This is a genomic window from Rhizobium sp. FY34 (assembly GCF_005222845.1).
GTDB lineage: Bacteria > Pseudomonadota > Alphaproteobacteria > Rhizobiales > Rhizobiaceae > Neorhizobium.
The window spans coordinates 347,843-520,254 of the sequence record NZ_STFZ01000036.1 but is presented as its reverse complement, the minus strand read 5'-3'; the positions used below and the strand labels follow the sequence as shown (position 1 = coordinate 520,254).

Genomic DNA, 172,412 nt, shown 5'->3' with positions numbered 1-172,412 from the left:
TTGAGCCAGAGACCGACGGTTATCGTTGCCCTCAAGGCCAGTTGCTCACCTACGCCACCACCGACCGCAACGGCTACAAGCACTACCGTTCCGACCCGTCCATCTGCCGCGACTGCCCGCTTCTGGCCTCCTGTACAGCAAACGCCAAGGCGGAGCGCACCATCACCCGCCATGTCTGGCAAGATGCCCGCGAGCGAACCGACGCCAATCGCAAGACAGCCTGGGGAAAGGCGATCTACAAGCGACGAAAGGAGACGGTCGAGCGCTCCTTTGCTGACGCCAAACAGCTTCACGGGCACCGCTATGCCCGCTTGCGCGGCCTCATCAAGGTCAGGTGGCAATGCCTGCTGGCCGCCGCCGCGCAGAACATCAAGAAGATCGCCATTGCAATAACCAAAGCCCCCAAGCCAGCATGTGCTTGAGGCTCTCAGGCCTGCTTTGGATCACTTAACCAACCTCCACGAACACCACCTGAGCGGCATCCCAGAAATGAGAAAAACCCGCCGAAAAAATCGACGGGTTTGTCAGCAGTCTGACGGCCGCGCCTTGCGCGGCCGTTTCTGTTTGTACGCCTCAGAAATTCGGCACGCGAATGTGAATTTGATGGCGAATGCAACACTGTTTATGCTTTCGCAGTGCATCTGCGCAGACTACCCCGCATGATGGTGATTCGAGACCGGCTCGAAACGCCGCAAGACCCACGGCAATGAGGAACCCCATGACGACCTTTTCCAATGCCCTTGTTGCCGTGCTGATGGCCGGTGCCGCCAGTCTGTCGGTGATTGCCCCCGCCCATGCTCTGGACGATCAGCAGAAGAAGGAGCTCGGCGCCTTCATTCGCGACTATCTGATCGCGAACCCGGAAATCATGCTGGAAGTGCAGGATGCGCTAGAAAAGAAGCAGCAGGACATGCGCATCAACCAGGCCTCCAGCGGCATCGTGAAAAACCGGGATGCGATCTATTCGTCACCTAGCGATATCACGCTCGGCAATCCCAATGGCGATGTCACCGTGGTTGAGTTCTTCGATTACAATTGTGGTTATTGCAAGCGGGCGCTCAGCGACATGGAAGAGATCCTGTCGGAAGACAAGAATGTCCGTTTCATCCTCAAGGAATTCCCCATTCTTGGGCCAGATTCCATGGCCGCCCATCGTGTGGCCAATGCCGTTCGGCTGCTCGCACCGGAAAAGTACCCGCAATTCCATAGGGCGCTTCTGGGGGGCGAGACGCGGGCCACCGAAGAAACGGCCATTGATGTGGCAGCCACTCTGGGCGTGAAGGAGGCCGCGATCCGCAAATCGATGGCCGACAATCCCAATGATCCACTCGTGCGCGCCACATACGAACTAGCCAACAATCTCGGGGCCACTGGAACGCCATTCTACGTGGTCGGCGAGGAAGCTGTCTTCGGCGCTGTCGGCCATGAAGAGCTTTCGGCCAAGATTGCCAACCTGCGCCAATGCGGCAAGGCAAGCTGCCCCTGAGATTTGCGTGCCCTGACCACGGCTTTCCCCTGTTATGCACGGCTTTCGCGGCCGGGGGCTTTCCCTTGACCGCATGCCGGTCTATAGGTGTCCCTGATTTTCTGACGGGAATTCCATGAGCAAGACGATCTTTGTCCTCAACGGACCGAACCTCAACATGCTGGGCAAGCGCGAACCCGGCATTTACGGAGGCAAAACGCTGGCGGATATTGAGGCGGATTGCATCTCGGCAGGTGCGGCACTCGGCTTTTCAGTCGAGTGCTTCCAGAGCAATCACGAGGGCGTTCTCGTTGATCGCCTGCATGAAGCCAGTGACCGCGCCATTGGCGTCGTCATCAATCCGGGCGCCTATGGGCACACCTCGATTGCGCTTCACGATGCAATCCGCGCCATCGCCGTTCCCGTCGTGGAAGTCCATATTTCCAATATCCACGCGCGCGAAGAATTCCGTCACAAATCCATGATCGCAGCTGCGGCCAAGGGCATGATCTGCGGATTGGGTCCTTTCGGCTACGTGCTTGCACTGCATGCCTTGCGCGACATAACCAGCTAAGAACAACAGAACACATAGGTTGACCATGTCTGAGAAGAAGAACGGTATCGACAAGGGGTTGATCCGCGATCTGGCGAACATCCTCAATGATACCGACCTGACCGAGATCGAAGTCCAGCAGGACGAGTTGCGCATCCGCGTCTCGCGCAATATCCCGGCAGCTCAATATGTGCAGGCGGCAGCGCCGCAATATGCGCCTGCACCTGCTGCTGCACCGGCCGCCGCACCCGCTATTGTCGCGGCCCCCGCCGGCCGCGATCTGTCCAATGCCGTCACGGCGCCGATGGTCGGCACGGTCTATCTCTCCTCGGCTCCCGGCGCCCGTGCCTTCGTTGAAGTCGGCGCCATGGTCAAAGAAGGCCAGACGCTGCTGATCATCGAAGCCATGAAGACCATGAACCAGATCCCGGCACCCCGCTCCGGCAAGGTGACCGAAATCATCGTCAACGATGCGCAGCCTGTCGAGTATGGCGAGCCGCTCATTGTCATCGAGTAAGGCATCCCCCATGATCTCGAAGATTCTCATCGCCAATCGCGGCGAAATCGCACTGCGGGTGCTGCGCGCCTGCAAGGAACTCGGCATTGCCACCGTCGCTGTCCACTCGACGGCCGATGCCAATGCCATGCATGTGCGCCTCGCCGATGAAAGCGTGTGCATCGGCCCGCCGCCCTCGCGCGACAGCTATCTGAACATTCACCAGATCGTTGCGGCCTGCGAGATCACCGGGGCAGACGCCGTGCATCCCGGCTACGGCTTCCTGTCGGAAAATGCTAAATTCGCCGATATCCTTGATGCCCACGGCATTACCTTCATCGGACCGACGGCGGAACATATCCGCCTGATGGGCGACAAGATCACCGCCAAGAAGACGGCAGTCGAGCTGGGCATTCCGGTCGTTCCGGGTTCTGACGGCGAAGTCCTGCCGGAAAATGCGTTGGAAATCGCCCGCGAAATCGGCTTCCCCGTGTTGATCAAGGCCACGGCCGGCGGCGGCGGCCGCGGCATGAAGGTGGCTCGCACCGAAGCAGAGCTTGAGGAAGCCGTATCGACCGCACGTTCCGAAGCGCTTGCCGCTTTTGGCAATGATGCCGTCTATATGGAAAAATATCTCGGCAAGCCACGCCATATCGAAGTGCAGATCGTCGGCGATGGCGCCGGCAATGCGATCCATCTGGGCGAACGCGATTGCTCACTTCAGCGGCGTCACCAGAAGGTTTGGGAAGAGGCCAATTCCCCTGCCCTCAACGTCGAACAGCGCATGAAGATCGGCGAAATCTGCGCCAGCGCCATGCGCAAGATGAAGTATCGCGGTGCCGGCACGATCGAGTTCCTCTACGAAAACGGTGAGTTCTATTTCATTGAAATGAACACCCGCCTGCAGGTGGAACATCCGATCACCGAAGCCATCACCAATATTGACCTGGTGCATGAGCAGATTCGTGTTGCCTCCGGTTCAGGACTGTCGGTGACGCAGGACGAGATCACCTTTTCAGGCCATGCCATCGAATGCCGCATCAATGCAGAGGATCCGCGCACCTTCGTGCCGTCTCCCGGCACGATCACGCATTTCCATGCACCGGGCGGTCTTGGCGTTCGCGTCGATTCGGGCGCCTATGCCGGCTACAAGATCCCCCCCTACTATGACAGCCTGATCGGCAAGCTGATCGTGCATGGGCGCACCCGCACCGAATGCATGATGCGTCTGCGCCGCGTTCTCGACGAGTTCGTCGTGGATGGTATCAAAACAACGCTGCCGCTGTTTCAGGACCTCGTATCGAACGAGGATATCCTGAACGGGGACTACGACATCCATTGGCTGGAAAAGTATCTGGCAGCCGAGAAGGCTGACGGATAGATATGGCTGGGCGGCGCGGCAGATACTATCCAGCGATTACTCCGGATGTTCTGCTGCGCGCCTATTCGATCGGGCTGTTTCCCATGGCCGAATCGGCAGACGACCCGGAGATATTCTGGGTCGAGCCGGAACTGCGCGGCATCCTGCCGCTTGATGCTTTCCACGTCTCACGCAGCCTGACGAAGGCGGTGAAGCGCAAACCCTTCGACATTCGCTTCAACACAGCCTTTGCGGATGTCATGGCCGGCTGCGCGGCAGAAGCGCCGGACAGGCCCAGCACCTGGATCAACAGCACAATTCGCGGGCTCTATACCGAGCTTCACCGCATGGGTCACGCCCATAGCGTGGAGGCCTTCGAGGGTGATGAACTGGTAGGCGGGCTATATGGCGTTTCGTTGGGTGCGGCCTTTTTCGGTGAAAGCATGTTCTCCCGCCGGACCAATGCCTCGAAAATCTGCCTTGTGCATCTGGTCGATCATCTACGCGCCCGCGGCTTTCGTCTGCTCGACACGCAATTCACCACGGAACATCTGAAAACATTTGGCGCCATCGACGTGCCGAAGGATGCCTATGCGAAGCTTCTGGTCGCGGCCATGGAAGGCGATTCGCTGGTGTTCTGAAGGCTTAGACGGCCGTCCGTCAGCTTGTCGTCAAATCCGCCGTCTCGCCAAAACCGATGATCAGCTTCGGGCTCGACATGTCGCCGCTCTCCTCATCCACCTGGACGGAATAGGCTGCAACGCCGATATGGCGGGCGGACATGGCAGTGGCGATCTTTTCGGCGGCAGCCGCGCTGGAGGCCTGGCGCATTTCGCCTGGTACAATATTGCCACGGTTCTTCTTGAACGGCAGAACGATGAACTTTTCAGCAAGCGACATGGTGAACGACTCCTATATGTTCCCTAGATGTTCTTCATCGTCTTGCAAGTCAAGTGAGGATGTAGAAGATCCGGAGATAAGCAATCGGGAGCTTTACCGTGCTGGCGCCGGCACGTCGGATTTCTGCTTGCAGCCGGTCAGCCACACGTCATAGATCGGGTGTTCGACGGCGTTGAGACCTGGGCTATCGGCAAACATCCAGCCGGTAAAGATGCGGCGGATCTTGCGGTCGAGCGTGATCTCGTCGACTTCAACGAAGGAATCGATGCGCTGCGCTTCGGTGTCATCGCGCGAATAGCACACTTTCGGCGTCACCTGCAGCGCGCCATATTGCACCGTTTCATTCACATAGACATCGAAGCTGGTGATACGGCCGGTGATCTTGTCGATACCGGAGAACTCCGCCACGGGATTTTCAAGACGGGCCGCAGAGGCGGGCAGCACAAGCGCCGTCGCGCCAAGAGCGAGACCGAGGAAAAGCGGGCGGAGGCAAGCGTTTCGCATCAGCGATATCACCACAATCTGAAACTGGCCCCACCGGACAAAAGGGGGCCAGTGCGCGTTAGACGGCAATTATGGCGCTAACACGGAGAAGGAAGGTTCAGGAGCCGGGCGTCCAAGCGTCATAGTCGCCGGTGACGCGTGCACGATCACCTGTGGCATCGAGCGAACCCTGCGGGCGGTAGGCCTGTGGCGTGCCTGTCATGTTCTGCACATGCGGCTTCTGCCAGTCACGCTCGACATAGGTTTCCTTGGTCGGAGGCGTGTCGGTGCGGTGATGCATCCAGCCATGCCAGCCGGGCGGGATGGCGGAAGCTTCCGCATAGCCCTTGTAGATCACCCAGCGGCGCTGCAGGCCATAGGATGCCATCGGGCCTTCGTAATAGACATTGCCGAATTGATCCTCGCCGACGCGCGTGCCTTTGCGCCAGGTAAAGAAGCGGGTGCCCATGGTCTGGCCATTCCACCAGGTGAAGATTTGCAGGAGGAGATTTTTCATGCTTTTTCCAACGTCCTCGCGAGAGACAAGGAATGTTTCCTTGCTCCGCTTATGCAATCTTGGGCCGTCTATGTCCAGTGGTTCGGCAACAGCCCACTCTTATTTGAGCCGCATCTTGAAGCCGACATGGCTGCGCGTAAACCCCTCTCGTTCATAGAATCGATGGGCCTCGGTGCGTGCTGCATTGGATGTCAGTTGCAGCAGGCGACAATCGCGCCGTCTGGCCTCCTGCTGCGCATGCGCCATCAGAGCCGCGCCTATGCCCTTGCCGCGCATGTCGGCACGCGTATGCACCGCTTCCACCTGGGCATCCATTGCGCCGCGCCCGCGCAGCGTGCGCAGGAACGTCATCTGATAGGTGGCAAGGATCTCGCCGCCCTGCTCTGCCACAAACAACTGTTCCTGCGGCGCCTGATCGATAGCGTGAAAGGCCCGCAGATAATCCTCGAGAGCCTCCGGTTCCGTCGTATCGCCATGGGCGCTGACAGTGTCCTGCGCGAAAAGATGGATCAACTGCGGCAGATCCTCTTCCTTCGCCTTTCGAATGATGACCGATCCTTGCGTCATCGGCATGTCTCCTGCGTACATTATGATAGATGATTACATTATCGCACCGGGACCGAGGGCGCCACCCGCGCCGTAGCAGGCAAAAGCGACACCAACATTACATCTTGGAAAGGTTCCCATCTTCGCCACATTTCTAACATGAACAGGGCAGTCATGTTTGGTCTGAGCCGGTCGGTTGCGCGGACCGACACCTTCAGCTCAACCGTCGAATATCCTTGCGGTTCCCCATTGATCATCTGGAACGGACGAAACCATGCGTGATGGCATTCTTCAACGCCCCTCCCTGTCGCTCCTGCTCCTGGCTGCCTGCCTTATTGTACCTGCCGGCAGCAGTTGGGCGGATGCACTTCCCACCTATCACCTGACGCTGGAGGACCACACTTTCCTACCCTCGCATCTGGAGGTGCCGGCCAATAGCCGCTTCCTGATCGAGGTGACGAACAAGGACGCCACGACCGGCGAATTTGAAAGCACCGAGATGAAATTCGAGAAAGTCGTCGTCGGTCAGGGGCATGTCACGGCGCATGCGGGGCCATTGGAGCCGGGCACCTACAAGTTCTTCGACGATTACCATCCGGAAGCGACAGGAACCGTCACCGCCGTCGCACCGAAGGAATAGAACCATGCTGGCAAGCCTGCTGATCGTTTTTCGCGAAATGATGGAAGCCGGACTGATCGTCGGCATTGTTCTGGCCGCCACAAGAGGGATCGCAGGTCGCTCCCGCTGGGTGCTTGGCGGCATTGCGGGCGGCATTGCAGGCGCCATCGTCGTGGCACTGTTTGCCGGCACGTTGGAGGAGGCATTTGCCGGCAATGGACAGGAAGTCTTCAATGCCGCAATCCTGTGCATCGCCGTCACCATGCTCGCCTGGCACAATCTTTGGATGGCAAGCCATGGCCGCCAGATGGCGCAGGAGATGAAGGCACTGGGCGCCGAAGTGGCCAATGGCGATCGTTCGATGTTGGCGATGGCCGTGGTGATTGGCATCGCCGTGCTGCGCGAAGGAAGCGAAGTCGTGCTATTCCTCTATGGTATTGCGATTTCGGCAGAGATCGGCCTTGGGGAAATGCTGCTGGGCGGCGTCCTCGGCATTCTGGGCGGGGCGGCTCTCTCCCTCCTCATCTACCGGGGGCTGCTCGCCATCCCCCTGCGCTTCCTGTTTTCGGTCACCTCTGGGCTCGTGGCCCTTCTCGCCGCAGGCATGGCGGGACAGGCTGCCGCGCTTCTGGCGCGCGACGATATCCTGCCTGCCTGGGGCTATGCGATCTGGAACACAAGCTGGCTGCTGTCCGATGGAAGCCTTGCTGGACGCGCCGCAACCGCACTCTTCGGCTACACAGCCCAGCCTTTGGGCATCCAGCTGGTCGCCTGGTTCGTGACGCTGATGGTGTTGTTTATCGGCGGCCGGATGATCCGCCAGTCGTCTGCCCATACCCCCGCCTCCGCCCGCGTGCCGGCCAAGGCATAGCCCAGACCTGGCAGACACAAGAAAGGCTGACTTTGCGCCTATTCTTCAGACGGCAAGCGGCTTTTCCATGATAATGGCTTCAATGCCGCTTGCCACACCGCCGCAGTTTTGCGTGCGATCGACCTCGACAAAGCCGAGGCGGCCATAAAAATTGATGGCGCGCTGGTTTTTCGGCTCCACTTCCAGGCGCATGATTTCGGCATCCGGAAAGCAGGTTTCCAGTTCCGCAAAAATATCGCGGCCTATGCCGAGCTTCTGGCAGGTCGGATGGACATAGAGCTGGTGCAGGATGGCGGTCTTCGTCAGGCTTGGCGACATGGCGGCAAAACCGATACCGCCCAGCATGCGCCCGTCATCGGCCACCAGAAACTCTCCATTCCGCTTGCCGATGCTCGCCTTGATCGCCGCGGCTGAATGCCAGGTCGCGACGATGCCGTTCACCTTCTCGACGCCGTAAATATCATCATAGGTGGCATGCCAGGTCTCGGCCAGCAATTCGCGGATGGCTTCGACATCGCGTTCGCTGGCGGTGCGCACGAAAAACACCATGTTCATAGTCCTCCTCAAACGACGGCACCGGCCACGCGCAAGGCGCGGACCGGTGCTCATTGACGAACAAGGTCCTTGTCAGTCCTCGAGACCAAGCTTGGCCTTCACCAGCGCCTGCACGGCCTGGGGATTGGCCTTGCCACCGGTTGCCTTCATCACCTGTCCGACGAACCAGCCGGCGAGCGTCGGCTTGGCCAGAACCTTGGCCACCTGATCGGGATTGGCAGCAATGATCTCATCCACGGCTTTTTCGATGGCGCCCGTGTCCGTGACCTGTTTCATGCCACGCGCTTCAACAATGTCTGCCGGGTCGCCGCCTTCGGTAAAGACGATTTCGAACAGGTCCTTGGCGATCTTGCCGGAAATGGTTTCCGACTTGATCAGATCGATAATACCGCCCAGCTGAACGGGAGAAACCGGTGTTTGTTCAATGCTTTTACCGGCTTTGTTCAAGGCACCCAGCAGGTCGTTGATCACCCAGTTTGCCGCGATCTTTCCATCGCGACCGGCCGTCACGGCCTCGAAATAATCGGCAATCGCCTTTTCCGACACGATGACCGAGGCGTCGTAAACCGAGAGGCCCAGTTCCTTGACGAAACGCGCCTTCTTGTCGTCAGGCAGTTCCGGCAGGTCCTTCTTCATCTCCTCGATGAAGGCATCGTCGAATTCCAGCGGCAGAAGATCCGGATCGGGGAAATAGCGATAATCATGCGCATCTTCCTTGGAACGCATGGAGCGTGTTTCACCCTTCCCGGCGTCGAACAGGCGGGTTTCCTGCTCAATGGAACCGCCATCTTCCAGAATGGCGATCTGGCGGCGTGCTTCATATTCGATAGCCTGGCCGATGAAGCGGATGGAATTGACGTTCTTGATCTCACAGCGCGTGCCAAAACCTTCGCCCGGACGGCGGACCGAGACGTTGACGTCGGCGCGCATCGAGCCCTCGTCCATATTGCCATCGCAGGTGCCGAGATAGCGCACGATGGAGCGAAGCTTCGTCATATAGGCTTTCGCCTCATCCGAAGAGCGCATGTCGGGCTTGGAAACGATTTCCATCAGCGGCACGCCGCAACGGTTCAAATCGACAAAGGACATGGTGGGATGCTGATCATGCATCAACTTGCCGGCATCCTGTTCCAGATGCAGGCGCTCGATGCCGATCTCGATATCCTCGAAATTGCCCTGGCGGTCCGGTCCAAGCGAAATGACGATCTGGCCTTCGCCGACGATCGGGTCCTTGAACTGGGATATCTGATAGGCCTGCGGCGAATCTGGATAGAAATAGTTCTTGCGGTCAAAGATCGAGCGCTTGTTGATCTGCGCCTTGAGGCCGAGACCGGTGCGCACAGCCTGCGCCACGCATTCCTCGTTGATCACCGGCAGCATGCCGGGCATGGCGGCATCGACCAGCGAGACATTGGAATTCGGCGCCTTGCCGAACTCGGTGGAAGCGCCGGAAAACAGCTTGGATTTCGACAGGACCTGCGCATGCACCTCCATGCCGATGATGACTTCCCAGTCGCCGGTGGCGCCGGCAATGAAGCGTTTCGGATCAGGCGTGCGGACATCGACAAGGGTCATGGAAAAAGCTCTTCATGCGGTCTGATTGGGTACTTTTCAGGTAGAGCAAATGGCGCAAGGGTGCAAGCTTTGCGACCGCTGCGGCGCAGTGCTTCAGAATTCGCGGCCGTAGCCGGTCGTCTCCGGCATGGCCAATTGCTTTGACATGCCGACGGACTGGACGTCCTGGTCAAGCTTCGGCGCATAGGCAACCGACAGCCAGTTGACGGAATAGCCATTCTTCTCGAAAAAATTCACCGCATCGGTGTTGTGCGCATGGGTTTCGAGTTTTGCCGAAAGAAACCCCTGATGCAGGATCTCGCCTTCCAATTCGCTGAGCAATGCCGTGCCGTGGCCTTGGCGCTGATAGGCCGGATCGATCCAGAAGTCGGTGATCATCTCATCCAGACCTTCGCGCGCCGCCCAACCGACAACGCCACCGCCCACCTCGACAACGGTGATCGTCAGCCAGGAGGCCTGGGTGAAATTGGAAAAGGCTGAGAGTGCATTGTCGCGCAGTTCTTCGCTGCCGCCGATGGGACCCATGGCCTGCGCCCAGGCCTTGAGGCCAATGTCGGTCAGAATTTCGGCTTCGTCCTGACGGGCATTGCGTATGGTCTGCATGGCAACCCCTGGAAGTGGTGGATCAAGTAAAACATCACACGCTGTCAATTCCAAGCAAAACATTGCGATAACTGGTTGATCCATCGTTCCATTTCATGGATTTCGCAGGTGCAGCATCCGCATTCATGTCCGAAGGGTTGCGGTGATCTTCATACGCAATCATGCGGAACTTGTGATCTGCGGAAATCGGCGGGGACATATCTTGGCCAACGGCGTGAAGCGCGCTACCATATTGGCTATGGATCACTTGAAAACCAAAGAGCACGAAAACCAACCACTCGGCCCGGCAGACGACGTGACGTCCGAGGTCGATCATGCCGCTTGGAAAGACGCAAAGGTCAAGGCAGCAGTCAAGCAGGCCAGTGATCGCTCAGTCATGGTTCCCGCGTCAGACGTGTGGGAGCACTTTGGCTTTGAACGTTAGGTTCACGCCGCAGGCACTGGCGGATCTTATCGACATCCACAGCTATATCGCAGCGACGGATGACGCGATGGCCGACAGGATCGTGTCCAGAATTAGGCAAGTGACTCTGCTTCTCGAAAGCTACCCAGTTCTTGGACGACAAGGCAGCGTCACCGATACGCGCGAGTTCCCTATTCCCGGCTTGCCTTACACGATCGTCTACAGATTGGTTTCAGACACTGATCTGGATATCCTAACCTTTGTGCATCAAAAAATGCGGTATCCACCCACCCGCATGTAATCAGCTTCGCAAGCTCGTCTCATTTTGCAAACGAACCCGCGACCGCCCCATATCCGGCGGTCGCCATCGTGCGGATCATACCCGCTTACCACCACTTCTTCGGCGAAAACGTGCCTGCGGCCTGCTCGATCACATGGGCCGTCTTGAACAGCGTTTCTTCCTCAAACGGTTTGCCGATCAGCTGCAGGCCAAGCGGCAGGCCCTTGCCGTCGAGGCCGGCCGGCACCGAGATGCCTGGAAGTCCGGCCATGTTGACGGTGATGGTGAAAACGTCCTGCAGATACATTTTGACCGGATCGGCGGCGAGTTCCTTGTCACCGATGGCAAATGCGGATGACGGGGTGATCGGCGCCAGGATCGCATCGACACCGGCGTGGAACACGGTTTCGAAATCGCGCTTGATCAGCGTGCGCACCTTCTGCGCCTTCAGGTAATAGGCGTCATAATAGCCGGCCGAGAGCACATAGGTGCCGACCATGATGCGGCGCTTGACCTCTTCGCCAAAGCCGGCAGCACGGGTCTTCTCGTACATGTCGGCAATATCCTTGCCGTCAACGCGAAGGCCGTAACGCACGCCATCATACCGAGCAAGGTTGGACGAGGCTTCCGCAGGCGCCACGATATAATAGGCCGGCAGAGCATATTTCGTGTGCGGCAGCGAAATATCGACAATCTCGGCGCCGGCATCCTTCAGCCAGGCCATGCCCTCCGCCCACAGTTTTTCGATTTCAGGCGGCAGGCCTTCGATGCGATATTCCTTCGGAATGCCGATCTTCATGCCCTTGAGCGACTGGCCGAGCGAGGCTTCGTAATCCGGCACCGGCAGATCGACAGAGGTCGTATCCTTGGCATCGACGCTTGCCATGCTTTTCAACAGGATGGCCGCATCGCGCACATCGCGGGCAATCGGGCCGGCCTGGTCCAGCGAGGAGGCGTAAGCGGCAATGCCCCAGCGCGAGCAGCGGCCATAGGTGGGCTTGATGCCGACCGTGCCGGTAAAGGCGGCCGGCTGGCGGATCGAACCGCCGGTATCGGTTGCGGTCGCGCCGGCGCAGAGATACGCAGCAACGGCTGCGGCAGAGCCGCCAGACGAACCGCCGGGCACCAGTTTCTCGTCGGAGCCTTCGGCCTTCCAGGGGTTAACCACCGGGCCGTAATAGGAGCTCTCGTTGGAAGATCCCATGGCAAACTCGTCCATGTTGAGTTTGCCCAGCATGACGGCGCCTTCGTTCCACAGGTTCTGCGTCACTGTCGATTCGTATTTCGGCTTGAAGCCGTCCAGCACATGGCTTGCTGCCTGCGTGTGAACGCCTTCCGTGGCAAACAGGTCCTTCACGCCAAGCGGAATACCCTCCAGTGCACCGGCCTTGCCCGCGCCCAAGCGTTCGTCGGAGGCTTTCGCCATATCGAGCGCCTTGTCGGCGGTCACAACCACATAGGCGTTCAGTGCGCCATTGGCAGCATCGATTGCGCCGAGATAGCTTGTCGTCAGTTCCACCGCGGAAAATTCGCGGGCCTTCAATCTGTCGCGGGCGTCGGCAATGGTCAGGCGGGTCAGGTCGGTCATGGTCGTGTTCAAACTCGTTTTCAATGCAGGAAAAGGTTGGAGCCGCGGCAGAACGCGTCTATTCGACAACCTTGGGCACGAGGAAGAAATTCTGGTCGGTACTGGGCGCATTGGCAACGATATCGTCGGCCTTGTCGCCATCGGTCACGGCATCGGCACGCAGGCGCATGGTGATCGGCGTGACCGAGGTCATCGGCTCCACACCCGTCACATCCACTTCCGAAAGCTGTTCGACAAAGCCGAGAATGCCATTCAGATGCCCCATCATGCGCTCGGCTTCCTCATCGGTCACGGCAATACGGGACAGGCGCGCAACGCGCTTTACGGTGGCAAGGTCGACGGACATGGACAGTTCTCCGGATGGAATTTCCCTCCCGCTATACTGACCCTGTCCGGCCTTCGCAACGGCTTTGGCCATGCCAGCCGCTAAGGGACAATGGGAAAATGCTGCCGGCGGCCGTTTTACAGGCTGCCGCCGGCAGAACGTCAATTCAGATCAGAAGGTCAGCGTCGTGCCGACCTTCGGCGTCTCAACGCGGGTCTTCAGCCCTTCCATACCCTTCACAAACTTGTCCGGCGTCTGGTCGATGATCGGGAACGTGCCGTAATGGCAGGGAATGGCGTGCTTGAAATCGAAGAAGCGCTGGCAAGAAAGCGCTGCCACGGCACCGCCCATGGTGAAACGGTCACCGATCGGCACGAGACCGATATCCGGCTGGTGCAACTCGTTGATCAGGCCCATATCGGTGAAGATATCCGTATCGCCCATATGCAGAAGCGAGGGCTCGCCCTCGAAATGCAGCATCAACCCATTGGCGCTGCCGAGCGCATGTGACACGCCGTCTTCGGTGATCTGCGCCGAGGAATGAAGCGCCTGGGTAAAGGTCGCGGTAAAACCACCAAAACCAACAGTGCCGCCGGTATTGCCCATTTCAAGCTTGCTGACCCCCTTGGAACCGAGCCAGGCGGCCAGATCCGCATTGGCGAGCACGACGGCACCGGTCTCATTGGCCAGAGCGATCGTATCGCCCACATGGTCGCCATGGCCATGGGTGAGGAGAATATGGGTAATGCCTTCGGCAGCCGCCTTGCGGTCCTGATCGGCAAAGGACGGGTTGCCGCTGAAAAAGGGGTCGATCAGGATTTTTGCGTCAGCAGTCTCGATCCGGAAGGCGGAATGGCCAAGCCAGGTGATCTTCATGGAAAATCTCCTTGTTTACATTGAGGAATGATGGGATGGCTCGGACAACCGAGCGGTGAATAGCGTATGAGTAATGGCCACGTTACGCAGGTCTCTCTCATATGGATCTGCCTTCCCATGGTGCAATATCATAGGGGCATCGTGACACTCAATCAAAGTTGTGTACGCAAGATGGCAGACGTGCAAGACGATGGCAGGCAGGCAAGGAGACGGGCAATGGCGGTGGCAACAATCGAGGAACTGGCAGAACGGCTTCTGCCCGGTCAGGCGGTGGCGGGTCTCGACCTTGGCACCAAGACGATCGGCCTGTCCATGTCGGATATCGGGCGCCGCTTTGCCTCGCCGCGCCCGGTGCTGAAGCGGGTGAAGTTTACCCAGGATGCCGAACTACTTCTGGCTTTTGCCGAGAAGGAAAAGGTCGCCGCCTTCATCATCGGCCTGCCGGTAAACATGGACGGATCGTCCGGTCCTCGTGTTCAGGCGACGCGTGCCTTCGTGCGCTCCATGAGCGACAAGACCGATATCCCCTTCGTCTATTGGGACGAGAGACTATCGACCGTTGCTGCCGAACGGGCCTTGCTGGAAATGGATGTGTCGCGGGCAAAGCGCAAGGAACGCATTGATTCGGCTGCCGCCAGCTTCATCCTTCAGGGCGCTCTCGACAGGCTGTCCTCGCTTGCCACCACGCCTTCAGGCGACGCATAGCGCGTTTTCCACCAGGCGGCGATCTCGCGGCGCTTGCGGAATGCGACGATGGACAGCACGGTCAGGCTATCGACAGCAATTGCCCGCGCCACCAATGGTGGAAGCGCCTGCGGGTCGATGCCGAGAATATTGCCGTAGATCTCAAACACCAGATCATGCGTCTGGCGCGTCAGCATGAAAAAGCCAAAGCTCATGTCGTAATAGGACAGGCCATACCAGGCGCCGAGCAGCATAACCGGCCCGGCCCAGAGGATCAGAAACCACTTCATGCGGTTCTACCTTTCATTGCCCTGTTCATGGCCCTGTCATCGGCCGGCAGCATGCTCCAGCGCACAAGCGCCATCAGGCTGAGCACGAGAGCCGGAATGGCGATATCGAGCGCCAGCACCGCGAAAAACACGAGCGCCAGAACCAGCAACGCAAAACTGTAGAAAGGGTTTCCAGACATGCTCGATACGCCAGATGGTGGTTAACAAAGAGTTAACGACCACGTTAGACATCGAGCAACAAAGCGCAACGCAAACCCCGGATCATGGTTAATGCGCACGCGGAGCTCTGTGCAAAACCACGGATCTCATACGTCTCAGCTGGCTGCCGGATAGAGCAGATCGACGATGTAGGAGGCATCAAAGCGCGAATCGAGCATGCCATAGGTGGCACGCCAGCCACCGGCCAGACGCGTTTCCAGGAAGGCATCGGCAATCTTGCCGGCGCCCAGCCGGAACAGTTCGGCGGCACCGGCGGCAAGCGCCATCTGCTCCACGAGAAGGCGTGCAGCCCCCTCGTCGCGCTCGGCAAGCGCCATGGCGGCGCGCAGCACATCGGTGGTCTTGCGACCGCTAGGGCCGAGATCCCGCTCCAGCGAGGCCAGCACCGCATCGAAGAGATCGCGGCCGCGACCCAGAACCCGCAGCACGTCGAGCGCCATCACATTGCCGGAGCCTTCCCAGATCGCATTGACCGGCGCCTCACGGTAATGGCGCGCCAGCGGGCGTTCCTCGACATAGCCATTGCCGCCGAGGCACTCCATCGCCTCATAGATCAGCGCAGGCGCGATCTTGCAGGTCCAGTATTTGATCACCGGCGTCATGACGCGGGCGTAAGCGGCATCGGACGGGTTGCTGCCGGCCTTGTCGAAGGCTTCGGCCAGCCGATAGGACAGCGCCGTTGCCGCCGCCACATCAAGCGCCATATCGGCCAGAACCCGCGTCATCAGCGGCTGATCGATGAGGTTCTTGCCAAACACCGAGCGTCCACGGCAATGGTGCACGGCTTCCGCCAGCGAAGCGCGCATGATGCCGGCAGAAGCCAGCGAACAATCAAGCCGCGTCAGCGTCACCATGTCGAGAATGGTGCGAATGCCGCCGCCGGCCTCGCCGAGCAGATAGCCGAAGGCATCGGTGAATTCGACTTCCGACGAAGCGTTGGAGCGGTTGCCGAGTTTGTCCTTCAGACGCTGGAAGCGCAGGCCATTGGCCGTGCCATCCTCCAGAAGGCGGGGCACGAGGAAACATCCGATGCCCTCCGGAGTCTTGGCCAGCATGATGAAACCGTCGCTCATCGGCGCCGACATGAACCATTTGTGGCCCGACAGGCGATAGACGCCCTCGCCCACCCGCTCGGCACTGGTGCGGTTGGCGCGCACATCCGTGCCGCCCTGCTTTTCCGTCAGGCCCATGCCGATTGTAATGGCACTTTTCTGGAAGGCCGGGCGATTGGACGAATCATATTTGCGCGACAGAATGCGCGGCGCCCATTCCTTGTGAACGCGCGGCGAGGCCATCATGGCAGCCACCGAAGCGCTGGTCATGGTGAGCGGGCACAGATGCCCGCATTCCAGCTGCGCCGACAGATAAAAACGGGCAGCCCTTGCCCGGTGCTGCGCATTACGGCTTTCCGGCGCATTTTCCCAGATCGAGGAATGCAGGCCGCTTGCCATGGAACGGCGCATCAGCGCATGCCAGGCCGGGTGGTATTCCACCAGATCGGCCCGTTCCCCGCGCGCGCCATGAGTGCGCAGCTTGGGCGGGCTTTCATTGGCCATGCGCGCCAGTTCCTGCGCCTCGGGCGAGGTCACATAGCGTCCCAACGTATCGAATTCCTCGCGCAGCGCCCGGTGCAGACCGGCGGTCAGATCCACCATCAGCGGATCTGTGCGATAGGCATTGATACCGGACCAGAGGCTTGGCTGGTTCAGCTCGTTATGAGGATCATCGGTCCGGGTCATCTGATTCATGGGGTGCTTCTAATCGAATTCCTTGGAAAATGCATGGGGATCGGAAAATCTCGTCCACAGCATCCGCTTGCCCGTCAGGCGCTCAGTCTCTATAGACCGCCTGTCACAAGCGGAGGACGTTTTCGTGGTCTCCTTTCCCCACCGCCATCTCCTCGGGATCAAGGGCCTGACCGAGCAGGATATTACCATCCTTCTCGACAAGGCCGACGAGGCGGTCAAGATCAGCCGGCAACGAGAAAAGAAAACCTCGACGTTGCGCGGTCTGACACAGATCAATCTATTCTTCGAAGCCTCGACACGCACACAGTCATCCTTTGAACTTGCAGGCAAGCGTCTCGGCGCCGACGTGATGAACATGTCGGTCGGAAACTCTTCGGTCAAGAAGGGTGAGACGCTGATCGACACGGCCATGACGCTGAATGCCATGCGACCGGACGTTCTGGTGGTGCGTCACTCCTCGGCAGGCGCTGCAGCGCTGCTCGCCCAGAAGGTCGCCTGCGCCGTCGTCAATGCCGGCGACGGACAGCATGAGCACCCGACCCAAGCGCTTCTTGATGCGCTGACCATAAGGCGCGCTAAGGGCAAGCTGGCTCGCATCATCGTTGCCATCTGCGGCGATGTGCTGCATTCACGCGTCGCCCGCTCCAATATCCTGCTGCTCAACGCCATGGGTGCACGGGTGCGCGTGGTAGCGCCTTCGACGCTTCTGCCCTCTGGCATCGCGCAGATGGGTGTCGAGGTCTTCCACTCCATGGAAGAGGGGCTGAAAGGCGCCGATGTGGTGATGATGCTGCGCCTGCAACGCGAGCGCATGTCCGGCTCCTTCGTCCCATCGGTGCGCGAATATTTCCATTTCTATGGTCTGGATGCCGAAAAGCTGAAAGCCGCCAAGGAAGATGCACTTGTGATGCATCCCGGCCCGATGAACCGCGGCGTGGAAATTTCTTCCGAAGTGGCCGACGGTCCGCAGAGCGTTATCGAAAGCCAGGTGGAAATGGGGGTTGCCGTGCGCATGGCGGTGATGGAAGCCCTTCTCCTCTCCCACAATTCCGATGCACGAGCCGAAGGATGGGGCGCATGAACACTTCCCTGGTCTTGAAGAATGTTCGCATCATCGATCCCTCGCGCAATCTCGATGAGACCGGCAGCATCGTCATCGGTGCCGATGGCGTGATCCTGGCCGCCGGTGCAGGCGCGCAGAACCAGGGCGTGCCGGATGGCGCAAGCGTGCGCGATTGCGCCGGCCTTGTCGCGACACCCGGTCTCGTCGATGCCCGCGTCTTTGTCGGAGAACCGGGCGCCGAGCATCGCGAGACGCTGGAATCGGCAAGCCGGGCGGCGGCATCCGGCGGCGTCACCTCTTTCATCATGATGCCGGATACCGATCCGGTGCTTGATGACATCGCCCTTATCGAATTCGTCAAGAAGACCGCGCGCGACAAGGCGCTGGTCAATGTGCATCCGGCAGCGGCCCTGACGCGCGGCCTCAAGGGCGAGGAAATGACGGAGATCGGCATGCTGACGCGTGCCGGTGCCGTTGCCTTCACCCAAGGGCGCCATGGGCTTGCCGATACGCAGGTTCTGCGCCGGGCCATGACCTATGCCCGCGAATTCGATGCCGTGATTGCGCTCGAAGCCCGCGATCCCTATCTCGCCGTCAATGGCGTGATGAATGAAGGCCTGTTTGCCAGCTGGCTCGGACTGTCCGGCGCACCGCGCGAGGCAGAGCTTATTCCGCTGGAGCGCGATCTGCGCATCGCCACACTCACCGGCGCGAAATACCATGCGGCGAAAATCTCGGTGCCGGAATCGGCAGACGCCATGCGGCTTGCCCGCAGCCGTGGCGCCAAGGCCACAAGTGCGATTTCCATCAATCACCTGTCGCTGAATGAAAATGACATCGGTGAATATCGCACCTTCTTTAAGCTTTCGCCGCCGCTTCGCACCGAAGACGACCGTCAGGCCATGGTCGATGCGCTGGCCGATGGCACGATCGATATCATCGTCTCCTCGCATGATCCACAGGATGTCGATACCAAGCGCCTGCCGTTTGCCGATGCCGCCGATGGTGCGATCGGGCTCGAAACCATGCTCTCGGCCGCACTTCGGCTGCACCATGCGGACCGCGTGCCGCTGATGCGGCTGATCGATGCGCTGTCGACGCGGCCTGCGCAGATCTTTGGTCTCGATGCCGGCACGCTGAAGCCCGGCGCCAAAGCCGATATCACGCTGATCGATCTGGATGAGCCCTGGCTCGTATCCAAGGAGACGATCCTGTCGCGCTCGAAGAATACGCCATTCGAGGATGCACGTTTCAGCGGTCGCGCCGTTGCCACCTATGTGGCCGGACGGCTCGTCCATTCGCTTTGAGGGGAACCTGACATGACCGAGCTTTTCACCTGGCAGATCACCTTGCCGATCGCGCTTTCAGCGCTTGCCTTCGGCTATCTGCTCGGCTCCATTCCCTTCGGCCTGCTGCTGACCAAGGCAGCCGGTCTTGGCGATATCCGCGCCATCGGCTCGGGCAATATCGGCGCAACCAATGTGCTGCGTACCGGCAACAAGAAATTGGCCGCCGCCACGCTGTTTCTCGATGCCTTTAAGGCCACTGCCGCAGCCCTTATGGCCGCCGCCTATCTGGGGCCGGAAATCGGGTCTGAAGCAGGCGTTCTGGCGGGCTTTGCCGCTTTCATCGGGCATCTCTTTCCTGTCTGGCTCGGCTTCAAGGGCGGCAAGGGCGTTGCCACCTATATCGGCACGCTGCTTGGCGTAGCGCCGGCCATGGTGCTGGTTTTTGCTTTTGTCTGGCTGACGATTGCCAAGGTCAGCCGTTATTCCTCGCTGTCTGCTCTGGTTGCAACCCTTGTCATTCCGGTTGCATTGTGGATAGTAGGCGAACAGAAGATTGCATTGGTCCTCTCCGCAATGACCTTGATTACCTATTGGAAACACAAGGCCAATATCGAGCGGCTGATCAATGGGACGGAAAGCAAGATCGGCCAGAAGGGGTAAGGCTGCATGGCATCCGACAGCGCGAAACCAAAGGGAATTGCGCTGTCGGATAAACAAAGGATCGCCTGGCTGCGGCTGATCCGAAGCGACAATGTCGGCCCCTCGACCTTCCGCGACCTCATCAACCATTTCGGATCAGCTGAATCCGCGCTTGCCGCCTTGCCGGAACTGTCGCGCAGGGGCGGTGCAGCGCGTAGCATCCGCATTGCCAGCACCGAAGATGCCGAGCGGGAACTGGAAACGGCTCACCGCCATGGTGCACGGCTGACCGGCATTGGCGAACCGGATTACCCGCCCGCGCTGCGCCAGATCGATGGCGCTCCGCCGCTTCTGGCCATGAAAGGCGATGCCGCCTCTGGCAGCCGCCCCTCCCTGGGCATTGTCGGATCGCGCAATGCTTCGATCAGCGGCGCCAAGTTTGCCGCGATGATTGCCCGCGATTGCGGACGCGCCGGCTACACGATCACCTCGGGTCTTGCGCGTGGCATCGATACGGCGGCTCACCGGGCAAGCCTCGACAGCGGAACGATTGCCGTGCTCGCCGGCGGTCTCGATCAACCCTATCCGCCGGAAAACATACCCCTCCTGGGTGACATCACCAGCGGCAGCGGGCTTGCCGTCAGCGAAATGCCGTTTGGCTGGGAGCCCCGCGCCCGCGACTTCCCCCGTCGCAACCGTCTGATTGCCGGCATTGCGCTCGGTGTCGTGGTGGTCGAAGCCGCCGACCGTTCAGGTTCGCTGATCACCGCGCGCATGGCCAGTGACTTCGGCCGGCTGGTCTTTGCTGTGCCCGGATCGCCACTTGATCCGCGATGCCATGGCACCAATGGCCTGCTGAAGCAGGGCGCCATCGTCACCACCGGTTCGGCCGATGTGCTGGAGGCGCTCGCGCCCCTGTCGCAGCTTGATCTCTTTCACCAACCGGTCGTCGAGGAGCCGGCAGATACCAGACCGCCCGGCGACATGGCCCCGCCCGATGACGACGACCGAGCAACAATTGCCTCGGCGCTTGGACCCACGCCCGTTGAGATCGACGATATCATCCGCCATACCGGCCTTGCCGCTGCAACCGTCTATCTCGTCCTCCTTGAGCTCGATCTCGCGGGTCGGCTGCACCGCCACCCAGGCGGCCTAGTGTCTCTCGTCATGTTTGTTTGAGATCGGGCGCGCACCATCCTGCAGGTCTCCCGCTTCGACATAGGCCATCTCGATGAGATAAGACAGCAGATGAGCATTCTCCCGCAATGCCACATTGCGCAACTCGCCCAGCATCTGCCGGATGTAGGCCAGATTGGCCTGACTCCTGTCGTTCGGCCCGTGTCTGCCACTGTCCTCGATCATCTCGCCCCACCAGATTTTGCCCGCCAACTCGCGCATTGCGAGCATATTACAGACACAACACGCAAATTTACACATCTCATCTAGGATTGCAATACGACTTTAAAATCGCAAAGGTTGTATTGACATCGGAAGCTAAAATCGGATTTGCCTCTTGACCGCAGGCAAAACGCCCTCCATGTCGAGAGGTCAGATTTCGGTTGGAGACAATCCTATTTCCCGCCGTCCGCACGCCTCAGAGAACAAATATGAATGTCGTCGTCGTAGAATCTCCGGCCAAGGCCAAGACAATCAACAAGTATCTTGGCCCCGGCTACAAGGTTCTCGCCTCCTTCGGTCACGTGAGAGACCTGCCCGCAAAAGACGGCTCTGTGCTTCCCGACCAGGATTTCGAAATGTCCTGGGAGGTCGATGGCGCATCCGCCAAGCGGATGAAGGAGATTGCCGATGCCGTGAAAAACTCCGACGGTCTGTTTCTGGCGACCGACCCGGATCGCGAAGGAGAAGCGATTTCCTGGCATGTCCTCGACCTTCTGAAAAAGAAGAAGGTCATTGGCGACAAACCGGTGAAGCGCGTCGTCTTCAACGCCATCACCAAGAAGGCCGTGCTCGATGCCATGGCCAATCCGCGTGACATCGATACGCCGCTGGTGGATGCCTATCTGGCCCGCCGCGCGCTGGATTATCTCGTCGGTTTCAACCTGTCGCCGGTTCTGTGGCGCAAGCTGCCCGGCGCCCGCTCGGCCGGTCGTGTCCAATCCGTTTCGCTGCGTCTGGTCTGCGACCGCGAAACGGAGATCGAGCGCTTCGTACCGGAAGAATACTGGAACCTGTCGGCTCTCCTGAAGACGCCGCGCGGCGATGAGTTCGAGGCCAAGCTCGTATCGGCCGATGGCAAGCGCCTGGCTGCCCGTGGCGTGAAGAATGGCGAAGATGCCGGCCGCCTGAAGGCTCTTTTGGAAGCTGCTGCCTATACGGTCGAAAGCGTCGAGGCCAAGCCCGTCAAGCGCAATCCCGGCCCGCCCTTCACCACCTCCACCCTGCAGCAGGCCGCCTCCTCCAATCTCGGCTTCTCGGCCTCGCGCACCATGCAGGTCGCCCAGCGTCTTTATGAAGGTGTCGATATCGGCGGCGAGACCGTTGGTCTGATCACCTACATGCGTACCGATGGCGTGCAGATGGCGCCGGAAGCCATCGATGCCGCCCGCAGCGCCATCAACGGCCAATTCGGCCCCCGCTACCTGCCGGAAAAGGCACGCTTCTATTCCACCAAGGCAAAGAATGCCCAGGAGGCGCACGAAGCCATCCGCCCCACCGATTTCAACCGCACACCGGAAAAGGTGCGCCGCTTCCTCGAAGGCGATCAACTGCGGCTGTATGAACTGATCTGGAAGCGCGGTATCGCCAGCCAGATGGCGTCAGCCGAAATGGAACGCACCACGGTCGAAATCCTCGCCGAAAGCGGAGCGGGTCGCGCCGGCCTGCGCGCCGTCGGTTCCGTCGTGCGTTTCGATGGTTTTCTGGCCGCCTATGTGGACCAGCGCGAAGAGGGTGATGGCGCAGAGGACGACGAGGATGGCCGCCTGCCGGAAATCAACGCGCGCGAAAAGCTCGACAAGAAAAAGGTCAGTTCCAGCCAGCATTTCACTGAGCCACCGCCGCGCTATTCGGAAGCCTCGTTGATCAAGAAGATGGAAGAGCTCGGCATCGGCCGTCCTTCCACCTATGCCGCGACGCTGAAGACGCTGAGCGACCGCGAGTATATCGTCATCGACAAGCGCAAGCTGGTACCGCATTCCAAGGGCCGGCTTGTGACGGCCTTCCTCGAAAGCTTCTTCACCAAATATGTCGAATATGATTTCACCGCCGACCTTGAGGAAAAGCTCGACCGGATTTCGTCCGGCGAACTCAACTGGAAACAGGTTCTGCGCGAATTCTGGGACGATTTCTTTGCCCAGATCGAGGATACCAAGGAACTGCGCGTCACCAACGTTCTGGATGCGCTGAACGAAGCGCTGGCGCCGCTGGTCTTCCCCAAGCGTGAGGACGGCTCAGATCCGCGCATCTGCCAGGTCTGCGGCACCGGCAATCTCTCGCTGAAACTCGGCAAATACGGCGCTTTCGTTGGCTGCTCGAACTATCCGGATTGCAACTTCACCCGCCAGCTGTCGGCTGACGGTACGGAAGCCGATACGTCCGGCCTCAATGAACCCAAGGCACTCGGCGCCGACCCGATGACCGGCGAGCAGTTGACGCTGCGGTCGGGCCGTTTCGGCCCCTATATCCAGCGCGGCGATGGCAAGGAGGCCAAGCGCTCCTCGCTGCCGAAGGGTTGGAAACCGGAAGATATCGACCACGAAAAAGCGCTGGCACTCATCAACCTGCCGCGCGATGTCGGCCAGCATCCCGAAACGGCCAAGATGATCTCTGCGGGCCTTGGGCGCTATGGTCCCTTCCTGCTGCATGACGGCACCTATGCCAATCTCGACAGTATCGAGGACGTGTTCACAGTCGGCCTCAACCGTGCCGTCACGGTTCTGGCAGAAAAGCAGAGCAAGGGTCCCGGTCGTGGCCGCACGGCGGTCGCCGCATTGAAGGAACTCGGCGAGCATCCCTCGGGCGGCGCCATGACCGTGCGTGAGGGCAAATACGGCCCTTACGTCAACTGGGGCAAGATCAATGCGACCCTGCCCAAGGGCAAGGATCCGCAATCGGTCAGCGTTGAAGACGCGCTGGCGATGATTTCTGAAAAGGCCGGCAAGGCACCGGCCGCCAAGGGCAAGAAGGCAGCCCCCAAGGCTGCCGCGAAAACTGCGGCCAAGGCTGCAAGCGATGGCGAGACCAAGGCAGCCCCGAAGAAGGCCGCCGCCAAACCGAAATCTGCCGCAAAGCCGAAGGCCAAGGCGGCACCGAAGGCAAAGAAGACAGGCACGTGACGAGAGAACCGCACGAAGGCAAACGATTGAAGGCCGGTGGCCGCACCCTCTCCCTTCGTGCGGGAAAGCCTCCCTCGCCCGACAAACAGGTGATCGTGCAGGGCGTCGTGCCACCACGCGAAATCCTGCTGGAGTTCATTGCCGACAATCCCGAGCGCGCCTCCAAGCGTGAAATCGCCAAGGCCTTCGGGCTGAAGGGCGATACGCGCGTCGAGTTGAAGGACGTGCTGCGCGATCTGGAAGACGAAGGTCTTTTGCAGAAGAACCGCAAGTCATTGGTCCGCCCCGGCGCGCTGCCGCCAATGACCGTTCTCGACATCACCACCCGCGACAAGGACGGCGACCTCATCGGCCGTCCGGCCGAATGGCCAGAGGATATGGGTGCGGCACCGGCCGTTCTCATTCGCCAGTCCTCTGGCGATCGTGCGGCAAGCAAGGCACCGGCGGTCGGCCTTGGCGACCGGGTACTGGCGAAAATTTTCCCCAACAAGGATCGCGCCGGTCCCGCCTATACGGCCCGCGTCGTCAAGCTGATCGACAAGCATCGCAATGCAGCACTCGGCGTCATCCGCATGATGCCCGAAGGCGGTGCGCGCTTGATGCCCATCGACCGCCGCGGCGAGGAAATGCAGATTGCCAGTGACGATCTCGGCGCAGCCAAGGATGGCGACCTGATCGAAGCCGACGTGCTGCGCGGCAATCGCTTTGGCCTGACCCGCGCCAAGGTGCTCACCGTCGTCGGCTCGGTTGCCACCGAAAAGGCGATCTCGATGATCGCCATCTACTCGCACGGCATTCCGCACATCTTCCCGCAAACCGTTCTCGACGAGGCCAATGCCGCCACGCCCGCCAGCATGGTCAAGCGCGAGGACTGGCGCCACGTGCCGCTCGTCACTATCGATCCGGCCGATGCCAAGGATCACGACGATGCCGTCTATGCCGAACTCGATCCCTCGCCGGACAATGAAGGTGGCGTGATCGTCACCGTCGCCATTGCCGATGTTTCCTATTATGTGCGCACCGGCTCACCGCTGGACCGCGAGGCGCTGAAGCGCGGCAATTCGGTCTATTTCCCCGATCGCGTTGTACCCATGCTGCCGGAGCGTATTTCCAACGATCTGTGCTCGTTGCGCGAAGGTGAAGACCGCCCGGCACTCGCCGTGCGCATGGTGTTTTCGCATGAGGGCCGCAAGGTCGGCCACACCTTCCATCGCATCCTGATGAAGAGTGCCGCCAAGTTCTCCTATCAACAGGCGCAGGCGGCCATCGACGGCAGACCCGACGACAAGAGCGGTCCTTTGCTGGAACCGATCCTGAAGCCGCTCTGGCATGCCTATGCGGTGATGAAACGTGGCCGCGACCGTCGCCAACCGCTCGAACTCGACATGCCGGAGCGCAAGATCAAGCTGAAGCCGGACGGCACCGTCGATACCGTCATCATTCCCGAACGCCTCGATGCCCATAAGCTGATCGAGGAAATGATGATCCAGGCGAATGTCGCCGCCGCCGAGACACTGGAACTCAAGCGCCAGCCGCTCGTCTACCGTATCCATGATGCGCCTTCGCTTTCCAAGCAGGAAGTGCTGCGCGAGTTTCTGGCAACGCTTGGCATTCCCATGGCCAAGGGCGGGCAGATGCGCTCCAACTCGTTCAACGGCATTCTGGCCAAGGCTTTCGATACGCCGCACCAGACCATGGTCAACGAAATGGTGCTGCGCAGCCAGAGCCAGGCAGTCTACAGCCCGGACAATATCGGCCATTTCGGCCTCAATCTGATGAAATACGCGCATTTCACCTCGCCGATCCGCCGCTATGCGGATCTGATCGTGCATCGCGCCCTGGTCGGGTCTCTCGGGCTTGGCGAAGGTGGCATCAAGCCGGAGGAAGAGGCACAGCTCGAGGATATCGCCGCTGAAATCTCGACCTTCGAACGGCGCGCCATGGCGGCCGAACGCGATACGATCAACCGGCTGATCGCCCACCATCTGGCAGAACGCGTCGGCCAGCAATTCGAGGGCCGCGTCTCGGGCGTCACCAAGGCAGGACTATTTGTCGCTTTGCCCACCTATGGCGCCGATGGCTTCGTACCCATATCTACGCTGGGCACCGATTACTTCCATTATGACGAAAGCCGTCAGGCACTGATCGGTGAACGCACCAGCCTCGGCTTCCAGCTCGGCGATACGGTGGATGTGAAGCTCGTCGAGGCGATCCCGCTTGCCGGCGCCCTACGCTTCGAGATCGTTAGCGAAGGCCGAAAGCTCGGCATCGCCACGCGCTCCTTCCACAAGTCCGGACGGGGCGGCGGGGCCAGGAAACCCGGAACCAGGCCGCCACGCCGCGGTCGGTAGGAGACAGACCATGTCAGTGCCCGGCGATCAGACGACACAGCAGCCCCTTCGTTATGGACAGGCGGATCGCCCGGAGCGCCCCATGGGCCGTTCCATCCTGCGAGGCTTCAAGGGCACCTGTCCGAAATGCGGTACCGGCCGGCTGTTTCGTGCTTTCCTCAAACCCGTCGATGCCTGCGCTTCCTGCGGCGAAGACCTGCATCACCAGCGCTCGGATGATCTGCCGCCCTATATCGTCATCTTCGTCATCGGCCATGTCACCGTCGGCGGCTTCATGATGACCGATATGGTCTGGCCCCTGTCGATGTGGACGCATCTAGCCATATGGGCACCGATCACGGTTCTGACCGCCATGCTGTCGATCCAGCCCATAAAGGGAGCGGTGATCGGCTGGCAATGGGCATTGCGCATGCATGGTTTCGGCGATGAGGACGAACACTTCGATCCCGGTCGCGGCGGCCCTGTCGAATGACCGCTCTGGGCATGCCTCAGCATGACGTGCCATCTGTGGACAATCCGTCCACAGCACCCTCTGTCGCGATGCGCCCGCGGCCCTCTGCCTCGCTGATCCTCATCGACCGCAGCCGCGCGTGTCCGCATGTCTTTGTCGGCCGGCGAGGCAGCGCGCATGCCTTCATGCCGGATCTCTACGTGTTTCCCGGCGGCAGGCGCGATCGCGACGACCACGCCCTGCCCTATGTCGAGGATCTCCATCCGGCGGCCCTTCAGAGCCTGCTGCGCAGCGGTCCGTCACGACTGACGCCGGCCGGTGCACGCGCGCTGGCCCTGGCTGCGCTTCGCGAGCTGGAAGAAGAAACCGGCCTATCGATTGCGCGAGACGATGCCTTTGGGCGTCGGGCTGCGGATCTGTCGAGCCTGCGCTATCTGGCGCGCGCGGTCACGCCGCCGGGCGCCGTTCGCCGTTTCGACAACCGTTTCTTTGCCACATTCGTCGATGAGGCCCGCATCGATTTTGCCTCCTTGCGCGAAAGCGAGGAGCTGAACGATTTCCGCTGGCTGGCGCTTGATGACCTGCAATCGCTGCGGTTGCCCGAGATACTTCACTGCATTTGCGCCGATTTGAAAATTTTACTTGAAGCGCAGAGTGGTTTGCCGTTTGGAAGCGAACTCTACAGATATACAAATCGCAACGGTCAGTTCCAGCGTAGTCGGTTGTAAGATGGATTTGCACTCAAAGGATTCCCAGATGTCGAGCGCGGCGGGCGGCAATGACGGCCACCCCGAAGAAATTCACTGGCCATCCCTCGTCGCCGCCATATCCGCCATCAGCGCGGTGGGCATCGCCATCGGTCTCGGCCTGCCGCTTCTCAGCATCATTCTGGAAAAGCGCGGCATTTCCTCCACCATGATCGGGCTCAATTCGGCCATGGCCGGCATTGCCGCCATGGCGGCAGCCCCCATCACGACGCGACTGGCCCATGAATTCGGCGTGGCGCGCACCATGCTCTGGGCCGTGGTGATTTCGGCCATCAGCGCGCTTGGCTTTTACTATGCGCAAGCCTTCTGGATGTGGTTTCCCCTGCGCGTCGCATTCCACGGGGCAACGACCACGCTTTTCATTCTGTCGGAATTCTGGATCAATGCTGCCGCACCGCCCAGGCGCCGAGGTCTTGTCCTCGGCATCTATGCCACCGTGCTGGCACTAGGCTTTGCCATGGGGCCGTTGATCTTCTCGGCGATCGGCAGCGACGGCATCCTGCCTTTCCTGATCGGTGCCGCCGCCATCATGCTCGCCTTCATCCCGATCTATATTGCCCGCGCCGAAAGCCCGGTTCTAGACGAGAAGCCGCAGAAACACTTCATGCGCTATGTCTATCTGGTGCCGACAGCCACCTGCGCCGTCTTCGTGTTTGGTGCGGTGGAAGCCGGCGGTTTGTCGCTGTTTCCCGTCTATGCAACCCGCACCGGCATTGCTGAATCGGACGCCGCCCTATTGCTCACCATCATGGGCATCGGCAACATGGTCTTCCAGATCCCCTTCGGCATGATCTCCGACAAGCTGAAGGACCGCCGTCCCATGCTGTTCCTGATGGCGCTGGCGGGCCTTGCAGGTGCATTGGCGCTTCCCTCGCTTGTTGGCAACTGGTGGCTCATGGCCGGCCTTCTGCTCATCTGGGGTGGCTGTGTGTCCGGCCTCTACACCGTGGGGCTCGCCCATCTCGGCTCCCGACTCACCGGATCGGATCTGGCGGCAGCCAATGCCGCCTTCGTTTTCTGTTATGCTGTGGGAACGGTGGCTGGCCCCCAGGCCATTGGCGCAGCCATCGATATCAGTGGAAACAACGGCTTTGCCTGGGCTTTGGCGAGCTTCTTTGCCATTTATGTCGTGATATCGCTTGGCCGCACCCTTTTCACCCGAGAACGGACTTGACTTTTCGGGCGCGATTTGTAGGTTCGCGCCAGATTTGCTGCGGACTGCGCACAGGCGTTCGCGGCTCGATTTTTATTTAGAGGCAGGAAGACCATGGCGAAAGCTACGACCATCAAGATCAAGCTGCTGTCGACGGCCGATACCGGTTTCTTCTACGTCACGACGAAGAACAGCCGTACGATGACGGACAAGATGACCAAGACCAAGTACGACCCGATTGCACGCAAGCATGTCGACTTCAAGGAAACCAAGATCAAGTAAGTTTGATCCGTTATCCAGATCAAAGGCGCGGTCCGCAAGGTCCCGCGCCTTTTGTCGTTTCAGGACGCAGTATTCCACACGCCGAACAACAGTCCATCGTAAACGGTCGTTCAGCCAGCACAAGGCTTCCTGGATCGGATCTCGGCTCAGCGAGCCCGGACGAATGACGAATATATTGGATGATATTGGAGAGGGATCCGGGGGTCGGTCAGCATGCAATGCGGCACGAGGAACCACGTATATGCATGCCGACCGACCGACCCCACGACCCAGGAGATGCGGCGGACCTGAGCATCATGGGGTATGTCTGCTCCATCTGGAGCTTGATCCCGCAACGTCAACCTCGCGTAAAAACGACAGGAAATCAACCTTTTCTTAAGCAGAGCTCAAAATGCTGCACAACATGGTTAAAAACAGGGCAGTTTTTCCGGCTGTGCAAACGGTCCTGCACCAGTAAAAGCGGCAGGATCTGACTTCACGAATACACATAGGCCAGGCGGCGTTCAGTCGGCCGGTGCCAATTGGCTATCGCATTTCGATGCGCGAAACAAAGCGGCACAGTGTGTCCCTGTTCATAAACGGTTGCTTAACTAAACAGTCCAGACATTTGAAAAATCTTAGGCATTGCGCGGCGCGATAAACTCGGAAAAAGGCCACCTCACCTAGCGTCAGGCGGCAGCGGCAACGACGCGATTGCGCCCCTGGTTCTTGGCCTCGTACAAAGCCTTGTCTGCCTGCTTCATCAACTGTTCCGGCGTATCGAGGCCGGACAGGTTGGTGGCGATCCCCAGAGACGCCGTGATGTTCAATGTGAGGCCTGTGCCGGGCAGATCGAAGGGAGCCTGCTCGATGATTCGGCGCAGGCGCTCGGCAATCGCGGTGGCGGAGGTGCCATCGGTATCAGGCATCACCACGACGAATTCCTCGCCGCCATAGCGGCAGGCAAGATCGGCGCCGCGCACGGTGGTGCGGATGCGTTTTGCAAATTCCTTCAGCACCTCATCGCCGATATCGTGGCCATAGGTGTCGTTCACCTGCTTGAAGCGATCGATATCGGTTATGCACACCGATAGCGGTCGCCCGCGCACTGCTGCGCGGTTGAATAGCGTCTTCAGGTGATTGTCGAGGTAGCGACGGTTGTTGAGGCCCGTCAGGCCATCCGTGACGGCCAGTTCGATGGTCTGACGGACACTGGAGCGCAGGCGGTCATTGTAGCGCTTGCGCTTGATCTGGGTCAGCGTGCGCGCCACCAGTTCGTTGGGATCGATCGGCCGGATGATGTAGTCGTTGACGCCCAGGTCTAGCGCCCGCACGACCACGTCCTCCTGGCCCAGATCCGTCACCAGCAGCAGCGGCAGGAAGCGCGTGCGCTCCAGCAGACGTAGTTGCGAGCAAAGCCGCAGCGGATCGTAGTCCTCGCTATTGCCATTGACGATCACCAGGTCGAATGCATTTTCTGCCGCCTCGAATACGGCCGCCTGCGGGTCCGACATGGCCGTCACTTCGGCCACGGGCTTCAGGGTGCGGATGATGCGTTCCTGTGAGCTGGCACGGCTGTCAACCAGAAGGACCTGTCCGGGAGCATCCATACTCTCCAGCCGCATGAAATCATCCATGCCGACATTGCGCGCCGTTTCGGCGCGGATGCGCAACTCGTCGCTCAGCATCTTCAACCGCACCAGGCTTTTCACCCGCGAGACAAGTTGCAGGTCGTTGACCGGCTTGGTCAGAAAATCATCGGCACCGGCTTTCAGGCCGCGTACCCGGTCGGCGGACTGGTCGAGCGCGGTCACCATCACGACGGGGATATGGGAAGTACGCGGATTGGCCTTCAGCCGCTCGCAGACCTCGAACCCATCCATGCCGGGCATCATGATGTCGAGGAGGATGAGATCGACGGCGGTATTGTCGACGATCTCCAGCGCCTTAAAGCCGTTGTCTGCGGTCAGCACATCGAAATATTCGGCAAGCAAACGTGCTTCCAGAAGCTTCACATTGGCCGGGATATCATCGACTACCAGGATACGCGCCGTCATTGTCCCCGCCTCTCCTCAGGCATCCCCGAGATAGGTCTTGATCGTCTCGATAAACTTCGGCACCGAAATCGGCTTCGATACATAGGCCTCGCAGCCGCCCTGGCGAATGCGCTCCTCGTCACCCTTCATCGCAAAAGCCGTGACGGCCACGACGGGAATGACGTGCAACTCATCGTCTTCTTTCAGCCACTTTGTGACTTCAAGTCCTGACACTTCAGGAAGCTGTATGTCCATGAGGATGAGGTCAGGGCGGTATTTGCGGGCAAGATCGAGCGCTTCCATTCCGTTGCGCGTCTGGATCGTCGTATAGCCAGAAGCTTCGATCAGATCGCGGAAGAGCTTCATGTTCAGCTCATTGTCTTCGACAATCATCACCCGCTTGGGCATATTACGCATCCTTAATTCCTGCCTTGCCGGCATATCTTTGAGATATAAGCTCGCAGGCGGCCGATTCCATCATCAGGTCAGCCGAGACTAGAGCGATTTGGTTGAAGAAAAGGTAATTTATATCCGTATGCGCGTTGACAAGGGAAAATCGCCTCCATTGGCCAAGCCGGATGAGACAGCAGCAGCGCTTTTGCAGTGGCTTGCCGGAGAACCTGACATGCTGAGCCGCTTTCTGGCGCTGTCCGGGTTGCAGGTAAACCAGTTGCGCACAGCGATCGGCGACCCCGGATTTCTGGCCGGCATGGTGGATTTCGTCATGGCGCATGAGCCGACGCTGATGGCCTTTTGCGAGGCAAGCAACTGGAAGCCCGAGGCGGTGGTGGCCGCCTGGCACCATTATTCCGGCCAGGGCCTTGATTCAGGCCAATTCGAATGAGTGAGACCATCGATCTGACCCATCTGCGCCTCAGCGACCGCCCGCTTGCCGTCTGTGATGTGGATGACGTGGTGCTGGAATTTCTCAACCCCTTCGACAATTACATCGCAAGCCGTGGCCACAGGCTGGTTCCCCGCTCCTATCGGCTGCACGGCAATATCGTTTCGGCAAAAGATGAAACGCCGGTGGATGACAAGGTGGTGAGCGAGCTGATCCTTGCCTTTTTCGAGGCGCAGGAGGACTGGCAGACGCCGTTTGGCGATGCGGTGGCCAGCCTGCACAGGATTGGCGAGGCGGCAGACGTCGTTTTCCTCACGGCCATGCCGCCGCGCTATACCCAGATGCGTCGTCGCCTCCTGGACCGGCTCGGCCTCACCTTTCCGCTTCTGGCAACCGAAAGCCCGAAAGGCCCGGTGATCCGCCAGATGCATGGCACAAGGCCGCTTCCCCTCGCCTTCATCGATGACATGGTCCATAATCACGTCTCGGTCGCACAGGCCGTGCCGGAATGTCTGCTCGTGCACCTGATGCCAACCTCTGCAATGCACCAGCATGCGCCAAAACCCATGGCGCCAGTCACCTCGGCGCAGGATTGGGAACACGCGACACAGATGATCCTTCGCCATTTCGGCAAAGCCGGCTGAATTTTCAGTGGTGCGGTCGGCCATCCACAGCCGCGTCACCGCCGGCTTCAATGGTCGCTTGTCGAGAGGACTTGGCAGGACTAAGGTGAGTTTGTTCAACCTTTGTTCCGGCCATGACCCCATTTCCTGCCACAGATCCGGGCTTCTGTCGCGACTGCCTGACCGGGCAGCCGGATGGACTTCGCCGTTGCCGCGCCTGTGGCAGCCCGCGCCTCGTCTATCACCGCGAACTGTACAATCTCACCATTGCCCATATCGATTGCGACGCCTTCTACGCTTCCGTCGAGAAGCGTGACAATCCAGAGCTTGCCGACAGGCCGGTGATCATTGGCGGCGGTAAGCGTGGCGTCGTGTCCACGGCCTGCTACATTGCCCGCATCAGCGGCGTGCGCTCGGCCATGCCTATGTTCAAGGCGCTGGAAGCCTGTCCCGATGCGGTGGTCATTGCGCCCAATATGGAAAAATACGTGACGGTTGGCCGGCAGGTCCGCACGCTGTTTCAGGAATTGACGCCGCTGGTGCAGCCGATTTCCATCGACGAGGCCTTTCTCGACCTGTCTGGCACCGAGCGGCTTCACCATGATCCGCCGGCGCGGATTCTTGCAAGGCTAGTGCGCCGGGTGGAACAGGAAATCGGCATCACGCTCTCGGTCGGCCTGTCCTACTGCAAGTTCCTCGCAAAAGTGGCGTCCGACCTGCAAAAGCCGCGCGGCTTTTCGGTCATTGGCGAGGCAGAAGCGCTCGCCTTTCTTGCGCCGCGACCGGTCACCACCATCTGGGGCGTCGGCAAGGCCTTTGCTGCGACGCTGGAGGCCGATGGCATCCGCACCGTGGGCCAGTTGCAGACCATGCAGGAAGGCGATCTGATGCGCCGCTATGGCAGTATGGGCCAGCGCCTGTTTCGTCTGTCGCGCGGCATTGATGATCGCACCGTCCACCCCAATGATCCGGCAAAGACCGTTTCGGCCGAAACCACCTTCTTTGAGGACATTTCCCGCTATGAGGATCTCGTGCCGATCCTGCGCCGGCTTTCGGAAAAGGTCTCATCGCGCCTCAAGAAGCAGGAGATTGCCGGCCAGACCGTGGTGCTGAAGCTGAAGACCGCCGATTTCAAGAGCCGTACCCGCAACCGGCGACTGGAGGACCCGACACAGCTTGCCGACCGCATTTTTCGCACCGGACTCAACCTTCTGGAAAAGGAAACCGATGGCGCAAAATTCCGGCTGATCGGCATTGGCGTGAGCGACCTCACCGACCCGGCACGCGCCGATCCGCGCGATCTTGTCGATGAACAGGCCGGACGTCGCGCCGCCGCCGAAGCGGCGATGGACAAGCTGCGCGACAAGTTCGGCAAGGCGGCGGTGGAAACCGGCTATACATTCGGCACGCGACGCCGCGATCAATGAAACGTGATGAGTTTTTCAGCTGCTTTTTCCAGGCGACATCAAGGCCGGACGCGGCGCATCTAAGCCTTCCTTAAACTTCGACGGGTAATGTCATATCTCAGTCTTGCGTAAGAGGTTTTGTGATGTTCAAGCGTGCGGCGATCGTACTTGCTCTGGTATCGAGTTGTGCGACAACGGTTGCCGCCGCAGACGATGCGCGCACTTTGCAGATCATCGTTTCGAAGGAGAGCCAGCAGCTCACCGTCTATGATGGCGCAAATGTGGTGGCGAGCTCCAAGGTATCGACCGGCAAGCCCGGCCATGACACGCCGACCGGCATTTTCTCGGTGCTGGAAAAGCGCAAATATCACGAATCCAACCTCTATTCGAACGCTCCCATGCCGTGGATGCAGCGGTTGACCTGGTCCGGCATCGCGCTGCATGAATCAAAGAGCGTACCCGATTACCCGGCCTCGCATGGCTGCGTGCGGCTGCCGGCAGCCTTTGCAAAATCACTGTTCCAGATGACGGCGCGCGGCGTGCATGTCATCATCAGCGATGAAACCGTGGCGCCCGTTTCCATTGCCCATGCCACGCTGTTTGCGCCGCCGGCACTCCGGCCAGCGGGTGATTTCCTGTCCGATGTGCCGCTGCGCCCCTCCAATGTCCACAGTTCCATCCAGCAGGTGGAAGTGGCGATGAACATGCCCCGATCCCCTGTTTCCGGCTCACGCCTTTCGGGCTCTTCGACGGTCATCGATCAGCCGCAGGCGGCAGAAGACGAGAGCGCGCCGCTGCGCATTCTCATCACCCGGCGTAGTGAGCGCGATCAGCTCGCCGACATGCAGGCCATGCTGACCGAACTCGGCTTTGATGCCGGTCCGGCCGACGGTATTCTGGGTACCGCCACGCGCAGCGCGCTTGCCGGCTTCAAGCGCTGGAAACAGCTGCCGGACAAAGGCCCGCTGCTGACTGAGCAGGTCGAGGCCGCCCTCTATGCGTCTGCCGGACGCCAGACAGCACCGAACGGACAGCTGATGGTGCGTCAGGGGTTCAAGGACATTCTGTCCGAACCCGTCGCCATCAAGGACCCGAGCCACGCAATCGGCACGCATTTCCTCACCGTCACCGCCGTGGACCGCGACAAAGGAACCGCCGCATGGCAGGGGCTGACACTCTCCAACGACCTGCCGGACGCGACTGCCAAACGGCTGGGCATCACGCTTGAGGCGGATCGCGGCCCGGACGCGCTGAAGAATGTCCTCGACCGGATCAGCATAGCCGATGATCTGCGGACGAGGATCAATGCGATGATCTCGACCGGGACATCGCTCACCATCACAGATCTAGGCCTTGGCCCCGAAACAGGCGACGGGACCGACTTCATCACCGTGACCCATCGCGGGCCGCGTGGCTAAACTTTGGCCGGCCCGCCTGCACGGTTCAGATGCTGAATCCGCCGATGGCCTCATCCTCTTGTTTGCAAATCCAATTCGCCTCCTCGAGGAGCATACATTACCGCCTCATGCAGTGATTCAAGCCGCTCGGACAATGATTCACCTGGCGAACCCAAGAGCCTGAAAACTATAGCTTTCTGAAGGAAACGCGATCCGCCGCCGTTTTGTCCTTGCCTACACCAATTCGACATCCAGCACGCCGGGTGCAGCCCTCAACGCAGCGGCAATCTCCGGCGAGATTCGATATTTTTCCGTCAGTTCCACCTCGATCTCCCGCCTTCCATCATCCTTGATGACGACAAAGGAAACGAGGCCATCGCCACGGGCATTCAGATGGCGGGCAACCGTCTTCAGTGGACCGGAATCGCGGACAAACACCCGCAGCGCCTTTTGCATCTGCACCGATTTTTCCTCAAGCGACTGGGCCGTCTGGATGCGAAGGCCTATGCCCTCCGGCCGCTCGTCGGCCTGCACGGTGATCACCAGCGATTTGCCGGGTTCCAGAAGATCGCGATATTGGGCGAGCGCTTCCGAAAACAGCACCGCCTCGAACTGGCCGGTCGCATCGGAAAAGGTGACGATCCCCATCTTATTGCCGGTGCGGGTCTTGCGCTCCTGTTTACCGGTGACCGTGCCGGCCAGACGTCCGGCATTGGCGCCGGCCTTCACCGCTGCGGAAAACTCGGCAAAGTTCTGCACGCGCATCTTGGCCAGCACATCCTTGTAGCTGTCGAGCGGATGGGCCGAAAGATAAAAGCCGAGCACGAGATATTCGCGCATCAGCTTTTCCGATGGCAACCACGGATTGAAGCTTGGCAGCATCAGGGTTTCCGGACCGCTCGCTGATGAGGAGCCGAACATGTCGCTCTGGCCGCTGGTCTTGCCTTCGGCGGCGCGCTGCGCATAGCCAATGATGCGATCCATGCCGCCGATCAGTTCGGCGCGATCGCGCCCGAAACCATCGAAGGCGCCGGCAGAGACAAGGCTTTCCAGCACACGCCGATTGACCTGCTTCGGATCGATACGCAGGCAGAAATCCTCAAGGCTTGCAAAGGGCTTGTCGCCGCGCACGGCAACAATATGCTCGACGGCTGCCTCGCCCACACCCTTGATGGCGTTCAGCGAATAGAAAATGCAATTTTCGCCGGTTTCGAACATGCGAAATGAGGTCTGGATCGAGGGCGGCACGACCTTGATGCCCAGTCGCGAAGCGTCCTGGCGAAAATCGTTCAGCTTTTCCGTATTGGCCATATCATAGGTCATCGACGCGGCGAGAAACTCGACCGGGTAATGCGCCTTCATATAGGCCGTCTGGTAGGACACGATAGCATAGGCAGCGGCGTGTGATTTGTTGAAGCCGTAATTGGCGAACTTCGCCAGAAGCTCGAAAATATTCTTCGCCTGGGGCTTGCCCACGCCATTCTTCACGGCGCCATCAATGAAGCGCTCGCTCTGCTGGTCCATCTCCGCCTTGATCTTCTTACCCATGGCGCGGCGCAGAAGATCGGCTTCGCCGAGCGAATAACCGGACAGGACCTGGGCGATCTGCATCACCTGTTCCTGATAAACGATAACGCCCTGCGTTTCCTTCAGCAGCGTATCGATCATCGGATGCACCGACTCGATCTCTTCCTCGCCATGCTTGCGGGCATTGTAGGTGGGGATATTCTCCATCGGGCCGGGACGATAGAGCGCCACAAGCGCAATGATATCCTCGATACAGTCGGGCCGCATGCCAAGCAGCGCCTTGCGCATGCCGACACTTTCCACCTGGAACACGCCGATGGTTTCGCCGCGCGACAGCATTTCATAGGTCTTCTGGTCATCGAGCGGAATAGTGGCCAGATCGATATGGATATCGCGCTTGGCGACGAAATCCACCGCCGTCTTGAGAACGGTCAGGGTCTTCAGGCCGAGAAAGTCGAACTTCACAAGGCCGGCCTGCTCGACCCATTTCATATTGAACTGGGTGACGGGCATGTCCGAGCGCGGATCGCGGTACATGGGCACGAGCTTGGACAGCGGGCGGTCGCCGATGACGATGCCGGCCGCATGGGTCGAGGCATGGCGATAGAGCCCTTCGATCTTCTGGGCAATATCGAGAAGCCGAGCGACAACCGGCTCCTTGTCCGCCTCTTCCTGCAGACGTGGTTCTTCGATGATCGCCTGCGACAGGGGCGTCGGATTGGCCGGATTGTTGGGCACCAGCTTGCAGATCTTGTCGACCTGGCCATAGGGCATTTCCAGCACGCGGCCAACGTCGCGCAGTGCTGCACGCGCCTGTAGCGAACCGAAAGTGATGATCTGAGCCACCTGTTCGCGGCCATATTTCTGCTGCACGTAGCGGATCACCTCTTCGCGGCGATCCTGGCAGAAGTCGATGTCGAAGTCGGGCATCGACACGCGTTCCGGATTGAGAAAGCGTTCAAACAGCAGGGAAAAGCGCAGCGGATCGACATCGGTAATGGTGAGCGCATAGGCCACCAGCGAGCCCGCACCCGAACCACGGCCGGGCCCGACCGGGATATCATGTTGCTTGGCCCATTTGATGAAGTCGGCAACGATGAGGAAGTAGCCGGGAAACTTCATGCGCTCGATGACCGACAGTTCGAAATCGAGCCGCTCGCGATATTGTTCCACCGTATAGCCCGGCGCCATACCCAGCGCTTCGAGACGACGCTCCAGCCCCTCGACCGACTGGCGGCGCAGTTCTGCCGATTCGGCGCGGTCTGCCTCGTCCGGATCCTCCGAGGCACCGGTAAAGCGCGGCAGGATGGGTTTTCTGGTTTTCAGGACGAAGGTGCAGCGGCGCGCAATTTCCACCGTATTGTCGAGCGCTTCCGGCAGATCGGCAAACAGCGCCGCCATTTCGGCCCGGCTTTTCAGATAGTGATCCGGCGTCAGGCGAAAGCGGGTATCATCAGAGACGATGGCATTGTGGGCAACGGCCATCAAAGCGTCATGGGCATCATATTCGGCCTTCGATGGGAAGAAGGCCTCATTGGTTGCCACCAGCGGCAGATCGTGACGGTAAGCCAGTTCTATCAGCCGCGTTTCATGCCGGCGGTCGAAATTACCGTGCCGCTGCAGTTCCACGTAAAGCCGGTCACCGAACACCCGCTTCAGTGCCAGAAGACGCTGCTCAGCCTGCGCAGGATGGCCCTCCTTCAGCAGCGGATCGATCGGCCCCGACGCGGAACCGGTGAGCGCGATAATGCCATGGGCGCCCTCCTCTTCCAGCCAGGACATGGCGATATGCACCGCCTGATGGCTGCCTTCGCCGCCAAGATAGGCGCGGCTGACGAGATCGACGAGCCGCTCATAACCGACGGAATTGGTGGCAAGCAGCACCAGAGACGGGAGCTTTGCCAGGCCCTGATTGGCGGATGAGCGCTTTTCATCGCCCAGATCCTGCATATCGATGGCCATCTGGCAGCCGATGATCGGCTGAATGCCGTCACCCACAGCCTTTTCCGAAAATTCCAGGGCAACGAAGAGATTGTTGGTATCGGTAATCGCAATCGCCGGCTGATTGTCGGAGGCTGCCTTGGTGAGGATCTTCTTCAGCGGCAGCGCACCTTCCAGCAGCGAAAACGCCGAATGCACCCTCAGATGGACAAATTGCGGCGTCGCCGCCTGACCGTCCATCGTCTTCATCCCGGTCACATCTGCCATATCGCCGCCATCCATTCTTTACATGGCATTTTCGGGTACGGGCAGGCTCAAGTCCAGCGCTAGCTTCGGTCGTCAACCGAAAAGGACGGACGTGCGGGCGTCAGAACGCCAGCATCAGGACGCCAATACTGGCGACAAAGGTCATGATGGAGGCGAAAGCGGCTACATCCCGGAGGAACTCAGTCATAAGCAGTCTCCCTTTTCCGTTATGTTTATAGTTTGTTCCGTTCATGTTCCCCTGTCAACAGAAAGAACGAAGACGGAACAAAGATTCTTTCGACAGGGGAAAGCGACCCCGCGGCAGCTTTTGCCCATGGCGTGATCGTATCTGTCACCTATCGCACGGCGCGCTGAAAGCTGCCTCGTAAGGTTTTGTAATGGTGACACCTTTCAGCGCCCCGTTCGGCATTTTTATCCGCCGGTTCGGCCTCTCTGTCTGAAAGGATCGGCTGGTGCCTTTATCCATCGCCGTTCCCGGTGCCTGTCCCTTGAGGAGACAAACCGGGCGGACAACGGGCGATGAGGCCCCGAACCGTCCTTCCCTATGCGTGCCCCACGAAGCCGCCCGCGATCTTCGATCGCGGCAAGCTGGCTTCGATTCAAATATTGGAGCATGTACCTTTCGTTCGGCTGCGCCGAACGGGACATGCTCACACACCCGACGCGCAGCTGGGCGCCTTGACAAGGATTGGCGCTTTCGTCCGACGCGCTTCTCCTTTCTCCCATGTCGTCGGGGGGAGACCGTTTTGACGGACTCGGAGCATGGGGTTTTGCGTCTTGCCCCCATGACCCGGACCGGCCCCGCATCGCCGGCACGCCTGCCGGTGTATCCGCTGCGGGACGGGGAGTGTGTAGGCATGGCTTGGAGCGGCGGGGATGAGATTTTTTATCGTGGTGTTCGGAGCCGTCACGAGGATCTGCGGAAAGGTGAGGAGGATCAGCGGGTTGGTGGTTTTCTGGTTAGTGCGTTCAGGTGGTTTACCCCCCTCTGCCCTGCCGGGCATCTCCCCCTCAAGGAGGGAGATCACCGTGTGGCCAATGCCCCAACCTAGAATAAACCTCTCGTCCAGCGCTGCCGCGTCTTTCGGACTGAGCGCGATCGACTGGCCGATCTCCCTCCCTGAGGGGGAGATGCCCGGCAGGGCAGAGGGGGGTATTCACGGGCACAGGTGTGCGGCACCGCCGTCTCTGCCGGCTCTGCGTCGCGTTACGGTTTACATCGCCTGCCCGCTGGCCTAGGGGAAGCGCGACACTCGAGACGACGCAAGGGCACAGACATGCTGATCAAGCAGAGCGACTATCACCGGATCTACAAGGTCATCAACAGTCTGCTGCTTGCCCAGAACGCCGACCCCGCGACGGCTTCGATGTATTTTGCCACCTTCGGCGCCTTCATCCTGAAGCAGCATTACAAGCTGAGCGCCACGCCGAAAGGCGGACTTGCCGCCTATAATCTCGGGGGAACGGTGGTGATGTTTGCCGACCATCGCGAGGATGGCTATGTGACCGGGGCCGGCGAAAATTTCCATTGCTGGGTGGAGGTGGAAGGCTGGGCGGTGGATTTCATGGCGCCGGCCTTTGCCGACAGCGCGCAACATTTGGCGCTGCCATCGCGAATGTTCCAACGACCGCTTGGCGCCATGGCAGGCTCTGTCAACGAGATCACCCGGTCCGGCGACTTCTTCTACCAATCAGAGCCGGAGGCCATGACACGACGCTTTGCCGATTGGCACAGCCATGGCATGATTGGCGACCTGGCCTCGATTGCCAGCCAATGGTTCCGCAAGGCACCCAAACAGATGCAGGTGGCGCTTTCTCTCAGCGATTCCAAAGGCATAAAGAAGAGTATTCCGCTTTCAGGTCATCCACTGTCGGGCAGCTGGTAGGCTCACCAGACCGTCTCAGAACTCGACGATCTTGCCGCCTTCAATGGTGACGCGCCGATCCATGCGCTCCGCCAGCTGATGGTTGTGGGTGGCAATCAGGGCCGCAAGGCCGGACTGACGCACCAGCGCTTCCAGCGCATCAAACACATAGGATGCGGTTTCCGGATCGAGATTGCCGGTCGGTTCGTCTGCCAGCAGCAGAAGCGGCGCATTGGCCACCGCACGGGCAATCGCCACGCGCTGCTGTTCACCGCCGGACAGTTCCGCAGGGCGATGGCTGGCGCGGTGGCCGATGCGCATGTAATCGAGCAGCTGGGCGGCGCGCTCTGCCGCTTCCTTCTTCGACAGACCGCCGATCAGCTGCGGCATCATGATATTTTCCAGCGCCGTGAATTCCGGCAGCAGATGGTGAAACTGGTAGACAAAGCCAATATCGCCGCGCCGGATGGCCGTGCGTCGGTCATCGGTCTGGTGGCCGCAATCCTCGCCATTGATGAAAACCTCGCCGGCATCTGGATGCTCCAAGAGGCCCGCCAGATGCAGGAGCGTCGATTTGCCGGTGCCGGAAGGGGCGACCAGCGCGACGATTTCGCCTGCATGCAGCTCGAAATCGGCGCCTTTCAGGATCGACAGCACCGTGTCGCCCTGGCCATATTGCCGGTCGACGCCTTTGAGCTTCAGGACGGTTTTGCGTGCCATGGGCGAAATCACTTCCTATTCGTAACGCAGGGCCTGCACCGGATCGAGCCTTGAGGCCCGCCAGGCGGGAAAGATGGTCGCAAGGAAGGACAGAACCAGCGCCATCATGACGACGGAGAAGGTTTCGCCAAAGCTCATTTCCGCCGGCAGCTGGCTGAGGAAATAGAGTTCCGGATCAAACAGGATCGTGCCGGAGACCCAGGAGAAGAACTGCCGGATGGATTCGATATTGAGGCAGACGATGACGCCGAGCGCCACGCCGGCAAAGGTACCGACAATGCCGATCGCCGCCCCCGTCATGAAGAAAATGCGCATCACGGCCGAGGAACTGGCGCCCATGGTGCGCAGGATGGCGATATCGCGGCCCTTATCCTTCACCAGCATGATAAGGCCGGAAATGATGTTCAGCGCCGCCACCAGCACGATCAGCGTCAGGATCATGAACATCACATTGCGCTCCACCTGAAGCGCGGAGAAGAAGGTCTGGTTGCGCTGGCGCCAATCGGTGATATGCACCTGGCGACCGGCAGCCTCCTCCACCAGCGGGCGCATGTCATCGACGCTTTCCGGATTGGTGAGGAACAGCTCAATCGACTGCACCAGGCCATCGGCATTGAAATAGGCCTGCGCTTCGGAAAGCGGCATATAGATGATCGTCGCGTCATATTCCGACATGCCGATCTCGAAGACGCCGGAGATGCGGTAGGACTTGACGCGCGGCGTAACGCCCATCGGCGTCACATCGCCTTCCGGCGAAATGAGGGTGATCTGGTCGCCGGCGCCAAGCCCAAGCGAGGCGGCAAGCCGCGAGCCGACCAGCACGCCATCGCCGGTGGCAAAGCCGGTCAGATCGCCCGAGCGGATATTGCCGGAGACTTCCTTCAGCTTTTCGATGTCTTCTGTGCGCACGCCGCGCACCAGGGCACCGGAACCGGCACCCTGACGGCCGGAGGCAAGCGTCTGGCCCTCCACCAGCGGCAGCGCCATGCTGACGCCGGGAACGGCCGAGAAGCGCTGTGACAGCTGTGCGTAATCGGTCAGCGGCTGATCGATCGGCTGGATGATCATATGGCCGTTGATGCCCAGAATGCGCGAGATGAGTTCGGTGCGAAAACCGTTCATCACCGCCATGACGATGATGAGCGTGGCCACACCGAGCATGATGCCGACAAAGGAGAAGCCGGCAATCACCGAGATGAAGGCTTCCTTGCGGCGCGAGCGCAGGTAACGCCAGGCGACCATGCGTTCGAAAGCCGAAAAGGGACCAGCGGCAGGCACTGCCGCCTGTTCTACCTTCGCCTTGTCCGTCGCGCCCTTGGCCATCTCGTCTCCCTGTGCTTGCTGCCGGCCTTTAAGGCGAGCCTGTGCTTTATGCTCAGGCCGTCGTCAGCCGGTTCAGCGCCGCTTCGACGGTCATCGTCTCGCGGGCGCCCGTCTTGCGGTCCTTCACCTCGACCTCGCCATTGGCGGCGGAACGCGGACCAACGATGAGCTGGACCGGAACGCCAATCAGATCGGCGGTGGCGAATTTCGTGCCGGCCCGGTCATCCGTGTCGTCATAGAGCACGTCCTTGCCGGACTTCGTCAGGGCACCGTAGAGCCGTGTCGAGATATCGTCGCAGGCCGCATCGCCCGGCTTCATGCTGATGACCATGGCATCGAACGGCGCCACTGATTCAGGCCAGATGATTCCGTTCTCGTCATGCGAGGCTTCGATGATGGCGGGAACAAGGCGTGTCGGGCCAATGCCATAGGATCCCATGTGGACAAGGTGTTCCTTGCCATCCGGCCCCTGCACCTTGGCACCCATCGGCTCGGAATATTTGGTGCCGAAGTAGAAGATATGGCCAACCTCAATGCCGCGTGCCGAGAGGCGATCGCTCTCGGGGATGGCGGCAAAGGCATCCGCATCATGCATTTCGGAGGTTGCGGCATAGACAGAAGTCCACTTGTCGAAGATCGCCTGCAGGCCCGCGACATCGTCGAAATCCGTATCGACGGAGGGAATGTCGAACTCGGTGAAGCTCTTGTGCGAAAACACTTCCGACTCGCCGGTATCGGCCAGGATAATGAATTCGTGGCTGTGATTGCCACCGATCGGCCCGGTATCGGCGCGCATCGGAATGGCACGCACGCCGAGCCGCGCAAAGGTGCGCAGGTAAGCGACGAACATCTTATTGTAGGAATGCAGCGCACCTTCCTTCGTCAGATCGAAGGAATAGGCATCCTTCATCAGGAATTCACGCGAGCGCATGGTGCCGAAGCGCGGACGGATCTCGTCGCGGAATTTCAGCTGGATATGATAGAGGTTGAGCGGCAGGTTCTTGTAGGACTTCACCGAGGAACGGAAGATGTCGGTGATCATCTCCTCATTCGTCGGGCCGTAGAGCATAGGGCGCTCCTGGCGGTCCTTGATACGCAGCATTTCCTTGCCGTAATCATCGTAACGGCCGCTTTCCTGCCAGAGTTCGGCAGATTGCAGCGTCGGCATCAACAATTCCACGGCGCCAGCGCGGTTCTGCTCCTCGCGCACGATGGCGTTGACCTTGTCGAGCACGCGCTTGCCGAGCGGCAGCCAGGAATAGATGCCCTGGCTCTGCTGGCGGATCATGCCGGCGCGCAACATCAGGCGGTGAGATACGATTTCCGCTTCCTTGGGATTTTCCTTGAGGATCGGCATGAAATAGCGGGACAGACGCATCGCGTTTTCCGTGTTTGAGGGCCGGCCCTGACGCGCAGGAATCGGCAACCGAATGGCTGGGTGTGGGGTCGCTACATAGCCGTTTCGGCGGGTGAAGGGAACCCGCGTTCATGAGCGGGACATATCCTTGCCCCCATGTTTCGAAACGGGACGAATGGCATAAATGTGCCATCCATGTGACGTGTCCGGTGATATTTTTGTCAACAAGAAAAATTTACGGAAGTGTAGCAATTCTGCCAAGATTCATGGTGACAAAGCCCAAACTCTAAGCTAGGTTCGGCTCATAAAAGAGGCAGGAAGTTCAAATTTCTGCCAATCGCGGTCAAGTCTTGGGAGGATCAGATCTTAGGCGCGCTCGCACGCTGCCCCGGCAACGGTTAAGGATCACGCGAAATTTTAAACAAGGCTTCAACGCCTTGTTTTTTTTTGCTTTGTCGCCGCCGGAGAAGGGTTTGGTCAGGCGGTTTTCCTCATCCCTGACTGCGAAAATCCGGCACGATTTGCGGCAGGGACGAGAGGCTGAAGCCCAGAAATTTCGAGGCGAGATACCAGGCGCCGTAGATCAATCCGGAAACGAGAGTGGTGATCAGAAGAACACGTACTCCGCGAAACCGCGCCGGTGCACTTTCTACCGTACCGGGCACGATGACACCCTCCTCGCCCTGGGTGCGCAAGCCGATCGGCAGAACGGCAAACAGCGTCAGCCACCAGATGATGAAATAGACCGCAAAGCCTGACAGAAATGCCATGGATGTTTTCCCCTACCCGTGAGCGGAGGTTTTAACCCGTTCGGCGCAAAGACGAAAGCACTTGTCTGCGAGACGCGGTGTCACACCTTTATGGCACGTCATATCTGCTCGAGTTCGACCAGCGTGCCTGAAAAATCCTTGGGGTGGAGAAACAGAACCGGCTTGCCATGCGCGCCGATCTTCGGTTCGCCATCGCCCAGAACACGAGCGCCGGAGGCCTTCAGCTGGTCGCGGGCAGCGAGAATATCGGCCACTTCATAGCAGATATGATGCATGCCGCCGGACGGGGTCTTGGCGAGAAAGGCGGCAATCGGAGAATTGTCACCAAGTGGTTCCAGAAGCTCGACCTTGGTATTGTCCAGTTCGACAAACACGACGGTCACGCCATGTTCGGGAAGTGCCTGTGCCTGCGAGACGCGGGCTCCCAGCGTATCACGATAGACGGCGGTTGCCGCTTCCAGATCCGGCACGGCGATAGCGATGTGATTGACGCGACCCAACATGACTTTCCTCCCGTGAAACAGACAGTATCAACCGGCGCGATACTCCGAGGACAACAGCATGCGAAGGAAGGAAGGGGTCTGTCGCCAGTCCCCCTCACCTTGTCATCACACCTTGCTGACAAAAACCGTGACGACAGGCTTTTTGCCCCAGGCGGTGTTGGCCGTCGAGCGCACCGCGCGGCGCACGGCCTCGCGCAAGGTCTCGAGATCCTTGCGGCGGCTGCGCGGAATGCTTTCCACTGCGCCCAGCACCGCATCATAGAGCGTATCGACCATGCTCTCGCCCTCGTCATCGAGTTCCGGCAGGCCATAGGCCTCGACATCGGGATCGGCGAGGAAATCCAAGCGGCTATCCAGCAGGATATTGACGGCCACATGCCCCACATAGGAGAGCTTCTTGCGATCTGAAATACCCATTTCATCAAGATCGCCGATCAGCTTGCCATCCTTGTAGATACGGCCATGCGGAATATCTTCGACCACCTGCACTGGGCCAGGCGCCAGACGCAGCAGATTGCCGTTGCGCACTTTCGGCACGGTCTTGATACCGGCTCCAAGGCCAAGCGTGGCCTGGGCCGTCAGATGGGCTGCTTCGCCATGCACGGGAACCAGAACCTCCGGGCGGATCCACTCATACATTTTCAGAAGTTCGTTCCGGCGCGGATGGCCCGACACATGCACCAGCGCCTGGGCATCGGTCACGATCTTGACGCCCTGCTCGATCAGGCCGTTCATGATCTCCAGAATGGCCTTTTCATTGCCGGGAATGGAGCGTGAGGAAAACACAACCGTATCGCCAGAGGTCAGCGCCACATGGCGCATCTCGTCTCGCGAGAGCTTGGCAAGCGCTGCACGCGCTTCGCCCTGGCTGCCGGTGAGGATGACCACCACCTTGTCACGTGGGATATAGCCATATTCATCCTCGGCGATGAAGGGCTTGATCCCTTCCATGATGCCGAGGTCACGCGCGACATTGACGACGCGCTTCAGCGAGGAACCGAGCAGCAACACCTCGCGACCGGCAGCCTCTGCCGCCAGGGCAATAGAGCGGATACGCCCGACATTGGAGGAGAAGGTGGTGATGGCGACCCGGCCTTCGGCACTTTCGATGACCTTGCGCAGGCCTTCCGATACTTCTTCCTCGGAGGGCGACACGCCTTCGCGCATGGCATTGGTACTGTCGCACATCAGCGCCAGAACACCTTCGTCGCCAACGGCGCGGAAACGAGCCTCATCGGTCAACGGGCCGAGCGAGGGATGCGCATCGATCTTCCAGTCGCCCGTATGCACGAGATTGCCAAGCGGCGTGCGGATGACAAGCGACATGGGTTCGGGGATCGAGTGGTTCACCCCGATTGCCTCGATTTCGAAGGGGCCGACATTGATGCGGTCGCCGGCCTGGAAAATCGTAATCGGGATTTCCGCCCGCGAGCCTTCATAATCTCGTTTGGCTTCCAGCATGCCGGCCGTAAATGGCGAGGCATAGACGGGCACGTTCAAGCCCGGCCACAGATCGTTCAACGCGCCGTAATGGTCTTCATGCGCATGAGTGATGATGATGCCCTTCAACCGGTCGCGCTGCTTGGCGAGAAAACGGATATCGGGCAGGATCAGGTCAACACCCGGCAATTCCGGACCGGCAAAGGTCACGCCGCAATCAACCATGATCCACTGGCGTTGCGCGGCCGGGCCATAGCCATAGAGGGCGAGATTCATACCGATCTCGCCAACTCCGCCCAGCGGCAGAAATACCAGTTCGTCCTGTTTTGCCATCATTCACTCATTTCACTGTAAAGGGTCGTCATTATCAAAGATAGAACACATCGCCGGCGGCAATGGACATCACGCGATCTCCGGTATCGAGTATCAGAAGTCCCTGATCATCGATACCGGCAAAACGCCCGTCTATGGAGCGATCCGGCAGATTGACACGGATTGGCTGCCCAATTCCGCAGGCAGCGTCTCGCCAGCGCGCCGTGACCAGCTTGACCGCCCTGCCCTCGTCCCAAGCCTCCAGCACCTCGGCCATCTCACGAAAGAGGTAGGAGAACAGTTCGTCAGCTGAAATATGGCAGCCCTGTTCCTGCAGCGAGGTAACACCATAGGGCGCATCATCCGGCCGATGGCGGATATTGATGCCGATACCGAGAACCACTGCACGGCGGCCATCTGCAAGACCTTCCGATTCCAGAAGGATGCCACAGGACTTCTTGCGGCCGATCAGAACGTCATTCGGCCATTTGATCTCAAGTGGTTCGGCCGTCAACGGCAGCACGCAGCGCAGCGCGCCATAAACGGCCAGCGAAACGGCAAGCGGCAGAGAGCCCAGCAGTTCCGGTGGTGCTGCATCGATCAGTAACAGGGATGCGTAAAGATTGCCAGTTTCAGAGGTCCAGGCGCGGCCGCGGCGGCCACGGCCTGCCGTCTGGCGGTCGGCGGTGATCCAGAGATGCCCCGGATCACCCAGCCTGGCACGGGCCAGGCATTCCGTATTCGTCGAAGTCGTCTCGCCCAGCGCCTCGTGGCGAAAGGCGTCGAGGGAGTAGCGGCTCCCTCCGGGCGTCACACTCAAAAGAACGACCTTGCAGCGGCGGTTGCAGCCGTGCCGAGCGGCCCACCAAACAGAACATAGGCGGTGACGAACAGGCCGGACAGGCCGAAGACGAGGCGCAGTTCACCGGCCGTGCGACCGAATTCGCCATTCGGCTCATCGAACCACATCACCTTGATGACGCGGATATAATAGTAAGCGCCAACAACCGAGGAGAGCACGCCGATAATGGCCAGCGCATAGAGCTTGGCTTCAATGGCGGCGACGAAGACGAAATACTTGGCAAAGAACCCGGCAAGCGGCGGAATGCCGGCCAGCGAAAACATCAGCGCCGTCATGACGAGCGCCATGAAGGGCTTTGTCGCTGCGAGGCCTGCCAGATCGCTGATGCTTTCAACGCTGCCACCATCCTTGCGACGCATCGCCATGATGCAGGCAAAGGTACCCAGCGTCATGACCATGTAGATCAGCATGTAGAGCGCCACGCCCGACACACCCGTTTCAGAGCCGGCGGCAAGACCGACCAGCGCATAGCCCATGTGGCCGATCGAAGAATAGGCCATCAGTCGCTTGATGTTCTTCTGGCCGATAGCGGCAAAGGAACCGAGCAGCATGGAGGCAATCGAGATGAATACGACAACCTGCTGCCAATCGGCAAAGGCCGGCATGAAAGCATCCGACACGACGCGCACGAGGACGGCCATGGCCGCAACCTTGGGGCCCGAGGCGAAGAAGGCGGTGACCGGGGTCGGCGCGCCTTCGTAAACGTCCGGCGTCCACATGTGGAAGGGAACAGCGGAAATCTTGAAGGACAGACCGGCTAGGATGAAGACGAGGCCGAAGACCACGCCCAGCGAGCGGGTTTCAGAGGTCAGCACGGCGGCAATCTCGTCAAAACCGGTATTGCCGGTGAAGCCGTAGATCAGCGACATGCCATAGAGAAGCATGCCCGACGACAGGGCGCCGAGAACGAAATATTTGAGACCCGCTTCCGTGGAGCGCAGGCTGTCACGGTTGATGGCCGCCACGACATAGAGCGCCAGCGACATCAGTTCGAGGCCGAGATAGAGCGCAATAAGATCATTGGCCGAAATCAGCAGCATCATGCCGAGCGTGGCCAGCACGAGAAGAACCGGGAACTCGAAACGATCGAGCTGCTCGGAGCGCGCATTACCGACCGTCATCACCATGGCGGTGATCGAACCGACAAGCGCGAGGACCTTCATATAGCGGCTGAAGGGATCGAGGATGAAGGCGCCGTTCCAGGCTTCGCCGGAGGTTGGAACGAGAACGAGCCAGAGGCCCGCGGCGATCAGGATCGCCACGGCAAGCCCGGTAACCGTCGGTGCCGACCGGTCGCCCGAGAAGACGCCGATCATCAGGAGCGCCAGCGCGCCGACCGCAAGGATCAGCTCGGGCATCGAGATCTGCAGGCTCGCGAGGAGGATTTCAGCAGTCATGTCCAGTCGTGTCCCGTCTCAGTGCACTACGAGTGCAAGTTTCTCAGCGGCCTGCAGGGCAGCAGAGTAGTTATTGACCAGCAAGTCCACCGAGGCAGCGGTCGCATCAAAGACCGGGGCCGGATAGACGCCGAAGAAGATCGTCAGGGCAACCAGCGGATAGAGAATGATCTTTTCGCGGGTGTTGAGGTCGAGCAGGCCCTTCAGGCTTTCCTTTTCCAGCGCGCCGAAGATGACCCGGCGATAGAGCCAGAGCGCGTAGGATGCGGAAAGGATGACGCCCGTGGCGGCAAATAGCGCCACCCAGGTATTGACCCGGAAGATGCCGATGATCGTCAGGAACTCGCCGACGAAACCAGACGTGCCGGGCAGACCGACATTGGCCATGGTGAGAATCATGAAGGCAACGGCATATTTCGGCATATTGTTGACGAGGCCGCCATAGGCCGCGATGTCGCGGGTATGCAGGCGATCATAGATCACGCCGACGCAGAGGAACAGCGCACCAGACACGATGCCATGCGACAGCATCTGGAAGATAGCGCCCTGCAGACCCTGCTGGTTGGCCGCGAAAATGCCCATGGTCACATAGCCCATATGGGCGACGGACGAATAGGCGATCAGCTTCTTGATGTCTTCCTGCATCAGCGCCACCAGCGAGGTGTAGATGATGGCAAGAACCGAGAGGCCGAAGACGAAAGGCGCAAAGTGTTCCGAAGCCAGCGGGAACATGGCGAGCGAAAAGCGGATGAAGCCATAACCGCCGAGCTTCAGCATGACGCCGGCCAGGATCACCGAGCCTGCGGTCGGCGCCTGCACGTGCGCATCCGGCAGCCAGGTATGAACCGGCCACATCGGCATCTTCACCGCAAAGGAGGCGAAGAAGGCAAGCCAGAGCCAGGTCTGCATGCCGGCCGGGAAGCCGAACTTCAACAGTTCGGTGATATCCGTAGTGCCCGCCTGCCAGTACATGGCCATGATGGCGAGCATCATCAGCACCGAGCCGAGCAGTGTATAGAGGAAGAATTTGTAGGAGGCGTAGACGCGATCCTTGCCGCCCCAGACGCCGATGATGATGAACATCGGTACCAGCGTCGCTTCGAAGAAGACGTAGAAGAGAACGATATCCAGCGAGACGAACACGCCGACCATGACGACTTCCAGGAGAAGGAAGGCGATCATGTATTCCTTCAGGCGCTTCTGGATACTGTCCCAGGAGGCCAGCACGCAGAATGGCATCAGGAAGGTCGTCAGGATGACGAACAACATGGAAATGCCATCGACGCCAAGATGGTAGGAAATGCCGGTGCCAAGCCAGGAGTGCTTTTCGACCATCTGGAAGCCGGGATTGGAATTGTCAAACCCGATCCAGATGAACAGCGAGACGACGAAGGTGAAGACGGTCGTGAGCAGCGAGACGTTGAGGATATTGCGACGGCCGAAAGGGCCATCCTCCCGCGTGAGCAGGAGAAGCAATACACCGACCAGCGGCAGGAAGGTGACCGTGGAGAGAATCGGCCAATCGGTCATCAGAGGGCACTCCCGAGCATCATCCAGGTGACGAGGGCTGCGACGCCAATCAGCATCGCGAACGCATAGTGATAAAGGTATCCGGACTGCAGGCGGACGACACCGCGGGTAATATCTGCAACACGGGCGGCAATGCCGTTCGGGCCATAGGCGTCGATGACGGCGACGTCACCCTTCTTCCACAGGAAGCGGCCGAGTGCCTTGGCGGAACGAACGAAGAGGAAATCGTAGAGTTCGTCGAAATACCACTTGTTCAGGAGGAACTGGTAGAGGACGCGGTGGTTTTCGGCCAGGCGCTTCGGTGTCGAGGGCGACTTGATATACATATACCAGGCCGTGACGAAACCGGTGAGCATGGCGGCAAACGGGCTCCACTTCACCCAGAGCGGCACATGGTGGAACTCTTCGAGGATCTGGTTATCCGGCAGGGTGAACAAAGCGCCCTTCCAGAATTCAGCATAATGATGGCCGAAGAAATAGCCTTCGAAGACGACGCCCGCAAAAATGGCACCGACGGTCAGAACCGCGAGCGGGAACAGCATGATCATCGGGCTTTCATGCACATGATGCATGACATCCGACGAGGCGCGCGGCTTGCCGAAGAAGGTGAGGAAGGCCAGACGCCAGGAGTAGAAGCTGGTGAACAGGGCAGCGATCACCAAAAGCGTGAATGCAAAGCTTGCAACGCCGGTATGCGAGGCATAGGCCGATTCGATGATGACATCCTTGGAGAAGAAGCCGGCAAAGCCCAGCATCGTACCCGGAATGCCCACGCCGGTCAGCGCCAGCGTGCCGATGGTCATGGCCCAGAACGTATAGGGTATGTGCTTGCGCAGGCCACCCATGTAACGCATGTCCTGCTCGCCATCGACGGCATGGATGACGGAGCCGGCGCCGAGGAACAGCAGCGCCTTGAAGAAGGCGTGCGTGAAGAGATGGAAGACGGCAGCGCCATAGGCACCAAGACCGAGCGCCACGAACATGTAGCCGAGCTGCGAACAGGTCGAATAGGCGATGACGCGCTTGATGTCGTTCTGGACGAGACCGACGGTCGCGGCAAAGAAAGCGGTGATCGCACCGATAAGGGTCACGACGGTCAGCGCATCCGGCGACAATTCGAACACCGGCGACATGCGGGCGACGAGGAAGACGCCGGCGGTGACCATGGTTGCGGCATGGATGAGAGCCGAGACCGGGGTCGGGCCTTCCATGGCATCCGGCAGCCAGGTATGCAGCAGGAACTGCGCCGACTTGCCCATGGCACCCATGAACAGCAGCAAGCAGATGCCCGTCAGCGCATGGCCCTTGTCGAGATGCATGCCGAAGAGGTTGATGACGACCTGACCGGCATCTGCGGCACCTTCAGCCGGCAGATAGGACTGGGCCGTGGCAAAGATCGTTTCGAAATTGATCGAGCCGAACAGGACGAAGATGCCGGAAATGCCGAGCACGAAACCAAAGTCACCGACGCGGTTGACGATGAAGGCCTTCATGGCGGCAGCCGAGGCCGACGGCTTCTTGTACCAGAAACCGATGAGCAGATAGGAGGCCAGACCCACGCCTTCCCAGCCGAAGAACATCTGCGCCAGGTTGTCGGAGGTGACCAGCATCAGCATGGCGAAGGTGAACAGCGACAGATAGGCGAAGAAGCGCGGCCGATGCGGATCGTGATGCATGTAGCCGATCGAATAGAGATGGACGAGCGTCGAGACCGTGTTGACGACGACGAACATCACCGCCGTCAGCGTGTCGATGCGGAACGCCCATTCGAAATCGAGACCGCCGGACTGCACCCAGCGCAGAACCGAGACCTTGATCACATCATGGCCCGAACCATGTGCCATGGCCACGTCGAAGAAGACGATCCAGGACAGGATGGCGACAACGATCATCAGACCGCTGGTGACATATTCCGATGCCTTGGCGCCGATCGAGCGGCCGAAAAGGCCGGCGATCAGGAAGCCGATCAGGGGAAGAAAGACGATAGCCTTGTAGATCATGACCTGATCAGCCCTTCATCATATTGACGTCTTCAACCGCGATGGAGCCGCGGTTGCGGTAGAAGACGACGAGAATTGCAAGACCGATGGCGGCTTCCGCAGCCGCAACGGTGAGAATGAACAGCGCGAAGACCTGACCGACAATGTCGTTGAGGAAAGACGAGAACGCGATCATGTTCAGGTTGACCGACAGGAGAATGAGCTCGATCGACATCAGGATGATGATGACGTTCTTCCGGTTGAGGAAGATGCCGAAAATGCCGATCGTGAAAAGGATCGCGCTGACGGTCAGGTAATGAGAAAGTCCGATTTCCATATTCGCTGTTCCTTGATCGCGCGCTCAGAGACCCTGGCCAGGCTTGACCTTGACCACTTCGACGGCGGTGGCCGGCGTGCGGGCCACCTGCTTGGAAATGTCCTGGCGCTTGATGTTCTCCCGGTGACGCAGCGTCAGCACGATCGCACCAATCATCGCGACGAGCAGGATGAGGCCCGAAACCTGGAAGAAGTAAACGTAATGTGTGTAGAGCACGTCGCCGAGTGCGGCCGTATTGGTGCGCACCTCCGGTGACGGGATCGGCATGGTGATCGCCTTTTCCGCTTCCGGCGTCAGAACCGAGCGACCGACGACAAAGATCAGTTCAGCGGCAAGGACGAGCCCGACCAACGCACCGATCGGCGCATAGTGCAGAATGCCGGACCGCAGTTCGGCAAAATCGATATCGAGCATCATCACGACGAAGAGGAAGAGAACCGCCACGGCGCCGATATAGACGACGAGGAGGATCATCGCGAGGAACTCGGCGCCCGTAAGAAGGAACAACCCGGCGGCGTTGAAAAACACCAGGATCAGGAAGAGCACGGAATGCACCGGGTTCCTGGCCGAGATGACCATGAACGCCGACGCCACCGCGACGAAGGCGAACAAATAGAAGAAAACAGCCTGCAAACCCATGGTGGTGCCTTTTCGTCATCCCCGGTGAGGCCTGTCCCCCACCATCAAAACCTGGCGGTCGATACCGGCCAGGCCCATGCTTGTGATCGATCCGGCGCAAGCGCGCCGAAAGTGTCGTTCAATCAGCGATACGGTGCATCGATCGACATGTTGCGGGCGATTTCGCGCTCCCAACGGTCGCCATTGTCGAGCAGGCGCTGCTTGTCGAAATAAAGCTCCTCGCGGGTCTCGGTCGAGAACTCGAAGTTCGGACCTTCCACGATGGCATCGACCGGGCAGGCTTCCTGGCAGAAACCGCAATAGATGCACTTCACCATGTCGATATCGTAGCGCACCGTGCGGCGCGTGCCGTCATTGCGGCGCGGACCGGCTTCGATGGTGATGGCCTGTGCCGGACAGATGGCTTCGCACAGCTTGCAGGCAATGCAACGCTCTTCGCCGTTCGGGTAGCGCCGCAGCGCATGCTCACCCCGAAAGCGCGGCGAAACCGGGCCCTTCTCGAACGGATAGTTGATCGTGGCCTTCGGCTTGAAGAAATAGCGCATCGACAGGAAGAATGCCGAGACGAATTCCTTCAGAAACAGCGAACTGACGGTCTGTGCCAGACTTGCCATTGATAATCTCCAACTGAGCCGGACGGGGCGCCAAAAATCAGGCGCCGGCCGTCAGCTTGAGTACGAATGCAGTAATGATAACCATTGCGAGAGACAGCGGCAGGAACACCTTCCAGCCGAGACGCATGAGCTGGTCATAGCGATAGCGCGGAACGAAGGCCTTCACCATGGCGAACATGAAGAAGACGAGAGTTCCTTTCAGAATGAACCAGATGATGCCCGGAACCCAATTGAGGAACCATACATCGACCGGGGGCAGCCATCCACCAAGGAAAAGAATGGTGGTGAGCGCGCAGATGAGCAGGATGGCCGCATATTCGCTGAGCATCAGCATCATGTACGGTGCCGAGCCATACTCGACCATGTAACCGGCCACGAGTTCCGATTCGGCTTCCGGAAGATCGAAAGGCGGACGGTTGGTTTCAGCCAGGCCCGAGATGAAGAAGATCACGAACATCGGGAAGAGCACGAGCCAGTGCCAGTCGAGGAAGGACGACGGCAGGCCGACGGCAGTTCCGATACCATCCTTCTGAGCCAGCACGATATCGCTGAGGTTCAGCGAACCGACGCAGAGCAGAACAGTGACGATGACGAAGCCGATCGAGACTTCATAGGACACCATCTGCGCGGCCGAACGCAGCGCGCCGAGGAAGGGATATTTCGAGTTCGACGCCCAGCCGGCCATGATGACGCCGTAGACTTCCAGCGAGGAGATGGCAAGTACATAGAGAATGCCGACATTCACATTGGCAATCACCCAGTTCTCGTTGAATGGGATGACGGCCCAGGTGGCGAGAGCCAGCGTCACCGAGACGAGAGGCGCCAGCAGGAAAACGCCCTTGTTGGCGCCGGCCGGAATGATCGGCTCCTTGAAGACGAACTTCAAAAGATCTGCAAAGGACTGGAACAGCCCCCACGGACCAACGACATTGGGGCCGCGGCGCAGCTGGACGGCAGCCCAGATCTTGCGGTCTGCGAGCAGGATATAAGCGATGAAGACGAGCAGGCAGACCAGCAGCAACAGGGACTGCCCGATCATCACGATCGCCGGCCAGAGATAGGTCAGGAAAAAAGAGTCCATGTGGTTCAAGCCTTTACTCTGCCGCAGCCTGGAAATTATTGCGGGCCAGTGCCGAACACTCGGCCATCACGGCCGAAGAACGCGCGATCGGGTTCGTGAGATAGAAGTCTTTGATCGGCGACGCAAACCCGGACTTCGACATGCTCACCGGTTTTTTCGACAGCGTTGCAATATCGTCGGCGGAACCGGCAGCGATCTCGTCGAGCGCATTGAAATGCGGATAGGCCGCATAGAGCTTGGCGCGCAGGGCAGACAGCGAATCAAACGGCAGTTTCTTGCCCAGCACGTCGGACAGAGCGCGGATGATCGCCCATTCCTCGCGGGCCTCGCCCGGTGCGAAACCGGCGCGGTTGCCCATCTGCACGCGACCTTCGAGATTGACCCAGGTGCCCGACTTTTCCGTATAGGCAGCGCCCGGCAGGATGACGTCGGCATGATGGGCACCGGCATCGCCATGGCTGCCGATATAGACAATCGTCTTGGCATGACGGGCCGAGAATTCCATCTCGTCGGCGCCGAGCAGGAAGAGAACATCCATCGACTTCAGCATGGTGACGGCATTGGCGCCATTGGCACCCGGCACGAAGCCGAGATCCAGCCCACCGACACGCGAGGCGGCGGTGTGCAGCACGCCAAAACCGTTCCAGTCAGCCGAGACAGCGCCAACGGCGCTTGCAAGGCTTGCGGCAGCGGCAAGAACGCTTGCACCGTCTTCGCGCGAAAGCGCACCGGGACCGACAACGATCATCGGCTTCTTGGCATTGCGCAGCTTTTCAACAAAGGCATGCGAGCCGCCAACCAATTCGTTCAGCGTATCGGGGCCTGCGCCGAGATAATCGTAGGAATAACGCAGCTCGCCGGCTTCGCCGATCACACCGATCGGGAAATTGCCCCGGCGCCAGCGCTTGCGGATGCGGGCATTCATCACCGCCGCTTCAAAGCGCGGATTGGAGCCGATCAGCAGCAGCGCATCGGCGTCTTCGATGCCGGCGATGGTCGGGTTGAAGATGTAGCTGGAGCGCCCGAGCGACGGATCGAGCTTGGAGCCATCCTGTCGGCAATCAATGTTTTCTGAGCCGAGCGACTTCAACAGTTCCTTCAGCGCATACATTTCCTCGACCGAGGCGACATCGCCGGCAATCGCGCCGATGCGGGCACCGGTGGTGGCCGATACGGCAGACTTGATTGCACCGAAGGCTTCAGCCCAGGTCGCAGGCTGCAGACGACCATCACGGCGCACATAGGGCCGGTCGAGGCGCTGCGTCTTCAGGCCATCCCAGATGAAGCGGGTCTTGTCGGAAATCCACTCCTCGTTCACCAGCTCGTTGACACGCGGCATGATGCGCATGACTTCGCGGCCGCGCGTATCGACGCGGATGGCCGAGCCGACCGCATCCATGACATCCACCGATTCGGTCTTACCGAGTTCCCAGGGGCGCGCGGTGAAGGCGAAAGGCCGCGAGGTGAGCGCACCAACCGGGCAGAGATCGACGACATTGCCCTGCAGTTCGGAGGTCATCGCCTGCTCGAGATAGGTGGTGATTTCCGCATCTTCGCCACGGCCGATCAGTCCGAGTTCGGAAATGCCACCGACTTCCGTGGTGAAGCGGACGCAGCGCGTGCAGTGAATGCAGCGGTTCATCACCGTCTTCACCAGCGGTCCGATATACTTGTCTTCGACGGCGCGTTTGTTTTCCGTGTAGCGCGATGCATCCATGCCGAATGCCATGGCCTGGTCCTGCAGGTCGCATTCGCCACCCTGGTCACAGATCGGGCAATCCAGCGGATGGTTGATGAGCAGGAATTCCATCACGCCTTCGCGTGCCTTCTTGACCATCGGCGTATTGGTAAAGACTTCCGGCAATTCACCATTGGGGCCGCCACGCACATCGCGCACGCCCATGGCGCAAGAGGCTGCCGGCTTCGGCGGGCCTCCCTTCACCTCGATGAGACACATGCGGCAGTTTCCCGCCACCGAAAGGCGTTCATGGAAACAGAAGCGCGGCACTTCGGCGCCAGCTTCCTCACACGCCTGCAACAGCGTGAAGTGATCCGGAACCTCGATCTCTTTACCGTCAACCTTGAGCTTTACCATCGTCACTTACGTCCTGTTTCCAGTCCCCTGCCCTCTTTCCGAGGGTTGGCGACACATTCCGTCACCGCAGCAGCGCCTTTGCCTGCGCGATCCAATTGTCCTTCGCAATACGACCGTCGAGCCCGAGCTCCTGGTCGAAATGCACCACGTCGTCTTCTGACCAACCGGCGATGTCCTTGAAGGACAGGACGCCCATGCCATTCAGCATCTCGCCAAGCTTCGGGCCGATCCCGGAGATCTTCTTCAGATCATCGGCAGCCTTGCCCTTCTTGCGCGCAGCAGGCGCAGCTTTCACCGCGACCGGTTTAACCTCTGGCACGGCGACCTTGCCGGGCGCCTTCGTCACGATCGACACCGGTTCAACCTTTGCCGTCTTGACGGTCTTTGCCGGCGCCTTGGGCTTGACGGCCACAGGTGCGGCTTTTGCTTTTGCCGGTTTGACCGGCTTCACGGCCTGCGGCTTTGCCACGTCAGGGGCCGACACTTCCGCTTTGGCGACCGGTTCGACCGCCACAGGTGCCGGCGCCTTTTCAGGGGCAGGCGTTTTAGCAGGTGCAGGCTGGGGCGCGGGCGCCGGCCCTGTCGTGCCCATGGCCGCCTGCATCATGCCGAAAAAAGCCGTTGCAAACTGTGTGCTGAGCGCCACGCCCGCCGCTGTTGCGGCAGCCATAGCTTCCATCGGATTGGTGGGCGCGCGCTCGGCAAACGGCAGGGTGAAGCCAACGGAGGATTTGTCCATTGGCTTGCCCTTGGCATTCTGACCGGCTTCGTCCACCATGATCTTTTACTCCGCTGCTTCCAGCACAGCTCCATGCGCGCTGGCATTGGCCGTATACTGGTCGATACGCTTTTCGATTTCCGGACGGAAATTGCGGATGAGCCCCTGGATCGGCCAGGCAGCCGCATCGCCCAGTGCACAAATCGTGTGCCCTTCGATCTGCTTGGTCACCTGCAGCAGCATGTCAATCTCGCGCTTCTGGGCATTGCCCTTCACCATGCGCTCGACGACACGCATCATCCAGCCGGTGCCTTCACGGCACGGCGTGCACTGGCCGCAGCTTTCATGCTTGAAGAATGCCGCGATGCGCCAGATCGCCTTGATGATATCCGTCGACTTGTCCATGACAATCATACCGCCGGTGCCGAACGAGGATTTCACCTCGCGCATGCCGTCGAAATCCATGATCGCATCGGCCATGTCTTCGCCCTTGACGACCGGGCATGATGCGCCGCCCGGAATGACGGCGAGAAGATTATCCCAGCCGCCGCGAATGCCGCCACAGTGGCGCTCGATGAGTTCGCGGAAGCTCAGACCCATCTGCTCCTCGAAGGTGCAGGGCTTGTTGACGTGACCCGAGACCATGAACAGCTTGGTGCCGACATTGTTCGGGCGGCCGAAGGACGAGAACCAGGAAGCGCCGCGACGCAGGATAGTCGGAGCAACGGCGATAGATTCGACATTGTTGACCGTCGTCGGGCAGCCATAGAGACCCATATTGGCCGGGAATGGCGGCTTCAGACGCGGCTGGCCCTTCTTGCCTTCGAGGCTTTCGAGAAGGGCTGTCTCTTCGCCGCAGATATAGGCGCCGGCGCCGTGATGGACATAGACGTCGAAATCCCAGCCGCATTTGTTGTTGGTGCCGAGCAGGCCGGCATCATAGCATTCGTCGATCGCCCGCTGCAGCTCTTCGCGCTCGCGCATGTATTCGCCGCGCACATAGATATAGGCGGTGTGGGCGCCCATGGCGAAACCGGCAATCACGCAGCCTTCGATCAGCGTATGCGGATCGTGGCGCATGATTTCACGGTCCTTGCAGGTACCGGGCTCGGATTCGTCGGCATTGACGACGAGGTAATGCGGACGGCCATCCGATTCCTTCGGCATGAAGGACCATTTCAGACCCGTCGGGAAGCCGGCACCACCACGACCACGAAGGCCGGAGGCCTTCATCTCGTTGATGATCCAGTCGCGACCCTTTTCGATGATCTCTTTCGTGCCATCCCAGTGGCCACGGCTCATGGCGCCTTTCAGCGACTTGTCCTTGAGGCCGTAGATATTGGTAAAGATACGATCCTGATCTTTCAACATGATCTGTTCCACCAGTCCGCCGCCACCAGAGGGTCGGCTTTTTTCAAATTCACCATGCGCCCTTTTCAGAAGCGCGGCCCGAGGATCAACGCTGTTTAAGCGTCCTTCACGGGTTCGTCTTGTCTGCCTCGCCAGGCGCATCCGGCTTTACGTCCAGGTTCGTACGCACCGGCTTGATCTCATCCAAGAGCGTGATCGGTCCACCGACCGGAGCGGAGGTGTGACGATCGACCTGCGGGCCGGTCTTGACCTCTGCGCCCTTGCCTGCATCGAAGGCATCGATGATTTCTTCCAGACGCTCGGGCGTCAGGTCTTCATAGGCGTCCTTGAAGATCATCACCATCGGCGCGTTGACGCAGGCACCCTGACATTCAACCTCTTCCCAGGACAGGGTGCCCGAGGCATTGGGATGCAAAGGCTGCGCATGGATCTTGCGCTTGCACACATCCATCAGGTCTTCGGAACCGCGAAGCATGCAGGGCGTTGTGCCACAGACCTGGATATGGGCCTTAGTGCCGATCGGCTTCAGCTGGAACTGGGTGTAGAAGGTCGCGACCTCCAGCACCCTGATAAAGGCCATGTCGAGCTTTTGCGCGACAAATTCGATGGCGGCCCGCGTGACCCAGCCGTCCTGCTCCTGCGCACGCATGAGCAGCGGGATGACCGCCGATTGCTGGCGACCTTCTGGATATTTGCGGATCGTCGCCTCGGCCCAAGCGGAATTATCCGCCGTAAAGGCAAAGGCTGTCGGCTGAAACTGATCTTCGGCTAGTCGACGAACGGACATTCTTTCTCACGCCTTATCAATTGATCAATGCGCACCGCGTCTTCGCGACATTCACGAATTCGCAGGCATAGCCGGACGTGCCTTTTTGCATGAATACGATCAGTTTCGATCCATTCGGCACGGCTGACTTGATTTCATACTCTTTGGAGAGCAGTTGCGCCATGGTTGCGTCATTGCTTCGCGATGCCGATGCCGGGCCATCGTCCAGCGCCTGCGAAACCGCAGGGCTGGCGATGAGACAGATCAGGCAGGCAAGCGTGACGCGATCCATCAGCGGTCCACCTCTCCAAAGACGATATCGATGGAACCGAGAACGGCCGAAATATCGGCGAGCTGGTGACCGCGGCAGAGGAAATCCATGGCCTGCATATGGGCATAGCCCGGAGCCCGGATCTTGCAGCGATACGGCTTATTGCTGCCATCTGCCACCAGATAGACGCCGAACTCGCCCTTCGGCGCCTCGACTGCGGCATAGACCTCACCGGCCGGCACATGGAAGCCTTCGGTATAGAGCTTGAAATGGTGGATCAGCGCTTCCATCGAACGCTTCATCTCGCCACGCTTGGGCGGAACGACCTTGCCGTCGATGGAGGAGACCGGACCGGTCTTGGCATCCGACAGAAGACGATTGACGCACTGCTTCATGATTTTCACGGATTCCGCCATCTCAATCATGCGAATGAGATAACGGTCATAGCAGTCACCGTTCTTGCCGATGGCCACGTCGAAATCAAGATCGGCATAGCATTCATAGGGCTGCGACTTGCGCAAATCCCAGGCCGCACCCGAACCGCGCACCATGACGCCGGAGAAACCCCAGGCCCAGGCGTCTTCGAGCTTCACCACGCCAATATCGACATTGCGCTGCTTGAAGATGCGGTTATCGGTGATCAGGCCGTGAATATCGTCGAGCGCCTTGGGGAAGGCATCGCACCACTTGCCGATATCCTCGACCAGTTCGAGCGGCAGATCCTGATGGACGCCACCGGGACGGAAATAGGCGGCGTGCATGCGCGAGCCCGAGGCGCGCTCATAAAACACCATCAGCTTCTCTCGCTCTTCAAAGCCCCAGAGAGGCGGCGTCAGCGCGCCGACGTCCATGGCCTGCGTCGTAACGTTCAAGAGATGCGACAGGATACGGCCGATTTCCGAGTAAAGAACGCGGATGAGCTGGCCACGGATCGGAACCGTGATGCCGAGCAGCTTTTCCACCGCCAGACAGTAGGCATGCTCCTGGTTCATCGGCGCCACGTAATCGAGGCGGTCGAAATAGGGCAGAGCCTGGAGATAGGTCTTCGTCTCGATCAGCTTTTCGGTGCCGCGATGCAGAAGGCCGATATGCGGATCGACGCGCTCGACGATCTCGCCATCGAGTTCAAGAACAAGCCGCAGCACGCCGTGCGCCGCAGGATGCTGCGGGCCGAAGTTGATGTTGAAGTTGCGAACATTGTGTTCATTCATTGGGCGCGCTCCGCGCTGGTGATTAGCGAATAGCGAATAGCGAATAGCTCGAACATTCCGCTCATGTCTTCTCCTACAGACTTCGGATCAACGCACGGATCATACGGCCGATTTCATCGCACTGATCCATCAGGCTTTGAAACGGTTGCGCCGGCAAGATGTCCACCCTGCGCGCAATGATCATATGCGTCTCCAACTCCTTCAGCGATCCCTAGGCAATCCGCAGATGCTGAATGAAATTTCCGGTGTTTTCCCGCCCGTGGTCATCCGCGATATTAGCCGCAACCGATGTGGCAGCCCTGCGGATCTGAGAGGTCAATCCGTATGTTTCATTCTTCGGAAACCCGCTTGTCGAGGCATAGCATTGAACCGCGAGTTCAATGGCTTGCTGCCAGACCTTCAGATCCCTGTAAGAGTTGATCGTCTGTCTCTTCCTTCATCTTGGGCAACAACTATTCGCTATTCGCTACTCGCTATTCGCCCTTACTGCCTATTGCCTATTGCCCGAACTACGCCTTCGCCTTCTCGTCACCGGGCAGCACATATTCAGTGCCTTCCCAAGGACTCAAGAAATCGAAATTGCGGAATTCCTGACGAAGCTCGACCGGTTCATAGACGACGCGCTTTGCCGCATCATCGTAGCGAACCTCGACGAACCCGGTCGTGGGGAAATCCTTGCGCAGCGGGTGCCCCTCGAAACCATAGTCCGTGAGGATGCGGCGCAGGTCCGGGTGACCGGTAAACAGGATGCCGTACATATCCCAGGCTTCACGCTCGAACCAATCGGCACCCGGATAAACCGCGCAGGCCGACGGAATGGCCACATCTTCGGCCACCTGCACCTTGATGCGGATGCGCATGTTCTGACGCGGCGACTGGAGATGATAGACGACGTCGAAGCGATTTTCGCGTTTGGGCCAGTCCACACCGCAGATATCGATGAAATTGACGAAACCGGATTGCACATCATCGCGCAGGAAAGTCAAAAGCGCGACGATCTTGTCGGCATCGGTCGTCAGCGTCAGTTCGCCAAAGGCGATCGTGGCAGAGCTTGCCAGACCCGGCCGCACTTCGGCCAGATAAGAGGCAAATTCATTGAGGGCTTCAGTCATATCCGGTCCTCGCCCTTAGCGTTCGATCGTGCCGGTGCGGCGTATCTTCTTCTGCAGCAGGAGCACGCCGTAAAGCAGCGCTTCTGCCGTGGGGGGACAGCCCGGAACATAGATATCCACCGGCACCACACGGTCACAGCCACGCACCACCGAATAGGAATAGTGGTAGTAGCCGCCGCCATTGGCGCAAGAGCCCATGGAGATCACGTAACGCGGTTCCGGCATCTGGTCATAGACCTTGCGCAGCGCCGGCGCCATCTTGTTCGTCAGCGTGCCGGCAACAATCATCACGTCGGACTGGCGCGGAGAGGCACGCGGCGCAAAGCCGAAGCGCTCGACGTCATAACGTGGCATCGAGAGCTGCATCATTTCAACGGCGCAGCAGGCCAGACCGAAGGTCATCCACATCAGAGAGCCCGTACGGGCCCAGTTGATCAGTTCGTCGGTCGAGGTGACGAGAAAACCCTTGTCGGCGAGTTCATTGTTGATCTCGCCGAAGAAAGCGTCGTCGCTGCCGATGGGCTTGCCCGTATTGGGATCGATAATGCCCTTGGGCTGCGGCGCGGTCAGGGTGGTCGTGCGATCTGCTACTCCCATTCCAGCGCTCCTTTCTTCCATTCATAGATGAAGCCGATGGTGAGCACGCCGAGGAACACCATCATAGACCAGAAGCCGAACCAGCCGATCTCACCGAACGACACGGCCCAGGGGAACAGGAAGGCGACTTCGAGGTCGAAAATAATGAAGAGGATCGACACGAGGTAGAATCGGATGTCGAACTTCATGCGCGCATCGTCGAAAGAATTGAAACCGCACTCATAGGCGGACAGCTTCTCCGAATCAGGCGCCTTATAGGCAACCGCAAACGGCGCGATCAAAAGCGCCAGGCCGATCACGAGGGCAATACCTATAAAAATCGCGATCGGGACATAGGAACTGAGAAGTTCAGTCATGGTATTCGATCCCTGCTTGCCAAGCAGTGCCCGGGCGGCACTTAAGCGAATGCGCGGCAAGCGAACGTGCATTGCAACAAGCCGTGACTAGCGCAGGCGTGAGCCCGGCGCAAGACTTTTGAGCGTCAGATCCAGCGCCAAAATGGCACACAGCCGACAGCCCACTATTTATTATTTCAGATTCGCCCAAAACACCCCAAATTGCAGGGGTCAAGTCCGTCGATCAGCAAAACATGATTGAATACATCATCATGATCAACTCGAACCCGGTAACAGCCGGAACACTTCGGAAACGGCATCCCAATTCGGAACGCAGCGCAAGCGCCTGATGACAGATAAGGGTACAGGCCGAAGGTCAAAAATCCGCCGGTCGGATTTATGTTAGAATAGGCCAATATTCAGAGAAAATCAGCAGCGCGGCGCAAACCATTCGCACTTTCGATTAGGATTTTTAATCGGAGAAGAAAGGCAAATGGCGCGAGTGACGGGGCTCGAACCCGCGACCTCCGGCGTGACAGGCCGGCACTCTAACCAACTGAGCTACACCCGCGCATTTGATCGGACGCACAACCATCCGAATGGGTCTTTCGACCTGCTTCCTGATTTCCTGGAATGGCGCGAGTGACGGGGCTCGAACCCGCGACCTCCGGCGTGACAGGCCGGCACTCTAACCAACTGAGCTACACCCGCATATTCCAGAAAAGAGGAGGAAACTCCTCTGCACCGACCGGCACCGCCAGTCGATGAGCGGCTCTCTAAGGGGTTCTCCGGGGGGTGTCAAGCGGGGTTAAAGACAAAACCGTGACGGAGTTGAATTTAATATCCACCCCTCCCCCAGGCCTCGCCGCCGCTTGTGGATGACGCAAGAAAAGCGCCGGTCCAGATGCCAGCATTTGCAGGGCTTTTGATGTTTTCCGCAGGGACGCATGACAAAAAAACGAAAAAATCTGCGAAAACACTCTTGCGTCTTTGCCGCGATCCGCATAGATCACGGCCACCGACGCGGCGGACATGATCCGAACAGCGAAGGGCGATTAGCTCAGTTGGTAGAGCGCCTCGTTTACACCGAGGATGTCGGCGGTTCGAGTCCGTCATCGCCCACCATTTTTCCCTTTTTTTGTTTATGTGTGCGGCTAGGTTGGGTTTTGTACTGGAAACTGTGCAAAACTGTCAGGATTGTTGGCCTTCTGATTGTCGCAGACAGTGCTGGCCAATGTCAGCTTTCCTCGAGCTCCGTATTCACCAGCGTCATATTTGTGCGAGTGCGCATTGCCTCATGGTGCATGCGGTGGAATCTAAGCCTCTACAAGTCGAATATATGCGTCAAATGACCGCCATCAGGCGTAGCGCGCAGATTCTTCGGAAGGCGTATCCTGCAGACGCTGCAACGCTGTGATCAGATAGCGGTGGTTATCCTTGATCAGCAAAAGATAGGCGCGGAGGGCCTGAACCGGGCGCGCTCGACCTTGCTCCCATTGCTTCAACTGATCGAGGCCAAAACCGAATGTGGACGCAAAATCCTTCTGCGTCATACCGGTCGCCGCACGGATCTCCTTCACGTCAAGCTCTGCGGATATATGAAGTTTAAATGGTTCCGCCTCGCCGCGTGCGACAGCCAAAGCTTCTGTCAGACCTTCGTGAATCAAATCGAACGCTTGTTTGCTCATACCATTGTTCCTCGCTTCAATTGGGCAATCCTGTTGGAGTATTCTTGCACGATTGCGTCTGTCACCGCTTTCAGCCTTCGACAAGCTGACCTTGACACTCTTTGCGAAGGCCGCAATCAGGAATACCGGCATGCGATTACCGGAATAAAAGGTAATGATTCGCGCGCCACCGCTTTTGCCCTTGTTGTTCGCGGACACAGCAAAACGCAGCTTGCGGCAGCCACCAGTGCCCTGGATTTCGTCTCCAGCCTCCGGATGATTGGCCAGGTAGTTGACAAGCCCTGCGATCTCATCGTCCGTCATGCCTGCGGCTATTGCAGACTTGCGGAAAGATGTGAGCTCCGAAACCGTTTGCATGGGGTAATACCAAGCGTCGACGATAGAAACCGATTGCGCCGGAGCGATTTTGGTTTCCGGCGAGGAGAAAACCGCAGTCGGACCTTATGGTCCGGCGAGGATTTTCGACAAAGTCCGGGAGGCAAAAGCGCCCGGTGTTCGCATGGGCCGGATTTCGTTCACCGGCTATGTCGCAATCCTCGACCGATGCCTAAGCATCGCTCTCCGGTATGTTCCTTGCCGGATAAACGTCTCCGGTCCCACGCAATAGGTTCCTATCATCGGCGCTTGGTATAATTGTATGTAAATTACGCACCTCGTCAAGCAAATTTCAGCACGCGCGTATCGCGTCACGGCTAGACTCACCCCGCCGCCTCTGTCACAAGCCGCGCGAGGGCGCGACCGCCGTTAGCTTTAGAACGGGGTCGGGCGGCAGATTGACGTCACGTTGCTGCCACGAGACCACGTGGCCGCCCTCAACTTCCCTTGATTACCCATGCCCGTCTGACAGGGTGTCGCCGCGCTCAGAGCGACAGCGAATCGCGGTGATCGACATACCAGTCGACAAAGGCCTTCACGCCGACATCCAGGCCGATCTCGGGCTTTGCGCCAGTCAGCGCCACAAGCAGGTCGGGGCTGGCAAAGGTGCGCGGCACATCGCCCTGCTGCATGGGCAACAGCTTCTTGCGCGCCGTCTTCCCCATCACCTTTTCAATCGTCAGAATGAAATCCATGAGGCCGACAGGCTGGCCGCCACCCAGATTGACCAATCGGAACGGCGCCTGATGCGACAGCGTGTCCGTGACGCCTTCTGCAGTCACACGATTGGCCTCGGCCGGCGGGATTTTCGACAGGGCAATGATTCCCGCCACAAGGTCGTCAATATAGGTGAAGTCGCGACTCATGCGGCCTTCGCCATAGATCTCGATCTCCTCGTCCTCCAGCATCGCTTTGACGAACTTGAACAGTGCCATGTCCGGCCGGCCCCAGGGACCATAGACAGTAAAGAATCGGAAGGCCGTGGTCGGCACCTTGTGCAGATGCGCATAGGAATGCGCCATCAGCTCCATCGCCTTCTTGCTGGCGGCATAGAAGGTCAGCGGTTCATCGGCCTTGTCGGCTTCGGCAAAGGGGATCTTCTCATTGGCGCCGTAAACGGAGGATGTCGAAGCGAGCATCAAGTGCTCGACGCCGACATTCTTGGCCAGTTCCAGGATGTTCCATGAACCGACAAGGTTGGAATCCAGATAGGCTTTCGGGTTCTCATTGCTGTAGCGCACACCGGCCTGCGCGGCGAGATGGATGATGACGTCCGGCTTGCCCACCTCCAGCGTGCTTTCCAGCAAGCGCTGATCCTCCAGCATGCCGATGACCGGCCGGAAGGTCGGGAACTGCGACAGGCCCGCATGGCGCGCCTCCTTGAGCCGCAGATTGTAATAGGGCGTCATGCCGTCAAATCCGGTCACCCGATGCCCCTCTTCCAGCAACCTGCGGGCCAGATGAAAGCCGATGAAACCGGCGGTTCCGGTGATAAGGTAATGCATGAATCTGGCTCCGGTCTGATTGAAGCCGGATAAAAGCCCAATCCCGGCACAGATGCAACAAGTTGCCTCGTCATCATACCGTTACAACTCTGGCGCCTTCCGCAGCAAGATAGAACCACTAATATACTTCACCCTAAATTAAGTACATTTGCATATTTTAATGCGCGATAGCAACGCATTAACCTGGGGGGCCAGTTCATGCTCAATACTCTTTCCATCGGCGCCAAGATCTATACCGGATTTGGCACAGTCATCACCATTCTTGCAGCGCTTGCCGGCTTTTCCGTCTGGAATGGCACGGAGGGCGAACGCGATTTTACCGATTACCGATCCGTGGCGCGCATCACCAACGAAGTCGGCCGCGTGCAGGCCAATTTTCTGGAAGCGCGCATCGCCTTCCTGAAATATCGCCAGAACCAGACAAAGGAGGCTAGCGACGAGGTGTTCGAGCGTCTGTCCACCACCAAGGGCATTACCGAAGGGCTGGTCGCTATAGTCGACGATGCCGCCACCAAGGCATCCGCGGCCAACTTTCTTGCGCTGATCGACAGTTATGGCGCCGCCTTCAAGACGGTGATGGCTGCGCAGGACGAGCGCAACAAGGCAGTTGCCGGCACGCTGGATGCATTCGGTCCCACAATGCAAGCCGAGATAAGCGACCTCGTCGCGGCACTGGAAAAGGGCGGCAATATGGAGGGCGCCTTCCAGGCCAAGATCCTGGAGGCCGACCTTTACGGCACAAGGCTTGCCGTATCCAAATTCCTCATAAGCAATGATGACGCGAGCCTGCAAGGCGCGGTTTCGGCGCATGGCGAGACGCAGAAGCAGTTGGGCGTCCTGCGCGCAAAGATGAGTGATCCGGGCCGGCTTGCCATGTTGGCGACGCTCGAGACCAATCTGACCCTCTATGGACAGGGCATTGCAGCCGTCAAAAAGGCCGTCCAGACGCGCAATACGGCGATCCGCGACACGATGGACATCGTCGGACCGAAGCTTGCGCAAGATGCCGAGGCCTTGAAATTGAAGACAAAGACGGTACAGGACCGGTTGGGGCCGGAAATCCAGGACGGTATGGAAAACGCCGTTCTGATGGCGGAAATCCTGGCCGGTCTCTCCATTCTGATCGCTGCCGCGCTTGCCTACAAGATTGCCGGCGGCATTGTCACGCCGATCAAGGCGATGACCGCGGCCATGGTACGCCTTGCCGAGCAGGACTTTTCAGTGACCATTCCGGGGCTCGACGACAGAAACGAGATCGGCCGGATGGCGAAGGCCGTCGAGGTCTTCAAGTTGAACGGGATGCGGGTGCGGGATCTGGCCGCCCAGGAAGCGGCTTTGCAGGAAAAGAATGCCGATCTGCAATCGAATATCGCAACCGTGGTGGCGGCAGCGGTGGCCGGCAATTTTTCGAAGCGCATCACCAAGCGCTATGAGCGGCCGGAACTGGATGCCTTTGCCGACAATGTCAACACGCTGGTCGCATCAGTCGATTCGGGCATTGCCGAGACACAGCGGGTCGTTTCGGCGCTGGCCAGCGGCGATCTCAGCCAATCCATGCAGGGCAATTTCCACGGGGCCTTTGCCGATCTCCAGAAGAACGTCAATGCGACCATGGCCAATCTGAGCCAGGTGATGCAGCAGGTGGTGCAATCGGCTGACGCCATTAATGGCGGTGCCGCCGAACTGCGCAAGGCCTCGCAGGACCTGTCACGCCGCACGGAGACGCAGGCCGCGTCCCTGGAGGAAACCTCCTCGGCGCTGGAAGAAATCACCGCAGCCGTGCGCACCTCCACGGATCGGGCGCAGGAATCCAGCCGCATGGTCAGCGATGCCCAGAAGTTCGCCGAGCAGTCCGGCTCGGTCGTCGAGAATGCCACAGCTGCGATGAACCGCATCGAGCAGGCCTCAAGTGAGATCAGCCAGATCATCAATGTCATCGATGAGATCGCCTTCCAGACCAATCTTCTGGCGCTGAATGCCGGTGTCGAGGCAGCGCGTGCCGGTGAAGCCGGCAAGGGCTTTGCCGTGGTTGCCCAGGAAGTGCGTGAACTGGCGCAGCGCTCTGCAACGGCTGCCAAGGACATCAAGCGCCTGATCAGCCGTTCGACCCAGGAAGTGGAAAGCGGCGTGACGCTGGTCAACTCGACCGGCGAGGCACTCAGGATGATCGAGCAGCAGGTCATCGGCATTGCAAGCCAGGTGAACTCCATCGCCACAGCCGCCCGCGAGCAATCGACGGGGCTGAACGAGGTCAGTTCTGCCGTCAACCAGATGGACCAGGTGACGCAGCAGAACGCCGCCATGGTGGAAGAGGCCGCCGCCAGCACCACACGGCTTGCCGAGGAGACGGCCAACCTGCTGAGCCTTACCACCCGCTTCAAGCTGGCCAGCGGCAGAACCAGCTACAGTCGCGCCGCCTGACACCTTCCAGCAACCATCAGGACCCTGCAGAAGGCCCCGCAGTACAGCGCTGCGGGGCCTTCGTCCGTTATGGGCAAGATACACACGGATGCCCCCACCCAGCCGCGCTCAGCCGGCAGGCTGTTCGCTGCGCGCTTCCTTCAGCATCAGCGACAGTGAGGCGCCGAGGATGAGCAGCGCGCCGACCCAGAGCGTGCCGCTTGGCGCATAGCCAAACACCAGCCAGCCGGCCAGCACATTGAGCGGCAGCTTCAGATCGTCAAAGGGCTGCACATAGGCTGCGTCAGCGGCGTTATAGGCCAGCGTCAGCAGATATTGGCCGATGGCCGTCAGGAGCCCGGCAGCCAGCAGCAGGCCAAGCGCTGCGCCATGCGGCACCGCAAAGCCGGCGCCAAGCGCCAGACCGGCATTGATCGGCGTCAACAGCACCAGCAGCCAGACGGTCACGGTCTCGGGGCGCTCATACTGCGTCAGGTTTTTCATGATCAGTGACGAGCCACCCCAGAGCAGCGCCGACAGAATGGGCAGGAGAGCGGCAGGGGAAAAGCCATCCGCCCAGGGCTGCAGAATGATCATGGCGCCGACAAAGCCGGTGAGCGTCGCCAGCCAACGATGCAGGCCGACGGTTTCTCCGAGAAACAGGCGGGCGCCGATGATGACGAAGAAGGGCGAGGTCATGACAAGCGCAATCGCCTGCCAGATCGGCACGCTGGCAAGCCCCGTCACCCAGGCCTGAACGCCGAGCGCTGCCAACAGAACCCGCATGAGATGCCGGCCGGGAAAGCGCGTGCGCATGGCCTTGACGCCAAGACGGTAGAGAAGCGGCAGCGACAGAACGAGCGCAAAGCCATATTGCCAGAAGGCGGTGGAGGCTGCCGGAAAGGCAAGTGTCATTGCCACCCATTGGGTGACCACATTGAGCGCGGCAAAGGCGACCCCGGCCAGAACCATATAGACAGCGCCAAGGACGGCGCGAGAGCGAAGCAGCGAGGTGGATTTCAGACTGTGCATGCCATTCCTTTTGTGTTTTCCAAACGCAAAAGGACGACAAGGAATGCAAGCCATAGGGCCATGCGGCGCCTTCCGCAGATGCGACAAGACGCAGGCGCACACCTTACGGCCCGCCCCTTCCCTGCTCTCTATCATCCGGACTGTATACCAAGTCTCGATGATAGGAACCCATTGCGTGGGACCGGAAACGTTCATCCGGCAAGGGAGCATACCGGAGAGCGATGCTTTGGCATCGGTCGAGGATTGCGACGTGGCCGGTGAACGAAATCCGGCCCATCCGAAGGACCGGGCGATTTTGCCCTCCGGACGTTGTCGAAAATCCTCGCCGGACCGAGAGGTCCGACTGCGGTTTTCTCCTAGCCGAAGCGCAAAATCGCTCCGGCGCAATAGGTTTCTATCATCGAGATTTGGTATGAACCGTCGGCTCCGGACTTCGACCGGATCTGCTGACCCCACACCGGCAAAACCGGTCTGGGCGCTCGCGGGCTCAAGACCATTGCTGGTCTCCCACCGCCGGTGGGGAATTTCACCCCGCCCCGAGAACGTTGCCGGACAACCGGCAGGTCAAGCAATAGGCAATGGTTCCCAGAATGGCAAGCTTGAAACGACAAAGGCCCGGCGCATTGGCCGGGCCTTCCGTTGTTTGAAAACCGTGAGCGGCCTGCGCGTCTTCGCGCCGGCTGCATCATGCGGCTCAGCTGTTGACAGCGTCCTTCAGGCCCTTGCCGGCCGAGAACTTGGGAACGTTGCGAGCCGGGATGTCGACTTCAGCGCCGGTCGAGGGATTGCGGCCCTTCGAGGCTTCGCGGCGGGAGACGGAGAAGCTACCGAAGCCGGCGAGACGGATGTCGCCACCGTTCTTCAATTCGCCCTGTACGGTTTCGAACACGGCATCGACGGCAGAAGCTGCGTCAGCCTTGGAGAGACCGGCCTTTTCGGCGACGGCGGACACCAACTCGTTCTTGTTCATGTTTCCACCCCTTTCAATGGTTTCACATCATGGATCTGTCGGCGGCGCTGATTTGGTCGCCACCTTCGGAAACCCAAAAGCTCCGCGAACGCTTGAAAAACAAGGGGTGTTAGGGAGTTTTCACAAAAAAGGCCGGGGTTAAGCCGGCCTTTTTTCAGTTTACGTGCCATTTTCACACAGGGCAGACGCCCATCAGTGCGCCAAAGTGGCGCCCGAATCATCAACGCCATCCACCGTGGCAATCACCGGCGTCTCCACTGTGCCATCCCATTCGATGGGCTGCGGCTCGCGGATCAGCGCATGGCGGATCACTTCACCCATGCGCGACACGGGAATGATCTCCATGTTGTTCTTCACATTGTCCGGAATCTCCGCCAGATCCTTGGCGTTTTCTTCCGGAATCAGCACCTTCTTGATGCCGCCGCGAAGCGCTGCCAGCAACTTTTCCTTCAGGCCGCCAATGGGCAGAACACGGCCGCGCAGGGTAATTTCACCCGTCATGGCAACGTTCTTGTCCACCGGAATGCCGGTCATGATCGAGACGATTGCCGTTGCCATGGCAACACCGGCAGAAGGACCATCCTTGGGCGTTGCACCTTCTGGCACGTGCACATGGATGTCCGACTTGTCGAAGCGCGGCGGCTCAATGCCGAAATCGACGGCGCGCGAGCGGACATAGGATGCCGCTGCCGAAATCGATTCCTTCATGACTTCCTTCAGGTTGCCGGTCACCGTCATGCGGCCCTTGCCCGGCATCATGACGCCTTCAATGGTGAGCAACTCGCCGCCGACTTCCGTCCAGGCGAGACCCGTGACAACACCCACCTGGTCCTCGCCCTCGGCTTCGCCGTGGCGGAAGCGCGGAACGCCCAGATAGTCGCTGATATTGGCCGCCGTCACTTCGATCGACTTTGACTTGCCCTTGATGATCTCGGTGACCGCCTTGCGGGCGAGCTTCATAAGTTCACGCTCGAAATTACGCACGCCCGCTTCACGGGTATATTGCTGGATCACGGCCATCAGCGCGTCGTCCGTGACCGAGAATTCCTCCGGCTTGAGCGCATGATCGCGGATCGCCTTGGGCAGCAAATGACGCTTGGCAATCTCGCGCTTCTCATCTTCCGTGTAACCGGCGATGCGGATGATTTCCATGCGGTCCATCAGCGGCGCCGGAATGTTCAGCGTGTTGGCCGTTGTGATGAACATCACGTCCGACAGATCGTATTCGACCTCGAGATAGTGGTCCATGAACGTGGCGTTCTGCGCCGGATCGAGCACTTCCAGCAGAGCCGAAGACGGATCGCCGCGGAAATCCTGGCCCATCTTGTCGATTTCATCGAGCAGGAAGAGCGGGTTGGACTTCTTGGCCTTCTTCATCGACTGGACGACCTTGCCGGGCATCGAGCCGATATAGGTGCGGCGGTGACCCCGGATTTCGGCCTCGTCACGCACGCCGCCCAGCGCCATGCGCACATATTCGCGGCCGGTGGCCTTGGCGATCGACTGGGCAAGAGAGGTCTTGCCGACGCCCGGAGGACCGACGAGGCACAGGATCGGCCCCTTGATCTTGGTGGCACGCGCCTGCACCGCGAGATATTCGACGATGCGTTCCTTGACCTTGTCGAGACCGAAATGATCGAGTTCCAGGACCTTTTCCGCATGGTGCAGGTCAGTCTTGATCTTCGACTTTTTCGACCACGGAATGGTCAGCAGCCAATCGAGATAGTTGCGAACGACGGTCGCTTCCGCCGACATAGGGCTCATCTGCTTCAGCTTCTTCAGCTCGGCATCGGCCTTTTCGCGGGCTTCCTTCGACAGCTTGGTCTTGGAGATGCGGTCTTCCAGCTCGGCCATCTCGTCGCGGCCGTCTTCGCCGTCGCCAAGCTCCTTCTGGATCGCCTTCATCTGCTCGTTCAGGTAATATTCGCGCTGGGTCTTTTCCATCTGGCGCTTAACGCGCGAGCGGATGCGCTTTTCCACCTGAAGAACAGAAATCTCGCCTTCCATGAAACCGAGCGCCTTTTCCAGGCGCAGTTTCACACTCACCGTTTCCAGCATTTCCTGCTTTTCGGTAATCTTGATGGAGAGATGCGAGGCAACCGTATCGGCGAGCTTCGAATAATCCTCGATCTGGCTTGCCGCGCCAACCACTTCCGGCGAGATCTTCTTGTTGAGCTTGACGTAGTTTTCGAACTCGGACACCACCGAGCGCGACAGTGCCTCGACCTCGACCGCATCTTCTGCCGGCTCAGACAGGACCGAAGCGGTGGCTTCGTAATAGTCCTCACGGGCCGTATAGGTATCGATCTTGGCGCGGGCACGCCCCTCAACGAGCACCTTGACGGTACCATCGGGCAATTTCAGGAGTTGCAGGACATTGGCCACCGTGCCGACCTTGTGGATCGCGGACGGCGCCGGATCATCGTCGCCGGCATTGATCTGGGTCACCAGCATGATCTGCTTATCGGACCCCATAACCTCTTCCAGTGCGCGAATGGATTTTTCGCGCCCGACGAACAAAGGTACGATCATGTGGGGGAAGACCACAATGTCGCGCAAAGGCAGGACCGGATAAATATCGCCGCCCTGTGCTGCAGACGCTGTATTCGTCATGTCATTTCCTTTCACTCGTCCCGTTTCCGGGAACCGGTCCGGATCGAAATCCGGACATTTCTTTCCTCCCCAAAGTGGAGGTTTTGAATGGTGTTTTCAAGCCTTGCAAAAACCAGACGACAGGGCCGGAGCGACAACTTGAAAAATCTACGCCGGAATGCTTACGCGTGACTGTCTTTGCGTCTCGCCTCGCCTGGGCTTGCCACGTGCCGATTTACGACAGGCACTGAAGTATCCTGGTCAGCAGGATCCCGCTTGCCGGATCAACCATCAGCCTTGCCGACCATGGATGTACAGCAGGCCTGAAATGGCTGAGGGGCCTCTGGGGCCCCTCGCCGTGTTCTCGCTGTCAATCAGGCCGAAACATTGGCCTTTTCATCCTGCCGATCGGCATAGATGTAAAGCGGACGGGCCGTACCACGCACGACCTCCTCGGAGATGACAACTTCCCGCACGCCTTCCAGCATCGGCAGTTCGAACATCGTATCGAGCAGGATCTTTTCCATGATCGAACGAAGGCCACGGGCGCCGGTCTTGCGCACGATCGCACGCTTAGCAATCTCGCGCAGGGCGTCCTCGTGGAAGTTCAGCTCCACGTCTTCCATCTCGAACAGGCGCTGGTACTGCTTAACAAGCGCATTCTTCGGCTCCGACAGGATCTGGATCAGCGCGTCCTCATCGAGGTCTTCGAGCGTGGCCAGCACCGGCAGACGACCGATGAATTCCGGAATGAGACCGAATTTCACCAGATCTTCCGGCTCCAGTTCGCGCAGGACTTCGCCGACGCGACGATCTTCCGGAGCCTTGACGGTGGCACCAAAGCCGATAGAGGTCTTTTCACCACGGGCCGAGATGATCTTGTCGAGGCCGGCAAAGGCGCCGCCGCAGATGAACAGGATGTTCGTCGTATCAACCTGCAGGAATTCCTGCTGCGGATGCTTGCGGCCACCCTGCGGCGGAACCGAAGCGACAGTGCCTTCCATAATCTTCAGAAGCGCCTGCTGGACGCCCTCGCCCGACACGTCACGCGTGATCGACGGATTGTCCGACTTGCGGGAGATCTTGTCGACTTCGTCGATATAGACGATGCCGCGCTGCGCCCGCTCGACATTGTAATCGGCCGACTGCAAGAGCTTCAGGATGATGTTCTCGACGTCCTCGCCGACATAGCCGGCTTCGGTCAGCGTCGTGGCATCCGCCATGGTGAAGGGCACGTCGATGATACGCGCCAGCGTCTGGGCAAGATAGGTCTTGCCGCAGCCGGTCGGGCCGACGAGCATGATGTTCGACTTCGCCAGTTCGACTTCGCCGTTCTTCGACGCATGCGCCAGGCGCTTGTAATGGTTGTGGACGGCGACCGACAGGATCTTCTTGGCCTGTCGCTGGCCGATCACGTATTCGTCGAGGACCTTGATGATGTCCTGCGGCGTGGGCACGCCGTCACGCGACTTCACCATCGAGGTCTTGTTCTCCTCGCGGATGATGTCCATGCACAGTTCGACGCATTCATCGCAGATGAACACGGTCGGTCCGGCAATCAGCTTGCGGACTTCGTGCTGGCTCTTACCGCAGAACGAACAATACAACGTATTCTTGGAGTCGCCGCCGTTGCTGCCGCTGACTTTGCTCATGTCACTTCCCTTCCAGCACACCGCTCGCCCGTCAAACAGGCGCGGACACTTCTCTTGCTGGCCGACACACCTCCACAGGAGGCCATATCCGCCTTGTCCCTGGGGTACTCTACCGGATGGGAACCAGATGTCCCCGGTCCGGTGGCAACGAAACCCCGTCCAGACCGAATGCTATGTCATAAGATTCAACACAGCATTAATAGTTACTCATAGCGCTTTCCCCGGCAGATTAAACCCCTGTTTTCGGTCACAACGGGGTGAGGCTGTCCGGGACGCCGCAAATGTCAATTCGCGGGAGCGCCTTCGAGTTCCTGGCGCGTGGTCAAAACCTTGTCCACCACACCCCAGGCAAGCGCCTCGTCGCAATCCATGAAGTGGTCACGATCGAGCGTCTTTTCCACTTCATCATAGGTGCGGCCGGTGTGCTTGACGTAAACTTCGTTCAGGCGCTTCTTCATCTTCAGAATGTCGCGCGCATGACGCTCGATATCCGAAGCCTGGCCGGAAAAGCCGCCCGACGGCTGGTGAACCATGATGCGCGAATTCGGCATGGCAAAACGCATGCCCTTTTCGCCAGCCGCCAGCAGCAGCGACCCCATGGATGCCGCCTGCCCGATGCACAGCGTCGAAACCGCAGGCCGGATGAACTGCATCGTATCATAGATCGACATGCCGGCCGTCACGACGCCGCCCGGCGAATTGATGTAGAGCGCGATTTCCTTCTTCGGGTTTTCCGCTTCGAGGAACAGCAGCTGCGCGCAGACGAGCGAGGCCATGTGGTCTTCGACGGGACCCGTCAGAAAGATGATCCGCTCTTTGAGAAGGCGCGAATAGATATCGTAGGAGCGCTCGCCGCGGTTGGTCTGTTCGACGACCATCGGCACCAGGGCCATAGCGGTATCAACGGGATTTCTCATGGTGTTCCTTTGTTTCATCGGGCGCCCGACGGCGTTTCCGCCCCAGGAATCGTCTTGATCGGTCTTTCTCCTACATAGAGTGTTGGAGCACGGTACTTCAAGACGGACGCGCCGATATCCTTAACTGCCTGTGGTTTTCATCAATGCACGGGCAATATCGTTAGCAATTGCCTTCGCTTTGCAACACCCTTTTAAACTCTGTGCCCGAGGATGTGTCACATCGCAGAACCGCGGCGGAGAGATCAGTTGGATATCAGCACAGCCATGCTCCTATGGGCAACGGAGGGCACGACCCTTGCCGTGCTGATGGTGGCCGCGTGGCTGCACGACCGCAGCCAGACGGTAACGGGCCTCTGGGGGCTTGGCTTTGGCATGCATGGCCTGGGGATTGCGCTGGTGGGCCTGCGCGGCGTCATTCCCGATTCGATTTCGATCGTCGTGGGAAACGGGCTTGTGCTTTTCGGCATCGTCTGCTGGTCGATCGGCATTCTCGCCTATGACGGAAAGCGGCCGCATATCTGGCTTGCCATCCCTCTGGCCCTTTGGCTCGCCATGCTGTGTGTCCCCTCGATCATGGCGCATTTCTGGGCGCGCACGGTGACATTTCAGCTCTGTGCGTCGCTGGCCTATCTGATGCTCGCCTACTACGTCCTCAAGGGAGGGCCGGATTCGCGGCTGGCAAGGCTGTCCTTTGCCGGCGTGGTTTGGATACAGGCGGGTTCGATGATCAAGATGGCCTTTGATGCCTACCGTTTTCGACCCGACGGCTTTGCGCAGATGCCCAATGTCACGACCTTTGCGGTTTCCAATATTTTCTGCCTGGTGGCGGGCATTCTCCTGGGGGCGCGCCTCTTGATGGCGCGCGCTGAGCAGAGGCTTCACAAACTCGCCATCAGCGACCCGCTGACCGGTGCGCTCAATCGTCGCGGCCTGCTCGACCGCTTCAACGACATGTGCCGACGTGCGCCACCGGCCAAGCCGCTAATGGCGCTGGTCATCTTCGATCTCGACCATTTCAAGCAGATCAATGACCGTTACGGTCATTCCATGGGGGATAAGGTTCTGGTGGCCTTCTGCCGCGTGGCCCAGGCATGCCTTGGCGAGCGCGGCACATTCGGACGCATGGGCGGCGAGGAATTCGCCTGCCTGATGCATGTGAGCGGCGCGGCCGAAGCAAGCGGCATCACCGAGGCCATCCGCCTGACGCTGAAGCATCAGGAAACCGCCGTTCAAGGCACTGACCAGACGATCTGCGTGACGGTCAGCGCCGGGATTTCCGTTTCTCCGGTCAGCAAAGCCGATCTCGACCAGATGCTGCTGATTGCCGACCGCGCGCTATATGCCGCCAAGGCTGCCGGCCGCAACCGTGCTGCACTGGCCTCCGGCGCAGAGAGCGATATTGCTATCATTGCCGGCTCGGATCGCTCGCCAGCGCCCGACAGCCTGCAAGGCACCGAGACACTGGCCCGCGGACAAGTGGTCCCGCTAGCCGGCGGGCGGGCTTAATCGCATTTCCCGCATTTCGCCTTGCCCTTGTCCCGACCGTTTGTCACATTCGGTGGCATTGTCACGGAGGCGTCTATGCGCAAGATTTCAGTCATCCTCATTCTTTCGACGCTTCTCTCCTCGGCACCGGCAGGCTTTGCCCAGCAGACATCAGATACGATTGCCCCGGAACGCGCGACATCCACCACAAAGGCCAAGCGCGTCGAGGCGAGCAGCTTCATGGTGGCGGCCGCCAATCCGCTGGCGGCAGAGGCCGGACGAAAGATTCTGGCGCAGGGCGGCAATGCCATCGACGCGCTGGTCGTGGTGCAGACCGTGCTCGGCCTTGTCGAGCCACAAAGCTCCGGCCTCGGCGGCGGCGGTTTCCTCGTCTATTTTGACGCGGCAACGGGAAAGCTTTCCACATTCGACGGGCGCGAAACGGCACCGATGGAGGCGACACCGAAACTGTTTCTCGATGACAAGGGCCAGCCCCTGAAATTCATGGATGCGGTGGTCGGAGGCCGTTCGGTCGGAACGCCCGGCACCGTGCGCCTCATGGAAGATGTCCACAAGCGCTATGGCAAACTGGCCTGGGCTGACCTGTTTGCGCCGGCGGAAATGCTGGCAAGCGCGGGCTTTCCCATATCGCCGCGGCTTGCCAAACTGGTGGCCGGCGAAGGTGATAAACTGAAGCGCTATGAGGACACGCGATCCTATTTCTTCACACCCGACGGCGCACCGCTTGCCGCCGGCACCGTGCTGAAAAACCCGGCCTATGCGCAGACCTTGCAGGCGATTGCGCAAGGCGGCGCCAATGCCTTCTATACCGGACCGATCGCCGAGGGGATCGTCAAGACGGTGCGCGAGGCTAAGGGCAATCCGGGTGTCTTGTCGCTTGCCGATCTTGCCAATTACCGCATCAAGGAGCGTGAGCCGGTCTGCATCACCTACCGGGCGCTCGACGTCTGCGGCATGGGGCCGCCCTCCTCCGGTGCCGTCTCCGTCGGGCAGATGCTCAGCATGCTCGAGAATTTCGACATCAAAAGCCTTGGTCCTGACAATGTCGAGAGTTGGCGGCTGATCGGCGATGCGCAGCGGCTGGCCTTTGCCGATCGCGAACGCTATCTCGCCGATACCGATTTCGTGCCGGCCCCGATCAAGGGCCTGGTTGCCAAGGATTATCTCGCAGAACGCGCAAAGCTGCTGGATGGTGACAAGGCCTTGGCCGTCGACCAGGTGAAAGCCGGTGAGCCGGCCTTTGATCATGCGCTGCTGTTTGGCCGGGATGCTTCCATCGAACTGCCCTCCACCAGCCATTTCGTCATCGTCGACGCCCAAGGCAATGTCGTCTCGATGACCACGACGATCGAGAACGGTTTTGGCGCGCGGCTGATGACCGGCGGCTTCCTGCTCAACAACGAGTTGACCGACTTTTCCTTCAAGACGCATGACAAGGGCGTGCCGATCGCCAATCGCGTCGAGCCGGGCAAGCGGCCGCGCTCATCCATGGCGCCGACCATCGTCATGAAGGATGGCAAGCCGGTTCTGGCCATCGGCTCGCCCGGCGGCAGCCAGATCATCGGCTATGTGGCACAGGCGCTCATCGCCTATATCGACTGGGGCATGCCGGTAGAGGCGATCGTAGCCCAGCCGCATCTCATCAACCGATTTGGCAAATATGACCTGGAAGCCGGCACCACCGCGGCGAATTTTGCCGAGCCGCTGAAGGCGCTCGGCTATGAGGTAAACCTCACCGAGATGACATCAGGCCTGCATGCCATCGAAATCGGCACCGGCGGACTTGTCGGCAGTGCCGATCCGCGCCGGGAAGGCGTTGCCGTCGGCGAGTGATCCACTCTTGCCCGCACCGTAGACAAGAGCTGTCTTGGTCGGGCCGTCCGTATCAACCCAGGCAAGCCGCTGGACCGACCGGAACAGTCGCCAGGCCAGGGCAGCGCAATTTCGGCTCGTGTCATCTAGCCCAAAGCGAAAGCTGAACTCGGCTGCGAGCGGCGTGTCAAGTGATCCGCTTCTGTACCATAGGATCACGGCACATTCCGCTTGAACGCCGGCAAAATCGATCTTTCCGCCATCAAAGACCTGCTCGACAATCGACAAACCACCGACGCGAACAAGGTCCTTGTCCAGATCGTCATTCAATTCCTGCGGCAGGCGGGCATAGGTCTGCTTGATATCGGCGAGGGCAACAAGACCATCAAGATCATCGATCCGCGCACGTGCGGAACGGCTGAACAGCGCCCAAAAACTGGAACTTTGTGCAGCAGTCCCGGTCTTGACGTCTTCCTCGAAGCTGACACTCTCCGGCCCCTGAGACACAGCCTTGCGTGGCCGAAACCGATGGTTATCGGCCAGAAGCCGGTCGCCATGGCGAAACTTCAAGGTTGCACTCCATGGCCCGGACGAATCGCACTTGCGTCTGAGCCGCAACATCATGTCAAACCGCTTGAAGAGCAGGCTATCCTTCGTATCCAGAAAGAACAGGTTTCGCGATACGCTCAGTTTCGGCCTCTTGGAGAGTGAAAATTCCACACTATCAAGCGTATCTTCCAGATCCTGCCAAAAATGGCTGATCGCCGATTGGCGCATCGATGCGTCACCGGCGAATTTATCTTTGTGCAGCATGAGCTTATATTCGCGCGAAGACAGTTTCATGTTCGAAAGACCCTTCTGAACGAGCTGCATTTCAGGATGCAATCAATCTATGATTGCGTCAATAGTATTCAGTTCGTCCTCAGACTTCCCCGCATGCGGTAAATCCGCTAGGCATCGTGCATGACATATATGCCCGATTTCCTCCGCATCGACCCCGCCACCCGCCATGTCTCGCTGGATGCCCGCCATCCGGGCTTTTACGGCGATCCGAACCGCGCCTACGCCGCGCTGCATGCCAGCTGCCCGACCTTCTACTGGGAGGAACAGAAGCAGTGGTTTTTCTGCGGCTATGACCATGTGAATGCTCTGTTGCGCGATCGCCGCTTTGGCCGCCAGATCCTGCATATTGCCAGCCGCGAGGAACTGGGCCTGCCGGAGCCTGCTGCCCATACGACCCATTTCGACCTTGCCGAGCGCCATTCGCTGCTGGAAATCGAGCCGCCGGAACACACGCGGCTGCGCACGCTGGTCAACCGCGCTTTCGTCTCCCGCCATGTGGACAAGATGAGCGGCGAGATTGAACATCTTGCCAACCAGCTGATCGACCGCTTCGAGAAGGATGGCCGCACAGAACTTCTCTCCTCCTTTGCCGATATAATTCCGGTCACCATGATCGCCCGGATGATCGGCATTCCCGAAGAGATGGGGCCGCAGCTGCTGAAATGGAGCCATGACTATGTCGGCATGTATATGTTCAAGCGTAGCTACGCCGACGAAGAGGCCGCCGACCGATCTGCGAAAGAGTTTGCCGACTATGTGAAGACGGTGATTGCCGAGCGCCGCACCAACCCGCGCGACGATCTGCTCAGCCACATGATCCACACCGAGCACAAGGGCCAGTTCCTGACCGAGGACGAGCTGGTTTCCACCACGATCGTGCTTCTGAATGCCGGGCATGAGGCGACCGTCCACCAGATCGGCAATTCGGTGCGGGTCATCCTGGAAAGCGGGCTCGATCCGCAGGCCATGTTCCAGGACGCGGCGGCAACCGAGCGAACGGTCGAGGAAACCCTGCGCATCTGCGCGCCGGTGCACATCTTCCAGCGCTGGGCCTTAGAGGATGTCGAGGTGGACAGCGTTTCCCTGAAGCGCGGCGACAAAGTGAGCCTCATTCTCGCCGCCGCCAATCTGGATCCAAACAAGTTTGCAGATCCGCTATCCTTCCAGCCGCAGCGCAATCAGGGCACCAACCTCTCCTTCGGCGCCGGCATCCATTTCTGCATCGGTGCGCCGCTGGCGCGGCTAGAACTCAACATCGTGCTGCCGCTGCTGTTTGAGCGTCTTCCTGGCCTGCGGCTGGCGGAAAAGCCGGTGGTCAAGGACGTCTACCATTTCCATGGGCTGGAACGGCTGGATCTGACGTGGTGAAGGCTCAACCGCGACACCCGTTTTCTGGCGCCGGCAAAAGGTGTATCCTCAAATCGGGCGAAACGGAGCACTGCCATGCGTCACGTCACGATTGCCGAAGCGAAGGAAAATTTCGACGCGTTGATCGCGCTCGTGCGTTCGGGTGAAAGAATCGTTCTGACCGAAGGCGGACAGAGCATTGTCGAGCTGAAGGCTATGCCGGCACCGAGGCAGCCTGTCGATATCGAAGCCTTGCAGCGGGATCTGGCAGAGCTTCGTGCCTCAATGACAGGCATTACGCTCGAAGAACTGATGAATTACCGCCATGAGGGTCACAATCGGTGACACTTCTCATCGTGGACTCGTCCGTTTCCGCATCCTGGCTGCTTCCTGACGAGGAAAGCCCGGAAGGCCGCTTCTGGCTTGCCCAAGTTTTCTCTCTTGGCGCTTTCGCTCCGACGATCTGGAACTACGAGATCCGCAATATCCTGCGCATCTGCGAAAAGCGTGGCCGGCTTGGACCTGTCAGCATGGCAAAAGCGCTTCAGACGCTAAAATCGCTGCCGATCCAGAGCACTGGCGTGTCGAACTGGGACCACATCATGTGGATCAGCACTCATCATAACCTAACGATCTATGACGCGGCCTATCTGGAACTGACGCTGCGGCTGGACGGGCAGCTGGCCACGTTCGACAAGGCGCTTGCGGCGGCGGCCTATGCCAATGGCGTGCTGGCCCGACCCTGACGAAACCCGGCCATTACGGCCGGATCACGTGCGCCGTAATATCCCGTCAGATCTGCGCCAATCCACCGTCCACCGATAATTCAACACCGGTGATGTAGCTTGCCTTGCTAGAAGCGAGGAACAGAATGGCTTCAGCAATCTCATCAGGATGCGCCATGCGGCCAAGGGGGGCTGCCTCTTTCAGATAGGCGGCAAAGCCGTTGATGGCATCCTCATCCATCTTCAACCCGTTTTCCATGATCGGTGTGCGGGTGACGCCTGGGCTGACCGTATTCACGCGGATAGCGCGTGCCTTCAGATCACTAGCAAAACTGCGGGCAAAGGAGCGCACGGCCGCCTTTGATGCATTGTAAGCGCTGAGCCGCGGCATGCCCTTATTGCCGACGATCGAGCCGGTCAAAACAATCGATGAGCCATCCTTCAAAACCGGCAGCAGGGTTTGTACCGTATAGTACACGCCTTTGACATTGATATCGAAAATCCGGTCAAACAATGCTTCGTCTGTCGCGCCCAAATCATTGTTTTCGGCAATGCCCGCATTGGCCACCAGAACGTCAAGTTTATGGCCATCGGCCTCTATACGCGCCTTCAAGGCCTCGAGATCGGCCGGCTTGGCAACATCAGCCACCACGCCGGTCGCACCGTCTCCCAATGTTTTGACCGCCTTGTCCAGATTGCCGGAATTTCGGCCTGTCACATAGACCACCTTCGCGCCACCGGCGAGAAACAACCTGGCGGCAGAAAGGCCGATACCGGTCGATCCGCCGGTAACCACAACCACTTGATTCTTGAAATCAGCGCTCATCGAAGTCTCCATATTTCGGAATTACCGTAATTCCGTATTTCGGTTTTATCGAAATATTGAAACCTGTCAATTGCCGTGCTAGAGCCTTCCTCATGGCACAATTTTTTCATCCCGCCCGCGAAGACATATCTCTGGTTACCATTTTGGCCGCGCTGGGCGATCCGCTGCGTATAGCGATCGTTCAAAGACTCTGGCTGGCTGGATGCGGGCAAAATTGCGGAGCCGTAGCGCCCTGCCCCGATATGCCGCGCTCAACGCTCTCCAATCATCTGCGTATCCTGCGCGAGTCCGGCCTTGTGAATACTCAAAAACAGGGCGTCGAGAATATCAACACGATCCGCAAAGACGATATCGAGGCCCGCTTTCCTGGACTGTTGGAGCGAATATTGAGCTTTCACACGCCCTGAGCCCAGACACTGCCCCAGCAGCGTACTGGCCCGCACCTGACGAAACCCGGCCCTTACAGCCGGATCACGTAGTCCTTCCTTGTCGTTTCAACCACTTCCCAGCTTCCCTTGAAGCCGGGCCTGAGAATATGGCGGTCTCCGGCTCTGAGGTGGATCGGCTCGCCACCATCCTCTGTGACGATCGAATAGCCCTCGAGAATGTGGAAATATTCCCATTCGTCATAGGATATCCGCCATTTGCCGGGCGTCGATTCCCAGACGCCGGCATAGAGCCCACCATCGGCCTCCTCCACATTCCAGGTGCGGAAGGTCGGATCTCCCGAGATCAGCCGGTCGGGCGCCGGAGCGCCCTCCTCCGGCTCGATGCTGGAAAGGTCAAAGGCGATGGCATGGCTCATGGCGCAGTCCTTCAGATCTTGGCGAGCGACTGTTGCAGATCGGCGATAATGTCTGCCACATCCTCGATGCCGACGGAGAGGCGCACCACATCCGGGCCGGCACCGGCTGCCACCAGCTGCTCTGGCGTCAGCTGGCGATGGGTGGTCGAGGCCGGATGGATGACGAGCGAGCGGGTATCGCCGATATTGGCGAGATGCGAAAACAGCGTCAGCCCTTCGACAAAGTTCTTGCCCGCCTCATAACCGCCCTTCAGGCCGAAGGTGAAGACGGCACCGGCGCCCTTGGGCGAATATTGCTGTTGCAGAGCATGGTTCGGATCATCCGAAAGCCCCGCATAATTGACCCAGGCGACCTTGTCATGCCCCTTGAGCCAGGCAGCAACGGTGGCGGCATTGTCGCAATGACGCTGCATGCGAAGCGGCAGGGTTTCGATGCCGGTCAAGATCATGAAAGCGTTGAAGGGCGAAATGGCCGGCCCCAGATCACGAAGGCCCAGCACCCGGCAGGCGATGGCGAAGGCGAAATTGCCAAAGGTCTGATGCAGCACGAGGCCGGCATATTCCGGGCGCGGTTCCGACAGCATCGGATAGCGGCCCGAGGCCGACCAGTCGAACGTGCCGCCATCCACCAGAATGCCGCCCATGGAATTGCCATGACCGCCGAGGAATTTCGTCAGGGAATGGATGACGATATCGGCACCATGCTCCAGCGGCCGCACCAGATAGGGGCTAGCCATGGTGTTATCAACGATGAGCGGCAGGCCGTGGCCATGCGCCACCTCGGCAATGGCGGCGATATCAACGAAGGTACCGCCGGGATTGGCAAGGCTCTCGATGAAGAAGGCCTGGGTGTTTTCGTCCACGGCAGCGGCAAAGCTTGCCGGATCTGCCGGATCGGCCCAGCGCACCTCCCAGCCGAAATTCTTGAACGCATGGCCGAACTGGTTGATCGAGCCGCCATAGAGCCTGCGGGCTGCGACGAAATTGGCGCCCGGTTTCATGATCGTGTGGAAGACCAGCATCTGCGCGGCATGGCCCGAGGCAACCGCGAGGGCGGCGGTGCCGCCTTCCAGCGCCGCCACGCGCTCTTCCAGCACGGCCTGGGTGGGATTCATGATGCGGGTATAGATATTGCCGAACTGCTGCAGGCCAAACAGTGCGGCGGCATGATCGGCATTTTCGAAGACGAAGGATGTCGTCTGGTAGATCGGCGTGGTGCGCGCGCCCGTCGTCGGATCGGGTGCGGCGCCGGCATGGATGGCAAGCGTCGAAAATCCGGGGTTGTGGTTGCTCATGACATATCCTCCCTGTCGTTTTTGGTCGCGGCTGAACCTGTCAGCTTGGAGGCGACTATAGAGAGCGATTGTGACGGCGCACAGCAGGTGATGAGGCCGAAGCTGGCGCGACCGGGGAAAATCTTGCCCCTGTCCGAGATGATTGGGGAATGTCTGACTTCGGTCATTTGACCAGGATCAAGGTGCCAGCGTCCGCCTCTGGCATGCTTGTCTCGTCCCACACGCCTCGGAGCAGATCCATGACCATGAACGATGCCAAATCCCATCTTGCACAACGCGTCGGAAAGCAGCTCGTCGATTGGTATTCCGATCTGCGCATGCGCAATGAGGACGAAAGGGTGCTGGCCAATCTCGACCCGGAAAGCCGCCGCCAGCTGGCACAGGATTGCAGCGTCAGCGTCGAGACCCTGATCGAGGTGGTGCGGGCCGGACGCCATGGCGCCGACGAGATGATCGAGATGCTGAAGGCGCTGCGGATCGATCCGGCGGACCTCCAGGCACACCGGCCGGACCTGTTCCGCGACATGCAGGTGACCTGCGCCACCTGTCAGGACAAGGGGCGCTGCCACCATGACCTGGACCAGGGCACGGCGCCGGTGAATTTTGCCGATTACTGTGGCAATGCCCCGGTCCTCACAGCCATGCGCTCAGAGCCGCCGCAGCTGCGTGACTGATGGCGTGACGCTGCCGGCAGACCTCAATGGTGGCCGAGAAGCCGCGGATACTCGATGACGGGACAGCGATCCTGCACGACCTGAATGCCTGCCGCCTCGGCTTTTGCTGCGGCGGCATCGTCGCGCACACCAAGCTGGGTCCAGATCACCTTGGGCGGGATACCCAGCGCCAGAACCTCCTCCATCACCTCTTGCATATGCTCCGAGGCACGGAACACATCCACCATGTCGATCGGCTCACTGATATCGGACAGCCGGCCATAGACGGTCTGACCGAGAATGGTCTTGCCAGCCTGCCCCGGATTGACCGGGATGACATGATAGCCCTTGGACAGAAGGAACCCCATCACGCCATGGCTTGGGCGCACCGGCTTGGGGGACGCACCGAGAAGTGCTACCGTTTTGACTGTTTTCAGGACACTCGCAATATAACCGTCGTCGTATCGATCGTGATTCATCGCTACTTCCTCCCGGATTGGCACTTGGCCATAACATAGTTTGCACTCTTTGAGTTTTAGGTCCTTTAAAGGAACAGTTAAGATGCTTGGTTTTCCTCGAACCCTCGGCCCAGTCCTTTGCGCGGCCCTTGGCCTGGCGCCTTTCGTTGGCGCGCCGGCGCAGGCGCAAAACATTTCCCGCTACACTTCCCCAGCCATGACCTGCGCCGAGGTCCAAGGGGTCATCGCACGGGAAGGCGCCGCCATCCTGCGCTACCCAGGCCGCACGGGCGTGACGCTCTATGACCGCTATGTCGTCTCCGACCGGCTATGCTTTTCCGGTGAATATGCCAAATCCTCCACCGTCCCGACCAGGGACATGGGCAAATGCCCCGTGCAGCATTGCGAGAAACGGCCAGATCCTGCCGATTGCGACAGCTTCCTGGAAGAAGGTTGTTTCGGTATGCGCTAGGACCGATGCAAAAACCGCTGGTTTCGCAGGCGCGGCCATCGGGATTTCGGCAGAAATTTATGTGGTATCGAAAAACCACACAACTAAGATCATGATTTCAATAGGTTATTTCTGAACCCCTCAAATCTGCCCGTCTTGACGGCACATCAGCCCATCCGTATAAGCCCGGCAGGCTGCACAGCTTTGAAAAAGGGTGCGCACCGAAAAGGCCGTCAAGGCTACTATCAAGCAACAAAAAACGCCCGCGGTTGGGGTTCGCCTCGCTCGGGATTTATCAAGAAGAGAGCACATTATGTCTACCTTCGTACAGAAGCCCGCCGAGGTGGAGAAGAAGTGGATCGTGATTGACGCCGAAGGTCTCGTCGTTGGTCGTCTCGCCACTGTTATTGCCACGCGTCTGCGCGGCAAGCACAAGGCAACCTACACGCCCCACGTTGACGACGGCGACAATGTCATCGTCATCAATGCCGACAAGGTTGTTTTCACCGGCAACAAGTACACCGACAAGAAGTACTACTGGCACACCGGTTATCCGGGTGGCATCAAGGAGCGTACCGCACGCGCCATCATGGAAGGCCGCTTTCCGGAGCGCGTCGTCGAGAAGGCCGTTGAGCGCATGATTCCGCGTGGCCCGCTCGGCCGTCGCCAGATGAAGAACCTGCGCGTATACGCCGGCTCGAACCATCCCCATGAAGCACAGCAGCCCGTCGCCCTCGACGTTGCATCGCTGAACAGCAAGAACGTAAGGAGCGCCTGATCATGGCCGATCTCTCCTCCCTGAAGGATCTCGCTTCGGCGACCGAAACCCAGGCTCCGGTTCACGTCCGCAAGGTCGATGCACTGGGCCGCTCCTATGCGACCGGCAAGCGTAAGAACGCCGTTGCCCGCGTTTGGGTCAAGGCTGGTTCCGGCAAGATCATCGTCAACGGCAAGGACTTCTCGGCATACTTCGCCCGTCCTGTGCTGCAGATGATCCTGCAGCAGCCGGTTGTTGCCGCTGCCCGCACGGGTCAGTTCGACGTGATCGCAACGGTTGCTGGCGGCGGTCTGTCCGGCCAGGCCGGTGCTGTTCGTCACGGCATTTCCAAGGCACTCACCTACTTCGAACCGGGCCTGCGCTCTGTTCTGAAGAAGGGTGGCTTCCTGACCCGCGACAGCCGCGTTGTTGAACGTAAGAAGTACGGCAAGGCGAAAGCCCGTCGTTCGTTCCAGTTCTCCAAGCGTTAATCGCTGGACTATCGGATATGACAAGGATCAGGCGGGGCTTCGGCTCCGCCTTTTTCGTTTCTGCGGCCGCTTGATTTATTCCCTGCGTTCCGCTTTTCTTTTTTTGATCCTGGCATCAAAAAACGCGATTTGTCATGCCACGCCGCTCGTCTCATAAGGGCTGATATTCCATCCGAAGGACCGAGGGGACAACCGTGATGAATTCCGCCTTCGCAGATCTGCCTGATCCGCCCTATTACGTCGTTACCTTTTCATCCTGTCGCACCGAAGGTGATCACGGCTATGGCGCGATGGCTGATTCCATGGTGCAGCTTGCCGCCGAACAGCCCGGTTTTCTCGGCGTGGAGAGTGCGCGCGGCACCGATGGCTTCGGCATCACCAATTCCTACTGGCGAGATGAAGACAGCATTGTGGCCTGGAAGGCCATCGTGGCGCATGCCGCAGCACAGAGGATCGGACGCGAACGCTGGTATGAGGCGTTTCAGGTTCGTGTGGCGCGCGTCGAGCGAGCCTATGGATTTGCACGATAGGGACGAAGGCCTTTTGCGGCCTTCGTCCCTATCGTGTGCGTCAGCCGAGGAAATCGACGGCGCCGCTTTCCAGGTCGTAGCGACCATAGACGATCTTCACTTCGCCCTTAGCCACTTTTTCAGCGACGATATGGCTGCTTGAGAGGATGACGCCGGCGCTGTGGCGCGCATTTTCACGCACGACATTATCGACATAGTCGCCCGGCATTCCAGCCATTGCACGGGCGGAGACAATGATAGGCTCCAGCATCGTGCCGATATGGCCGGGAAAGCTTGCTGACTTCCCCACCACGTCGCAGGCGGCAGAGACGGCGCCGCAACGAGAATGACCCAGCACCATGATCGTCGGGCAACCGAGATGCTCAACGGCATATTCGATCGAGCCCAGCACATCGTCATCGGCAATATTGCCGGCATTGCGACAGATGAAGAGTTCGCCAGCACCAACGCCGCCGAAAATCAGCTCGGGGCTGACGCGGCTATCGGCACAACCGACAATCGTTGCGTAAGGCGACTGGCCCTTGGCCGTCAGGGCGCGGTTTTCAGCAAGATTGCTCTCGCACAGTTGCGGAGCCTCGACGAACTTGCGGTTGCCAGCCTTCAGCCTCTCAATAGCCTGATCCGGCGTCAGCTCTGTTTTGGCCGCAGCCGGGCTTCCAAGGCCGGACATGGTGGCAAGACCACCGGCCAATGCAGCGCCGGCGGCCAGCGAAAACAGACCGCGCCGGCTCAGTTTCATGCAATCAACACACATTTCCAACTCCATCTTCATGGTTGCTGTTCATACAGGCCGCAGTCCGGTCAAAGGCGTGACCTTGGAGCCGAGGGCATGCGAAGACTCTGAGAACGACTGTGGACAGTATCGCGCGTCCCCGATTGCATCTACGCAGTCAGGATTGTTTCGATCGACGGGTAAGAGATATACTTCAAGACACTCTTATAAAAGAAAACTAACACATAAGCCGAGCCCGACACCAGTGTGCAAGGCACATCTTTTGCGTGTTTATCTTTGGCTGCGACATTTACACTTGAGCAGGCGATCTCTGGATGCAACTCTCAGCCCATTCCGGGCACCGAAACCTCCGCTTTCAGTAACAAGACAGAAGAACAGGCCATGCCGTCCAAATCCATCGACCATGCCTTTACGGCACCCTCCCTGCGCAGCGCAGCCAGCGACCCCACCTATGCCGGAGCGCTGTCCTTCATGCGCCGCCGCTACGGCAAGGATCTGACCGACGTGGATGCGGTGGTGCTGGGCATTCCCTTCGATGCAGCCACCTCCAACCGGCCCGGCGCCCGTTTCGGGCCGCAGGCGATCCGCCGGGCGTCGGCGATCTTCGACAATGATCCGCAATATCCGTTTGCCCGCGATCTTTTCGAACGGATGGCGGTGATCGATTATGGCGACGTGCTGCTCGACTATGGCAGACATCAGGAAACGCCGGCGCGGATCGAAAGCGTAGCCTTGGAGATCATTGCATCCGGCGCCTATCTTCTGGGTCTTGGCGGCGATCACTTCGTCACCTGGCCGCTTCTCAAAGCCCATGCCGCCAGACATGGGCCGCTGGCGCTTGTGCATTTCGATGCCCACCAGGACACCTGGGATGATGACGGCGCGCGCATTGACCACGGCTCCTTTGTGGCGCGTGCCGTGCGCGAAGGCGTCATCGACGCATCCCGCTCGATCCAGATCGGCATACGCACGCAGGCGCCGGAGGATTTCGGCATCCGCATTCTGCTTGGGCATGAGGTCGAGGACATGAGCGCGCAGGCGATTGCCGATGCGATCCTCGATCATGTCGGGACGGCGGCCTGCTATCTCACCTTCGATATCGACTGCCTCGATCCGGCCTTTGCGCCGGGCACCGGAACGCCGGTGGCGGGAGGCCCCTCCTCAGCCAAGATCCTCTCGGTGCTGCGCAAGCTCGGAGGCCTCGACATTCGCGGCTCCGACGTGGTGGAGGTCGCCCCCGCTTACGACAACGCCGATATCACGGCCATTGCCGGTGCGACCATCGCAATGTATATGCTGGGCCTCAAGGCCGAGCGGATGGCTGCGGCCCGTTAACAAACTGAATCATGAAGCGGATAAGATGATTCCGCTGCACCGGCTAACCCTCTGACGTTTCGGAACAATGATATGAGCGCGAAAATCTTCATCGATGGCGAACACGGCACCACGGGACTGCAAATCCGCACCCGCATGGCCAGCCGCCGCGACGTAGAGCTTCTGTCCATACCCGAAGCGGAACGCCGCAATCCTGCCCTGCGCGAAGACCTGTTGAACAGCGCCGATATCGCCATCCTCTGCCTGCCGGACGATGCGTCGAAGGAGGCCGTGTCGATGCTGTCTGGCAATAACCGGGTGCGGATCATCGATACGTCCACGGCCTATCGCGTTGCGCCAGACTGGGCCTATGGCTTTGCCGAAATGGATGCAGCGCAGGCCGAAAAGATCCGCGCCGCCCGCTATGTCGCCAATCCCGGCTGCTATCCGACCGGCGCCATCGGCCTCATCCGCCCGCTGCGTGCATCCGGCATCCTGCCCGATGGCTATCCGGTCTCGGTCAATGCCGTTTCCGGTTATACGGGTGGCGGCAAGCAGCTGATCGCGCAGATGGAAGACAAGAGCCATCCGGAGCATCTGGCGGCCAATAATTTCCTCTATGGCCTGACGCTGAAGCACAAGCATGTGCCGGAAATGACAATCCATGGCCTGCTCGACCGCGCGCCGCTGTTTGCGCCTTCGGTCGGCCGCTTTGCCCAGGGCATGATCGTGCAGGTGCCGCTGTTCCTCGATGATCTGTCGGACGGAACGACTGTCGAGAGCATTCATGCAGCGCTTGTGGCGCATTATGCCGGGCAGGACATCGTTACCGTCGTGCCGCTCGCCGACAGCGCCAAGCTGCCGCGTATCGATGCGGAAGAACTGGTGGGCGAAGACCGGATGAAGATCTACGTGTTCGGCACCGGTGCGCATATCAATCTGGTCGCCACGCTCGACAATCTCGGCAAGGGCGCCTCCGGTGCAGCCGTGCAGAACATGGACCTGATGCTCTCGGCGTGATGGGCTGATGCCATCAAACGTAATGATGCGCGGCAGGTCGTTCATTTTTACTGAACGATTTGTCGCGCATCGTCCATATTTCGCATAACAACCAATCTTGCTAGTCTCCCCCTATCAAATAGGGTGGATTGGCCATGACGCAGAGATTTCCCGTTTATTTCATTCCCCATGGCGGCGGCCCCTGGCCGTTCATGGAGTTTCCGAAGAATGCAGCCGGGCGCGGCCCCTGGGATGAGCTTGCCGGCTTCCTGCGCGGGCTGGATGCCGAAATCGGCCGGCGGCCCAAGGCTGTGCTGGTTGTGTCCGGCCACTGGGAAACAGAGCCGGTGCCGACGCTGAGCACCGCACCACAGCCCGGCATGCTGTTTGATTACTACAACTTTCCGCCGCACACCTATGAGCTTTCCTATCCAGCGAAAAACTCGCTGGACCTTGCCGCCCGCGCTCGCCAGCTGCTTGCGCAAGCCGGGATCGATTCGGCGGAAAATGACAGTCGCGGTTTCGACCACGGCGTCTTCATTCCTTTCATGCTGATCTATCCGGACGCCGATGTGCCACTGACGATGATTTCGCTGAAAGATACGCTGGATGTGGAAAGCCATATCGCTATCGGCAAGGCGCTGGAGCCGCTGCGCGACGAGGATGTGCTGATCATCGCGTCCGGCATGACCTATCACAACATGCCGATGTTTCGCAAAGCAGAGCCGGACCATGTGGCCCAGGCGGTGCGCTTCGACGATTGGCTGGCGCAGGCTGTGTCGGAAGCCGATCCACAAACACGTGCGCAGCGTCTTGCACAATGGGACCAGAACCCGGATGCGTTGGCCTGCCATGTGCCGGACCATGACCATCTGGTGCCGCTGTTTGTTGCAGCCGGCGCGGCCGGCAGGGATCAGGGCGCCCGCGTCTTCACGACAGATTTCCTCGGAAAGCCCTATTCCGGCTTTCGCTTCGGCTAAGCTTTAAGCGACAGGCGCGGCTGCATCGCGCCTGAATTCGCCGTAAAAGCCGCGCCAGTGCGCAACCGCATAGCCCAGCACCATCAGGCCGCCGGCCTGATGCAGAAGGCCGAGTTCAATCGGCACATGGGCGACAAGAGTGACAATGCCGATCGACGCCTGCAGGCAGACGAGACCGAACAGCTTCATGGCGCCGCGGGCATGAGTTGAGCCAGGAGCCAGCCGCATGGATTGCCACATGTGGATAAATGTCATGGCAAGCAGAAGATAGGCACCGCAACGGTGGACGAACTGCACCGTCTTCGGATTTTCAAACAGATTGATCCACCAGGGCTGCTGGATGAAAAGATCGGCAGGCACAAGCGCGCCATCCATCAGCGGCCAGGTATTGTAGGAAAAGCCCGCATCGAGACCGGCCACCAGCGCGCCGAGATAGATCTGGAACAGAGCGAGGAAGGCAAGACCGCCTGCCGCCAGATAGGAATGCCGGCTCGGCGGCTGATCCTGGATCTGCCGGGTCAGCCCGCGCATGATCCACACACAGCCCGAAAAGATCAGGCAGGCGATCGTCAGATGCGTGGCCAGCCGATATTGTGATACATCGGTGCGCACCGAAAGCCCGGAAGACACCATCCACCAGCCGATAAAACCCTGGAAACCGCCCAGCGCCAGAAGCCCGACCAGCGGCAGTCGCAGCCTTTTCTCGACGCGGCCTGTCGCCCAGAAAAACACCAGCGGCAGTGCAAAGATCAGCCCGATCATGCGCGCCAGCAGGCGATGGCCCCATTCCCACCAGAAGATCGTCTTGAACTCATCGAGCGACATGCCGCGATTGATCTGCTGGTACTGGGGGATTTGCCGGTAGAGTTGAAGTTCCTCCTCCCACTCTGCCACGCTGAGCGGCGGGATGACGCCATGGATCGGCTTCCACTCGGTGATGGAGAGACCGGAATCGGTCAGCCGCGTTGCGCCGCCAACCACCACGAGACAGACGAGCGTGAGAATGACAAGTTGCAGCCAGCGCCGGAGCAGTGTGCGGTTCTGGTCGATCCTGCGACTGGTCTCTTGACCACTCAAGACAATTGCATCCGTCGTCGCCATTTCATCTCCTGACATTTATCAACAATGCCGTATCGGTCCGGCGAGGATTTTCGACAACGTCCGGGAGGCAAAAGCGCTCCGGCGCAATCGGTTTCTATCATAGACACTTGGTATAACACCGTTGATTTGCATCAGGCGCCCGTGCAAAACAAGCCCTTGCGGTTTGCGGCATGCCGTCGCGGTGCCTCGATACGTCATCATCTGGGAGGACCATCATGCCCCTACGGCTGAAGAAATTCATCGGCACGATCCTTATCATCGTGCTTGTGCTGCTCTATGCGCTTTTGGCGACCACCATTGCATCGCTGGCGCTGTCAGCCTCGCCCTGGTGGGTGCATCTTCTCTATTTCGGCCTGTCCGGCATGCTATGGATCCTGCCGGCCATGGTGATCATCAAGTGGATGGCCGGCCCGAAACCCGAGCGGCGCTAATACGCTCTTTACCATGCTGCACGAAGGCCATCTCTGCGCGCCGGGCGTGTAAACGGCTTGTTGCGACATCAGAGGCTAGCCTAAAGCGCGAAAGCGAGGAAACACAGCGTGCAAGGCATGGGCAAGGCGATCAATCCGGGAGACATCGAGGCACGCATCAACGATGCGCAGTCCTGTCCCGTTGCGGCACAGACTTCGGCACCGGCGCAGGTGCCCCTGACGCTGTCGCTGACACGTGATCTTGCCACCATCGAGGATGACTGGCGACGCCTGGAGCAATGCCCCGCCAGTTCGCCGCATCAGGGCTATGACTGGTGCCGCAGCTGGGCCACCGTGCAGGGGCAGGAACCGCTTGTCATCATCGGGCGCCAGGCAAACCAGGTGGTGATGATGCTACCGCTGGAGATCGTCACGCGCTTGGGCGTGCGCACCGCACGCTTTCCCGGCGGACGTTTCAACAACCTGAACACCGGGCTTTTTGACCCGGCGCTGCAGCTATCGGTTCACGAGCAACAGGATCTGGCGGACAAGATCCGCCATTGCCTGTCAGGCCGGGCCGATCTCCTGCTGCTCGACATGCTGCCGGAAAGTTGGGCCCTGCATCGCCACCCGCTGGCTGACCTTGCCCATTTCGACCATCCGAATGCATCCTTCCAGCTACCGCTGCTGCCGAGCTTCGAGGCAACGCTTTCCCAGCTGAATGCCAAGCGCCGGCGCAAGAAATTCCGCACCCAGACACGGCGCCTGGAAGACATGGGCGGCTATGAACTCTATCTGCCGGCCACCGCCCAGGAACGCCATGATCTGCTCGATCTGTTTTTTGCGCAAAAGCGCATCCGCTTCGAGGCGCAGGGCCTGCCGGATGCCTTTATCGATCCCACCGTACAGCGCGTCTTCCACGCGCTGATCGACAGTGAACCGCGTGGTCGTGACCATCCGCTGGCGCTGCAGGCCATTCGCCTGAAGGCCGGCGGCGAAGGCGCGATTGCCGCCATTGCCGGCATCACCTCTCTTGGCGACCAGATCATCTGCCAGTTCGGCTCGATCGACGAGAGCCGGGTTCCCGATGCAAGCCCCGGCGAGCTGCTGTTCTGGCTGATGATCGAAAAGGCCTGCGCTGAGGGCTACCGGGTTTTCAATTTCGGCATTGGCGACCAGCTCTACAAACGCAGCTGGTGTCCCGTCGAAACGCGGCATCGCGATATCATGATCCCCATTTCACTGATCGGCCGCATCGCCACGCTCGGCCATGTGGCCGCAAGCCGGGCGACCGCCGCCATCAAGCGCCGCCCCCTCCTCTACCGCCGTCTCCAGCGCCTGCGCTCCGGGCAGATATTTGCCGCAAGAGACAATCGCCCCGATCCGGTGACGGAACGGGGCGAGGATTGATCGAAGAGATCGAGCCAGGTGTGGCGCCCGGCGTCTTTACAGAAGGTCAGGCAGCGTAACGACCGCTGGCGGTTGGCCGATCGTTCAGCGAAGACGACATGACCAGCACGTTTTCATGGCCCGCCGTCTCGTATTCGGCAGTCAGCTCGGCAATATCCTCGCTGCTGATCTTCGGCAGCGACAGGATGACCTCCGCTTTCGCGCCACGGGTCAGCCGCTCGAGACTGCGCACATCGGCATTGCCGCATTCCACCAGAACCACGTCATAGGTCCCGGCAAGCGCATCGAGAACCATGCCGAGGCGCTCGATACCGCGCATGGCCTGCGCCGCATCGGCCATGCCCTGCGGAATGATATGCGCATCCGACAGTCGGTCAGGATGGATCGTCTCGCCGAATGGCGTCGTGCCGCACAGAAGATCGGTAATGCCGGGCAGTCTGGTATTGTCCGCCATCAGCCGTGTCGGGCAGGCCGAACCGGTCATATCGATCAGCACCACGCTGCGATTGGCCTCGGCAATCTCGCGGGCAAGAAGAACGCTGGCCGTCGAGCCCTCATCGCCGGTGGGCGAGACCAGAACGGCAAGCGGGCTGCCGCGGCGCAGAAGATAGTCGCGCACCGCCTCAAGGCTGAGCGCCGCTGAGCCGGAGGCCAGTGCATCGGCATCCTCTTTGTCGATCGCAGCCACGGCAGAGGGCGGTGTTTCCGCCTCTGCCCCGGCATCATCGATGACGATGTCCGGTCGCGGCACATCGACGTCGCCGGGCGGCACCTGCCCGACTGGACGTTTCAGAGCCGCAAGATCGCGCTCCACCTGACGGGTGAATTCCTGCCGCTCATCCTCGCCCAGTTCAGCCACAGGCAGCGACTGTTGCACGGCTGCCGGCATGACCGGCGGCAGCGCCTGGAGCGCCATGGCTGGCGAAACGGCATCGCCTGCCTCGATTACCTCTTCCTCGCGGCGATCGGACGCGCGAAGGCCTCGACCGCTGAACAGGGCCGCGACAATGATGCCGATCACATGCAGGATGAGAGCGGCGAGCGTCATGACAATGGTGATCGGAATGATCTTCGGGAAATAGGGCTCCACCGGATCGATTGCGGTCGAAACGATGCGCGCATCCGCAGGCGTCGAATTGGGATCGACGCGCGAAGATGCCTCGCGGTAGCGGGCGAGATAGGTTTCCAGCAACTGCCGCTGCGCCGTGGCTTCCCGCTCGAGCGCCCGTAGGCCGACTTCTTCGTCACCGGAGCGGGCCGAATCGGCCTTCAGGCCGTTCAACTGCGCCATCAGCTGGGTTTCCCGCAGCTTGCCGACATTGGCCTCGCTTTCCAGGCTGCCGAGGATCTTGCGGGTTTCGGCCTCGATCTGCTGGCGGATGCCGGAGAGCTGGCCGCGAAGGCCTTTCAGGCGCGGATGGCCATCCATCAGAGCAATCGATGCCTGGGCAATCTCGGCCTGCACATTGGCCTCGGTTTCCTTCAGGCGCTGGATCATGGCCGAACCGACGACATCGCCGAGCGTATCGGAGTTGCGGCCGGATTTCAGCGCGGCGCGGACATTTTCAGCCCGCGCTTCGGCATTGGCGCGTTCGCCGCGCACGCGAGCAAGCTCGGCTGAAATATCGTTCAACTGCTGGGAGGAAAAGCTGGTATTTTCGCCCGACTGGAAAAGCCCGGCGGAGGTGCGGTAATCGGCCACCTTCTGTTCGGCCTCGCGCACGCGGTCACGCAGAGTTGCAATTTCCGGCTCCAGCCAGCGGGTGGCGTCGGTGTGGGTGCCGAGCTTTGCTCCGCTCTGCATGGTCAGATAGACCTCGGCCATGCGGTTGGGGATGGCTGCGGCAAGCTTTGGATCTTCCGACGCCATTTCAATGGCGATAACGCGCGATCCTTCGACGGGATAGACCTGCAGCTTCTCGCGGAATGTCTTGATCACCCGCTCATCGGAGGGAAGATTCATCGGATCCGGCTTCAGACCCAGAAGCACGAGCAGATTGGGCAGAGACGAATGGGCGTCTGGATCGAACTCCTTCAGCGCGCTGAGGTTCAGATCCCGCGCCACCTGCTGGATGAGATCCGCCGACTGCAGGATCTGCGCCTGGCTGACAATATTATACTGGTCGAGCACCGGCTCATTGGCGCCCTGCGGCTCCTGCCCGGCAATATTGGTTCCACGCGCCTCGATCAGAATGCGTGTCTCGGCCTTGAAATCAGGCGTCATGAAGCTTGCGCCGACAAAGGCAAGAACACCGACAATCGCGGTGGTGGCCAGGATGGTGCGCCGCCGATCCCAGACGGCCGCAAACAGCTGACCAATATCGATATCCGCATCCTGATTGCCGCTTACGCCTGACATGGCCTGCTCCACTTGTGACCTTAACATGGAACCGTAAAGGATCATGGTAAGCGTGACGTTAACGGCAGATGAAAAGCCCTGTCGTTACGTAAAGTGGCAAGAAAACATGTTTCAGTGTCCTATCTTTACCAGCCATTAACCCTAACGGACCGATAACAGCGTCAGTTGGTTTCTTGAGCCGGAGTTCCGCGCGGATGACATTCGCACGACGCAAATCCCCGATGTCATTGGTCCTGACCGCCTGTGTTATGGCGGGTCTGGCTGGGTGCGCATCCACACAGCCGGCGCCGAAATCGTTCAGCCAGGCAAGCCTGCAACCCTATCGTCTCGATAGCGGCGACCGGCTGCGGGTGGCGGTGTTCGAACAGCCAAGCCTGTCCAATACCTATACGGTAGACCAGGCCGGCTATATTTCCTTCCCGCTGATCGGCCAGGTGCCGGCACGCGGCCAGACGCTGGCAAGCCTTGAAGGCGCCATCGCCACGCAATTGAAGAAGGGCTATCTGCGCGATCCGGACGTGACGATCGAGGTTGATCGCTACCGCCCTGTCTTCGTCATGGGCGAAGTTGGACGCCCCGGCCAGTATTCCTATGTGCCGGGCATGACAGCGCAGAATGCCGTTGCCATTGCCGGCGGCTTCACCGCCCGCGGCAATCGCCGCGATATCGACGTGACCCGACGCATCAACGGCACTGTCATCACCGGTCGCACGCCGATTGCCAGCCCGATTCTTGCCGGCGATACGGTCTATGTCCGCGAGCGGTTGTTCTGATTTCGATGGCTGCCGCAACGCCTCTCAAGATCATCCACTGTTTTCGCTCGCCGATTGGCGGCATTTTCCGGCATGTCCGGGATCTCGTCGAAGAACATGCAAAGGCCGGCCACCAGGTGGGCATTCTCTGCGACAGTTCGACCGGCGGAGCGCATGAGGAAAGGCTGTTTGCAGCGATTGAACCGCATCTGGCGCTGGGTCTGATCCGGCTGCCGATCCGCCGCTCGATCAGCCCGACCGACCTGGCGGCACTTTACGCCAGTTACAAGCATATCAAAAGTTTGCAGCCTGATGTTCTGCACGGACATGGCGCCAAGGGTGGCGTTGTGGCACGGCTCATCGGCTCACTCCTGCGGGTGAACAGGTATTGCGTAGCCCGCCTCTATTCACCGCATGGCGGCAGCCTGCATTATGACAGGGCAACACCCGCCGGCCAGGCGGTGTTGCGGCTTGAGCGCTTCCTCGAACGCTTCTGCGATCAACTGGTGTTCGTCTGCGATTACGAACGCCGCACCTATTCGCAAAAGGTCGGCGCGCCGCGCATCCCCTCGCAAGTCATCTATAACGGCATTACCGAGGCAGAATTTGCGCCGGTTGCCCTTGCGCCGGATGCCCGCGATTTCCTCTATATCGGCATGATGCGCGACCTCAAAGGGCCGGACGTGTTCATCGATGCCTTCATGGCTACGGAAAAAGCGCTGGGGCGCCGCCTCTCCGCCACCATGGTAGGCGACGGCCCCGACAAGCAGCGCTACCGCGCAATACTGACAGAGCGCAGCCTGACCGATCGAGTGGCGCTGCTCGATGCCATGCCGGCCCGCGAGGCCTTTGCGCTGTCACGCACCATCATCGTACCCTCGCGTGCCGAAGCCATGCCCTACATTGTGCTGGAAGCGCTAGCGGCCGAAAAGCCGGTGATTGCCAGCCGCGTCGGCGGCATACCGGAAGTGCTGGGCACCGACAGTGCAGCACTTGCCATTCCCGGCGATCCGACAGACCTTTCCCGCCTGATGCTGGACGTGTTGCAGTCGCCCGACTGGCAGGCCCGCGTCATGCCGCGCCCGGACGCCTTCAAGACGGTCTTTTCCTCCTCCGCGATGGCGCAACAGATGCTTGATCTCTACCAGGGACTGGTTAGCTCAAAGCTTTCTTAGTATCTTCCTGATAACGCTGGTCATTGCGCAAAATGGCACAGTCTGCCCGATGCGCCTGACCGACGGATGGGATCCTTGCGATGAGCGAGCCGGCAAAGCAGGAAGAATTGGACGTTGACGCACTGCGCCGTAAGGTGGCGGAATTTTACGATCGCAGCCCATCCGGCCCGCAGGAACCGGTACCCGAACTCAACGCCTTCGCGCGCCAGATCGCCGAACAGTTCCGCGATATCAACACGACGCCATCCCTGCTGATCGGTCAGTTTCGCCTGTTCGAATTCCTCCTCTTAACCGTTATCGGCCTGCTAGCCGGCCTTTTTTCCGGCTTTGACGGGCAGACGGCGTTTTTCCTGCATCTTCTCGTCAATGTGACGCTGTCGGCGCTGACGGTGCTGTTCATTCAGGTGGCGGACGGCTACCAGATCCCGACCTTGCGCCTGCCGCGCCGTCAATTGCACCGGATGCTGATTGCCTGGAGCGCCGCTTTCCTCCTGGTCCAGGGCACAACTGCGCTGACCGATCTTCTCCTGCCGGCAGGACAGTTGATCGGCTGGTATATCGCCGGCATCGTCACTCTCATTGTCCTGCGGCTCACCATTGCCTTTGGTATTCGCAACTGGTCACGCAACGGCATCATGGAACGCCGCGCCGTGATTGTCGGCGGCGGACAACCGGCCAAGGACCTGGTGCGGGCGCTTGAACAGCAGGCAGACAATGACATCCGCATCTGCGGCATTTTCGATGATCGCGGCAGCAGCGCGCGTTCTCCCGATATGGTTGCGGGCTATCCCAAGCTCGGCACTTTCGGCGAACTGGTGGAATTTGCCCGGCTGGCGCGCATTGACATGCTGATCATCGCTTTGCCTGCCTCGGCCGAACAGCGCATCCTGCAACTGGTCAAAAAGCTCTGGGTTCTGCCGGTCGATATCCGGCTGGCAGCCCATGCCCATCGCCTGCGCTTTCGCCCGCGCGCCTATAGCCATGTCGGCACGGTGCCGATGCTCGACATTTTCGACAAGCCGCTGCGCGACTGGGATTCGGTTGCCAAGCGCATTTTCGACGTGGCGTTTTCGCTGATTGCCCTATCGCTTCTGTGGCCGGTGATGCTTGGCTGCGCGATTGCCGTGAAGACCACATCCAAGGGGCCGGTGCTCTTCGTACAGAAGCGCCACGGCTTCAACAACGAAGTCATCAATGTTTTGAAATTCCGCTCGATGTATACTGAGCTGAGCGATCCGACAGCCAAGCGCGCCGTGACCAAGAACGATCCGCGCGTGACCCCGGTTGGTCGCTTCCTGCGCAAATCCTCGCTCGACGAATTGCCGCAATTCATCAACGCACTGCGCGGCGAACTTTCGCTGGTTGGACCCCGCCCGCACGCCGTGCATGCCCAGACCGGCGATCGCAAATATGTGGATGTGGTGGAAAGCTATTTTGCCCGCCACCGGGTGAAGCCCGGCGTGACCGGCTGGGCGCAGATCAACGGTCTGCGCGGCGAGCTGGACAGCGACGAAAAGATCCGCGCCCGCACCGCCTATGATCTCGACTATATCGAAAACTGGTCGCTCTGGCTGGACCTGAAAATCCTGGTTCTGACGCCAATCCGGCTTCTCAACACGGAGAATGCCTATTGAGCGCGGTCGTCGATAGCGGGCATCGCCCCTTCAACCCGCAACTGGCGGCCGTACGCATCATCGGCTCGGCCATGGTGGCCTTCGGCGTCTTCCTGTCCGGCTTCGTCATTTCCGAACCTGCCCCTTACGAACTGATGCTGGTGGTGCAGATCGCCATCTGGTTCCTGCTGGGGCTAAAGATCTCGCGCGCCGTGGCGCCGTTGCTCATCCTGCTGCTCGTCTTCAACATTGGCGGAATGCTGTCGCTGACCGTGATGGCCGACATGTCCGGCGGTCCGATGTATATCGCCGTCTCGCTGTTTCTAGCGCTGACATCGGTATTTTATGCCGCCATCATCGAAGATGGGCATCAGCGCCTGAAGCTGATCTTCCAGGCCTGGGTGGCAGGCGCCACCATCACGTCGATCCTCGGCATTCTGGGGTATTTCCACGCCTTTCCAGGGGCAGAAGTTTTTACACTCTATGATCGCGCCAAGGGTGCCTTCCAGGATCCCAATGTTTTCGGTCCCTATCTGGTCGCCCCTGCCCTCTATCTGATGTATCGCCTGCTGTCCGACTCACTGGCCCGCTCGCCGCTTTATGTCGCCGGTCTTCTGGTGCTGGTGCTCGGCATCTTCCTGTCTTTTTCCCGTGCCGCCTGGGGCCTGTTCCTGTTTTCTGCCCTGGCGCTGGTCATTGTAATGCTTCTGAAAGAGCGCACCGCCGCCTTCCGGCTGAAAATCTTCACGCTGTCGATAGCCGCCGTCCTTCTGCTGATGCTGGCCATCGGCGGCGCCATGCAGTCTAAAAAAGTCTCCGATCTCTTCCTCAACCGCGCCAAGCTGGTGCAGGAATATGACGGCGCACGGCTTGGCCGCTTCGAGCGCCACAAGATCGGCTTCCTGATGGCCATGGAACGGCCTCTCGGCCTCGGCCCCATGGTGCTCGGCAAGATGTTTGGCGAGGACGAGCACAATGTCTGGCTGAAGTCGCTCACCACCTATGGATGGCTCGGCTTTGTCGCCTATGTGACGCTGATCTGGGCAACGCTGATCATCGGCTTTCGAGCACTTCTGCGCGAGCGCCCCTGGCAACCCTATCTGATGATCGCCTGGATCGTCCTTGCAGGCCATGCGCTGATCGGCAATGTCATCGACCTCGACCACTGGCGGCATATGTATTTGCTGTTTGGCGTGATTTGGGGCTGCCATGCGCTGGAATGGCGCTTCCAGCGGGAAAAACACAGGCTCGCTTAGGCTCTGGAGCACCACGGCCCTTGACCTTGCCGCTCCAGGGGCCAGATCATGTCTCATGATCACAGCACAGCAAATCCGCGCAGCGCGCGCCATGGTAGATCTCTCCATCGACATCCTTGCCAGCGAAAGCGGGCTCTCCGCCGCCAGCATTTCAGCCATCGAGCGCGGCGAGAATGCCGGCGACATGCAGGCCCTCACCCGGCTTCGTCAGACGCTGGAAATGCGTGGGATCGTCTTTCTGAGGCCCGGCGAGGATGATCCGGGCGTCGGTCCCGGCCTGCGCCTTCGATTGCGTGCCGGCGATGAAGGCATGCGACCGGAAAGCCTCAGTTCCGCCAATGATGGTTGAGCTTTGAGGCCAGATTGCCGCATCTGACGAAACTCCTGGAACATATCTTCGACATCGGCGTTGAACGTCGCATTCCGAAGAATATCAAGGAGTATCCCATGGTCCGCAGCAATAGTCTCTATCTCGTTATCGGCGCGCTGGTCGTCGCCGTCGTCGGGCTTGGCGCCTATGTCGTGCGCGAAGAGACAAAGCCGAAGGGCGTCGAGATGAGCATCACCAGCGACGGTGTCAAAGTCGAGGAAAATTGACGCGCATCAAGGACAGTATATTTGCACTTCATAAACTATATAAGTGCAAATTTGGTTGGGAACAATCAAGCCTTGGCGTCATTCATTGATAACCGGAGCGTGGGGGACAAGACATGAGCATTCATCTCGAACCGCAGCCAGCAGATATGCCCGGCTATAAGAAGGTCTGGAACGTCAGCGAATTCGCCAAGCGTTATCGCCTTGATATGCGCGAGGAAAACCGTCTGCAAAAGCTGCTCGGCCCATTTGCTTCTGAACAGGAACTGCTGATGAACGCGACGCGCACGCCGCTCTATCGCTGAGCAAGGGCACCCCTGCCCTGCTTTGCGCCGGACCTGTTGGCTGCCTGTGCCAGACACGGCTTTGCCATTCCGGCGCAGACACGACACCGCTCAACAAGTTTTCCCCAGCCGGCTACTTTGTTCTTGCACCGGCAACGTCAAGTCAGTATGGAGAACGTGCTTCGAAAGAAGCGGGTCGGGGCGTAGCGCAGCCCGGTAGCGCACTTGACTGGGGGTCAAGGGGTCGTCGGTTCAAATCCGGCCGCCCCGACCAATTATCCCTTGAAATCCCAGTCACACTGATTTCAGACGAGACAGACAGAAGTCGGTGAAAGCCGTCTTTTTTGTTGTGCGGCGGACAATATTTACCCCGCGTAAAGCCCAGTCCCTCACCGAAATGTGGAATCCCATTAGATACGGGTGCCAGATCCGCTTGTGGCATGGTGTTTGGAGCGACTTATCTTGCGGGAAATATCTTCTTGAAGCATTCGCCCCTCACCTGAGGCAAAACGTTGGTCTTGCGATTTCAAAAAAATCGTTCGCAAAACTGTCGCTTTATTTAAGAATTTCGCGAGACAGTCACTGCATCTTTGAAGGTGCGACTTTGGGATGCCATATGCTCAATCACAAAATCCGCAAAAGCCCGAACCTTTGGGGAAAGCTGGCGACTTGACTGCCAGACGAGAGAAAGTGATCCGAGCGGCACCATAAAGGATGTGAGAACCGGAATCAGTCCGCCATTCTGAATATATGGCTCCGCGACGTAAACGGGTAAGTGGGCCAACCCCAGCCCTGCCAAAGCTGCCTGTAATCCAGCATCCGTATTGTTGAATGTCAGCGCTCTAGGCAGGATAAGCCGCTCGTGGGGAGCTTTGAATGCCCAGGGAGCAACCCGACCGCTAGACGGGTATTTGAAATGAACACAAGCGTGCTCAGTCAAATCAGCCGGCATCTGTGGTCTGCCTCGACGGCAAAGGTAATCCGGACTACCGCAAACGACAAAGTGCTGCTGGCAAAGGGTGCGGGCGATCAACCCGCTATCGGCCATTTCGCCGCTGCGCACGACGATATCCACACCATCCGCAACAAGATCGACGACCCGGTCCTCGAAATCGACATCCAACTCGATGTCAGGAAACGAGCGTACGAAAATTGGCAGGATTGGCATGAACAGATGATGCCCGAAAATATGGGGCATGCTGACGCGTAATCGCCCTGCCGGATTATCTCTACTTTGCAGAATCGTTGCTTCAGCATCTCCAAGATCGTCGACAATGCGCTTGCATCGCTCGTAAAATACCGCGCCGGCCTCCGTCAGGCTCATTTTGCGTGTCGTACGGTGAAACAGCCGCACGCCCAGGCGTTTTTCGAGGCGAGCCACTGCCTTTCCGACAGCCGACGGTGACAATCCCATAATGCGAGCGGCGGCCACGTAACTCTGTTGTTCGGAGGTATGAATGAAGGCAGCGATGGCGCTCAGGCTTTCCATGGGACCTCAATTAAGGACATTTTGTCCGTTCAGTAACGCAAATTACCAATCTTTATCAATACTAAAGATAAAATATCCTTCACACATCCGAAGCCGAAGGATTTGCTATGAAGGCCATTTGTGTAACATCGACGCGCGGACTTGAAGTTCGTGACGTACCCCTCCCAACCGACCCGCCTGTTGGCCACGTGCTCATCGATATGGACTCAGCCGCAATCAATCACGGAGACAAGGCATTCCTGGCGGGGCCACTTGCCGGAGGCAATGTCGTTCCCACCAGCCGTTACGATGTGTGGGGCGCGTCTGGCGCGGGGGTTGTCATCGCCATCGGACCCGGCGTTCCAGCCGGTCTGCTTGGCAGGACGGTGGCGGTCTATAAATCGCTGAGCAGGAGCCCGGAAACGATAGGACTCTGGTGCGAACGGGCACAGGTTCCTTATACATGCTGCGTTGCCTTGCCGGCGGATGTCCGGCCGCGCGACTACAGCGGTTCGCTTGTCAACATCATGACGGCCTATGCCTTTCTCTCGGAGGTTCGGTCCGCTGGCCATCGAGGCGTTGTCGTTACGGCCGGGCGCTCGGCGACCGCCAGAGCCCTGGCGTCTATCGCTCGCCGGTGGAATGTACCAGCGGTCTTCGTGGTGCGCGCCGCCTCGGCTGAGCAGCAGTTTCCCGAATGCGATACGCAACAGGTCCTTGCTTTGAACGGCGAAAACTTTGAACGCGAGTTGGCGGTAATAGCGGCAAAAATGGCAACCACCGCCGTATTCGATGGCGTTGGAGGCGAACTGATCAGCCGCATTGCCCCAATCTTGCCGATGGATACAACGATTTACGTCTACGGGTTCCTAGGGGGCCCTGTGTCTGTGTCATTCCCGACATCTCTGATTATGGCCAAGAACATAACCATGCGGAGGTTCAGAGTTTACGAAAGTAAAGCTGTCAAGGATCCGCATCAACTAGCGGCGGCGTTGGATGAGCTCGCCGGAGTGATCGATGATTCCTTGTTCATGACCAAGATCGGTCGGGAATTCAGCTTCGAGAACATTGAGCAAGCGATGGCGTTTGAAAGTGACCATGGCGAAAAGGCTGTGCTTGTCCCTTAATTGAGAGGGATGCTGGGTTGTTAGCCATCTGCGATGGTTCATCCGCCCGATGCCTACCTTACAACGATGATGACTCACAAACAGGAACGCAAAATCGCTCGCAATAATCCTGCAGGCCGTCCGAAAACTCAGTTTGAACTTTGCGCTGCAGAATCTTGTTCTGCAGCGCGGCACCCATGGAAAAGCTGATGCTACTGCGTGCGAGATATGACGGCACTGTTAGCATCACGTTCTAATGAAATTTCTCGAAGGCGAGTTTTTGTTCGGTCTGGCTGAGTTAAGCGACAAAATCGGGCCCGCCGATTATTCAGGGGAACCTCTGTGGCAAAACTCGCTCGCATAAGTCGCAGTCTCGCGAAGGAAATTTGCGACACAAAGTATTCCACATTTCGGTTAAGGGCTTGCGCGTAAAGCGGGGCTTTCTATTTCCGCCAGGCTGCCAAGCTCCTGAATCTCTTCGCCTTTCGGCTACCAACCCCTTGCGGGTGCGTGGGCAGGCCGTTCCCACCTCGAAATTCCTAGCCTAAATATGGGGCCACCGCCCGCACAGGTCAACGCAGCACCCAAAACGATGAGCGAAACGGCCAGGCGATCATCATTACTGCCGGGCGAAAACCGGCCTCACCGCACCTGATCAAGCAGGCGTTTGCATTCCAGAAGGTCGAAAAGCGCTTCCTGCAATAGGGCCCGATCTTCCTTGCCGATCGAGCTTTTGCCGATCGTCACTTCCAGGTCGTCATCATCGTTTGAGCCGCCAAAGCCGAAGAAACGGCCACTGGGCTTGGCCTTCGGGCGCCCGACGATCTGGTCATCCTCGCCGCCGCTAACCTTCGGCTCGCTCTGGCGGTCGCTATTGGCCGCCATGATGGCTTCCATCGTCGCCATATCGCCCGATGCAATGGCGGTGACGAACTTGTTGCCATTGGTCTTCAAGAGCTTCTGCACGCCCTTGATTGTATAGCCGTGATCATAGAGGAGGTGGCGGATGCCCTTCAGCAGATCGACGTCTTCCGGGCGATAATAGCGACGACCGCCGCCGCGCTTCATCGGCTTGATCTGCGGAAAGCGGGTTTCCCAAAAGCGTAGCACATGCTGCGGCAAATCGAGGTCATCGGCAACTTCGCTGATGGTGCGAAAGGCGTCGGGGCTCTTTTCCACGTCTTCATCTCCCGGAATCGTCACGGCCCTTAAGGGCGCCGAACGATTCGCCTTCTTGTGCACTGGCGCAACACAGCCTTCAGCCGACTCACGCTGCGTCAATACGACCTTGGGCCGTATTTCAACGGTTTATGCTGGAGATTTCAAGCGCCGAAACAGATGATGAACAGGCGTATTGCAGTTGCGTCTCACACCGCCGGATTGGCCGGCTTCTGCTTGGCCTTGCGGGCCAAATGCGACTTGAGGATACGCTGCTTCAGCACATTGGATGCCTTGAAAGTCATCACCCGGCGCGGCGAAATCGGCACTTCTTCGCCGGTCTTCGGATTGCGCCCGATGCGCTCGTTCTTCGCCCGCACCTGGAAGGTTGCGAACGACGAAAGCTTGACGAGTTCGCCTCGTACGATGGCGTTACAGATCTCGTCGATCACGGTCTCGACGAGCTCCGCCGATTCCGTTCTGGAGAGTCCGACCTTGCGAAAGACCGACTCCGCCAAGTCTGCCCGTGTCACTGTCTTGCCGGCCATGACCCCCGCCCATCAACGTTCATTGTTCATCAATGAGGCGAACATTAAGTGTGTTGTTGGCTAGGGTCAAGCGCTTGTAAATACGAGATTACCAGCGAACGAGCAGCGCACCCCAGGTGAAGCCGCCGCCCATGGCCTCCAGCATCACCAGATCGCCCTGCTTGATGCGTCCGTCTGCGGCTGCGACCGAGAGCGCCAGCGGGATAGAGGCTGCAGACGTGTTGCCATGCATATCGACGGTGACCACGACCTTCTCGAGCGGGATGCCGAGCTTCTTGGCCGATCCGTCGATGATTCGCCGGTTGGCCTGGTGCGGAACCAGCCAGTCGAGATCTTCTGCCGTGGTGCCGGTCGCCTTGAAAGCGGCTTCGATAACATCAGTAATCATGCCGACGGCATATTTGAACACTTCACGGCCTTCCATGCGCAGATGGCCGACAGTGCCGGTGGTGGAGGGACCACCATCGACATAGAGCTTTTCCCGGTGCGCGCCGTCCGAGCGCAGATGCGCCGTCAGCACGCCGCGATCGGCAATCGTGCCCTCGCCTTCCTGCACTTCCAGCACCAGCGCGCCGGCGCCATCGCCAAACAGCACGCAGGTGGTGCGGTCATTCCAGTCGAGGATGCGCGAAAAAGTTTCCGCCCCAATGACCAGCGCCCGCTTGGCAAGGCCGGCGCGCAGATGCGCATCGGCTGTTGCCATGGCATAGACGAAGCCGGTGCAAACGGCCTGCACATCAAACGCATAGCCATGCGCCATACCGAGACGATTCTGAATATTGACGGCAGTGGCCGGAAAGGTGTTGTCCGGCGTCGAGGTCGCGACAATTACCAGATCGATATCGGCCGGTGTCAGACCGGCATTGTCGAGCGCTGCACGCGCCGCCTGCTCGCCCAGCGACGCCGTCGTTTCGCCCTCGCCGGCGATGTAGCGCTGGTGAATGCCCGTGCGCTGCACGATCCATTCGTCCGACGTCTCGACGATGTTTTCCAATTCCTTGTTGGGCACAGCACGCTTCGGCAGTGCTGACCCAAACCCGCGAACCACTGACCGGATCATGTTCGATAAATTCCTGTGCTCACGCTGCTTCTTCAGGACCTGCCGGCGGCAGGCGGCGAGCGTGATATGTTTTCAAATCCTGGGCGATCTTATCGTTGAGGCCATTCCGGGCCATGTCGTAGCCCACATCTATGGCAGAGGCATAACCTTCCGCATCGGTGCCACCATGGCTTTTGATCACGATTCCGTTGAGACCAAGGAAGACGCCGCCATTCACCTTGCGCGGATCCATCTTCTCGCGCAGCGCATCAAAGGCGCCCTTGGCGAAAAGATAGCCGATCTTGGCCATCAGCGTGCGCGACATGGCTGCCCGCAACAGCTCGGCAATCTGCTTGGCCGTACCTTCGGCGGTCTTCAGCGCAATATTGCCGGTAAAGCCTTCCGTGACCACCACATCCACCACGCCGCGACCGATATCATCGCCTTCGACAAAGCCGTGATAGGTGATAGTGGAGAGATTGGCCTCGCGGATCATGCGACCGGCCTCACGCACCTCTTCCTGGCCCTTAACCTCCTCGACCCCAACATTGAGCAGGCCGACGGTCGGGCTTTCGATCTCAAACAGAGCGCGCGCCATGGCGCCGCCCATCAGCGAGAAATCCAGAAGCTGCTGGGCATCGGCGCCGATGGTGGCGCCAATATCCAGAACAATGCTTTCGCCGCGCAGTGTCGGCCAGATGCCGGCAATGGCGGGCCGTTCGATATTGGCCATGGTGCGCAGGCAGAATTTCGCCATGGCCATCAGCGCGCCGGTATTGCCGGCAGAGACGACCGCATCGGCCTCGCCGGTCTTCACCGCCTCGATCGAGCGCCACATGCTAGACACATAGCGGCCGCGCCGAAGGGCAGCACTCGGCTTTTCATCCATGGCGACAGAGACGTCGCAATCGAAAAATGTCGAGCGATCCCTCAGCTTGGGATATTTTGCAATCAGCGGCTCGCATTCATCCTTGCGACCAAAGATGAGAAAGGTCACGTCCGGATGGCGCTCCAGCGCCTTGGCAGCGCCTGGAATCACGACGGAGGGACCGTGGTCGCCGCCCATCGCATCAAGAGAAATTCTGATCACGCGTTCCTGGTCCTTCTGTCCCGCGCCTGGTCGCACCGCGGCCAAAATACTGTTCTCGCCGCCCCATACAACTCATTGCCGGCGAAATGCAAACTCTATTCCTTGGTTTTCCAGTCCTTGAGCACCGCAAACGGATTGGGCTTGCCCTCATCCGTGGTCTCATCGGACTCGATATGATCGGAAAAATCGACGCCGGATTTGCGCGGATAGGGATTGATTCCAAGCGCCACGAACTCGGCAACCGTCTCGCCGGCATCGATCGTATCGCCGACAAACAGCTCCGGCGCATCCGGCCCATCCGGGTCGAGAACCATTTCGGCTGTGTCGCCGCCGGTCACGAGACGGGCAAGCTTGGAGCCTTCCGGCACGAAGATCTGCTCGAATTCCTCTTCAATGACGCTATCGACCGGCTCCAGCGTCACGACGCAGGCCTGGACGAGGCGCGCCTTGACCTTGCCCTTGACGCGCACGCCGTCCTTTTTCCAGCGACCGATCTGCATCTCTGCCGCCAGTTCCTCGACGGAAACGACCCTCCAGAGTGCAGCCAGCGCTGCGCGCTCGCGCACGTCCGCCTCCACCTTCACGGTCACCGGATTGGCGGAAATATTGCCAACCTTGACGGGATAGGAAAATGGCGGACGCGCCTGGTCATGATGTTCCTTCACTGTCGTCCCCGTCTCTCTCATTCATCTGGCGCGGGCATCGAAAGATCGCCACGCGCAATTCTATCTTCCGGCATGACCGCCAGTGCGGCCTCAGCCTTTATCATCCAGCGCGACAGGGCCAGCATTGAAGGCGGCGCCTCTTCCTGCGGATGTATGTTGCGAACCAGCGCTGCCGCAAGCAGCGCTTCGTCCCTTGCAGCCAGGGCTGCTCCATAGGCTTCCGCCCGCCCAAAGAACATGCCGGCGAGTTTTTTCATCCGCTTCGGCACGCTCTGGTCGCCGACACCAAGCTCGCGAATGGAGTGATCGATATCCTGAAAAAAGGCATCGACAATCTCCTGCGCCAGTTCCTGACCGCTGGTGGCCGAGGCCGTGGTGCGGCGAAAGAACAGAATCATCACGATGGACAGCATCTCGAAACGGCCCATCACCGTGTCGGGTACGTCCATATCTGTATAGAACAAAGGTAGCCGGGCGGCCGAAGTCAAGGCCGCGTACTGCCGGTCAACGATGATCCGGTTGCTATTTTTCTTGCCGAACAGCCCAAATATCATGAAAGCCCGCACTCTTCGTCGCCAAACCGACGGCTGGCCCGGCCAGCGTTGTTGCATGGAAACCAAAGCTGGTTTACCGAAGCAGGCACGAATTGCAATGCCGCAGCGGCGTCGGAGGCGCCCGGCCGGTACAAATGCTCCGGAGGGGCATGGTTGCCGTCGCTCTGTTCGCGGAATAGCCACAATGCTATTCCAGCAGGGAGACGATAAGCTTGGCCGGCGAGATACACATGAGGACAGGGTGTTGAAGAAGCGCGTGTTTGGGTCTGACGTGAACAAGATGGGGAAGGCCGCTGTCCTTGCGGTATGCGTATCGCTCGCGCTTTCCAGCTGCACCACGGGCATCGGCGAAACGATCTATAACGGCTATGTGCTCGACAAGGGCTCACTTGATCTCGTGCCGGAAGGCGCCAGCCGCGAGCAGGTCCTTCTCTCCCTAGGCACGCCCTCGACGACCGCGACATTCGATGGCGAAGTTTTCTACTATATTTCGCAGAAGCGCTCGCGCCCGGTCGCGTTCATGAAGCCCAGGCTGGTCGAACAAACCGTGGTTGCCATCTATTTCAACAAGCAGGGCACCGTTGCCCGCCGCGCGAGCTATACGCTGCAGGACGGCAAGGTCTTCGACACGATCTCGCGCACGACGCCGACCGGCGGTCGCGACCTCACCTTCCTGCAACAATTGCTGTCGGGCGGCGCAGGGGCTGCAGGCGGCGGCGCTGCGGCCTTCCGCAACATGATGGGCGGCAACTGATCCTTTCGGTCATGCCATCATTACCAGATAACCAGAACCCGCGGATCGCTCCGCGGGTTCTTCTCGTTTGAGGCATCTGTGGTGGCCGCTCAGGCGGCGAGAACGGCCAGAAGCAGCAGGGCGACGATATTGGTGATCTTGATCGCCGGATTGACGGCGGGGCCGGCAGTATCCTTGTAAGGGTCACCCACCGTATCGCCGGTCACGGACGCCTTGTGCGCATCCGATCCCTTCATGTGCCTTGTGCCGTCCTTGTCGACGAAACCATCCTCGAAGCTTTTCTTGGCATTGTCCCAGGCGCCGCCGCCAGACGTCATGGAGATGGCCACGAACAGACCGTTGATGATGACGCCGAGCAGTGAAGCGCCAAGCGCTGCAAAGGCAGACGCCTTGGAGCCGGAAATCATCAGCACGCCGAAATAAACGACGATGGGTGCCAGAACCGGCAGCAGCGAGGGCAGGATCATTTCGCGAATGGCAGCACGGGTCAGAATATCCACCGCCCGGCCATAATCCGGCTTTTCGGTGCCGGCCATAATGCCTGGATGTTCGCGGAACTGCTTGCGCACTTCCTCGACGATGGAGCCTGCCGCCCTTCCGACCGCCGTCATTGCCATGCCGCCGAACAGATAGGGAATGAGACCGCCGAAGATGAGGCCGGCGACTACGTAAGGATTGGCCAGGCTGAAGGAGATTTCGCCGACATCGGCAAAGTAAGGATATTGTGCGCCATGGGCGGCAAAGTAGCTGAGGTCATTGGCGTAAGCCGCAAACAGAACCAGGGCGCCCAAACCTGCCGAACCGATGGCATAGCCCTTGGTGACCGCTTTGGTCGTATTGCCCACCGCATCCAGCGCATCGGTGGATTTGCGCACTTCCGGCGGAAGGCCGGCCATTTCGGCAATGCCGCCGGCATTGTCGGTGACCGGGCCGAAGGCATCAAGCGCCACGATCATGCCGGCAAGCCCGAGCATGGTGGTGACGGCAATGCCGGTGCCGAACAGACCACCCAGCTGATAGGTGGAGATGATGCCGCCAACGATGACAATGGCCGGCAGAGCGGTCGATTCCAGCGAAATGGCGAGACCTTGGATGACATTGGTGCCATGGCCGGTAACGGAGGCCTGGGCGATGGAATTGACCGGGCGCTTGTTGGTGCCGGTATAATATTCGGTGATGACGACGATGAGCGCCGTGACCACCAGGCCGAGAATACCGCAGAGGAAGAGATTGGCGCCGGTGATATCCATGCCGGCCACCGTGCCGATGGAGCCCCAGCCGATGGTGACGGTGGTGGCGGCAGCCAGGCCGACAATCGACAGCAGACCGGTGGCGATCAGCCCCTTGTAGAGCGCCCCCATGATCGAGCCATTGGTGCCGAGCTTGACGAAGAAAGTGCCGGCAATGGACGTGAGGATGCAGGCGCCGCAGATCGCCAGCGGATAGAGCATGATATCGGCCAGCAGCGGCACGCCGGCAAAGAAGATAGCTGCCAGAACCATGGTGGCAACGACCGAGACCGCATAGGTTTCAAACAGATCCGCCGCCATGCCGGCGCAATCGCCGACATTGTCGCCGACATTGTCGGCAATCGTGGCCGGGTTGCGCGGATCGTCTTCCGGAATGCCGGCCTCGACCTTGCCGACCAGATCGCCGCCGACATCAGCACCCTTGGTAAAGATGCCGCCGCCAAGACGGGCGAAGATGGAGATGAGCGAGGCGCCGAAGCCGAGCGCCACCAGCGCATCGATGACTGCGCGCGAGGCCGGCGCATGGCCCAGGCCATAGACGAGCAGCGCGTAATAGATCGCCACGCCGAGAAGGGCGAGACCCGCCACCAGCATGCCGGTAATGGCACCGGACTTGAAGGCGATATCAAGGCCTGCAGCCAGGCTGTGCGAGGAGGCCTGAGCGGTGCGCACATTGGCGCGCACCGAGACATGCATGCCGATAAAGCCGGCGGCGCCCGAAAGCACTGCGCCGATGATGAAGCCGATGGCAGCCAATCCGGACAGGAGGAGCCAGGTGCCGATGGCAACCACGAAGCCGACGATGGAAATGGTCATGTACTGGCGCGTCAGATAGGCCTGCGCGCCTTCCCGGATATAGCCGGCGATTTCCTGCATACGCGGATTGCCCTGATCCGCAGCCAGCACAGACCGTGTGGCCCAGCCGGCATAGACGACCGACAACAGGCCGCAGACGATCACACCCAGTATCACTGTCATACGATTGTTCCTCTCCCAATGGACCGACCGCAAAAATTGCGTCGGCGTGGAACCACGAGCCGTTCTCCTCCCCAGGAACTCAGGCCGCCGTTCTGACCGCGAGATTGCGGTGACAGGAAAATGGCGTCAAGGGCTCAACCGACAAGGGTGACGAAGAAGCTACGTGTGACGAGGAATAAAGTCCGTGACAGAGATCAAACGGCTCAGGCAGCGCTTGCAGGACGGCTGCGCAGGATGAGCAGACCGATCAGGATGAGGCAGACGATGACGACCGGCCAGATGAACAGGTTCATGAAGGACCAGCCGAGCGTGGTGAACACCTTGCCGGACGAGAAGGAGGCGAGCGCCACCGTGCCGAACAGGATGATATCGTGGAAACCCTGCACCTTGTCGGCCTCCTGCGGCCGATAGGTGGAGGCGATGATGGCGGTGGAGCCGATGAAGCCGAAATTCCAGCCGATGCCGAGAAGAACGAGTGCCGCCCAGAAATTCCACAGCTCGATGCCCATATGGGCAATCACGGCGCAGCCCATCAGCGTGACGAGGCCGAGCGCCACGACTCGTTCTGCTCCCAACCGGGCGATGATCATGCCGGTGAAGAAGCTGGGGCCGAACATGGCCAGCACGTGCCACTGGATACCAAGCGTCGCAAGTTCCGTCGGGAAACCGCAGCCGATGACCATGGCCAGCGGCGCGCCGGTCATCACGAAGGTCATCAGCGCATAGGTGCCGATGCCGCAGAGCATGCCGGTAGCGAAACGCTGCGTCATAACAATCTCGCGCAAGGGGCGCGCAGGCTCCGAATGCGCTGTCGCCTTGACCATTTCCGGCAATTTGAGGAAAGCCAGGATGGCGATGGCACCGAGACACAAAGGCACAAGTGCCACGAATGTGCCGGCAAAGGTGACGGGCGCGAAAACATCCTTCGCCCAGATGGCAAGCTGCGGACCGATGACGGCCGAAATGATGCCGGCGCCAAGGATCCAGGATATCGCCTTGGGCTTGTAGAGCGATGGCGAGGCGTCGGCGGCCGCAAAGCGGATCTTCTGGGTAAAGCCGCCGGAGACGCCGATCAGCATCAGGGCAAAGGCAAACAGCCAGAAATTGGCCTGAAACAGCGCGATAGCCGCCAGCGCACCGCCGCTTGCCCCCAGAAAGGCGCCGACCATGAAGGCAGTCTGACGACCGAGAAAGCGGGACAGGATGGCGATGCCGATGGCGCCAAGCGCCGTTCCGATATTAAAGCCGGTAATCGGCGCGGTGGCCAGCGACTTGTCATCCGCCAGCAACTGATAGCCGGCCAGCGCACCGACGGAGATGGACAGAGGCGCGGCCGAGCCCAGAACAGCCTGGGCGCCGGCGAGCAGGAAGACATTGCGCTTGGCGGCACTCAGCTGCCGCTCCAGTCCATTGCCCCCTGCACTGTCCATGATAGGTAACTCTTTCCGTTACTTGGCAGTCTCTGTTCGGACCTGTTTGGCAATCCGGTCGAGAACCGCATTGACGATCTTCGGCTCTTCGCCCTCGAAGAAGGCCTGGGCGATCTCGACATATTCGGTGACAATGACGGCCACCGGCACATCCTTGCGCTCGACGATCTCGAAGGTTCCGGCGCGCAGGATGGCGCGCAGGGTGGAATCGATACGCGACAGGGGCCAGCTTTCCAGCAGCGAGGCACGCAGGAGCGGATCGATCTTCGTCTGGTCGCGCACGACGCCGGCGACGATGGAGCGGAACCAGGACGGATCGGCCTTCAGATAGGTCTCGCCATCCAGCTCTTGGCCCAGCCGATGCGCCTCATATTCGGCCACGACTTCCAGAACGCCGGTGCCGCCAATATCCATCTGATAGAGTGCCTGAACGGCGGCAAGGCGCGCAGCGCCCCGCTGGTTTGCCGGTTTCACCGGCTGCTGCAGGTCCTTCGCCATGGTTCAGCCGCCCAGTTTTTCACGCAGGTCGATCATGGTGAGCGCAGCGCGGGCTGCGAAGCCGCCCTTGTCCTTGTCGCTCTTCTTCACCCGTGCCCAGGCCTGTTCGTCATTCTCGACGGTCATGATGCCATTGCCGATGGCCAGCGATTCCGACACGGCGAGATCCATCAGCGCACGCGAGGATTCATTGGCGACGATATCGAAATGATAGGTTTCGCCCCGGATGACCATGCCGAGCGCGATAAAGCCATCATAATTGACACCGCCCTGTTCGGCGGCATCGAGCGCCATGGCAATGGCCGGCGGAATTTCAAGCGCGCCGGGAACCGTGATCACGTCGAAGGTGGCACCCGCCTCCTTCAGCGCCGAGGTCGCGCCGTCGAGCAGGGCATCGGCCATGTCATCGTAAAAACGCGCTTCGACGATAAGGAGGTGGGGCTTCGATGAATCGGTCATGGTTCGTCCTGGTCGCAATGCTGCGAAATAAGCTGTTGGGAATTGGCGCGGTCAAACCACGGCCAGCGCGGCTTGGCAAGCGATTTTCATCGCAGCAGCCCTGCGCCGGACGCAGGAATAGGACCATAAGCTTAACGTTGCAGCCGGTAGGCGTTACCCGGCGACGGGAAATTCCGCGAGCCGGGCGGCATAGCGCGCCATGGTGTCGACTTCGAAATTGACGAAATCGCCAGCTTTCAGGCCGCCCCAGGTGGTGACTTCCAACGTGTGGCGGATGAGGAGCACGTCGAAATCGGCGCCATCCACGGCATTGACCGTCAGCGAGGTTCCATCAAGCGCCACGGAACCCTTGGGCGCCACGAAGCGGGCCAGAGCGTCCGGTGCCCGCAGGCGGATGCGCACCGCCTCACCCTCATGGGTGATCGACAGGACTTCCGCCTTGCCATCCACATGGCCGGAAACGATGTGGCCGCCAAGCTCATCGCCGATCTTCAGCGCCCGTTCCAGATTGATCCGCGTGCCGACGCTCCAGGAAGAAATCGTGGTGAGCCGCAGCGCCTCTTCCCAGGCCTCGACCTCATACCAGCGCTCATTGCTGCCGGCACCGGCAAGCCTGGTCACGGTGAGGCAGATGCCTGAATGCGAGATAGACGCGCCGATCGCGATGCCGGCCGGATCATAGGCGGTGTTGACGCGCAGGCGAATGCCTTCGTCCAGCGGCAGAATTTCCGAAACCGTGCCGACATCCGTCACAATACCTGTGAACATTGAAATTCCCTCTCATAGTCGAAGCAGCAGTCATCGCCGAAGCGGCTGCGGCGAACGGATTTGTAATCCTTGGCCATATCGTTGTGCGTCAGCGGCGATTCAATGCCGCCCTCGCCGATCTCGCCCGGACCTTCAAACAATAGGATGCGGTCGATCAGGCCAGCATCGAGGAAGGAGCGCGCCACGGACGCCCCACCTTCCACCAGAAGCGACGAGATGCCGCGCGCAGCCAGTTGCGTCATGAGTGCCGGCAGATCGGCCGCCTCGAGGATCTCGACACCGGCTGCCGTCAACTTTTCGCGGCGGATGGCAAAGTCGGTCATCTCTGTGGATGGCGCCAGTTCGCCCCCCTCTGCCCTGCCGGGCATCTCCCCCTCAAGGGGGGAGAACAGGGATGCAACGTCTTGCGCACCAACTGGCGAAGATGCGGTGGCAGCGCGTTCGATATTCAATGAGGAGTGAGACGCAGACAGCGAGCCGATCTCCCCCCTTGAGGGGGAGATGTCCGGCAGGACAGAGGGGGGTGACGACACGACCGCCACGATCACCGGCACATCCCTTGCCGTCTTTACAAGCTTGGAGGCGAGCGGCAGGCGCAGGTGACGATCAAGCACGATGCGAATGGGTGAGCGGTCTTCCAGACCCCGCAGCCGGACAGTCAGTTCCGGATCATCGGCAATGGCGGTGCCGATGCCAACCAGAATGGCATCCGTGCGGGCGCGAAGACCATGCACCTGGGCGCGCGAGACAGGACCGGTAATCGCCACCTGTCCGGCGCCGTGGCGGCCGATCATGCCATCGCTGGAAACGGCAAGTTTCAGAGTGACATGCGGGCGCGCCTTCATCTGGCGCATCAGATAGCCGGAAAGGGCCTGGCTCCCCTCGCCTTCCAGCACACCGGTCTCGACCGTGATGCCGGCCTGGCGCAGGATGCCAAGGCCACGGCCGGAGACGCGCGGATCGGGATCGGTAAGAGAGACGACGACGCGGGCAATGCCGGCCGCTACGAGCGCATTGGCGCAGGGCGGCGTGCGGCCATAATGCGAGCAGGGCTCCAGCGTCACGTAAGCCGTGGCGCCACGGGCGGCCTCACCGGCCACAGCCAGCGCCTGGGTTTCGGCATGCGGGCGCCCGCCAATCGCGGTGACGGCAGAGCCAACAATCACCCCATCCTTGACGATGAGGCAGCCGACGGACGGATTGGTGGAGGTCAGTCCTGTATGCTGGCGCGACAGGCGGATGGCCGCCGCCATGAACCGCTCGTCCTGCGGCGTGGCGGCCATGGCTTAAGGCTCCACCTTGCTATCGCGACCGATGCGGGCGCTGATTTCGGCAATCACCTTCTCGAAATCTTCCGCATGGGAAAAATCACGATAGACCGACGCATAGCGCACGAAGGCCACATCATCGAGACTTTTCAGCGCTTCAAGCACCTGAAGGCCGATCTGTTCGGAGGAAATCTCACTTTCGCCGGAGCTTTCCAGCCGGCGCACGATGCCGGAGACGGCCCGCTCGATACGGTCATTGTCGACCGGACGCTTGCGCAGCGCAATCTGAAACGACCGCACAAGCTTGTTGCGGTCGAAGGGAACCTTGCGGCCGGTCTTCTTCGTCACCATGAGTTCGCGCAGTTGCACGCGCTCAAAAGTGGTGAAGCGACCGCCGCAATCTGGGCAGATGCGCCGCCGGCGGATGGAGGTAAAATCCTCCGCCGGACGCGAATCCTTGACCTGTGTGTCTTCGGAACCGCAATAGGGACAGCGCATCCGCGTAAATGCCCTTACAGGTAGGGGTACATGGGGAAACGGTCGGTCAGTGCAACGACCTTGCCGCGCACAGCCGCTTCCACCGCCGCATTGCCCTCGTCGGAATTGGCGACCTTCAGGCCGTCGAGAACCTCGACGATCAGGTCACCGATTTCGGCGAATTCCGCTTCCTTGAAGCCGCGCGTCGTGCCTGCCGGCGTGCCGAGACGGATGCCGGAGGTGACGAAGGGCTTTTCCGGATCAAACGGGATGCCGTTTTTGTTGCAAGTGATGAAGGCGCGACCGAGAGCACCTTCCGCGCGCTTGCCGGTGGCATTCTTCTTGCGCAGGTCCACCAGCATCAGATGGTTGTCGGTGCCGCCGGAGACGATATCGAGATTGTGCTTGATCAGCGTATCGGCCAGGACCTTGGCGTTCTTGACCACCTGGGCTGCGTATTCCTTGAATTCCGGCTGCAGCGCTTCGCCGAAAGCAACGGCCTTGGCGGCGATCACATGCATCAGCGGGCCGCCCTGGAGACCGGGGAAGACAGCCGAGTTGAACTTCTTGGCCAGCGCCTCATCATTTGTGAGGATCATGCCACCACGCGGGCCGCGCAGCGACTTGTGCGTGGTGGTGGTGGCCACATGGCAATGCGGGAACGGCGACGGATGCACGCCACCGGCCACGAGACCGGCGATATGAGCCATATCGACCATCAGATAGGCGCCAACCGAATCAGCGATCTCACGGAAGCGCTGCCAGTCCCAGATGCGGGAATAGGCGGTGCCGCCTGCGATGATCAGCTTGGGCTTGTGTTCTTCGGCCTTGCGGGCAACCTCTTCCATGTCGAGCTGGTTGTCGTCTTCACGCACGCCGTAGGATACGACGTTGAACCACTTGCCCGACATATTGACCGGCGAACCATGCGTCAGGTGACCGCCGGAATTGAGGTCGAGACCCATGAACGTATCGCCTGGCTGCAGCAGCGCCAGGAACACGGCTTGGTTCATCTGGCTGCCGGAATTCGGCTGGACATTGGCAAAGCCGACGCCAAACAGTTCCTTGGCGCGTTCAATCGCCAGCTCTTCGGCAATATCAACGAACTGGCAGCCGCCGTAGTAGCGCTTGCCCGGATAGCCTTCGGCATATTTGTTGGTCATGATCGAGCCCTGCGCTTCCAGAACGGCGCGCGAGACGATGTTTTCCGAGGCGATCAACTCGATTTCGTGGCGCTGGCGACCCAGTTCCTTCTCGATCGCGCCAAAGATGGCCGGATCTGATTCGGCCAGCGGACGGGAGAAGAATGCATCTCTATGCGACATGTCGGTGCTCCTGAAGAAACTGATGCGATGGCGTCTTAGCGGCACGCCCCGTGAAGGGCAATACGCAGAGCGACATTTGCGGATCAATCAACGATGTCGGATGGTTTCTGTCGCGCTTGTTCGAGCGGTTGCGCCACATTGCCCGTCTGCATCGCGGTCAGCCGTGCCATTATATCGTCCAGATTGCGGATCGTCACATCGCTCTGGGCAAAGGGGATCTCGATGCCGGCATCGGCGAAGCTGTGGTTGAGGGTAAACAGCAGATCGGAGCGGATCGACAGTTCCGTCCCCACATCACGCAGGAAGCAGCGCAGCTCGAAATCCAGCGCGTTGGCGCCGAAATTGCGGAAATACACCTCCGGTTCGGGATAGGATAAGATATCGGGATGGTCCATGGCCGCCTGCAGCATGATCGAGCGGGCCCGCTCAATATCGGAGCCATAGGCCACGCCGATCGGAATGATCATGCGGCCGATCTGAGAGCTCAGCGTCATATTCTTCACGGTGCCGGCAATCAGGTCGGCATTCGGGATAATCACGTCATGGCGATCGAAGGTCTCGATGCGAGTCGAACGTACGGCAATCTTGCGGACGGTGCCGGAAAAGCCCGACACCTCGATCCAATCACCTTCCTTGATCGGCCGCTCGATCAACAGGATGATGCCGGAGACGAAGTTTGAGACGATCGTCTGCATGCCGAAACCGACACCAACGGAGAGTGCACCGGCGATGATGGCGAGGTTGGAGAGATCAAGACCCGCGACTGAAATCGCCAGCAGAGCCGAGAGGATGAAGCCGGTATAGCCAAGGCCGGTTTTGATGGCATTGCGGCCGCCGGAATCCACATGCGTGCGGGGCAGGATCACGCGTTCGAATACGCGCTGCAGCCAGCGTGTGAGGAAAATGCCGAGCGCAAAGGTTCCGGCCAGGACTAGAAGCACCCGAGGTGACAAGCGGATGCCACCAAAATCGATGCCGTTCTGGATCAGCCGCCAGACTTCCGACAGTTCCGCCTCGCGCGCCCCCCAGGCCATGGCCACCAGCGGCAGGCTGACCATCAGCATCAGAAAGGCAACCAGGATGGAGACAAGTTCCATCGTTGACTGGCGGTCCCTCATGGCCGCACGGATCGGCATCATGATCGTGTGATGCAGAATGAAGGCAAGACCGAAGATGGTGAGACTCAACATAGTGGGCGAAAGCCAGGCCCGCGCGAGCGCCACATAGCCAAGGCTTGCCGCAACCAGCGACAACAGCGCCAGAAACTGCATGACCCGGCCGGCGATACGGAAGAAATCCGGGCTGAACGGCGTATCTTCCAGCATTTGCGCCTGCATGCGCGTCTCGCGGGCAATCATCTTCAAGACCTGGGCCAGACCGGTGAGCACGATGCAGCCGATGAGGATGCTGAAGCCTTGCAGAACAGCCGAGGCCGCCGGCGAAAACTTGAAATCCTCGGAGGCACCGTCGATGATCGTCTCGACGCTGAGCGAGGCGGCAAAGGCGATCGATAACCAATAGCAGATGCGCGCAAGGCTATCGCCCAAACCGACAAGCCGCAGCGATGGCTGGTTGGGGGTAAACAGCACATTGCCGATCCAGCTTGCCATCAGGAAGATAACCGACACGCCGAAGAGACCCGCCGAAAGATGGGTGACCGAGGTAACCCCCCATTCCAGCAGGCTGAGAACTACCAGCAGCGAACCGATCGCCACCAGTGACAGCACGAGCCGCATGAGATGAACGCCTGCCGCCTGGGCAATGAAGCGCACCGAATTGGGGGCAGCCTTGATCCGCCTTTCGAGGAAGATCAGCAGATAGTGCCCGGCCCCGATCGGCAACAGAAGCACCGCTGCCAGAATGGCAAGCGCAATCAGCAGGCGGTTTTCGAAATAGACCGTCACATCCGAGGCCGGCGGGGAATGATTACCCGCCTCCTCGCGCATGGTCTCGATGAAGTGACGCAGTTCAAGCCCCGCGGCACTCCAGCTCGACGGGGAAAGCGGCGACGGCTTCTTGTCGAAAAGATCGACGGCGGAGCGGCCGCGGATCACCCGGTCGATTTCCTCGATCAGCACTTCCGCGCGGGCTAAGGCCTGGCGCGCGGCAAGCGCCGGCTCTTCGGCGCGTGTCAATGCGTCATTCAGGCTTGCCCGGCGGGCGGCGAGCGCTGCAGGTTCCGTCTTGTCCTTGGCCGGTGGCGCGCCCAGTGCTTCAAGCTGGGCCTTCAGCGACCGGATCTGGACCTGTCCGCCACTTGCCATGCGCTCGGCGTCATTGCGCTGCACCGCAAGCTCGCCGCGCAAGGTCTCCAGCGCTTCGGTGGATGCCATGCCGGCCTGTAGTACCTCTTCGGCACGCGTAGCCGTCTGGTCCCAGCCAGACATCGCATTTTCCGGATCTGGCCCCTGCGCCCGAAGCGAAAGCGGCGCGAAAGCCACGAGCAGCAGCAGAAAAGGTAGGAGACGGCGCAGGTAAGACTGCCAGCAATGGGGAAAAGGATGGGGCATGAAGGGCTTTGATCTCGGCTGGGCGATGCGCAAGGTAGCGTAACACTACCCAATGAAACAGAAGCGTCGTGACGCTGCAATGCCCGCGAGCGCCGGCTGCGGTCCGCCCGGCGTTACCCACAACAGAAAACGGCGGGTTTTGATGCAACCCGCCGCTGTTTATCCGTCAGATGAGGAGCAAATGCCTTATTGCGGCAGCATGTCGTCATCGATCGAGCCCGAAGGCCGTTCGATACCGGTGGTGGTTTGCAGTGCCAGTTCCTGGTTTCCGTCACGCTGGTAGATGTCATCACGGAACTGAACGACACGGTCCCTGGCCGACCATGCAGTGATGTAGACGATATAGACGGGCACTTCCTGGGCAAGCTTGATCGGCGTATTGACGCGCGCGGCAATGACGCGCTCGATGGACTGGCGGTCCCAGCCGGGCGTATCGCGCAACAGCCAGGTCACCAGGTCGCGCACGTTCTGGACGCGCATGCAGCCGGAGGATTCGAAACGCATCAGCTTGTTGAACAGGCCCTGCTGCGGCGTGTCATGCATATATTCGTTATTGGGATTGTGGAAGTTGATCTTCGTCGACGCCATGGCGTTGATCTTGCCCGGATCCTGGCGGAACATCAGGTTCGGTGCCTTCGGCGCGTTCCAATCCACGGTTTCCGGCGCCACTTCCTGGCCCTTGCCATCGAAGAGGCGGATATTGTTGCGCGTCAGGTAGGTCGGATCCTTGCGCATCAGAGGCACGATGTCCTTCTCGATGATCGAGCGCGGCGCCGTCCAATAGGGATTGAGGATGACCTCGTAGACCTTGGAATTGATCGCATGCGTCGGGCGGTCGATACGGCCGACGACGGCCGTGTTGCGCAGTGCAACGCGGTCATTCTCGACGGCTTCCACATAGGCTGCCGGAATATTGACCATCAGGTAGCGAGGGCCGAGATCACCGGCCATGGACTGAAGGCGAACAAGGTTGGTTTCCAGCTGGCGCAAACGCACATCGGCTGGAATGTTTAGCGCCTTTACCGAATATTCGCCCAGTGCGCCGTCGGCCGGCAGCCCGTGGCGCGACTGGAAGCGCTTGACCGCGCCATCGACATAACTGTCGAATGCATTCGACATGCCGGCTTCACGCGGCAGGTCGCCGGCAATCATCAGACGCTGGCGCAATTGCTGCACGGCCGGATCGCTGACGCCAAGCCGCAGGACCTGCTGCGAATTGACTGTCGGCCAGCCGCCATTGGCCACGATTTCCTGATACTGGAAAATGGCCTGCTGGATATTGGGGACGCCAGCCGGCCCGAGAACAGGATTGTTGGTCGCGACATTGACCGCCGAACGGGATGCGCCCTTTGCGTCGAACTGATCATCCCAGGTGCCACGGCCCGGCGCGGAAATCACACCCTGCAACGCATCCTGCGCCAGAACAGGGGCGGCAAGCGAGGCTGCGCCCAAGGCAACGGCAGACCGCAACACGGTCCGGCGGGACATAAGTTCGGATTCGCTCTTTTTCGACATCATTCGATCCACGTTATCCGGCATCACCATCTGCAAGTGACTACAGGGATAGGGTTAACAAAGCGTCGCGCAGAACCGGATCCGCCATGATCCTCAAGGTGTTTGCCTGAGGATCAGCACCGGCATTCGAGATGGGTACAGTCCCGCCCCCCACGCTACGTCATCACTGCCGGTGTCATAGCAATATGGCCAATTCTTGTCATCGGAGCCGCACTCACTTGCGCGTGTTGCAACGTGATGGATTTCGCGCGGGAAGAGCCGTTGTTCCACCCTCCGGAACGCAGAAAACCGGATGCGCAGGGGAGGCATCCGGTTTTGAGGGAAAGACTGGAGTCGTTGGTATGCCGCAGCGCAGGAAGACGTGGAGAGAGCCGGTGGATCAGCGCTCTTCGTCTTGTCGGCGCCTTACATGCGGTAGGCGATCGAGTCGTTCCAGAAGCGGTCGAGACGCTGCAGCAGCTTGTTCATCTGGGCAAATTCACCCTCGCCGATGCCGCCGACCTTCTCGATGGATCCGATATGGCGTTCATAGAGCTTGCCGACAACTTCGGCGACGTCCTGGCCGGCCTTTGTCAGGCTGATGCGGACAGAGCGACGGTCGATGCGCGAGCGCTGGTGATTGATGAAACCAAGGTCCACCAGCTTCTTGACATTGTAGGATACGTTCGAGCCGAGGTAGTAACCACGCGAGCGCAGTTCGCCGGCCGTCAGTTCGGAATTGCCGATATTGAAAAGCAGGAGCGCCTGGATGGCGTTGACATCGTCACGACCCTGGCGGTCGAACTCGTCCTTGATAACGTCGAGCAGGCGGCGGTGAAGGCGTTCCACCAGGTGGAGCGATTCCATGTAGAGGCCGCGGATGGTTTCGTCTTGGGCGTCTGCTGCCGGAGTTGCCTGCGGCTTGATCTTGGTGTTCAACATGTCTGCCTCACTGTTTGTTTGGCGGTGTTTGCTGTCTTCCCGCCTTATGAGTGACACTATCGAATGCCTTTAAAATTCGACTTAAAACATACGGCTAACGGCAGCTTAACGGCACTTTCCCTGTGCTTGCCGCGCGGCGCGACTGCTTGACGCCATCCTATTTTACATCATTAAATCATATATTTACGTGAAAAATCCAAGAAAAACCGCAGGCACAAAGCTCAACTATCAGGGTAAATCAACCCTTACCCTCTCTTCCATCTTGCGGCGATTGTCGAGATAAAGCGCCAGGCGGAAGACGATATAGAGCGAGGCCACAAGGCCGTGCATCAGCGGGATCAGGACATTGTGGCCGAAAATCTCCGGCCAGACCTGGTACATCAACAATTGCGTGCCGGCCGCAATCACCCAGAGCACGGCCCCCCAGGATGCGGTCATCCAAAGCCCGAGCGAAACGACAGGAAAGACGACGGCCAGACCCGAGGCAGCGGCGCGCCAGGGAAGAGCCAGAAGGTCGAAACGGGCACGGCCATCAAACGAATAGCCGACAAGCATCGACCAGTATTGCAGGCCGAACCAGAAGCAGACGAGCGCGACGAGGCGCAGGAAGCCGACGAAGAGAAGCTCGGTCAGGCTGCGAGTCGGGGTGGTGGGTGAATCAGATTCCATAAATGTAAGGATAACCGGCTTCGCGCCGGCTCGCCAGCGCTGCGACAGGCTGCCCCTTCGCAAAACCGCAATCGCCGTGGTAAGCCCAAGCGCCGGTGATAGGAACCCATTGCGTTTCTATCATCGACGCTTGGTACAAGCCCGTGGCCGCGCAAGCAGCAACGCGAAACGACGACAGCGAGACCCGCCATGACTGACAAGACCCATCTCGTGGACGAGATTACCGGCCATCGCCGCATGCGGCGCAACCGCAAGGCCGACTGGACGCGCCGGCTGGTGCAGGAAAACCGGTTGACCGTCGATGACCTGATCTGGCCGATCTTCATCGTTCCGGGCGAAAACATTGTCGATCCGATCCGGGCCATGCCGGGCGTCAACCGCATGAGCGTCGACAAGGCCGTCGAGGCCATCCGGGAAGCTGCCGATCTTGGCATTCCGGCGATTGCCCCCTTCCCCGATATCGAGATGAGCAAGCGCGACGAGACCGGCTCGCAGATCCTCGATCGCGACAACCTGATCAACCTGTTCACCCGCGCGGTGAAGAAGGCCGTGCCGAATATCGGCCTGATCACCGATGTAGCGCTCGATCCGTTCACCAGCCATGGCCATGACGGCATCCTGAGGGATGGTATCATCGTCAATGACGAGACGGTGGGTCAGGTGGCGCGTGCCGCCGTGATGCAGGCCGATGCCGGCGCCGATATCATCGCGCCTTCGGAAATGATGGATGGCCGCATCGGCGCCATCCGCCGGGCGCTCGATGCCAGCGGTCACCAGGATGTCGCCATCATGTCCTATGCGACCAAGTTCTCCTCCGGCTTCTATGGCCCCTATCGCGAGGCGATCAATACCGGTGGCCTGCTGAAGGGCGACAAGAACAGCTATTACATCAACCCGGCCAACGGCACCGAAGCGCTGCGCGATGCGGCACTGGACGTGGAAGAAGGCGCCGACATGCTGATGGTCAAGCCCGGCATCGCCTATCTCGATATCTGCTGGCGTATGAAGGAAGCCTTTGGCCTGCCCACCTTCGCCTATCAGGTCTCCGGCGAATATAGCCAGATCAAGGCGGCAGCGATGAATGGCTGGATCGATGGCGATCGGATCATGATGGAGACGCTGCTTTCCTTCAAGCGCGCCGGCTGCGATGGCATTCTCAGCTATTTCGCCGTGGACGCCGCCCGCAAGCTGAAGGGCGCCTGATATCAAGGCCCCTCGGCCCTTTCGGGCGCGCATTTAAGAGATCAGTCACGCGACGCTTTTCGGCGCCGCGCAAAACCTCTATTGTGCAACACATGGCACATTCCCATATCTTCTCCAGACACCAAGGAGATCTGACCCATGTCGTTCGAGAACAGTCCCGTCGTTGCCGCCCCCGAGGATTGGCGCGCCTATAGCGGTGTGTTGTCGAGGCGCGTCTTTGCCTTCATCATCGATTATGCACTCGTGCTTCTGCTCTGCATTCCGGCGGCCGTCGCCGTGTTCTTCCTCGGCATCCTGACGCTCGGCCTCGGTTTCTTCCTCTATCCGGCGCTGTTCGTCATCGTGGCGCTCCTTTATTTCGGCACGACGGTGGGCGGCCGCGCGCAGGCAAGCCCCGGCATGCGCGCCATGGGCATTGCGGTTGCACGGCTGGATGGCCGTCGCATCGACTTCATGACAGCCGTCGTGCACATGGTGCTGTTCTGGATCCTCAATTCCGTGCTGACGCCGCTCATTCTCCTGGCTGGCCTGTTCATCGAGCGTTCGCGCCTTGTGCATGACCTTCTGCTGGGCACTGTTGTGGTCCGCACCAGTTGAAAACCGTATCCCTGAAATGGGATGGTTGACGTTTGCTGAAGTTGCGCCATGCTAAACTGATAGTCGGTGTTTGATTTGTTCAATTCCGGCGTTTGGCAGCGAAGGTCTATTTGCGCGCATGAACACACAGGCGACGCCATCACCGCAGTTCTACCTGACGGCCCCGGCTGCGTGCCCCTATCTTCCTGGTGAACTGGAGCGGAAAGTCTTCACCCATCTCGTCGGCGCACGCGCTGCCGAGATGAACGACCTGTTGACGCAGGGCGGCTTTCGCCGATCGCAGAACATTGCCTATAGGCCCGCCTGCGAAACCTGCCGCGCCTGCGTCTCCGTGCGCATTCTGGTCAACGAGTTCGAGATCGGCCGCAATATGAGGCGCGTCCTGTCGGGCAATAGCGACCTCGTCGGCACGATGATGCCGCCGCAGCCTTCCACCGAACAGTTTTCCCTCTTCCGCCGCTATCTCGATGATCGCCACCAGCGCGGCGGCATGTCGGACATGTCGGCGCTCGACTATGCGATCATGGTGGAGGATACACATGTCAACACGCGGCTGATCGAGTATCGCAAGCGGGTGCCGGGCGCCGGGCTTGGCGACCAGCCCCAGGGCGAACTGGTCGGCGTGGCGCTCAGTGACATGATGAGCGACGGGCTCTCTATGGTCTATTCCTTCTTCAACCCGGAAGAGGAGCATCGGTCGCTCGGCACCTATATGATCCTCGACCATATCAAGCGCACCCGCCAGTTGGGCCTACCGCATGTCTATCTCGGCTACTGGGTGAAGGGGTCTGCCAAGATGCACTACAAGACCCGCTTCCAGCCACAGGAGCACCTGATGCCCGCCGGCTGGGAACGCTTCCGCCTTGACGACAGCGCGCAGGACTAGAGCCGCAGATTGCGGGAGGAAAATCCCCATAGCACAACCATAGCGAGAGATTGGAGATGTGTGATGAAGGTAGAGGCGCTAGATTTTGGCAGTTCGCAAGGCATTGTTATTCCAATGGAAGTGCTGGATCGCATGGGTGTGAAACTCGGTGATCAGCTTGAACTGAGCGAGCAGGCGGGCCTGTGGTTTCTCAAACCGATCCGCCTTGACGCAACAGCAGAAGACGACATGGAGCGTCAGTTGCAGGCGGCGACGCTCTGCATGGAAAAATACAAGGTCGCGTTCAGGAAACTTGCTGACTAGCATGCCCTCTTCGGCCGGCGCCGATGGCGCCAGCCATTCGGCTCACCACTACCCGCTGAACTTGCCGCTGCGCGGAAAGCCCTTCGGCACGGTGCGGCCAACCGTTGCCCGGTCGGCAAGCCATTCGACCAGTTCGTCCTTGTTCTTGGAGAACACGCGACCGGCTGTATCTTCCCAGGTCAGGCCGTCTGCCATGGCAAAGCACTTGATATCCGAAATACCGCCATCCTTGTAACGCTGCAGGCGCACGCCCTTGCCGCGGATCATCTCCGGCAGCTGGTCGAGCGGGAAGACAAGCAGCTTGCGGTTTTCGCCGACGACGGCCACGTGATCGCCGGTGACGGTGACGATCAGCTTGGCCTCGTCCGGCATGGCGACATTCATCACCTGCTTGCCCTTGCGCGTATTGGCGACAAGCTCGGTCTCTGACACCACGAAGCCATTGCCGCCCGTCGAGGCGAGGATGACCTTGCGCGAAGGATCATGCACGAAGGCCGACAATACATCCTGATCGTTTTCCATATCGACCATGATGCGGATCGGCTCGCCATGGCCGCGCCCGCCGGGCAGCTTGTCGGCACCCAGCGTATAGGCCTTGCCGCCGGTGGTCAGCAGCAGAAGCTTGTCGGTCGTCTGGGCCGGGAAGGCCAGCCGCAGCGTATCACCTTCCTTGAAGGTGAGGCTCGACGTATCGGCAATATGGCCCTTCAGCGCGCGGATCCAGCCTTTTTGCGAGATGACAACGGTGATCGGCTCCTTCTCGATCATCGACTGCTGGATGGCCTCCAGATCGGCCTCCGGCGCATCGGCAAACTGCGTCATGCGGGCGAAAGGCTTGCCGCGGCCCTTGGCAAATGTCTTGCGGACATCCTGGATCTCGTGCTCGATCACCTTCCACTGCTTTTCATCGGAGGCCAGCAGGGCTTCGATATCGGCCTTTTCCTTGGAAAGTTCGTCGAATTCCTTGCGGATCTCGAACTCTTCCAGCTTGCGCAGATTGCGCAGGCGCATGTTGAGAATGGCCTCGGCCTGCACATCGGTCAGCTGCCATTTGGCCACCATCACCGGCTTGGGCTCATCTTCCTCGCGGATGATGCGGATCACCTCATCAAGGTTGAGATAGGCAATCAGCAGGCCGCCGAGAATTTCCAGACGACGGTCGATCGCCGCAAGCCGGAACTTCGATCGGCGGATCAGGACTTCCTTGCGGTGCCCCAGCCATTCCAGCAGCACTTCATTGATCGCCATCACCTTGGGCACGCGGCCCATGGACAGAACATTCATGTTGAGCGGAATGCGGTTTTCCAGCTCCGTCAGGCGAAACAGCGATTCCATCAGCAGTGTCGCATCGACGGTGCGGCTCTTGGGCACCAGCACGACGCGCACATCTTCAGCCGATTCGTCACGCACGTCTTCTAGAAGCGGAAGTTTGCGGGCAATCAACAGTTCGGCAATCTTTTCGATAAGCCGCGACTTCTGCACCTGATAGGGAATTTCGGTGATGACGATCTGGTAGCCGCCGCGGCCGAGATCCTCCATCTCCCACTTGGCGCGCACACGAAACCCGCCGCGACCGGTCTTGTAGGCATCGATGATCGACTGGCGGCTGTCGATGATCACGCCGCCTGTCGGAAGGTCCGGGCCGGGAATGAACTCGATGAGTTTTTCGACCGGCGCATCCGGATGGCGAATGAGGTGAAGGGCTGCATCGCATAGTTCATGCGCATTGTGCGGCGGAATGGAGGTGGCCATGCCGACCGCAATGCCCGAGGCGCCGTTTGCCAGAAGGTTCGGGAAGGCACCCGGCAGAACCGTCGGCTCCTCGTCTTCCTCATTATAGGTCGGGCGGAAATCCACCGCGTCCTGGTCGACCCCTTCGAGAAGCAGCGCCGCGACTTCCGTCATGCGCGCTTCGGTGTAACGATAGGCGGCAGCGCTATCGCCATCGATATTGCCGAAATTGCCCTGGCCATCGACGATCGGGTAACGCTGCGAGAAATCCTGCGCGAGACGTACCAGCGCATCATAGACCGACTGGTCGCCATGCGGGTGGAACTTACCGATCACGTCGCCGACGATACGGGCGCATTTCTTGAACGCAGAATTGGGTCGGATGCCCATCTCGCTCATGGCGTGAATGATGCGCCGGTGCACGGGCTTCAAACCGTCACGAACATCCGGCAGCGCACGGTGCATAATGGTCGACAAAGCATAGGCGAGATAGCGCTCCTCGAGCGCCGCCTTCAGATCGACCGGCAGGATGTGATCGTCGCCGCCGTCACCGGGCGGAGGAGTAAGGTTTTTTCCCATGGGCCTTGACTACCGGAAAGCCTGATTCCCGGCAAGAAAGCCATTCAACGCCCCTGTGGATGACCGCAGCTTCCCACGTACTCTCTTCTTGGAAAAGCCATAGACGTTGCCGACATGGGTCATATAGCATCGAGCATTCGAATTTGCTTGTTTGACGCCTTCGGGCTGCAGGAGGAACCACATGATCCATTTCCGCTCGACACGCCTGCTTCTGGCCAGCGCTGCCATCGCCGCGTGTGCCTCCCCGGCGCTGGCGCTGGACGGTCCCGACCTTGTCAAGAAGATGATTGCCGCCTCCAACCTCCAGCCGGGCAACCTGCAGTTGGGTGATGTGCAGGTGAGCGGCACGACGGTGACGCTGAAGACCGTAACGCTGGGCGACAACAAGGGTGGCCCGCGCACGGCCATCGGCGATATTGTGCTGGAGGGTGCCGCCGAAACCGGCGATGGTGGCTATACGATCGACAAGGCGCGCTTTGCCGATGTCAACCTGACCGAGGGCAAGACGACGATCACCGCCAGCGACCTCTACCTCTCAGGCGTCGTCGTTCCCGCAGACCCGAAGGTCGGCACTATCGATTCCATACTGTTCTACGACGAAGCCCATGCAGGGCCGGTGAATGTGACCGTCGAAGGCAAGCAGATCGCCGCCATCGGCGAAACCAGCATCACCATGGAACGCGAAGACGACAATTCCGGCATCAGCTTTACCGGCAGCGTAGACGGCATATTTGCCGATCTCGCCACCATCGACGATCCGAAGTCGAAGGAGGCCATCGACAGCCTTGGTCTGACAAAAATCAATGGCAAGATGACCATGGAAGGCGCCTGGGAAGCGGGACCGGGCACGCTGGAGGTCAGCGAATATGCGCTGGATCTCGCGGGTGTCGGGCGTCTCGACCTGGCATTCAGCATTTCCGGCTATACGCTGGCCTTCATCAAGTCGCTGCAGGAAACCACGGCCGCCATGGACGCCAATCCGAACAAGGAAGCGGCGCAGCAGGCGGCAGGCCTTGCCATGCTGGGCCTGATGCAGCAGATCTCGTTCAACAGCGCCGAAATTACCTTCGCAGATGATGGTGTGACGAAACGGGCGCTCGACTATTCCGGCAAGAGCCAGGGCGTCAGCGGCGAGCAGATGGGTCTGATGATCAAGGGCATGGCACCGCTCTTCCTCGCTCAGCTGAACATTCCATCGCTACAGAACAGTCTGTCGATGGCCATCAACAGCTTCATCGACAATCCGAAGAATTTTACGATTACCGCCGCGCCCGCCAATCCTGTTCCGCTGCCGATGATCATCGGTGCCGCGCAGGCTGCCCCCACTACCCTGCCGGACATGCTCGGCGTCAGCGTTACGGCGAATAACTGATCTGGTGCCGATTGCGAGCCCGGCCAGTGGCTGGGTTCGCGGTTACCGGCGTCAGGCGACACTTTCCAGCGTCAGCATCCGGTCACTTGCAACATTGCAGGCCGTCAGCAGGATTTCCGTATCGGCGGGCGGCAAAGGACGGCTGTAATAGAAGCCTTGCAATTCCTGGCAACCATTGCGGAAGGCCCAGTCTGCGATAGCCTGTGTCTCCACCCCTTCGGCAACGATCGTCACCTGCATGAACTTGCACATGGCAATCACCAGACGCAGGATCTCATCATTGCGCGGCAGGCCCTGGATGAGGCTGCGATCGATCTTGATGCAATCGACCGCCATCTCATTGAGGCGCGCAAGGTTCGAATAGCCGGTGCCGAAATCGTCGATCGCAATACGGATGCCGAGCGACCGCACCGACTGGAGATTGGCATGCACGACCGGATTGCTTTCGATCAGCAGGGTCTCGGTCACTTCCAGCTCAAGACGCCCAGGCTCGCAGCCATAACAAGTCAGAATACGCTCCACCATCGGCGCGAAATCGGCATCGCAGAGCTGGCGAAGCGAAACATTGACCGAGACCGCGACGTCGATGCCACGGCGCTGCCATTCGCAGCGCTGGCGCACCGCCTGCTCCAGAATTGATGTGCCAAGCTGGTTGATGAGACCGGACTTTTCGGCAAGCGGAATGAAGTCTGCCGGCGAGATCATCCCCCGTTCCGGATGGTTCCAGCGGGCCAGCGCCTCGACGGCGACCATGCGCCGCGCATGCGGTGCATAACGAGGCTGGTAATAGGGCTCGATCTGTCCACGACGCAGGGCCTCGCGCAGTTCCGCCAGCAGCTCCATTTCCTCGTCACGCCGGTTGCGCATGGTTTCGTCATAGAGGCGATACTGATTGCGTCCGGCAGCCTTCGCCTCGTACATGGCAAGGTCCGCGCGCTGCATCAAAAGCTCGGCATCCCGCCCATGTTCGGGATAGCGGGCAATGCCGACGCTCGGCGTCACCATCAGCTTGCGGCGCTCTCCATGCACGGGAAAGGCCAGTCGCTCGAGAATGCGCGACGCAAGGCTTGCGATGCGCCCCGGTTCATCGCGGCTCTCCATGGCGACGAACAGGAATTCATCGCCGCCAAGCCGGATCACCGCATCGTCCTGCATCCGCAATTCAAACAGGCGCCGCGCCACTTCCATCAGCACGCCATCGCCTTGCAGATGGCCGAGCGTATCATTGATGGCCTTGAACTGATCGAGATCAATGAACAGCACACCCAGATGCGCGCCTTTCAGATCCGCCTGCTTGACGAGCGAGGCAAACAAAGCCGGCATGGCCAGGCGGTTGGGAAGCCCCGTCAGTGGATCGTGATGCGCGCGCGTATGGGCCAGTGCTTCGGCCTCTTTCAACTCTGTCACATCGGTGGAACTGACGAGAACCGATGGACGGCCAGAAACCGGATCATGGCAGGAACGCACCGTCAATTCGTGCCAGCGCTGGCCAGAAGCGGTGAGCACTTCGGCAATCAGGCTGACCTCCAGCTGGCTGCGAATCTCCAGCATCAACCGCTCATAGTCAGCCGGATGGACGAAGCGCGCAGAAAGATCCTGCTGCTGACTATCGAAACTGGCGCGGGCGGCAGGGTTCGAATAGAGCGTTCGACCATCCAGTTCGTGCAGGGAAATCATCATCTGCGTGTGCAGAAGCGCATCGGCACTCCGGATTGTATCCGGTTGCAGACTTGCCTCACTTCGTCCCTCGCACAGCATGGCCATGCGACCATCATCGAGATGGGCGCCACTGAACCGCACATTCAGCGGAGATGGCACGCCGCGCGGATAGAGTGTCCACATTTCGGTAAAACTGGCACCATGGCTGATAAAATCGGCCTGATATTGCTGCAACCTACGGCTGACCGCCGGCGACATGTCGGATTTCAAATCGCGCGACTGCAACTCTTCCAGCGATGCGGCATTCCAGACATCGAGTGCGGCCGCATTGGCCCAGACCACCCTGCCCTGATCGATATCAAACAGCCAGACCGCTGTGCTGAGCTGATTGAGCGTCCAGCGGTCCTTTCTCCACTGGGGACTGGCAGGCGCGATCGGTTCCGGGCCAGCATGCGAACTGCTCATCAGCCCGTATCTCCACGGGCCGAGAAAGCTATGGCACCGTCGCAAAGCGTCGAAAGCGGCTTGAAGCCGGGCGTTGATTCAACACGCGCCATCCAGGCCTTGACGGCAGGGAAGCGATCCATGTCGATGCTCGCTTCATCGGAGACATGCACATAGCCGAAGACCGCGATATCGGTGATGCCATAATGGTCACCCAGCATGAAATGCCGGTCTGCCAGATGCGCGTCAAGCGTGGCGAGCCCCGTGGCCGCCCGCTGGCGCCAGCTGGCGATCTCGGCTTCGCGGCCGACCCCGCGTTCCGGCACGATATGGCCAAGGAAGCGCGCCGGAGAAATCATCGGCTCCAGCTTTGATTGTTCGAAGAACATCCATTGCAGGCTCTGCGCACGTTCCAGCGGCGAGCGCGGCATCAGGTCCGTGCCATCGGCAATCAGCCACAGCATGGCATTCGATTCACCGACGCCCTGGCCCTCGCCCGTGACGAGATAGGGCACGCTACCGGCCGAGTTGAGCGACAAGAATTCAGGCGATCGGGTTTCGCCCTCAAGCACATTCACCTCGACAACTTGAAAGGGGATTTCAAGCTGAGAGAGTGTCAAGAATGGCTTGAAGCAATTGCCGGAACCGCGCGTGACGTACAGCTTATACATCTAATTTTCCAAAAATTGACATACTGACCTATACGTCAAGAATCTTGAGATAAGGTTTCACACTGAAAACAGTTTTAAATATACCAATATATATCGCACACGGCTCACATCTTTATTTCTAAATATGATAACCTATCAAATAAAACTGAGCTTTAACTGATGCGCGCACAGACTGAGCACCCCACGTTCCTTGTCGTGCAATGCGCAGGGATCGATCTGCGTGGCAACCAGCGTGATGAGCGTCCCCATTCTGGCGGGCAGGCCAGCGCCCTCCAGCGACATTGCCTTTGCCGCCGGCCCAGGCGACTTGCAATTCTGCCTCACCGAGTCAAACCTGTGTCTGGCCATCTTTGCGCAACGGTTTCGGGTGTGGGTGCTGGATAGCCACAAGGGTGAGCCCCATGCCGATTGACACTCACGTCAAAGAGCGGTCTGCCTGTGATGCTGCATCGCCGTTAAAGGTATGCAGAGCCAATGAAAGCCAAGATGGATGAATGACGAGCCGAAAAGCGCAAAGGTACCCCCGAAAAAGCGCCGGGCATGGTTTTACCGCCAGAGCGAGGCGCCCACGCTTGCCGCGCTTTTGGGTGATCGCCAGCAACGGCGGCATTTTCTTCAATACTGGGTTCATGACAATATCTGGAATGGCATCAACCTGCTTGTCCATTATGGCCTGAAACTGCTGCCCATGGACGCTTGCACGCACTTTGGCGCGTCGCTCGGCAAGCTTGCGCAACCGCATGTCAACAAGAATGCCAGCGCGCGGGCGCGCGCCACCATTGCTGCCCTGCGGCCTGATCTCAGCGCCGAAGAGCAAGAGGCGCTGTTTTTGAAAAACTGCCAGACGCAGGGACGTATTCTGACGGAATTTTCGATCATTACCCGATTGAAGCACCATCTCGAGCGGCTCGAAGTGCACAATCTCGATTGGGTGGTTGAGGCCGCGAAACGCGGCCCGGTGATTGCGGTTGGGATGCATCTCGGCAATTGGGAGATCTGCCCCATTCTGCTCAAGCCCGTTGGCCTGACCCCTTATGTGAACTACACCCCTCCAGCCGGTCGCGCAAAGGCATGGATTGCCCAGCGCGTGCGGCGCAAGACCGGCGTGCATTTTCTGCCACCCGGCCTTCAGGGCATACGCCCGGCGGTGCGGGTGCTGAAAGCCGGCGGCATCGTCTCAGCCTTTTGCGACGAAGGCGTGGGTGGTTATATTCGCGGCCCCCTATTTGGGCGAGAACCCCATCTTGAGGGCAATCTGGCCATGACCATAAGGCTGGCGCGCATGACCGGGGCAACGATCTGCCCATGGTACAATCTGCGCCAGGATGGCTTCAGGTTCGTCTGTCGCGCCCTGCCGCCCATTACACTGCCGCCGGAGGACAAGCCCGGCGCGCGGCTCATGGAGGATATCGCCCTGCTGAATGCCGTGATCGAACCGGTGATTCTGGCAAATCTCGACCAATGGTATTTTCTCGACAGCAGCCTGACGGCACAGGCTTGAGATTCAGCCAGGCCAGACAGAGCCTGACACAGAAAGGGCCCCGAAAGCATAACGCTTTCGGGGCCCCTTTTCATTGGACAGAAGAAAACAATCAGTCCTTTTTCTGCGGCGGCATAACCCGCAGCGACAGTTCCATCAGCTGCTTGGGCTGGGCCGGTGCCGGCGCATTCATCAACAGATCCTGCGCCTGCTGGTTCATCGGGAACAGCGTGATTTCGCGCAGGTTCTTGGCGCCGACGAGCAGCATCACAACGCGGTCGATGCCGAAAGCGCAGCCGCCATGCGGAGGCGCGCCATACTGGAACGCGCGGTACATGCCGCCAAAACGCTCTTCCACATCCGCCTTCGACAGGCCGACCATTTCAAACGCCTTCACCATAAGCTCCGGCGACTGGTTACGGATGGAGCCCGAGGCAATTTCGAAGCCGTTGCAGACGGCGTCATACTGATAGGCCTTGATCGTCAGCGGATCCTGGGTTTCCAGCGCTTCCAGCCCGCCCTGCGGCATGGAGAAGGGGTTGTGGGCGAAATCGAGCTTCTTGTCCTCGTCGCTCCATTCGAAGAACGGGAAATCGACGATCCAGCACAGCTCGAACCGATCACGATCGACAAGGTTCAGCTCCTCGCCGGCGCGGGTGCGGGCTTCACCGGCAAACTTGTAGAATTTCGACGGTTCGCCGGCCACGAAGAAGCAGGCATCGCCCGCGTCAAGACCAAGCTGGGTGCGCACGGCTTCGGTGCGTTCCTCGCCAATGTTCTTGGCAAGCGGACCGGAGCCGGCAATCTTGCCGTCCTCTTCCTTCCAGAAGATATAGCCGAGGCCCGGCTGGCCCTGGCCTTGCGCCCAGGCGTTCATGCGGTCGCAGAAGGCGCGCGAACCACCGGTCTTTGCCGGGATGGCCCAGATCTCGACCTTCGGGTTCGATGCGATCATGCCGGCAAACACCTTGAAGCCGGAGCCGGCAAAGTGATCCGTGACATTTTCCATGACGATCGGGTTGCGCAGATCCGGCTTGTCGGAACCGTATTTGCGGATCGCTTCGTCATAGGCAATGCGCGGCCATTCCTTGGTGACCGGCTTGCCATCGGCGAATTTCTCGAAAACGCCGGTGATGACGGGCGCCATCGTGTTCCACACGTCTTCCTGGGTAACGAAGCTCATTTCGACGTCGAGCTGGTAGAATTCGCCCGGCAGGCGGTCGGCACGCGGGTCTTCATCGCGGAAGCAGGGCGCGATCTGGAAATAGCGGTCGAAACCGGCCACCATCAAAAGCTGCTTATACTGCTGCGGCGCCTGCGGCAGCGCGAAAAACTGGCCGGGATGGATGCGGCTCGGCACGAGGAAGTCGCGCGCGCCTTCCGGCGAGGATGCCGTCAGGATCGGCGTTGTATATTCGCCAAAGCCGATTTCGTTCATGCGGTTGCGCATATCCGAGACGATCTGCGTGCGCTTGACGATGTTCTTGTGCAGCGTATCGCGGCGAAGATCGAGGAAGCGATACTTCAGGCGCACATCTTCCGGATAGTCCGGCTCACCGAAGACCGGCAGCGGCAATTCCTTGGCAGCCGAAAGAACTTCGATTTCCTGGGCGTAAAGCTCGATCTCGCCGGTTGCCATCTGCTTGTTGATGGTGTCTTCCGAGCGGGCCTTGACGACGCCATCGATGCGGATGACCCATTCGCCACGCACGGTTTCGGCCACCTTGAAGGCGGGGCTGTCCGGATCGGCGACCACCTGCGTCATGCCGTAATGGTCACGAAGATCGATGAAGAGAACGCCACCATGGTCACGGACGCGGTGGACCCAGCCGGACAGGCGGACGGTCGCGCCGACATCGGACTTCTTCAGGGCGGCACAGGTGTGGCTGCGGTAACGGTGCATGGTCAAGTTTCCCGATATGTGACGGTCGAAAGGGCGCCATCAAGGCAGGCGCGTGACCGATAGAAAATCGGGCGGAAAAGCGCATGACCCGCCTGCTTTGTCAAGGCTGGAGGCGTGGGGCGTGGCGTGGGCTTTATCTCAGGATAGGAAGAGGGCCTAGCCTGACGACGGAGCTCCGGCGGATTGACTGCAATTTGAACGTACAAAGACGAGAGGGGGCCGAGCAGCTAGGTCCGCCGGTGGCCGATACCGTTGAAAAACTCGTACTCGTTCGTCTGGCGGTTATTCGATCATTTGCAGGCGGTGACTCGCGCCTCCTTATCGAAAATGTATCGTCCTGAGGTTTCGTCAGCGCATCGGTCAATGTAGTCGTTGGCGTGAAGCAGTCCCTTCACGACCACGCCAACGCTGATGAGGACGCCAAATCCAATTGCTGCTGCAATATATCTAAAAGCTGGGCGCATTTTGTTTCCCGCTGCATGTCGCTGTCTGTGTTTCACTGGTATCTAACAACAGATTGTTTGTGCAAGCGCTCCCAGTGGTCAAACTGCTGAGTTCTCAATTCAGGGTTGCTTTTGTTGAGCCTCCCTGATTCAATTCTCCAATGGATTTGCGGCGGATTGAGCGATGATGGGATGTCAGACTGCTCCGGCGCAGCTCTTCTACGACTTCTGCCTCAATGATCACGTTCCTGCTGACCATCTGCTCCGCGGAATTGACCGCCATCTTGATCTTGATGGTGTGCGGGCGCGGCTGAAGCCGTTCTACAGTGGAACTGGACGGCCGTCCGTCGATCCAGAACTGAATCTGCCTCGACCGCCGGCCGGCGGCGGCTGAGAAAAAACAGAATCAGGAGCGCACCGCATGAGCATAGTGCGGCGAGACCAAGAAGGACGTGACTGCCAAACTGTGTGAGTAGGCTGATGAGGATCGGAGGCGATGCAGCCGAAATCAGATTGAGCGGCAGCGCGATGCGTGACGTTGCTTTGGCAAATTCGGCCTTGTCGTAGAATACCAGAGGGATGGTGGCGCGGGACACCGCCAAAGCGCCGCTGCCCAGGCCATAGATCAGAATGAAGCCGGCGATTGTCCAATAGGCGCCATTGCCCACGATGAGCAGCAGCATGGCGACAGGCAGGCCAAGACCGGCGACAAGGCCGGTGGTGATCCCATCCCACCGACCGCCACCGAAGAAATCCAGACCGCGAGCACACACCTGAATGACCCCCAGCATAGAGCCGAAGGCAATCGCCTGCGACGTCGGCAATCCCTCCGCCTGCAAGAGTTCGATCAATACGGCAGAAAACCCGAAGGTCACGAAGGCGTTGAGCGCAATTGCTGTTACGATCAGAGCGAATGTGCTTTTGCGCGCGCCAGTCATCATCTCGGTTTTCGACTGTGAAGGGTTCACCGCCTCGCCCGCTGATGCCCTGCGCGGCAAGCCGAAGACATAAAATGGCAGGCAAACCAGCACCATCATTGCCGCATAGACAAGGCAGGTGCCACGCCAGCCGACAGCCTGCGAAATCAATGCGGTCGTCGGCCAAAAGATGCTGCTGGACAATCCCGTCACCAACATGAGTGCGCCGATGGCGCTCTTGGCGTTCCGGCCAGCGACTTCGTTCAGCATGATATAGGCGGCTGTGGTCAGCGTGGCGCTGCCGGCCGTGCCCAGGATCACCCAGGCGGCGAAATAGAGCATTGGCCCTGTTGAAACGGACAGCAGTACAAAGCCCAGCGCGGCAAGAACAGTTCCGGCCATCATGACGTGGCGGGCGCCGAACTGCGTGAACGCCTTCGCCAGCACCGGAGCCCACAGGCCCATGACGACATACAGGACTGAACTGCCCGCGAATACGACTTCGATCTTCATGCCAAGATCGGCGGCAATCTGCCGGCCGATGATGGCGGGAAGGCTGACCGTACCCCACCCAATGACCTGCGTCACGGCAAGGACGAAGAGGACACTGATGATTTTCCTGTCGGGTCCCGAGAACCACATAGAGGCCTGCCAATAACAATGAAAATTGCTGATTAGCAGGCTTCACATATCAATGGGATGACAGCTGGTTTTGCAACTGCCGCCACGACACCTTCTGGCGCAAACCCGCCAGCCCCCACGCCTCAATCCGGCAGAAGCACGCTTGCCAGATCGAGCGGGGCGGCGAAGGGCTCGCAGCCGGTGCCGCCATCGCCCTCCGGCGCGAGCTTGCCATCGATCAACAGATGCGCATGGCCATGGATCTGCGACCAGACGAGTTGTTCGACAGCCGCCCTGCCCTCCGGCGTGTCGCGCTTCAGGCGTTTCGCCACCGGCAACGAGATTTCCTCAAGCACGGCGTGCGCCGCGTTTGACGGCGGCCCGAGCGCCGGGTCGTCCCAGTCGAGGCGGTTGGCGGTGAACATCAGGCGGAAGAGATGCGGGCGCGTGCTCGCAAAGGCGAGATAGCCGCGGGCGGCGGCGCGCAGTTGTTCTGCCGGATCATCAGGGGCTTGCGCCATGGCGGAGCGCATCGAGGCTGCGAACAGCCGGAAGCCCTCGACGGCAAAGGCGGTCAGCAGGTGCCTCAGGGTCGGGAAATGATGTTCGGGGGCGGCATGGGAGACGCCGACGCGGGCGGCGATCTTGCGGAGCGAAAGTTCCTCCAGACCGAGTTCCTCCAGCATGTAGAGGCCTGTGTCCACCAGCGCCTTGCGCAGGTCTCCGTGATGATATGCCGTTCGTCTTGCCATTCCCCTTCATAACGGCCTCGAGGACAGCCTGTCAAAACCAATCTTGACAATGCCTGGTTTTGCGTCATGCTTGATCTTGTCACCGACAAGATGAGGATCCTATGCCATTCGATACGCTCTTTTCCGCAGCCAGCACGGCGGCCATGGCCGGCTGGATCGCCCTCATCCTCCTGCCCCGCTGGCCGATGCTGATCGCCGGCCTGCGCTATGCGCTGATCGGCGGGTTGTCGCTCACCTATGCCACTCTGATCTTCGTCTATTTCTTTCGCGTCGAGGCCGGCGGCTTTGGCTCCATTACCGAGGTGCGGGCGCTGTTTGCGAGCGATCCGGTGCTGGTGGCCGGCTGGGTGCATTACCTCGCCTTCGATCTCTTCATCGGCAGCTGGATTGCCGTGGAGGCGGACAGACGCCGGTTCAACCGTGTGCTGCAAGTGCCTATTCTGGCTGCGACATTCATGTTCGGGCCGCTTGGCCTGTTGCTGTTTTACCTGACATCGGCGACGCACGCCGCCCTCCTCGTCAAGAAGGTCTGATCCGATGACGCTGATTTTCCACGATATGCCGAGATTGCCCCATAGCCGGCCTGCCCTGCCGGGCATTGAGGCGCATGCCGCAAGCCGCGTTCTGATCGTTGCCATCGGGCTCTCGGCCGCACTCGCTGTGCCAAGCCTTGCCGCCCTTCTGCTGGATGAGCGCCTGTTGAACGGCATCAGCGTCTGGTCAAAGCCGCTGAAGTTTCAGGCCTCGCTGGCGCTGATGCTGGGCACGATGCTCCTGCTTTTGCCGCTGATCGAAAGCACCAGCAAGACGGGCTGGGGCGTCTGGCTGGCGAGCCTGACGGCCGCGGTGACTGCCACTGGCGAGGTCCTCTATATCACGCTTCAGGCGGCGCGCGGTCGTGCCTCGCATTTCAATGCCGAGACGCCGATCGAGGCAATGGCCTATAACATCATGGGCGTCGGCGCCGCGTTTCTGGTCCTGTCGAGCTTCGTCATCGGGCTCTACCTCGTCTTTCGCCCGGCGCAATCTTCGCCACGCGGGCTGCAACTCGGCGGCGCCTGGGGTCTGATCCTCGGAAGCCTGCTGACACTGGTGACCGCCTTTGCGCTCGGCGGCGGCCAGATCGATGGTCCCGGCCACTGGGTCGGCGGCATCAAGACTGACATCGGCGGGTTGCCGCTGTTCGGCTGGTCGCGGACCGGCGGAGACCTGCGCGTGCCGCATTTCTTTGCCACCCATATCATGCAGGCGCTGCCGCTGGCCGGCCTGATGCTTGACCGTTTTGCGCCCCGCTGGATCATACCGGGCCTTGCAGCCAGCGCGCTGATTTCGATCGCCGTCGTCGCCGCCACCTTCGCGCAGGCCGTGGCCGGACGGGCATTCTTCTGAACGGCTTCAGCCAACCGATCGATTTTCCTGATCGATGAATTCACGCTCTGCGCTGTTTTTACCCGTGTTGCATCGATAAGACGTGAGGAATGGTGCGGGGAACAATCCCGGTCGTGCCGTCCTTGCAGGAAAATCGATTGCGATGTCGACCATCCGCCCGCTCATTCCGCTTCTGGTCACCGCCGGCATCCTGATCGGCGGCAATGGCTTGCAGGGCACGTTCATTGCGCTGCGCGGCTCGGCGGAAGGCTTTTCGCCTTCCACGATCGGCCTGATCGGCGCCGGCTACAGTATCGGCTTTGCTGTCGGCTGCCTCAATGTTACGCGTATCCTGCGCTCCATCGGCCATATCCGCACCTTTGCCGCCATGGCTGCCATCTGCGCCTGCTGTTCCATCCTGATGCCGCTCATCACCTCGCCGCTGTTCTGGGCGCTGATGCGCTTTGTCATCGGCATTTGCGTGGCAAGCCTGTTTGCCGTGGTGGAAAGCTGGATCAATGCCAAGGTGACCAATGCCAATAGGGCGCGCACGCTGTCTGTCTATAGGCTTGTCGATCTCTCCTCGGTCACCGCCGCGCAATATCTGATCCCGACCTTTGGCGTGGAAGGTCCGGTGATCTTTTCGCTGATTGCCATGGCCATGGCCCTGTCGCTGGTGCCGATTTCGGTGGCCGACCGGTCAAGCCCTGCCCCGCCGGAAGCCATCAGCACCGATATCCGCGCGGTGTGGCGCATCTCGCCGCTGTCTGTCGTCGGCGTCATTGCCGTTGGCCTCAGCATGGCGGCGTTTCGCAATATCGGGCCGATCTATGCGCAGGAGATCGGCATGAGCATCACTTCGATTGCCACTTTCATGAGCGCCGGCATTATCGGCGGCGTGGTGCTGCAATATCCGCTCGGGATCTATTCCGACCGGCTGGATCGCCGCAGCGTCATCAGCTGGGCCACGATCGGCACCATACTGTCAGGCGGCTACCTGTCTTTCTTTGCCGGCACCGACGAGACGGCCAATATCATCGGCATCTTCATCTATGGCGCCTTTGCCATGCCGCTCTATTCGCTGTGTTCGGCGCACGGCAATGATTTCGCAAAGCCCGGCGAACATGCACTCGTTTCAGCAGGCCTTCTGTTCTTCTGGTCGATCGGCGCCACCATTGGCCCGCTGATTGCTTCGCTGCTCCTGCAATTCATCGGCCCGTCGGTGTTTTTCATCTATACCTCGTTCATCTTCATGGGCTTTCTGTTCTTCACACTGGTGCGCATGAAGGCACGGAAAGCCGTGCCGCCACCGCAAAGGCCCGGACGGTTTCGCGCGCTTTTGCGCACCTCGGCCTATTTCAACCGCATGGCCGGCGCTCCAGGCGATGAACGCCGTTCCGGCGACGAGGCGCCAAAGTAGAGGAAACTGCGGCAATTCGCGCTTTTCACCATATTGCTGACGGCTGCGCTCAGGTTTAAGCAGGCGCAGACACAGACCAACGCCACGTGGTTCCCATGCTTCGATTGTCTCGCCGCACGCTCCTGAAGGCCTCCGCAGGGCTTGGCCTCTATGGCGCAGGCCTTGGTGCGGCAAGCCTTCTGGATGCCAGAGCCCAGGCGGCAACGCCGATCCGCCTTCAGGCACGCCAGACGGATGCGCTTTTGAATGGCCAGCAGCTGACGCGCGGCGTGATGACCTATGCGGTCGATGATGGCGCGAGCGACCCTATGCCGCCGACCTTGCGGATGAAACGCGGCGAGGCCTTTGACGCCACATTCACCAACCATCTGGATGAGCCGACCACAGTGCACTGGCATGGGCTTCGCATCGACAACCGCATGGATGGCGTGCCCTTCCTTACCCAGCCCTATATCTATACGGGCGACAGTTTCGACTATCGCTTCACGCCGCCGGATGCCGGCACCTATTGGTATCACCCACATTGCAACACGCTGACCCAGATGGGTCGCGGCATGACCGGGCTGATTATCGTGGAAAACCCGGATGACCCGGTCTTCGATGCCGAGATTGCGCTGAACCTGCGCGACTGGCGGCTGGGCGGCGACGGCCAGTTCATCGAGCAGTTCAAGCCGCGCGATGCAGCCCGCACCGGTACATTCGGCACCGTGCGCGGTGCCAATTGGCAGGTGGAGCCGCGCTATACGGCACCGGCTGGCGGACTGGTGCGACTGCGAATCGTCGCAACCGACGTGACCCGCATCTATACGCTGAAGCTTCAGGGCGCTCTGGCCATGATCATCGCGCTGGACGGGCAACCGCTGCCCACCCCCACCCCGTTCGACACAGCCATGATTGCCCCCGGCCAGCGGCTCGATCTCCTACTACGCATGCCCGACGAGGACGGCGCCACCGTTTCGCTCCTCGATATCCGCCCGTCTGCGCCAAAGACGGTTGCGAGTTTTGCAGCCCTAGGCTCGACGCTGAAGCGCGACCTTCAGGATGTGAAAGCCTTGCCGCAAAATCCCTGGACAGCGCCGGACCTTTCAAGCGCCGAGGAAATCCCGCTTGTGTTGAGCGCCACGGCCGAAAACGCCGCACGCGATTCCATCTGCGGCACGCTGGGCTATTCCTTCTGGGCAATCAACAAGGTGCCGTGGCCGGGCGATACGTCGGACCCGAGCGCGCCGCTGGCGGAGCTGAAGCTTGGCAAAACCTATATCTTCAACCTCACCAACAATACGCCGCATGCGCATCCCATCCACCTGCATGGCATGAATTTTCAAGTGATTGCTTCGAACCTGCGCAGCGCTCCACCACTGATTTCCGATACCTATCTTGTGCTTCCGGATGAAAAGGTCCAGCTTGCATTAGTTGCCGATAATATTGGAGACTGGGTACTGCATTGCCATGTGATCGAACACCAGAAGACCGGCATGACCGCCTATATCCGTGTCACATGACGCGCTGTTCCAACAATGGGATGGCAAGCTTGTGACCAATTTCACCGAGAACCTGCGCATCCTGCAACCGGCACCGGGTGTTTTCGCCTATTACGATGGACGAATCGAGGGCAAGCGCCTGCATTCCGAAGAGCCAAACTGGCTGGATGACGGCGCCTATAGCCTGGGCACTGCCAGCTATGCCGTGGTCTGCGGGCAGGAGGCGCTCGTCTATGACACGCATATCTCGCTTCAGCATGCCCGGTTCGTGCGGGCGCATCTGGAGAGCCTCGGTGTTCTTGAGATAGAGGTTGTGCTCAGCCACTGGCACAGCGACCACATTGCCGGAAACCAGGTGTTTTTCGACTGCCCGATCATCGCCAATCCGCTGACGGCTCTGGCCATGGTGGACAATGAGGCAGACCTTGCCAAGAAGGACCCGCCGATTGCGCCTCTGATCCTGCCCAACCGGCTGTTTGACAAACGGCTGAGCTTGACGGTCGGCACCCGCCGTGTCGAGCTCCTTCAGTTCGACATCCACAGTGCAGATGGGACCGTACTGTGGCTTCCGGAAGAGCGTCTGCTGATGGCCGGTGACACGCTGGAAGATACAATCACCTATGTCTCGGAGCCGGAAGGTCTGCACCGTCATATTGCCGACCTCGAGCGGCTGGACCGCCTTGCGCCCCGCCATATCCTGCCCAATCACGGCAGACCGGAGCAGATTGCCGCAGGCGGCTATGATCGCGGCCTGATTGCCGCCAATCGCCTCTATCTACAGCGCCTTCTCGCCCAGATCGACGACCCGGCGCTTGATCGGCAATCCCTGAAGGATTTTGTGTCCGGCGAGATTGCAGAAGGCTGGATCTTCTATTTCGAACCCTATGAGCGTGTACATCGCGACAATATTAACGCAGTGCGGGCAAGCAAAGCGGAGCGCGGCCTTGCAAGAAAGACGGGATAACCAGCGCCGCCACCACACAAATGCCCCGGAGTGTTGACAATGGCGCGCGAAAGGGAAAGGAAGGTTGACCGATCCTTATCCTTTGCCATCGACTGAAGCTGATGATTGAAACCACCGCCGCACTTGAGGATGCCTGCCAAAAGCTTGCACAATCGGAATTTGTCACTGTCGACACCGAGTTCTTGCGCGAGACCACCTTCTGGCCTGAACTCTGCCTGATCCAGATGGCAAGTCCCGATCTGGAAGTCATCGTCGATCCGATGGCCAAGGGTATCGATCTTGCGCCCTTCTTTGCGCTGATGGCCAATTCCGCCGTGGTGAAGGTTTTCCATGCGGCGCGCCAGGATCTGGAAATCGTCTATCATCTGGGCAAGCTCATCCCGCATCCGATCTTCGATACGCAGGTGGCCGCCATGGTATGCGGCTTTGGCGATTCGATTTCCTATGATCAGCTGGTTCAGCGGATCAAGAATGTGCAGATCGACAAGTCGTCGCGCTTCACCGACTGGAGCCGTCGGCCGCTTTCGGAAAAGCAGCTGGATTATGCGCTGGCCGACGTCACGCATTTGCGCGACGTCTACCAGATGCTCAAGGCGAAGCTTGAAAACGAAGGCCGCACCACCTGGGTGGCCGAAGAAATGGCGGTGCTGGAAAGCGCCGAGACCTATGACATGCATCCCGATGATGCCTGGCTGAGGCTGAAATCGCGCCTGCGCAAGCCGCAGGAACTGGCCATTCTGAAATATGTCACGGCCTGGCGTGAACGCGAAGCGCGTGCCCGCAATGTACCGCGCTCGCGCGTGCTGAAGGACGATGCGATCTTCGAGATTGCCCAGCAGCAGCCGAAGGATAGCGAAGCACTGGGGCGCTTGCGCACCATACCCAAGGGCTGGGAACGCTCGTCTTCAGGTGCTGCCATTCTGGAAGCCGTCAACACGGCGCTTGCACTGCCAAAGACCGATATGCCGCATGCGCCAAAGCATGTGCATACGCCGGAAGGCGCGCAATCGGCCGTCGAGCTTTTGAAGGTCCTGCTGCGCCTGACCTCGGAAAAGCATGGCGTGGCGCCAAAGGTTCTGGCCAATAGCGAAGACCTCGACAAGATTGCCACCGAAGGCGAAAACGCCGATGTTCCGGCTTTACAGGGCTGGCGGCGGGATCTCTTCGGCGAACCGGCGCTGAAGCTGATTTCAGGCGCCGTGGCGCTGCGCTTCATCGACAAGAAGGTCGAGACCGTGGACATGCCGGCCTGACCCACGCGTGAGGGATCTGCCATGACCGCCGTGTTTGACGCAAAGCTTGCCGACCGCTTTGCCGGCATTGCCCTTGGCCATGTGACGCGGGAATATCCCAACCATCTGGCCCACACCTGGAATGGGGTGCAGGATGGCGGCACGCCGCGCCAGCTGCATCCGGTCTTCTACGGAAGTTTCGACTGGCACTCCTGCGTGCATGGCTACTGGCTTCTGGCCCGCATCCTCAAGCGCTTTCCCGCCGGCCCTCAAGCTGCGGCGATCCGCGCATTGTTTGCGGCACAGCTGACACCGGAAGCGATCGCCGGCGAATGCGCCTATTTTGCCCGGCCTCTGTCGCGCGGTTATGAGCGCCCCTATGGCTGGGGCTGGCTTTTGAAGCTCGCCGCCGAACTGGAGGGGCTTGAGGATCGCCGCTTTGCGCACCTTCTCCAGCCGCTGACGCAGGTGCTCGTCGAGAGGTTTCGGCAGTTCCTGCCGATTGCCACCTATCCGGTGCGTGTCGGCACGCATTACAACACCGCCTTTGCTCTGCGGCTTGCCGCCGATTATGCCGATGCAGCGCAGGACCAAGCCTTGCGGGGCCTGCTGACGCAGACCGCGCGCATATGGTACGGCGCGGATGAAAACTGCCCGGCCTGGGGCGAGCAATCTGGCGACGAATTCCTGTCGCCGGCGCTGATTGAGGCGGAATGCATGCGCCGGCTTCTGCCCGTAGACGAGTTTCGCCCCTGGTTTGACCGGTTCCTGCCGGAGGCGGCCCTGCAAAGTCCGCAGACCCTGTTTCGGCCGGCCAGCGTTTCGGATCGTTCGGACGGTAAGATCGCCCATCTGGATGGGTTGAACCTCAGCCGGGCCTGGTGTTTTCGCGCGCTGGCAGCACCACTTTCCCCGGAGGATGCGCGCCGCCCTGTGTTTGAGGCGTCAGCCGATATGCATCTGGATGCCGGTCTTGCGCATGTGGCGGGCGACTATATGGGCGAGCACTGGCTGGCAAGCTTTGCGGCGCTGGCGCTTGATCTGTCTTAAAAGCTTCAAGGAAATTTCGGCCCGGTTTCAAGAAGCTGTCATTTGCAGCACCTATGAGGTGATCCTCATCTTTCAACCATAGGTGCTGCCATGATCCGACTGCTTCTTGCCTCCGTCGCCCTCTGCGCTGTCATCAGCTCTGCGGCCTTTGCCGATGAAAAGGCTTTTCCGGCCAAGCTTGTGGCCCAGTCGGTCATTCCCGCCAACACGATGATCCCGGCACCGGCCGATGCCGCCGATTTCCTGAAAACCTCCGGCAAGTTCACCGCAAGCGGCAAGCGCACGGAAGCGCTCGGCACCATTCCCGGCAAGGATGGCGCACGACTGACGGGCCTGTCGCTGCCCTTTAACGGTCAGCCGCTGCAGGGCTTTTCCGGCATCAAGGCCATGGCGGACGGCACATTCTGGACGCTGTCCGACAACGGTTTCGGCGCCAAGGCCAATTCCAGCGACGCCATGCTGATGCTGCACCATATCAAGTTCGATTGGACTGCCGGCAAAGTCGAGCGCCTGGGCACGGTCTTCCTCTCCGACCCCAATCGCAAGGCACCCTTCCCGATCGTGATGGAAGGCGCGGCCAAGCGCTATCTGACCGGTGCAGATTTCGACGTGGAATCCATCCAGCCGGTGGCAGACGGTTTCTTTGTCGGTGAAGAATTCGGCCCCTATATCCTGAAATTCAACACAGAAGGCCAACTGACCGACGTGATCGCGACGCTGGCCGATGGCAAGCCGGTTCTCTCCCCGGACAATACGACGCTCTCCGTTCCGGCAAACCCGACCGCCAAGATGCCGGCCTTCAATCTGAAGCGCTCCGGCGGCTATGAAGGTCTTGCGATGTCGAAGGATGGCGCCAAGCTCTATGGCCTTTTGGAAGGACCGCTCTTCAAGGAAGACGGTTCCGTCGAAAAGGCCGACACCCAGACGGCCCTGCGCATCCTCGAACTCGATGCCGCTTCAAAATCCTGGACGGGTCGCAGCTGGCTCTATCCGCTGTCGGAAGGCGGGGCGGCCATCGGCGATTTCAACATGATCGATGGCACGACAGCCCTCGTCATCGAGCGCGACGGTGGTGCCGGCACCGCCGACAAGGCCTGTGCCGATCCGAAGAAGCCGGAACCCACCTGCTTTGACCAGCCTGCCCGCCACAAGCGCATCTACAAGATCGAAATGTCGGACGAAAATGCCGGCAAGGCCGTAAGGAAGATCGGCTATATCGACCTGATGAACATTGCCGATCCGGACAACAAGGCCAAGCAGGGCGCCAAGGATGGTATCTACACCATGCCCTTCGTCACCATCGAAAATGTCGATGTGGTAGACGCCACGCATATCGTTGTCGGCAATGACAACAACCTGCCCTTCTCCGCCGGACGCGCCGTCGACAGAGCCGATGACAATGAGTTCGTGCTCCTGGATGTCAGCGACTTCCTGGCTGCACGCTAAACCAGGGCTAGAAACGCCGGGCGGACGCTGTCTGGTCAGCGGCCGCCTGACAATTGTCATGATCTGTCGAGAGTGCCGCAGCACGACGGACGGCATCAACGCTTGCGCGGACCGGCAAAGCTTTTTATCTGTGTCAGGGGGCACATCTGGCACAAACTGCGCCCGATGGTGACATGGGAGACCGGGCGGCAACATGACCACATCGCAGAGGATCGCCCTGCGCGGCAGATCGGTCACATCCAATCTTCGGTGGTTGCTCCTGTTTGGCTTCATCGCCCTGACCGGCGTTATCTACATGATGGTGTTTGACGTCGAGGGAGCCTTCTTTATCGGTGCCATCTATGCGCTGGCCTGCAGCCTGCCGCTGATCGCCTATGAGACGGGGAACCTGTCGAAGACATTGGTCGAGCGCGTGCGCCGCCTTTCCACACCCCGCTATTTCCTCTCCAGCCTTGCCATCTATTTCGTTCTGTCGGGCATCGGTTTTGCGGCCGCGGGCACGTTGATGAAAATCACCGGACTTGCAGAGGCGAGCTGGTGGAACCTGCTCATCCTACGGCCGAAGCCTTTCCTCTATACGCTGGCCTTTTTCCTCTCCGGCATCACCATCCTGCGGGTACGCCAATTGCTCGGGCGTCAGGTCTTCATGAGCCTCCTGACCGGGCGGTATCGTCATCCGATCGAGGAGGAGCGCGTCTTCATGTTTATCGACGTGGTTGGCTCGACAGCCTTTGCGCGTCAGCACGGCGATCTGCGGGCACAGGAATATCTGAGTGAAGTCTTCGCCAGTTTTGCGCCCCATGTGCGCCGGCACGGCGGCGAGATCGATGATTATGTCGGCGATTGCGCCATCGTGACCTGGCCGATGAAGGAAGGCGTGGAACCGGCCCGTTGCGTCAACTGCCTGTTCGACATCCTGGACGATATCGAGAAGGACGCCACCTGGTGGATAAAGAGTTTCGGCTGCGTACCGAAACTGTCGGCAGCCCTCCATGGTGGTTCGATCGTCACGGCGGAAATCGGCGTTTTCCACCACAAGATCAGCTATTTCGGCGATGTGGTGAACACCACAGCGCGCATCGAGGGCCTCTGCAAGAGTTTGAAACAGCCCCTGTTGATCTCGCAGGATCTGCTGGCACGCCTGTCACTGCCACCGGATGTAGAGGCTATCCCGGCCGGCGCGCATCTCGTCAAGGGGCGCGACGAACCGATCGGCGTTCTGTCGTTGCGCCGCAAGACGATGCGGCAGAGCTGAGCAATCCTACTCGAATACGAAGGCGAGCCGCTTGCCCGTCAGCTTCGAAAGCTGTTGCAGGCGGCCATCGAGCCGCTCGCCGGCGAAATTGATGTATTCGTGCGGTACAACGAATTCCAGATCAAGATCGGGACTGCTGGCGCGCCGGATATAGAGGTGGTTGACGACGCCCGGCATCGAGGCGGAGAACAGGTAGACGACGCGCAAAAGCCCGCCCAGCAGCTTGGCCATTGCCAGAAGCCGCGGCGTTGCAATCTGCGACAGCGGACCCGTCGCGCCATCATCGTGCAGGCCTTCGAAGCGGTAATAATTGGCAAGCGCCAGATAGGCACGGCCCGGATGGGTGATGCCGACAAGCGAGGAATGGGCAATCAGGTTCAGCGCCTGAAGCCCGCGATAATCCGGGTGGGCGCGCCAGCTAATATCGGCCAAAAGGCAGGCGGCGCGGCGATAGCGAGCCTCTTCCGGCGTCTCCTCGACGCCAAAGAAAGACACCATATGGCCGGTCCAATCGGCCAGTTCCCGCGCATGGCGGGGCGAGCGGGCACGTAGAATGGCAAGCTGATCGGCGGCCAGCAGCAGCGGATCCATATCCTGCTCGTCGCGCGGCAATTGCGCGTAGAGATAGCCTTCGCGAACGCCTTGGGCTGAAAAGATAACGCGCGACGGCTTCATCACCGACAGCACTTCCTGCATGGCGACCGCACCGAAGGGCAGAAGCGCACGACGGTTCTTCGATACCGACTGCCAGGCGGGATCCTTGCTATCCTTGGACAGAACGACCTGCTCCAGGAAGTTCTGCATCTCGTTGAACTGCAACTCGTAGCCCTGCATCATGTGCAGCGGATAATTGGTAATTTCCATGTGCAGCTTGGCGATATTGCGCCATGTACCGCCCACCGCATAAAAGGTCCGCCCCTCGCCCATCGACAGAAGCTGCGCATCCTTCACATGGTTTTTTGCCAGGCTGCGGGCTTTCGACAAGACACCGCCCGAGGCTTCCGACAGGCGAAGCCCGCCAAGCGGCAGCGTGATGCCGCGACCGGTTTCGCGCCCCTTGATATCGATGAGTTCCAGCGAACCGCCACCCAGATCGCCGGCAATGCCGTCCACATCATTGAAACCGCTGATGACGCCAAGCGCCGAATACAGCGCCTCTTCCTCGCCCGACAGCACCTGCACAGGCTGACCGAGAATGGCTTCGGCATTTTCGATGAAGGAAGGCCCGTTGCTTGCCTCGCGGGCGGCAGCGGTTGCCAGCACGAAAATGCGGGTGGAGCCGGCCTGATCCGACAAAGCCTTGAAGCGGCGCAGCGCATTCAGCGCGCGGCTGACCGCCTCGTCATCCATGCGTCCGGTGGAGCCGAGACCCTTGCCCAGTCCGCAGAGCACCTTTTCGTTGAACAGGGTCGTCGGCGCGCGCGACAAGCCTTCATAGATGACCACGCGCACGGAATTCGAGCCAATATCGACAACGGAAACAGGAGCGCTTCCGGGGAGACGCCCCTGGGCTTCAGATCTTACCATGCATCACTATTTCTTGCGTCCGGACATGACGCCGGCAATGAGCTTCGGCGCGCTCGACTTCAGGGCTTCCCCACGCCCCGAAAGGCTTGGGTTGGTCATAAAATAGTGTTGCGCGTTGAAAGGCTCCTCGCCCCTTCGGACTTCCATACGTCGCGACGTCCCGTCGGCCAATATCTCGTAGCTCTGCTGGTTGTCAATCAGGTTGCCCAGCATGATCTGCGACAGGACCTGCTCATGCACAGTCGGGTTCAAGAGCGGCACCAGGGTTTCCACGCGGCGGTCGAGATTGCGCGGCATCATGTCGGCAGACCCGATATAGACAAGCGCTTTTTCCGACGGCAGGCCGTAGCCATTGCCAAAGCAAAAGATACGGCTGTGTTCCAGGAAGCGGCCGACGATCGACTTGACGCGGATATTGTCCGACAGGCCCGGCACTTTGGGGCGAAGGCAGCAGATGCCGCGAATGACGAGGTCCACATCGACGCCGGCGCGGCTGGCGCGGTAAAGCGCATCGATGATTTCCGGATCGACGAGCGAATTCATCTTCATCCAGATATTGGCGGGACGGCCTTCCTTGGCATGCACGATCTCCTCTTCGATATGCCGCAGGATCCGGGGGCGCATCGTATAGGGCGATACTGCCAGCTTCATGCTTTCCGGCGGTTCGCCATAGCCGGTGATGAAGTTGAAGACATTGGCCATGTCATGGGCGATCTTCGGGCTGCAGGTGAAGAAGGACAGGTCCGTATAGATCTTGGCCGTGATCGGGTGGTAATTGCCGGTGCCGAGATGGCAATAGGTTCGAAGCTTGCCGTCTTCACGGCGCACCACCATCGACATCTTGGCATGCGTCTTCAACTCGATGAAGCCGAACACGACCTGCACGCCAGCGCGCTCCAGATCGCGCGCCCAGCGGATATTGGCTTCCTCGTCAAAGCGCGCCTTAAGCTCGACAAGCGCCGTCACCGACTTGCCCATCTCGGCGGCATCGATCAGCGCCCTGACGATCGGGCTGTCATTCGAGGTGCGGTACAGCGTCTGCTTGATCGCCAGAACGTCGGGATCGCGCGCCGCCTGGATCAGGAACTGAACCACCACGTCGAAACTCTCATACGGATGGTGGACCACCATGTCCTTTTCGCGGATGGCGGCGAGGCAATCTCCGGCGTGTTCGCGCACGCGTTCAGGAAATCGCGCATTATGGGGCTCGAAACGCAGGTCGTCGCGCGGTGCCTTGGCGATTTCCGACATGGTATTGAGGGCCAGGAACCCCGGCAGGACGGCGACACGATTGTCCGGCACGCCAAGCTCCTGCACGACGAACTGGCGCAGCGAGATCGGCATTTCCGAATCGGTCTCAATCCGGATGACCTTGCCGCGACGGCGGCGTTTGAGCGCCGTTTCGAAGAAGCGCACCAGATCCTCGGCCTCTTCCTCCACCTCGATATCGCTATCACGAATGATGCGGAACGTGCCGGCGCCCTTGACCTCGTAGCCGGGGAACAAGAGGTCGATGAACATGCTCACCACGTCTTCCAGCGTGATGTAGCGGATCGTTGCGCCCTCGTCCGGCAGGCGGATGAAGCGGTCGAGCGTCGGCGGCAGGCGCAGGAGGGCAGTCATCGGTTCGCGGCCAAGCTTGCTGTCCAGCTGCAGGCCCATCGAGAAGCCGAGATTGGGGATGAAGGGAAAGGGATGCGCCGGATCGATGGAAAGCGGCGTGAGGATCGGAAACAGGCTGTCTTCGAATTCGGCAGCAAGCCATGTGCGGTCGTCGTCGGACAGCGCGGCAGGCCGCACGATCAGAATATCTTCGCGGGCGAGATATTGTTGCAGCACGGCGAGCGAGGCCTGCTGTTCCATCTGCAGATTGTCGATTTCCTTGAGGATATCTTCCAGCTGCTCGGCCGGCGTCTTGCCGTCGGGGCTGCGCACCGCAATGCCCTGGCGCACCTGACCTTCGAGGCCGGCGACGCGCACCATGAAGAATTCGTCGAGATTGGCGGCCGAAATGGAGAGGAAGCGCACGCGCTCCAGCAGCGGATGCGCCGTGTTCAGCGTTTCTTCCAGAACGCGCCGATTAAATTGCAGCCAGGAGAATTCCCGGTTGATGAACCGTTCAGGACTGGTGAGGAGATCAATCGCCTCGGCAGCATTGGCAATCGATCCGTCCTGCGTTTCCGACATCTGGTCCATCTTTCCCCCCTTAAGCGTCATATAGGCACCGGGCAGCGTTTCCCGGTCAACTCATGGCGCTTATAACTTTTCAACGACGGAACTGTGACAGTCAATCGATCTGGTCTTCACCAGCCAGGCTTTCGAGCACTTCTGCGGCCAGTGCCCTGGTGATGCGGGTGCCGCGCGACAGCGCCAACCGGTCAAGCCGCTCGACAGTGCCTTGCGCGGCCTGCATCGAGCGCTCCATGCGCGCTACGATATAGGCCACGATCCGGTCGTCGATGGTCAGCTGGCGATCGGCAAACAGCTTGATGATCACCTGTCCGAGCAGATCCTCGTCCGGCTCGCCGATTTCCACCACCGTGGCCGCCTTCAGCCGCGAGCGCAGATCCGGCAGCTCGACAGACCAGGACATCGGCCAGAGCCTTGCCGTCATCAGCAGGCTGGTGCGGTTCTCGCGCACGCTGTTGATGACGTGGAACAGTTCGTTTTCGTCAAAGCCCGCGCGGTCGGCATCTTCAAACAGGACAGGACCTGCGGCGGCAATCGTGGCTGCATCGGCACCGAGTTGCGGATGAATGTCGGTGGCGCCAGCCTTGTCGCGCCAGATATTGGCCAGATGCGATTTGCCGCAGCCGGCAGGCCCGGTGAGGATGACCACCGGCGCGTTCCAGTGCGGCCAGGCGTCGATCATGGCCACGGCTGCACTGACAGGCTCGGCGATCAGCAGATCGTCACGGCCCGTGGCTGCATCATGCGTCAGCGCCAGCGGCAATTGCTCGGCGCGCGGACGCTTTGGTTTTTCAAGCGTTTCGGTCATGTTTCGGTCGGAGGTTGTTGAAGGGCCTTGGCGTCCACGCCCGTCGTGTCATCCCAGGGCAGTTCGGCAGCGTGGCCGTAATAGATATCGCTCTGAAGATACCGCGAGATTGCAAAGCGGACAAGCACGCCGACGACGGCAGCCGCCGGCACGGCAATCATCAGGCCGACAAAGCCGAACATGGCGCCGAAGGCAAGCAGCGCAAACATCAGCCAGACGGGGTGCAGGCCGACGCTGGAGCCGACGAGCTTGGGCTGCAGGATGTTACCCTCGATGAACTGGCCGGCAAAGAACACCACCATTACCGCAATGATCCAGCCATAATCCGGCCAGAACTGTACGAGCGCCACGCCGACGGCAAGCACGAGACCGACAAGCGAGCCGATATAGGGAATGAAGCTGATCATGCCGGCAACAAAACCGATGAGCAGGCCGAAATTGAGCCCCACCAGCGAGAGCCCGACCGCATAGAAAATCCCGAGAATGAGGCAGAGCGAGCCCTGACCCCGGATGAAACCGGACACGGCCTGGTCCATCTCGTTGGCCAGTTGGCGCACGGTCGCCACCTGATCGCGCGGCACCCAGCTATCCACCTTGGCGACCATGCGATCCCAGTCCAGGAGGATATAGAAGGCCACGACCGGGGTAATGATCAGCAGTGAAATCACATCGAGAATGGTCTTGCCGGAATTCCAAAGCTGGCTGAGCAACCCGCCGAGAAAACCTGCACCCTCGCTCATCAGACTGGAGAAATTATCCTTGGCGGTCTGCACCTGGCTTGCCATCCAGCCGGGCAGGAAAGAATTCTCCGGGTTGGCAATCAGCTGCTGCAACTGCGTCAGATATTGCGGCAATTGCTGCGCAAACTGGGAGAACTGGCTGACGATCAATGGAATGATCAGCACCAGCGAAATGGCAAACATCAGGATGAAGCTGACGAGAATGAATGTGGTGGCCATCAGGCGCGACAGGCCCCGGCGCTCCAGCCAATCGGCCACCGGATCAAGGAAATAGGCGAGCGCCATGCCCGCGACAAAGGGGAGAAGAATGGTGCGAAAGGCAAGAAGGAAGATGACGAAAGCGAGAAGCGCACCAATCCAGAACAGCACATAACGTCGCAGGCTTGCGCCACTGATATGATAGGCCATGCCGGTTCCTCTTCACACGTATCCCGCCAAGAAAGGCATAGGCTGGCAATGACGGCAAGGTCAAGGCAGAGCGCGGAGCGGGCAGAGCGGGTCTGAACAGCTTGGAAAACCGGTCGAAAGGCCGGCTTGGTCTTGCATCCGGGCGCTCTCCGTGCCATGGCGACGCTTCTTCCAGGACATCCGGAGACAGGCGATGAGCGACACGGGCAAGAACGGTCTGACCTATAGCGATGCAGGCGTCGATATTGATGCCGGAAATCTGATGGTCGAGAAGATCAAGCCTGCGGTGCGCTCGACACGCCGTCCCGGCGCCGATGGCGAGATCGGCGGCTTCGGCGGCCTGTTCGACCTGAAGGCCGCGGGCTTTACCGATCCGGTTCTGGTGGCCGCCAATGACGGCGTCGGCACCAAGCTGAAGATTGCCATCGATGCCGATCGCCACGACACTGTCGGCATCGATCTTGTCGCCATGTGCGTCAACGATCTCGTCGTACAGGGCGCCGAGCCGCTGTTCTTCCTCGATTATTTCGCGACCGGCAAGCTGAACCCGGAACAGGGTGCGGCGATCGTTCTGGGCATTGCCGATGGCTGCCGCCAAGCGGGCTGCGCGCTGATTGGCGGCGAGACCGCCGAAATGCCCGGCATGTACCGCGATGGCGATTACGATCTGGCCGGCTTTGCCGTGGGCGCTGCCGAACGTGGCCAGCTGCTGCCGACCGGCGACCTGATGGAAGGCGACGTGATCTTGGGGCTTGCCTCATCCGGCGTACATTCCAACGGGTTTTCGCTGGTGCGCAAGATCGTCTCGCTTTCGGGCCTAGCCTGGGATGCCCCTGCCCCGTTTGCTGAAGGCAAGACACTTGGTGAAGCGCTGCTGACCCCGACCCGCATCTATGTGAAGCCGCTCTTGAAGGCGATCCGCGACACGGCGGCCATCAAGGCGCTGGCACATATTACCGGCGGCGGTTTTCCCGACAATATTCCCCGCGTGCTGCCTGACCATCTGGCGGCTGAAATCGATCTCGACAGCATTGCCGTGGCACCTGTCTTCTCGTGGCTGGCGAAGACCGGCGGCGTGGCCGCCCACGAAATGCTGCGCACCTTCAACTGCGGCGTCGGCATGATTGCCGTTGTCTCGCCCGACAATGCGGCAGCCGTGACCGAGGCGCTGACGGCGGAAGGCGAAACCGTCGTGACGCTGGGCCGCATGGTGGCGCGGGAAGCCGGCGCACCGGGCACGATCTACAAGGGCACGCTTGCCCTATGAGCCAGACGCGCAAACGCGTTGTCGTTCTGATTTCCGGCGGCGGCTCCAACATGCTGGCTCTGGCGGATGCCTGCGCTTCTGCTGATTTTCCAGCCGAGATCGTCGGCGTGATCTCCGACAAGAAGACCGCCGGCGGTCTTGCCAAGGCTGACGCGCGCGGCATTGCGACCTTTGCCTTCGAGCGCCGCGATTTTGCAGACAAGGCCGAGCATGAGAAAGCCGTTCTGGCTGCGCTTTCGGCCCTGAAGCCCGATCTGGTATGCCTTGCCGGTTACATGCGGCTTCTCTCGGCAGAGTTCATCCGCCCCTATGCGGGCCGTATCCTGAATATCCACCCGTCCCTTCTGCCGCTGTTTCCCGGCCTCCACACGCATCAGCGGGCGCTGGATGCCGGTGTGCGCGTCGCCGGCTGCACGGTGCATTTCGTTACCGAAGGCATGGATGAAGGCCCGGTTGTGGCGCAGGCCGTGGTGCCGGTTCTGCCCGGCGACACAGCCGATACGCTGTCCGCCCGCGTGCTGACTGTCGAGCACCGTACCTATCCGCTGGCACTTGAGCGCGTGGCTGCCGGCAAGGTGCGCATGACGACAGACGGCCGCGTCAAACAGGACGATGCCGTGGTGGACGCAAGCGAGAGCCTGATCAGCGCCTGAGCGGGTTTCAGGTGCCCATGGCGCCAAGGCTGCGATAAATCACATAGAAGGCCACGAGGAAGATCACGCCGGCAAAGATGCGGTTGAGCGTGTTCTTGTGGGCAGACAGCCGCGTGGCAAGAAGCGTGCCGGCAATGCCGCCGACCATGCCGCCTGCGATGAATTGCCCGGCAAGCACCCAGTCGACAAGGCCCGACAAGGAATAGTTGATCGCGGTTGCCAGCCCGAAGGTGGTGACGGCAAGCAGCGACGTGCCAACCGCATTGATCATCGGCATGCCGGTTGCAAACATCAAGGCCGGCACGATGAGAAAGCCGCCGCCAATGCCGAAGAAGCCGGAGGCGCCACCGGCGCAGAGCGCCACGCCGGCCGTCACTGCGCACATGCGCATATCGACCGGGCGGGCAGCGATTTCCAGAACCTTGCGCTGCTTCAGCATCAACACGCCAACGACGACCATGACCAGGCCGAAGATGAACAGCAGTTTCGAGCCATCCATCGCCTTGCCGAGCGTGGAGCCACCCAGCGCGCCGATGACGCCCAGAGCGGCAAAGACCAGACCGCAGCGCCAGCGCACATGGCCCTTGGCCGCGTGATTGACGAAGTTGACAAAGGCGTTGACGGCAACCGCCAGCGCCCCTGTGCCGATCGCCACATGCGGCTGGGCAACGCCCACGACATAGATGAGGAGCGGCGTGGCAAGGATCGAGCCGCCCCCGCCCAACAGTCCGAGGGTGAAGCCGACCAGTCCGCCCGATAACAGGGTGGCGGCGAGTGTGGATGTCATCAGAGCCTCCCGACCAGAAACCGGTCGTGAACGATCATGCCGACCAGCATGGCAAGGACGAAGACCAGGACCGTGGACGACCCGAAGGACAGGGCCGAAAGCGCCGGGCCGGGACAGAAGCCGCCAAGCCCCCAGCCGATCCCGAACAGGCCGGAACCGACCAGCAAAGGCCTGTCTATGGTGCGGTTCGTCGGGATCTGGAAGGTGTCGGCCAGAACCGGATGCGCCATGTAGTGCACGAGAACCATGCCGGCCATGGCAATAGCGACGGCACCGCCCAGCACGAAGATCAGGCTTGGGTCCCAGGCCCCGAACGGATCGAGAAAGCCCTGGACGCGGGCCGGATCCAGCATGCCGGACAAAGACAGGCCAAAGCCGAACAGCGTGCCGCACAAAAGGGCGGCGGCAATTTGGGGAAGATGCCGGATCATAGGCTGCCTCGCAGCAGTGTGACGGTGATGACACCGGTGGCCAGGAAGGTGACGACGGCAGCCATGGACCGGGGAGAGAGGCGCGCAAGGCCAAGCACGCCGTGACCGCTGGTGCAGCCAGACCCCATGCGCGAGCCGATGCCGACCAGAAGACCGGCGATGATCACCAGCGGAATGGAGGCCGTAATCGTCATCGGGGGAAAACTGCCGGTCATAAGGCGGTAGACGAGCGGGCCAAGCACCAGTCCGGAAACGAAGGCGCCGTTCATGAGAGGACTGGCCCCTTCAGCCAGGCGCCCGAGAATGCCGCTGATGCCGGCAATGCGGCCCGTCAGAATGAGATAGAGGATGGCAGACAGGCCGATCAGCATGCCGCCGGCAAGGGGTGCGAGATAGGGCATCATGGTTTCATGTCCTCGGCACAGAAAATGGTGAAGAGAGCCGCGATCAGCTGGGCGGTCTTCGCCTCCGTCAAACGGTAGAAGACCTGCTTGCCTTCCTTGCGGGTCTCGACAATCTCGGCCTCGCGCAGCACCGTCAGCTGCTGCGACAGCGTCGGCTGGTGCACATCGAGCTTGTCTTCCAGTTCACCGACGGAAAACTCGCCCTGCACCAGCGTGCAGACCAGCATCAGCCGCACCGGGTGGGCAAGCACTTTCAGGTGGCCGGCGACTTCCGTGGCGCGAGCCTCCATGGCCTTCGGGCTCATGCCCATGGCATTTTTCAGATCGAGGACATCACTCACCATCTTGCACCCTCCAGCGCATTCAGCGGAATCTTCAGGTAGCGTTTGCCGTTGGATTCCGGCTCGGGCAGGCGCCCGCCCCGCACATTCACCTGCAGCGCATGCAGGATCAACTTCGGCATCGGCAGCGTCCGGTCCCGCGCCTCGCGCAGATGCACAAAGGACTGCTCATCGATGCCGGCCAGATGCGGATTCTCCGCCTTCTGCTGGGCGACCGTGCTTTCGAAGCGCGGATGACGGCCGTTTGGCTGGTAGTCATGGCCGGTGAACAGACGCGTCTCATCCGGCAGCGCCAGGATATCGGCAATCGTATCCCACAGCACATGCGCACTGCCGCCGGGGAAATCGGTGCGGGCCGTGCCGCTGTCTGGCATGAAGATCGTGTCATGCACGAAGGCCGCATCGCCGATGACATAGGTGATGGAGGCGAGTGTGTGGCCGGGCGAGAACATGACCTTCGCATCGATCGTGCCGAGCTTGAAGGTTTCACCCGCGCTGAACAGCCGATCCCATTGCGAGCCGTCGGTCTGAAGCTCCGGCAAGTTGTATATGCCCTTCCAGAGCGCCTGCACATCCCGGACATGATCGCCGATTGCGGTGGGCGCACCGGTCTTCTGCTTCAGGTAATGGGCGGCGGAAAAGTGATCGGCATGCGGATGGGTGTCGAGGATCCATTCGACGCTCAACCCCTGCTCGGCAATATAGGCAAGGATCCGGTCGGCACTCTCCGTCGAGGTCTGGCCGGACTTCTCGTCATAATCGAGGACGGGATCGATGATGGCGCAGTGGCGCGTGGCCGGATCGCTGACGACATATTGGACGCTCCAGGTGCGCGGATCGAAAAAGCCCTTCACCTGCGGACGTTGAAGCGCGCGCTTCTCGAGAAAGGCAATGGCAGCTGACAGATCCATGCCGTAGCGCTGGCCAAGTGCCGGCACATCGGCAAGCGCGAGATGCTCATCGATGACCTGCGTGATGGCATAGAGAGACAGTGCCCGAAGGCCTGTGCCGCAATGGGCAAGCACCGGTCCCTTGCTATCGCGGACAGCACTGGCGAAGGCATCGACATCAGCATTCGTCAGGCCGGCCAACGTGACCGGCAGGAATCTGTAGGCAAACCCAGCCTCCGAGACAGCCTGCCGCTCGACGCGATTGCCAAGACTGCCGGCCTCGCCATCCGGGCGCAGGTTGATCAGCGTTGTGATCGCACTGCCCTCAAGACCGGCGATGTCGTCCAGCGAAGGCTGCTCTGCGATCGTCAGGCGATCATTGATCTGAAACTTCTGCATGGCGCACCTCAATATTCGTTATATGATTTTATATATTGTATATTGATCTGGCGAGCAAGGTCTATTTTGCCGAAGGCGGCAGGCGTGCCTCCAGGCGCCGACTGCCTCCAGACAGCAATGATGGGAGCATGACTTTTAGCAGGAGGCTTTATTCAGCCCAGTGTGTCGCGGTTCAGTGCCGCCCATTGCAGGAGCATGATGGTCTTGCCATCGCAGATCTCGCCGCTCTCGATCATGGCGAGCGCATCCGGCAGCCTGATCTCGAGAACCTCGATATCCTCGTTTTCCTCGTCAAGCCCGCCACCGTCAGAGACACGGTCCTCGATATCGATACTGGCGGCAAAGAAGTGAATGGTTTCGGTGACCGCACCGGGCGACATGAAGCATTTGAACAGGAAGCGCACGTCGCGCACCTGATAGCCGGTTTCTTCCACCGCCTCGCGGCGGATCGCCTCTTCGGGGTGGTCGCCGTCCAGAAGGCCGGCGGGCGTTTCGATCAGCCAGCCCGAATGGTCGTTGAGAAACGCGGGCACGCGAAACTGGCGCACCAGCACCACGACATCGCGCTTGCGGTCGTAAAGCAGGATCGTCGCGCCATTGCCGCGGTCATAGACTTCGCGATAGAGACGATTGGTTCGGCCGTTCGATCCGGTATAGTCGAAGCTCACCCGGTGCAGATGATACCAGTTATCGGAGAGGAGCTTCTTCTCGACGATCTCGATCTTCGCCCGCTCTTCGTCTTTCATGCCATGTCCTTTGCAAGCCAGACCCGGTTGTCGTGTACAGCCGCCCCGCCATAGGGCGCCACCGGATCGGCCCCGGTCAGAATATTGATGCCTTCGCCGTCGAGATGCGCCTTGTTGGGCCAGAGACCCTCGGCAATCAGCACGCCGCGCCTTGCGCCCGGCGTCACCCTGGCATGCAGGCGCAGGGCCCCACGCGGATTGCCGATGCGCACGATCTCGCCATCCTCGATCAAGAGGGCTGCCGCATCATCGGGATGTACCATCACCTCCGGCCGGCCTTCCTTGTCGCGCGAGCTTTTCGTTTCGGCAAAGGTAGAGTTGAGGAAATTGCGCGCCGGCGAGGTCGCCAGCCGGAAGGGATGTTCGGCATCGGCCGTTTCGATCACATCCACCTGATCCGGGAAGACCGGCAATTGCGCATGAGGTCCAAGCGCGCCGATGCTCGCCGGTGTCTTGTTCGGCGATGGGCCGTTTTCCCAATCCGGGCGGAAGCGGAACCTGCCATCCGCATAGCCGAACCCTTCGAGATAATGCGCCACCTCGAAAGAGGGCTGGCAATCGACCCATTTGTCGATCAGCAGCTGATCGTAACCGGGAAGATCGTTCGGCAAGAGCATGCGGTCGATATGCGTGCGCTCATCCATGCCAAAGCCCGGATAGTGATCGACGCCGAGCCGCTTTGCCAATTCCTCGATGACGAAGAGATTGGTGCGCACCGTGTCCGGCGGCTCCACCAGCTTTGGACCGAGCAGGATATGGTTCTGCCCGCCGCCGCGATAGAGATCGTCATGCTCGACAAACATGGTGGCCGGCAGCACGATATCGGCCATTTCCGCCGTCTCGGTCATGAACTGTTCATGCACGGCGGTAAACAGGTCCGGGCGAGCAAAGCCCTTGCGCACCAGACGCTGTTCCGGCGCAATATTCATCGGGTTGGTGTTCTGGATGAGAAGCGCCGTCACCGGGCCGCGATGGCGAAGCGCCACCGGATCGCCGGTCAGCACGCGGCCGATCTGCGACTGGTCGAGCATGCGCACATTCGGGTCCATATAGGCGGTGCCCATCAGCTCGCGCTTGTCGAAGCGGAAGATATCGCCATTGCTGTGGAAAGCACCGCCACCTTCATACTGCCAGGAGCCGAGCACGGTGGCGATGGAGAGCGCCGCATGCATGGCAACCGTGCCATTGCGCTGGCGGGTAAAGCCATAGCCTAAGCGGAAGAAGGTTTTGCTTGTCGTGCCGACAAGCCGGGCAAAGGCCTCGATCTCCTCCACCGACAGGCCGGTAATGGCCGAAGCCCATTCCGGTGTCTTCGTTTTCAGATGCGCCTCAAGCCCTGCCGGATCATCGGCAAACCTGTCCATATAGGCGCGGTCGGCATAACCGTCGCGGAAGGCCACATGCATGATGGCACAGGCAAGCGCTGCATCCGTGCCGGGCTTCAGAACGATTTTCAGATCGGCCTGCTTCATCGTCGGGCTGTCATAGACATCGACGACAACGATCCTGGCGCCGCGTTCCTTGCGCGCCTTCACCGCATGGGTCATCACATTCACCTGGGTGGCCACCGGATTGGTGCCCCATATGACGACGCAATCGGATTTCGCCATTTCGCGGGGATCAGGACCGCGCAAGGCCCCGGTGCCCATCACATAGCCGGTCCAGGCCATATTGGTGCAGATCGAGCCGAAGAAACCGGAATAGCGCTTGGCGTGTCGCAGGCGCTCGATGGAATCGCGCTGCACCTGGCCCATGGTACCGGCGTAGAAATAGGGCCAGATGGCTTCGGCGCCATCCAGTGCTTCGGCCTTCACAAGGGCCTCGGCAATCTCGTCAAGCGCTGCGTCCCAGGAGACCTCCTGCCAGAGCCCCTCGCCCTTGGCGCCCTTGCGGCGCTTGGGCACCAACAGCCTGTCGGGATGATAGAGGCGCTCGGCATAGCGGGCGACCTTGGCGCAAATCACACCGGCCGTATAGCTGTTGGCATTGGCGCCGCGCACGCGGCCGATACGGCCATCGGGCGTCAGGTCCACGTCGAGCGCGCAGGCGGAGGGACAGTCATGCGGACAGACCGTATGACCAGTGGCGTTTTTGGCAGAGATCGGGGTCGCAAGGTTCATGTCTTTCCTATAGGACAGAGCGGGCTTCGCCAAAAGCGGCTTTTGCCATACATCAAATCTATTCAAGCGACATAACAGGGTTCTGAATGAACTATCGGCACATCTACCACGCCGGCAATTTTGCCGATGTCCTGAAGCATGCGGTTCTTTGCCTGCTGATCCGCTACATGCAGAAGAAGGACAAGGCCTTCCGCGTGCTGGATACGCATGCCGGTATCGGGCTCTACGACCTCTCCTCCGAAGAGGCGCAAAAGACCGGCGAATGGCGCGATGGTATCGGCAAGCTTCTGGCGGCAAAGCTCGATCCGCAGGTGGAGACGATATTACAGCCCTATCTGGATGCGGTGCGCGAGCTGAACCCGAAGGGCGATATCACCCGCTATCCCGGATCGCCTAAGCTTGCCCGCATGCTGTTTCGCCCGCAGGACCGGCTTGCCGCCATGGAACTGCATCCGGAAGATTACGGCCGGCTGTCACGCCTGTTCGAAGGCGATTACCAGGTGCGCGTGACGGAACTCGATGGCTGGCTGTCGCTCGGCGCGCATTTGCCGCCGAAGGAAAAGCGCGGCATTGTGCTGGTCGATCCACCCTTTGAGGTGGAAGGCGAATATGAGCATTTGGTGAGCGGGCTTGCCACGGCCTATCGGCGCTTTCCCGGCGGCACCTATTGCCTCTGGTATCCGTTGAAGAAGGGTGCGCCGATCCGTCGCTTCCATGAGGAATTACAGGCGCTGGGCATCCCCAAGATGCTGTGCGCCGAGCTATCGGTGAAAAGCGACCGCGAGGCAACTGGCCTCACCGGCTCCGGCCTCATTATCGTCAACCCGCCCTTTACGCTCAAGGACGAGCTGCACCGCATCCTGCCAGCGCTGAAGGAGGCAATGGCGCAGGACCGATTTGCCTCGCACCGGGCCATATGGCTGCGTGGCGAAGAGGTCCTAGAGGAATGAATTTGACATTTGATACCCACTTGCGGAAAGCTCTTTGATCAAATGTCAAATTCAAAAATTCCTCTAGAACCATAATCTTGCTAGTGGTTCTCCGATTCCGACATTTGCTCGTGAGGGCGCTGCCAAGGGATGCAAATGTCGGAATCGAACCACTAGAGGAGACTTGACCGGAGCGCGCGGCGTGGGACATGGTTCGCCACGCCGTCAAGGGAGGTCGCCATGGTTTGCCGTATCCTATCCGCCGTCATCATGGCCCTGTTCCTGGCCACCGCCTCTGCGGCAAACGCGCAGGAACGCCCCACCGGCAATTTCGATTTCTACGTCCTGTCACTCTCCTGGTCGCCGACCTTCTGCGCCGGCAACCGCGGCAAAGACAGCCCCGACCAATGCGCGACCGACAAGCCCTTCCGCTTTATCGTGCATGGGCTCTGGCCGCAAAACGAGCGCGGCTACCCGGAATTCTGTGCCAATACGCAGCCGCGCCGCGTGCCGGAAGATCTGGGCCGCGCCTATTTCGATATTATGCCCTCCATGGGGCTGATCGGCCACCAGTGGCGCAAGCATGGCTCCTGTTCAGGCCTCAGCCAGGAGGCCTATCTCCAGACGACGCGCGAGGCTTTAAACAAGATCAAGCTGCCGGCGGATATCGCCACTGCAAGCGGCCCGTTGACGTTTTCGGCAGCTGCCATAGAGGACAAGTTTCTCGACGCCAATCCCGGTCTGCGCCCCGAATCGATTGCCATCAGCTGCGAGGGCAACCGGCTGGAAGAGGTGCGTATCTGCCTTGCCAAGGACCTTTCCTTCCGCACCTGTGCCGAAGTTGACCGGAAGGGCTGCACGATCAACCGCGTCAACGTTCCGCCACCGGCGCGCTGAACCATTTCACGAAGGACATGACCCCGATGAAACTGCTCTATTCCCCAGCCTCCCCCTATTCCGCAAAGTGCCGCATGGCAGCCCGCCATGTCGGCATCGACATCGAGGAGGTCAAAACCGATACGAATGCGGCACCGGCCGAGCTTCTCGACAACAATCCGCTGGGCAAGATCCCCGTGCTGATCCGCGATGGCGAACAGCCGATCTATGACAGCGTTGCCATCATGCATTTTCTCGATCGCCAGTCGGGTGGTCTGCTTTATCCGAAGAAGGACGAAAAGCGTACCGAGGCCGAAGTGCTCGAGGCGCTTTGCGACGGGCTGACCGATTGCCTCATCGCCATCATCTATGAGCGCCGCTTCCGCCCCGAGGAGATGCAGCACCAGCCGTGGATCGACAAGCAGTGGGAAAAGGTGGTGCGCGGGCTGGATTATCTGGAAGCCAATCTGCCCAAGACCGAGAAGAAGCTGAACGGCGGCCATTTCGCTCTTGCAGCGCTGATCGGCTATCTCGACCTGCGCTTTGCTGGCCAGTGGTCGGAGACCCGCCCGAACCTTGCAGCCTGGCCGACGAAATTCGCAAAGCTGTTTGCAGATTATGACAGCATGAAATCGGCGGCGTGAGCATAGGACTTGCACAAAGCGATTGACGGATTGTGATTTAAAAATCACAATCCGTCCGTGAGCGTCTTGAAGCAATCGACTACATTTCGTAAATGGATTGGCAAGCTCCGAGACGAGCGCGCCAAAGCATTCATTGCCGCACGCCTGCTGCGGCTTGCGTCGGGTCTTGCGGGTGACGCCGCACCCGTGGGTGGGGGCATTCGCGAGCTGCGCATCCACTATGGTCCCGGCTATCGGATTTATTTCATGCAGGTGGGCGATACTCTGATCATTCTGCTTTGCGGTGGGGATAAGAGTTCGCAGGAACGTGACATTGAAACGGCAAAGCGTATTGCTGCCGACTGGAGAGACGAGGATGTCTGAGGCCTTTACCGAGTTCGACCCAGCCGACCTCTTGAAGAGCAATGAGGCGATCGAAGCATTTCTCTCCGATGCGTTCGAGACAGACGACGCCGCCTTCATTGCAAACGCACTGGGCGTCGTGGCGCGCGCAAAGGGAATGACGAAGATTTCCCGCGAAACAGGCCTTGCCCGCGAACAACTTTATCGGTCCTTGAGTGACACCGGCAATCCGACGCTTGAGACAACGCTTGCCGTGTTGAAGGCGCTAGGCTTTCAACTGACGAGCAAACAACGAGCCGCCTGAAACAGAAAAGGCCGGAGGTTTCCCCCCGGCCTTTGTCCGATCCAGAATATGCGGATCAGAACTTGACGCCAACGCCAACCTTGACGGAATGATCGTCGAAGCCGCGCGACACGGTCGTGCCGCCCAGGTTGTAGTTCTTGTCCTGGTAGTCGGTGTAACGATATTCGACGCGTGCGGTGATGTTGTTGGTGACGAAGGTTTCAACACCAGCGCCGACCGTGTAGCCGGCAGTCGTCTTGCTGTCGGAACCGGCAGCGCTCGACACTTCGTGGTCACCGACAGCCAGACCGGCCGTGCCGTAAACCATGAAGGGGTTGAGATCATAGCCGAGACGGGCGCGAACCGAGCCGTTGAGCTTTTCTTCGCCGGTCACGCCATTGGCAGTGCCCTTCTGGTCGTTGTAGCCGAGGTCGGCTTCAGCACCGTAAACGATCTTGCCGCTCTGCATGTTGTAACCGCCGTAGACGCCACCGCCCCAACCGTCAGCACTTGCGTCGCCGCCCTTCTTGACAGTACCCCAGTCGTGCGAGGCGGTACCACCGAGGTAAAAGCCGGACCAGTTGCCGACCGGTGCGGCGGTATCGACGGCTGCCGGGGCTTCCGGGATCTGGGTCACTGCATCAGCGGCCTGTGCCGAAACGGCTGCAAGGCTGGCAACGGAGACCATCAGGGTCGCAATAAGAGTACGCATACTTTTCTCCTTTTCGATGCGGGCCGGGAGGTGCTGTTCCAATCGATGCCAGCGCCATCGTTCCCTGCTCGTTGAAAAGGAATTTGGTGGTCAATTGCGGAAATGAAAGTACCGAAATGTGAATTGATTGTGGCACATGCATGGCTGAATTTGGATGTTGCTTTGGCGCAACATGTATTTCGTTAACCCTAACAATAGGTTTATGGAAGTATTGTCTCAATAATATTACTCACACCCATGTGAATACACAATTACGTCTGCGTGATAAAAAACATATCTGGTTAACGATCCGAGCCCTTGATAGTGACGTAACGGATTTCTGACATGGCCAGAGGCCGCATGCGCCTGAAAGGACAAGAAAAAATCATGACCCATGCCCGAAACGTACTTGTCACCGGTGCAGCCAGACGCATGGGCGGTACCATTGCTGCCGATCTTGCGCGCCAAGGCTTTCGCGTTGCAATGCACGCCGACCAGTCGATTGCCGAGGCAGAGCGCCTTGCCAGCCTTCTGCGTGACGAAGGCCATGTGGCCGTGGCTCTTCAGGCCGATCTTCTTGATCTGGACGCCACAAGCCAGCTGGTTGACAGGGCAGCGGCGGAGCTTGGCCCCCTCACCGGCCTTATCAACAATGCCTCGATCTTCCGCCATGACACTGCCGATGCATTTGACGCTGACGTGTTTGAGGCGCATTTCGCCATCCATGTGCGCGCCCCCTCCATCCTGTCGGCGGCCCTCTTTCGCCAGCTGCCGGACGAGGTCGATGGCCTGATCGTCAACATCATCGACCAGCGCGTCTGGAAGCTCACGCCGCATTTCTATTCCTACACGCTGTCGAAAGCCGCGCTGTGGACCGCAACGCAGACCCTGGCGCAAGCCTATGCGCCACGGGTGCGGGTCAATGCCATCGGCCCCGGCCCCTCGTTCAAGAGCCCTCGCCAGGCACAGGAGGATTTTGACAAGCAGGTGGCCGCCGTGCCTCTCCGGCGCGGGCCGGAACCGTCGGAATTCGGGCGCACCATCCGATTTCTTTTTGACACTCCGTCCATCACGGGCCAAATGATAGCTCTGGATGGGGGTCAGCACCTGGCCTGGGAAACGCCGGATGTGGCGGAGATCATTGAATGAATGGAACGAAACTGCCCGAGGGCGGCGTTCTTTACGACGAATCAGACGAGGATGACGACGACATCGTTCTGCCGAGCGGTGACAGCGCGCGTGCGCTTGCCGAGATCGAGTGGAACGAAGGCCTGCCGAACGAAAGCGGCCTGAAGGGCGCAGACCTGATCGCCGAATTCGTCAAGCACCTGCCGAATGCGCCGGGTGTCTATCGCATGTTCAACGAAGCGGGCGATGTGCTCTATGTCGGCAAGGCCCGCAGCCTGAAGAAGCGCGTCGCCAATTACGCGCAAGGCCGCGTGCATTCCAACCGCCTAACGAAGATGGTACGCGAGACGGCGCAGATGGCCTTCGTCACGACGCGCACGGAAACAGAAGCGCTGCTGCTTGAAGCCAATCTCATCAAGCGCCTGCGGCCGCGCTACAATGTGCTTTTGCGCGATGACAAGAGCTTTCCCTATATCCTGATTACCGGCGATCACCGGGCA

General features: G+C 59.9%; 168 protein-coding genes, 4 tRNA genes, 4 pseudogenes and 1 riboswitch (1 of these 177 cut by a window edge). Of the genes and pseudogenes, 79 read left to right on the top strand and 97 right to left on the bottom strand.

Annotated elements, in window-relative coordinates; translation table 11 throughout:
* The 6 genes from E8M77_RS23705 to aat form a co-directional block, all read left to right on the top strand.
* Window positions 1-422 (top strand): transposase (locus tag E8M77_RS23705; protein WP_170975776.1); only part of this gene is annotated, 422 nt, incomplete at its 5' end.
* 332 nt (window positions 423-754) lie between these two features.
* On the top strand, window positions 755-1,486 hold the full coding sequence (locus tag E8M77_RS23700) for a DsbA family protein (protein ID WP_246659385.1): 732 nt from the start codon (window positions 755-757) through the stop codon (window positions 1,484-1,486).
* Between the two features lie 115 nt (window positions 1,487-1,601).
* Window positions 1,602-2,039 carry a type II 3-dehydroquinate dehydratase gene (gene aroQ, locus E8M77_RS23695; RefSeq protein ID WP_137133059.1) on the top strand — a complete coding sequence of 146 codons (438 nt, stop codon included), beginning with the start codon at window positions 1,602-1,604 and terminating at the stop codon, window positions 2,037-2,039.
* 25 nt (window positions 2,040-2,064) lie between these two features.
* A complete protein-coding gene (gene accB / locus E8M77_RS23690) occupies window positions 2,065-2,535 on the top strand; it encodes an acetyl-CoA carboxylase biotin carboxyl carrier protein (RefSeq protein WP_137133058.1) in 471 nt (156 codons plus the stop codon).
* Between the two features lie 10 nt (window positions 2,536-2,545).
* The gene (gene accC / locus E8M77_RS23685) at window positions 2,546-3,895 is read left to right on the top strand and encodes an acetyl-CoA carboxylase biotin carboxylase subunit (protein ID WP_137133057.1); all 1,350 of its coding nucleotides are present in this window, start codon (window positions 2,546-2,548) and stop codon (window positions 3,893-3,895) included.
* A 2-nt stretch (window positions 3,896-3,897) separates the two neighbouring features.
* On the top strand, window positions 3,898-4,515 hold the full coding sequence (gene aat, locus E8M77_RS23680) for a leucyl/phenylalanyl-tRNA--protein transferase (protein WP_137133056.1): 618 nt from the start codon (window positions 3,898-3,900) through the stop codon (window positions 4,513-4,515).
* A 19-nt stretch (window positions 4,516-4,534) separates the two neighbouring features.
* Here the strand turns inward: aat and E8M77_RS23675 are convergent, their stop codons facing one another.
* The 4 genes from E8M77_RS23675 to E8M77_RS23660 all read right to left on the bottom strand — a co-directional run bounded on the left by E8M77_RS23675 (window position 4,535) and on the right by E8M77_RS23660 (window position 6,341).
* Window positions 4,535-4,774, bottom strand: coding sequence for a hypothetical protein (locus tag E8M77_RS23675; protein WP_137133055.1), 240 nt, complete (start codon window positions 4,772-4,774; stop codon window positions 4,535-4,537).
* A gap of 93 nt (window positions 4,775-4,867) precedes the next feature.
* Window positions 4,868-5,290: a DUF2155 domain-containing protein gene (locus E8M77_RS23670; protein ID WP_137133054.1), complete on the bottom strand. Its 423-nt coding sequence runs from the start codon at window positions 5,288-5,290 to the stop codon at window positions 4,868-4,870.
* 85 nt (window positions 5,291-5,375) lie between these two features.
* Complete coding sequence (locus E8M77_RS23665) at window positions 5,376-5,774, bottom strand: NADH:ubiquinone oxidoreductase subunit NDUFA12 (RefSeq protein ID WP_137133053.1); 399 nt, start codon at window positions 5,772-5,774, stop codon at window positions 5,376-5,378.
* A 99-nt stretch (window positions 5,775-5,873) separates the two neighbouring features.
* On the bottom strand, window positions 5,874-6,341 hold the full coding sequence (locus E8M77_RS23660) for a GNAT family N-acetyltransferase (RefSeq protein WP_137133052.1): 468 nt from the start codon (window positions 6,339-6,341) through the stop codon (window positions 5,874-5,876).
* 253 nt (window positions 6,342-6,594) lie between these two features.
* On the opposite strand from E8M77_RS23660, the gene E8M77_RS23655 reads away from it, so the two are divergent.
* Both E8M77_RS23655 and E8M77_RS23650 read left to right on the top strand, forming a co-directional pair.
* Complete coding sequence (locus E8M77_RS23655) at window positions 6,595-6,960, top strand: cupredoxin domain-containing protein (protein ID WP_137133051.1); 366 nt, start codon at window positions 6,595-6,597, stop codon at window positions 6,958-6,960.
* Window positions 6,961-6,964: 4 nt separating this feature from the next.
* The gene (locus E8M77_RS23650; protein ID WP_137133050.1) at window positions 6,965-7,810 is read left to right on the top strand and encodes an FTR1 family protein; all 846 of its coding nucleotides are present in this window, start codon (window positions 6,965-6,967) and stop codon (window positions 7,808-7,810) included.
* A 45-nt stretch (window positions 7,811-7,855) separates the two neighbouring features.
* Here the strand turns inward: E8M77_RS23650 and E8M77_RS23645 are convergent, their stop codons facing one another.
* The 4 genes from E8M77_RS23645 to E8M77_RS23630 form a co-directional block, all read right to left on the bottom strand.
* A complete protein-coding gene (locus tag E8M77_RS23645; protein WP_137133095.1) occupies window positions 7,856-8,356 on the bottom strand; it encodes a GNAT family N-acetyltransferase in 501 nt (166 codons plus the stop codon).
* 81 nt (window positions 8,357-8,437) lie between these two features.
* The gene (gatB, locus tag E8M77_RS23640; protein ID WP_137133049.1) at window positions 8,438-9,940 is read right to left on the bottom strand and encodes an Asp-tRNA(Asn)/Glu-tRNA(Gln) amidotransferase subunit GatB; all 1,503 of its coding nucleotides are present in this window, start codon (window positions 9,938-9,940) and stop codon (window positions 8,438-8,440) included.
* 93 nt (window positions 9,941-10,033) lie between these two features.
* Window positions 10,034-10,543 carry a GNAT family N-acetyltransferase gene (locus E8M77_RS23635; protein ID WP_137133048.1) on the bottom strand — a complete coding sequence of 170 codons (510 nt, stop codon included), beginning with the start codon at window positions 10,541-10,543 and terminating at the stop codon, window positions 10,034-10,036.
* Between the two features lie 34 nt (window positions 10,544-10,577).
* Window positions 10,578-10,859, bottom strand: a complete 282-nt coding sequence (locus E8M77_RS23630; RefSeq protein ID WP_137133047.1) for a hypothetical protein — start codon at window positions 10,857-10,859, stop codon at window positions 10,578-10,580.
* Between E8M77_RS23630 and E8M77_RS23625 the strand changes: the two genes are divergently transcribed.
* Window positions 10,858-11,247 (top strand): type II toxin-antitoxin system RelE/ParE family toxin, encoded by a 390-nt coding sequence (locus E8M77_RS23625; protein ID WP_246659374.1) that lies wholly within the window; start codon window positions 10,858-10,860, stop codon window positions 11,245-11,247. The genes E8M77_RS23630 and E8M77_RS23625 overlap by 2 nt on opposite strands.
* An 85-nt stretch (window positions 11,248-11,332) precedes the next feature.
* On the opposite strand, the gene gatA is transcribed toward E8M77_RS23625, so the two are convergent.
* The 3 genes from gatA to E8M77_RS23610 form a co-directional block, all read right to left on the bottom strand.
* A complete protein-coding gene (gatA, locus tag E8M77_RS23620) occupies window positions 11,333-12,814 on the bottom strand; it encodes an Asp-tRNA(Asn)/Glu-tRNA(Gln) amidotransferase subunit GatA (RefSeq protein WP_137133045.1) in 1,482 nt (493 codons plus the stop codon).
* Between the two features lie 58 nt (window positions 12,815-12,872).
* Window positions 12,873-13,160: an Asp-tRNA(Asn)/Glu-tRNA(Gln) amidotransferase subunit GatC gene (gene gatC / locus E8M77_RS23615; protein WP_137133044.1), complete on the bottom strand. Its 288-nt coding sequence runs from the start codon at window positions 13,158-13,160 to the stop codon at window positions 12,873-12,875.
* Between the two features lie 150 nt (window positions 13,161-13,310).
* Window positions 13,311-14,015, bottom strand: a complete 705-nt coding sequence (locus E8M77_RS23610; RefSeq protein ID WP_137133043.1) for a metal-dependent hydrolase — start codon at window positions 14,013-14,015, stop codon at window positions 13,311-13,313.
* Between the two features lie 216 nt (window positions 14,016-14,231).
* Between E8M77_RS23610 and ruvX the strand changes: the two genes are divergently transcribed.
* The gene (gene ruvX / locus E8M77_RS23605) at window positions 14,232-14,720 is read left to right on the top strand and encodes a Holliday junction resolvase RuvX (RefSeq protein WP_137133042.1); all 489 of its coding nucleotides are present in this window, start codon (window positions 14,232-14,234) and stop codon (window positions 14,718-14,720) included.
* Here the strand turns inward: ruvX and E8M77_RS23600 are convergent.
* From E8M77_RS23600 to E8M77_RS23590, 3 genes are all read right to left on the bottom strand, one after another.
* Window positions 14,663-14,989 carry a DUF6105 family protein gene (locus E8M77_RS23600; protein WP_137133041.1) on the bottom strand — a complete coding sequence of 109 codons (327 nt, stop codon included), beginning with the start codon at window positions 14,987-14,989 and terminating at the stop codon, window positions 14,663-14,665. The two genes, ruvX and E8M77_RS23600, sit on opposite strands and share 58 nt — an antisense overlap.
* Window positions 14,986-15,168, bottom strand: a complete 183-nt coding sequence (locus E8M77_RS23595; RefSeq protein ID WP_137133040.1) for a hypothetical protein — start codon at window positions 15,166-15,168, stop codon at window positions 14,986-14,988. The genes E8M77_RS23600 and E8M77_RS23595 overlap by 4 nt, the downstream gene beginning before the upstream one ends.
* A 135-nt stretch (window positions 15,169-15,303) precedes the next feature.
* A complete protein-coding gene (locus tag E8M77_RS23590) occupies window positions 15,304-16,956 on the bottom strand; it encodes an acyl-CoA dehydrogenase family protein (protein ID WP_137133039.1) in 1,653 nt (550 codons plus the stop codon).
* A 124-nt stretch (window positions 16,957-17,080) separates the two neighbouring features.
* On the opposite strand from E8M77_RS23590, the gene E8M77_RS23585 reads away from it, so the two are divergent.
* From E8M77_RS23585 to dprA, 4 genes are read left to right on the top strand one after another with little or no spacing between them, the layout of a single operon-like run.
* Entirely contained in the window at window positions 17,081-18,037 is a 957-nt protein-coding gene (locus E8M77_RS23585) for an aspartate carbamoyltransferase catalytic subunit (RefSeq protein WP_137133038.1), read from the top strand.
* Window positions 18,034-19,326 carry a dihydroorotase gene (locus tag E8M77_RS23580; protein ID WP_137133037.1) on the top strand — a complete coding sequence of 431 codons (1,293 nt, stop codon included), beginning with the start codon at window positions 18,034-18,036 and terminating at the stop codon, window positions 19,324-19,326. The genes E8M77_RS23585 and E8M77_RS23580 overlap by 4 nt, the downstream gene beginning before the upstream one ends.
* 12 nt (window positions 19,327-19,338) lie before the next feature.
* Window positions 19,339-19,968: a glycerol-3-phosphate 1-O-acyltransferase PlsY gene (gene plsY, locus E8M77_RS23575; RefSeq protein WP_137133036.1), complete on the top strand. Its 630-nt coding sequence runs from the start codon at window positions 19,339-19,341 to the stop codon at window positions 19,966-19,968.
* A gap of 6 nt (window positions 19,969-19,974) precedes the next feature.
* Complete coding sequence (gene dprA / locus E8M77_RS23570; protein ID WP_137133035.1) at window positions 19,975-21,126, top strand: DNA-processing protein DprA; 1,152 nt, start codon at window positions 19,975-19,977, stop codon at window positions 21,124-21,126.
* Here the strand turns inward: dprA and E8M77_RS23565 are convergent.
* The gene (locus tag E8M77_RS23565; RefSeq protein ID WP_137133094.1) at window positions 21,100-21,309 is read right to left on the bottom strand and encodes a hypothetical protein; all 210 of its coding nucleotides are present in this window, start codon (window positions 21,307-21,309) and stop codon (window positions 21,100-21,102) included. The two genes, dprA and E8M77_RS23565, sit on opposite strands and share 27 nt — an antisense overlap.
* Window positions 21,310-21,554: 245 nt before the next feature.
* Here E8M77_RS23565 and topA point away from each other — a divergent pair, with 245 nt between their 5' ends.
* From topA to rpmG, 6 genes are all read left to right on the top strand, one after another.
* A complete protein-coding gene (gene topA / locus E8M77_RS23560) occupies window positions 21,555-24,242 on the top strand; it encodes a type I DNA topoisomerase (protein ID WP_137133034.1) in 2,688 nt (895 codons plus the stop codon).
* An 89-nt stretch (window positions 24,243-24,331) separates the two neighbouring features.
* Window positions 24,332-26,593: a ribonuclease R gene (gene rnr, locus E8M77_RS23555; protein ID WP_246659384.1), complete on the top strand. Its 2,262-nt coding sequence runs from the start codon at window positions 24,332-24,334 to the stop codon at window positions 26,591-26,593.
* A 10-nt stretch (window positions 26,594-26,603) separates the two neighbouring features.
* A complete protein-coding gene (locus tag E8M77_RS23550; RefSeq protein ID WP_137133033.1) occupies window positions 26,604-27,065 on the top strand; it encodes a DUF983 domain-containing protein in 462 nt (153 codons plus the stop codon).
* Window positions 27,062-27,772, top strand: a complete 711-nt coding sequence (locus tag E8M77_RS23545; protein ID WP_137133032.1) for an NUDIX domain-containing protein — start codon at window positions 27,062-27,064, stop codon at window positions 27,770-27,772. The genes E8M77_RS23550 and E8M77_RS23545 overlap by 4 nt, the downstream gene beginning before the upstream one ends.
* Window positions 27,773-27,800: 28 nt before the next feature.
* The gene (locus E8M77_RS23540; RefSeq protein ID WP_137133031.1) at window positions 27,801-28,985 is read left to right on the top strand and encodes an MFS transporter; all 1,185 of its coding nucleotides are present in this window, start codon (window positions 27,801-27,803) and stop codon (window positions 28,983-28,985) included.
* A gap of 93 nt (window positions 28,986-29,078) precedes the next feature.
* The gene (gene rpmG, locus E8M77_RS23535; RefSeq protein WP_137133030.1) at window positions 29,079-29,246 is read left to right on the top strand and encodes a 50S ribosomal protein L33; all 168 of its coding nucleotides are present in this window, start codon (window positions 29,079-29,081) and stop codon (window positions 29,244-29,246) included.
* 668 nt (window positions 29,247-29,914) lie between these two features.
* Here rpmG and E8M77_RS23530 read toward each other — a convergent pair.
* Together E8M77_RS23530 and E8M77_RS23525 are read right to left on the bottom strand one after the other, a co-directional pair.
* Window positions 29,915-31,282 carry a PleD family two-component system response regulator gene (locus tag E8M77_RS23530; protein ID WP_137133029.1) on the bottom strand — a complete coding sequence of 456 codons (1,368 nt, stop codon included), beginning with the start codon at window positions 31,280-31,282 and terminating at the stop codon, window positions 29,915-29,917.
* Between the two features lie 15 nt (window positions 31,283-31,297).
* Window positions 31,298-31,669 carry a response regulator gene (locus tag E8M77_RS23525; protein WP_137133092.1) on the bottom strand — a complete coding sequence of 124 codons (372 nt, stop codon included), beginning with the start codon at window positions 31,667-31,669 and terminating at the stop codon, window positions 31,298-31,300.
* 127 nt (window positions 31,670-31,796) lie between these two features.
* Between E8M77_RS23525 and E8M77_RS23520 the strand changes: the two genes are divergently transcribed.
* The 4 genes from E8M77_RS23520 to E8M77_RS23505 all read left to right on the top strand — a co-directional run bounded on the left by E8M77_RS23520 (window position 31,797) and on the right by E8M77_RS23505 (window position 35,552).
* Entirely contained in the window at window positions 31,797-32,105 is a 309-nt protein-coding gene (locus E8M77_RS23520; RefSeq protein ID WP_137133028.1) for a DUF3572 domain-containing protein, read from the top strand.
* Entirely contained in the window at window positions 32,102-32,749 is a 648-nt protein-coding gene (locus E8M77_RS23515) for a hypothetical protein (protein WP_137133027.1), read from the top strand. Before E8M77_RS23520 ends, E8M77_RS23515 begins: the two co-directional genes overlap by 4 nt.
* Before the next feature lie 113 nt (window positions 32,750-32,862).
* The gene (locus E8M77_RS23510; protein WP_137133026.1) at window positions 32,863-34,155 is read left to right on the top strand and encodes a DNA polymerase IV; all 1,293 of its coding nucleotides are present in this window, start codon (window positions 32,863-32,865) and stop codon (window positions 34,153-34,155) included.
* 122 nt (window positions 34,156-34,277) lie between these two features.
* Window positions 34,278-35,552: a L,D-transpeptidase family protein gene (locus E8M77_RS23505; protein ID WP_137133025.1), complete on the top strand. Its 1,275-nt coding sequence runs from the start codon at window positions 34,278-34,280 to the stop codon at window positions 35,550-35,552.
* Between the two features lie 213 nt (window positions 35,553-35,765).
* Here E8M77_RS23505 and dnaE read toward each other — a convergent pair whose 3' ends face one another.
* Window positions 35,766-39,266 (bottom strand): DNA polymerase III subunit alpha, encoded by a 3,501-nt coding sequence (dnaE, locus tag E8M77_RS23500; RefSeq protein ID WP_137133024.1) that lies wholly within the window; start codon window positions 39,264-39,266, stop codon window positions 35,766-35,768.
* Window positions 39,267-40,543: 1,277 nt separating this feature from the next.
* Between dnaE and E8M77_RS23495 the strand changes: the two genes are divergently transcribed.
* Window positions 40,544-41,152 carry a DUF2026 family protein gene (locus E8M77_RS23495; RefSeq protein ID WP_137133023.1) on the top strand — a complete coding sequence of 203 codons (609 nt, stop codon included), beginning with the start codon at window positions 40,544-40,546 and terminating at the stop codon, window positions 41,150-41,152.
* 15 nt (window positions 41,153-41,167) lie between these two features.
* Here the strand turns inward: E8M77_RS23495 and E8M77_RS23490 are convergent, their stop codons facing one another.
* From E8M77_RS23490 to E8M77_RS23365, 26 genes and pseudogenes are all read right to left on the bottom strand, one after another.
* Window positions 41,168-41,851 carry an ABC transporter ATP-binding protein gene (locus tag E8M77_RS23490; RefSeq protein WP_137133022.1) on the bottom strand — a complete coding sequence of 228 codons (684 nt, stop codon included), beginning with the start codon at window positions 41,849-41,851 and terminating at the stop codon, window positions 41,168-41,170.
* A 15-nt stretch (window positions 41,852-41,866) separates the two neighbouring features.
* Entirely contained in the window at window positions 41,867-43,174 is a 1,308-nt protein-coding gene (locus E8M77_RS23485; protein WP_137133021.1) for a lipoprotein-releasing ABC transporter permease subunit, read from the bottom strand.
* Window positions 43,175-43,226: 52 nt separating this feature from the next.
* Window positions 43,227-44,552 carry a proline--tRNA ligase gene (gene proS / locus E8M77_RS23480; RefSeq protein WP_137133020.1) on the bottom strand — a complete coding sequence of 442 codons (1,326 nt, stop codon included), beginning with the start codon at window positions 44,550-44,552 and terminating at the stop codon, window positions 43,227-43,229.
* A 470-nt stretch (window positions 44,553-45,022) separates the two neighbouring features.
* Window positions 45,023-45,301 carry a DUF1467 family protein gene (locus tag E8M77_RS23475; RefSeq protein WP_137133019.1) on the bottom strand — a complete coding sequence of 93 codons (279 nt, stop codon included), beginning with the start codon at window positions 45,299-45,301 and terminating at the stop codon, window positions 45,023-45,025.
* A gap of 98 nt (window positions 45,302-45,399) precedes the next feature.
* A complete protein-coding gene (gene mce / locus E8M77_RS23470; protein WP_137133018.1) occupies window positions 45,400-45,804 on the bottom strand; it encodes a methylmalonyl-CoA epimerase in 405 nt (134 codons plus the stop codon).
* 105 nt (window positions 45,805-45,909) lie between these two features.
* Window positions 45,910-47,577, bottom strand: coding sequence for a ribonuclease J (locus tag E8M77_RS23465; protein WP_137133017.1), 1,668 nt, complete (start codon window positions 47,575-47,577; stop codon window positions 45,910-45,912).
* Window positions 47,578-47,611: 34 nt separating this feature from the next.
* Window positions 47,612-48,370: a biotin--[acetyl-CoA-carboxylase] ligase gene (locus E8M77_RS23460; protein ID WP_137133091.1), complete on the bottom strand. Its 759-nt coding sequence runs from the start codon at window positions 48,368-48,370 to the stop codon at window positions 47,612-47,614.
* Between the two features lie 2 nt (window positions 48,371-48,372).
* The gene (gene nuoN / locus E8M77_RS23455) at window positions 48,373-49,815 is read right to left on the bottom strand and encodes an NADH-quinone oxidoreductase subunit NuoN (protein WP_137133016.1); all 1,443 of its coding nucleotides are present in this window, start codon (window positions 49,813-49,815) and stop codon (window positions 48,373-48,375) included.
* A gap of 18 nt (window positions 49,816-49,833) precedes the next feature.
* Window positions 49,834-51,345, bottom strand: coding sequence for an NADH-quinone oxidoreductase subunit M (locus tag E8M77_RS23450; RefSeq protein WP_137133015.1), 1,512 nt, complete (start codon window positions 51,343-51,345; stop codon window positions 49,834-49,836).
* Window positions 51,345-53,345, bottom strand: a complete 2,001-nt coding sequence (gene nuoL, locus E8M77_RS23445; RefSeq protein WP_137133014.1) for an NADH-quinone oxidoreductase subunit L — start codon at window positions 53,343-53,345, stop codon at window positions 51,345-51,347. Before nuoL ends, E8M77_RS23450 begins: the two co-directional genes overlap by 1 nt.
* Before the next feature lie 7 nt (window positions 53,346-53,352).
* On the bottom strand, window positions 53,353-53,661 hold the full coding sequence (gene nuoK / locus E8M77_RS23440) for an NADH-quinone oxidoreductase subunit NuoK (RefSeq protein ID WP_137133013.1): 309 nt from the start codon (window positions 53,659-53,661) through the stop codon (window positions 53,353-53,355).
* A gap of 24 nt (window positions 53,662-53,685) precedes the next feature.
* The gene (locus E8M77_RS23435) at window positions 53,686-54,300 is read right to left on the bottom strand and encodes an NADH-quinone oxidoreductase subunit J (protein WP_137133012.1); all 615 of its coding nucleotides are present in this window, start codon (window positions 54,298-54,300) and stop codon (window positions 53,686-53,688) included.
* A gap of 122 nt (window positions 54,301-54,422) precedes the next feature.
* On the bottom strand, window positions 54,423-54,914 hold the full coding sequence (gene nuoI, locus E8M77_RS23430) for an NADH-quinone oxidoreductase subunit NuoI (protein WP_137133011.1): 492 nt from the start codon (window positions 54,912-54,914) through the stop codon (window positions 54,423-54,425).
* A 37-nt stretch (window positions 54,915-54,951) separates the two neighbouring features.
* Window positions 54,952-55,995, bottom strand: a complete 1,044-nt coding sequence (gene nuoH / locus E8M77_RS23425; protein WP_137133010.1) for an NADH-quinone oxidoreductase subunit NuoH — start codon at window positions 55,993-55,995, stop codon at window positions 54,952-54,954.
* A 13-nt stretch (window positions 55,996-56,008) separates the two neighbouring features.
* On the bottom strand, window positions 56,009-58,090 hold the full coding sequence (gene nuoG, locus E8M77_RS23420; RefSeq protein WP_137133009.1) for an NADH-quinone oxidoreductase subunit NuoG: 2,082 nt from the start codon (window positions 58,088-58,090) through the stop codon (window positions 56,009-56,011).
* Window positions 58,091-58,151: 61 nt separating this feature from the next.
* Window positions 58,152-58,868, bottom strand: a complete 717-nt coding sequence (locus tag E8M77_RS23415) for a hypothetical protein (RefSeq protein ID WP_137133008.1) — start codon at window positions 58,866-58,868, stop codon at window positions 58,152-58,154.
* Window positions 58,869-58,874: 6 nt separating this feature from the next.
* A complete protein-coding gene (gene nuoF, locus E8M77_RS23410) occupies window positions 58,875-60,179 on the bottom strand; it encodes an NADH-quinone oxidoreductase subunit NuoF (RefSeq protein ID WP_137133007.1) in 1,305 nt (434 codons plus the stop codon).
* 151 nt (window positions 60,180-60,330) lie between these two features.
* A pseudogene (gene nuoE, locus E8M77_RS23405) lies at window positions 60,331-60,966 on the bottom strand (NADH-quinone oxidoreductase subunit NuoE); the annotation flags it as partial.
* Between the two features lie 16 nt (window positions 60,967-60,982).
* Window positions 60,983-61,237 carry a hypothetical protein gene (locus E8M77_RS23400; RefSeq protein ID WP_137133005.1) on the bottom strand — a complete coding sequence of 85 codons (255 nt, stop codon included), beginning with the start codon at window positions 61,235-61,237 and terminating at the stop codon, window positions 60,983-60,985.
* The gene (locus tag E8M77_RS23395; protein WP_137133004.1) at window positions 61,237-62,427 is read right to left on the bottom strand and encodes an NADH-quinone oxidoreductase subunit D; all 1,191 of its coding nucleotides are present in this window, start codon (window positions 62,425-62,427) and stop codon (window positions 61,237-61,239) included. The genes E8M77_RS23400 and E8M77_RS23395 overlap by 1 nt, the downstream gene beginning before the upstream one ends.
* A 73-nt stretch (window positions 62,428-62,500) precedes the next feature.
* Window positions 62,501-62,830 (bottom strand): annotated as a pseudogene (locus E8M77_RS23390) (four helix bundle protein).
* Between the two features lie 106 nt (window positions 62,831-62,936).
* The gene (locus tag E8M77_RS23385) at window positions 62,937-63,539 is read right to left on the bottom strand and encodes an NADH-quinone oxidoreductase subunit C (protein ID WP_137133003.1); all 603 of its coding nucleotides are present in this window, start codon (window positions 63,537-63,539) and stop codon (window positions 62,937-62,939) included.
* A 15-nt stretch (window positions 63,540-63,554) separates the two neighbouring features.
* Complete coding sequence (locus tag E8M77_RS23380) at window positions 63,555-64,136, bottom strand: NADH-quinone oxidoreductase subunit B (RefSeq protein ID WP_137133002.1); 582 nt, start codon at window positions 64,134-64,136, stop codon at window positions 63,555-63,557.
* On the bottom strand, window positions 64,127-64,492 hold the full coding sequence (locus E8M77_RS23375; protein WP_137133001.1) for an NADH-quinone oxidoreductase subunit A: 366 nt from the start codon (window positions 64,490-64,492) through the stop codon (window positions 64,127-64,129). Before E8M77_RS23375 ends, E8M77_RS23380 begins: the two co-directional genes overlap by 10 nt.
* A gap of 473 nt (window positions 64,493-64,965) precedes the next feature.
* Window positions 64,966-65,042, bottom strand: a tRNA-Asp gene (locus E8M77_RS23370).
* A gap of 63 nt (window positions 65,043-65,105) precedes the next feature.
* Window positions 65,106-65,182 (bottom strand) — tRNA-Asp (locus E8M77_RS23365).
* 338 nt (window positions 65,183-65,520) lie between these two features.
* Here E8M77_RS23365 and E8M77_RS23360 point away from each other — a divergent pair.
* Window positions 65,521-65,596, top strand: a tRNA-Val gene (locus tag E8M77_RS23360).
* A 233-nt stretch (window positions 65,597-65,829) separates the two neighbouring features.
* On the opposite strand, the gene E8M77_RS24350 is transcribed toward E8M77_RS23360, so the two are convergent.
* Both E8M77_RS24350 and E8M77_RS23345 read right to left on the bottom strand, forming a co-directional pair.
* On the bottom strand, window positions 65,830-66,516 hold the full coding sequence (locus E8M77_RS24350) for a hypothetical protein (RefSeq protein WP_246659373.1): 687 nt from the start codon (window positions 66,514-66,516) through the stop codon (window positions 65,830-65,832).
* A gap of 503 nt (window positions 66,517-67,019) precedes the next feature.
* Entirely contained in the window at window positions 67,020-68,039 is a 1,020-nt protein-coding gene (locus E8M77_RS23345; RefSeq protein ID WP_137132999.1) for an NAD-dependent epimerase/dehydratase family protein, read from the bottom strand.
* A gap of 198 nt (window positions 68,040-68,237) precedes the next feature.
* On the opposite strand from E8M77_RS23345, the gene E8M77_RS23340 reads away from it, so the two are divergent.
* On the top strand, window positions 68,238-70,460 hold the full coding sequence (locus E8M77_RS23340; protein WP_137132998.1) for a methyl-accepting chemotaxis protein: 2,223 nt from the start codon (window positions 68,238-68,240) through the stop codon (window positions 70,458-70,460).
* A 108-nt stretch (window positions 70,461-70,568) separates the two neighbouring features.
* Here the strand turns inward: E8M77_RS23340 and E8M77_RS23335 are convergent, their stop codons facing one another.
* The 5 genes from E8M77_RS23335 to clpP all read right to left on the bottom strand — a co-directional run bounded on the left by E8M77_RS23335 (window position 70,569) and on the right by clpP (window position 77,602).
* The gene (locus E8M77_RS23335) at window positions 70,569-71,471 is read right to left on the bottom strand and encodes a DMT family transporter (protein WP_137132997.1); all 903 of its coding nucleotides are present in this window, start codon (window positions 71,469-71,471) and stop codon (window positions 70,569-70,571) included.
* Window positions 71,472-71,857: 386 nt separating this feature from the next.
* Window positions 71,858-72,019, bottom strand: a riboswitch (FMN riboswitch).
* Window positions 72,020-72,165: 146 nt separating this feature from the next.
* Entirely contained in the window at window positions 72,166-72,441 is a 276-nt protein-coding gene (gene hupB / locus E8M77_RS23330; RefSeq protein ID WP_137132996.1) for a DNA-binding protein HupB, read from the bottom strand.
* Window positions 72,442-72,633: 192 nt separating this feature from the next.
* A complete protein-coding gene (gene lon, locus E8M77_RS23325) occupies window positions 72,634-75,054 on the bottom strand; it encodes an endopeptidase La (RefSeq protein WP_137132995.1) in 2,421 nt (806 codons plus the stop codon).
* 353 nt (window positions 75,055-75,407) lie between these two features.
* Window positions 75,408-76,685 carry an ATP-dependent Clp protease ATP-binding subunit ClpX gene (gene clpX, locus E8M77_RS23320; protein ID WP_137132994.1) on the bottom strand — a complete coding sequence of 426 codons (1,278 nt, stop codon included), beginning with the start codon at window positions 76,683-76,685 and terminating at the stop codon, window positions 75,408-75,410.
* Window positions 76,686-76,969: 284 nt separating this feature from the next.
* Window positions 76,970-77,602 carry an ATP-dependent Clp endopeptidase proteolytic subunit ClpP gene (clpP, locus tag E8M77_RS23315; RefSeq protein WP_137132993.1) on the bottom strand — a complete coding sequence of 211 codons (633 nt, stop codon included), beginning with the start codon at window positions 77,600-77,602 and terminating at the stop codon, window positions 76,970-76,972.
* A 246-nt stretch (window positions 77,603-77,848) separates the two neighbouring features.
* On the opposite strand from clpP, the gene E8M77_RS23310 reads away from it, so the two are divergent.
* Together E8M77_RS23310 and ggt are read left to right on the top strand one after the other, a co-directional pair.
* Entirely contained in the window at window positions 77,849-79,108 is a 1,260-nt protein-coding gene (locus E8M77_RS23310; RefSeq protein ID WP_170975977.1) for a GGDEF domain-containing protein, read from the top strand.
* Between the two features lie 75 nt (window positions 79,109-79,183).
* Complete coding sequence (gene ggt / locus E8M77_RS23305; RefSeq protein ID WP_137132991.1) at window positions 79,184-80,941, top strand: gamma-glutamyltransferase; 1,758 nt, start codon at window positions 79,184-79,186, stop codon at window positions 80,939-80,941.
* Here the strand turns inward: ggt and E8M77_RS23300 are convergent.
* Complete coding sequence (locus tag E8M77_RS23300) at window positions 80,855-81,733, bottom strand: hypothetical protein (RefSeq protein WP_137132990.1); 879 nt, start codon at window positions 81,731-81,733, stop codon at window positions 80,855-80,857. The genes ggt and E8M77_RS23300 overlap by 87 nt on opposite strands.
* Window positions 81,734-81,883: 150 nt before the next feature.
* On the opposite strand from E8M77_RS23300, the gene E8M77_RS23295 reads away from it, so the two are divergent.
* From E8M77_RS23295 to E8M77_RS23285, 3 genes are all read left to right on the top strand, one after another.
* A complete protein-coding gene (locus E8M77_RS23295) occupies window positions 81,884-83,131 on the top strand; it encodes a cytochrome P450 (RefSeq protein WP_137132989.1) in 1,248 nt (415 codons plus the stop codon).
* Window positions 83,132-83,206: 75 nt separating this feature from the next.
* The gene (locus E8M77_RS23290; RefSeq protein WP_137132988.1) at window positions 83,207-83,455 is read left to right on the top strand and encodes a type II toxin-antitoxin system Phd/YefM family antitoxin; all 249 of its coding nucleotides are present in this window, start codon (window positions 83,207-83,209) and stop codon (window positions 83,453-83,455) included.
* The gene (locus tag E8M77_RS23285) at window positions 83,452-83,856 is read left to right on the top strand and encodes a type II toxin-antitoxin system VapC family toxin (protein ID WP_137132987.1); all 405 of its coding nucleotides are present in this window, start codon (window positions 83,452-83,454) and stop codon (window positions 83,854-83,856) included. The genes E8M77_RS23290 and E8M77_RS23285 overlap by 4 nt, the downstream gene beginning before the upstream one ends.
* Window positions 83,857-83,902: 46 nt before the next feature.
* Here E8M77_RS23285 and E8M77_RS23280 read toward each other — a convergent pair whose 3' ends face one another.
* Window positions 83,903-84,661 (bottom strand): SDR family oxidoreductase, encoded by a 759-nt coding sequence (locus E8M77_RS23280; protein WP_137132986.1) that lies wholly within the window; start codon window positions 84,659-84,661, stop codon window positions 83,903-83,905.
* A 92-nt stretch (window positions 84,662-84,753) separates the two neighbouring features.
* On the opposite strand from E8M77_RS23280, the gene E8M77_RS23275 reads away from it, so the two are divergent.
* Window positions 84,754-85,068, top strand: coding sequence for a helix-turn-helix domain-containing protein (locus E8M77_RS23275; RefSeq protein ID WP_137132985.1), 315 nt, complete (start codon window positions 84,754-84,756; stop codon window positions 85,066-85,068).
* A gap of 53 nt (window positions 85,069-85,121) precedes the next feature.
* Here E8M77_RS23275 and E8M77_RS23270 read toward each other — a convergent pair whose 3' ends face one another.
* Both E8M77_RS23270 and E8M77_RS23265 read right to left on the bottom strand, forming a co-directional pair.
* Window positions 85,122-85,466: a cupin domain-containing protein gene (locus E8M77_RS23270; protein ID WP_137132984.1), complete on the bottom strand. Its 345-nt coding sequence runs from the start codon at window positions 85,464-85,466 to the stop codon at window positions 85,122-85,124.
* A gap of 11 nt (window positions 85,467-85,477) precedes the next feature.
* Complete coding sequence (locus E8M77_RS23265) at window positions 85,478-86,761, bottom strand: O-acetylhomoserine aminocarboxypropyltransferase (RefSeq protein ID WP_137132983.1); 1,284 nt, start codon at window positions 86,759-86,761, stop codon at window positions 85,478-85,480.
* Window positions 86,762-87,000: 239 nt separating this feature from the next.
* Here E8M77_RS23265 and E8M77_RS23260 point away from each other — a divergent pair, with 239 nt between their 5' ends.
* Window positions 87,001-87,435 carry a DUF6455 family protein gene (locus tag E8M77_RS23260; RefSeq protein ID WP_137132982.1) on the top strand — a complete coding sequence of 145 codons (435 nt, stop codon included), beginning with the start codon at window positions 87,001-87,003 and terminating at the stop codon, window positions 87,433-87,435.
* A 23-nt stretch (window positions 87,436-87,458) separates the two neighbouring features.
* On the opposite strand, the gene E8M77_RS23255 is transcribed toward E8M77_RS23260, so the two are convergent.
* Window positions 87,459-87,893, bottom strand: a complete 435-nt coding sequence (locus E8M77_RS23255; RefSeq protein WP_137132981.1) for a CoA-binding protein — start codon at window positions 87,891-87,893, stop codon at window positions 87,459-87,461.
* Window positions 87,894-87,975: 82 nt separating this feature from the next.
* Here E8M77_RS23255 and E8M77_RS23250 point away from each other — a divergent pair, with 82 nt between their 5' ends.
* The 4 genes from E8M77_RS23250 (at window position 87,976) to E8M77_RS23235 (ending at window position 90,101) form a co-directional block, all read left to right on the top strand.
* Window positions 87,976-88,344 carry a hypothetical protein gene (locus tag E8M77_RS23250; RefSeq protein ID WP_246659372.1) on the top strand — a complete coding sequence of 123 codons (369 nt, stop codon included), beginning with the start codon at window positions 87,976-87,978 and terminating at the stop codon, window positions 88,342-88,344.
* Window positions 88,345-88,636: 292 nt separating this feature from the next.
* Window positions 88,637-89,101 (top strand): 50S ribosomal protein L13, encoded by a 465-nt coding sequence (gene rplM / locus E8M77_RS23245; protein WP_137132980.1) that lies wholly within the window; start codon window positions 88,637-88,639, stop codon window positions 89,099-89,101.
* Window positions 89,102-89,103: 2 nt separating this feature from the next.
* A complete protein-coding gene (gene rpsI / locus E8M77_RS23240; RefSeq protein ID WP_137132979.1) occupies window positions 89,104-89,571 on the top strand; it encodes a 30S ribosomal protein S9 in 468 nt (155 codons plus the stop codon).
* A 197-nt stretch (window positions 89,572-89,768) separates the two neighbouring features.
* Window positions 89,769-90,101 carry an antibiotic biosynthesis monooxygenase gene (locus tag E8M77_RS23235; protein WP_137132978.1) on the top strand — a complete coding sequence of 111 codons (333 nt, stop codon included), beginning with the start codon at window positions 89,769-89,771 and terminating at the stop codon, window positions 90,099-90,101.
* 40 nt (window positions 90,102-90,141) lie between these two features.
* On the opposite strand, the gene E8M77_RS23230 is transcribed toward E8M77_RS23235, so the two are convergent.
* Window positions 90,142-90,855: a carbonic anhydrase gene (locus E8M77_RS23230; protein ID WP_137132977.1), complete on the bottom strand. Its 714-nt coding sequence runs from the start codon at window positions 90,853-90,855 to the stop codon at window positions 90,142-90,144.
* A 360-nt stretch (window positions 90,856-91,215) separates the two neighbouring features.
* Between E8M77_RS23230 and speB the strand changes: the two genes are divergently transcribed.
* The 3 genes from speB to E8M77_RS23215 all read left to right on the top strand — a co-directional run bounded on the left by speB (window position 91,216) and on the right by E8M77_RS23215 (window position 94,127).
* The gene (gene speB / locus E8M77_RS23225; RefSeq protein ID WP_137132976.1) at window positions 91,216-92,169 is read left to right on the top strand and encodes an agmatinase; all 954 of its coding nucleotides are present in this window, start codon (window positions 91,216-91,218) and stop codon (window positions 92,167-92,169) included.
* Window positions 92,170-92,241: 72 nt separating this feature from the next.
* On the top strand, window positions 92,242-93,168 hold the full coding sequence (argC, locus tag E8M77_RS23220; protein WP_137132975.1) for an N-acetyl-gamma-glutamyl-phosphate reductase: 927 nt from the start codon (window positions 92,242-92,244) through the stop codon (window positions 93,166-93,168).
* Between the two features lie 134 nt (window positions 93,169-93,302).
* Window positions 93,303-94,127 carry a class III extradiol ring-cleavage dioxygenase gene (locus E8M77_RS23215; protein ID WP_137132974.1) on the top strand — a complete coding sequence of 275 codons (825 nt, stop codon included), beginning with the start codon at window positions 93,303-93,305 and terminating at the stop codon, window positions 94,125-94,127.
* 3 nt (window positions 94,128-94,130) lie between these two features.
* Here E8M77_RS23215 and E8M77_RS23210 read toward each other — a convergent pair whose 3' ends face one another.
* Complete coding sequence (locus E8M77_RS23210) at window positions 94,131-95,228, bottom strand: COX15/CtaA family protein (protein WP_137132973.1); 1,098 nt, start codon at window positions 95,226-95,228, stop codon at window positions 94,131-94,133.
* Window positions 95,229-95,443: 215 nt separating this feature from the next.
* On the opposite strand from E8M77_RS23210, the gene E8M77_RS23205 reads away from it, so the two are divergent.
* Together E8M77_RS23205 and E8M77_RS23200 are read left to right on the top strand one after the other, a co-directional pair.
* Window positions 95,444-95,659: a DUF2842 domain-containing protein gene (locus E8M77_RS23205; RefSeq protein WP_137132972.1), complete on the top strand. Its 216-nt coding sequence runs from the start codon at window positions 95,444-95,446 to the stop codon at window positions 95,657-95,659.
* A gap of 117 nt (window positions 95,660-95,776) precedes the next feature.
* Window positions 95,777-97,048: a GNAT family N-acetyltransferase gene (locus tag E8M77_RS23200; protein ID WP_246659383.1), complete on the top strand. Its 1,272-nt coding sequence runs from the start codon at window positions 95,777-95,779 to the stop codon at window positions 97,046-97,048.
* Window positions 97,049-97,094: 46 nt separating this feature from the next.
* Here the strand turns inward: E8M77_RS23200 and E8M77_RS23195 are convergent, their stop codons facing one another.
* Window positions 97,095-99,407, bottom strand: a complete 2,313-nt coding sequence (locus E8M77_RS23195) for a Wzz/FepE/Etk N-terminal domain-containing protein (RefSeq protein ID WP_137132970.1) — start codon at window positions 99,405-99,407, stop codon at window positions 97,095-97,097.
* Window positions 99,408-99,628: 221 nt separating this feature from the next.
* Between E8M77_RS23195 and E8M77_RS23190 the strand changes: the two genes are divergently transcribed.
* The 8 genes from E8M77_RS23190 to E8M77_RS23155 all read left to right on the top strand — a co-directional run bounded on the left by E8M77_RS23190 (window position 99,629) and on the right by E8M77_RS23155 (window position 105,355).
* Complete coding sequence (locus tag E8M77_RS23190) at window positions 99,629-100,180, top strand: polysaccharide biosynthesis/export family protein (protein ID WP_246659382.1); 552 nt, start codon at window positions 99,629-99,631, stop codon at window positions 100,178-100,180.
* Window positions 100,181-100,185: 5 nt separating this feature from the next.
* A complete protein-coding gene (locus E8M77_RS23185; RefSeq protein WP_137132968.1) occupies window positions 100,186-101,334 on the top strand; it encodes a glycosyltransferase family 4 protein in 1,149 nt (382 codons plus the stop codon).
* A gap of 80 nt (window positions 101,335-101,414) precedes the next feature.
* Window positions 101,415-102,968 carry an undecaprenyl-phosphate glucose phosphotransferase gene (locus E8M77_RS23180; protein ID WP_137132967.1) on the top strand — a complete coding sequence of 518 codons (1,554 nt, stop codon included), beginning with the start codon at window positions 101,415-101,417 and terminating at the stop codon, window positions 102,966-102,968.
* Complete coding sequence (locus E8M77_RS23175; RefSeq protein WP_246659371.1) at window positions 102,965-104,203, top strand: O-antigen ligase family protein; 1,239 nt, start codon at window positions 102,965-102,967, stop codon at window positions 104,201-104,203. Before E8M77_RS23180 ends, E8M77_RS23175 begins: the two co-directional genes overlap by 4 nt.
* A gap of 55 nt (window positions 104,204-104,258) precedes the next feature.
* Window positions 104,259-104,552, top strand: coding sequence for a helix-turn-helix transcriptional regulator (locus E8M77_RS23170; protein ID WP_137132966.1), 294 nt, complete (start codon window positions 104,259-104,261; stop codon window positions 104,550-104,552).
* 14 nt (window positions 104,553-104,566) lie between these two features.
* Window positions 104,567-104,800 carry a hypothetical protein gene (locus E8M77_RS23165; protein WP_137132965.1) on the top strand — a complete coding sequence of 78 codons (234 nt, stop codon included), beginning with the start codon at window positions 104,567-104,569 and terminating at the stop codon, window positions 104,798-104,800.
* A gap of 113 nt (window positions 104,801-104,913) precedes the next feature.
* On the top strand, window positions 104,914-105,102 hold the full coding sequence (locus tag E8M77_RS23160) for a hypothetical protein (RefSeq protein ID WP_137132964.1): 189 nt from the start codon (window positions 104,914-104,916) through the stop codon (window positions 105,100-105,102).
* 176 nt (window positions 105,103-105,278) lie between these two features.
* A tRNA-Pro gene (locus E8M77_RS23155) sits at window positions 105,279-105,355 on the top strand.
* A 285-nt stretch (window positions 105,356-105,640) separates the two neighbouring features.
* Here E8M77_RS23155 and E8M77_RS23150 read toward each other — a convergent pair.
* On the bottom strand, window positions 105,641-106,570 hold the full coding sequence (locus E8M77_RS23150; RefSeq protein ID WP_137132963.1) for a LysR family transcriptional regulator: 930 nt from the start codon (window positions 106,568-106,570) through the stop codon (window positions 105,641-105,643).
* A 107-nt stretch (window positions 106,571-106,677) separates the two neighbouring features.
* On the opposite strand from E8M77_RS23150, the gene E8M77_RS23145 reads away from it, so the two are divergent.
* Entirely contained in the window at window positions 106,678-107,676 is a 999-nt protein-coding gene (locus E8M77_RS23145) for a Zn-dependent oxidoreductase (RefSeq protein WP_137132962.1), read from the top strand.
* A 621-nt stretch (window positions 107,677-108,297) separates the two neighbouring features.
* On the opposite strand, the gene E8M77_RS23140 is transcribed toward E8M77_RS23145, so the two are convergent.
* The 6 genes from E8M77_RS23140 to E8M77_RS23115 all read right to left on the bottom strand — a co-directional run bounded on the left by E8M77_RS23140 (window position 108,298) and on the right by E8M77_RS23115 (window position 112,766).
* Window positions 108,298-108,834, bottom strand: coding sequence for a MerR family transcriptional regulator (locus E8M77_RS23140; protein ID WP_137132961.1), 537 nt, complete (start codon window positions 108,832-108,834; stop codon window positions 108,298-108,300).
* A 188-nt stretch (window positions 108,835-109,022) separates the two neighbouring features.
* Window positions 109,023-109,361 carry an integration host factor subunit alpha gene (locus E8M77_RS23135; protein ID WP_137132960.1) on the bottom strand — a complete coding sequence of 113 codons (339 nt, stop codon included), beginning with the start codon at window positions 109,359-109,361 and terminating at the stop codon, window positions 109,023-109,025.
* An 88-nt stretch (window positions 109,362-109,449) separates the two neighbouring features.
* Window positions 109,450-110,421, bottom strand: a complete 972-nt coding sequence (locus E8M77_RS23130; protein ID WP_137132959.1) for a beta-ketoacyl-ACP synthase III — start codon at window positions 110,419-110,421, stop codon at window positions 109,450-109,452.
* A gap of 19 nt (window positions 110,422-110,440) precedes the next feature.
* The gene (gene plsX / locus E8M77_RS23125) at window positions 110,441-111,490 is read right to left on the bottom strand and encodes a phosphate acyltransferase PlsX (protein WP_137132958.1); all 1,050 of its coding nucleotides are present in this window, start codon (window positions 111,488-111,490) and stop codon (window positions 110,441-110,443) included.
* A 95-nt stretch (window positions 111,491-111,585) separates the two neighbouring features.
* Window positions 111,586-112,155, bottom strand: coding sequence for a DUF177 domain-containing protein (locus E8M77_RS23120; protein ID WP_246659370.1), 570 nt, complete (start codon window positions 112,153-112,155; stop codon window positions 111,586-111,588).
* Between the two features lie 17 nt (window positions 112,156-112,172).
* Window positions 112,173-112,766 (bottom strand): ubiquinol-cytochrome C chaperone family protein, encoded by a 594-nt coding sequence (locus E8M77_RS23115; protein ID WP_137132956.1) that lies wholly within the window; start codon window positions 112,764-112,766, stop codon window positions 112,173-112,175.
* A gap of 223 nt (window positions 112,767-112,989) precedes the next feature.
* Here E8M77_RS23115 and E8M77_RS23110 point away from each other — a divergent pair, with 223 nt between their 5' ends.
* Window positions 112,990-113,463: an outer membrane protein assembly factor BamE gene (locus E8M77_RS23110; RefSeq protein ID WP_137133088.1), complete on the top strand. Its 474-nt coding sequence runs from the start codon at window positions 112,990-112,992 to the stop codon at window positions 113,461-113,463.
* A gap of 89 nt (window positions 113,464-113,552) precedes the next feature.
* Here E8M77_RS23110 and E8M77_RS23105 read toward each other — a convergent pair whose 3' ends face one another.
* The 12 genes from E8M77_RS23105 to E8M77_RS23050 form a co-directional block, all read right to left on the bottom strand.
* The gene (locus E8M77_RS23105; protein ID WP_137132955.1) at window positions 113,553-115,691 is read right to left on the bottom strand and encodes a sodium-translocating pyrophosphatase; all 2,139 of its coding nucleotides are present in this window, start codon (window positions 115,689-115,691) and stop codon (window positions 113,553-113,555) included.
* A gap of 203 nt (window positions 115,692-115,894) precedes the next feature.
* On the bottom strand, window positions 115,895-117,121 hold the full coding sequence (locus E8M77_RS23100) for an MFS transporter (protein ID WP_137132954.1): 1,227 nt from the start codon (window positions 117,119-117,121) through the stop codon (window positions 115,895-115,897).
* Between the two features lie 18 nt (window positions 117,122-117,139).
* Entirely contained in the window at window positions 117,140-117,619 is a 480-nt protein-coding gene (gene nusB / locus E8M77_RS23095; protein ID WP_137132953.1) for a transcription antitermination factor NusB, read from the bottom strand.
* A 3-nt stretch (window positions 117,620-117,622) separates the two neighbouring features.
* On the bottom strand, window positions 117,623-118,078 hold the full coding sequence (ribH, locus tag E8M77_RS23090; RefSeq protein ID WP_137132952.1) for a 6,7-dimethyl-8-ribityllumazine synthase: 456 nt from the start codon (window positions 118,076-118,078) through the stop codon (window positions 117,623-117,625).
* Between the two features lie 153 nt (window positions 118,079-118,231).
* Entirely contained in the window at window positions 118,232-118,846 is a 615-nt protein-coding gene (locus E8M77_RS23085; RefSeq protein WP_137132951.1) for a riboflavin synthase, read from the bottom strand.
* A complete protein-coding gene (gene ribD / locus E8M77_RS23080) occupies window positions 118,828-120,129 on the bottom strand; it encodes a bifunctional diaminohydroxyphosphoribosylaminopyrimidine deaminase/5-amino-6-(5-phosphoribosylamino)uracil reductase RibD (RefSeq protein ID WP_137132950.1) in 1,302 nt (433 codons plus the stop codon). The genes E8M77_RS23085 and ribD overlap by 19 nt, the downstream gene beginning before the upstream one ends.
* A gap of 3 nt (window positions 120,130-120,132) precedes the next feature.
* Window positions 120,133-120,612 (bottom strand): transcriptional regulator NrdR, encoded by a 480-nt coding sequence (gene nrdR / locus E8M77_RS23075; protein ID WP_137132949.1) that lies wholly within the window; start codon window positions 120,610-120,612, stop codon window positions 120,133-120,135.
* 14 nt (window positions 120,613-120,626) lie between these two features.
* Window positions 120,627-121,916: a serine hydroxymethyltransferase gene (gene glyA / locus E8M77_RS23070; RefSeq protein WP_137132948.1), complete on the bottom strand. Its 1,290-nt coding sequence runs from the start codon at window positions 121,914-121,916 to the stop codon at window positions 120,627-120,629.
* A gap of 83 nt (window positions 121,917-121,999) precedes the next feature.
* Window positions 122,000-124,303 carry a DUF3772 domain-containing protein gene (locus tag E8M77_RS23065; RefSeq protein WP_170975975.1) on the bottom strand — a complete coding sequence of 768 codons (2,304 nt, stop codon included), beginning with the start codon at window positions 124,301-124,303 and terminating at the stop codon, window positions 122,000-122,002.
* A 309-nt stretch (window positions 124,304-124,612) separates the two neighbouring features.
* The gene (locus E8M77_RS23060; protein WP_137132946.1) at window positions 124,613-125,941 is read right to left on the bottom strand and encodes a L,D-transpeptidase family protein; all 1,329 of its coding nucleotides are present in this window, start codon (window positions 125,939-125,941) and stop codon (window positions 124,613-124,615) included.
* A 405-nt stretch (window positions 125,942-126,346) separates the two neighbouring features.
* Window positions 126,347-126,859: a MarR family winged helix-turn-helix transcriptional regulator gene (locus tag E8M77_RS23055; protein ID WP_137133087.1), complete on the bottom strand. Its 513-nt coding sequence runs from the start codon at window positions 126,857-126,859 to the stop codon at window positions 126,347-126,349.
* Window positions 126,860-127,090: 231 nt separating this feature from the next.
* Entirely contained in the window at window positions 127,091-127,531 is a 441-nt protein-coding gene (locus E8M77_RS23050) for a DUF6163 family protein (RefSeq protein WP_137132945.1), read from the bottom strand.
* Between the two features lie 189 nt (window positions 127,532-127,720).
* Between E8M77_RS23050 and hemB the strand changes: the two genes are divergently transcribed.
* The 4 genes from hemB (at window position 127,721) to E8M77_RS23030 (ending at window position 130,520) form a co-directional block, all read left to right on the top strand.
* Window positions 127,721-128,734 (top strand): porphobilinogen synthase, encoded by a 1,014-nt coding sequence (gene hemB, locus E8M77_RS23045; RefSeq protein ID WP_137132944.1) that lies wholly within the window; start codon window positions 127,721-127,723, stop codon window positions 128,732-128,734.
* Window positions 128,735-128,872: 138 nt separating this feature from the next.
* Window positions 128,873-129,331 (top strand): RDD family protein, encoded by a 459-nt coding sequence (locus tag E8M77_RS23040; protein ID WP_137132943.1) that lies wholly within the window; start codon window positions 128,873-128,875, stop codon window positions 129,329-129,331.
* Between the two features lie 118 nt (window positions 129,332-129,449).
* Window positions 129,450-130,217 carry an arginyltransferase gene (locus tag E8M77_RS23035; RefSeq protein WP_137132942.1) on the top strand — a complete coding sequence of 256 codons (768 nt, stop codon included), beginning with the start codon at window positions 129,450-129,452 and terminating at the stop codon, window positions 130,215-130,217.
* 63 nt (window positions 130,218-130,280) lie between these two features.
* Window positions 130,281-130,520, top strand: a complete 240-nt coding sequence (locus tag E8M77_RS23030) for an AbrB/MazE/SpoVT family DNA-binding domain-containing protein (protein WP_137132941.1) — start codon at window positions 130,281-130,283, stop codon at window positions 130,518-130,520.
* A gap of 48 nt (window positions 130,521-130,568) precedes the next feature.
* Here the strand turns inward: E8M77_RS23030 and parC are convergent, their stop codons facing one another.
* The gene (parC, locus tag E8M77_RS23025; protein ID WP_137132940.1) at window positions 130,569-132,830 is read right to left on the bottom strand and encodes a DNA topoisomerase IV subunit A; all 2,262 of its coding nucleotides are present in this window, start codon (window positions 132,828-132,830) and stop codon (window positions 130,569-130,571) included.
* Window positions 132,831-133,014: 184 nt separating this feature from the next.
* Between parC and E8M77_RS23020 the strand changes: the two genes are divergently transcribed.
* The gene (locus E8M77_RS23020; protein ID WP_170975982.1) at window positions 133,015-134,202 is read left to right on the top strand and encodes a hypothetical protein; all 1,188 of its coding nucleotides are present in this window, start codon (window positions 133,015-133,017) and stop codon (window positions 134,200-134,202) included.
* A 51-nt stretch (window positions 134,203-134,253) separates the two neighbouring features.
* On the opposite strand, the gene E8M77_RS24445 is transcribed toward E8M77_RS23020, so the two are convergent.
* The gene (locus tag E8M77_RS24445; RefSeq protein ID WP_137132938.1) at window positions 134,254-136,326 is read right to left on the bottom strand and encodes a bifunctional diguanylate cyclase/phosphodiesterase; all 2,073 of its coding nucleotides are present in this window, start codon (window positions 136,324-136,326) and stop codon (window positions 134,254-134,256) included.
* The gene (locus E8M77_RS23010) at window positions 136,326-136,976 is read right to left on the bottom strand and encodes a glutathione S-transferase family protein (protein WP_137132937.1); all 651 of its coding nucleotides are present in this window, start codon (window positions 136,974-136,976) and stop codon (window positions 136,326-136,328) included. Before E8M77_RS23010 ends, E8M77_RS24445 begins: the two co-directional genes overlap by 1 nt.
* A 235-nt stretch (window positions 136,977-137,211) precedes the next feature.
* Between E8M77_RS23010 and E8M77_RS23995 the strand changes: the two genes are divergently transcribed.
* Window positions 137,212-137,388, top strand: a complete 177-nt coding sequence (locus E8M77_RS23995; RefSeq protein ID WP_170975974.1) for a hypothetical protein — start codon at window positions 137,212-137,214, stop codon at window positions 137,386-137,388.
* A gap of 3 nt (window positions 137,389-137,391) precedes the next feature.
* On the opposite strand, the gene E8M77_RS24330 is transcribed toward E8M77_RS23995, so the two are convergent.
* A complete protein-coding gene (locus E8M77_RS24330; protein ID WP_246659386.1) occupies window positions 137,392-137,643 on the bottom strand; it encodes a hypothetical protein in 252 nt (83 codons plus the stop codon).
* Between E8M77_RS24330 and E8M77_RS23005 the strand changes: the two genes are divergently transcribed.
* Window positions 137,560-138,477 carry a hypothetical protein gene (locus tag E8M77_RS23005; RefSeq protein WP_246659380.1) on the top strand — a complete coding sequence of 306 codons (918 nt, stop codon included), beginning with the start codon at window positions 137,560-137,562 and terminating at the stop codon, window positions 138,475-138,477. The genes E8M77_RS24330 and E8M77_RS23005 overlap by 84 nt on opposite strands.
* 91 nt (window positions 138,478-138,568) lie before the next feature.
* Here E8M77_RS23005 and aspS read toward each other — a convergent pair whose 3' ends face one another.
* Window positions 138,569-140,359, bottom strand: a complete 1,791-nt coding sequence (aspS, locus tag E8M77_RS23000; protein ID WP_137132935.1) for an aspartate--tRNA ligase — start codon at window positions 140,357-140,359, stop codon at window positions 138,569-138,571.
* 627 nt (window positions 140,360-140,986) lie between these two features.
* On the opposite strand from aspS, the pseudogene E8M77_RS23990 reads away from it, so the two are divergent.
* Window positions 140,987-141,163 (top strand): annotated as a pseudogene (locus E8M77_RS23990) (IS5/IS1182 family transposase); the annotation flags it as partial.
* Window positions 141,164-141,167: 4 nt separating this feature from the next.
* Here E8M77_RS23990 and E8M77_RS22995 read toward each other — a convergent pair.
* Window positions 141,168-142,361 (bottom strand): annotated as a pseudogene (locus E8M77_RS22995) (MFS transporter); the annotation flags it as partial.
* A 122-nt stretch (window positions 142,362-142,483) separates the two neighbouring features.
* Complete coding sequence (locus E8M77_RS22990) at window positions 142,484-143,092, bottom strand: TetR-like C-terminal domain-containing protein (RefSeq protein ID WP_137132933.1); 609 nt, start codon at window positions 143,090-143,092, stop codon at window positions 142,484-142,486.
* Window positions 143,093-143,193: 101 nt separating this feature from the next.
* Between E8M77_RS22990 and E8M77_RS22985 the strand changes: the two genes are divergently transcribed.
* The 9 genes from E8M77_RS22985 to E8M77_RS22945 all read left to right on the top strand — a co-directional run bounded on the left by E8M77_RS22985 (window position 143,194) and on the right by E8M77_RS22945 (window position 153,308).
* Window positions 143,194-143,625, top strand: coding sequence for an ABA4-like family protein (locus tag E8M77_RS22985; protein ID WP_137132932.1), 432 nt, complete (start codon window positions 143,194-143,196; stop codon window positions 143,623-143,625).
* 4 nt (window positions 143,626-143,629) lie between these two features.
* A complete protein-coding gene (locus tag E8M77_RS22980) occupies window positions 143,630-144,481 on the top strand; it encodes a hypothetical protein (protein WP_137132931.1) in 852 nt (283 codons plus the stop codon).
* A 142-nt stretch (window positions 144,482-144,623) separates the two neighbouring features.
* Window positions 144,624-145,880 carry an MFS transporter gene (locus E8M77_RS22975; RefSeq protein ID WP_137132930.1) on the top strand — a complete coding sequence of 419 codons (1,257 nt, stop codon included), beginning with the start codon at window positions 144,624-144,626 and terminating at the stop codon, window positions 145,878-145,880.
* A gap of 95 nt (window positions 145,881-145,975) precedes the next feature.
* Complete coding sequence (locus tag E8M77_RS22970) at window positions 145,976-147,382, top strand: multicopper oxidase family protein (protein ID WP_137132929.1); 1,407 nt, start codon at window positions 145,976-145,978, stop codon at window positions 147,380-147,382.
* Between the two features lie 31 nt (window positions 147,383-147,413).
* Entirely contained in the window at window positions 147,414-148,325 is a 912-nt protein-coding gene (locus tag E8M77_RS22965) for an MBL fold metallo-hydrolase (RefSeq protein ID WP_137132928.1), read from the top strand.
* 101 nt (window positions 148,326-148,426) lie between these two features.
* Entirely contained in the window at window positions 148,427-149,578 is a 1,152-nt protein-coding gene (gene rnd / locus E8M77_RS22960) for a ribonuclease D (RefSeq protein WP_137132927.1), read from the top strand.
* 21 nt (window positions 149,579-149,599) lie between these two features.
* Window positions 149,600-150,607, top strand: a complete 1,008-nt coding sequence (locus E8M77_RS22955) for a DUF2891 domain-containing protein (RefSeq protein ID WP_137132926.1) — start codon at window positions 149,600-149,602, stop codon at window positions 150,605-150,607.
* Window positions 150,608-150,697: 90 nt separating this feature from the next.
* Window positions 150,698-152,053: an esterase-like activity of phytase family protein gene (locus E8M77_RS22950; protein WP_137132925.1), complete on the top strand. Its 1,356-nt coding sequence runs from the start codon at window positions 150,698-150,700 to the stop codon at window positions 152,051-152,053.
* Window positions 152,054-152,246: 193 nt separating this feature from the next.
* Complete coding sequence (locus E8M77_RS22945) at window positions 152,247-153,308, top strand: adenylate/guanylate cyclase domain-containing protein (protein ID WP_137132924.1); 1,062 nt, start codon at window positions 152,247-152,249, stop codon at window positions 153,306-153,308.
* A 6-nt stretch (window positions 153,309-153,314) separates the two neighbouring features.
* On the opposite strand, the gene ppx is transcribed toward E8M77_RS22945, so the two are convergent.
* The 4 genes from ppx to E8M77_RS22925 form a co-directional block, all read right to left on the bottom strand.
* A complete protein-coding gene (gene ppx, locus E8M77_RS22940) occupies window positions 153,315-154,835 on the bottom strand; it encodes an exopolyphosphatase (protein WP_137132923.1) in 1,521 nt (506 codons plus the stop codon).
* 6 nt (window positions 154,836-154,841) lie between these two features.
* Window positions 154,842-157,031, bottom strand: a complete 2,190-nt coding sequence (locus E8M77_RS22935; RefSeq protein WP_137132922.1) for an RNA degradosome polyphosphate kinase — start codon at window positions 157,029-157,031, stop codon at window positions 154,842-154,844.
* Window positions 157,032-157,122: 91 nt separating this feature from the next.
* Window positions 157,123-157,833: a DnaA regulatory inactivator HdaA gene (gene hdaA, locus E8M77_RS22930; RefSeq protein WP_137132921.1), complete on the bottom strand. Its 711-nt coding sequence runs from the start codon at window positions 157,831-157,833 to the stop codon at window positions 157,123-157,125.
* Window positions 157,830-158,981: an AI-2E family transporter gene (locus tag E8M77_RS22925; RefSeq protein WP_137132920.1), complete on the bottom strand. Its 1,152-nt coding sequence runs from the start codon at window positions 158,979-158,981 to the stop codon at window positions 157,830-157,832. Before E8M77_RS22925 ends, hdaA begins: the two co-directional genes overlap by 4 nt.
* Before the next feature lie 193 nt (window positions 158,982-159,174).
* Here E8M77_RS22925 and purM point away from each other — a divergent pair, with 193 nt between their 5' ends.
* Window positions 159,175-160,248 (top strand): phosphoribosylformylglycinamidine cyclo-ligase, encoded by a 1,074-nt coding sequence (gene purM / locus E8M77_RS22920; protein ID WP_137132919.1) that lies wholly within the window; start codon window positions 159,175-159,177, stop codon window positions 160,246-160,248.
* On the top strand, window positions 160,245-160,901 hold the full coding sequence (gene purN / locus E8M77_RS22915) for a phosphoribosylglycinamide formyltransferase (protein WP_137132918.1): 657 nt from the start codon (window positions 160,245-160,247) through the stop codon (window positions 160,899-160,901). Before purM ends, purN begins: the two co-directional genes overlap by 4 nt.
* Before the next feature lie 7 nt (window positions 160,902-160,908).
* On the opposite strand, the gene E8M77_RS22910 is transcribed toward purN, so the two are convergent.
* The 7 genes from E8M77_RS22910 to E8M77_RS22880 all read right to left on the bottom strand — a co-directional run bounded on the left by E8M77_RS22910 (window position 160,909) and on the right by E8M77_RS22880 (window position 167,019).
* The gene (locus E8M77_RS22910) at window positions 160,909-161,688 is read right to left on the bottom strand and encodes a sulfite exporter TauE/SafE family protein (protein WP_137132917.1); all 780 of its coding nucleotides are present in this window, start codon (window positions 161,686-161,688) and stop codon (window positions 160,909-160,911) included.
* The gene (locus E8M77_RS22905) at window positions 161,688-162,119 is read right to left on the bottom strand and encodes a YeeE/YedE family protein (protein ID WP_137132916.1); all 432 of its coding nucleotides are present in this window, start codon (window positions 162,117-162,119) and stop codon (window positions 161,688-161,690) included. Before E8M77_RS22905 ends, E8M77_RS22910 begins: the two co-directional genes overlap by 1 nt.
* Window positions 162,116-162,523, bottom strand: coding sequence for a YeeE/YedE family protein (locus E8M77_RS22900; protein ID WP_137132915.1), 408 nt, complete (start codon window positions 162,521-162,523; stop codon window positions 162,116-162,118). The genes E8M77_RS22905 and E8M77_RS22900 overlap by 4 nt, the downstream gene beginning before the upstream one ends.
* Window positions 162,520-162,867, bottom strand: coding sequence for a sulfite-sensing transcriptional repressor BigR (gene bigR / locus E8M77_RS22895; RefSeq protein WP_137132914.1), 348 nt, complete (start codon window positions 162,865-162,867; stop codon window positions 162,520-162,522). The genes E8M77_RS22900 and bigR overlap by 4 nt, the downstream gene beginning before the upstream one ends.
* A complete protein-coding gene (blh, locus tag E8M77_RS22890; protein ID WP_137132913.1) occupies window positions 162,861-164,153 on the bottom strand; it encodes a bifunctional sulfur transferase/dioxygenase Blh in 1,293 nt (430 codons plus the stop codon). The genes bigR and blh overlap by 7 nt, the downstream gene beginning before the upstream one ends.
* Before the next feature lie 152 nt (window positions 164,154-164,305).
* The gene (locus tag E8M77_RS22885) at window positions 164,306-164,899 is read right to left on the bottom strand and encodes an NUDIX domain-containing protein (RefSeq protein WP_137132912.1); all 594 of its coding nucleotides are present in this window, start codon (window positions 164,897-164,899) and stop codon (window positions 164,306-164,308) included.
* On the bottom strand, window positions 164,896-167,019 hold the full coding sequence (locus E8M77_RS22880) for a molybdopterin oxidoreductase family protein (RefSeq protein ID WP_137132911.1): 2,124 nt from the start codon (window positions 167,017-167,019) through the stop codon (window positions 164,896-164,898). The genes E8M77_RS22885 and E8M77_RS22880 overlap by 4 nt, the downstream gene beginning before the upstream one ends.
* Window positions 167,020-167,105: 86 nt before the next feature.
* Between E8M77_RS22880 and E8M77_RS22875 the strand changes: the two genes are divergently transcribed.
* From E8M77_RS22875 to E8M77_RS22855, 5 genes are all read left to right on the top strand, one after another.
* Window positions 167,106-167,969 (top strand): 23S rRNA (adenine(2030)-N(6))-methyltransferase RlmJ, encoded by an 864-nt coding sequence (locus E8M77_RS22875; protein ID WP_137132910.1) that lies wholly within the window; start codon window positions 167,106-167,108, stop codon window positions 167,967-167,969.
* A 219-nt stretch (window positions 167,970-168,188) separates the two neighbouring features.
* Window positions 168,189-168,845: a ribonuclease gene (locus tag E8M77_RS22870; protein WP_137132909.1), complete on the top strand. Its 657-nt coding sequence runs from the start codon at window positions 168,189-168,191 to the stop codon at window positions 168,843-168,845.
* A 26-nt stretch (window positions 168,846-168,871) separates the two neighbouring features.
* Window positions 168,872-169,468 (top strand): glutathione S-transferase, encoded by a 597-nt coding sequence (locus E8M77_RS22865; protein WP_137132908.1) that lies wholly within the window; start codon window positions 168,872-168,874, stop codon window positions 169,466-169,468.
* A 57-nt stretch (window positions 169,469-169,525) separates the two neighbouring features.
* A complete protein-coding gene (locus E8M77_RS22860) occupies window positions 169,526-169,831 on the top strand; it encodes a type II toxin-antitoxin system RelE/ParE family toxin (RefSeq protein WP_137132907.1) in 306 nt (101 codons plus the stop codon).
* Window positions 169,824-170,114 (top strand): addiction module antidote protein, encoded by a 291-nt coding sequence (locus E8M77_RS22855; protein WP_137132906.1) that lies wholly within the window; start codon window positions 169,824-169,826, stop codon window positions 170,112-170,114. The genes E8M77_RS22860 and E8M77_RS22855 overlap by 8 nt, the downstream gene beginning before the upstream one ends.
* 55 nt (window positions 170,115-170,169) lie before the next feature.
* On the opposite strand, the gene E8M77_RS22850 is transcribed toward E8M77_RS22855, so the two are convergent.
* Window positions 170,170-170,805, bottom strand: coding sequence for an outer membrane protein (locus E8M77_RS22850; protein ID WP_137132905.1), 636 nt, complete (start codon window positions 170,803-170,805; stop codon window positions 170,170-170,172).
* Window positions 170,806-171,171: 366 nt separating this feature from the next.
* On the opposite strand from E8M77_RS22850, the gene E8M77_RS22845 reads away from it, so the two are divergent.
* Window positions 171,172-171,933 carry an SDR family oxidoreductase gene (locus tag E8M77_RS22845; RefSeq protein ID WP_137132904.1) on the top strand — a complete coding sequence of 254 codons (762 nt, stop codon included), beginning with the start codon at window positions 171,172-171,174 and terminating at the stop codon, window positions 171,931-171,933.
* Window positions 171,930-172,412, top strand: the 5' portion of a protein-coding gene (gene uvrC, locus E8M77_RS22840; RefSeq protein ID WP_137132903.1) for an excinuclease ABC subunit UvrC. The gene runs 1,557 nt beyond the window's last position; 483 of the gene's 2,040 nt are visible here — the first part of the coding sequence; the start codon lies at window positions 171,930-171,932; the stop codon falls past the right edge of the window. Before E8M77_RS22845 ends, uvrC begins: the two co-directional genes overlap by 4 nt.

Excerpts from the sequence above, each read along its gene's own strand:
- rplM (WP_137132980.1), top strand. The coding sequence starts at position 88,637 with ATGTCTACCTTCGTACAGAAGCCCGCCGAGGTGGAGAAGAAGTGGATC.
- ribD (WP_137132950.1), bottom strand. The coding sequence starts at position 120,129 with ATGGCCGCCACGCCGCAGGACGAGCGGTTCATGGCGGCGGCCATCCGC.
- E8M77_RS23275 (WP_137132985.1), top strand. The coding sequence starts at position 84,754 with ATGGCACAATTTTTTCATCCCGCCCGCGAAGACATATCTCTGGTTACC.
- ppx (WP_137132923.1), bottom strand. The coding sequence starts at position 154,835 with ATGGTAAGATCTGAAGCCCAGGGGCGTCTCCCCGGAAGCGCTCCTGTT.
- E8M77_RS23205 (WP_137132972.1), top strand. The coding sequence starts at position 95,444 with ATGCCCCTACGGCTGAAGAAATTCATCGGCACGATCCTTATCATCGTG.
- E8M77_RS23010 (WP_137132937.1), bottom strand. The coding sequence starts at position 136,976 with ATGTATAAGCTGTACGTCACGCGCGGTTCCGGCAATTGCTTCAAGCCA.
- E8M77_RS23265 (WP_137132983.1), bottom strand. The coding sequence starts at position 86,761 with ATGAGCAACCACAACCCCGGATTTTCGACGCTTGCCATCCATGCCGGC.
- E8M77_RS22885 (WP_137132912.1), bottom strand. The coding sequence starts at position 164,899 with ATGAAAGACGAAGAGCGGGCGAAGATCGAGATCGTCGAGAAGAAGCTC.
- E8M77_RS23110 (WP_137133088.1), top strand. The coding sequence starts at position 112,990 with ATGGGGAAGGCCGCTGTCCTTGCGGTATGCGTATCGCTCGCGCTTTCC.
- purN (WP_137132918.1), top strand. The coding sequence starts at position 160,245 with ATGAGCCAGACGCGCAAACGCGTTGTCGTTCTGATTTCCGGCGGCGGC.
- gatC (WP_137133044.1), bottom strand. The coding sequence starts at position 13,160 with ATGTCCGTCGACCTTGCCACCGTAAAGCGCGTTGCGCGCCTGTCCCGT.
- proS (WP_137133020.1), bottom strand. The coding sequence starts at position 44,552 with ATGCGTCTGTCCCGCTATTTCATGCCGATCCTCAAGGAAAATCCCAAG.
- E8M77_RS23035 (WP_137132942.1), top strand. The coding sequence starts at position 129,450 with ATGAACACACAGGCGACGCCATCACCGCAGTTCTACCTGACGGCCCCG.
- nuoN (WP_137133016.1), bottom strand. The coding sequence starts at position 49,815 with ATGACTGCTGAAATCCTCCTCGCGAGCCTGCAGATCTCGATGCCCGAG.
- E8M77_RS23050 (WP_137132945.1), bottom strand. The coding sequence starts at position 127,531 with ATGGAATCTGATTCACCCACCACCCCGACTCGCAGCCTGACCGAGCTT.
- E8M77_RS23510 (WP_137133026.1), top strand. The coding sequence starts at position 32,863 with ATGACCCCATTTCCTGCCACAGATCCGGGCTTCTGTCGCGACTGCCTG.
- E8M77_RS23145 (WP_137132962.1), top strand. The coding sequence starts at position 106,678 with ATGAAGGCCATTTGTGTAACATCGACGCGCGGACTTGAAGTTCGTGAC.
- E8M77_RS23465 (WP_137133017.1), bottom strand. The coding sequence starts at position 47,577 with ATGGCAAAACAGGACGAACTGGTATTTCTGCCGCTGGGCGGAGTTGGC.
- E8M77_RS23630 (WP_137133047.1), bottom strand. The coding sequence starts at position 10,859 with ATGATCGACCTCGGACGTCACGTCGTCTGCCGGGCCGAGTGGTTGGTT.
- E8M77_RS22900 (WP_137132915.1), bottom strand. The coding sequence starts at position 162,523 with ATGATGCCCTATCTCGCACCCCTTGCCGGCGGCATGCTGATCGGCCTG.
- E8M77_RS23375 (WP_137133001.1), bottom strand. The coding sequence starts at position 64,492 with ATGACTGAACTTCTCAGTTCCTATGTCCCGATCGCGATTTTTATAGGT.
- E8M77_RS22990 (WP_137132933.1), bottom strand. The coding sequence starts at position 143,092 with ATGGCAAGACGAACGGCATATCATCACGGAGACCTGCGCAAGGCGCTG.
- E8M77_RS23415 (WP_137133008.1), bottom strand. The coding sequence starts at position 58,868 with ATGGTGGACGAAGCCGGTCAGAATGCCAAGGGCAAGCCAATGGACAAA.
- dprA (WP_137133035.1), top strand. The coding sequence starts at position 19,975 with ATGGCATCCGACAGCGCGAAACCAAAGGGAATTGCGCTGTCGGATAAA.
- parC (WP_137132940.1), bottom strand. The coding sequence starts at position 132,830 with ATGGGAAAAAACCTTACTCCTCCGCCCGGTGACGGCGGCGACGATCAC.
- E8M77_RS22970 (WP_137132929.1), top strand. The coding sequence starts at position 145,976 with ATGCTTCGATTGTCTCGCCGCACGCTCCTGAAGGCCTCCGCAGGGCTT.
- E8M77_RS23115 (WP_137132956.1), bottom strand. The coding sequence starts at position 112,766 with ATGCAACAACGCTGGCCGGGCCAGCCGTCGGTTTGGCGACGAAGAGTG.
- accB (WP_137133058.1), top strand. The coding sequence starts at position 2,065 with ATGTCTGAGAAGAAGAACGGTATCGACAAGGGGTTGATCCGCGATCTG.
- bigR (WP_137132914.1), bottom strand. The coding sequence starts at position 162,867 with ATGGTGAGTGATGTCCTCGATCTGAAAAATGCCATGGGCATGAGCCCG.
- E8M77_RS23485 (WP_137133021.1), bottom strand. The coding sequence starts at position 43,174 with ATGGCCAAGGGCGCGACGGACAAGGCGAAGGTAGAACAGGCGGCAGTG.
- E8M77_RS23250 (WP_246659372.1), top strand. The coding sequence starts at position 87,976 with ATGCTTGGTTTTCCTCGAACCCTCGGCCCAGTCCTTTGCGCGGCCCTT.
- E8M77_RS23495 (WP_137133023.1), top strand. The coding sequence starts at position 40,544 with ATGCTGATCAAGCAGAGCGACTATCACCGGATCTACAAGGTCATCAAC.
- E8M77_RS23610 (WP_137133043.1), bottom strand. The coding sequence starts at position 14,015 with ATGAAGATCACCTGGCTTGGCCATTCCGCCTTCCGGATCGAGACTGCT.
- nuoI (WP_137133011.1), bottom strand. The coding sequence starts at position 54,914 with ATGGCAAGTCTGGCACAGACCGTCAGTTCGCTGTTTCTGAAGGAATTC.
- E8M77_RS23030 (WP_137132941.1), top strand. The coding sequence starts at position 130,281 with ATGAAGGTAGAGGCGCTAGATTTTGGCAGTTCGCAAGGCATTGTTATT.
- E8M77_RS22865 (WP_137132908.1), top strand. The coding sequence starts at position 168,872 with ATGAAACTGCTCTATTCCCCAGCCTCCCCCTATTCCGCAAAGTGCCGC.
- E8M77_RS23345 (WP_137132999.1), bottom strand. The coding sequence starts at position 68,039 with ATGCATTACCTTATCACCGGAACCGCCGGTTTCATCGGCTTTCATCTG.
- E8M77_RS23065 (WP_170975975.1), bottom strand. The coding sequence starts at position 124,303 with ATGTCTGGCTGGGACCAGACGGCTACGCGTGCCGAAGAGGTACTACAG.
- E8M77_RS23625 (WP_246659374.1), top strand. The coding sequence starts at position 10,858 with ATGCCGCTTGGAAAGACGCAAAGGTCAAGGCAGCAGTCAAGCAGGCCA.
- aspS (WP_137132935.1), bottom strand. The coding sequence starts at position 140,359 with ATGCACCGTTACCGCAGCCACACCTGTGCCGCCCTGAAGAAGTCCGAT.
- ruvX (WP_137133042.1), top strand. The coding sequence starts at position 14,232 with ATGGCGGTGGCAACAATCGAGGAACTGGCAGAACGGCTTCTGCCCGGT.
- E8M77_RS23195 (WP_137132970.1), bottom strand. The coding sequence starts at position 99,407 with ATGTCAGGCGTAAGCGGCAATCAGGATGCGGATATCGATATTGGTCAG.
- E8M77_RS23235 (WP_137132978.1), top strand. The coding sequence starts at position 89,769 with ATGAATTCCGCCTTCGCAGATCTGCCTGATCCGCCCTATTACGTCGTT.
- E8M77_RS23995 (WP_170975974.1), top strand. The coding sequence starts at position 137,212 with ATGAGCGTCCCCATTCTGGCGGGCAGGCCAGCGCCCTCCAGCGACATT.
- E8M77_RS23180 (WP_137132967.1), top strand. The coding sequence starts at position 101,415 with ATGAGCGAGCCGGCAAAGCAGGAAGAATTGGACGTTGACGCACTGCGC.
- E8M77_RS23660 (WP_137133052.1), bottom strand. The coding sequence starts at position 6,341 with ATGACGCAAGGATCGGTCATCATTCGAAAGGCGAAGGAAGAGGATCTG.
- E8M77_RS22870 (WP_137132909.1), top strand. The coding sequence starts at position 168,189 with ATGGTTTGCCGTATCCTATCCGCCGTCATCATGGCCCTGTTCCTGGCC.
- hemB (WP_137132944.1), top strand. The coding sequence starts at position 127,721 with ATGACTGACAAGACCCATCTCGTGGACGAGATTACCGGCCATCGCCGC.
- speB (WP_137132976.1), top strand. The coding sequence starts at position 91,216 with ATGCCGTCCAAATCCATCGACCATGCCTTTACGGCACCCTCCCTGCGC.
- nusB (WP_137132953.1), bottom strand. The coding sequence starts at position 117,619 with ATGGCGAAGGACCTGCAGCAGCCGGTGAAACCGGCAAACCAGCGGGGC.
- topA (WP_137133034.1), top strand. The coding sequence starts at position 21,555 with ATGAATGTCGTCGTCGTAGAATCTCCGGCCAAGGCCAAGACAATCAAC.
- plsY (WP_137133036.1), top strand. The coding sequence starts at position 19,339 with ATGACCGAGCTTTTCACCTGGCAGATCACCTTGCCGATCGCGCTTTCA.
- E8M77_RS22880 (WP_137132911.1), bottom strand. The coding sequence starts at position 167,019 with ATGAACCTTGCGACCCCGATCTCTGCCAAAAACGCCACTGGTCATACG.
- argC (WP_137132975.1), top strand. The coding sequence starts at position 92,242 with ATGAGCGCGAAAATCTTCATCGATGGCGAACACGGCACCACGGGACTG.
- E8M77_RS23270 (WP_137132984.1), bottom strand. The coding sequence starts at position 85,466 with ATGAGCCATGCCATCGCCTTTGACCTTTCCAGCATCGAGCCGGAGGAG.
- E8M77_RS22975 (WP_137132930.1), top strand. The coding sequence starts at position 144,624 with ATGTCGACCATCCGCCCGCTCATTCCGCTTCTGGTCACCGCCGGCATC.
- E8M77_RS22955 (WP_137132926.1), top strand. The coding sequence starts at position 149,600 with ATGACCGCCGTGTTTGACGCAAAGCTTGCCGACCGCTTTGCCGGCATT.
- E8M77_RS23300 (WP_137132990.1), bottom strand. The coding sequence starts at position 81,733 with ATGCTGCACAAAGATAAATTCGCCGGTGACGCATCGATGCGCCAATCG.
- glyA (WP_137132948.1), bottom strand. The coding sequence starts at position 121,916 with ATGTCGCATAGAGATGCATTCTTCTCCCGTCCGCTGGCCGAATCAGAT.
- rnd (WP_137132927.1), top strand. The coding sequence starts at position 148,427 with ATGATTGAAACCACCGCCGCACTTGAGGATGCCTGCCAAAAGCTTGCA.
- E8M77_RS23135 (WP_137132960.1), bottom strand. The coding sequence starts at position 109,361 with ATGGCCGGCAAGACAGTGACACGGGCAGACTTGGCGGAGTCGGTCTTT.
- E8M77_RS23525 (WP_137133092.1), bottom strand. The coding sequence starts at position 31,669 with ATGCCCAAGCGGGTGATGATTGTCGAAGACAATGAGCTGAACATGAAG.
- E8M77_RS23545 (WP_137133032.1), top strand. The coding sequence starts at position 27,062 with ATGACCGCTCTGGGCATGCCTCAGCATGACGTGCCATCTGTGGACAAT.
- E8M77_RS23475 (WP_137133019.1), bottom strand. The coding sequence starts at position 45,301 with ATGGCATTTCTGTCAGGCTTTGCGGTCTATTTCATCATCTGGTGGCTG.
- E8M77_RS23295 (WP_137132989.1), top strand. The coding sequence starts at position 81,884 with ATGACATATATGCCCGATTTCCTCCGCATCGACCCCGCCACCCGCCAT.
- E8M77_RS23540 (WP_137133031.1), top strand. The coding sequence starts at position 27,801 with ATGTCGAGCGCGGCGGGCGGCAATGACGGCCACCCCGAAGAAATTCAC.
- E8M77_RS23490 (WP_137133022.1), bottom strand. The coding sequence starts at position 41,851 with ATGGCACGCAAAACCGTCCTGAAGCTCAAAGGCGTCGACCGGCAATAT.
- E8M77_RS23040 (WP_137132943.1), top strand. The coding sequence starts at position 128,873 with ATGTCGTTCGAGAACAGTCCCGTCGTTGCCGCCCCCGAGGATTGGCGC.
- E8M77_RS23100 (WP_137132954.1), bottom strand. The coding sequence starts at position 117,121 with ATGGACAGTGCAGGGGGCAATGGACTGGAGCGGCAGCTGAGTGCCGCC.
- E8M77_RS23170 (WP_137132966.1), top strand. The coding sequence starts at position 104,259 with ATGATCACAGCACAGCAAATCCGCGCAGCGCGCGCCATGGTAGATCTC.
- E8M77_RS22985 (WP_137132932.1), top strand. The coding sequence starts at position 143,194 with ATGCCATTCGATACGCTCTTTTCCGCAGCCAGCACGGCGGCCATGGCC.
- nuoH (WP_137133010.1), bottom strand. The coding sequence starts at position 55,995 with ATGGACTCTTTTTTCCTGACCTATCTCTGGCCGGCGATCGTGATGATC.
- E8M77_RS23590 (WP_137133039.1), bottom strand. The coding sequence starts at position 16,956 with ATGAATCAGATGACCCGGACCGATGATCCTCATAACGAGCTGAACCAG.
- E8M77_RS23230 (WP_137132977.1), bottom strand. The coding sequence starts at position 90,855 with ATGTGTGTTGATTGCATGAAACTGAGCCGGCGCGGTCTGTTTTCGCTG.
- clpP (WP_137132993.1), bottom strand. The coding sequence starts at position 77,602 with ATGAGAAATCCCGTTGATACCGCTATGGCCCTGGTGCCGATGGTCGTC.
- E8M77_RS23210 (WP_137132973.1), bottom strand. The coding sequence starts at position 95,228 with ATGGCGACGACGGATGCAATTGTCTTGAGTGGTCAAGAGACCAGTCGC.
- lon (WP_137132995.1), bottom strand. The coding sequence starts at position 75,054 with ATGACGAATACAGCGTCTGCAGCACAGGGCGGCGATATTTATCCGGTC.
- E8M77_RS23450 (WP_137133015.1), bottom strand. The coding sequence starts at position 51,345 with ATGACCGATTGGCCGATTCTCTCCACGGTCACCTTCCTGCCGCTGGTC.
- E8M77_RS23105 (WP_137132955.1), bottom strand. The coding sequence starts at position 115,691 with ATGACAGTGATACTGGGTGTGATCGTCTGCGGCCTGTTGTCGGTCGTC.
- E8M77_RS23505 (WP_137133025.1), top strand. The coding sequence starts at position 34,278 with ATGTTCAAGCGTGCGGCGATCGTACTTGCTCTGGTATCGAGTTGTGCG.
- E8M77_RS22935 (WP_137132922.1), bottom strand. The coding sequence starts at position 157,031 with ATGGACCAGATGTCGGAAACGCAGGACGGATCGATTGCCAATGCTGCC.
- E8M77_RS23190 (WP_246659382.1), top strand. The coding sequence starts at position 99,629 with ATGTCATTGGTCCTGACCGCCTGTGTTATGGCGGGTCTGGCTGGGTGC.
- E8M77_RS23700 (WP_246659385.1), top strand. The coding sequence starts at position 755 with ATGGCCGGTGCCGCCAGTCTGTCGGTGATTGCCCCCGCCCATGCTCTG.
- E8M77_RS22950 (WP_137132925.1), top strand. The coding sequence starts at position 150,698 with ATGATCCGACTGCTTCTTGCCTCCGTCGCCCTCTGCGCTGTCATCAGC.
- E8M77_RS23655 (WP_137133051.1), top strand. The coding sequence starts at position 6,595 with ATGCGTGATGGCATTCTTCAACGCCCCTCCCTGTCGCTCCTGCTCCTG.
- E8M77_RS24330 (WP_246659386.1), bottom strand. The coding sequence starts at position 137,643 with ATGGACAAGCAGGTTGATGCCATTCCAGATATTGTCATGAACCCAGTA.
- E8M77_RS23385 (WP_137133003.1), bottom strand. The coding sequence starts at position 63,539 with ATGACTGAAGCCCTCAATGAATTTGCCTCTTATCTGGCCGAAGTGCGG.
- E8M77_RS23600 (WP_137133041.1), bottom strand. The coding sequence starts at position 14,989 with ATGAAGTGGTTTCTGATCCTCTGGGCCGGGCCGGTTATGCTGCTCGGC.
- E8M77_RS22850 (WP_137132905.1), bottom strand. The coding sequence starts at position 170,805 with ATGCGTACTCTTATTGCGACCCTGATGGTCTCCGTTGCCAGCCTTGCA.
- E8M77_RS23335 (WP_137132997.1), bottom strand. The coding sequence starts at position 71,471 with ATGCACAGTCTGAAATCCACCTCGCTGCTTCGCTCTCGCGCCGTCCTT.
- E8M77_RS23255 (WP_137132981.1), bottom strand. The coding sequence starts at position 87,893 with ATGAATCACGATCGATACGACGACGGTTATATTGCGAGTGTCCTGAAA.
- E8M77_RS22875 (WP_137132910.1), top strand. The coding sequence starts at position 167,106 with ATGAACTATCGGCACATCTACCACGCCGGCAATTTTGCCGATGTCCTG.
- nuoF (WP_137133007.1), bottom strand. The coding sequence starts at position 60,179 with ATGTTGAAAGATCAGGATCGTATCTTTACCAATATCTACGGCCTCAAG.
- E8M77_RS23395 (WP_137133004.1), bottom strand. The coding sequence starts at position 62,427 with ATGAATGAACACAATGTTCGCAACTTCAACATCAACTTCGGCCCGCAG.
- E8M77_RS23085 (WP_137132951.1), bottom strand. The coding sequence starts at position 118,846 with ATGTTCACAGGTATTGTGACGGATGTCGGCACGGTTTCGGAAATTCTG.
- E8M77_RS23675 (WP_137133055.1), bottom strand. The coding sequence starts at position 4,774 with ATGTCGCTTGCTGAAAAGTTCATCGTTCTGCCGTTCAAGAAGAACCGT.
- rpmG (WP_137133030.1), top strand. The coding sequence starts at position 29,079 with ATGGCGAAAGCTACGACCATCAAGATCAAGCTGCTGTCGACGGCCGAT.
- E8M77_RS23130 (WP_137132959.1), bottom strand. The coding sequence starts at position 110,421 with ATGATCCGGTCAGTGGTTCGCGGGTTTGGGTCAGCACTGCCGAAGCGT.
- E8M77_RS22905 (WP_137132916.1), bottom strand. The coding sequence starts at position 162,119 with ATGATCCGGCATCTTCCCCAAATTGCCGCCGCCCTTTTGTGCGGCACG.
- accC (WP_137133057.1), top strand. The coding sequence starts at position 2,546 with ATGATCTCGAAGATTCTCATCGCCAATCGCGGCGAAATCGCACTGCGG.
- nuoL (WP_137133014.1), bottom strand. The coding sequence starts at position 53,345 with ATGATCTACAAGGCTATCGTCTTTCTTCCCCTGATCGGCTTCCTGATC.
- E8M77_RS24350 (WP_246659373.1), bottom strand. The coding sequence starts at position 66,516 with ATGCAAACGGTTTCGGAGCTCACATCTTTCCGCAAGTCTGCAATAGCC.
- E8M77_RS22945 (WP_137132924.1), top strand. The coding sequence starts at position 152,247 with ATGACCACATCGCAGAGGATCGCCCTGCGCGGCAGATCGGTCACATCC.
- mce (WP_137133018.1), bottom strand. The coding sequence starts at position 45,804 with ATGTTGGGTCGCGTCAATCACATCGCTATCGCCGTGCCGGATCTGGAA.
- gatB (WP_137133049.1), bottom strand. The coding sequence starts at position 9,940 with ATGACCCTTGTCGATGTCCGCACGCCTGATCCGAAACGCTTCATTGCC.
- hupB (WP_137132996.1), bottom strand. The coding sequence starts at position 72,441 with ATGAACAAGAACGAGTTGGTGTCCGCCGTCGCCGAAAAGGCCGGTCTC.
- E8M77_RS22980 (WP_137132931.1), top strand. The coding sequence starts at position 143,630 with ATGACGCTGATTTTCCACGATATGCCGAGATTGCCCCATAGCCGGCCT.
- E8M77_RS23665 (WP_137133053.1), bottom strand. The coding sequence starts at position 5,774 with ATGAAAAATCTCCTCCTGCAAATCTTCACCTGGTGGAATGGCCAGACC.
- E8M77_RS23595 (WP_137133040.1), bottom strand. The coding sequence starts at position 15,168 with ATGTCTGGAAACCCTTTCTACAGTTTTGCGTTGCTGGTTCTGGCGCTC.
- E8M77_RS23160 (WP_137132964.1), top strand. The coding sequence starts at position 104,914 with ATGAGCATTCATCTCGAACCGCAGCCAGCAGATATGCCCGGCTATAAG.
- blh (WP_137132913.1), bottom strand. The coding sequence starts at position 164,153 with ATGCAGAAGTTTCAGATCAATGATCGCCTGACGATCGCAGAGCAGCCT.
- E8M77_RS23150 (WP_137132963.1), bottom strand. The coding sequence starts at position 106,570 with ATGGAAAGCCTGAGCGCCATCGCTGCCTTCATTCATACCTCCGAACAA.
- E8M77_RS23380 (WP_137133002.1), bottom strand. The coding sequence starts at position 64,136 with ATGGGAGTAGCAGATCGCACGACCACCCTGACCGCGCCGCAGCCCAAG.
- E8M77_RS22845 (WP_137132904.1), top strand. The coding sequence starts at position 171,172 with ATGACCCATGCCCGAAACGTACTTGTCACCGGTGCAGCCAGACGCATG.
- purM (WP_137132919.1), top strand. The coding sequence starts at position 159,175 with ATGAGCGACACGGGCAAGAACGGTCTGACCTATAGCGATGCAGGCGTC.
- clpX (WP_137132994.1), bottom strand. The coding sequence starts at position 76,685 with ATGAGCAAAGTCAGCGGCAGCAACGGCGGCGACTCCAAGAATACGTTG.
- E8M77_RS22910 (WP_137132917.1), bottom strand. The coding sequence starts at position 161,688 with ATGACATCCACACTCGCCGCCACCCTGTTATCGGGCGGACTGGTCGGC.
- E8M77_RS24445 (WP_137132938.1), bottom strand. The coding sequence starts at position 136,326 with ATGAGCAGTTCGCATGCTGGCCCGGAACCGATCGCGCCTGCCAGTCCC.
- E8M77_RS23580 (WP_137133037.1), top strand. The coding sequence starts at position 18,034 with ATGAACACTTCCCTGGTCTTGAAGAATGTTCGCATCATCGATCCCTCG.
- nuoK (WP_137133013.1), bottom strand. The coding sequence starts at position 53,661 with ATGGAAATCGGACTTTCTCATTACCTGACCGTCAGCGCGATCCTTTTC.
- E8M77_RS23650 (WP_137133050.1), top strand. The coding sequence starts at position 6,965 with ATGCTGGCAAGCCTGCTGATCGTTTTTCGCGAAATGATGGAAGCCGGA.
- E8M77_RS23635 (WP_137133048.1), bottom strand. The coding sequence starts at position 10,543 with ATGCAGACCATACGCAATGCCCGTCAGGACGAAGCCGAAATTCTGACC.
- E8M77_RS23260 (WP_137132982.1), top strand. The coding sequence starts at position 87,001 with ATGACCATGAACGATGCCAAATCCCATCTTGCACAACGCGTCGGAAAG.
- E8M77_RS23340 (WP_137132998.1), top strand. The coding sequence starts at position 68,238 with ATGCTCAATACTCTTTCCATCGGCGCCAAGATCTATACCGGATTTGGC.
- E8M77_RS22855 (WP_137132906.1), top strand. The coding sequence starts at position 169,824 with ATGTCTGAGGCCTTTACCGAGTTCGACCCAGCCGACCTCTTGAAGAGC.
- hdaA (WP_137132921.1), bottom strand. The coding sequence starts at position 157,833 with ATGACCGAAACGCTTGAAAAACCAAAGCGTCCGCGCGCCGAGCAATTG.
- E8M77_RS23515 (WP_137133027.1), top strand. The coding sequence starts at position 32,102 with ATGAGTGAGACCATCGATCTGACCCATCTGCGCCTCAGCGACCGCCCG.
- aroQ (WP_137133059.1), top strand. The coding sequence starts at position 1,602 with ATGAGCAAGACGATCTTTGTCCTCAACGGACCGAACCTCAACATGCTG.
- E8M77_RS23280 (WP_137132986.1), bottom strand. The coding sequence starts at position 84,661 with ATGAGCGCTGATTTCAAGAATCAAGTGGTTGTGGTTACCGGCGGATCG.
- ggt (WP_137132991.1), top strand. The coding sequence starts at position 79,184 with ATGCGCAAGATTTCAGTCATCCTCATTCTTTCGACGCTTCTCTCCTCG.
- nuoG (WP_137133009.1), bottom strand. The coding sequence starts at position 58,090 with ATGGTAAAGCTCAAGGTTGACGGTAAAGAGATCGAGGTTCCGGATCAC.
- E8M77_RS23530 (WP_137133029.1), bottom strand. The coding sequence starts at position 31,282 with ATGACGGCGCGTATCCTGGTAGTCGATGATATCCCGGCCAATGTGAAG.
- E8M77_RS23550 (WP_137133033.1), top strand. The coding sequence starts at position 26,604 with ATGTCAGTGCCCGGCGATCAGACGACACAGCAGCCCCTTCGTTATGGA.
- E8M77_RS23185 (WP_137132968.1), top strand. The coding sequence starts at position 100,186 with ATGGCTGCCGCAACGCCTCTCAAGATCATCCACTGTTTTCGCTCGCCG.
- E8M77_RS23200 (WP_246659383.1), top strand. The coding sequence starts at position 95,777 with ATGGGCAAGGCGATCAATCCGGGAGACATCGAGGCACGCATCAACGAT.
- E8M77_RS23520 (WP_137133028.1), top strand. The coding sequence starts at position 31,797 with ATGCGCGTTGACAAGGGAAAATCGCCTCCATTGGCCAAGCCGGATGAG.
- rpsI (WP_137132979.1), top strand. The coding sequence starts at position 89,104 with ATGGCCGATCTCTCCTCCCTGAAGGATCTCGCTTCGGCGACCGAAACC.
- E8M77_RS22925 (WP_137132920.1), bottom strand. The coding sequence starts at position 158,981 with ATGGCCTATCATATCAGTGGCGCAAGCCTGCGACGTTATGTGCTGTTC.
- nrdR (WP_137132949.1), bottom strand. The coding sequence starts at position 120,612 with ATGCGCTGTCCCTATTGCGGTTCCGAAGACACACAGGTCAAGGATTCG.
- E8M77_RS23435 (WP_137133012.1), bottom strand. The coding sequence starts at position 54,300 with ATGGGTTTGCAGGCTGTTTTCTTCTATTTGTTCGCCTTCGTCGCGGTG.
- E8M77_RS23060 (WP_137132946.1), bottom strand. The coding sequence starts at position 125,941 with ATGTCGAAAAAGAGCGAATCCGAACTTATGTCCCGCCGGACCGTGTTG.
- E8M77_RS23215 (WP_137132974.1), top strand. The coding sequence starts at position 93,303 with ATGACGCAGAGATTTCCCGTTTATTTCATTCCCCATGGCGGCGGCCCC.
- aat (WP_137133056.1), top strand. The coding sequence starts at position 3,898 with ATGGCTGGGCGGCGCGGCAGATACTATCCAGCGATTACTCCGGATGTT.
- dnaE (WP_137133024.1), bottom strand. The coding sequence starts at position 39,266 with ATGGCAGATGTGACCGGGATGAAGACGATGGACGGTCAGGCGGCGACG.
- E8M77_RS23400 (WP_137133005.1), bottom strand. The coding sequence starts at position 61,237 with ATGGATCGCGTCACGCTTGCCTGCCTGATCTGTCTCATCGCCAGCCCT.
- E8M77_RS23290 (WP_137132988.1), top strand. The coding sequence starts at position 83,207 with ATGCGTCACGTCACGATTGCCGAAGCGAAGGAAAATTTCGACGCGTTG.
- E8M77_RS23565 (WP_137133094.1), bottom strand. The coding sequence starts at position 21,309 with ATGATCGAGGACAGTGGCAGACACGGGCCGAACGACAGGAGTCAGGCC.
- ribH (WP_137132952.1), bottom strand. The coding sequence starts at position 118,078 with ATGACCGATTCATCGAAGCCCCACCTCCTTATCGTCGAAGCGCGTTTT.
- gatA (WP_137133045.1), bottom strand. The coding sequence starts at position 12,814 with ATGACCGACCTGACCCGCCTGACCATTGCCGACGCCCGCGACAGATTG.